Origin of the sequence: Brevibacterium sp. W7.2 (assembly GCF_018137945.1) — a bacterium.
GTDB classification, from domain to species: Bacteria; Actinomycetota; Actinomycetes; order Actinomycetales; family Brevibacteriaceae; genus Brevibacterium; species Brevibacterium sanguinis.
In genome coordinates this window covers 1,611,806-1,842,491 of sequence record NZ_CP073089.1, presented here as the reverse complement: position 1 = coordinate 1,842,491, position 230,686 = coordinate 1,611,806, and the positions used below count along the sequence as shown (strand labels likewise).

Sequence of the window (230,686 nt, the reverse complement as noted above, 5' to 3'; positions counted from 1 at the left end):
CTTGTTCTGCGCTTCGAATTCGCTCAGCCGCGACTGCAGCTCGTCCTCGATCTCGCTGATCGCCCGCCCCATCCGGTTCTCCCCGGCGACGTAGTGGGAGGCGGGGAAGACGTGGATCGTGTCCTCGTCACGGACGATCTCCCCGGTGAGCGGGTGGAGGGTCTGGAGGGATTCGATCTCGTCGCCGAAGAACTCGATGCGCAGGGCGAGCTCCTCGTACTGCGGGATGATCTCGACCGTGTCGCCCCGCACCCGAAAGGTGCCGCGGGTGAAGGCCATGTCATTGCGCGAGTACTGCATCGACACGAACCGCTTGAGGAGTTCGTCGCGGTCGCATTCCTGCCCCTTGTGGAGGGTGACCATCCGGTCGACGTACTCCTCGGGCGTGCCGAGGCCGTAGATGCACGAGACGGTCGAGACGACGACGACGTCGCGCCTGGTCAGCAGCGAATTCGTCGCGGAGTGCCGGAGCCGCTCGACCTCGTCGTTGATCGACGAGTCCTTCTCGATGAACGTGTCCGTCTGCGGGACGTACGCCTCGGGCTGGTAGTAGTCGTAGTAGGAGACGAAGTACTCGACGGCGTTGTTCGGCAGCAGCTGGCGGAACTCGTTGGCCAGCTGCGCGGCGAGCGTCTTGTTCGGCGCCATGATGAGCGTCGGACGCTGCACCTGTTCGATGAGCCACGCCGTGGTCGCCGACTTGCCGGTGCCGGTCGCGCCGAGGAGGACGATGTCGCGCTCTCCCGACTCGAGGCGGTCGGAGATGTCGTGGATGGCGGTGGGCTGATCGCCCGAGGGGGAGTATTCGGAGACGACCTCGAAGGGCGCCACCGTGCGGGTGACGTCCGGGCGGTGCCCGATCGCGGGCAGGGGACGGGTTTCGCTCATGCCCCCAGCCTAGACCTCGGCCCTGACACGGCACTGGGCGGGACGGTCATTCCGCGCTGTCCCGGGCTCCTTCCGCGCCCACCGGTTCCGCGCCCACCGCCGCCCCCGCATCCCCGGCCGTCGTGCGCACGCGGAGTTCGGCGGGCTGGCCGGGATCGGCACTCGCCCGCACTCCGGTGTCGCCTCCGGACTCCGCGGGCGGGAACCCGAGCGCGGTCAGCTGCGGTGCGAGCGCCTCGGCGGTCCGGGCGTCCCCGGCGTCGAGGACGAAGGAGAGCGGGGCATCGGGGGCGGTGTCCTGCGCGGTGATCGGGTGCGTCTCCCCCGTGCCGTGGCGCAGCTTCGCGACGAGCCGCTCCGCGTCGCCCTCCCGGCGCCGTATACGGTCGTCGCCGCTGCGCGCGGCGGGACGCTGCGCGGCGAGGTTCGCGGCGAAGGGGGCGAGCCGGGAGTCCCAGAGGGCGTCGACGATCTCCGCGGTGGCGGCCGGCGTTCCCGTGTTGTCGATGAGGACGTCGCAGGCGGCGCGGCGCACCTCGTCCGTGGCCTGCCGGGCGATGCGGGATTCGGCATCGGCCCGGTCCATCCCTCGGGTCTCGGCGAGCCGGTCCAGGCGCACCGCGGCGGGGACGTCGACGAGCAGCGTGAGGTGGTACCCGACCTCCATGTGGTTCTCGACGAGGAGGGGCACATCGTGGACGACCACCTCGGCGTCCGCGGCGGCGAAGCGGCCGGCCGTTCGATCCCGGATGACCGGGTGCATGAGCTCGCCGAGGCGCTTCGTCGACTCTGCGTCGGCGAAGGCGACGGCGGCCAGCCGGGCCCGGTCGAGGCTGCCGTCGGCGGCGAGGATCGCGGGCCCGAACTCGGCGGCGAGGGCGTCGAGGAGCGGCTCCCCCGGGGCGACGACCTCCCGGGCGATGACGTCGGCGTCGATGATCTCCGCACCGTGGGCGGCGAGGAGGTTCGCCACCGTCGACTTGCCCGCGCCGATCCCCCCGGTCAGTCCGATTCTCAGCATGGGGCCAGCTTAGCGAACCGCGTCCTCAGCGAACGGCGTCACCGACTCACCCGGTAGACGACGACGCCCTCACCGGAGAACACGGGCTCCCCGAGCGCGGCATCGAGGAGGCCTTCGAGCTCACCGGTCCCGCCCGGGGTCAGCGGCGCCTCGGGCGCGAGGACGACGAAGTCGACGCCATCGGCGCGCAGGCCCTCGACCCCGGCGGTGACGGCCGGATCGGAGGCGGCAGGCACCGGGGCGCCGTTGAAGATCGTCGCCCGCAGCGCGGCATCGAGGTCGTCCTCGGGTGCGGAGTAGATGATCGGCGAGCTCGGGCTCGAGCCGATGAAGTACCCGCCGGTCTCCCGGTAGCGGAAATCGGCCACCGACTGCCACACCATCGCCTCGTCCGCGTGCGGAGCCGCCCAGGCCAGCGGGCGCGGGAGGGTCTTGACGACGGCCCCCTCCGGGATCACCTCGGCGATGGATCCGGTGTAGAAGTCGGGCACGTAGACCTCACGGGTCGGCTGGGCGCCGGGCAGGACGACGACGGCGGACACGGCGAGGAGGGCGAGCATGCCGATGCCCGCCCGGGTGCTGCGGCGCTCGAGCGCCCACTGCAGCCCGCAGCCGAGGATCGCCCAGAGCGCGATCGTCGAATGGAGGACGAGGCGCATCGGCAGGATGTTGTTGAGGACCGGGATCGCCTCGACGAGGGCGAAGGGTCCCGCGCCGAGGAGGGGCTGACCGGCGAGGAGGACCGGCGATCCGAGGGAGAGGAGGAAGACGAGGGTCCCGGAGACGGCGGCGATGCGCACGGGCACGACCCATCTCCCCCGCCGTCCGAGGGTGAGGATGATGAGGGCCGCGGCGATGAGCGCGGGGAGGCCGACGTAGGCGCCGATCTCCGCGCCGTCGAGGTCCATGACGCGCGGCAGCGGCGACTCCCCGGTCCCGAAGAGCGTCGGCAGGCCCGGCACGATGGGGTCGAGGAGATCGGTGTTCCACACGCCGTGCGGACGGATCGCCCCCGACGGCGCGTTGGGCCCGGCCATCGTCATCAGCAGCGGCAGGGCCGCGAGCAGGGCGATGCCGGCGCCGAGGAGGCCGCCGGCTCCCAGCCGCAGCCAGCCGGCCGGCGACAGCAGGGAACGGCCGCAGACGATGAGGGCGGCGAGGAAGCAGAGGAACGCGAGGAAGGTCCCAGCGAGCACCTCGGTGGAGACGTAGAACTGGAATCCGAGGACGACGCCGAGGCCGAGGCTGAGCAGCCAGAAGCGGCGTCCGCCAGGTCGGCCGGTGCGCGGACCGGACAGGAGCGCGAGAACGAGGGCGGCGACGAGCGGCGGGGTGACGGCGAACGCGAGGTTCGGGTGGCCCGAGAGCTGCGCGATGACGTAGGAGGAGAAGCCGATGCCGGCCGCGGCCGCGAACGCGGGTCCGCGCTTGAGGAACCGGCGGAAGAGGATCGCGCACGCCAGCGAGTTGAGCACCGGGAGGCTGAGGATGAGGGCGTTGTAGGCGATGATCGGCCCGGCCACCCACGTCAGCGGGGCGAGGAGGATGGCGATGCCGGTCAGCGAGGTGTTCCAGGCGCCGTTGACGCCGCCGGCCAGCGCATTCATCGCCTCGGTGTAGAGGAAGCCGTCGCCGGTGCCGGCGAGACCCCCGCCGAAGCCGAGGAGGCCCGCGAGCACCTCGGCGCCGTGGCCGAGCCACCAGATGAACAGGGAGGAGTCGTCGTTGCCGGCCGACACGGTGCCGCCCGGGTCGGCGGCGACCCCGCCGAAGACGGTGATGCTGCCGAGCGTGAGGGCGAGGGCGTACCACGCCCAGGGTCGCAGTCGCGCCAATGCAAAGGGCTCCCGACCTGTCGGCCGGGAGCCCTTCACTGCGCTGATGTCAGCTGCCTGCAAGCTTCTCACGCAGGGCTGCGAGTGCTTCGTCGCTGGCGAGCGTGCCTTCGTCGCCCGACTCCTCGGAGGAGAAGGACCCGGTGGCGGGAGCGGCGTCGGAGCCCGATTCCGCGGCGCCGGCCTCGGCGTCTGCGGCAATCGCCTTCGCGACCTGCTTCTTGTGCTCTTCCCAGCGCGACTGGGCGGCGGCGTACTGCTGCTCCCAGACCTCGCGCTGCGCCTCGAAACCCTCGATCCACTCGTTGGTCTCGGGGTCGAAGCCTTCGGGGTACTTGTAGTTGCCGTCCTCGTCGTACTCCTGCGGCATGCCGTAGAGAGCGGGGTCGAGGAACTCTTCGGCCTCGGGGTCGACGCCTTCGTTCGCCTGCTTGAGCGAGAGCGAGATGCGGCGGCGCTCGAGGTCGATGTCGATGACCTTGACGTAGATCGTCTCGTCGACGGAGACGACCTGCTCCGGGAGGTCGACGTGGCGCACGGCGAGCTCGGAGATGTGGACGAGGCCCTCGATGCCGTCCTCGACGCGCACGAACGCACCGAACGGAACGAGCTTGGTGACCTTGCCCGGCACGATCTGGCCGATGACGTGGGTCCGGGCGAAGTGCTGCCACGGATCTTCCTGCGTCGCCTTGAGCGAGAGCGAGACGCGCTCCCGGTCCATGTCGACGTCGAGAACCTCGACGGTGACCTCGTCACCGACGGTGACGACCTCACCCGGGTGATCGATGTGCTTCCAGGACAGCTCCGAGACGTGCACGAGTCCGTCGACACCACCGAGGTCGACGAAGGCACCGAAGTTGACGATCGAGGAGACGACGCCCGGACGGACCTGACCCTTCTGGAGGGTCTGGAGGAAGTCGTGGCGGACCTCGGACTGGGTCTGCTCGAGCCAGGCGCGGCGCGAGAGGACGACGTTGTTGCGGTTCTTGTCGAGCTCGATGATCTTCGCCTCGACCTGCTGCCCGATGTAGGGGGCGAGGTCGCGGACGCGACGCATCTCGACGAGCGAGGCGGGGAGGAAGCCGCGGAGGCCGATGTCGACGATCAGGCCGCCCTTGACAACCTCGATGACGGTGCCGGTGACGACCCCGTCCTCTTCCTTGATCTTCTCGATGTCGCCCCAGGCGCGCTCGTACTGCGCACGCTTCTTCGACAGCATGAGACGGCCCTCTTTGTCCTCCTTCTGGAGAACGAGTGCCTCGATGGGGTCCCCGACCTCGACGACTTCGCCGGGATCGACATCGTGCTTGATGGAGAGTTCACGCGAAAGGACGACGCCTTCCGTCTTGTATCCGATGTCGACGAGGACCTCGTCGCGATCGACCTTGACGACGGTGCCTTCGACGATGTCGCCATCGTTGAAGTACTTGATCGTCTCGTCGACGGCGGCGAGGAAGTCCTCAGCGGTTCCGATGTCATTGACAGCGACCTGCTTCGGCTGCACCGATTCCGGCGTGGTGGTGGTCATATAGGTAGGGACTCCGATGGAATTGTGTCCCGGATCCGATACCCTTGATCTGCTGTGACACAGCCTGTGGGGAATCGCATCCGGTCTCGATTACGATTATGGACTTGTATGCATACGCACATACGGTTGTCAATACTAGCATCATTCAGGGCGTGAATGCACCCTCGGAATCCGAGGTGATCTGCCCGTTCGACCGCGGAGGACTCATGAGCGACGGAAGCTATTCGACAGAGGTCATCAGCGGCGGGTACCTGCCCATCGACGAAGAGGCGTCAGTGCGCGCCAATCGCAGCTATTGGGACAACTCCGCCGAGGACTACCTCGCCGAGCACGGCAGCTTCCTCGGCGCCTCCGATTTCATCTGGTGTCCCGAGGGAATTCACGAATCCGACGTCCATCTCCTCGGTGACGTCGCCCGCCGCCAGATCCTCGAGGTCGGGTGCGGGGCCGGCCAGTGCTCCCGCTGGCTCGCCGAGGAGGGGGCGATCGCCACCGGCATCGACGTCTCCGCGGGCATGCTCGAGCAGGCCTCGCGCCTGCAGCGGGAGAATCCGCTGAGCGCCGACGCCACTCCCCCGACGTTCGTCCGCGCCGATGCCCGCCAGCTGCCGTTCGCCTCGAACAGCTTCGACATCGCGTTCTCCGCGTACGGGGCCCTCCCCTTCGTCAAGGACGCCGAGGTGGTCCTCGCCGAGGTGGCCCGCGTCGTCCGTCCCGGCGGGAAGTGGGTGTTCTCGACGACGCATCCGATGCGCTGGATGTTCCCCGACGTGCCCGGGGAGAACGGGCTGACCGTCGAGTACTCGTACTTCGACCGGACCCCGTACGTCGAGATCGCCGCCGACGGTCAGCCCGTCTACGCCGAGCACCACCGGACGATGGGCGACTGGGTGAGCCTCCTCGTGGCCGCCGGCTTCCGGATCGACGCGGTCACCGAACCCGAGTGGCCCGACTCCAACGAGACGGCGTGGGGCGGCTGGTCGCCCCTGCGCGGTGCTCTCATGCCCGGCACCGTGATCTTCTCGACAACCCTGCCCGAGGCCTGACCTCTGCCCGAGGTTTGAATTCTGCCCGGGGCCTGACCCGTGCCCCTACTACGCGACTGCCGGGCCGCCGGACCGCCTCGGCGCGAACTTCCGTCGATCACGCGGCAGCTGCCCCTCGATCAAGGGGCAGCGCGGATAGCGGGTCGTGCACGGGCCGCTATCCGTGCTCCGGCTTGATCGAGAGCGCGCCAACGCGATTTCCGCGCTGCCGCGAGATCGAGAGCGGGGCGGCCGCGAACCTCGGTCGAGGACCTCGTCAGTCGAGGACGGAGAAACGGTCTCCGAGCGCGGTTCTGCCCGTCAGCGCCAGGAGCACGCGCTCTCCGTCGCCTCCGAGGGCAGCCAGTCGGGCTGCGATACCGAGCGATTCGACCAAGGGACCGTCCGGCGCCGAGGCGGTGATTGCGGCAGCCGCGGCAATGTCGAGACCGTGCACGGTGAGTTCGAACGTCCGCGTCGGCAGATAGGCACTGAGCAGCATCGGGCCGGCGGCGGTCGTCATGACGCGGTCCTCAGCCGACTGAACGAGCGGGATGACCCGGTCGGCGATCGCGCTCAGCGCACGCCCGGGGTCGCTGCCGAGGGCCTCACCGGCGGCGACGCCCCGCTCGAACACGGCGCCCGGATCGGTGCTCGTCTGCGTGGCGACGAAGGCGAAGTAGGCCTCCGGGCTCTCGAGCGCCACCTCGTCGGCGGGAGCGACCAGGTAGGCCTCAACGGTGAGCAGTGACCTGCTCGTGTGACCGACGAGGGCACGGAGACTCCAGTCGCCCAGGCCGGGTCCGTCCCATGCGCGCGGGTCGATGCGGTCGACGAGGGACTCGACCCAGCAGGCCGCCTCGGCGAAGTTCTCGGTCAATCGCCCGTCCATGTCGACAGTCTAGCCAGGTTCGGACCACCACCTCGGCGCACGATCCTGCTCGTGCCCACGCCACACCGCCCTCAGTGGGCGGCGGCATGCCAGACTCAGTGGGCGGCGGCGTGCCAGGAGACGCCGGTGCCGACGTTGACGTCGAGCGGGACGTCGAGTTCGTACGCCGATCCCATCTCCTCGGTGACGATGGCCTTGACCTCGTCGGCCTCCTCGGGGTGGAGGTCGACGATGATCTCGTCGTGGACCTGGAGGAGCATCCGGGATCGGAAGCCCTCGAGGCGGTCGGCGACCTTGAGCATGGCGATCTTCATGATGTCGGCCGCCGAGCCCTGGATCGGGGCGTTGAGCGCCGCGCGCTCGGCCATCTCCCGCAGCTGCCGGCGGTCGCTGTGGAGTGCCGGCAGATAGCGCCGGCGGCCCATGATCGTCTCGGTGAAGCCGTTGTCCCTGGCCTGCTCGACGATCTCGTCGAGGTAGTCCTTGACGGCGCCGAAGCGCTCGAAGTACTGGTCCATGAGACCGCGGGCCTCATCGACGCCGATCGCCAGCTGCTTCGACAGTCCGAATGCGGAGAGTCCGTAGACGAGGCCGTACGACATCGCCTTGACCTTCGAGCGCATCGTCGCATCGACCTCGTCGATGCCGACGGAGAAGACCTTCGAGCCGACGTAGGAGTGGAGGTCCTCGCCGTCCTTGAACGCCTGGATGAGCGCGGCGTCCCCGGACAGATGCGCCATGATGCGCATCTCGATCTGCGAGTAGTCGGCGGTGAGGAGCAGTCCGCCCGGCACGTGCGGGTCGGCGACGAAGACCTCCCGGATGCGCCGGCCCGACTCCGTGCGCACGGGGATGTTCTGCAGGTTCGGGTCGAGCGAGGACAGGCGGCCGGTCGCCGCGACCGTCTGCTGATACGTCGTGTGGATGCGCCCGTCCTCGGCGACGGTCTTGCCGAGGCCGACGACGGTCTGCTTGAGCTTCGTCGCGTCGCGGTGGGCGAGCAGGTGCTGGAGGAACGGGTGCTCGGTCTTGACGAAGAGCTCGGCCAGCGCATCCGCGTCGGTCGTGTATCCCGTCTTCGTCCGCTTCGTCTTCGGCATGTCGAGTTCGTCGAAGAGGACCGTCTGGAGCTGCTTCGGGGAGCCGAGGTTGACCTCGTGGCCGATCGCCTCGTACGCGAGTTCGGCACTTGCCTGCGCCTGCTTCGTGAAGTCCTCGACGAGTTCGGCCAGCCCCGCTTCGTCGATGGCGATGCCGGCGAGCTCCATGCCGGCGAGGACGGGCACGAGCGGCAACTCGATGTCGCGGTAGACCTGGGTCATGTTCGCCTCGTCGATGGCCGTCGCGAGGATCTCGTGGACCTCGAGCAGGGCCGCGGCGTTGGCGCCGTGGGTGCGCGCGGTCGCGTCGGTGTCGAGGTCGAGGGCGAGCTGACCGTCCTTCGCTTCGGCGGGGGCGAGGTCGATGCCGGCGCGCTCGGCGGCGATGTCGCGCAGTTCGTAGCTGCGCTGGTCGGGCACGAGGAGGTACGCGGCCAGGGCCGTGTCCCCGGCGACGTCGGTGAGGTCGATGCCCACCGAGCGCAGGGCCTTGATCTGCACCTTCGAGGAGTGGAAGATGAGCGCGGCCTTCCGCAGGGCGGCCTCAAGGGCGGCCAGGTCGGCGTCGCTCGCCTCTCCCAGGTCGACCACCGAGGCGGTCCCCGGCTGGGCGGAGACCGCGAGGAAGCGCACATCGCCGTGTCCGAGTTCGTACGTCCCGTCGGTGTCGAGCGCGAGGACATCCGCCTCGGCGATGGAGTCGAGGAGGGCGGGCACAGCGACCGTCGCGATCTCGACCTCCCGGGCGGGGGCGGACTCCGCCGCCTCCGGGGTCGCGGCGTCGCCGAAGATCGCCGCCAGGCGCTTGCCGAGGGCCTGGAACTCGAGCTGGTCGAAGAGGCTGCTGAGCTCGGCCGGGTCGCCCTCGCCCCATTTCAGGTCGGCGAAGTCGAGGCCGAGGTCGAGGTCGTCGAGGAGCCGGTTGAGGCGGTAGTTGCGTTCGACCTCGGGGATGTGGTCGCGCAGCTTCTCCCCCACCTTGCCGCCGATCTCGTCGGCGTGCTCGAGCACGCCGGGCAGGTCGCCGTGGGCCTTGAGCCATTTCGCGGCGGTCTTGTCCCCGACTCCGGGCACGCCGGGCAGGTTGTCGGCCTTCTCCCCGACGAGCGCGGCCAGGCCCCGGTAGTTGGCGGGGGTGACCCCGTACTTCTCCTCGATCGCCTCGGGCGTCATCCGCACGAGGTCGCTGACCCCGCGCTTGGGATAGAGGATCGTCACGGTGTCGGTCGAGAGCTGGAAGGAGTCCTTGTCCCCGGTCATCACCTCGACCGCGGCGCCGGCCTCGGTGCCCATTGTCGCCATCGTCGCGAGCGCGTCGTCGGCTTCGAAGCCCTCCTTCGTCACGACCCGGATGCCCATGGCGGTGACGATGTCCTTGATGAGGTCGATCTGCGGGTGGAACTCCGGCGGGGTCTTCGCCCGCCCCGCCTTGTACTCCGGGTACTCCTCGAGGCGGAACGTCTCCCGGCCGAGGTCGAAGGCGACGGCGACGTGGCTCGGCGATTCGTCGCGGAGGACGTTGATGAGCATCGAGATGAACCCGAAGATCGCGTTCGTCGTCTGGCCGGTGCTCGTGGAGAAGTTCTCCGCCGGGAGGGCGTGGAAGGCGCGGTAGGCCAGCGAGTGACCGTCGATGAGCAGGAGGGATTCGTTAGCGTGACTCACATGCCTTAGCCTAGCGTTCATCACGGACATGAGAAGGAGATCGATGGTGGTTCCGCACGTATCGCTGACAGCAGAGACGACCGAGGACGAGGCTAAGGGTCTGCTCGACCAGCTCAACGCCCAGGGCGCCGGGGGTGGGCTCGCCGACCGGATGGGCATCGCGTTCACCGGCATCGGCTTCGACTGGATGAGCGCGACCGTGCCGGTCGCAGGCAACACGCAGCCGATGGGCCTCTTCCACGGCGGCGGTCACGTCGTCCTCGCGGAATCGCTCGCCTCGATGCATGCGTTCCTCACCAGCGGCGGGAAGAACGTCGTCGGCGTCGACCTCAATGCCACCCATCTGCGGGCGATGCGCGGAGAGCTCGTCACCGGGCGCGCCGAGGTGCTCCACCGCGGCCGCACGCTCATGTCCCACGAGGTGAGGATGACCGACGAGGAGGGTCGGCTGCTCTCGATCGTGCGGATCACGAACATGATCCTCGCCTCGAAGGCGCAGTAGGCCGCCCGGCGGTCGGGTCGTTGGGTGGGCACCGCTCACCGGGTGGGCAATGCTTGCCGGATGGGCAGCGCTCACCGTGATGCGCCGAGGCGGTCGACCGCCTCGGCGCGGTGATCGTTTCCGCACGCACGACGGCCCCGGTCGCGGTTCTCTCCGCGTCCGGGGCCGAGTCGTCTCAACGTGAGCCGGGGTCGGCGCCGATCAGCCGGCAACCGCCCGATGGGAAGGTGTCAGTCCTTCTTCGCGCCGATCTGCTTGAGGACGGTTTCGGCGACTTCGCGCATCGTCAGACGGCGGTCCATCGAGGTCTTCTGGATCCAGCGGAAGGCCTCGGGTTCGCTCAGACCCATCGAGGTCTGGAGGAGGCTCTTCGCGCGCTCGACGAGCTTGCGGGTCTCGAAGCGCTCGGTGAGGTCGGAGATCTCGGATTCGAGCGAGCTGATCTCCGCGTGGCGCGACAGCGCGATCTCGAGCGCCGGGATGAGGTCGGCCGAGGTGAAGGGCTTGACGACGTAGGCCATCGCTCCGGCGTCGCGGGCGCGCTCGACGAGTTCCTTCTGCGAGAACGCGGTGAGGAGGACGACGGGGGCGATGCGGGCCTTGGCGATGCGCTCGGCCGCGGCGATGCCGTCGAGGATCGGCATCTTGATGTCCATGACGACGAGGTCGGGACGCAGCTCTTCGGCCAGCCGGATCGCGGATTCGCCGTCCGCGGCTTCACCGACGACGTCGTAGCCGACTTCGCGGAGCATTTCGACGATGTCGAGACGGATCACGGCCTCGTCTTCGGCCACGACGACGCGGCGGACGGGCACGGATTCATCTGCGGTGGGTTGTTCGCTGTTGGAAAGCACGGCACCAGTCTAGACCAGGCATGCCTGCGCATCAGCCGTTTCCCCTGTGAGGACAGCCACCCATGGGGCAAGGCGATTGGGCGATGCCGCGTGCCCTGCCGTAGAGTTGTCGATGTCGGGAACGGTGTTCTCGACGAGCCGGATTGGCGGAATCGGTAGACGCGGCGCACTCAAAATGCGTTGTCGAAAGACGTGTGGGTTCGAGTCCCACATCCGGTACCACGGCGACGTGTCCCTGCATCGCGCCTGCGATATCGCGGCACGTTCAGCACTTTCGGGTCGGCACAGACGCCACTCTCGGCACGACTCAGCAGCAGTGCATCCGTACGCTTGCGGAGCTTCGTGCAATTGACACCAGTGGCCTCCGCAGACTCGTGATTTCGCGCCAAGCTCATGGCGACCCCTGGGATTCTGCGCCAGGTAGATGACGGCCCCTGAGGTTCTGCGCCAGGGTCATGGCGAAATCGCACTCATTTTCGCCATGGGCGTGGCGCACAATCGCCGCCGAGGTGGCGCACACGCGATTCATGCAGTGAGTCGGGGACCGCAGAGAGAGCGCGAGACCAACGAGGTGCGCCGGGGGTGCGAGGATTTCAGAAAACTTGACAACGAGCACTTGCCGGAAGCCAGGAGTCCCTGAGTTCAAGCGGCGAACAGGGCCTCGAGCGATGAGAGCGGGTGACGGGAGTCGAACCCGCCTCTAGACCTTGGGAAGGTCTCATTCTACCGATGAACTACACCCGCGAAGTGGAACATCTCCCAATGTAGCCGATGTCAGGCGACTATGCGCAGTCGACGCGCGAATCGAGACACCGATCTGCGGTGAGGCGCGTGTCGCGGACGTGCAGAACGCACGCGACCGTCCGGCCCGGAGGCCGGACGGTCGATGGTGCTCACTCAAGCGGACGCCCCCGTTCAGGGGCGGGCGCAGCAGGAGATCTCAGTCCCGCGAGATCTCAGACGCGCGAGCTCTCAGTCCGCGCCCCGGCAGCGGATCCAGCAGCACCCGCAGTTCCGGAGTCGGCGACGGACTTCTGCGCATCGCCGACGACGTTCGAGCCACCGGCTACCGGAGCAACCGCACCCGTGGCGCCGTCCGCACCCGAGACACCGTCCGCGCTGGCACCGTCAGCGACGTCCTCGGTCACCGGCACATAGCCGTCGATGCGCTTCGCGTCGTACCGGGTGACGTCGAGGATGCCGTGGCGCTTCGCGACGATCGCCGGGATGAGCGCCTGACCGGAGACGTTGAGCGCGGTACGGCCCATGTCGACGATCGGTTCGATCGCGAGCAGCAGTCCCACACCCTCGAGCGGCAGGCCGATCGTCGACAGCGTGAGGGTGAGCATGACCGTGGCACCCGTCGTCCCGGCGGTCGCGGCCGACCCGATGACGGAGACGAAGATGATGAGCAGGTACTGGATGGGTCCGAGCTCGATGCCGAAGAACTGGGCGACGAACACCGCGGCGATCGCCGGGTAGATGGCCGCGCAGCCGTCCATCTTCGTCGTCGACCCGAACGGCACGGCGAAGGCCGCGTACCCCTGCGGGACGCCGAAGTTGTCGGTCGCGACCTTCTGCGTCACCGGCATCGTCCCGATCGAGGAACGGGAGACGAAGCCCATCTGCGTCGCCGGCCACACACCGGAGAAGTACTGGCGCACGGAGAGTCCGTTGACGCGGGCGAGCAGCGGGTAGACGACGAAGAAGACGATCGCGAGTCCGATGTAGACGGCGACGACGAACCACAGCAGGGATCCCATCGTCGACCAGCCGTACGAGTTCACGGCGTTGCCGATGAGGCCGAGCGTGCCGATCGGGGCGATCCGCACGATCCACCACACGACCTTCTGGACGACGGCGAGGGCCGCCTCGGCGAATTCGAGGAACGGCTCGGCCGCCTTGCCCACCTTGACCGCGGCGATGCCGAGCGCACCGGAGACGATGATGAGCTGGAGGACGTTGAAGTTGACCTCCGAGGCCAGCGCGCCCGTGTCATCAGGTGCCGTCGCGACCTCGAGGCCGAGGAAGTTCACCGGGATGAGCCCGGTGAGGAAGCCGATCCAGCTGCCCTCGCTCGACGGCGCCCCGCCCTGCAGGGACGCGGCGTCCGCGTGCGCGCCGGGCTGCATGACGACGCCGATGATGAGTCCGATGATGACGGCGATGAGCGCGGTGAGCGCGAACCACAGCAGCGTCGACACGGCGAGCTTCGCGGCATTGGTCACCTTGCGCAGGTTGCCGATGCTCGCGATGATCGCGGTGATGATGAGCGGCACGACGGCCGCCTTGAGCAGGGTGACGTACGAGGACCCGATGGTCTCGAGCGTCGTCCCCAGCCAGTTGTCCTGCGTCTCGCTCACAGGTCCCCACGAACGGGCGACGAGCCCGAGGACGACACCGGCGATCAGCGCGATCGTCACCTGCACCCCGAACGACTTCGACCAAGCCGGCAGTCTCATATGGTTCCTTTCGACGGTGGCACGGGCACAGCGGCGCCCGTGGAAAACTCAACTCACTGCACAACTGTTGAGCAATCCGTCGAATTCCGCAAACCGGAGTGACATGGATCGCAACTTCGCCGAGGCGGCCAACCATCCCGTACGACTGGATCCCCGCCGAGGTGGTCGACCAGAAGAGCAGTGGCCGGCCGTCCCGGACGACGGCACACAGAAGGGCCCGACCGGAGAGGTTCTCCGGTCGGGCCCTCACTGCTGCCGGACACGAGCCTCACGCGCACAGCGCGAGCGCTCAGTTCACGCGCTCAGTCCAGACGCTCAGCCCTCCGCGGACTGCACGATCGGGATGTCGCGGGTGATCGGCGCCTCGGACACGACGCCGTACCCGGCGAGGGGATCCTCGTCGCTGTCGCTCGAGTCCTGGTACGCCGCGGCCACGCCCTTCGCGGCATCGCCCATCGTGTGGATGCGCAGGGCGTTCGTCGACCCGGGGATGCCGGGAGGCGATCCGGCGACGAGGATCGACTGGTCGCCTTCGCGGGCGGTGCCGTCGGCGAGCAGCACCGCGTCGACCTGCCGGGCCATCTGGTCGGTGTGGCGGACGGTCTTGACGAGGTAGGGCCGCACGCCCCACGTCAGCGCGAGCTGGTGACGGACCTGCGGATCGGGGGTGAAGCCGAGGATCGGCCACCGCGGACGCAGCCGCGACATCCGGCGCACGGAGTCACCGGTCTGCGAGAACGTGCAGAGCAGATCGATGTCGAGCTGCTGAGCGATCTGCACGGCGGCGGCCGTGACGGCGCCGCCCTTCGTGTGCGGGACGGTGCCGAGCGGACGGATCCGATCGAGCCCGTGCTCCTCCGTCGAGGAGATGATCCGGCTCATCGTGCGGATCGCCTCGACCCAGTGGGCACCGACCGAGGTCTCCCCCGAGAGCATGAGCGCATCGGCGCCGTCGAGGACCGCGTTCGCGCAGTCGCTCGCCTCGGCGCGGGTGGGCCGTGAGGCCTCGATCATCGTCTCAAGCATCTGCGTGGCGACGATGACGGGCTTGGCCTGCTGGCGCGCGATCTCCACGGCGCGCTTCTGCACGATCGGCACCTGTTCGAGCGGCAGTTCGACGCCGAGGTCGCCGCGGGCGACCATGATCCCGTCGAAGGCGTCGATGACGGCGTCGAGCTCCTCGACGGCCTGCGGCTTCTCGAGCTTGGCGATGACGGGGGCGCGCACGCCGACCTCGTCCATCACGGCGTGGACGTCGTCGATGTCGGCGGGGCTGCGGACGAAGGAGAGGGCAACCCAGTCGAACCCGAGGCCCAGACCCCATTTGAGGTCGTCGATGTCCTTCTCCGACAGCGCCGGCACGGACACGGGCACACCGGGCAGGTTGATGCCCTTGTGGTTGGAGATCGGACCGCCGATCTCGACCTCGGTGACGACGTCGGTCTCGGTAACCTCGGTGGCCCGCAGGCGCAGGCGGCCGTCGTCGATGAGCAGCGGGTCGCCGACGGACACGTCGTTCGGCAGCGTCTTGAGCGTCGTGCTCACGATCTCCGCGGTGCCGGGCACGTCGCGGCTCGTAATCGTGAAGGTCGCCCCGTCCTCGAGGTACTCCTTGCCGTTGGCGAAGGTGCCGACTCGGATCTTCGGACCCTGGAGGTCGAGGAGGACGGCGACGGCGCGGCCGGTGTCGAGAGCGGCCTGGCGGACCCAGGCGAACTTCTCCTCATGCTCTTCCCGCAGCCCGTGGCTGAGATTGAATCGGGCGACGTCGACGCCCTCATCGACGAGTGTGCGGATGTCTTCGTAGGAATTCTGATTCGGACCCAGTGTTGCGACTATCTTTGCTCGCCTCATGCACTCCACCCTACCTGCACCTCAGGAGTCACATCGACCCTTCTCCGGCAGGAGATCCCTGCCGGAGAGCCGATGCACGCCCTTGTGCGTATTCTCAAATAGTGACACAGATCATTTTACACTGTGAATCCGGTGTCGCGCGGCCGGACCGGTGCCGGAAGCCGCGTCGACCCCGTGAGGTACGTGTCGACCTCGGCGGCGACCGCCCGTCCCTCGGCGATCGCCCAGACGATGAGCGACTGCCCGCGGCCGGCGTCACCGGCGACGTAGACGCCCGGCTGTGACGACGCGTAGCTGTCGTCGCGGACGAACGCTCCGGTGTCGGCGACGTCGAGGCCGAGCGCCTCGGACTCCGGTCCGGAGAACCCGAGCGCGAGCAGGACGAGGTCCGCGTCGAGGACGTGCTCGGTGCCCGGGGTCGGGATCCGCTTCCCGTCGACGAACTGCGTCTCGGAGACCTCGATGCCGGCGACCTCGCCTTCGCCGTTGCCGGCGAAGCCCGTCGTCGACGCCAGGTACTGCCGGGTGCCGCCCTCCTCGTGGGAGGTCTGGACCTCGAAGATCCGCGGCACCGTCGGCCACGGGTCGCGTTCGCTGCGCGAGGCCGGGGGCTTCGCGCCGATCGCGAGCGTCGTCACCGAGGCGGCCTCCTGGCGCAGCGCTGTGCCGAGGCAGTCGGCGCCCGTGTCGCCGCCGCCGATGATGATGACGTTCTTGCCCTTGGCGCTGATCGGCGTGGGATCCCCGCCGGCCTGAGCCTTGTTGCTCGGGACGAGGAAGTCCATCGCGAATTCGACGCCGTCGAGCTCGCGCCCGGCCACCGGCATGTCCCGGGGCACGGTCGCCCCGGTGCAGACGATGACGGCGTCGAAGCGCGACTGGAGCTGCTCGAGGGTGATGTCGACGCCGATCTCGACGTCGGTCTCGAAGCGCGTGCCCTCGGCCCGCATCTGGTGGAGACGCCGATCGATGTGGTGCTTCTCGAGCTTGAAGTCGGGGATGCCGTAGCGCAGCAGCCCGCCGAGGCGGTCGTCGCGTTCGTAGACGACAACGGTGTGCCCGGCGCGGGTGAGCTGCTGGGCCGCGGCGAGTCCGGCCGGACCCGACCCGACGACGGCGACGGTGTGCCCGGTGATGCGGTCGGGGATCTGCGGCTGGATGAGACCGGCGGCGAAGCCCTCGTCGACGATCGTCACCTCGACCTGCTTGATCGTCACGGCCGGCTGGTTGATGCTGAGCACGCACGCGTTCTCACAGGGCGCCGGGCACGCCCGACCGGTGAATTCCGGGAAGTTGTTCGTCGCGTGGAGGAGGTCGACGGCCCGCGGCAGCTCGCCGCGGTACATCGCATCGTTGAACTCCGGGATGAGGTTGCCGAGCGGGCAGCCCTGGTGGCAGAACGGAACGCCGCAGTCCATGCAGCGCGACGCCTGGCGCCGCAGCTGCTCGGGGTCGCCGGCCTCGTAGACCTCGCGGTAGTCGAGCAGGCGGATGGGAACCGGGCGGCGCTGCGGCAGCTCGCGTTCGGTGACGGTGAGGAATCCGTGCGGATCAGCCATTGGTGACCTCCAGAATCTTGCGCCAGGCGGCGTCCGAGTCCGCTGGCGTGCCCTCGGCGGCCATCTCGGACTGGATGTCTCGCACCGCCTGGTAGGCGACGGGAATGATCTTCGTGAAGCGGGAGAGGACGTCCTCGCCGCGGCGCAGGCCGTCGAGCAGCTGGGCGGCCAGCGGCGAGTCCGTCCATTCGACGTGCTCGCCGAGCAGCCGCTCGAGGACCTCCATGTCATCGACGCCGACCCCGGTGAAGCGGAAGACGCCGGCGGCGCGCTCGTCCGGGTTGAGCCGGGCCGGGTTGAAGTCGAGGACGTAGGCGGTGCCGCCGGACATGCCGGCCGCGAAGTTGCGTCCCGTGCCGCCGAGGATGACGGCGACCCCACCGGTCATGTACTCCAGGCCGTGGTCGCCGATGCCCTCGACGACCGCCTCGGCGCCGGAGTTGCGCACCATGAAGCGCTCCCCCACCTGACCGGAGATGAAGAGCTTGCCGCTGGTCGCGCCGTAGCCGATGACGTTGCCGGCGATGACGTTGTGCTCGGGGCGGGTCGGGTTCTCCGGGGCCGGGTGGACGGCCACGGTGCCCCCGGACAGTCCCTTGCCGACGTAGTCGTTGGCGTCGCCGGTGAGGTCGATGCTCACCCCGACCGGCAGGTACGCGCCGAGCGACTGCCCGGCGGTGCCGTGGAGTTCGAGGCGGATCGTGTCCTCGGGCAGGCCGCGGTCGGCGTAGGCCCGGGTGACGTGATGGCCGAGCAGGGTGCCGACGCTGCGGTCGGTGTTGACGACCGTCGAGGAGATCGTCACCGGCGACTTCGTCTCGATCGCCTCCCGAACCTGGTCGAGCAGCTGCGGGTCGAGCTCCCCGTGGAAGTCGCGGAACACCTGACCGGCGCATTTGCGGGCCACCGAGGTGTCCCCGGAGAGGTTGCCCGGGACCGTGAGGATCGTCGAGAGGTCGAGGTCGAGACCGGACTCCCGGGCCCGGTCCTCGTCGACGCGCAGGCGCTCGACGGCGCCGATCGCCTCGTCGAGGGTGCGGAAGCCCAGCTGCGCGAGGTACCCGCGGACCTCCTCGGCGATGAACGTGAAGAAGTTGACGACATGGTCGGCCTGGCCCGTGTAGCGCGAGCGCAGCAGCGGGTTCTGCGTGGCCACGCCCACCGGGCACGTGTCCTTGTGGCACACGCGCATCATGATGCAGCCGGAGACGACGAGCGCGGTCGTCGCGAACCCGAACTCCTCGGCCCCGAGGAGGGCGGCGATGATGACGTCGCGGCCGGTCTTGAGCTGACCGTCGACCTGGACGCTCACCTTCTCCCGCAGGCCGTTGAGGATGAGCGTCTGCTGCGCCTCGGCGAGTCCGAGCTCCCACGGGGTGCCCGCGTGCTTGAGCGAGTTGAGCGGGCTCGCGCCCGTGCCACCGTCGTGACCGGAGATGAGGACGACGTCGGCTCCGGCCTTCGCGACTCCCGCCGCGACCGTGCCGACCCCGACCGCGGAGACGAGCTTGACGTGGACCCGGGCCCGGGCATTGGCCCGGCCGAGGTCGTAGATGAGCTGCGCGAGGTCCTCGATCGAGTAGATGTCGTGGTGCGGCGGCGGGGAGATGAGCCCGACGCCGGGGGTCGCATGCCGGGTCTTCGCGATCCACGGGTAGACCTTCTCCCCGGGCAGCTGACCGCCCTCCCCGGGCTTGGCGCCCTGCGCCATCTTGATCTGCAGGTCGTCGGCCTCGGTGAGGTAGTGGCTGGTCACCCCGAAGCGGCCCGAGGCGATCTGCTTGATCGCCGACCGGCGCTCGGGGTCGAGGAGCCGGTCGACGTCCTCGCCGCCCTCCCCCGTGTTCGACTTCCCGCCGATCCGGTTCATCGCGATCGCGAGCGTCTCGTGGGCCTCCTTCGAGATCGACCCGTAGCTCATCGCGCCGGTGGAGAAGCGCTTCATGATCGCCTCGGCGGGTTCGACCTCGGCGATGTCGATGGGGCCCTCGGCCCCGGGCACGAGGTCGAGGAGGCCGCGCAGGGTCATCAGCTCACGCGACTGGTCGTCGACGGCGCGCGTGTACTCCTGGAAGATGTCGTAGCGCTTCGACGCCGTCGAGTGCTGGAGCTTGAAGATCGTCTCCGGGTTGAACAGGTGGCCCGGCCCCTCCCGGCGCCACTGGTACTCCCCGCCGACCTTGAGGGGCCGATGAGAGGGGCGCGGATGGTCGTCGCGGTGGGCATCGGCGTGGCGCGCGGTGTTCTCCGCGGCGATCTCGCGCATCCCCTTGCCGCCGAGCTGGTGCGGTGTCGACGTGAAGTGCCGGTCGATGAGGTCATCGGAGAGACCGACGGCCTCGAACGTCTGCGCCCCGTGGTAGGACTGCACGGTCGAGATGCCCATCTTCGACATGATCTTGAGCAGGCCCTTGTTGAGCGCGCCGAGGACGTTGGCCACGGCCGCGGATTCGCTCACCCCGGTCACCCGGTCGGAGCGGACGAGGGCTTCGGCGGTCTCCATGAGCAGGTAGGGGTTGACCGCCGAGGCGCCGAAGGACACGAGCGTCGCGGCATGGTGGACCTCGCGGACGTCCCCGGCCTCGACGACGATGCTCACCCGCGTCCGGGACCTCTCCCGCACGAGGTGGTGATGGAGCGCCGAGGTGAGCAGCAGCGACGGGATCGGCGCGAGGTCGGCCGTGGAGTCGCGGTCGGAGAGGATGATGAACACCGCGCCGGCGTCGACGGCGGCGCTCGCCTCGGCGCACAGTGCCTCGATCCGCGCCTCCATCGCGTCGGGTCCGGCGTTGACCGAGTAGAGACCCGAGAGCGTGACGGTGGGACGCGGATTGTCGACGCCGAGGTGGTGGCCCTTGACGTGGCCGATCGCCGCGAGCTCGTCGTTGTCGATGACCGGGCGCGAGAGCATGATGTGCGCGGAGTCGGGGCGGCTGTGCTCGAGGAGGTTGCCCTCCCGACCGAGTCCCGCGGCCATGCTCGTGACGATGTGCTCGCGGATGGAGTCGAGCGGCGGGTTCGTCACCTGCGCGAAGTTCTGGTGGAAGTAGTCGAAGAGCAGCCGCGGGCGCGTCGAGAGGCCCGCGATCGCGGTGTCGGTGCCCATCGCCCCGAGCGGTTCGGCCCCGGTCTCGGCCATCGGGGTGATCAGCAGCCGCAGCTCCTCCTCGGTGTAGCCGAAGGTCCGCTGGCGCCGGCGCACCGAGGCCTGCGGGTGGAGGACGTGGACGCGGGTGGGCAGGTCCTCGAGGCGCTTCGAGGAGTCGGCGACCCACTCGGCGTAGGGGTGCTGGGTGGCGAGCTGGTTCTTGATCTCCGTGTCGGAGATGATCCGCTCGGACTCCGTGTCGACGAGGAACATGCGGCCGGGGGTGAGCCGGCCGCGGCCGACGATGTCGGCCTCGGGCAGGTCGACGACGCCGATCTCACTGGCGAGGACGACGGTGTCGGAGGTCATGACGTAGCGGGCCGGTCGCAGACCGTTGCGGTCGAGCACGGCACCGGCGAGCTTGCCGTCGGTGAAGCCGACGCACGCGGGACCGTCCCACGGCTCCATGAGCAGCGAGTGGTACTCGTAGAAGGCCTTGCGCGACTCCCCCATGCCCGGGTTGTTCTCCCAGGCCTCGGGGATCATCATGAGCATCGCCTGCGGCAGGGACCGCCCCGAGGCGACCATGAGCTCGAGGACGGCGTTGAAGGACGCGGAGTCCGAGGCGCCCGGGGGCACGATCGGGAAGAGGCGCTCGAGGCTCGAGTCGGTCTCGGGCACCGGGGAGGCCAGCAGGTCGGAGGCGAGGTGCGCCTCCCGGGCCCGCATCCAGTTGCGGTTGCCGCGCACGGTGTTGATCTCCCCGTTGTGGGCGATCGTGCCGAACGGCTGGGCGAGCTGCCACGACGGGAACGTGTTCGTCGAGAACCGCGAGTGGACGAGCGCGATGCGCGAGGTCACCCGGTCGTCGTTGAGCTCCGTGTAGTACGGGGCGAGCTGGCCGGTCGCGAGCATGCCCTTGTACGTGATCGTCGCCGGCGACAGCGACGGGAAGTAGATGCCCTCCCGGTCGAGGCGCTTGCGCACGATGTAGGACCGGCGGCGCAGGTCGTCGGCGTCCCGGGCCGGGTAGCGGGCGTCGAACCCGAAGAAGACGTGGCGCATGTGCGGCTGCGTCGAGCGCGCGATCTCCCCGAGCACGCTCTCGTCGCGGGGGACGTCGCGGATGGCGAGGACGCTCAGGCCCTCTTCGGCGGCGATCCGGCGGACGAGCGCCTCCTCGTCGGCGAGCGGCTCCTCCCCGGCGGTCGGGAACTCCCCGGCGGGGATCGGCGACTCGGTCGAGGTCAGGCCGGTGAGGTCGGTGCGGTAGTCCTGGGAGAAGAATCCGATGCCCACGGCGTACTCGCCGGGCGCGGGCAGGTCGATGTCCTGCTCTTCACGGACCACCTCGGCGAAGTAGTCGTGCGGGATCTGCAGGGTGAGGCCGGCGCCGTCGCCGGTGCCCTCGTCGGAGCCGATGCCGCCGCGGTGCTCGAGCTTGCGCAACGCCCTCAGCGCCTGTTCGACGACCTCGTGGTCGGCGGCGCCGCGGTAGCGGACGATGAGAGCGAGACCGCACGCATCGTGTTCGAGCGCGGGGTCGTAGAGTCCGGTGCGCTGCGGCGGGAGTTGTGGGGTCGATGAGGTTTCACGGGACATCGGCTGCCTTCACGGGGTCTAGTCATTCTCCAGCAGACGACGCTGTCTCGAACTGGCTTCGGCATGCCCTGGGGAGATCGTCCTGCGGGCACAGGTGTGACGTGGTTCTCACGGTCGGATTACCAACTTACACCCCGTGAGGGCTCAACGTGAAAACGAGAAAGGACCGAAAGGTGAACCTCAACGTCTCAATTGCCGGACTTTTCGTCCTCTCCTCCGCGGTTCCGCGACCGCACATCGGGGATGATCGAGATCGCCGAGGTGACCGCTCCGAAGAACCCGAACCCGGGCTTCTCGTCGTCCCTGCCCCGCGGCTTCCGCCGCGCACCGGCCCGGTCGGCCGCCGTGTCATCGGCGGTCGCGGTGTCCTGCGCGGGAGCCTGGCCTTGCGCGGCTGAGCGGGTCGACGCGGCGCCTCCGCCGCCGGGCGTGCCGTCGTGGTCGGCCCCGTCGTCCTCGTGTCGGCCGTGCTTGGCCAGGGCGCGGGCGCCGGGCACGTAGATCGTCGACTCGGGCTCCTTGTGGCGTGAGCGGGAGACGAGGAACCAGATGAGTCCGACGGCGAAGACGAGGATCGATGTCCAGATGTTGAGCCGCAGGCCGAGGACGAGTTCGGCGTCGTCGATGCGCAGCGCCTCGATCCACACGCGTCCGAGCGTGTAGTAGCAGATGTAGAGCGCGAAGACCTGGCCGTGGCCGAGGCGGAATTTCCGCGCGGCGACGATGAGGATGAGGCAGCCGGCGAGGTTCCACAGGGATTCGTAGAGGAACGTCGGCTGGAAGAGCGTGTCGGCCGGCAGCGCGGGATCCGGCCAGTTCGGGTTGAGCTGCCCGTCGATGAACTTGTCGATGCGCAGACCCCACGGCAGGGTCGTCGGGGCGCCGAAGAGCTCCTGGTTGAACCAGTTGCCCCACCGGCCGACGGCCTGGGCGAGGATGAGCCCGGGGGCGGCGGCGTCGAGGAACGGGAGGATCCGGATCCCCTGATAGCGGGCGACGAGCCACGCCGCGAGCATGCCGAGCGCCACGGCGCCCCAGATGCCGAGGCCGCCGTTCCAGATCTTGAACGCATCGAGCGGGTTGCCGTTGGGCCCGAAGTACGGGTCAGGGGTGGAGAAGACGTGGTAGAGGCGTCCGCCGATGATGCCCGCGGGCACGGCGATGATCGCGATGTTCCACAGGTCGTCCTCGTGTCCGCCCATCGCCCGCCAGCGCCGCGAGGTCAGCCACAGGGCGAGCAGGATGCCGGCGAGGATGCACAGCGCGTACGCGTGGATCGTCAGCGGCCCGATGGAGAATCCGCTCCACGTGGGAGACGGAATCGCAGCGGTGATGTCGACGGGGCTCATGCACAGCCTTCCCTGAGTTGCGCGGCGAGATCGGACAGGGCGGCCACGCCGCCGTCGTCGAGGCTGCGGACGAGAGCGGAGCCGACGATGACGCCGTCGGCGTAGGCGGCGACCTCGGCGGCCTGGTCCCGGGTCGAGACGCCGAGGCCGACGCACGCGTGCGGGGCGCCTGCCTCGCGGAGGCGGGAGACGAGGTCGCGGGCATGGTCGTCGACGGACGTGCGCACCCCGGTCACCCCCATCGTCGAGGCCGCGTAGACGAAGCCGCGGCTGGCGGAGACGATGCGGCTGATGCGCTCGGGGGTCGAGGACGGAGCGGCGAGGAAGATGCGGTCGAGGTCGTACTCGTCGGAGGCGGCCAGCCAGTCGGCGGCTTCGTCGGGGATGAGGTCGGGGGTGATGATCCCGGCCCCGCCGGCGGCGTCGAGGTCGCGGGCGAACGCGTCGACGCCGTACTGGAGGACGAGGTTCCAGTAGCTCATGACCACCGGCGTCCCGCCCGCCTCGGCGACGGCGCTGACGGCCGCGAAGACGTCCTTCGTGCGCACCCCGCCGGCCAGGGCCTGCTCGGCGGCGCGCTGGATGACCGGCCCGTCCATGCCCGGGTCGGAGTACGGGAGGCCGACCTCGACGATGTCGACGCCGGAGTCGACGAGGGCGGTCATCGCCTCGATCGACCCTGCGACGGTGGGGAACCCGACGGGCAGGTAGCCGATGAGGGCGGCGCTGCGTCCGGAGTCCGCGATCGCGTCGAGCGTCGCCCCGGTGCGGGGACCTGCCTGCGTCTCTGTCGTGCCTGTCATACCTGCACGGCTCCTTCGTCGAAGTAGTCGAACCACGTGGCGGCCGTGGTCATGTCCTTGTCGCCGCGGCCCGAGAGGTTGACGAGGAGGACCGCGTCGGGGCCGAGCTGTCGGCCGACCCGCATCGCCCCGGCCAGCGCATGGGCGGATTCGATCGCGGGGATGATGCCCTCGGTGCGGGCGAGCAGCTGCAGGGCCTCCATCGCCTCGTCGTCGACGACGGGTTCGTAGGTGACGCGGCCGGCATCGTGGAGGTACGAGTGCTCGGGTCCCACCGACGGGTAGTCGAGACCTGCCGAGACCGAGTGCGAGGGCCGTGTCTGGCCGTCCTCGTCCTGGAGGATGTAGGTCGCCGACCCGTGGAGGACGCCGGGGCGACCCCCGGAGAAGCGGGCGGCGTGCCGTCCGGAGTCGATGCCCTCTCCCCCGGCCTCGAAGCCGTAGATGCGGACCTCGGGGTCGTCGAGGAACGCCGCGAAGATGCCCATCGCGTTCGATCCGCCGCCGACACAGGCGAGCACGGCGTCGGGCAGGCCGCCGGTGGCCTCGCGCAGCTGGTCGCGGGCTTCGTCGCCGATGACGCGCTGGAACGCGCGGACCATCGCGGGGAACGGGTGGGGACCGGCGACGGTGCCGATGACGTAGTGCGTGCTGCCGACGTTGGCGACCCAGTCGCGCATCGCCTCGTTCATCGCGTCCTTGAGGGTGCGGGTGCCGTTCGTCACGGCGTTGACCTTCGCCCCGAGCAGCCGCATCCGGGCGACGTTGAGCGCCTGGCGCTGCGTGTCCTCCTCGCCCATGTAGACCTCGCACTCCATGTCGAGGAGGGCCGCGGCGGTCGCCGTGGCGACCCCGTGCTGGCCGGCGCCGGTCTCGGCGATGAGCCGGGTCTTGCCCATCCGCTTGGCGAGCAGAGCCTGACCGAGGGCGTTGTTGATCTTGTGGCTGCCCGTGTGGTTGAGATCCTCCCGTTTGAGGAACACGCGGGCCCCGCCGCAGTGGGCGGAGAACCGCTTGGCCTCGGTGAGCAGGCTCGGGCGCCCGATGTAGGACACCTGCAGCTCGTGCAGCTCGGCCCCGAACTCCGGATCGACCTGGGACTTGCGCCAGGTCTCCTCGATCTCATCGAGGGCCGGGATGAGGGCTTCGGGAATGAACCTGCCGCCGAACGCACCGAAATACGGTCCGGTCTCCTGGCTGGTCTCGGTCATGGTGCGTCCTTTGCGGGTCGTGGTGCGTCCGGCACCGAGGCGGCCGGGGCCGTCTCGGGCGCCGTGCGGGTCAGCGGCTGGGGTGGGGCGTCCGGGGTGTCCGGGCGGCCCGACCGGCGGCGGTGAAGGCGGCGACGGCCGCGGCGGGATCGCCGTCGCGGACGAGGGCTTCGCCGACGAGGGCGACGTCGGCGCCGTCGCGCGCGTAGTCCTCGATGTCGGTTACCGAGGCGACCCCCGACTCGGCGACGAGCGTGGCCTCGGCCGGGGCGAGGGCCGCCAGCGGTGCGAATCGTCCCGTGTCGACGCTGAGGTCCTTGAGGTTGCGGGTGTTGACGCCGATGAGGCGGGCGCCGATGTCGATCGCGGTGGCGAGTTCGGCTTCGCTGTGGGTCTCGACGAGCGCGGTCATCCCGAGGGAGGCGGCGAGGTCGTGGAACTCCCGCAGCTGGGCGGGGCTGAGCGCGGCGACGATGAGGAGGACGAGGTCGGCGCCGTGGGCGCGGGCCTCGTGGAACTGGTACTCGTCGACCATGAAGTCCTTGCGGAGGACGGGCAGGTCGACGGCCGCGCGAACCGCGTCGAGGTCGGCGAGGCTGCCGGAGAAGCGCCGGCCCTCGGTGAGCACGCTGATCGCCCGGGCGCCGCCGGCGGCGTAGAGGCCGGCGAGTGTCCCCGGATCGGGGATCGTCGCGAGATCTCCGCGGGAGGGCGAGCGGCGCTTGACCTCGGCGATGACCCCGAAGTCGGCGCTGAGGTCGAAGGGGCGGACGGCCGGTGCGGCCGCTGTCGCGTCGCGGACGGCCGTCAGCGGGACCTCGCGCCGACGGGCGGCGAGGTCCTCGGTCACCCCGGTGACGATGTCGTCGAGGACGGTCATGTGCGCTTCGGCTTGTTTCCCAGTCCGACGGCGCGCAGGATGATGCCGACGATGAGGCCGAGAACGGTGACGCCGCCGCCGATGTAGGTGATCATCGGGGCATGGATCGTGAAGCCCACGCAGCCGATCGAGAGTCCGATGAGCATGATGATGACGCCGGTCCACCCGGCGACGGAGTTGCCGTGACCGGGATCGGCGATCGCAGCGTAGTCGATCGTGGACTTATCGAGATCGGCGGCACCCGAGCGGGCGACTGATTGCGACATGGTGCTCCTTATGCTGACGTGCACGTGATGGGTCTATTGTGTCATGTCCGAGGTGGTGAGTTCGCATCGACGCGACCTGCAGGACAGGGTCGGGGCAGGATCGTCATGTCCGGAATGCTGATTCCGCATCGACGCGAGAGGCGAGACGTGGCAGACGCCACACGCGCACTCAGGAACTCCGGCTGCTTGTCGGACCGTCGTCGTTGCGCGGGGACTCGTCCTCCGCCGCCTGCGCGTCTGAGGGCTGTGCATCCGCGGACTGCGCGTCCGCGGATTCCGCCGCCGCCTCGGCGCCGGCCTCCTCGCGTCCGGTCTCCACTTCGTCGCCGCGGGAGAGCGCATCCCACGTCGCGGCCGAGTCGAATTCGCCGCCGGCGCCTTCGGCGCTGCGGGCGTACCGATTCGACCCCGTCCAGGTCCGCGAGGCGTAGGCGACCCAGCCGATGACGATGACGCCGACGACGGCGGCGAGCAGCGCGACGATCGGCCATGAGGTCGCCCCCGGGGCACCGATCGCGGTGATCGCGCTGACCCCGTAGCCGAGTGCCGCGAGCTCCGCGAGACCGAAGATGACGAAGCGGCCGATGCGGCCGAACATCGCCGAGAGCAGCCCGCACACAGCGATGATCGCCACGCACGCGGTGGCCACGGGCGAGGCCTGCGTCGTCTCGGCCTGGCCGGGCATCGCGACTCCCGCGGGACCGAGAGTCTCGCTGCTCGCCCCCGCCTGCCACGTGGCCAGGGTGATCGCCCACATGCCGGCGGCGACGACGAGGACGAGGAGGACTCCGCGGGATTTGGTCATCGTGCTCCTTCCGTCAGGCGCTGGACCCGACCGGCTGCTGCGGCGGCTGCGAGCACCGCGGCCGCCTTGTTCTCGGACTCACGATACTCCGTCTCCGGCTGGGAGTCGGCGACGATCCCGCCGCCGGCGAAGACGCTCATCACCCCGCGGGCGAGCACCCCGGTGCGGATGGCGATCGCGAGATCGAGGTCACCGGTGAAGGAGAGGTAGCCGACGACTCCCCCGTAGAGTCCGCGCCCGACGACCTCGAGCTCGTCGATGATCTGCAGGGCACGCGGCTTCGGGGCCCCGGAGAGGGTGCCGGCGGGAAAGGTCGCCCGCAGCACGTCGATGCCGTCGTGGCCGTCGGCGACCTCGCCGCGCACGGTCGAGGAGATGTGCATGATGTGGCTGAAGCGCTCGATGTCCATGAAGGTGCTGACATCGACCGTGCCCGCGGTGCAGACCTTCGCGAGGTCGTTGCGGGCGAGGTCGACGAGCATGAGATGCTCGGCGCGCTCCTTCTCATCGCGGAGCAGCTCCCTCGCGAGCCGGTCGTCGTCCTCCGGGGTCGCCCCGCGGGGACGGGACCCGGCGATGGGGTGGGTGACGACGGTGCCGGAGCGGACCGTGACGAGGGCCTCGGGCGAGGAGCCGATGATGCTCACCGGCTGCCCGTCTGCGTCGTGGAGGCCCAGCAGGTACATGAACGGCGAAGGGTTCGAGTGCCGGAGCATGCGGTAGACCATGAGCGGGTCGGCGTCGCAGTCGGTGTCGAAGCGCTGGCCGAGGACGACCTGGAAGATCTCCCCGTCGACGATGTCCTGCTTCGCGCGCTCGACTCCGGACAGGTAGTCCGCCCGCGGTGTGCGGGTGCGCACCTGCGGTGTCGTGGCCACCGGGACGACCGCCTCGGCGGGAGCAGGACGGGAGAGCCGGGCGAGCATCGTCTCGATCCGCGCCACTCCGGCCGCGTACGCCTCGTCGATGCCGGTGTCGGCCCCGTTGACGTTGACGACGTTGGCGACGAGGGTGAGCGTGCCCGAATAGTGGTCGTAGACGGCGATGTCGCCGGGGATCATCAGCTGCACGGTCGGCAGGCGATGCTCGTCGGGATTGGCGGTGCCGAGCTTCTCGAACTCCCGGATGATGTCCCACCCGAAGTACCCGACGAGGCTCGAGACCATGGGCGGCAGATCGCTCGTGTCGATCTTGAGCAGCTCGAGCGTCGCCGAGACCGCGTCGAGGACGCTGCCGGTCTCGGGCACCCCGACCGGCGGCGTGCCCGTCCAGGTGAAGCCCTCGGGGGTGGTGACGAGCGTCGCCACAGGGGCGGAGCCGATGAACGAATAGCGCGCCCAGGCCCCGGCCTCGGCGGATTCGAAGAGGAACGACCCGGGACCGCCGTCGGTGAGCTTCCGGTAGAGGCTCAGGGGCGTGTCGGTGTCGGCGAGGACCTCGGTGTGGACGGGCACGAGCCGGTGGTCGGCGCCGGCGGCGCGGAACTCGGCGAGGCTCGGGCGGATGGTCAGCGGTTCAGTCGCGTGCGTCGTCACTGATCGTCCTTCCGGTGAAGCAGGTCGCGGTCAGAGTGTGGCAGGCCGGTCCCGTCTGGTCGACGGTCATGAGGAGGGCGTCGGCGTCGCAGTCGAGGGCGAGCGAGCGCAGCGCCTGGGTGTGGCCCGACGTCTCCCCCTTGACCCAGTGCTCCTGCCGGGACCGCGACCAGTAGACGGCGCGGCGTTCGGCCAGTGTCCTCTCGACGGCGGTGCGGTCCATCCACGCGAGCATGAGGACCTCGCGCGTCGTCGCCTCCTGGACGACGACGGGGATGAGCCCGCCGGGCCCGAAGCTGATGATCTCGCGCCAGTTCTCCGGCGTCGCATCGATCTGCTGCTGACTCATCGGACATCGAACCCTTCTGCGCGCAGTGCGTCCTTGACCTCGGCGATGGTGAGCGTCCCGAAGTGGAAGACGCTCGCGGCGAGCAGGGCATCGGCCCCGGCCCGCACGGCGGGGGCGAAGTGCTCGACCTTCCCGGCGCCGCCGGAGGCGATGAGCGGGACGCCCACAGCCTGACGGGCGGCGGCGATGAGTTCGAGGTCGAAGCCCTCACGGGTGCCGTCGGCGTCGATCGAGTTGAGCAGGATCTCGCCCACCCCGCGGTCGGCGGCCTCGCGGATCCAGTCGATCGCGCAGCGGCCCGTGCCCTCACGTCCGCCGCGCACGGTGACCTCGAAGCCCGACGGTGTCGTCGTCTCCCGGGTGCGCCGGGCGTCGAGGGAGAGGACGAGCACCTGGTTGCCGAAGTGCCGGGAGATGTCGCTGATGAGCTGCGGATCGACCACCGCCGAGGTGTTGACGGAGATCTTGTCCGCGCCGTCGCGCAGGAGCCGGTCGACGTCGTCGACGCTGCGCACTCCCCCGCCGACGGTGAGCGGGATGAACACCTGCTCGGCGCTGGCCCGGACGACATCGTGGACGGTCTCCCGGTCGCCGCTGCTCGCGGTGACGTCGAGGAACGTCAGCTCGTCGGCCCCGGACTCGCCGTAGACACGTGCGAGTTCGACCGGGTCTCCGGCATCCCGGAGGTCGGCGAAGCGCACGCCCTTGACGACGCGTCCCTCATCGACGTCGAGGCACGGGATGACTCTCACGGCAACCATGGTTCTCTTCTCTCTTCTCTAGATCCCGAGCGTGCGGTAGCGCTCCATGCGGCGGGCCAGCCGGCGCTCTGACTGCGCCCGCATGAGCTCGATGAGCTCGAACTCGAGGGTCTGTCCGACCCGGGCGACGAAGTCGAGGGGTTCGTCGCTGGCATCGGGATGTTCGGCGATGATCCGGTCGACGACTCCCGTGGCGAGCAGCTGGGGAGCGTGGACGCCCTGGCTCTGCGCCATCTGCGGGGCGAAGTCGGTCGTCCGGTGGACGATCGCCGAGGCGCCCTCGGGCGGCAGCGGCGACAGCCAGCCGTTCTCGGCGCTGAGCACGCGGTCGGCGGGGATGAGCGCGAGCGCCCCGCCGCCGGAGCCCTCCCCGAGGATGAGGGAGACGGTGGGGGCGTCGAGGTTCGCGAGCTCGGCGAGCGAGCGCGCGATCTCTCCGGCCATCCCGCCCTCCTCGGCGGATTGGGACAGGGCGGCGCCGGGGGTGTCGATGACGGTGACGAGCGGCAGGTCGAGCTCTCTGGCCAGGCGCATGCCGCGGCGGGCCTCCCGCAGCGCGGCCGGACCGAGCGGTGCCCGCGAGTCCTGCCGGAAGCGGTCCTGGCCGAGGACGATGCACGGGGCGGAGCCGAACTTCGCGAGCGCGAGCAGCAGCCCGGGATCCTTCTCCCCCTCCCCGGTGCCGTTGAGCGGGAGCACCGTGTTCGCCGCGGTGCGCAGGAGATCGCGGACGCCCGGGCGTTCGGGACGGCGGGACCGGGTGATCGCCGCCCACGCATCCGACTCGGGGTCGATCGTGCCCGGGCGGGTGTCCGGGTCGGGCACGCGCGGAGGCACCTCCTTGGCGCCCATGAGGACGTCGAGGACCCGGGAGACCGTCGTCTGGATCCGCTCGGGACCGATGACGGCGTCGATGATCCCGTGCTTGTGGAGGTTCTCCCCGGTCTGCACACCCTCGGGGAACGACTCGCCGTAGAGGGCTTCGAAGACGCGGGGGCCGAGGAAGCCGATGAGGGATCCGGGTTCGGCGACGGTGACGTGGCCCATCGAGCCCCACGAGGCGAACACGCCGCCGGTCGTGGGATGCCGAAGGTAGACGAGGTAGGGCAGACCGGCCCGACGGTGGGCGACGACGGCGTTGGTGATCTTCACCATCGAGAGGAACGCGACGGTGCCCTCCTGCATCCGGGTGCCCCCGGAGGCGGGACCGGCGAGCAGCGGCAGGCCCTCGAGCGTGGCCCGCTCGATCGCGTCGACGAGCCGCTGGGCGGCGGCGACGCCGATCGATCCGGCGAGGAACCGGAACTCTCCGGCGACGACGGCGACCCGGCGGCCGCCGATCGTGCCCTCCCCGGTGATGATCGCCTCGTCGACCCCGGACTTCTCACGGGCCGCGGCGAGTTCGGCGGCATAGTCCTCGGAGATGCCTCCGGCGGGGGTGATGGGGGCCTCGTCCCAGGAGACGAAGGACCCCTCATCGACGACGATGTCGACGAGTTCGTGCGCGTTCAGCCTCGCCATCGTCTCAGTCCCCGCCCTCGGGCGCCGACTCGCCGGTGAGCCACGCCGCGATCGCCTCGGCGTCCTCATCGAGCAGCGGCGGGGCCTCGTGCGTCCTCTTCGTCGTCTCGACCTCCCCGTCGGCTCCCGTGTCGAAGAACCGCAGCGGGGGTCCGGGCAGGTCGATGTCGCCGAGCACGGGGTGGTCGACGGAGACCTTGAGCCCCTGGCTCAGCGCCTGCTCCCAGTCGTAGACCTCGGCGAGGGTGCGCACCGTGCCGGCGGGGATGCCCGCGGCGCTGAGCTTCTCGAGCAGCTGCGCGGACGTGAAGTCGGCGAAGCGGGATTCGATGAGGGCGATGACGGCCGGGCGGTTGGCCACGCGCTCGGCGTTGTCGGCCATGCCCGGGGTGGCCGGGTCGATGTCGAAGGCCGCGGCGAACTTCTGCCAGAGGCTCTCGTTGCCCACGGAGATCTGCACGGCCCCGTCCTGGGAGGCGAAGAGGCCGTACGGGGACAGGGACGGGTGGTGGTTGCCGCCGGGCTGCGGGTTCTCCCCGGCCACGGTGGCCCGGGTTCCCTGGAACGCGTGGACGCCGACCATGCCGGCGATGAGCGAGGTGCGCACGATCTTCCCGCGCCCGGTGCGCTCGCGCTCGAGCAGGGCGGCGAGCACCCCGTAGGAGCCGTAGATGCCGGCGAGCAGGTCGGCGATCGGCACGCCCACCCGCTGCATGTCCTCAGGCCCGGACCCGGTCAGGGACATCAGTCCCGCTTCGCCCTGGGCGATCTGGTCGTAGCCGGCGCGGGCGGCCTCCGGCCCGTCGTGGCCGAAGCCGGTGATCGAGAGGATGACGAGGCGCGGGTTGATCTCCAGGCACGTGGCCGGGGAGAACCCGAGGCGGTCGAGGACGCCGGTGCGGAAGTTCTCGATGAGGACGTCGGCGCGGGCGATGAGCGCCCGCAGCGTGTCCTTGCCGGTCTCGGATTTGAGGTCGAGGGCGATCGACTCCTTGTTCCGGTTCGCGGAGAGGAAGTACGTCGCCTGCGGATCGTCGGCGGGACCGACGAAGGGCGGACCCCACGAGCGGGAGTCGTCGCCGCGGCCGGGGTTCTCGACCTTGATGACCCGGGCGCCGAGGTCGCCGAACATCATTCCCGCGTGCGGACCCGCGAGGGCGCGGGAGAGATCGATGACGGTGTACCCGCTCAGCGGCCCCTCACCTGTGGCCGGTGCGTCGTCGAACATGCCTAGTCCTCCTCATATGTGGTCCATGTGGTCACGAGCTTACGCAGTCGGGCGACCTCGTCGTAGGCGCGGGGGCCGTCGGCGTGCTGGACGGCCATGACCGCGCACGTCGAACCGTCGGCGAGGTCGAGGATCGCCCACGGGTCGTCGCCGTACGTCGAGAACGTCACCCCGAGGATCTGCCCCCAGCCGAACCGGCGGGTGCGCACGATGTTGCGCACCGTCAGCCCCGCCTCGTCGGGGCGGGCCTCGATGCTGCCGACCCGCAGGAGGGCGGCTGCGAAGAGGACGCCGAGGAGGTTCATCCACACGACGTCGAACCACGTCCACGGCCGCCAGTCGACGACGAGGAGGGCGACGGAGAGCACCGCGAAGCCGACGAAGACGACGGCCGCGCCGACGAAGCCGAGCACGCGGACCCGCCGGGGCCGGAAGACGGCGAACTCAGATGCGGCAGGCGCCAATGTTCGTCACCAGGATCGCGCGCGCACCGACCGCGTAGAGGCGGTCCATGACGTTGTTCACGGACTTCGCCTCGACCATGACCCGCACGGCCACCCAGCCGGTCTCCTGCAGCGGGGAGACCGTCGGCGATTCGAGTCCCGGGGTCAGGCTGATCGCCTCGGGCACGAGGCGCTCTTCGATGTTGTAGTCGACGAGCACGTACTGGCGGGCGACCATGACGGATTCGAGGCGGCGCTTGAGCACCTCGATCGAGGCGTCGGCGCCGTCGCGCTGGACGAGGACGGCTTCGGACTCGAGCATCGGCTCCCCGAAGGTCTCGAGGCCCGCCGCCCGCAGGGTGCTGCCGGTCTCGACGACGTCGGCGACGGCATCGGCGACGCCGAGCTGGATCGAGACCTCGATGGCGCCGTCGAGCTGGACGGTCTCGGCCGTGATGCCCCGGGCGTCGAGGTCGGTCTGGACGAGATGCGGGAAGCTCGTGGCGATCCGCTTGCCGGCGAGTTCGTCGACGCTGTCGTAGCGGCCGCGCTCCCCGGCGTAGAAGAAGCGGGAGTTCCCGAAGCCGAGGCCGATGACCTCCTGGGCCTTCGCCTGGGATTCGAGGAGGAGGTCGCGACCGGTGATCCCGGCGTCGAGGATGCCGGAGCCGACGTAGACGGCGATGTCGCGGGGGCGCAGGTAGAAGAACTCGACCCCGTTCGTCTCGTCCCGGTGGACGAGGGTCTTCGATCCGCGCCGGGTCGAGTACCCGGCTTCGCTGAGCATGTCGGTGGCGGCTTCGGAGAGGATGCCCTTGTTGGGCACGGCTACACGCAGCATGGCGTCCTTTGCGAGGAGGAGAGGAAGGTCACAGGTGGGCGTTGACGTCGTCGAGGCTTAAGTCCTTGGCGATCATGAGCACCTGGAGATGGTAGAGCAGCTGGGAGATCTCCTCGGCGAGCTCGTCCGGCGTCTCGTACTCCGCGGCCATCCACACCTCGGCGGCCTCCTCGACGATCTTCTTCCCGATCGCATGGACTCCCGCGTCGAGTTCGGCGACGGTCTTCGATCCGGCGGGCCGGTCGAGGGACTTGGCGAGGAGTTCAGCGTAGAGAGAGTCGAAGGTCTTCACGTGATCCAGGGTAGACCATCGCCGCTGCGTGCCCTGACCGGGGTCTCAGGTCCCGGACGCGGCATCCGGGCCGCGGGTGATGTCGGTCGCACCGGTGTGCGGGGCGGAGATCGTCTGCTTCGAGCGCTTCGACCAGTCGAGGAAGCCGATGACGACCATGACGAGGAAGATGAGGTAGACGGCGCCGGAGAAGACGAGTCCCCCGGCCACGGCCAGCGGGATGCCGACGAGGTCGACGGCGAGCCAGACGAACCAGAACTCGACGATCGCCCGTCCCTGGGCGTACATCGCCACGAGGGAGCCGATGAAGATGTAGGCGTCGGGGTAGGGGTTCCACGACCAGCCGCCGACGGAGAGGATGTACCCGAAGACGGCGGTGCCGATGACGAGGGCGGCGATGAGCCCGATCCGCTCCTTCCACGTCGCCCACCGGACGACGACCTCGCCCTTGACCTCCTGCGACTTCCGCCACTGCGTCCATCCCCAGACGGCGGCGACGATGATGACGACCTGGCGGGAGGCATTGCCGCCGAGACCGGCCGAGAGCGAGGCGGAGAAGAGGAGGATCGACCCGAGGATCTGCACCGGCCAGGAGAGGATGTTCCGCTTGAGGGCGAGGACGACGGTGGCCAGCGCGCAGATGTTGCCGAAGAGATCCGAGTACGGCACGGGTTTGCCGAGCAGCTCGAAGGCCGGGGTGTTGAGCCAGGAGAGGAATTCCATGATGTGCCTCGGATCGCGGGTCGGTCAGTGGGTGTGGGAGGCGGAGGCGAGGCTGCGGAGCTCGGCGATCGCCGCGGCCGCATCCTCGGCGCTGTAGACGGCGGACCCGGCGACGAGGACGTCGGCACCGGCGTCGACGACGCGCTCGACGGTCGCGGCGGAGACGCCGCCGTCGACCTGCAGCCTGATCTCGAGTCCGGAGGCGGAGATCGCCTCCCGGGTGCGGGCGATCTTCGGCAGGCACACGTCGAGGAATTTCTGCCCGCCGAAGCCGGGTTCGACGGTCATGATGAGGATCTGGTCGAATTCGGGCAGGAGGTCGATGTAGGGCTCGATCGGGGTCGCGGGCTTGAGCGCGAGGCTCGCCTTCGCCCCCAGCCGCCGCAGCTCCCTGGCCAGTCGCACGGGGGCCGCGGCCGCCTCGGCGTGGAAGGTCACCGAGGCGCACCCGAGCTCCGCGTACACGGGCGCGTTGCGGTCGGCGTCGGCGATCATGAGGTGCGCGTCGAGCGGGATCGGGCTGATCGCCTGGATCCGCTCGACGACGGGCGGGCCGAAGGTGAGATTGGGCACGAAGTGGTTGTCCATGACGTCGATGTGGGCCATGTCCGCCGTCGCGATCTTCTCAAGCTCCCCGCGGAGGTCGGAGAAATCGGAGGAGAGGATGCTCGGGTTGATCTCGATCGCCATATCAGTTCGCCTTCTTCAGCAGGGCCAGGAACATTCCGTCGGTGTCGTGGACGTGGGGCCACAGCTGCGCGTAGCGGCCGTCGCCGCGGCTGACCGAGGCGAAGGAGTCGGCCTCGGCGCCGGTGACAGCGGCGAGCACGGCCGGGGTGTCGAGGATCTCCACGTCGTCGCCGGTCTCCTTCCGCCGCCGGCGGAGGACGTCGTCGACGACGAGGACGGTCTCCGCATAGTGAGGTGAGCACGTCGAGTAGGCGACGACGCCGCCAGGCGCCGCCGCGTCGAGGGCGGAGGCGAGGATCTCCCGCTGGAGCGCGGCCAGGGCGTTGACGTCGTCGGGGCTGCGCCGGTACCGGGCCTCGGGCCGGCGCCGCAGCGCACCGAGGCCGGTGCAGGGGACGTCGACGAGGATCTTCGCGTACGGGCCCTCGGCGTCTCGGGCATCGGCGACGCCGACGGTGACGTTGTCGAGCGCCTGGGTCGAGGTCTCGACGAGGGAGGCCCGGTGCGGGCTCGAGTCGAACGCGTCGAGGGACTCGCCCTCGGTGCGGGCGCGGGCGGCGAGGACAGCGGCCTTCCCGCCGGGGCCCGCGCAGAGGTCGGCCCACGTCCCGTCCGGGGCGGCCGCCTCGGCGAGTGCGAGGGCGACGAGGGCGGAGCCTTCGTCCTGGACGCGGGCGCGACCGTCGGCGACGGCGGGGATGTCCTTGGGCACGGCCGTCTCGAGGTGGACGCCGAGCGGCGAGAGCGGGGTCGGGGTGCCGGGCAGCGCGCTGCGGTCGAGGAGTCCCGGCAGGGCGGTGACGGCGACCTGGGCCGGAGTGTTGTCGGCGGTGAGCAGCGCATCGAGTTCGCCGGCGTCGCGGCCGTGGCCCTTGAGCGCCTGGGTGAGCGCCCGGACGATCCATTCGGGATGCGAGCTGGCGATCGCCTGCCGGGCGGTCTCCGAGCGCCCCTGCCCGACCCGGTCGAGCCAGGTCTGCCGGTCGGCCTCGGAGACCCGGCGCAGCACCGCGTTGACGAAGCCCGCGGTCTTCGGGGCCGCGTATTTGACGACTCCGACGGTCTCGGAGAGCGCGGCGTGGTCGGGCACGCGCATCGCGAGGATCTGGTGGGCGCCCATCCGCATCGCCGCGAGCGGTTCGGGGTCGATCTGCGTGACCGGTCGACCGGCGGCGTGGGCGATGACGGCGTCGTAGAACTCCTGTCCGCGCAGGGTGCCGTACGTGAGTTCGGTGGCGAACGCGGCGTCCTGGGGGTTCAGGTGCGTGCGGGCGATCTTCGCCGGCAGCAGGAGGTTCGCGTACGCGTCCTTCGTGTCGACGTCGGTGAGCACCTCCCACGCGAGCCGGCGGGGCAGGTTGGGCTTCTGGGCCATCTCAGGCCTCCTTGCTCGTCGTGGCGCGGCCGGCGTCGGCCGGTGCGGCGGCGTCGATGCGGACCTCGCCGTGTCCGCGCAGATAGTCGGCCGCGCTCATGCGGGGTTTGCCGAAGGGCTGGATCTCGCTCACGCGCAGCCAGCCGTCCCCGACCCCGAGCACGGCGGCACCGTCGTGGGAGGTGAGCAGGCCGACCTCCGCCGAGGCGGTCGGGGCCGGAGTCGGGGCGGCGTCGCCTCCCACCGGGGTGAGGCCGAAGAGCTTCGTCCGCTTCCCGTCGACCGTCACCCACGGTCCCGGTGCGGGGCTGACCCCGCGGGAGCGGGCGACGACCTCGGCACCGGGGCGGGTGAGGTCGAGGTGGGCGTCGGCGGCGGTGATCTTCTCGGCATGGCTCGGCTGAGCGCCTGCGGCGATGAGCGCGTCCTGCGGGGTGAAGTCCGCGGTGCCGGCGGCGAGATCGTCGAACGCGGCGACGAGTTCGCCGGCCCCGACCGCGGCGTAGGCGGCCAGTGCCGCGGCGGCGTCGTCCTGATCGAGCGGCAGGGTGCGGGTGCGCACGACATCGCCGGTGTCCATGCCGGTGTCGATCCGGAAGACGCTCACCCCGCTCGTCGTCTCCCCCGCGATGAGGGCGCGCTGGATCGGGGCGGCCCCGCGGTGGGCGGGCAGGAGCGAGAAGTGGAGGTTGAACCAGCCGAGTCGCGCCGTCGACAGCGCTGCGGGTCCGGCGATCGCGCCGTAGGCGACGACGGCGACGGCATCGGCGCCGATCTCCCGCAGCTGCCCGATGACGTCCCCGCGCAGACGATCGGCTTCGATGACGGGCAGTCCGAGCTCGAGCGCCCGGGCCTTGACGGGTGAGGGGGTGAGGACGCGCTTGCGGCCGACCGGGGCGTCGGGACGGGTGAGCACCGCGCGGACCGTGTGGTCGGAGGCGACGAGCGCCTCGAGCGCGGGAACGGCGACCTCCGGGGTGCCGGCGAAGACGATATCCACAGAAAGAGATTGTACGTCGTGGGCGCCGGGCTCAGAGCGACCGGGGATCGTCGATGCGCACCCGCACCTGCGGCAGCTTCTTCGCCGAGCGCGCCGCCGTCGTCTCGGCCAGGCGCGTGCCGATGTGGGGGCCGGCGGCGATCGGGAAGGCGGCGACGACGCGCTGACCGTCCTCGTCGTCGTCGCGGATGAGTTCGGTGAGCTCCGGCACCTCGGCGAGCACGGCGTCGATGTCGGTGCCGGGACCGGTGAGTTCGACGATCCGGCGGTACGGCGGGAACCCGAGCTCCCGGCGGTCGGCCAGCGACCGCGTCATCGTCACGGCGGGGTCGAAGGTCGTCAGCGCCCCGCGGATCGTCTCATCGGCATCACCGAGGTAGACGACTCCCCCGTCGGTGCGCGAGCGGACGAGGGAGGCCGCCCGCATCCGCCGCCGCACCCCTTCGTCGCTCGCCCGCATCCACGGGCCCGGCCACAGGGTGTCGAGGAGGATCCCCGCGGCGTAGCCGCCGATCGCGTAGGGTTCGGCGCCGGTCGTCGCGACGACGACGCGGGGGGCGAAGTCGAGGGCGACGGGGATGTCGTCTCCCCCGGATTCGACGATCTCGATGCCCGGCAGCGCCTTGACCAGCTCCTCGACGGTGCGGGTGCGTCCGCGCACGATAGAGCGCACCTGGTGGGAGCGGCAGCGCGCGCACGTGAAGGTCTCGGAGTGGTACCCGCACGTCCGACACGCGAAGGGCCCGACCTCGGACTGGGTCGACAGCGGCGATTCGCACACCGGGCAGCGGGCCGTCTCCTGGCATCGCGCGCACGCGAACACCGGGTAGTACCCGCCGCGGGGGACCTGGACGAGGACGGGGCCGGGCGCGCTCCCGTCCCGGGGCTTGAGCGCCGCGCGCATGATGTCCCACGCCCGGGTGGGGATCCGCTGCCACGCGTAGGGGTCGCGCTCCTCGTCGGGGACGACGACGAGCGGTGAGGAGCTGCGGCGGGCCGCGGCAGCGGGGCTGATGTCGCGCAGCCACCCGATCTCGACGAGCCGCTCGACCTCGGCGCTGCGGTCGGTCGAGGCGAAGAGGAGACCGGTCTCCTCGAGGTTCGACCGGAGCAGGCTGACCTCCCGCGCGTGCGGGTAGGGGGCGTGCTGGTCGAGGTAGTTCTGGTTCGCGTCGTCGAGGCAGATGATGACGCCGAGGTCGGCGAGCGGGGCGAAGGCGGCGGCGCGAGTGCCGATGATCAGGCGGGTGTCGCCGAGGAGGCCACGCAGCCACGCCGCCCACCGCTGCTCCGGTGACTGGTCGGCGTGGAGGGCGGTGTACTCGGTGATCTGCCCGCCGCGGGCGATCTCGGCCTCGAGCGCTGCCGAGAGCACCGCGATCTCCCGGTGGTCGGGGACGAGCCAGAGCACGGCGGCACCCCGGGCCAGAGCGGCCCGCGCGGCGCGCAGTCCCGCGGTGATCCACCCGAGGCCGGGGGTGGTGCCGGGAGTGAAGGTGAGCGCGAGGCGGGCGCGGTCGGACCCGGCGGTGCCGGGATCGCCGTCGGTGACCTCGGTGCCGGCCTCGATGACCCACTCGCCGAGGGCGTCGACGATCGGGGGCTCCTCGGGGGCGTCCTCGTCTCGGCCGGGATCGTCCCGGCCGGGCTCGTCGCCTGCGGTCTTGCCGCCGGTCTCCCCCATCTGCCGCCGCTCGATCGCGCGGAGCACGGCCTTCTCGGCGCGGGCGTGGCGGGGTGGGATCGCGAGCCGGAGCACATCGGGCAGGGTGCCCGCGTACCGGGTGGCGACGGCCTCGCAGAGTTCGAGGAGGGCGGGGGTGAGCACGGGCAGCGGGCTTGTGATCCGCTCGATGACGGCGAGCGGACCGATGTGGTCGCTCTCGTCCGCGCGTTCGAGGATGAACCCGTCACGGAGCCGGCCGGCGAACTTCACGCGCACCCGCACCCCCGGCTGCGCCGCCTCGGCGAGCTTCTCCGGGACGGCGTAGTCGAAGGCGCGCGCGAGATGCGGGACCGGGTGGTCGACGAGGACGCGGGCGACGGGCGCGTCCGGGGCGAGCGGCACCTGCCCCACAGCGGTGGTGCCGGTCGCGATGGGAAGGGGCTCGTCCACTCTCAGTGCGCGGACACGGCGCGCAGCAGGTCGTCGGCGCGGTCGGTCCTCTCCCACGTGAAGTCGGGCAGCTCACGGCCGAAGTGACCGTACGTCGAGGTCTGCGAGTAGATCGGGCGGAGCAGGTCGAGTTCGCGGATGATCATCGCCGGGCGCAGGTCGAAGACCTCGCGGATGGCCTTGGTGATCGCCGCGGGGTCGACCTTCTCGGTGCCGAAGGTCTCGACGTAGAGGCCCATCGGGTCGACCCGGCCGATCGCGTAGGAGACCTGGACCTCGGCGCGGTCGGCGAGTCCCGCGGCGACGATGTTCTTCGCCACCCAGCGCATCGCGTAGGCAGCCGAGCGGTCGACCTTCGAGGGGTCCTTGCCGGAGAACGCGCCGCCGCCGTGGCGGGAGAAGCCGCCGTAGGTGTCGACGATGATCTTGCGCCCCGTCAGTCCCGCATCGCCCATCGGGCCGCCGGTGACGAAGGGCCCGGCGGGATTGATGTGGATCTTCTCATTGCCGCGGTCGAGTCCCGAGGCCTCGGCGATCGGGCCGACGACGAACTCCTCGATGTCAGCCTTGAGCTGGTCCTGGGAGATGTCGGCGGCATGCTGGGTGGAGACGACGATGTTCTCGAGCGAGACCGCGGTGTCCCCGTCGTAGCCGATCGTCAGCTGGGTCTTGCCGTCGGGGCGGAGGTAGGACAGCTCCCCGGACTTGCGGACGGCGCTGAGCTTCTCGGCCATCCGGGAGGCGAGGTGGATGGGCAGGGGCATGAGGACGTCGGTCGCGTTGTCGGCGTAGCCGAACATCAGACCCTGGTCCCCGGCGCCCAGCGACGAGCCGTGGTCGGTCTCGAGCGCCTCGCGGAAGTCGAGCGGGTTCGTCACCCCGGAGTGGATGTCGAGAGACTGGCTGCCGATCGAGACCGACACACCGCACGAATGGCCGTCGAAGCCGGTGTCCGAGGAGTCGTAGCCGATGCCGGTGATGAGGCTGCGGACGATGCCGGCGACATCGGCGTACGCGTCGGTGTTGACCTCACCGGCGACGTGGACGAGCCCGGTCGTCACCATCGTCTCGACGGCGACCTTCGCGTTCGGGTCCTTGGAGAGGAGGTCGTCGAGCACGGCGTCGCTGATCTGATCGCAGATCTTGTCGGGGTGGCCTTCGGTGACGGATTCGGAGGAGAAGTAGCGCAGTTCGGATGTACTCACGGCGTCGATTCTACTGGGGTGGTGCGGCGGGCGATTTCGGCAACGACCTTTTGCGCAACATCGTCCTTCGTGCCCGCCAGCGTCGCCGCGTCGACGACGTCGGAGCCACCGTCCCCGGCGGCGAGGATGACGACCTCGGTGACGTCGTGGCCGAAGGCGCGGTCGGCGGAGACGTCGTTGAAGACGAGGAGGTCGGCGCCCTTGCGACGGAACTTCGCCTCGGCGTACTCGTGTGCGGTGTGGGCGGCGTCGCCGGTCTCGGCGGCGAAGCCGACGATGAACTGGCCGGGTCGGCGGTCGGCGACGAGCCCGGCGAGGACGTCGGGGTTCTGGACGAGTTCGATGCTCATCCCCTCGTCCCCGGACTTCTTGAGCTTCGCATCGGCGAGCCGGGCCGGCCGGAAGTCGGCGACGGCGGCGGCCATGATGATGATGTCGGCGTGCTCGGCCGCCGTGGCCATCGCGGCCTGGAGGTCGAGGGTCGATTCGATCGGGGTCACGGTGATGCCGGCAGGCAGGTCGGCGAGCAGTCCGGAGTCGACGTGCGCGGCGACGAGTTCGACCTGCGCGCCGGCGGCGAACGCGGCGCGGGCCAGCGCGATGCCCTGTTTGCCCGAGGAGCGGTTGCCGAGGAACCGGACGGGGTCGAGCGCCTCTCGGGTGCCGCCGGCGCTGACGACGACGCGCCTGCCGCTCAGGGGGCCCGTGGAGTCGGTGCCTGCCGTGCCGGCCTGGGCAGCGGCGGTCTCAGTCGTGCCGGCCTCGGTCGTATCGGCCTGGGCCGCGGCGAGGGCGAAGGCGACGATCTCCTCGGGTTCGGGCAGGCGCCCCGGTCCGGAGTCGGGTCCGGTGAGACGGCCGACGGCGGGGTCGAGGACGTGGACACCGCGCTCGCGCAGCGTCGCGATGTTCGCCACGGTCGCGTGGTTGTGCCACATCTCCGTGTGCATCGCAGGCGCCACGACGATCGGCGCCGTCGTCGTGAGCACCGAGGCGGTGAGCAGGTCGTCGGCGAGGCCGGCGGCGATCTTCGCGATCGTGTTCGCCGTGGCCGGGGCGACGATGAGGAGCTCGGCCTCATGGCCGATGCGCACATGGTTGACCTTGTCGACCTCGTCGAAGACGTCGGTGGTCACGGGCTGTCCCGACAGCGCTTCGAAGGTCGGGGCGCCGACGAACTTCAGGGCGTCGGCGGTGGGCACGACCGTGACGGTGTGCCCGAGCTCCCGGAGGCGCCGGATGACGTGCGCCGATTTGTAGGCGGCGATCCCACCGGCGACTCCGAGGACGATTCTCACTGGTCGCTGAAGTCGATCGCGCCGTCGGTGTTCACGGGCGCCTCGGCGGTCTCCTCGACGGTCGTCGTCGCGAAGTCGGCTTCGCTGATCTCACGGGAGACGATCTTGCCCTCGTTGATCTCGCGCAGGGCGATCGACAAGGGCTTCTCGTGGGGTTCCGGGGTGACGAGCGGTCCGACGTTCTCGAGCAGACCCTCCTGCAGCTGTGCGTAGTAGGAGTTGATCTGGCGCGCACGCTGAGCGGCGACGGACACGAGTTCGTACTTCGAGCCGGTGACGGTGAGGAGTTCGTCGATCGGCGGATTGGTGATGCCTTCGGGCTGAGCAGGCAAGGGGTGTCCCATCTAATCGAGTGTGGATATACCCATCAATTGTATGAGTTCTTCTGCCGCAGTGCGAACACTGTCGTTGACGATGGTGACGTCGAACTCGGATTCGGCGGCGAGTTCGGCCCGCGCCGTGGTCAGCCGCCTCGCCTGCTCCTCGGCGCTCTCGGTGCCGCGCCCGGTGAGCCGGCAGACGAGTTCGTCCCAGGTCGGCGGGGCGAGGAAGACGAAGAGGGCGTCGGGCATCTTCGCCTTGACCTGGCGCGCCCCCTGCAGGTCGATCTCGAGCAGGGAGGGGATGCCTTCGGCGAGGTGCTGCCGCACGGGCCCCGACGGGGTGCCGTAGCGGTGGCGGCCGTGGACGACGGCGTACTCGAGCATCTCGTCGCGGGAGATGAGCCCGTCGAACTCGTCGTCGGAGACGAAGTGATAATGAACACCGTCGATCTCACCGGGGCGCCGGGGCCGCGTCGTCGCAGACACCGAGAACCAGATCTCGGGGTGGTGCTGTCTGATATAGGAGCTGATGGTGCCTTTTCCGACTGCGGTGGGTCCCGCGAGAACGGTGAGTCGAGTGTTCACAGATCTAAAGTGTCACACTCAGGAGTATTTCTCCAACAGGGCGTTCTTCTGGTGCACGCCGAGGCCCTTGATGCGCCGCGATGAGGCGATCCCGACCTCTTCCATCGCCGCTTCGGCCCGGCGATCGCCCACTCCGGGCAGCGACCGGAGGAGGTCGAGCACGCGCATCTTCGCGAGTGCTTCGTCCTTCCCTGCCTTCTTGAGCACTGCCGCAAGATCGGTCTCACCGCTCTTGAGGGCCGACTTCACCTCGGCGCGCACCTGTCGAGCCTTGAACGCTTTGTCAAGAGCGGCCGAACGCTGTTGCGGGGTCAATGGTTCGAGTGCCACATTATCTCCTCTGTCACCATGAACGGGCAGGTAGGGAAGTTGCTTCAGTCTAAAACACAAACCATGACAACCGACACAGCGCAGGGAAGAAAATCCGCGCCCCGGCCCTACTGTGCGGTAGGCCGCAGGGAGCCGCTCAGCGCCCGGCGGACACCGGCGGGGGTGCCGTCAGGGACGCGTTGAGGCTGCGGGCCGCCTCCGCGAGACCGGCCGGTCCGGCGGCGAGCACGGCCCGGGAGACGGCGACGACGACCTGGTGTCGTGCGAGCGCCTCGGGCCCGAAGACGTCGAGGAGTTCGTCCCGGCCGGCCCCCTGCGCCCCGACGCCCGGGGTGAGGAGCGGTCCCCCGCAGGCGCTCGGGTCGAAGCCGAGGTCCCGTGCGGCCGATCCGATCGTCGCCCCGACGACGAGGCCGAAGGGGCCGAGCTCACCCGCTCCCCCGGTGAGCTCGGCATTGCGGGCGGCGACGGCGGCGGCCACGGACCCGGCGACGGAGTCGCCGAAGCCAGGGGCCTCGGCACCGGTGCGGGCGTGCTGGACGTCCGCGCCCTCGGGGTTCGAGGTGAGCGCGAGGACGAAGAGGCCCCGATCGTGGGCCGCGGCGAGGTCGAACGCGGCGGCCAGGGCTCCGACGCCGAGGTAGGGCGAGACCGTGATGGCGTCGGCGGACAGGGGTGAGTCCGGGAGCAGATGGGCCTCGGCGTAGCCGGCCATCGTCGAGCCGATGTCCCCGCGCTTGACGTCGAGGATCGTCAGCAGCCCCTGCTCCCGGCACGCCGCGAGGGTGTCCTCGAGGGCGGCGACGCCGGCGGAGCCGAAGCGCTCGAAGAACGCGGCCTGCGGTTTGACCGCGGCGACCGTCCCCGCGAGCGCCTCAACGGTGCGCAGCCCGAACTCCCGGACGCCGGCGGCGCTCCGCGGCAGCCCCCACGTCTGAAGGAGATGGTCGTGGGGGTCGATGCCCACGCACACGGGACCGTGGGCGGCCATCGCCGCGGTGAGCCGGGTGGAGAACATCACGCGCTCCAGTCCTGGAGGCTGCGCACGCCGAAGGTCTTGTCGCGGACGACGTGGAGCGAGGTCACGGCGGCGGCGAATTCGGCGATCGTCGTGATGAGCGGCACCGAGTTCGCGGTCGCCGCGGCGCGGATCTCGTAGCCGTCGGCGCGCTCCTGACGGCCGGAGGGCACGTTGATGACCATGTCGATCGTCCCGGCGGCGAGGTAGTCGAGGACCGTGCGGTCCTCGGCGTCGGCCTCGAAGTGCTTGTGGACCTGGGAGGTCGCGATGCCGTAGCGGGAGAGCACGGCAGCCGTGCCCGTCGTCGCGACGACGTCGAAGCCGAGGTCGACGAGCTCCTTGACCGGCAGGACCATCGCCCGCTTGTCGCGGTCGGCGACGGAGACGAACACCGTGCCCGAGGTGGGCAGCTTGATCGAGGCGCCGAGCTGGCCCTTGGCGAACGCCGTCGGGAAGTCGTGGTCGATGCCCATGACCTCGCCGGTCGAGCGCATCTCAGGGCCGAGGATCGAGTCGACGACCTTGCCCTCGACGGTCCGGAACCGGCGGAACGGCAGCACGGCCTCCTTGACGGCGATCGGGTGCTCGAGCGGCAGGGTCGAGCCGTCGCCGGTCTCCGGCAGCAGATCGCCGCGCAGGTCGGCGATGGTCCGGCCCACGGCGATGAGCGCGGCTGCCTTCGCCAGCTGCGTCGACGTCGCCTTCGAGACGAACGGCACGGTGCGCGAGGCGCGCGGGTTGGCTTCGATGACGTAGAGGACGTCGGCGGTGATCGCGAACTGGATGTTGAGCAGGCCGCGGACGCTCACGCCTTCGGCGATCGCGCGGGTGGCCTGCCGGACGCGGTCGAGGACGTCCTCGCCGAGGGTGAGCGAGGGCAGCACGCACGCGGAGTCGCCGGAGTGGATGCCGGCCTCCTCGATGTGCTCCATGATGCCGCCGATGAAGATGTCCTCACCGTCGTAGAGGGCGTCGACGTCGATCTCGATGGCGTCCTCGAGGAACCGGTCGACGAGGACGGGCCGGTCGACGGAGACCTCGGTGGCGGTGGCCATGTAGTCGAGCAGCTGCGTGCGGTCGTAGACGATCTGCATGCCGCGGCCGCCGAGGACGTAGGAGGGGCGCACGAGCACGGGGTAGCCGATCTCCGCGGCGATCGCCGCGGCCTGGGCGGCGGTGACGGCGGTGCCGTGCTTGGGCGCGGTCAGTCCCGCCCGGTCGAGGACGGCGCCGAATTCGCCCCGGTCCTCGGCGAGGTCGATCGCCTCGGGCTGGGTGCCGAGCACCGGCACGCCCGCCGCCTTGAGCTGGTCGGCGAGCCCGAGCGGGGTCTGCCCGCCGAGGGTGCACACGACGCCGGCGACGGGGCCGGCGGCGAGCTCCGCGTGGTAGACCTCCATGACGTCTTCGAACGTCAGCGGTTCGAAGTAGAGGCGGTCGGCGGTGTCGTAGTCGGTCGAGACGGTCTCGGGGTTGCAGTTGACCATGACGGTCTCGAAGCCGGCCTCCCCGATCGCCATCGTCGCGTGGACGCACGAGTAGTCGAACTCGATGCCCTGTCCGATCCGGTTCGGACCCGACCCGAGGATGAGGACGGCGGGGCGCTCCCGCGGGGCGACCTCGGTCTCCGCGTCGTAGCTCGAGTAGTGGTACGGGGTGTGCGCTTCGAACTCTCCCGCGCACGTGTCGACGGTCTTGAAGACGGGGCGGATGCGCAGGGCGTGGCGGATGCCGGTGACGACCTCGGTGGTGAGGCTGCGCAGCCCGGCGATCTGCTCGTCGGAGAACCCGTGGTTCTTCGCGACCCTGAGCACCTCGGAGTCGAGCTCGTCGGCGTCGGCGATGAACTGCGCGACCTCGTTGATGAGCTCGATCTGGTCGAGGAACCACGGGTCGATCCCGCAGGCCTCGTGGACCTCGGCGTTCGTCAGGCCCGCGGCGAGCCCGCGCTGGACGGAGTGGATGCGGTCGGCGGTGGGGTGGGCGATCCGTTCGAGGAGGGCCTCGCGCACCTCGTCGTCGCTGATGTCGGGCAGGTCCGACCAGTCGAACGAGGAGCCCTTCTGCTCCATCGAGCGCATCGCCTTCTGCAGGGCGGTCGTGAAGTTGCGGCCCAGCGCCATGACCTCGCCGACGGATTTCATCGTCGTCGTCAGGGTCGGGTCGGCGGCGGGGAACTTCTCGAAGGTGAAGCGCGGGATCTTGACGACGACGTAGTCGAGGGTCGGCTCGAAGCTCGCCGGGGTGACCTTCGTGATGTCGTTGGGGATCTCGTCGAGGGAGTAGCCGACGGCGAGCTTGGCCGCCATCTTCGCGATCGGGAAGCCCGTGGCCTTCGACGCCAGCGCCGAGGACCGGGAGACCCGCGGGTTCATCTCGATGACGACGATGCGACCGGTGGCCGGGTCGACGGCGAACTGGATGTTGCAGCCGCCGGTGTCGACGCCGACGGCGCGGATGATGTCGATGCCGATGTCGCGCATCGTCTGGTATTCGCGGTCGGTGAGCGTCAGCGAGGGGGCGACGGTGATCGAGTCACCGGTGTGGACGCCGACGGGGTCGACGTTCTCGATCGAGCACACGACGACGACGTTGTCCTTGTGGTCGCGCATGAGCTCGAGCTCGTACTCCTTCCAGCCGAGGATCGACTCCTCGAGGAGGACCTCGGTCGTCAGGGAGTCCGAGAGCCCGGCACCGGCGATGCGGCGCAGATCCGTCTCGTCGTAGGCCATGCCCGACCCGAGGCCGCCCATCGTGAAGGAGGGACGGATGACGAGCGGGTAGCCGAGCTCTTCGGCCCCGGTCAGCGCCTCGTCGAGGGTGTGGCAGATGACGGAGCGGGCCACCTCGGCGCCGCATTCCTCGACGATGTCCTTGAACTTCTGGCGGTCCTCACCGCGCTGGATCGCGTCGACGTCGGCGCCGATGAGCTCGACGCCGTACTTCTCGAGCGTGCCGGCGTCGTGGAGGGCGATCGCGGCGTTGAGCGCGGTCTGCCCGCCGAGGGTCGGCAGGAGGGCGTCGGGGCGCTCCTTGGCGATGATCGACTCGATGATGTCGGGGTCGATCGGTTCGACGTAGGTGGCGTCGGCGACGTCGGGGTCGGTCATGATCGTCGCGGGGTTCGAGTTGATGAGGATGACGCGCAGGCCCTCGGACCGGAGCACACGGCACGCCTGGGTGCCGGAGTAGTCGAACTCGCAGGCCTGTCCGATGACGATGGGACCGGAGCCGATGACGAGGACGGATTCGATATCGCTTCTCAGTGGCATGGGGTCTCCTTAGGCGCGGGCGGACATGAGGTCGACGAACCGATCGAACAGGTAGCTCGAATCGTGGGGCCCGGCCGCTGCCTCGGGGTGGAATTGGACGGAGAACGCGGGGATGTCGAGGCACTGGAGTCCCTCGACGACGTCGTCGTTGAGGCACACGTGGGACACGGCGACGCGGCCGAAGTCCGGGTCCGCCGGGGCCGTGGTCTCCCCCTCGAGCGGGGCGTCGACGGCGAAGCCGTGGTTCTGGGCGGTGATCTCGACCTTCTCGGTCGTCCGGTCGATGACGGGGACGTTGATGCCGCGGTGGCCGAAGGGCAGCTTGAACGTGCCGAAACCCAGGGCCCGGCCGAGCAGCTGATTGCCGAAGCAGATGCCGAAGAACGGGATCCGTGCGGCGAGCACCTGCCGCAGCAGCTCGACCTGGTCGTCGGCGGTCGCGGGATCGCCGGGACCGTTGGAGAAGAACACCCCGTCGACGCCGAGGGCCTCGATCTCGGCGAAGCTCACCGAGGCGGGCAGGACGTGGACGTCGATGCCGCGCTCGGCCAGTCGCTGCGGGGTCATCGCCTTGATGCCGAGGTCGACGGCAGCGACGCTGAACTTCGCTTCGCCGACAGCGGGCACGAACTCGGGTGCGGAGACGCTGACCTCCTCGGCGAGTCGGGCCCCGGCCATCCGCGGGGTCTCGAGGACCGTCTCGAGCATGACGGTCGGGTCGAGCTCGGCGGCGGGACCGGAGAAGATCCCCATCCGCATCGCTCCCTTGTCCCGCAGGTGGAGGGTGAGCGCCCGGGTGTCGACGTCGCTGATGCCGACGATGCCCTCGGACTTGAGCCGCTCGTCGAGGTCGCCCTCGCTGCGCCAGTTCGACGAGACGCGGGAGGCGTCGCGGACGACGTAGCCGGCGGCCCAGAAGCGGCGGGACTCGTCGTCGGCGGCATTGACGCCGGTGTTGCCGATGTGGGGTGCGGTCTGGATGATGATCTGCCGGTGGTACGACGGATCGGTCAGGGTCTCCTGGTAGCCGGACATCGCGGTGACGAACACGGCTTCGCCGACGGTCTGGCCGATCGCGCCGTAGGCGGATCCGGTGAACGTGCGGCCGTCTTCGAGCACGAGGACGGCGGGGGTGGTGGACAGTCTCATGGTGCCTCTACGATCATCTCTCGGATGCGGTTGACGGTGGGGGCGGTGTCGGCGGAGTACCGGGCGCGGAAGCCCGTGTCGACGAGGGTCTCCCCGAGCCTCCAGGTGATGCGGACGATGCCGCCGCGTTCGACGAACTTCCCGATCATCCCCGAGGTGGTGTCGACGGAGACGATGTCGGAGCGCGGGATGATGAAGTCCTCCCGCCCGGCGAGGTCCATGATGACCCCGGCGTCGGTGACGACGAGCTCGCCGCTGGTGCGGATGCCCAGGCCGTGGACGGCGACGCGGTCGAGCGGGTTGCCGGCCGTCGTCGTCGAGACGTACGAACCGGCCACGGGGTCGGCGATCGGGGTGATGCCGAGGCCCGGCTTGACGGGGGCGGCGACGTCGGTCTGTCGGCTCTTGCGCCGCGACCAGCCCCAGGTCAGGGCGAGGAGGATGAGGAGGAGGATGCCTGCGATGATGAGGACGCTCACTGTTCGGTCCATGACGCTCCTGCCGGATGGGGGGTGGTGAGTTCGCCGTCTGCGAGCACGCGGTGCCCGTAGAAGAACGTGTCGGTGATCGCGGTGGCGACCTCGAGACCGGCGAAGGGGTTGTTCCTGCCCTTCGTCGCGTGGTCGGCCGGGACGATCGTGTGCGGGGCGTTCGGGTCGATGAGCACGAGGTTCGCGCTCGCACCCGTCTCGAGGCTGCCGTGGCCGGTGGCGCCGGTGATCCGGGCGGGGGCCTGGGACATCACCCGGGCGATGTCGCCGAAGTCGAAGTCGTAGTCGCGCATCGCCTCGACGACGATGGGCAGGGCGGTCTCCATGCCGACCATGCCCATGGCCGCGGCCGACCATTCGCTGCACTTGTGTTCGGCGGTGTGCGGGGCGTGGTCGGTGCCGATGACGTCGATCGTGCCGTCGGCCAGCGCCTCCCGCAGGGCCGTGACGTCGCGCTGCGCGCGCAGCGGCGGGTTGACCTTGTAGACGGGGTCGAAGGTGCGCACGAGTTCGTCGGTGAGCATGAGGTGATGCGGTGTGACCTCGGCGGTGACCCGGACTCCTCGCGACTTCGCCCAGCGGACGATGTCGACGCTGCCGGCGGTCGAGACGTGGCAGATGTGGAGGCGGGAGCCGACGTGTTCGGCCAGCAGCACGTCACGGGCGATGATCGACTCCTCGGCGACCGCGGGCCAGCCGGGCAGGCCGAGTTCGGCCGAGACCACGCCCTCGTTCATCTGCGCGCCCTCGGTGAGCCGGGGCTCCTGCGCGTGCTGGGCGATGACGCCGTCGAAGGTCTTGACGTATTCGAGGGCCCGGCGCATGAGCAGCGGGTCGGAGACGCAGATCCCGTCGTCGGAGAAGATCCGCACGCGGGCCTCCGAGCGGGCCATCGCGCCGAGTTCGGCGAGCTGCCTGCCCTCGAGCCCGATGGTCACGGCGCCGATGGGCACGACCTCGGTGAAGCCGGCGCTGCGACCCAGCCGGTGGACCTGTTCGACGACGCCGGCGGTGTCGGCCACGGGGGCGGTGTTCGCCATCGCGTGGACGCACGTGTACCCGCCGGCGGCGGCGGACCGGGAGCCGGTGAGCACCGTCTCCGCGTCCTCCTTGCCGGGTTCGCGCAGGTGGGTGTGCATGTCGACGAGGCCGGGCAGGGCGATGAGTCCGGTGGCGTCGATGACCTCGGGGTCGGGCCCGAGGAGGTCGGGGTCGACGAACGCGCCGTCGGCGATCGCGATGTCGGCTGGGCCGCGGCCGAGCACGTCGGCGCCCTGGATGAGGTAGTCAGTCAATGGTCTCCTCCTGACCGGTCAGCAGACGGTAGAGCACCGCCATGCGCACGCTCACACCGTTCTCGACCTGGTCGAGGACGAGGGCGCGGGGTGAGTCCGCGGCGGCCGCGAGTCCGCGGCGGCCGCGGAGATCTCGAAGCCCCGGTTCATCGGCCCGGGGTGCATGATGAAGGCCGACTCCGGCAGGGCCCACAGGCGGGCCTCGCTCAGTCCCCACAGGCGCGCGTACTCGCGGGCGTTGGGGAAGAACGACTCGTGCATCCGCTCGTGCTGGACGCGCAGCATCATCACCGCGTCGAAGTCCTGGCCGGCGATCGCCTCGTCGAGGTCGTAGTGGATCGTCACCGGCCACGTCTCCGCGCCCCAGGCAGGAGCGTGGGCGGGGCGATGAGGTGGACGTCGGCGCCGAGGCGGTCGAGCAGGTGGACGTTCGACCGGGCCACCCGGGAGTGGAGGATGTCGCCGACGATCGCCACGGTGGCGCCGTCGAGGCCCTTCCCGCGGGGTCCGTCCTTGACCGCCCCCGAGGCGGGGAAGCCGCCCAGCGCCCGGCGCAGGGTGAAGGCGTCGAGCAGGGCCTGTGTGGGGTGTTCGTGGGTGCCGTCCCCGGCGTTGACGACGGGGACGTCGATCCAGCCGGTGTCGGCGAGGCGCTGCGCGGTGCCGGCGGCGGAGTGGCGGACGACGATCGCGTCGGCGCCCATCGCGGAGATCGTCTGGACGGTGTCCTGGAGGCTCTCGCCCTTCGACACCGAGGAGCCCTTCGCGGAGAAGTTGAGGACGTCGGCGGACAGGCGCTTCGCGGCGGCTTCGAAGGAGAGCCGGGTGCGGGTCGAGTCCTCGAAGAAGAGGTTGACGACGGTGCGGCCGCGCAGCACGGGCAGCTTCTTCACCTCGCGCTCACCGACCTGCGCCATCTCCTCGGCGATGTCGAGGATCGCGACGGCGTCCTCGCGGGTCAGCGACGCGGTGTCGAGGAGGTGCTTCATTCGCGGCCTCCGGAGATCGTCACGGCGTCGGTTCCGTCGATCTCGGCGAGCGAGACGTTGACGCGTTCGCTGCTCGAGGTGGGGAGGTTCTTGCCGACGTGGTCGGCGCGGATCGGCAGGTCCCGGTGGCCGCGGTCGACGAGGACGGCCAGACGCACCTTGGCGGGGCGGCCGAGGTCCGAGAGCGCGTCGAGGGCGGCCCGGATCGTCCGGCCCGAGAAGAGGACGTCGTCGACGAGGACGACGGTGGTCCCGTCGATGCCCTCCCCGGGGATGTCGGTGGGGGCCGGTGCCCGGTAGGCGTTCGAGCGCAGGTCATCGCGATACATCGTGATGTCGAGGCTGCCGACGAGTCCCGGAGCGCCCTGCGGACGGTCGGAGATGTCGGCGATGAGCTCACCGAGGCGGGTGGCCAGGGGCACTCCGCGGCGGGGAATGCCGAGGAGGACGAGATCGTCGGTGCCCTTGTTGCCTTCGATGATCTCGTGGGCGATGCGGGTCATCGCCCGCCGCATGTCTGCGGCATCGAGCACTGTTCGCTCAGTCATATCTGCCCTTCTCCGCCTCTCGGGACGGTGGTTAAAGGAGCGTGGTGTGCTCAGTCTAGCGCGCGCCTGCGCCGGCCCGAGCGGTGGGTCCGCTGCGCCCGGCGAGTGCGGGCGCAGCGACTCACGTCAGCGTCGGTTTGACGTCGAGGATGCGCGAGAGCAGACCCGAGACGAAGCCCGGGGAGTCGTCGGTCGAGAACTGCTTCGCGAGCATCTTCGCCTCGTCGATCGCGGCGGTGTCGGGAACCTCGTCGTTGAAGAGGATCTCCCACGTGCCGATCTCGAGCAGCGCCCGGTCGACGGCCGGCATCCGGTCGATCGTCCAGCCCTCCGAGTAGGTGGAGATGATCTCGTCGATCTCCTCGCGGTGGGACTTCACGCCGTCGACGATCTCGACGGCGTACGCCTTCATCGGGTAGTCGGGGTCGTTCGACCGCATGGCCACGACCTCGTCGATGTCGAGTCCCCGCTGCCCCGCTTCGAAGAGGAGCTCGAGGGCCCGGCGTCGGGCCCGGGTGCGTGCTCCCACTTACTTGACGCGGCCGAGGTAGTCACCCGTGCGGGTGTCGACCTTGATCTTCGTGCCCTCTTCGAGGAAGAGCGGGACCTGGATCTCATAGCCGGTCTCCAGGGTCGCGGGCTTCGATCCGCCGGTCGAGCGGTCGCCCTGGAGGCCCGGTTCGGTGTGGGAGATCGTCAGCTCGACGGAGGCCGGGAGCTCGACCGACAGCGGGGTGCCGTCGTGGAAGGAGACCTGGAGCTCCTGGTTCTCGAGCATGTAGTTCGCGGCGTCGGCGACGAGGCTCGCCGGAATGGTCACCTGGTCGTAGTCCTTGGCGTCCATGAAGACGTAGTCGGAGCCGTCGTGGTAGAGGTACTGCATGTCACGGCGGTCGACGTTGGCGGTCTCGACCTTGGTGCCGGCGTTGAACGTCTTGTCGATGATCTTGCCGGAGATCACGTGCTTGAGCTTGGTGCGGACGAACGCGGGACCCTTGCCGGGCTTGACGTGCTGGAACTCCAGCACCTGCCACAGCTGGTTGTCGAGGTTGAGCACGAGGCCGTTCTTCAGGTCGTTCGTTGTCGCCACTAATCCGTCCTTCTTCACATCATGCCCCGCACGATGCGGTCGTGTCAGGGGGCGGCGGTTTCGCCAATGAGCGATTCTAGCAAGCCCGCACTGCCACTGTCATACGCGCTCAGGGAGCGCCCCCGTCGCTCACGCGCCGGGCCCGAGCAGCCTGCGCGGGGAGTCCTCGCCGATCTCCTGGTACGCGGTGTGGAGGAGGGAGACGTCGGGGATCTCGACGGTCGCGGGCTGACCGATGTCGCTCAGCAGCACCATGCGCAGCATCGACCCGCGGGCCTTCTTGTCCCGCTTCATCGTGTCGAGCAGCTGCGGCCACACGTCGGCACGGTACCCGGTGGGCAGGCCGAGCTTGGTGAGCAGCTCGCGGTGGAGGTCGACGACCTCGGCGGGGAGGTTCTTCACCATCGCCGCGACCTCGGCGGCGAAGACCATGCCGACGGACACGGCCGCGCCGTGGCGCCACTGGTAGCGCTCCTTGTGCTCGATCGCGTGGCCGAGGGTGTGGCCGTAGTTGAGGATCTCGCGGCGCCCGGCCTCCGTGAAGTCGTCGGCGACGACCTCGGCCTTCACGGCGATCGCCCGTTCGATGAGTTCCCGGAGCACGGGTCCGTTGACGTCGGCGATCTCCTCCTTCGTGTGGTCGCGGAGGAGGTCGAGGATGACGGGGTCGGCGATGAAGCCGGCCTTGACCACCTCGGCGAGCCCGGTGAAGAGCTCGTTCTCCGGCAGGGTGGACAGCGTGTCGAGGTCGACGAGGACGCCGGCGGGGGCGTGGAAGGAGCCGACGAGGTTCTTGCCCTCGGCCGTGTTGATCCCGGTCTTCCCGCCGATCGCGGCGTCGACCATGCCGAGGACCGTCGTGGGGATGTGGATGACGCGGATCCCGCGCAGCCATGTCGCGGCGACGAATCCGCCGAGGTCGCTCACCGCTCCCCCGCCGACGGTGACGATCGCGTCGGTGCGGGTGAAGTCGGACTGCCCGAGCACCTGCCAGCAGAAGGCGGCGACCTGGATGTGCTTGGCCTCCTCGGCGTCGGGGATCTCCGCGACGATCGCGTCGAGTCCCGTCGCGCCGAGGTCGTCGCGCACCGCCTCGCCCGTCGAGCGCAGGGCGCGGGGGTGGATGACGAGGACCTTCTCGACCTGGGGTCCGAGCAGGTCGGGCAGCTGCCCGAGCAGTCCCTGACCGACGAGCACCGGGTAGCGGCCTCCGGCGTCGACGTCGATGGTGGTCACGGTCATGGGGTCTCCTTGGTCTGCTGGTACTTCGCGTAGTCCTCGGCCCGCTGGAGGCCGGTGAGGACGTCGACGATGCGGTTGACGACGGTCGAGGGCGGTGAGTTCGAGGCGTGGACGCGGAACGTCGCCACCTGCTGGTAGAGGGGTTCGCGTTCGGCGACGAGGGCGAGCCAGTTCTCCACCGGGGAGCCCGCCCCGCGCAGCAGCGGCCGGTGCGGGGCGTTGAGCCGCGGGGCCACGGTCTCGGTGTCGATGTCGATGTGGACGACCTTGATCGCGGGGTGGAGCAGCTGCGCGCGGGTCCCGGAGTTGAGTATCGCTCCCCCGCCGAGGGAGACGATGCCGGGGCGGTCGAGGAGTCGGCGCAGCGCCCGGCGCACGACTTCGCGTTCGAGGCGGCGGAAGTGGTCCTCACCGCGTTCGACGAAGATGTCGGCGATGACGCCGTGGCGGTCGACGATGTTCGCGTCGGTGTCCGTCAGGGGCAGGCCCAGCCGGTCGGCGAGGAGCCGGCCGATCGTCGACTTCCCCGCCGCCGGCGGCCCGGTGAGCACGATGCGCGAGTGCGCGGCGGGCACCGGTTCGAGCGGCGGGACGGGTTTCGGAAGCGGGTGCTCGCTCATCGTCCGATGCGCAGGTTCTCCGGGATGGCGGCGAGGTAGCCCTCCAGGTTCCGCTTCGTCTCGGCCACCGAGTCGCCGCCGAATTTCTCGACGACCGCCTCGGCGAGGACGAGGGCGACCATCGCCTCGGCGACGACGCCGGCGGCGGGCACGGCGCAGACATCCGAGCGCTGGTGGTTGGCCTTCGCCGGCTCCCCGGTGACGACGTCGACGGTCGACAGGGCGCGGGGCACGGTGGCGATCGGCTTCATCGCCGCGCGCACGCGCAGCGGCTCGCCCGTCGACATGCCGCCCTCGGTGCCGCCGGCGCGGTTGCTCGCCCGGTGGTAGCCGGAGGCGCCGACGAGGATCTCGTCGTGGGCGGCCGATCCGGGGCGGGCGGCGGTGAGGAAGCCGTCGCCGACCTCGACGCCCTTGATCGCCTGGACGCCCATGAGGGCACCGGCGAGGCGGGAGTCGAGGCGGCGGTCCCAGTGGACGTGGGAGCCGAGGCCCGGCGGGAGGTCGTAGGCGAGGACCTCGACGACTCCGCCGAGGGTGTCCCCGGCCTTCTTCGCTGCGTCGATCTCCGCGACCATCCGGGTCGACAGCGCCGGATCGAAGCTGCGGACGGGGTCGCCGTCGAGGGCGTCGACGTCACTGGCGCGCGGCAGCGGGGCGTCAGCGCCGGGTGCGTTCTCGACGCCGCCGATCGCCACCGTGTGGGAGACGAGGGTGATGCCGAGTTCGCCGAGGAACTTCGCGGCCACGGTCCCGAGCGCCACGCGCATCGCCGTCTCCCGGGCCGAGGCGCGTTCGAGGACGGGGCGGGCCTCGTCGAAGCCGTACTTCTGCATCCCGACGATGTCGGCGTGGCCGGGGCGCGGACGGGTGAGCGGGGCGTTGCGGGCCTGACCGTCGAGGTCGGACTCGTCGATGGCGTCGGCGCTCATCACCGTCTCCCATTTGGGCCATTCGGTGTTGCCGACCTCGATCGCCACCGGCGAGCCGAGGGTCTTCGCGTGGCGGACGCCGCCGAGGATCCGGACCTCGTCGGCTTCGAACTTCATGCGCGCGCCCCGGCCGTAGCCGAGCCTGCGCCTGGCGAGGTTGACGCGGATGTCGTCCCTGGTGATCGGGATGTGGGCGGGCAGCCCCTCAATGATCCCGATCAGCGCTTCGCCGTGGGATTCGCCTGCAGTCAGCCATCTCAACATTCCACCGATTCTACAAAACGAACGGTGCCCCCACCGACCCCAGCCACAGACCGGACAGCATCGCGGGACCGAACGGGATCGTCGTCGCCTTGAGGTCGTGGGCGCGCAGGCCGGCGATGAGCGCCCAGACCCCGGCGATGAGCACGCTGAACAGGAGGACGACGAGCGGGGCCCACGGGGAGAAGAGCCCGGACACACCGGCGACGACGAACGCGAGCTTGACGTCGCCGAGTCCCATCGTCGGCTTCCGCACGAGACGTCCGACGAGGTGGATGGCGCCGAAGAGGAGGATGCCGACGATCGCTCCGAGGAGGGCGAACCACCACAGCGTCGAGTTCCCGACGAGGATGCCGGTGATGAAGGCGGCGCCGAGGAGGGCGATGAGCGGGTAGACGATCCGGTCGGGCAGGCGGCGGATGAGGAGGTCGGTGACGAGGAGGACGGGTGTGGCGGCCGCTCCGGCGCCGAGGCTGAGGCTCGTCAGCGCGAAGTCGATCCCCGTCGGGTGGGGTGGGGTGAGCGTCGTGCCGCTGCCCGGCGCGTGGGCCGTCCATTCCGGTGGGTGGGGAATCGCCTGGTCGATGGGGAAGAGCGCAGCGGCGACCGCGGCGAGGGCGACGGCTGCGAGGATGAGGAGGCTCGGCCGGAAGGCGCGGGAGCCGGTGAGGGCGGTGAGGTCGGCGTCGTCGGCGAGCCACCGGGCGGGGGTCGCGACGAGGAGGGCGGCGAGGCCGCCGGCGATGACCGCGGTGACGGCGATGAAGAGCGCGTGTGCGACCATGCGCGGCCCCGGTCAGGCCTTCTCGGCCGCGCCGTGCATCGCCTCGGCCACCGCCGCCAGCTGCGCCGCGGTGAGCGGGGTGCCGGCGGCCGCGGCGAAGAAGAGCGCGAACTGGGCGACGGCCTGTTCGACGAGCATCGCGATGCCCGGGACGGGGGTGAAGCCGTGGGCGGCGGCGTCGGTGAGCAGCGCGGAGTCCGCGGCGTAGGCGACGTCGAGGGCGACCCCGGGCCCGGCGGGCCAGGTGAGCGCGGGGGCCGCCTCGGCGGGGAGGGTCGAGACGACGATCGCCGAGTCCGCGATCGTCGTCAGCGGTCCGGTGCCGGCGCTCATCCCCAGTCGGTCGGCCAGGTCGAGGACGGCGGCGGCCCGGGCGGGACTGCGGACGAGGAGGTCGACCTCGGTGACGCCGAGGCGGTGGCAGGCGAGCAGGGCCGACCGGGCGGTGGCTCCGGCGCCGAGGATCGTCGCCCGCCCGCGCCCGGCCGCCCGCCCGCGCCCGGCCGCCTCGGTGTCGGGGAGGACGGGAGTGAGCGCGCGGACGATGCCGTCGACGTCGGTGTTCGCCACTGTCGTCGCATTCGCACGGACGAGGGTGTTCGCGACCCCGGTCGCCTCGGCGGTGTCGTCGAGGATCCAGCCGCGGTCCCGGGCGAGTGCGACGAGGCGCTCCTTGAGCGGCATCGTCAGGGAGAACCCGGTGTGGTCGGGGTGGGCGTCGAGGAAGGTAACAAGGTCGTCGGCGCCGACCTCGGCACGCTCATAGCTGCTGTCGGTGAAACCGAGCGCGGCGAACGCCGCAGTGTGGAGCGCCGGTGACTGCGAGTGTGCGATCGGGCGCCCGAGGACGGCGGCGCGGATGCGCGCGCCCGCCGCTATCCCCCGTTCTCCCGCAGCCATGCGCGGTACTCCTCGACGTTCTTCTGGTGGTCGGCGTACGTGTCGGCGAACTTCGTCTCCCCCGTGTCGGGGTTGACGGCGACGAAGAACTGCCAGGTTCCGTCGGCCGGGTTGAGGGCCGCGTCGACGGCGCCGGCGCTCGGGGAGTTGATCGGTCCCGGGGGCAGTCCCTTCGCCTTGTACGTGTTGTAGGGGCTGTCGGAGCTGCGCTCCTCGGCCGTCGTCGTGAGGTCGGCGCGGGCACCGAAGATGTAGGCGACGGTCGCATCGGACTGGAGGAGCTGACCGGTCTGGGACTGGTCGGAGATCCGGTTGAGGAAGACGCGGGCGACCTTCTTCCGCGTCTCCTCGTCGCCCGGAGATTCGATCTCGACAAGGCTGGCGAGGGTGAGGACGCGGTTGGCGTCGGCGTTCTCGATGCCGGCGGTGTCGAGTTCGAGCTTGGTCTTGTCGACCATCTCCTGGACGATCATCTCCGCGGTCTTGCCCGCCCCCACCTCGTAGGTGGCCGGGTAGAGGTAGCCTTCGAGGCTCGGGGCCTCGACGTCGAGGTCGTAGTCCGCGGGCTTCTTGTCGTCGATGGCCTTGTCGACCTCTTCGGCCTTCATCCCCGATTCGATCATCGTCGCCTTGATCTGCTCGATCTTCCGGCCCTCGGCGATCGTCATCGTCGGCGGTTTGATCGGATTGATGAACGCATCGACGGCGGCGGCCGAGCTCATCTGCTCGCGCATGACGATGGGACCGGCCTGGATCGTGAGGTTGCGGCGCTCGACCTCGTCGAGGAAGGGCTTGGAGTCCTTGATGACGCCCTCTTCGACGAGCTGGTTGGCCACCGACCGCGCCGAGGCGCCCGGTGGGATCTCGAGGGAGACCTCGGTCGTGCCGTTGCCCTCGTAGTCGGAGCCGCCGCCGAAGAGGTCGTCGACGACTCCCCCGGCAGCGCGGAGGCCGAAGAATCCGCCGAGGCCGAAGACGAGGACGCAGATGACGACGATGACCGTCGTGCGCCGCTTGCGCATCATCCGCCGCCGCTTCTTCGCTTTGATCTCGGAACGGGACAGTCCTTCGTCGTCCGAGAACTCACCGGGGAACGGAATCATTGCTCACTCTCCTGTGTGGGGCAGCTCGCGACCTGCGGGCGTGCCCGTGTTGCGTTCGGATTCGAGCGCATTCTGCAGAATGATGACCGCCGCCTGGGCGTCGACGATCTCCCGGCGCTGGCGGGAGTTCTTTCCCGCTGCGGCCAGGGCGCTGTGGGCTTCGACGGTGCTGAAGCGCTCGTCGATGAGGCGGATGGGCACCCCGGCGTCGATCTTCACCGCGAAGTCGAGGGCGGCGTCGGCGGCCGCCCGCGCGGTGCCGTCGAGGGACTTGGGGTCCCCGACGAGGAGTTCGATGGGCTCGTATTCGGCGATGATCTCCCGCAGCTGCCGCAGCGCTGCCGGTTCGTCGGTGCGGCGCACCACGGTCAGCGGGGTCGCGAGGATCCCCTCGGGGTCGCAGGCTGCGACCCCGATGCGCACCGAGCCGATGTCGAGACCCAGTCGGCGCCCCCTCCTCAGTGTCACGTGAGCTCCGCCTTGACCGCGCTGATCGCCGCGGTGATCTGCGCGGGGTCGCTGCCGCCGCCCTGCGCGAGGTCGGGCTTGCCGCCGCCTCCGCCGCCGAGCGTCGAGCTCGCCAGGGACACGAGTCTGCCGGCCTGGTTGCCGGCCTGGCGCGCCGCCTCGGTGGTCGCGATGACGACGACGGGCTTGCCGCCGGAGACTCCGATGCCGAGGACGACGGCGGAGCGGTCGGAGACGCGGGCGCGCAGGTCGGTGACGATCGTGCGGACGTCCCCGCCGTTGGCGACCTCACCGAGGTCGGCGACGACGAAGAGGGTCCCACCGACCGTTTCGGCGCCCTCGAGGAAGCGGCCGGCCTGGGCGAGCAGCTGCTGCGAGTGGAGGCGGGCGATCTCCTTCTCCGCGTCCCGGAGCCTGACCATGAGCTCCGAAACCCGGTCCTTGACGTCGGTGCCGGGGACCTTGAGCATCTCGGACAGGGAGGACACGATCGTGCGCTCGGCGGCCAGGGAGCGGAAGGCGTCCATGCCGACGGCGGCTTCGATGCGGCGCACTCCGGAGCCGACGGAGGCTTCGGAGAGCACGGAGATCGGTCCGACCTCCGCCGAGGCGGCCACGTGCGTGCCGCCGCACAGCTCACGGGAGAACGGTCCGCCGATGTCGACGACGCGGACGATGTTCGGGTACTTCTCGCCGAAGAGGGCCATCGCGCCGGAGCGCTTGGCCTCCTCGAACGGGAGGTACTCGGTGCCGACGTCGTAGTTCGAGCGCACGGCGAGGTTCGCGACGTCTTCGATCTCGTCGCGCATCTGCGCGCTCGGGGCCTCCGGGAAGGAGTAGTCGAAGCGCATGTAGCCGGGCTGGTTCATCGAACCGGCCTGGACGGCGTGGGTGCCGAGGATCTCCCGCAGTGCGGCGTGGACGAGGTGGGTGGCCGTATGGGCCTGGGAGCCCTGGAAGCGGTGCTCGTGGTCCACCTCGGCGAGGACGTCGGCGCCGACGGGGATCTCCCCGTCGACGACCTCGATGCGGTGGGCGGCGAGTCCCTTGAGCGGGTTCTGGACGTCGAGGACGCGGGCGGTGAAGCCGTCGCCCTTGATGAGGCCGACGTCGGCGCGCTGGCCGCCGGATTCGGCGTAGAACGGGGTGAGGTCGAGGACGAGGTTACCGGTCTGTCCGGTGGTGAGCACCTCCTGGGCTTGACCGTCGACGACGATGCCGCGGATCCGGGAGTCGGCTTCGAGGGCGTCGTAGCCGACGAATTCGCTCTGCCCCTCGTCGAGCAGCGCGGAGTACGCGGTGAGGTCGGTGTGGCCGCCGCCCTTCTTCGCCTTCGCGTCGGCCTTCGCGCGGGTGCGCTGTTCGGCCATGAGGGAGCGGAAGCCCTCCTCGTCGACGCTGACACCGTGTTCGGCGGCCATTTCGAGGGTGAGGTCGATCGGGAAGCCGTGGGTGTCGTGGAGGGTGAAGGCGACGTCGCCGCTGATCGTCTTGTCGGAGCTGTCGAGCTTCTCGTACGCGGTCTCGAAGAGCTGGGTGCCCGATTCGAGGGTGCGCAGGAACGCCTTCTCCTCGGCGTAGGCGATGCGCGAGATCCGGTCGAAGTCGGTCTCGAGCTCCGGGTAGGAGTGCTTCATCGCGTTCATCGACACGGGCAGCAGTGAGGGCATGACCTCGGTGGTGACGCCGAGGAGGCGCATCGCCCGCACGGCCCGGCGGATGAGGCGGCGGAGGATGTAGCCGCGGCCCTCGTTGCCGGGGCGCACGCCGTCGCCGATGATCATCAGGGCGGAGCGGACGTGGTCGGCGACGACGCGCATCTGCACGTCGGAGTGGTGGTCGGCGCCGTACTCGTGGCCGGACAGCCGGCTCGCCTCGGCGATGACGGGGAAGACCTCGTCGATCTCGTACATGTTCTCGACGCCCTGGAGGAGGAACGCGACGCGTTCGAGTCCCATGCCGGTGTCGATGTTCTTCGCGGGCAGCTCGCCGGCGATGTCGAAGTCGACCTTCGAGCGGACCTCGGAGAGCTCGAACTCCATGAACACGAGGTTCCAGATCTCGATGTAGCGGTCCTCGTCGGCCTCCGGGCCGCCTTCGGCACCGTAGGCGGCGCCGCGGTCGAAGTAGATCTCCGAGCAGTAGCCGCCGGGTCCGGGCTGGCCGGTGTGCCAGAAGTTGTCCTCGTTGCCGCGCAGCTGGATGCGCTCGCGCGGGATCGAGGTCTCCTCGAGCCAGAGGTCGATCGTCTCGAGGTCGTCCTCGTGGACGGTGGCCCAGAGCAGGTCGGGGTCGAAGCCGAGTCCGCCGTCCTCGGTGGGCTGGGTGAGCAGGCCCCATGCATAGCGGATGGCTTCGCGCTTGAAGTAGTCGCCGAAGGAGAAGTTGCCGTTCATCTGGAAGAACGTGCCGTGGCGGGTCGTCTTCCCGACCTCTTCGATGTCGGCGGTGCGCACGCACTTCTGCACGCTCGTGGCGCGGAGGAAGGGCGCGGGCTCACGGCCGGTGAGGTACGGGATGAACTGCACCATGCCGGCGATGTTGAAGAGGATCGAGGGATCGGAGCTGATGACCGACGCCGAGGGCACGACCACATGTCCGTTCGCCTCGAAGTAGTCGAGCCAGCGCTTCTTGATCTCTGCCGTCTTCATCCAAGGCCTTTCAGGTGTTGCGTCTGCGGTGGGTGCGGTGCGCACCCGTTCCACACTAGTTTAATTGCTCACCAGTCGAGATGGTGATGGCCTGCGAGTCGTCGAACCCGCAGATGAATGCCCGACTGCCCGGAACGCGGGCGTTCCGGGCAGTCGGGCGAGGCGGCTCAGCGCGAGTAGAACTCGACGACGAGCTGCACGTCAGCGGTGATGGGGACCTCTTCGCGCTTGGGGCGGCGCAGGAGGGTGGCCTGCAGGCCCTCAAGGTTGACGTCGAGGTAGCCCGGGACTGCCGGAAGAACGTCCTTGTGTCCGCCTGCCGCGGCGACCTGGAACGGATCCATGTCGGCGCTCTTCGGGTGGACCTGGATGGTCTGGCCTTCCTTGACGCGGAAGGACGGGCGATCCACGCGCTGGCCGTCGACCGTGATGTGGCGGTGGACGACGAACTGGCGGGCCTGAGCGATCGTGCGGGCGAAGCCGGCACGGAGGACGAGGGCGTCGAGACGCATCTCGAGGAGCTCGACGAGGTTCTCACCGGTCAGACCTTCGAGGCGCTTGGCCTCCTTGTAGGTCTTGAGCATCTGGGCCTCGCGGATGCCGTACTGGGCGCGCAGACGCTGCTTCTCCTTGAGGCGGACCGAGTAGTCGCTGTCATTGCGGCGACGGGCGCGGCCGTGCTCGCCCGGAGGGTAGGGGCGGCGCTCGAAGTACTTTTCAGCCTTCGGGGTCAGCGGCAGGCCGAGGGCGCGCGAGAGGCGGGCCATCCGGCGGTTACGTGCTGGTGCTGGCACTGGGTTACCTTTCTTGGGTGCGGGTCGTCCCGGCAGGCATCGAAGTCCTCGCCCTGATCGGAACCGTTGTTTCCCCGGTTGGGAAAGAGGGATTGAGCGTCGAGAACCGCTCGCACCGACCGCCTTTACATATGAGGCACAACAGCTGACTATCTTAGCCGAGTTCGCACCCTTCCCGCAATGCGGACGGAGGCGCTGCGACGCGGATCACGCGGAGGGTCACTCGCCGCGGAGGATCTTGCGGATCGTGGCCAGCCGCTCTTCGATGGTGCGCTCGAGGCCGTTGCCCGAGGGCGTGTAGTACTCCGTGCCCTTGAGCGTCTCAGGCAGGTGCTCCTGCGGGGCGACCCCGTGGGGGTAGTTGTGGGCGTACATGTAGCCCTTGCCGTGGCCGAGGGCCTTCGCTCCCGGATAGTGCGCGTCGCGCAGATGGTTGGGAACCTCACCGGACTTCCCGGCTCGGACATCGGCGATCGCGGCGTCAAGGGCCTTGTAGCTCGCGTTCGACTTCGGGGCCATCGCCAGGTAGGTGACCGCCTCGGCGAGGGGGATCCGACCTTCGGGCATCCCGATGTTCTGCACCGCCGTCGAGGCGGCCACAGCGATCGGCAGCGCCTGCGGATCGGCCATCCCGATGTCCTCGGCCGCGGAGATGACGACGCGGCGGGCGATGAATCGGGGATCCTCACCGGCGACGATCATCCGCGCGAGGTAGTGGAGGGCTGCGTCGACGTCGGAGCCGCGGATCGACTTGATGAACGCGGAGATGACGTCGTAGTGCTGGTCGCCGTCCCGGTCGTAGCGGAGCACGGTCTCGCTGCTCGCTTCGGCCACCGCCTCCTCGGTGATGAGGATCGGACCAGCATCGCTCTCGCCGGGCTCGCTTTCACCCGGCGCCTCGTCGCCCGCCTCGTCCGCGTCAGCGCCGCTCTGCTCCGCGCCGGCGTCGCCCTGCTCGGCTGCCTGCGCCGCGGCGATCCCGGCCGCGGCCTCGAGGAGGGTGAGTGAGCGCCTCGCATCGGCCCCGGAGATGCGGACGATGAAGTCCTTCGCCTCGGGGTCGAGGGCGAACTGGCCGGCCAGTCCCCGCTCACTGGCGATCGCGCGCTCGAGGAGCTGCGCGATCGCCGCGTCGTCGAGCGGGCGCAGCGTGAGCATGAGCGAGCGGGAGAGCAGCGGCGAGATGATCGAGAACGACGGGTTCTCCGTCGTCGCCGCGACGAGGACGACGAGCCGGTTCTCCACCGCCGGCAGCAGCGCGTCCTGCTGCGCCTTGGAGAACCGGTGGATCTCGTCGAGGAAGAGCACGGTCGTGCGCCCGTACATCTCGCGTTCGCGGCGGGCGTTCTCGATGACCTGCCGGACGTCCTTGACCCCGGCCGTGATCGCCGAGAGCTCGACGAACCGACGGCCCGGGGCATGCGAGATGACATGCGCGAGCGTCGTCTTGCCGACTCCGGGAGGACCCCAGAGGATCACCGAGGAGGCGCCGGCCCGGTCTCCCCCGCTCGCCTCGACGAGCTGGTTGAGCGGGGACCCGGGGAACGTCAGATGGTCCTGGCCGACGACCTCGGCGATGGTGCGCGGACGCATCCGCACCGCGAGCGGATCGAGCGCGCGCCCCTGACCGGGCTCGAACGCACCGCTGCCCGGACCGGGATTGTCCCGGTCCGGGTCGGAGAAGAGGTCGGGCCCGTCGGTCACCGCGAACCCTGACTCATCGGGGTGCCTGAGTCACTGCATCACGCGATCACTGCATCACGCGTCGGCGTCGGCGTCCGGATCGAAGTCGACGCCCGCCTCGGCGCGCTGCGCCTCGGTGATGGGGGCCGGTGCCTGCGTGAGCGGATCGTAGCCGCCGCCGGACTTCGGGAACGCGATGACCTCGCGGATCGAATCGACCCCGGCGAGCAGGGACACGATGCGGTCCCAGCCGAAGGCGATGCCGCCGTGCGGGGGCGCCCCGAACTTGAAGGCCTCGAGGAGGAAGCCGAACTTCTCCTGCGCCTCCTCCTCGGAAATGCCCATGATCTCGAAGACGCGCTCCTGGACGGCGCGCTGGTGGATGCGGATCGACCCGCCGCCGATCTCGTTGCCGTTGCAGACGATGTCGTAGGCGTAAGCCAGCGCCGCCCCCGGATCGGATTCGAGGGAGTCGAGGAACTCCGGCTTCGGAGCGGTGAAGGCGTGGTGGACGGCCGTCCACTGGCCTTCGCCGACGGCGACGTCACCGGCGGCCTGAGCGTCGGCGGCGGATTCGAAGAGCGGGGCGTCGACGACCCAGACGAACGCCCAGTCGCCGTCCTTGATCAGGCCGGTGCGCTCGGCGATCTCACGGCGCGCGGCACCGAGGAGGGCCCGCGAGCTTCCGGCATCGCCGGCGGCGAAGAAGATCGCATCGCCGGGGTTCGCTCCGGCGGCCTCGACGAGACCGGCCTTCTCCTGATCGGAGATGTTCTTCGCGACGGGACCGGTCAGCGTGCCGTCCTCGGCGACGAGGACGTACGCGAGGCCCTTCGCGCCGCGCTGCTTCGCCCAGTCCTGCCACGCGTCGAGCTGCCTGCGCGGCAGCGAGCCGCCGCCGGGGTAGACGACGGAGCCGACGTACGCGGACTGGAAGACGCGGAACGGGGTCTCGGAGAAGAATTCGGTGAGGTTCGTCAGTTCGAGGCCGAAGCGCAGGTCGGGCTTGTCCGACCCGAACCGCTCCATCGCCTCGTGGTAGGTGATGTGCGGGATCGGCGTCTCGATGTCGTAGCCGATGAGCTTCCACAGGGCGACGAGGATCTCCTCGGCCAGGGCGATGACATCGGCCTGCTCGACGAACGAGGCCTCGATGTCGAGCTGCGTGAACTCCGGCTGCCGGTCGGCGCGGAAGTCCTCGTCGCGGTAGCAGCGGGCGATCTGGTAGTAGCGCTCCATGCCGGCGACCTGGAGGAGCTGCTTGAACAGCTGCGGCGACTGCGGCAGGGCGTACCACGAACCGGGCTGGAGGCGGGCCGGGACGAGGAAGTCGCGGGCGCCCTCGGGCGTCGACTTCGTCAGCGTCGGCGTCTCGATCTCGACGAAGCCGTGCTCGTCGAGGACTCCGCGGGCGGCCTTGTTGACCGCCGAGCGCAGCCGCATCGCATGTGCCGGACCCGACCGGCGCAGGTCGAGGTAGCGGTACTTCAGGCGGGTCTCCTCACCGACGGTGCCGGCATCCTCGGCGTGGTCGGAGACCTGGAACGGCAGCGGGGCCGCCTCGGCGAGGATCTCCACGCTCGTGTCAACGATCTCGATCTCACCGGTGGGCAGGTTGGGGTTCTGGTTGCCCTCGGGGCGCAGGGCCACGGTGCCGGTGACCTTGACGACGGTCTCGTTGCGCAGCGCGTGCGCGTCATCCTCGCGGACGACGACCTGGACGATTCCCGAAGCATCCCGCAGATCGATGAAGGCGACACCTCCATGATCGCGACGGCGATCGACCCACCCGGCGAGGGTGACGGTCTCTCCTGCGTTGGCGGCACGCAGGCTTCCGGTTTCGTGGCTTCGCAGCACTGATGGGCTCCTTTACGATGGTGATGCGGGGAGTGCGTGACCAATGATAGTCGCTCGAACACCCTACCCCCGCACGCGTACAGCGCGGACAGAGAGGACCCATGGACGCAACGGAGACCGACCCGACGCCCACCTCGGCGCAGGTCGAGGTCGCCGCCGAGACGTTCCGCATGCTCTCGCAGGCGACCCGGCTGCGGGTCGTGTGGACGCTCGTGCACCAGGAGCTCGACGTCTCCTCCCTCGCCGAGGCGATCGGGGCGACCGTGCCGGCAGTCAGCCAGCATCTCGCCAAGCTCCGGTTGGCCGGGCTCATCTCCTCCCGCCGGGAGGGGCGGCGGATCTTCTACACCGTCGACGACCCGCATGTCGTCTCGATGGTCCGGGAGATGTTCGAGCACATCGCCCCCGACGGGTCGCTCGCCCCGGATCCGACTTAGGCGTCCTCACTGTCCGGCCCGCGCCCGGTCCCGCGCGCTCCCCTACGCCCCGGTCACACGGGGCCGGAGATCCTCGGCCGGGGGCTCCCACGTCTGCGGGTCGGCCGGGGTCTGCTCACCGGAGCGGATGTCCTTGACCTCGTGGCCTGCCTCGCCGTCGGTGAACCAGACGAACGGGATGTCCCGGCGTTCGGCATAGCGGATCTGGCGGCCGAACTTCGCGGCACTCGGGGAGACCTCGCAGGCGATGTCGCGGGCGCGCAGAGCCGCCGCGACGGCGTCTGCCTCGCCGCGGCGCTCCTCGTCGGTGACGGCGATGACGACGGCCGAGGGGGTGCCCCGAGTCGCGGAGATGCCGCTGTCCTCACCGAGGACGAAGGCCATGAGCCGGGAGATGCCGATCGACATGCCCACCCCCGGGTAGGTCTTCTTGCCGACCGTCGCGAGCGAGTCGTAGCGTCCGCCCGAGGCGACGGAGCCGAGCTCCTCGTGGCCGACGAGCTGCGTCTCGTAGACGGCGCCCGTGTAGTAGTCGAGTCCGCGCGCGATCTTCAGCTGCGCGACGAGGACGCCGGGAGCGCGCTCGGCCGCGGCGGCGAGCATCGTCGTCAGCGCCTCCAGCCCCTCATCGAGGAGCGGGTGGCTCACGCCGAGGGCGCGGACCTCGTCGGCGAAGTCGGGCGAATCGGATTCGATCGCGGCCAGCGCCAGGCACAGCTGCTGCTGTCGCTCATCGGCACCGGCGTCGGCGGCGAGCAGCTTCGCGACCTCCTCGGGCCCGATCTTGTCGTACTTGTCGAGGCTGCGCAGCACGGCGGGGATGTCGGTCAGCCCGATCCCCCGGGCGAAGCCCTCGAGGAGGCGGCGGTCGTTGACGACGATCCGGATCGGCGGGACGCCGAGCGGGGCGAGGCGGGCGAATGCGTCGGCGATGGCGAGCGGGATCTCGACCTCGAAGTGTCCGGGCAGCTCACCGTCGGCGATGATGTCGATGTCGGCCTGGATGAACTCGCGGTAGCGGCCCTGCTGCGGGCGCTCCCCGCGCCACACCGGCTGGATGCGGGTGGCCCGGAACGGGAAGCTCAGCTCGTTCGCGTTCTCCGTGACGAAGCGGGCCAGGGGCACGGTGAGATCGAAGTGGAGGCCGAGCGGGTTGCGCTCGGTGCCCTCGGAGTGGAGACGGGAGACCGCGAAGATCTCCTTGTCGATCTCCCCGTCCTTCGCGAGCTGGCTCAGCGGTTCGACGGCGCGGTGGTGGAGGGCGGAGAAGCCGTGGAGGGCGAAGGTGTGGTCGAGGATGTCGATGATGCGCTTCTCGATCACGCGCTCGGCCGGGAGCCGTTCCGGGAATCCGGACAGACGGGCTGACTTCGCCATGGTTCTCCTTGCTGTGGGGTGGTGCAGGGATGGTGCACTGTCGTTCGTGTGGGTGGTGCTCACGGGCCGGTGTCTGCTGTGCCGGGTCGGCTCAGAGGAACGGGTTCGTCCGCAGTTCGTGACCGACCCGGGAGGCCGGACCGTGTCCAGGATAGATGGGAACGTCGGGCAGGGTCGCAAACGCCCGCAGCGTGTCCGCCATCGCCGCAGCGTCCCCGCCGGGCAGGTCGATGCGTCCGATCGCACCGGCGAAGACGACGTCACCGGTGAAGATGACCTCCTCGCCGTCGGCGCTGACGGACAGCAGCGTCGAGCCCTCGGTGTGGCCGGGGGCGGCGATCGCGGTGACGGTGAGCCCGGCGACGGTGACGACGGTGCCCGCGTTGAGGGGGACCACCTCGGCGGGGGCCTGCCATCCTTCGAGCAGCGGAGCGATCATCTGCGCGAACTGAGGGCCCAGCGTCTCCCCCGGTGCGCTGACCCGGTAGTGGTCGGGTTCGCCGAGGTGGACGGGCACGTCCCAGCGGCCGAGCAGCGAGGGCAGCCCGAGGATATGGTCGGGATGTCCGTGGGTGAGGAAGATCGCGACGGGGGTGAGTCCTTCGGCGGCGGCGAGCTCGGCGAGCTCGGGTCCGGCGTCGTAGCCGGCGTCGATGAGGATGCAGTCGCTCTCCCCCTCGGCTCGAACGGCGTAGCAGTTGACATCGAGGAATTCGGCGCGCGTCGTGAAGACATCCATGGCCAAAGTCTAACGAGGGGTGACGTGGTGGTTATGCTGGGATAACCCCAGCAGATCGAGTGATCGGCGCCAGCGCCGGTTCGACCGATGAAGAATAGGTGAGAAACATGTCGACCCCGACTCCGAAGCCGACTCCCCGTCCCTCAGCCGTCCCGCGTCCGCAGGCAGCGCAGCCGGTGGCCGGCAGCATGGTCGACCATGACGCCGAGGTGGCGCGCGCGGTCACGCACGGTCGCGCCGACGAGCAGGGCACCGTCTTCGTCATCACCGCCGATGGCGAACGCGAGGTCGGCCAGTACCCGGACGCGACCGGCGACGAGGCCATCGAGTACTTCGCGAAGAAGTACGTCGAACTCCTCGAACACGCCGCTCACCTGCGCAGCCGCCTCTCAGCCGGGGCGCCGGGCCGGGAGGTCACGCACGCGGCGACGACGCTGCGCGAGTCGCTGGCCGAGGCCAACGTCGTCGGTGACCTCAAGGGACTCGGCGCCACCCTCGACACCCTGATCTCCGATGCGAAGGCGACGGAGTCGAAGCAGGCGGCCCGCACCGAGGCGGCCAAGCTCGAGGCCGCGCAGAAGCGCGAGGAGCTCGTCGTCGAGGCCGAGAGCCTCGCCGGCAAGGACCCGGACAAGATCCAGTGGAAGGTCTCCGGGGCTCGCCTGCGCGAGCTCTTCGCGCAGTGGAAGGACATGCAGCGCAGCGGACCGCGCCTGCCGCGTTCGGTCGACCAGGAGCTGTGGGGCCGGTTCTCGCAGGCGCGGAACACGTTCGAGCGCAAGCGCAAGGACTTCTTCGCCGAACTCGACAAGCACAACTCCGAGGGCAAGCGGATCAAGGAGAAGATCGTCGCCGAGGCGGAGGCCCTGTCCGGCTCGACCGATTTCCGCACGGTGTCCCAGAAGTACAAGGACCTCATGAGCCAGTGGAAGCGCGCCCCCCGGGCCTCCCGCAAGGACGATGACGCGCTCTGGGCGCGCTTCCGGGCCGCACAGGACGTCTTCTTCGCCGCCCGCGACGCCGAGAACGCCGCCCTCGACGAGGAGTTCAAGGGCAACCTCGTCGTCAAGGAGGAGCTGCTGAAGAAGGCCCAGGCGCTGCTCCCGATCACCGATCCGACCGCCGCGAAGCGTGAGCTGCGGGTCATCCAGGACGAGTGGGAGGAGGCCGGGAAGGTTCCCCGCGCCGATGTCTCCCGCATGGAGAACGGTCTGCGCGAGGTCGAACGGGCGCTGGCCGAGGCCGAGGACGCCGCGTGGAAGCGCAGCAACCCCGAGACGAAGGCGCGGACCTCGGGGGCGCTGAGCCAGCTCGACGAGTCGATCGCCGAACTCGAGGCGGCGCTGGAGAAGGCGAAGACCGGCGGCGACGAGAAGGCCGTGGCCGATGCGCAGGCAGCCCTCGATGCCCGCCGGGCGTGGCGCGATCAGCTCGCGCAGACGGCCGCCGAACTCGACTGACTGACCTGTTCGGCAGTTATCCACAGGCGGTGCGGTCGCCGGACGGTTATCCACAGGCTCCGTTTCCGCTCTTGATCTCAGCGCGCCGGGCGACGAGAGTTGCGCCATGGAGGACATCTTCCGTCTCAGCGATTTCGGCTATGAGCATCTCACGGAGCTCACTCTCGACGGTCTGCTCACCAGGCTGTCGGAGACGACGTGGGTGCGCACGGGGGCGGTGCTCGGTCCCGAGGAGCGGATGAGTGCGCTCGCCGCGCAGCTCCCGGCCCGCCTCGTCGTCTCTCACGCGACCGCCTGGTGGGTCCACGTCGGGCTCGGTCGCGCCCCGAGTCCGCTGACGCTGACGACGCATCCGCGCCGGCGCGTGCTCGAGTCGACGGGGCTCGTCGTCCACGAGCTCAGTCTCGCCCGCGGTGATTGGGAGACGATCGCGGGTCACCCGGTGACGACGCCGGAGCGCACCCTCTACGATCTGCTTCTCCCCCTCGTCCGCGACCCCCGGCGGGCATCCGGCCCGCAGATCGCCGCGCTCATCGACGATGTCCCCGGTGGCATGGTCAGGCGTCTGCGGCTCTATCTCGCCGAGGTGGGACGGCGCCCGTACGCTGCGCAGATGCGGCAGGTCCTCGACCATTTCACGCGCCCGGGCCGCGCTCCTGGAGTCCGTGCAGCGACGGTCCTGCGGTCGGACGAGGAGGCTCAGCCGCCGGAGATGCGGTAGACGTCGAAGACGCCTTCGACCTTCCGGACCGCGGAGAGCACGGTGTCGAGGTGGCTGGCATCGGACATCTCGAAGACGAACTTCGACTGGGCGACCCGGGCCTTCGACGTCGCCACCGACGCGGAGAGGATGTTGACATGGGTCTCCGTGAGCACCTTGGTGATGTCGGAGAGCAGACCGGAACGGTCGAGGGCTTCGACCTGGATCTGGACGAGGTAGACCCCGCTCGTCTTCTCCCCCCACGAGACCTCGACCATGCGCTCGGGTTCGCGTTCGAGGGAGACGACGTTGGGGCAGTCGACCCGGTGCACGGAGACCCCTGAGCCGCGGGTGACGAAGCCGACGATCTCATCCCCGGGCACCGGGGTGCAGCAGCGGGCGAGTTTGACGAGGACGTCGTCGACGCCCTTGACGACGACTCCGCCGGCCGAGGAGTGGTGGCCCGAGGACTGACCGGTGCGGTTGCGCGGCTCCGGCGGGAGGACCGGGACCTCCTCCTCTTCGCCGACCTCCTTTGCGAGCAGGTCGACGACGTGGGCGGCCGAGGTCACGCCGTTGCCGATCGCCGCGTAGAGCGCGGTGACATCGGGCAGGCGCAGTTCGGTGGCGACGACCTGGAGGGCTTCCTGGCTCATCAGGGCGTTCGCGGACAGCGAGTGCCGGCGCATCGCACGGGCGAGCTGTTCGCGACCGTTCTCGATCGCCTCTTCGCGTCGTTCCTTCGAGAACCACTGGCGGATCTTCGATCGGGCACGGGGGCTCTTGACGAAGCCGAGCCAGTCACGGCTCGGACCGGCGTTCTCGTCCTTCGAGGTGAACACCTCGACGGAGTCGCCGTTCTTCAGCTCCGTGTCGAGGGCGACGAGTCGGCCGTTGACGCGGGCGCCCATCGTCTTGTGGCCGACCTCGGTGTGGACGGCGTAGGCGAAGTCGACGGGGGTCGCGCCCGCGGGCAGGCTCATGACGTCGCCCTTGGGCGTGAAGACATAGACCTCCTTCGAGTTGACCTCGTAGCGGAGGCTGTCGAGGAACTCGTCGGGGTCGCTGACCTCGCGCTGCCAGTCGAGCAGCTGGCGCAGCCACGCGGCGTCGTCGACGCCGCCGTCGTCGGAGACCTTGACCGACCGGGCGGTGTTCGAGGTGATCGCCTTCGACGGGTTGCCGCGGTCCTTGTACTTCCAGTGGGCGGCGACGCCGAACTCCGCGCGCCGGTCCATCTCATGGGTGCGGATCTGGATCTCCACGGGTTTGCCGCCGGGGCCGATGACCGTGGTGTGGAGGCTCTGGTACATGTTGTACTTCGGCATCGCGATGTAGTCCTTGAACCGGCCGGGGACCGGGTTCCACCGGGCGTGGACGATGCCGAGGGTCGCGTAGCATTCGCGGACGGTTTCGACGAGGACGCGGACGCCGACGAGATCGTAGATGTCGGCGAACTCGTGACCGCGCACGACCATCTTCTGGTAGATCGAGTAGTAGTGCTTCGGCCGGCCGGTGATGGCCGCCTCGATACCGGAGTCGGCGAGTTCGGACTGGAGCTCATGGGAGACGGTCGAGAGGTACTTCTCCCGCTCCGGTGCCCGGTCGGCGACGAGGCGGACCACCTCGTCGTAGACCTTGGGGTGGAGGACCTGGAACGAGAGATCCTCGAGTTCCCACTTGATCGTGTTCATGCCGAGCCGGTGCGCGAGCGGGGCGTAGATCTCGAGGGTCTCGCGTGCCTTCTTCGTGCTCGACGAGGCGGGCACGAACTTCCACGTGCGCGCGTTGTGGAGACGGTCGGCGAGCTTGATGACGAGGACGCGGATGTCCTTGGCCATCGCGACGATCATCTTCCGCACGGTCTCCGACTGCGCGGCCTGACCATAGGTGAGCTTGTCGAGCTTCGTCACCCCGTCGACCATGGCGGCGACCTCGGGGCCGAAGGACTCGGTGAGCTGCTCGAGTGAGTAGTCGGTGTCCTCGACGGTGTCGTGGAGGAGCGCCGCGGCCAGGGTGACCGGGAGCATGCCGATCTCGGCAAGGATCGTCGCAACTGCCACCGGATGGGTGATGTAGGGGTCCCCGGACTTCCGGGTCTGCCCGCGGTGCGCCTCCTCGGCGACCGTGTAGGCACGGACGACGAGGTCGATGTCGGCCTTCGGGTGACTCGACTGCAAGGCCCGGATCATCGGTCCGAGCACCCGCGGGTAGCCGGGGTCGTTCTGCGCCCTGGCCGCCCACCAGGCCAGACGGGAGATGCCGCGCGGACGGCGCGATTCAGCTGATGATGCCATCACGTCCCCCTCTCCAGCATGATCCTGCTCGTGGTCTCGTCTCAGACCTCAGCGTGGATCACGGGTGCCACATCGTCTTTGCCGTCCTTCAAGCGTAATTCACGCACGGCCTCTTCCTGTTCCTTCACGGCGGGTTCGTTCGACCGCAGGAGCGCGTAGAGGGGGCTGGCGACGAAGAGCGTCGAGGCGGCGGCGACGATCGTGCCGACGAAGAGCGACAGCGAGATGTCGACGAGCGTGCCCGCGCCGAGGAGGAAGACGCCGATGAAGAGGATCGAGGCGATCGGCAGCACGGAGACGACGGAGGTGTTGATCGAGCGCACCGTCGTCTGGTTGATGCCGAGGTTGACGAGCTCGGAGAACTTCAGGCGCTTGTTGTCCTTGAATCGCGCGGTGTTCTCGCGGATCTTGTCGAAGACGACCACCGTGTCGTAGAGCGAGAAGCTCAGGACGGTGAGGAAGCCGATGACGGCTTCCGGGGTGACTTCGAAGCCGGTGGCCGAGTAGATGCCCATCGTGATGATCATGACGACGAAGAGCCCGACGATCGCGGCCAGCGACATCTTCCAGGTCCGGAAGTAGAGCGCCATGACGATCATCGCGATCGCGACGAAGATGACGAGGGCCCTGACCATCTTCTGGGTGACGTCAGCACCCCACTGGGGGCCGACGAAGGTCGAGGTGACGTCCTCGGCGGGAACGTCGTACCCGGCCGAGAGGGCGTCGCGGACTTCCTGCATCTGCTCGTCGGAGAGCTGGTTCGTCTCGATGCGCACCGCGGTGTCCCCGGTCGGGGTCAGGCGCGGTTCGGAGTCGGCGACGACGTCGTTGACGATGGTCTCGCCCCGGCTCGCCGAGGTGTCGGTGACGTTGTCGACCTGGAACTGCGAACCGCCGCGGAAGGCGATGCCGAAGTTGAAGCCGGCGATGAGCGGAACGAGGAGGGAGAGGATGACGAGGACGCCGGCGATCGAGAGCCAGAGCTTGGCCTTCCCGACGAAGGGGATGGAGGACTCACCGTTGTGGAGGCGATTGCCCCAGGCGAAGAACTTCTTCACTTCTCTGCCCCCTTCTCATCGTCTGCGGCTGCCGCGCGCTTGGCGGCCGCCTTCCGTTCGGCGATCGTGCCGCCGGTCGACGGTGCGTCCGATCCGCGCTTGCGTCGCGAGCTCTTCGTCTTCTTCGGCCCGGCCGCATCAGCGGACTCGGCCGACGCTGCCGTGCCGGACTCGGAGTCCTCCGCGTCCATGGCAGTGTCCGCGGTCGTCGCGTCCTCGGCCTCGGTCACCTCCTCGGCCTCGGTCACCTCGTCGGTCTCCGCCGAGTCGTCGGCCAGTGCGGTCTTCGTCGCGGTCGCCGACCGGGAGCTGCTCGCCGATTCCTCGGACGACGCGGAGCTCTTCGCTTCGGCCCGGCGCTTGGCGCGGCGGCCGGCGATCGTCTCCGCGTCGTCGTCGAGCCCGAGTTTGCGAGCCCGCGCCTTGTCGCGGCGCTGGGCTTCGGGCGACTTGTCCTTGTTGTCGAGGTCGATGCCGAGCGCACCGCGGTAGGCGGCCGGCTTGACCCCGAGCAGACGCGGATCCATACCCGACATCGGGTGCCCCTGGCCGAAGAACTTCGTCCGTGCCAGAAGCTGGAGCATCGGGTGGGTGAAGAGGAAGACGACGAGGATGTCGACGATGACCGCGAGGCCGAGGGTGAACGCGAAGCCGCGCACCGAACCGACGGCGAGGATGTAGAGGATGACGGCGGCGAGCATGTTGACCGACTTCGACGCCCAGATCGTGCGCTTGGCGCGGTCCCAGCCGACTTCGACGGCCGAGAGCAGGTTCCGGCCGCTGCGCAGCTCGTCTCTGACGCGTTCGAAGTAGACGATGAACGAATCCGCCGCCATGCCGATGCCGATGATGATACCGGCGACACCGGCCAGGGAGAGCCGGTAGCCGTATCTCCATGAGGCGATGAGGAGGAGCAGATAGGTGAGGACGCCGACGACGACGAGGCTCGAGACGGTGACGAGTCCGAGGACCCGGTACTGCAGGAGCGAGTAGACGACGACGAGGAGGAGACCGACGAGCCCGGTGAGGATGCCGATGTTGAGGTAGTTCGCACCGAGGGTCGGTGAGATCTGCTCTTCGCTCTGGACCTGGAAGCTGATCGGCAGGGAGCCGTTCTTCAGCTGGTTGGCCAGAGTCTGGGCCTCGTCGAGGGTGAAGTTGCCCGAGATCTCGGCGCGGCCGTCGGTGATGACGGCGTTCGAGGTCGGTGCGGAGAGGACGAGCCCGTCGAGGGTGATCGCGAACTGGTTGTACGGCTGCTGGAGACCGGTGATCGCCGAGGTGATCTGCTTGAAGATCTCGCGTCCCGTGTCGTCGAACTCGAGGTTGACGGCGGGCTGGTTGGTCTGGACGCCGTTGGCGCCGGCTGCGTAGCCGAAGGTCGCGTCGGTGAGGTGGTCACCGGAGAGCTCGACGGGACCGAGCACGTATTTCGCCGACCCGTCCTGGGCGCACGAGACGACCGGCTGGTCGGCCGGCTGCTGGACGCCGCCGGTCCGGTTCTCCGGGTTCGTGCAGTCGAGTTCCGTGTACTGGTTGATGATGTCCTGCGTCTGCCATTCGGCGGTGTCCTGCTCGGGATCGAACAGGGGGCGCGGCGTCGAGTCGGTGACCTGGGTGTCCTCACCCTGACTTTCACCGGCCTGGGTCGGCGCAGGGGTCTCGCCCTCCGGCGACTCATCCGCAGGGGCCTCACCCGCGGGCGACTCGGACGGGGCGGGCGCGTTGCCGCCGGCGTTCGCGGGTTCGTCGGTCGCACTGCCGTCACCTGAGCCGGCGGCGTCTGCACTGCTCGAGTTGACGACGGCGCCGCCGCCGGTCGGAGCGTCCTGGCTGCCACCGGTGAGGTCTTCGAGGCGCTGGCGCTCCTCGTCGGTCAGCCCCTCGGAGGGGTCTCCCCCGTTCTGTCCCTGCTGCTGTTCGTCGATCTGCGCCTGGGAGCGCGGGTCGCCGACGAGGGCGACTCGGCGGAAGACGAGCTGAGCCGAGGAGCGGACGAGGTTGCGAGTCTCCTCATCGGGGTTGCCCGGCAGGTTGACGACGATGTTCCTGTCGCCCTGCGTCGAGATCTCGGCTTCGGAGACACCCGTCGAGTCGACCCTCTGGCGGATGATGGCGACTGCCTGATCGAGCTGTTCCGTGCTGATCGTCGTGTCCTCGGACACCTGGGGTTCGAGGATGATCGAGGTGCCGCCCTCGAGGTCGAGGGCGAGCTTCGGTGTGGGTGTGGCGTCGGACCAGATGACACCTGCGGCGAGGACGCCGAGGAGGATCAGGGTGACGACCGTCAACCACAGGAAGCGCAAACCAGGGCGTGGCTTTTCTTCGATGTCGGACACGTCTCAGCTTTCGATCGGGAGCAGTGAGGGGATCAGTTCTTCTTGTCGTCGGTGTCCGGCTTGTCGGTGCCGGTCCCCTTCGACGGATCCTCAGTCGAGCTGCCGTCCACGTCGTCGGCGTTGGTCTTGGCAGCCGCATCCGCCTCGGCGGCAGTGCGGTCGGCCTTGTCGGCCGTGAGATCGGCGTCGTCAGCCTTGAGATCGGCGTCGAGGGCCTTCTCATCGGCGCGGTCGGCCTTGAGATCGGCATCGGCGGCCTTCGCATCGGCACGGTCGGCCTTGAAGTCGGCGTCGGCGGCGTTGAGGTCAGCGTCGGCGGCCTTGAGGTCGTCGTCGCCCGCCTCGGCGCGCTTGCGCTCGTTCATCGCGTCGAGTTCGGCGTCGGTGATCGCCGGGGAGTCGGTCGCCTCGGTGGCGGGGGCCGCATCGACAGCGGTGTCCGGGGTGTCGATCTGGCCGATGGCCTGGCGGTGCACGCGCAGGACCGTGCCGGGTCCGGATTCGATGGTGACCTGGTTGTCCTCGTCGTCGATCGAGAGCACGGTGCCGAAGACGCCGAAGGTCGTCATGACCTTGGCTCCGGGAACGAGGTTCGTCTTGATCTGCTCCGCACGCGCCTTCTGCTTACGCCGAGAGTTGAACAGGAAAAAAATCAGCAGCGCAGCGAGCGCGAGAGGGATCAGCAAATCCACAGGTATCAACCTTCCATAAGAACGGACCAGTGCACTAGCTTAGTTCGAAGTCCGTACTCAAGGCGAACCGATACGCAGGGTTCAGTACTCATAGTTTGCTGGGATGTGGAGTCCCAGATGCCTCCATGCCGCCGAGGTGGCGACGCGTCCGCGTGGGGTGCGGCTGATGAGGCCCTCCCGCACGAGGTACGGCTCGGACACGGTTTCGACCGTGTCGGCCTCCTCCCCCACCGACACCGACAGCGTGCCGAGTCCCACGGGACCGCCGGCGAAGCGCTTGCAGAGGACTTCGAGGACGGACCGGTCGAGGCGGTCGAGGCCGAGTTCGTCGACTTCGTAGACGGTAAGCGCGTTGAGCGCCGCGGCCTCGTCGATGGTGCCGTTGCCGCGCACCTGCGCCCAGTCCCGGACGCGGCGGAGCAGACGGTTGGCGATGCGGGGCGTGCCCCGGGAGCGGGTGGAGATCTCGGTGAGACCGCGGTTCTCCGCGTCGATGCCGAGCATCCGGGCAGAGCGGGTGAGGACGGTGAGCAGGTCGGCGCTCGAGTAGAAGTCGAGGTGCCCGGTGAAGCCGAAGCGGTCGCGCAGCGGCGCCGGGAGGAGTCCCGAACGAGTCGTCGCGCCGACGAGGGTGAAGGGCGGGAGGTCGAGCGGGATCGCCGTGGCGCCGGGGCCCTTGCCGACGATGACGTCGACGCGGAAGTCCTCCATCGCGACGTAGAGCATCTCCTCGGCGGCGCGGGCCATCCGGTGGATCTCGTCGATGAAGAGGACTTCGCCCTCTTCGAGGGAGGAGAGGATCGCGGCGAGGTCGCCGGCGTGCTGGACGGCGGGGCCGGAGGTCACGCGCAGGCTCGCCTGCATCTCGTGGGCGATGATCATCGCCAGCGTCGTCTTCCCGAGTCCGGGCGGGCCGGAGAGCAGGACGTGGTCGGGGGCCTTGTGCCGGGCCTTCGCGGCGTCGAGGACGAGCGAGAGCTGTTCGCGGACCTGCGGTTGGCCGATGAAGTCGTGGAGGCCCTTGGGTCGCAGCGCCGCCTCGGCGTCGCGTTCAGCGGCTTCGGCGCTGCCGGAGACGAGCCGGTCGTGCTCGGCGCCGGTGAGCCGCTGGTCGCCGAAGTCCATCTCGTAGGAGGCGGTTTCGCGGTCGGTCATTTCCGGGCACCGAGGACTTTGAGCGAGGCCTTGAGCAGCGCCGAGGTGCCGGCGTCGGCCTCGAGGTCAGCGACGACCTCCTGGACCACCTCGGCGGCTTGGGGCTCCTTCCAGCCGAGGCCGACGAGGGCGTCGACGACCTGCTGATTGGTCCCGCCGAAGGAGAGCGCGGGGCCCGGTGCTGCGGCGGCGAACTTCGGGAGCTTGTTCTCGAGTTCGAGGATGATCCGCGAGGCGCCCTTCTTGCCGATGCCCGGCACGCGGGTCAGGGCGGTGGCGTCCTGGCCGGCGATCGCGGCGGCGAGTTCGTCGGGGCCCATGACGGAGAGGATGGCCATCGCGAGGCGGGGTCCGATGCCCGAGATCGTCAGGAGGACCTCGAAGGTGTGGTTCTCGTCCTCGGTGCCGAAGCCGAAGAGGGTCATCGAGTCCTCGCGGACGACGAGGGTCGTGACGAGGTCGATGTCGGCGCCGTGGCGGGTGCCGGCCAGGGTGTCGGGTGTCACGTGCACTTTCCTGCCGACACCGTAGGTGAGGACGACGAGGTGGTCAGCTGCGATGCGATGGACCGTACCGCTGAGGAAACTGATCACGGACTGCCTTTCAGGTGGGAACACGTGTACGAATCCAGACTAACAGTTCGAGGTCGCTCGCCTCATCCGACATGCCCGGGCCGGTGGCACACTCGTCCCCTCAAACGGGCGCTCACCACAGACCCCGATCATCGGGCCCCGGAACATCGCCACCGGCTGCAACGTCACCGGCGGCATCGCCGCCCATGGCACCACTATCGGTGGCGCCGCCATCGCTGCGATCGTCGATGCCCCCGCCTGGCTCTCGCGCGGCACCCGGTTCGGACCCACTGCTCCATCGCACCGAATCCGCGTCGCTCCCCCGCATCAGCTCCGGCCCGCAGTGCTCCGCATCGACGCCGACATCGGCGGCGGTGAGCGGCGACAGCGGCAGGTCGGCGAAGAGCGTGTCGACGGCGTCGTCGGTGACGAATCTCGCGTGGAGGATCGGCCTCCGTTCGATGTCGACCGAGGCAGGTGGTATCCATGCGGCACGGCCGTCCTTGAGCATGATCGTCTCCCACTCGGATCTGTCGATGAGGTGGTGGTGCATGCTGCAGACGAGAGTGAGGTTGTTGAGGTCGGTTCTGCCGCCGAGTGCCCAAGGGAAGACGTGGTGCGCGTCGCACCAGCCCGGTGGTGTCTCGCATCCAGGGAAGGTGCAGCCCTTGTCTCGCGCGGCGAGGATCGCCAGCTGTCGGGGCGTCGCGTGTCGCTGTTCGGTCGCCAGCGCCATCGACTTCGCCTTCTCAGTCATGAGGTGGAAGAACACCGTGCCGTTGAGGCCCTCATCGGCGGCGAGGTCGATCGGGAAGTCGGCTTCGGCTCCTGTCGTCGCCCGGCCCTTCCCCTCGGCGAGGTTCTCGGCCGTTGCGGTGACGACGAGGGCGAACGGCGCTCCCCTGCCGACCCGACCCATTTCGGTGTGGGAGATCAGTGTCGAGAAGCGCTCGTACATGAGGTTCTGCACTGTGCCCTGTTCGTCCGAGGTGTCGGCGAACGTGCCGTCGGCGCGGACTCCCCAGCCGCGGGGGTTCTCGGAGCCTGTGCCTGACAGCTGCGGGTTCACATCGGCGGGCAGCGGTCGGTCTGATGCGTCTCCGGCGAGCACGCTCCCGAAGAGCTCGAGCATCTGTTCGCCCTCGACGCGGAGGTCATCATCGGGTCCACCGTCGAGACCCGTTGGATTCTGAGCACCGCCGTCACCAGTCTCATCGTCGAGACCCGGCGTGCCGTCTGCGCTGCTGTCACTGGACGTGTCGCCTGCTTCGCTGGGGTCACCCGCTCCGGTCGGGTCGTCCACTCCGGTCGGGTCGTCCGCTTTGATCCGTGAGGTCAGCCATCCCTGGATGATGCCACCGGTGATCGGGTCGAGGAGGCCGCTGAGGTCCCAGTCGCCGTCGCGGCGCTGGCGGACGTTGACCTTGTACTTCGAGCGGTCGCGGGAATCGGTCGGCTCGGCGCCGTCGGGGTCGACCCGCTCGAGCATGGCGGTGAAGATCCGCCGGAGGTCGGAGACGCGGACGCTCGGCGCGCGTTCGACGAGTTTGCCTTCGATCCGTTCGCGCACCTCGGTGCCGAGCCAGAAGGGGACCTCGTCGAGGCATTTTCCGATCATCGCCGCCTGGCTCGACGACAGCGCTCCGGACTGCAGACCGGCCGCGACGATCGGATACTTCGGCGGCCGCGACTGCCCGGTCAGGTCGACTCGGTTGCCGAGGTTCTTCGCCAGTTCGGTGCGGCGGTGCGCCTCGGTGCTGCTGAGTTGGAGTTTGTCCTGCACCAGAGCCTTGGTCGATTTCGCCCCGTAGTCCTTGGGCGTTCCGACGCGCTCGAAAACCGACAGCGTCACGGCGTGGAGCGAATCGACGAGACGGCTGAGCGCTTCGACTCCCCTCATCACGGTGATGGCCTCGTCGGGTCCCATCGGACGTCGGAAATCGCGGAGTTCGGCTTCGAGCCGGGTGATCGCAGCGATGCTGTCGGTCACCTCGGGGACCGAGCCTCCGAGGTCGGCCCACTGTTCCTTCGTGAGCATCGGATGGGGAGAGTCTGCCAGGGAGGTGTCGCGGTGCTCGTCGACGGCCGTTTGGAAGGGGTTGTCCATATCGGACACGCACGGCCGCGAGGCGATGTCATCGTCCATGCCACCGCGCGCGGGTTGTGGTGCACCACCACCCTCGGCGTCGGTGGAACTCCCGGACTCGCCGGCGGCGGTCTGTGAGCCCGTCCCTCCACCGTCGCCTCGGCGAACCTCTCGGCCGGAGAGCCCAACGTCCGCAGGATCAGAAAGCGAAGGATCGCAGGTCGAGGGCTCAGGTGCCGAGAAGTCGGGCGCCGCTACCGCGTCCATGCTGCCGAGCGTCTCTGCCAGTCCATGACCGCTGAGATCCATTCCGGCCGCTTCGAGCTGATCGCGAAGAGAACGCGGGGCCGTCGAGCCCTTCCTGTCTCGCGACCCGGGCTTCTTCGATGCTCCCGCACGCGCACCCGACTTACTGCCACGGGAGCCATCATCCCGGTGGTTCTGCGGTCGTTCCGGCGTGAGTGTCATGATCTCGGCAATCTGTCCGTCAACGGTGACGTTGTGCGGTTGTCTCTATTCTAGATGTAAGTGACATCACATGTCTATAGTTTCGTTCGATTTTCTCAACTGATTTTCTATGACGTTCGGTGCAGTTCTAATCAGGAATGAGGTGCGGTGCTCATCAGGGACGATGTCATGATGAGAGCGGAGAGGAACTCGTTCCGAGGCGCTCTTGCCTTGAGCACAGAGCTCAATTGGGCGCGTCGAATCGTAGCCGAGACGCTCGGAATCGCGATCGACGCGCGCAGCGCGGTCGGGGCATCCCGCCGCGCTTCGGCTCACTTCGCGTTGCGCAGCGCGCGGGCCCACTGTTCCTGGGCTTTGGTCAGCCCACTCCCCTGCCGGCCGCTGCCCTTGCGTTCGGTGAGGTCCTTGTTCATCCCCGGCGTCGACTGAGCGCTGAGCGCCCCGCGCCACGAGTGGCAGATCGCTATGGCCAGGGCGTCGGCGGCGTCGGCGGGTTTGGGCGGCGCGTCGAGTCCGAGGATGCGGGTGACCATGTTCGTCACCTGCTTCTTGTCCGCCCGTCCGGAGCCCGTGATCGCTGCCTTGACCTCGGACGGAGTGTGCATGGCGACGGGGATCCCGCGGCGCGCGGCCAGTCCCATCGTCAGGCCCGAGGCCTGCGCGGTGCCCATGATCGTCGAGACGTCATTGCGGGCGAAGACCCGCTCGATGGCGACGACATCGGGTCGGTGCGTGTCCAGCCAGGTGTCGAACGCCTCGGCGAGGGACCCCAGCCTCAGGTCCACGGAGTCCGCGGACGGGGTGCGGAAGACGTCGACGGCGACCATGGCGGCCTTCCTGGCCGGCAGGGTGTCGATGACGCCGAATCCGCACCGCGTGAGGCCGGGGTCCACGCCGAGGATGCGCATCAGGCGTCGAGTTCTGCGAGAACCTCGTCGCTGACGTCGGCGTTCGAGTAGACGTTCTGCACTTCGTCGCTGTCTTCGAGGGCGTCGATGAGCTTGAACACCTTAGTGGCGGTGGCTGCGTCGAGGCTGACCTTGAGTCCGGGGACGAACGAGGCCTCGGCGGAGTCGTAGTCGATGCCGGCGTCGACGAGCGCCGTGCGCACCGCGACGAGGTCGGTCGCCTCGGAGATGACCTCGAAGGTCTCCCCTTCGTCGTTGACCTCTTCGGCGCCGGCTTCGAGGGTCGCCTCGACGATGGCGTCCTCATCGGTGCCCTCGGCCGGGACGACGATGACGCCCTTGCGGTTGAAGTTGTACGACACCGAACCGGGATCGGCCATCGAGCCGCCGTTGCGGGTCACGGCGACGCGCACTTCGGAGGCCGCACGGTTGCGGTTGTCGGTGAGGCACTCGATGAGGAGTGCGACGCCGCCGGCCGCGTAGCCTTCGTACATGATCGTCTCGTAGTTGACCGCTTCGCCGTCGAGGCCGCCGCCGCGCTTGACGGCGCGGTTGATGTTGTCTGCGGGCACCGAGTTCTTCTTCGCCTTCTGGATCGCGTCGAAGAGGGTCGGGTTGCCGTCGGGATCAGGTCCACCGTTGCGTGCGGCAACCTCGATGTTCTTGATCAGCTTGGCAAACAGCTTGCCGCGCTTGGCATCGATGGCAGCTTTCTTGTGCTTAGTCGTTGCCCATTTGGAATGACCTGACACTGGTGTTCCTTCCTATAGATGAAGCCCTTAGATTCTATACGCCCCAGCGCCCGCGCGCCGAAACCTCCGCGGTGCAGTCCTTTCGCACCGAGGCGGTCCGGCTGAATCCTGTCCAGGTGCAGTCGCTTCCCGGTCCGGTCGGTTCGCACCGAGGCGGTCCGGCTGACTCCTGTCCAGGTGCAGTCGCTCAGTCGATGACGAGGGGGACGTCGGGCACGGTGCCGACGGCGGCGAGCTCCATGAGGCTGAGCAGGTTCTTCGGGTAGATCGTCTCGGTCGTCGCCATGAGCTCGTCGCGGGACCACCAGCGGAACTCGAGCAGGCTGCGCTTCTCGATGTCCGTCCACACGGCGTCCTCGAGTTCGATGTCCTCGCTCGTCCGGTAGGCGAAGTACGTCTCGAGCTGCCGCAGCTCCTTCTCCGTGAAGTGGAAGACCTCGTCGCGGATGGCGAGCGGACCGATGAGGTCGCCGGGTTCGCATTCGAGGCCGGTCTCCTCGGCGAGTTCGCGGGCCGCCGTCTGCGCCGGCGATTCGCCCATCTCCGAGCCGCCGCCCACGGTCATCCACCACTGATGGGTGGGCGTGAGCAGGTCCTGGGCCCTGATGAGGAGAACCTCGTCGCGCTCATTGAGCAGAACGACCCGTGAAGCTTTACGAGGTTTCATGGTTCTCCAGGAGTTGACGGCGGACAGACGAAATTCTTTGCAGGATAGTGATGCAGCAGGCGATCATCAAGACGCCCAAGGCGACCGTCAGAACGATATCGGGAAGTCCCATTCCCACCAAGCCGGTGACGATGAGTGTGACCAACAACCGGTCGGCGCGTTCGGCGATTCCGCCGGACGCGTGGACGCCCAGGCCCTCGGCCCGCGCCCGCACATACGAGACAAGCGACCCTGTCACCAGGCAGCCGAGGGCGAGGAGCGCGGTGAGCGGATCATCCGCGCCGAGGAAGAACCACAGTGCGAGACCGACGAACACGGCGGAGTCCGCGATGCGGTCGAGCGTCGAGTCGAGGAATGCGCCCCACAGGCTCTTGCGTCCCATCTCCCGGGCCATGATCCCGTCGAGCATGTCGCAGAAGACGAAGACGGTGATGACGACCGTGCCCCAGAACAGGTGCCCGAGCGGGTAGAAGATCAGCGCGCCGGCGCTCACCCCGAGCGTGCCGATGAACGTCACGGCGTCCGGGGTGAGCCCGAGGCGCAGGAGCAGCCTGGCCAGGGGACGGAAGAGTCGGGTGAATGCCTCGCGGGCGATGGTGTTGAGCATCGGGTCAGCGAACCGCCGAGGTGGTGAGCGGGCGATCGACGGTCGTGCAGTCGGCCTTGGGGGCCCGCAGGCGCTGGTCCCACCAGTCGAGGATCGCATCGAAGCGCTGCCGGCGATGTCGCGGCTGCCCCGAACGCGAGAGCTCATGGTTCTCACCGGGGAAGATGAGCAGCTCGGTGACGACCCCGGCCCGCTGGAGCGCGGCGTAGTACTGCTGGGCCTGTTCGAGCGGGCACCGGAAGTCGAGCTCGGAGTGCATGACGAGCGTCGGCGTGCGCACCGCATTCGCATGGGCGAGCGGGGACTGCCGGGCGATCGCCGCGGCATCACGCGAGGTGTACTCCTCGGTGAAGAACCGTCCGATGTCGGAGGTGCCGAGGAAGCTGTGCGGGTCGAGGTATCCGCGTTCGACGATCGCCGCGGCGAAGCGGTGATCGGCGGCGATCGTCATCGCCGTGAGATATCCGCCGTACGATCCGCCCTGCACGCCGAGGCGGCTCGCATCGAGGTCGGCGTCCGCGGCCAGTGCGTGGTCGAGGACGGCGAGGACATCGGCCATCGCCGGTGCGGCCATGTCGCCCTGCACCGCGGTGCCCCACGTGCGGGTGCGTCCTCCCGAACCGCGCGGGTTCGCGTAGACGACGGCATAGCCCGCCGAGGTGAGCACCTGGGTCTCGTCGAACCACCCGTGCGTGTACTGCGCGAACGGTCCGCCGTGGATGTTGAGGATCACCGGGAACGGTCCCTGCCCGGCCGGCTTGGCGAGCCATCCGGTGACCGTGCCGCCGGGGCCTTCGACCCGGAGGACCTCGGGGCGCACCGAGGCGGCCGGAGCGGGATGCTCGAGCACGACGGTCGAGGCCGGCCCACCGGACGACTCCCGTGCGGCCTCGAGGTCGACGCGCAGCAGTGCGGCCGGCGCTGTCGGCGTCACCGCGGTGACGACCGCGGTGCCGTCGGCGACGTCGAAGCCCGTGACGACGGTGACGTCGTCGGTGAGGAACACGAGATCGTCGAGGGCCGCCTCGGTGCCGGAATCACCGATCGCAGCATCGAGGTCGAGCCGGGCCAGACGGGTCGCCCCGTCGGTGTCGACGGCGAAGACGACAGTGCCGGCGAGGATAAGCGGCGGGATCTGGGCGACGGCGACCGTCTCTGGGTCGGTGAGCCGCTTGGTCGCACCGGTGCGCATGTCGTGGACGAAGAGACCGGGCATCTGCCCGACGAAGTCGAGTTCGTCGCGTGTGAGGTCGCTGCCGACGAGGAGGATCCGGTCGGCGCCGATCCACCGGTGGAGACTCACGCTCATCCGCGGCAGCTCGAGCGGGGTGGGGCCGTTCGCCCCGAGCAGCCACACAGTCGAGCGCAGGTCGGGTGCGCCGTGGTCGGTATGGGTCGCGGCGACGACGCTCATGTGCGCACCGTCGGGTGAGAACTGCGGGTCGTGGACATCGGAGTCCGGGGTCGTCAGCATCGTCGAGAGCGGCACCTCGTCGGAGCCGGCGATCCCCGACTTGCCGAGTCCGGGTTCGCTGAGGTCGACGAGGAACGCCCGCGCGGGACGGTCCTTGACGTATCCGAGCCCGTTGGCCTGGTACGCCGCCGAGGTGATCCGCCGCGGGGCCTCCTCGTCGGCGGGAATGTCGTCATCAGTGCCGTAGCGGCCCAGTTCGGGCACCCGGGAGACGTAGAGGATGCGGCCCGTCGCATCATCGAGGGCGAACTCGGAGACGCCGAGGTGGCGGTCGGTGATCCGGTGCGCCGTCGTCAGGGTGGGGCCGGCGAAGAGCTGGGACCGCTCCCCCTTCTCGGCGCTGAGGTAGGCCGCCCACGACTCACCGAGCTGCGGTGAGGTGTCGCGCCACGCGTGGGTCAGGCGGCGCGGGGAGTCGGAGCCGACGGCGAAGAGCTGGGAGAGGTACGAGTTCGATTCGAGGTCCGGACGCGTGATCGCGATGATCGTCTCATCGCCGGCGGCGACGGGCGTGGCGTACTCGGCGAGCGAATCGAGATCTTCCGGGTTCATCGGTTCCATTCCTTCGACAGCGCCGCGCGCACATCGGCGTGCACCTGCGGCAGGGCCTTCGTCTGCGCCACGATGGGCAGGAAGTTCGCGTCCCCGCTCCACCGCGGGACGACGTGCTGGTGCAGGTGCGCGGCGATCCCCGCCCCGGCCACCTCACCCTGGTTCATCCCGAGGTTGAAGCCGTCGGGACCGGAAACGGCGCGGATGACCCGCATCGCCTTCTGCGTGAACTCCGCGAGCTCGACGGTCTCCGCCGGTGTCAGCTCCGTGTAGTCGGCGACGTGGCGGTACGGGCAGACGAGGAGGTGACCCGGGTTGTACGGGTAGAGGTTGAGCACGGCGTAGACGGTCTCACCGCGGGCGACGATGAGCGCCTCCTCATCGGACTTCTTGGGCGCAGCGCAGAACGGGCACTCGGCGGGACCGGAGTCCTTCGGCTTGTCCTGTCCCCCGATGTAGACCATCCGGTGCGGCGTCCACAGCCGCTGGAAGGCGTCGGGCACGCGCGGGAAGCCCTCGGCGGCTTCGATGTCGGCCAGGTCCATGCCCAGCGCGGGATCCGGGCGGTCCTGATCGCGTCCGGCCGTGCCGTACTCGTCCCCCTCGCCGAGGTGGTGGTCGGGGTCCGCGGCCTGCTCGCCCTCGCTCGTCATACCTGGGCCTTGGTCTCGATCGCCTCGGTGATCCGGGCGATCGCCTCGGCGACGGGCACGCCGTTGTCCTGGGTGCCGTCGCGGAAGCGGAACGACACGGCCCCGGCGTCGCGGTCCTCGCCGCCGGCGATGAGGACGAAGGGGACCTTCGACTTCGAGGCGTTGCGGATCTTCTTCGGGAACCGGTCGTCGCTGTCGTCGACCTCGACCCGCACACCGGCCGCGCGGAGCTGGTCGGCCACCTCGGCGAGATAGTCGTTGAACTCCTCGGCCACGGGGATCGCGGTGACCTGGACGGGCGAGAGCCACACGGGGAAGGCCCCGGCGTAATGCTCGGTGAGGACGCCGAGGAAGCGCTCGATCGAGCCGAACTTCGCCGAATGGATCATCACCGGCCGCTTGCGGGTGCCGTCGGCGGCGACGTATTCGAGACCGAAGCGCTCGGGCTGGTTGAAGTCGAGCTGGACCGTCGACATCTGCCAGGTGCGGCCGATCGCGTCGCGGGCCTGGACGGAGATCTTCGGGCCGTAGAAGGCGGCGCCGCCGGGATCGGGGACGAGTTCGAGACCGGATTCGGCGGCGACCTGCTCGAGCGTCGCCGTCGCCTCGGCCCACTGCTCGTCGGAGCCGATGAACTTGTCCTTCTTCTTCCCGTCCTCGTCGCGGGTCGAGAGCTCGAGGTAGAAGTCGTTGAGGCCGAAGTCGCGGAGCAGGCTGAGGACGAAGCCGAGGAGGTGGCGGATCTCGGCCGCGGCGTCCTCGACGGCGACGTAGGAGTGGGAGTCGTCCTGGGTGAGGGCGCGGACGCGGGTGAGGCCGTGGACGACGCCGGAGGGCTCGTCGCGGTAGACGGTGCCGAACTCGAAGAGCCGCAGCGGCAGGTCGCGGTAGGAGCGGCCCCTGGAGCGGTAGATGAGGTTGTGCATCGGGCAGTTCATCGCCTTGAGCCGGTAGGGCGTGCCCTCCTTGACGATCTCGCCCTCCTCATCGCGGACCTCGTCGACGAGCATCGCCGGGAACATGTTCTCCCCGTAGTAGGGCAGGTGACCCGAGGTGTAGTAGAGGGTCTCCTTCGAGATGTGCGGGGTGCCGACGTAGTCGAAGCCCTCGGCGATGTGGCGGGCGCGGACGTAGTCCTCCATCTCCCGCTTGATGATGCCGCCCTTGGGGTGGAAGACCGGCAGGCCGGAGCCGAGCTCCTCGGGGAACGAGAAGAGATCGAGTTCGGCACCGAGCTTGCGGTGGTCGCGGCGCTCCGCCTCGGCGAGGCGGTCCTGGTAGGCCTTGAGATCGTCCTTCGACGCCCATGCGGTGCCGTAGACGCGCTGCAGGCTCGCGTTGGCCTGGTCGCCCCGCCAGTACGCCGCCGAGGAGCGGGTGACGGCGAATCCGTTGCCGATGAGCTTCGTGTTCGGCAGGTGGGGTCCGCGGCAGAGGTCCTGCCAGACGACCTCGCCCTTGCGGTCGACGTTCTCGTAGACGGTGAGCTCGCCGGCCCCGACCTCGACGGCCGCGGACTCGTCGTCACCGGCGCCCTTGTCGGAGATGAGTTCGAGTTTGTAGGGCTCGTTCGCCATGCGCTCACGCGCTTCGTCCTCGGTGACGACGACCCGGTTGAAGGTCTGTCCGGACTTGACGATCTGCGCGGCCTTCTTCTGGATGGCCTTGAGGTCGTCGGGGGTGAAGGGCTCGGCGACGTCGAAGTCGAAGTAGTAACCGTCGGTGATGTAGGGCCCGATGCCGAGCTTCGCGTCGGGGAAGAGATCCTGGACGGCCTGCGCGGTGACGTGCGCCGTCGAATGACGGAGGATGTCGAGTCCTTCAGGGGAATCGATGGTGATCGGGGCGATCGCATCGCCCGGGGAGAGTTCGCGGCTGAGGTCGGCGGGCTCTCCATTCAGCCACATCGCCACCACCGCGCGGTCCGTGGAGAAGATCTCCGTCCCGGTCATGCCCTGAGCCCAGGGGATGCTCTGGCCCGCGCAGTCGATGCTGTCTGCCACTGAATTTCTCCGTTTCGTTGTGCTTGTCTCGCGGTGCGGCCTTAGGGGCGCTGCCGGCTTCTCAGGACAGTCCTGCGCGCACGCCGCTCTTAGAGTCTAGTCCCTCAACGGGACTGCAGAATCAGTTGGGCGGCAGTCTTCCGACTGCCGCCCGACTGATGGGGTGAACGGGGTCGCACTGAGCGGTGCGGGATCCCCGACAGCGCGACGGTCGCGGATGCCCGAACCGTGCGGCGCTGCTGGGCTCAGGCCTTCTTGAAGGTGAACTCCGTACCGGCCCCGAGGTCTTCGAGGAGGTTGAGCTCTACAACCATGCCATCGACCTCCGCCTCTGGAACGGCGAAGGCGAACGTGTAGGTCTTGTCCTGTCCCGCGGGCAGCGGGTCGACCATGTCGAGCACGCCGTTGTACTTGTCGAGATCGAACACGCTCGGGTACATGGCACCGGATCCGTTGACGGCCGAAACACTGGTCAGTGTGAGGTCAAGGTCGGAACTCGTGTTGTTAGTGATCGTCATGTTCACTATTGCGATCTCGCCGTTCGTTCCCTCGGCACCGGACGAGGTGGAACTGGCGGTGCCGGTCTCCACTGCCACTGCGGCCGTGACATCGGTGCCGATCTCGACCTCGCCGCCCTCGACGGGGGCTGCCTCAGCAGAGGAGTCGTCACTGCTGCCGGAGTCGGGCGATTCGAAGCCGGGATCGGACGGATCCATCGGTGCCGGAGCGGTCGGCGAGTAGCTCTGGATGCCCTCGTTGACCGCGCTGCCGATCATTCCGAGGCCGATGATCGTCGCGATGATGACGATGATCGAAACCACGACGCCGACGAAGCCGAGGATGAGGCCGGTGAGGGTGAGGCCCTTGTTGTTCGCCTGACCCTTCTTGATCGCCGAGAGGCCGATGAAGCCGAAGATGATCGCGGCGACGGCGAAGAGGAAGCCGATGCCGAAGACGAATCCGAGGACGACGCCGACGATGCCGCCGATGAGCGCGAGGATGCCCCAGATGTTCTTCGAGGTGTTGTTGCCCGACCCCGATGAGTAGCTGCCGTAGGAGGCGTTGGGGTTCGCCGGGGTGAACTGGTCTCCCCCGCCGCCGGCTGCCGCGTAGGAGGGCTGCTGGGCGTACTGGTTGGAGTCGTAGCCTTGGTTCTGACCGTACTGGTTGGCGTCGTAGCCCTGGCTCTGGCCGTAGCCGCCCTGCGAACCCTGAGCGTTCTGGTCATAGCCCTGACCGTAGTTCTGGTTCTGGTCATAGCCCTGGTTCTGACCGTACTGGTTGGCGTCGTAGCCCTGGCTCTGGCCGTAGCCGCCCTGCGAACCCTGTGCGTTCTGGTCGTAGCCCTGGCTCTGGTCCTGGCCGTACTGCTCCTGCGAGCCGTACTGCGGGGCCTGGTCGCCGCCGTAGGAGGGAGCCTGGTCGCCGCTGCCGTAGGAGGGGGTGTCGTTCGAATCGTAGGCGCGCGTGGCGTCGTTCGCGCTGTCGTAGGAGCGGGTGTCGCCCGAGCCGTACTGCGGGGCCTGATCCCCCGAGCCGTACTGAGGCGCCTGGCTGCCGTTGTCGTCAGCCGATCGGCTCTGATCGGCAGACGAGTTCTGGTCAGAGTTGTCGTTGCCCGAATCGCGGTTCGGGTCGTACGGATTCTGCGGGGTAGACATAGTTGCTCCGGAGTCCTTGTCGATGTTTGCTGTGATTAGCGTACAAGCACAAGACTAGCGGTCACCCGCCTGATTCGTGGCAGAACTGACACACATTCTCACCGGTGAGGACGACAGGTCGCGCGGACACGACGACTTGCCGCGGCAGCAGGGCTGCGACTGCACAACGGCGGGGACCGCGGGGGACCCTGAGAGCACTGAGTCCGGGAGCTCGGACCCCGAGCGTTGAGCACCGGCGTGAATGCACGAAACCCCAGGCCTGAGCCTGGGGTTCCTGTTGTGCGCGATACTGGGATCGAACCAGTGACCTCTTCCGTGTCAGGGAAGCGCGCTACCGCTGCGCCAATCGCGCTCTATTCATTTGTTGCACCGGAACCGTGATGGTCCCTGTGCGCGATACTGGGATCGAACCAGTGACCTCTTCCGTGTGAAGGAAGCGCGCTACCGCTGCGCCAATCGCGCCGACTCACCGACGGTCAGACCGTCGAGGAATCCGAGGTGGCGACGGGATTCGAACCCGTGTATACGGCTTTGCAGGCCGCTGCCTCGCCTCTCGGCCACGCCACCGCCAAGGCAGTGCAATGACGCCTCCGAGCGGATGACGGGACTCGAACCCGCGACCCTCACCTTGGCAAGGTGATGCTCTACCAACTGAGCCACATCCGCGTTTCGCTGCCTGGTTTCCCTGGCAACGAGATATAACTCTATACGCAGCCGGCCCCGCACGCAAAATCGATCCGCGGTGATCGTCGTCACAGCTCCCGATCAAGCTTTCAGGCTGGTGAGGTTGAATGTGCTGTGTGAGCGAACGATCCCCCGACAAGCGCCCGAAGGGCTGGCTGTCGCGTCATCACAAGCACGGGAGGCGCCCCTGGAGACAGTGCCGGCTGAGCTACCTCCGATGGCGGCAGAGCGTCGCCGCCAACCCCCACGTCGATCGCCTCTTCAGACTCATCGTCGGCGGCGTCGGCACGCTCATCGTCATCATCGGCCTCATCCTCGTGCCCCTGCCGGGACCGGGCTGGCTCATCGTCATCATCGGTCTCTTCGTCATCTCGACCGAGTTCCACTGGGCGAGGCATCTCCTCCACTTCGTGCGGGTGCGCGTCGAGGCGTGGACGCGCTGGATCATGCGGCAGCCGCTCTGGGTGCGCTGGACGGTCGGCGCGCTCACGGCGGCCTTCGTCGCGGTCATCGTGTGGCTGGTCCTCAAACTCATCGGCATCCCAGATTGGGTGCCCGACCTCGGCGGACTGCTCGAGTTCCTCCACCTGCGCTAGGCAGACGATCCCGTGGCGGGAGGCGACGTCAGCCTGCGTCGGCCTCCGGGGCCGAGAGCGCGGTGAGGCGCGAGAGGCAGCGCATGTACTTCTTGCGGTAGCCGCCGGCCAGGGACTCCTCGGTGAAGACCTTGTCGAGGCGCTCACCGGAGTTGATGATCCGCACGTCGCGGTCGTAGAGGCGGTCGACGAGGGCGACGAAGCGCAGCGCCACGCTCTCGTTGTCGATCGTGCGCACGTCGTCCCACACGGCGGCGTCGATCCCGTCGACCATCCGGCCGTACTTCGAGGGATGGACCGTCGCGAGGTGGTCGAGGAGGGTGGAGAACTCGTCGCGGGCGACGGTGCCGGGCAGCTGCGCCGCCGCCTCGTCGAGCTGTTCGGGGGTGAGCGGTTCGGCCGGGGCCGTGAGACCGCGGTGCCGGTAGTCCTGGCCGTCGATCCGGTAGACCTCGAACTGGTCGGCCAGCGCCTGGATCTCGCGGAGGAAGTCCTGGGCGGCGAAGCGCCCCTCACCGAGCGATCCGGGCAGGGTGTTCGACGTCGCGATGATCTTCACCCCGGCATCGGTGAGCTCGCGCATCAGCCGGGACATGAGCACGGTGTCGCCAGGGTCGTCGAGTTCGAACTCGTCGACGCAGACGAGCTTCATCTCCTTGAGGTCGTCGCGCGCCTTGACGAAGCCGAGGGCACCGACGAGGTTCGTGTACTCGACGAAGGTCCCGAAGGTCGCCGGCTTCTCATTGGCGTGCCATGCCGAGGCGAGCAGGTGGGTCTTGCCGACGCCGTAGCCGCCGTCAAGGTAGACGCCCTTCGGACCGTCCTTGCCCTTGCCGAAGAGCTTGCCGAAGAATCCCGTCGACCGGTCGTCGGCGACGAACTCCTCGAGCTTGTTCCGCGCTTCGGCCTGCGAGGGCTGGGCGGGGTCGGTGCGGTAGCTCGCGAAGGAGACGTTCTCGAACTGCGGGGGCGGGACGAGCCCGGCGATGAGTTCTTCGGGGGCGACCTTCGGGTTGCGCTCACTCAGAGAGGTCAGAGTCTGCTCGGCATTCACTCGCCCAATTCTATGGCAGGCGCGGTCGCGGACCGACCGGGCCCCGGCTCAGCTGAAGTCGAAGCCGAGGCGACCGAGCTGTTTGGGGTCGCGCTGCCAGTCCTTGGCGACCTTGACGTGGAGGTCGAGGTAGACCTTCGTGCCGAGCAGCGCTTCGATGCCGCGGCGGGAGACCGAGCCGATCTCCTTGAGCCGCTTGCCGCCCTTGCCGATGATGATCGCCTTCTGGCTCGGGCGCTCGACGTAGAGGTTGACGTGGACGTTCCACAGCGGATTGTCCTCGCTGCGGCCCTCCCGCGGGTACATCTCCTCGACCTGGACGGCGAGCGAGTGCGGCAGTTCGTCGCGCACGCCTTCGAGGGCGGCTTCGCGGACGAGTTCGGCGATCATCACCTCTTCGGGCTCGTCGGTGAGCTCACCCTCGGGGTAGAGCGGCGGCGAGACCGGCAGGTGGCTTGCGAGCACCTGTCCGACGGTGTCGACCTGGAAGCCGTCGACGGCGGAGACGGGGACGACGTCGGCGAAGTCGGCGAGCTCACCGACGGCCAGGAGCGCCTCGGCGACCTTCTCCTGGCTCACCGTGTCGACCTTCGTCACGAGCGCGACGATCGGGGTCCGCCCGTCGAGCAGCGCGAGCTGGGAGGCGATGTAGCGGTCACCGGGTCCGATCGGCTCGTCCGCGGGCAGGCAGAAGCCGATGACGTCGACCTCGGAGAGTGTGGCGACGACGAGGTCGTTCAGCCGCGAGCCGAGCAGGGTGCGCGGCTTGTGGAGGCCGGGGGTGTCGACGAGGACGAGCTGGTAGTCGTCCTCGTGGACGATGCCGCGGATCGTGTGCCTCGTCGTCTGGGGCTTCGCCGAGGTGATCGCCACCTTCTCCCCCACGAGCGCGTTCGTCAGCGTCGACTTGCCCGTGTTGGGGCGGCCGACGAAGCACGCGAAGCCCGCGCGGAAGTCCTCCGGGTAGTCCGTGCGAAAGTCCATCTCAGCTCTCTTCCCTGGTGACCTTGACGTGGGTGATGCGGTGCCGGCGGCCCTGGCCCTCGAGGGCGGTGAGTCGGAGCCCGGCGATGTGCGCGGTCGATCCGGCGATGGGGACGCGGCCGACGAGCTTCGTCAGCAGTCCGCCGACGCTCGTCACATCGTCCTCGTCGATGCGCACGTCGAAGTACTCGGCGAAGTCGGTGATCGACATGCGCGTGCTGATGAGGAACGAGCCGTCGTCGTCGATGACGAGGTCCTCGTCTCCGGAGTCGTATTCGTCCTCGATCTCGCCGACGATCTCCTCGACGATGTCCTCGATGGTGACAAGCCCTGCGGTGCCGCCGTATTCGTCGACGAGGATCGCCAGGTGCGTCGAATCGATCTGCATCTGCTCGAGGAGGTCGTCGGCCGGTTTCGTCTCGGGCACGAAGAGGACGTCGCGGGCGAGCGTGTTGACGGGCCGGTCGGCGTCCTCCGGGTGCTGGTGGAGGCGGCGGGCGACGTCCTTGAGGTAGGCGACGCCCTCGATGTCGTCGAGGTCGTCGCCGCTGATCGGGATCCGGGAGAACCCGGAGCGGAGGAAGAGGTTCATCACCTTGTGCAGCGGTGTGCCGGAGGTGACGGTGACGAGGTCGGTGCGCGGGACCATGACCTGCTTCGCCGAGGTCTCGCGGAGGCTGAAGACAGACTGGATCATCTCGCGCTCCCCGTCTTCGATGACGTCGGATTCGCTTGCCCTCTCGACGAGGTCTCGCAGCTGCTCCGAGGTGACGAAGGGACCGTCGCGGTAGACGCGGTCGGGGGTCAGCAGGTTGCCGAGCCACACGAGCACCCGGGTCAGGGGTTTGAGGATGACGAGGAGGACGGTGACGACCCCGCTGAGCGCCAGGCTCACCCCGAGGGAGCGACGGCGGCCGATCGTGCGCGGGGAGATGCCGGCGACGACGAAGACGGCGATCGACGAGGTGATGACGGTGAGCACGATCATCAGCGGGCCGACGGAGTAGATCGAGTCGTAGGCCAGGGCGATGAAGACGGTGGCCAGCGCCTCGAGGAAGAGGCGGACGAAGATGATGACGTTGATGTTCGTCGGCAGGTCGGCAAGGATCCGCTCGACCCGGGCCGCGGACTTCTTCCCCTCGGCCTTCGCGTCCTGGATCGCATGGTGGGAGACGCTGAGCAGGGCGGCGTCGACGGCGGCCAGCGCCGCGGCGACGACGAGGCAGAGGAGCGCGCCGAGGAAGAGCCAGACCACGGCGTCAGACCTCGGTGGGCGCGGGGATGTCCGTCCGCCCGTCGTAGCGGGCGGCGAAGAACGTCAGCAGCAGGTGGCGCTGGAGGGCGAACATCTCCTCGCGCTCGTCAGGCTCCCCGTGGTCGTAGCCGAGGAGGTGGAGGAAGCCGTGGACGGTGAGGAGGAGGATCTCGTCCATCGTCGAGTGCCCAGCGGTCGCCGCCTGCTTCGCGGCGACGGCCGGGCAGATGATGATGTCGCCCATCTGGCCTTCCGTCGGGGCGTCGGCGCGGCCGCGGCTGAGCTGGTCCATGGGGAAGGACATGACGTCGGTGGGACCCTCGAGGTCCATCCACGTGACGTGGAGCTCGGCCATCGCCGGCTCGTCGACCATCGTCACCGACAGTTCCGCACCGGGGTGCATGTGGAGGGCCTCGCCGAGGTATTCGGTGAGCGCCACGACCTCGTCGAGGTCGACCTCGGCGTCGGTCTCGTTCGCGATCTCCGTGTTCACTTCGAGTTCCCCCACAGGTCGTAGGCGTCGACGATCTTCGTCACGAGCGAATGCCGCACGACGTCCTTGCTGCCGAGCTGGCAGAACGCGAGGTCGTCGATGCCGGCGAGGATCTTCTGCACGACCTTGAGCCCGCTCTTCGTGTTCCCCGGCAGGTCGATCTGCGAGACGTCGCCGGTGACGACCATCCGCGAGCCGAAGCCGAGGCGGGTGAGGAACATCTTCATCTGCTCCCCCGTCGTGTTCTGCGCCTCGTCGAGGACGATGAAGGCGTCGTTGAGGGTGCGACCGCGCATGTAGGCCAGGGGCGCGACCTCGATCGTGCCGGACTCGATGAGCAGCGGGATCGATTCGGGGTCGACCATGTCGTGGAGGGCGTCGTAGAGGGGACGGACGTAGGGGTCGATCTTCTCCCCCAGCGTGCCCGGCAGGAAGCCGAGGCGCTCACCAGCCTCGACGGCGGGGCGGGTGAGGATGATCCGGGAGACGTCCTTGTTCTGCAGGGCGTTGACGGCCATCGCCATCGCGAGATACGTCTTGCCCGTGCCGGCGGGGCCGATGCCGAAGGTGATCGTGTTGTTCCGGATCGCCTTGACGTAGTCGTGCTGGCCCATCGTCTTCGGCCGGATCGACTTGCCCCGGGTCGAGAGGATGTTCGTGCCCATCACCGCCGAGGCGGCCTTGCCCTCGGAGGAGAACGAGGCGACCCGCTCGATCGTCTCCTCGTCGATGCGGTGGCCCGACTGGTGGAGCTTCTTGAGTTCGCCGATGACGGAGACGAACGCGCTCACCTGGTCCGGGTCGCCGGCGGCCTGGAGCTGGTTGGCGCGCAGGTGGAGGTCGAGCTCGGGGTAGACCTTCTCGAGCGCCCGGAGGTTGGCCTCCCCGGGTCCGAAGAATTCGACGAGGTCGATCGATTCGGGGATGACGAGACGCACGGTCTCCGAGGCGGTGGTGGTCGTGGCGTCAGTGGAGGTGTCCAGAACAGTCCTTCGTTGATCGGGCGCTCCGCGGTCGGAGCGCAGCAGGGTGCATTCCCATCGTAGTCCGGTATCTCACCAGCGGCCCAGGGAATTCTGTGCGAGCACGAGTCCCGCCGGTCCCGCCGAGGAGGACCGCAGGACGGTGTCGCCGAGGAGGACGGGGGTGGCCCCGATTCCGGATAGCGAGGCGAGCTCCCGGTCGCTGATCCCGCCTTCGGGTCCGACGATGAGGACGATCCGCGCCGTCGCCGCGGTGTCGAGGTCGGCCAGTGCCGTCGAGAGCCTGAGCTCCGCGGTCTCGTGGAGGACGAAGATCGCATCGGCAGGCGGTTCGCCCTCCGGTGCGGTCCCCTCGCCGAGGCGGGTGAGGAGTTCGGCACCGCGGGCCAGCTCGGTGAGCACGGGGAAGCGGGAGCGCCGCGACTGCAGGGAGGCGGCGGTGAGGAGGTTCTCCCATTTCGCCGCCATCTTCGCCTGCTTCTTCGCCGGCCAATCGGCGATCGAGCGGTCGGCTGCCCACGGGATGATCTCGTCGACCCCGATCTCCGTGGCCGCTTCGATGGCCTGGAGGTCGCGGTCGCCCTTCGCGAGGGCCTGGACGAGGACGAGACGGGGCGTGGCCTCCGGGGTGGCGGCCACCTCGGTGACGTCGAGGGTGAGCTCCGTCGCCGAGGCGGTCGCCACGGTTCCCCGGGCCCGCGTCCCGTGCCCGTCGACGACGTCGATCTCCTCGCCGGGACCGATGCGGCGGACCCGCACGGCGTGCCCGGCCACGTCCTCACCGAGGGTGAGCGCGCGACCGGCGACCGCCTCGGCGGCCTGGGGCGAATGGAAGACCGGGAGACTCACCGACCGGCGAACTTCTCACGCATGCGGGAGAACATGCCGCGGGACTCCGTCGTGATCTGGGCCCGCGGGGTCTCCTCGCCGCGCAGCTTCGCGAGCTGGGCGAGCAGCTCCTTCTGCTCATCGTCGATCTTGTCGGGGGTGACGACGTCGACGGTGATGAGGAGGTCGCCGCGGGTCTCGGTGCGCAGGCGGGTCGCGCCGAGGCCCGGGAGCTTGACGACGGTGCCCGACTGCGTGCCGGGTTCGATGTCGAGGTCCTGGACGCCGTCGAAGGTCTCGAACGGGATCCGGGCGCCCAGTGCGGCGGCGGTCATCGGGACGGACACGGCGGCGCGGAGGTTGTCGCCGTCGCGGCGGAACACCTCGTGGCGGGCGACCATGACCTCGACGAAGAGGTCACCGGCGGGTCCGCCGCCGGGGCCGACCTCGCCCTGGGCCGACAGCTGGATGCGGGTGCCGTCGGAGACGCCGGCGGGGATGCGGATCTTCATCGTCCGCTGCTTGCGCACGCGGCCGTCGCCCTGGCAGTTGAGGCAGGGGTGCGGGATGACGGTGCCGTAGCCGTGGCACTGGTTGCACGTCTGGTTCGTCACCATCTGTCCCAGCAGGGTCCGGGTCATCCGCTGGATGCTGCCGGAGCCGTGGCACAGCGAACAGGTCTCGACGGAGGTGCCGTCCTGGGTGCCGGCGCCGTGGCAGGTCTCGCAGACGACGGCAGTGGTGACGTCGAGGTCGACGGTGCCGCCGAAGGCCGCGGTCTGCAGGTCGATGTTGACGCCGACGAGGGCGTCCTTGCCGCGCTGCATGCGCGGGATCGGACCGCCGGCGGAGCCTCCCCCGCCGCCGAAGAACGTCTCGAAGATGTCGCCGAAGCCGCCGAAGCCGCCGGCCGGGAAGCCCTGCCCGTTGTCGCCGCCGCCCATGTCGTAGTTGCGGCGCTTGTCCGGATCGGAGAGGACCTCGTAGGCAAGCGAGATCGACTTGAACTCCTCGTCGTATCCGGGGTTGACGTCGGGGTGGTACTTGCGGGCCAGCTTGAGATAGGACTTCTTGATCTCAGCCGCCGAAGCGTCCTTCGACACTCCGAGTGCTTCGTAGTGATCGGCCACAGAAACTTCTCTTTCCCTGGTGGTGGTGTGTGCGTGTGAGGTGGGTGGGTCGCGCCCGGGCTGCCGGCGGGCCTACCCCTGGTCGAGGGCGGAGGAGACGTATTTGGCAACGGCTCGCACGGCCGAGATCGTCGTCGGATAGTCCATGCGCGTGGGACCGAGGACGGCCAGGCGGGCCGAGGATCCCGCCAGATGACCATATTCGGCGGCGACGACGGATGTCGAGCTGAAGGACTCGTGAGTGTTCTCACGGCCGATGCGCACGCTGATCTCCGCGTGGTCCTCGGCCATCGAGGTGAGCAGCCGGAGCAGCACGACCTGCTCCTCGAAGGCCTCGAGGATCGGGGCCATCTGCTCGCCGAACTCGGAGCCGGAGCGCGCGAGGTTCGCAGTGCCGGCCATGATGATGCGCTCCTCGCGGGTCGCCGCGACGAGGTCGATGACAGCGTCGCGGATGCGATCGAGGACGGGACTGCCCGCCTCGTCATCGGGTCCGGTCGCGGCCGCCGTCGCGCCCACCTCGGCGCCGTGGTCGGCCCCGCGGACGTCTACGCGGGAGAGCTTGGCACCGGCGAATTCGGAGTTGATCCGCTCGCGGAACCGCTGCAGATCGGCGTCATCGACCGCCTCGGCGCTCGTCACGATCTTCTGCTCGACCTGGCCTGCATCGGTGATGAGGACGACGAGGATGCGGCCGGGGGCGAGCCCGACGACCTCGATGTGCTTGATGCGCGCCTGCGAGACCATCGGGTACTGGATGAGCGCGACCTGGTGGGTGAGTCCGGCGAGGACGCGGACCGTGCGGTCGAGCATCCCGTCGAGGTCGACGTCGCCGTCGACGACCTGGAGGATCGCGCGGCGCTCGGCGTGGCTGAGGGGCTTGAACTCGTCGATGCGGTCGACGAACATGCGGTAGCCGAGGTCGGTGGGGATGCGACCGGCCGAGGTGTGGGGCTGGGCGATGTAGCCCTCGGCCTCGAGTTGGGCCATGTCGTTGCGGATCGTCGCCGGTGAGACGCCGAGGGTGTGGCGCTGGACGATCGCCTTCGATCCGACGGGTTCGTTCGTGGCCACGAAGTCTTCGACGATTGCCCGCAGCACCTGCGCGCGCCTGCTGTCGTTCATTCGTCTCCTCCCCGGATTTGGCACTCGAATACTCAGAGTGCCAATTCTACGCCTCTTGATCCGTGATTTCACGTCCGCCCCCTCCTCCCGCCGGGGCGCGCGGATTCCGCGGCGGCCGTCGGCACCCGGCCTGCGTGTCAGCCCGGCCGCGCCGGGGGCGATTCACTAGGCTGGGGCACCGTGAATGCCTTTGATCGCTACGGCTCGGATGTCCTCTCGGGATCCTCGCCGTCCTCGCACCGCCCGAAGAAGTCCCGCCCCGTCGAGGTCGGCCTCGGCATGGTCCTCGAAGACGCGATGAGCGGGTTCGTCGGGGCGGTCATCGGGGCGGAGAAGACCGCGAGCGGCGTCGTCGTCACCCTCGAGGATCGCCGCGGCGGGCGCCGGGCGTTCCCTCTGGGTCCGGGATTCCTCTTCGAAGGCGAGCCCGTCGATCTGCGGCTGCCCAAACGGAAGCCGCAGGCGCCCGGTCGCACCGCCTCGGGGTCGCGGGCCGTCGCCGATGCGAAGGCGCGGGTGGCCAGGGGGTCGCGGATCTGGGTCGAGGGCAAGCACGACGCCGAGCTCGTCGAGAAGATCTGGGGCGATGACCTGCGCATCGAGGGCGTCGTCGTCGAACCGCTCGGCGGGCTCGACGACGTCGCCGACAAGCTCGAGGCCTTCGGTCCCGACCGGCAGCACCGCGTCGGCATCCTCGCCGACCACCTGGTGAAGGGCACCAAGGAGTCGAAGATCGCCGAGGCGGTCCGCGCCGATCCCCGTTACGCCGAGGTCGTCCACATCATCGGTCACCCCTACGTCGACATCTGGCAGGCGGTCAAGCCGCGGGTCGTCGGCATCGACGCATGGCCGACCGTGCCGCGCGGCGAGGATTGGAAGACCGGGATCCTGCGCCGCATCGGCTGGCCGCACGCCGACCACAGGGACGTCGCCGCCGGCTGGGTGCGGATACTCAAGTCGGTGACGACGATCGCCGACGTCGAGCCGACGCTCTCGGGCCGGGTCGAGGAGCTCATCGACTTCGTCACCGTGGACTGACGTTTCGCTCCGAGGCGGTGTGTGGACTGCGGTCGCTCCGGGGACTGCGTTCGCTGCGGGGCCGGTGCACGGACAGGCTGCGGCCAGCGTCCGCGCGGGCGTTTGTGATGGATTTGGAACACCATTCCCACGTCCGGGCGAGGCAGGTCGATTAGGGTAAGGGGGCAGAAGCTTCTCGAAAGGACCCGTCATGTCGAATTCCCCGCAGCCGCCGAACGGCGATCAGCACCAGTCCCGCCCGATGCCGCCCGACTACTCCCAGGCGTCGGGACCCCAGCAGCCCTACAGCCAGCCCAACCAGTACGGCTCGCAGCAGAACCAGTACGGGTCGCAGCCGAACAACGGCGGACAGCAGTACGGGTCGCAGCAGAACTACGGCTCGCAGCAGAATCAGTACGGGAGCCAGCCGCAGAGCTATGGCGGCCAGAACTACGGCAGCCAGCAGCAGTACGGTTCGCAGCAGGGCTACAGCGGACAGGGCTACGGCGGGCAGCAGCCCGGTTACGGGATCCAGCAGGGCAATCCCGCGATGTTCAATTCTGCCAACCTCCCCGAGGCCGCCTACGGACCCGGCTCCGAGCGCTTCTGGAATGCCAACGAGTCCGAGCGGACGACGGCGCTGTGGACTGATGTCGGAGCGATCTTCCTCGGCTGGCTGCTGCCGCTCATCATGTTCCTCGTGAAGAAGGACGAGTCCCCCTTCGTCCGCGAGACCGCTCGTCAGTCCCTGAACTTCCAGCTCACGATCCTCATCGCGTACTTCGTCAGCGGACTCCTCATGTTCGTCATCGTCGGCTATTTCCTCTACATCGCCGTCTGGATCTGTGCCATCGTCTTCCAGATCATCGCCGCGATGGCCGCGAACAAGGGCGAGTGCTACAAGATCCCGATGACGATCCCCTTCGTCAAGTGAGAGTGACCGGCTCCCGAGCCGATCGACTCCGACACTGACAGTCAGACACTGACAGTCAACCGAGACGGGCCGCCGTGCTGAGGCACGGCGGCCCGTCGTCGTTCATCGCGCAGCCCAGCGCGTGCCGCGCCGGCGGTGGGCAAACCACGCCGAGGATCGCGGCAGAAAAGCGAAGACGAGACTGGTGACACCGAACAGCTGAAAACCCGTGACGAGGATCGGGCTGAGCGGTGTGAGGACGAACAGAGACACGATGAGTGCAGCGAGGGCGATCCACCGCGCGCGGCCGCGCCCCACGAGAAGTCGCCAGGCATAGACGACGAAGGCCACGACGACGATGAGCCCGACGATGATGCCCACCACCACAAGCGCATTGGCCAGGGCGGTCGACATGTCACCGACGGCGGTGACCGCCTCTGCTCCGGTGCTGCCGCCCACCTGCCGCAGCGCGAAACCCGCCGCTCTCAGCGTCCTGCCACCGGTGACGGCCATGACGATGACTGCCAGCGCAATGAACAGCGGGGCGATCAACCCGAGGATCGCTGCAGCGAGCACTTCCCACGGTCGGCGCTTGCGACCGGTGCGATCTGCATGAAGGGAGGACGCCGTCGTGTAGGCGTGGACAGCCGCCGTCGATGCCTCCCATGCCACGCGGCCTCCGGACAGAGCCGTCGCCGACGCACGTCCCGCAGCTCTGCGCCCCTTCGTCCACAGCGCTGAGTGGCTCATTGTGCCCGTGGCACGCACCGCGACGTTCTTGACGTCGCCGCTCACCCGACCGATCCCCTGTGCCACAGTCGGGCGCTGCGACCGAGCAGAGTGTGGGTGCGGGAGCGACGGAGGGAGATGCCGGTCGTCGCGATGCTCATTCTCCCCCTCGCCGGACCGTGAGATCTCCACTCGCGGCGCCGGTGACCGTGTGGGCTGCACTTCGGATCGGGAATCCGAGGGGCGCTCGGCACTCTGTGGGAACGGGGGCAGGCCAGACGGCTCTTCGTACGGATCGGAACTGGGCATCGGCCACCTCCCCGGCGAGATTCCCCCAGTGCACGCCCGCGGGACAATGAGCTTCCGCGAGGGATGCCACCATATCTGTAGTCAGCGTAGCAGGACGTCGGCACCGCGAGCCTGCCTTGCCGGCCTCAGTCCACGAACTCCGTGAGGACGCGGACCATGTAGTCGGCCATGAGCCGGCCCTGCAGGGTCGGTGAGAAGCGGCCGCTCTCGACCGCCTCGGCGTCGAGAAGCCCCTGCTTGACGAAGGTCCTGATCGCGGCGTCGCTGCCGGGGGCCAGCGTTTCGAGCGGCAGCTCGGAGTCGATGCGGGCGGCGAGCATGATCCGTTCGATCTCCCGCGTCGACGCCGAGAGCACTTCCCGGCCGATCGCCGGCGAGTCACCGGCGCGCAGCCGGTCGGACCAGGCTCGCGGGTGCTTCGCGTTCCAGAACCGCACTCCCCCGATGTGCGAATGCGCCCCCGGTCCGAAACCCCACCAGTCGGCATTGCGCCAATACGCCATGTTGTGGTCGCAGCGGGTCGCCTCCGACGTCGACCAGTTGCTCACCTCGTACCAGTTCAGGCCCGCGGAGGCCATGGCGGCATCGGCGATCTCGTACTTGTCGGCGAGATCGTCCTCGTCGGGCATCGGCAGCTGCCCTCGACGGACCATCACTCCCATCTTCGTGCCGGGTTCGACGATGAGCGAGTACGCGGAGATGTGGTCGACGTCGCCCTCGAGCGCGGCCTCGAGGGAGGTCCTCCAGTCCGCGATCGACTCGCCCGGAGTGCCGTAGATGAGGTCGAGGCTGAGTTCGAGGTCCGCGTCCTTGATCCACCGGGTGACCTCGGGGATCTTCTTCGGATCATGCGTGCGGTCGAGCGTGGCGAGCACGTGCGGCACCGCCGACTGCATGCCCACCGACATCCGGGTGAAGCCGGCCGTCGCGAGCGTGTCGATGTAGCCGGGGTCGAGCGTGTCGGGGTTCGCCTCGGTCGTCACCTCGACGTCGGGGGCCAGCCGGTAGCGGGCGCGGATGTCGTCCATCACCCCGGCGAGCACCTCGGCGGGCAGGAGCGTCGGGGTGCCCCCGCCGAAGAAGATCGTCCCGACCTCACGGTCACCGGCCCCCGCCTCGGCGAGGACCCGGGTCGAGAGATCGAGCTCACGGGCGATCATCGCGCGGTAGTCCTCGCGGTTCGCGCCCGGTCCGAGCTCGTCTGCGGTGTAGGTGTTGAAGTCGCAGTACCCGCACCGGACCCGGCAGTACGGGACGTGGACGTAGAGGCTCAGCCGCGTGTCGGTCCCGGTCCCCGCCGAGGCGGGAAGGGAACCGTCGAGCGGCGGGATCTCACCGAGCGGTTGTGCCGGCACTTACTTCTTGGCGTCCTTCTTGTCGGGCTCGTCCGAGGACAGGGCGGCGATGAAGGCCTCCTGCGGGACCTCGACGCTGCCGACCATCTTCATCCGCTTCTTGCCCTCCTTCTGCTTCTCGAGCAGCTTGCGCTTGCGGCTGATGTCGCCGCCGTAGCACTTCGAGAGCACGTCCTTGCGGATCGCGCGGATGGTCTCGCGGGCGATGATGCGCGAGCCGATGGCGGCCTGGATCGGCACCTCGAACTGCTGGCGGGGAATGAGTCCGCGCAGCTTGCCGGCCATGAGCACCCCGTACCCGTAGGCCTTGTCGCGGTGGACGATCGCGGAGAACGCGTCGACCTGGTCGCCGTGGAGGAGGATGTCGACCTTGACGAGATCCGCTGCGTCCTCACCGTCGTCGGCGTAGTCGAGGGAGGCGTACCCCTTCGTCCGGGACTTGAGCTGGTCGAAGAAGTCGAAGACGATCTCCGCCAGCGGCAGCCGGTAGCGGATCTCCACGCGGTCCGAGGACAGGTAGTCCATGCCCTGGAGCTTGCCGCGACGATCCTGGCACAGCTCCATGACCGCGCCGATGTAGTCACTCGGCGTGAGGATGGTCGCGCGCACCATCGGTTCGCGGACCTCGCGGATCTTGCCGGTCGGGAACTCGCTCGGGTTCGTCACGACGACCTCCGAACGGTCCTCGAGGGTGACGTTGTAGATCACGCTCGGGGCGGTCGAGATGAGGTCGAGGTCGAATTCGCGCTCGAGGCGCTCCCGAACGATCTCGAGGTGGAGCAGGCCGAGGAACCCGCAGCGGAAGCCGAAGCCGAGTGCGGTCGAGGTCTCGGGCTCGTAGACGAGTGCGGCGTCGTTGAGCTTGAGCTTGTCGAGGGCATCGCGCAGCGCCGGGTAGTCGGAGCCGTCGATCGGGAAGAGACCGGAGAACACCATCGGCTTGGGTTCGGAGTATCCGGCCAGGGGCGCCTCGGCGGGGGCCTTCGTCGCGGTCACGGTGTCGCCGACCTTCGACTGGCGGACGTCCTTGACGCCGGTGATGAGGTAGCCGACCTCACCGACGCCGAGTCCCTTCGTCGCGATCGGCTCCGGGGAGGACACGCCGATCTCGAGGAGCTCGTGGGTCGTGCCCGTCGACATCATCGTCACCTTCTCCCGCGGGGAGAGCGAGCCGTCGACGACGCGGACATAGGTGACGACACCGCGGTAGGTGTCGTAGACGGAGTCGAAGATCATCGCCCGGGCCGGAGCATCGGCGTCGCCGACGGGGGCGGGAATGTCGGTGATGATCCGGTCGAGGACGCCCTCGACGCCTTCGCCGGTCTTGCCGGAGACGCGGAGGACGTCGGCCGGGTCGCTGCCGATGAGGTTCGCCAGCTCCTCGGCGTACTTGTCCGGCTGCGCGGCGGGCAGGTCGATCTTGTTGAGGACGGGGATGATCGTGAGATCGTTCTCCATCGCGAGGTAGAGGTTCGCGAGCGTCTGGGCCTCGATGCCCTGCGCGGAGTCGACGAGGAGGAGCGCACCCTCACAGGCGGCCAGCGACCGGGAGACCTCGTACGTGAAGTCGACGTGTCCGGGGGTGTCGATCATGTTGAGCGCGTACGGGGTGCCCTCGGTCTCCCAGGGCATGCGTACGGCCTGCGATTTGATCGTGATGCCGCGCTCGCGTTCGATGTCCATCCGGTCGAGGTACTGCGCGCGCATGTCGCGGGGCTGGACGACTCCGGTGATCTGGAGCATCCGGTCGGCCAGGGTCGACTTGCCGTGGTCGATGTGGGCGATGATGCAGAAATTGCGGATCAACTCGGGTGAGGTTGCGGACGGTGTGATCCGCTGGAGTGCTTGTGGCGACACCTGAGGTGACATGAACGCCCTTTCTTCAATTCGTGCGAACCTCCATTGTTCCACGAGTTGGTCCCCGGGCCGGAATCCGCGCAGGCGGGAAGTCTTGCCCGGTTCGCCGGTGTCGCATTGCCCAGTTCGCCGTGCTCAGCTTGCCCGGTTCGCCGGTGTCGGCCCGCCCGGTTCGCCGAGGTGGGCCCGGGAAATCTCGGCGGATTTCCCTCCGTTCGCCGCGGACGTCGGCGATGATGGTCTCATGAGCGACTTCACCGTTATGAGCTTCAATCTCCGCTACCCGGCGATGGACGGGCATCCCGTCGCCGAGCGCCTGCCGGTCGCCGCCGAGCTCATCCGCGCCGCCCATCCGCATCTCATCGGCACCCAGGAGGGCGAGCTCGACCAGCTCGAGACCCTCATCGAACTCCTCCCCGATGAGTACATCTGGCTCGGCGAGGGGCATTCGGGCGGCAATGCCGGAGAGTTCACGGCGATCATCTGCGACTCCACCCGCTTCGAGGTCGAGACCGTCGACATCAGCTGGCTGTCGGAGACCCCGGACACCGTCGCCTCGGAGTCGTGGGGCGTCTCGCATGCCCGCACCCTGACGACGGTCGACTTCAAGGACCTCGAGACCGGCCGGGCGCTGCGGCTGCTCAACACCCACCTCGACCACAAGTCCGAACGCGCGCGGCTCGAGTCCGCGAAGATCATGGCGGAGACCATCGCCGAGGTGGCCGTCCCCTGCGTCGTCACCGGTGACTTCAACGTCGCCACCGGAGCCCCCGTCTACGACTACTTCGTCACGGACCTCGGCCTCACGGACACCGCCGCTGCGGTGCCCGGGGAGGACATCGGCACGTTCCACCGCTACAAGGGACCCAAGGCCGGGGAGCCGCGCATCGACTGGATCCTCACGACGCCGGGGCTGGAGACCGTGGCCACCCGCATCGACACCTTCAACGTCGACGGCACGTACCCGTCCGATCATTTCCCCGTCGAGGCGACCCTGCGCTGGACCGGCGACGTCCGGGCATGAGGCGCGGACTGCGGACTCCCGTTGCCGCCGGACGCTTGCCGGTGCCGGCACGAAGACTGGGGTGTCACGCCGGTTCAGGGGGTCACCCGGCCGCAGCTGGTGCCGGAAGCCGGTCCGTCGTTCGGCGACAGAGTGCTGTCAAGGCCGTCCACTAGGCTGGGTGGCATGAGCTGGAGATCAATCGTCAATCGTGCCGTGAAGATCGGTGTCCGCGAGGGCATGAAGTACCTCAAGGAGTCGCAGAGCAAGCGGTCACAGGGCGGGCAGTCCGGTGGCCGGCCTGCTCCCCGGCCGTCCTCGCAGGGCCAGTCGCGTCCGGGCGGGGGAACCGCCTCGGCGCCGGGCGGGGCACGGACGACGAACGCACGCACCGGCGGCTATCCCGGTGACTACCGCGGACCGGTCACGGTCTCCTACTCCCCCGATCTCGACGGCGACGCCGATCCCGGTGAGGTCGTGTGGGGCTGGGTGCCGTTCGAGGAGGATCATTCGCAGGGCAAGGATCGGCCCTCGCTCGTCATCGGCAAGGACGGGCAGTGGGTGCTCGTCCTCATGCTCACGAGCAAGGATCGCATCCCCGGCGGGATCGGCGAGGTGCGCTCGGACGGCGGTGCGCGGTGGATGAACATCGGCAGCGGTGACTGGGACTCGCAGGGCCGGCCCTCGGAGGTGCGCCTCGACCGCATCATCCGCCTCGATCCGAACGGCATCCGCCGGGAGGGCGCGGTGATGTCGCGTGAGGTCTTCGCCCTCGTCGCCGCCGAATTCGACTGAGGGCGGTCGCCTGGTAGGATATGTGCTTGTGTCTTCATCAAGGCGTGTGTCTCGCCGAGGTCGGGTGAAGATGCCGTCCGACACGATGTCATCGAGGTGTTTCCCCGCGGAGATGACGCGCTCGTGCGGATGTGCCCTCACGACCATGTAGTACGAACACGAAAGAGTGTTGAAATTGGCTAATATCAAGTCCCAGATGAAGCGGATCAAGACCAACGAGAAGGCTCGTCTGCGCAACAAGTCGGTGCGCACCGAGGTCCGCGGTCTCATTCGCGACGTCCGTGAGAGCATTGCTGCCGGCAACAAGGACGAGGCACAGCAGGCTTATGCTGTGGCCGCCCGCAAGCTCGACAAGGCTGTGTCGAAGGGTGTTCTGCACAAGAACAACGCTGCGAACCGCAAGTCGAGGCTCGCCAAGCAGATCAACGCTCTCTGAGTTGATGGCTTCTGAAAGGGCCCGATCCGCACTGCGGATCGGGCCCTTTCGCTTGCCCGGGAACTTCGCTTGTCCGGGAACGGGCGCCGGGACGAGGTCCGCTCAGGTCACCGGAAGGGGACTCGCCTAGGACACCGGAGCGGGGTTCGCGCAGGACACCGTGACGGGGTTCGCTCAGGTCACCGCCTGGGGGCTCAGCGGGCGCGGGCGAGCCGACACACTTCGGAGACGAACGTCTCGACGGCGTAGACAGGGTCGCGGCCGCCGCCTTTGACGGCTTCGTCCGCCTCGGCTGCCGCGATGAGGGACTGTCCGAGGGCGACCTCGTTCCAGCGCCGCACCTCCCGCCGGGCCCGGTCGACCTGCCAGGGCGCCATCTTCAGTTCGGCGGCGAGCTCGCCGCTCGATCCCGAGAAGCCCTGGACCTTCGCCATGCCCCGCAGCTTCATCGCCACGGCCGCCACGAGCGGCACCGGATCCGATCCCGTCGACAGCGCGTGGCGGAGCAGGCTGAGCGCGCTCTTCGCATCGCCGGAGACCGCGGCATCGGCGACCTTGAAGCCGGTCGCCTCGACCCTGCCGCCGTAGTAGCGATCGACGACGGCGCTGGTGATCGTGCCCTCCGTGTCCTCGATGAGCTGGTCGACGCCGGCGTTGAGCTCCGAGAGGTCGGCACCGAGGGCGGACATGAGCGCTTCCATCCCGGATTCGTCGATCTGCCGCTTCGCCGACTTGAAGCGCGCCTGGGCGAACTTCGCCCGGTCGCTCTCGTTCTTCAGCACGGCGGCATCGATGCGCGGAAATCCGGCCGCGTCGATCTTCTTCACGAGCTTCGCACCGCGGTTGCCTCCGCCATGGAGCAAGAGGACGACGGCGTCGTCGTTCGGTTCGTCGAGATAGGACACCGCGTCCTCGAGAAACGGTTCGGAGCACTTCTCGACGGCGTCGACGACAATGAGCTTCGCACTCGAGAACAGCGACGGCGAGGCCGCCATCTCGAGTTCTCCGCCCTGGTACGCGGCGGCGTCGAACTCGACCTCCTCGGGGTCCTTCTTCCGGGCCGCGGAGACGATCCGATCCTTGGCCATCCGCACGAGCACCGATTCGCCGCCGGAGATCATGACGACGGGCGCGGGCTTCGCCGAACTCCAGGGGATCAGTGTCTTCTTCGCTGCCATGCCCCCAGCCTATCGTCCGCCCGGGACACGACCGTCGTCGTCCTCGCCGCCGGCACTGACGCAGCCGCGCGCCGTGCTGAAGCGGGGCCCGGAGTAGAGGGCAATCGTCCCGCACTCGTCGGTGCGCAGCACCCTGACCGGCCCGAACGCTTGGAGAGACCGGTCAGTCGGGTGTCCGTAGCGGTTCTCCCCCACGGAGACGATGCCGAGCTGCGCGCGAGCCGCCCGATAGAAGTCGACGGAGAGATCCGAGGACCCGTGGTGCGGGGCGAGCAGCACGTCGGTGGGCGTCAGGCTCTGCGCGAGGACGAACTGCTCCTCCTCGCCGACATCACCGGGGATGAGGACGGTGAGCCCGCCGACGTCGATGCGGAAGACGAGGGAGTCCTCATTGCGCGCGGCCGTCCCGGACTCGGACCCGCCGCTGCCCTGCCCGGACTCGGACCGGCCGTTGCCCTGCCCGGTCCCGCCCGCGTCGTCTCCCTCGGTTCCGCCTCTGCCCTCAACAGGTGGGCCGGCCCCAGCAGGCGGGACCGACGTCCTTCCGCTGGGCGGCACGCCCGTGCCCCCACCGGGCGGCCAGAGCACCTCGATGGCCACTCCGTCGATGTCGAGGCGACGTCCGCGGTCGAGGGGAACCACCTCGGCGCCGGTGTCCCGGACGAGCTGCGCGACGTCGGGACTGCCGATGACGTTGGCTGACACCCACACCTGACCCACCGTCCGCGACCACGCGGTGCCGGCCGCCCCGCCGCTGTGGTCGGCGTCGAAATGGGAGATCGCGAGGTCGACCTCAGCGATCCCGCTGTCGTCGAGGCACGCATCGATCGGCCCCGGCTCCTTCCCCGCATCGATGACGAGGCCCCGACCGTCGCCGAGGTTGACCACCGTCGCCGACCCCTGTCCGACGTCGCACACGAGGACGAGCCAATCCCGGGCAGGCGGACGCGGACTGCCCACGACGACGACCGCCGCCCCGAAAGCGATCGCGAGGACGACGACCGGCGCGCCCCAGAGCCGTTTGCGGATGAGCAGGACGACGCCGACGGTGAAGAGCGCGAGCACCGCAAGGGCGACCAGCGACCCCACCGGTGGATCCGGCCACGCGAGCGATGCCCCGGGCAAGCGGGCGCAGACCCGCGCGACGGCGACGATCCACCAGGCGCACAGCGAACCGAGCCAGGCAGTGAACTCGGCGATCCACGGCAGTCCGGGCAGGCCGATCCCGCCGGTCACCAGGGACACGAACCCGGCGATCGTCGCCGGGAGGACGGCCGGAGAGGCCAGCGCGTTCGCGACCACCGACCAGCCGCCCAGGCGCGGATCGATGGCGACGAGCACCGGGGTGCACGCGAGCTGCGCGACGAGCGGGACGACGAGCGCGCTGACGAGCACGGACGGGGCGAGCGGAAAGCGGACGAGGAGTCTGCGCAGCAGGAGCGGGACGACGAACATGATGACCGTCGTCGAGATGACCGAGAGGACGAATCCCACCGAGGTGGCGAGCACCGGCACACCGGTGAGGAGGAGCGCGACCGTGGCCGCGATGACGGCGACCGGGGCGATCCCGCCGCCGCGGAGGAAGACGAGGGCGACGGCGACTGCCATGCCGGCGGCGCGGATCGCGCTCGGTTCGAAGCCGACGACGAAGACGTAGCCGAGGCAGGTGAGCACGCCGACGGCGGCGCGGGTCCGCGGACCCGCTCGGCATGCCCCCGCGAGAAGGCCGGCGCCGAGGCTGACGATCGTCACGTTCGTCCCCGACACCGCGGACAGATGGGTGAGGGAGACGACGCGCATGTCATCGGTCATCTGCGCATCCTGCGGCTCAGTGTCCCCGACGACGAGGCCGGGCAGCAGCGCACCGCCGCTGGTGCCTGCGGCGAGCGAGTTCTCGCGCAGGGTCGCGCGCACCTCCGCCCGCCACCTCCACACGGCGTTCGGTGCGCGCGTCACGCGGGGCTCGTCTCGGGTGATGCGGATGTCGTCGAGGCGCTCGGTGCGCATCTCGACGTGCGCACCGGCGGGCGGGACGGCGGGGGCGAGCACCTCGGTGAAGCCACCGCCGGTGAGCAGAGTGAGGCGTGACCAGCCCGACGGACCCGGCGTCGAGGCCCCGACGACGATCCCGTTCGTCTCCGTGTTCTCCACAGGACCGCGCGCGGAAGTGAGCACGCAGATCTGGACTGCGGCGAGGCACGCGAAGACGACGAGTCCGACGCCGAGGTGGTGGAACCGGCGGCGATGGACGACGACGAAGCCGAGTCCGATGAGGACCGGGACGCCCACGAGCGCCCAGGGGCCAGGTGCGAGGAGGGCGAGTACCCAGAGCCCGCCGGCGCAGAGGACTAAGCGCACCGATGACGGCCACAGCGTGGCCGTCGTCCGCGCCCACTGCCAGCCTGCGCGAGTCTGCCTGCGCACCCAGTCCGCCGCCTGCTGGGGCCCAGGCTTCTGGGGCCCAGCCGCGCGTCGCTGCCGCGCCGCGGCGCGTCTCCGCGGCCGAGGTTGTCGTCGGGTGTGCGGCGCAGTGTGTGTTCGAGGCTCCGGTCCAGTCCGCGGCCTGATTCCCCACCGGGTCTGCGGCCCGGGCTGTGGTCGCTCGGCTCCGGCGGCCTCCTCATCCGACGGTGACAAGGTCCTTGAGACTCTCGAAGGTCTTCGGGCCGATGCCCTTGACGAGGAGGAGGTCCTCGATACTCGTGAACGGGGTCTGTTCGCGGTGGGCGATGATCGCCTGGGCGGTGACGGGGCCGACCCCGGGCAGGGTCTCCAGGGTCGCCGAGTCCGCCGTATTCAGGTCGATCTTCCCACCGGGCACCGCACCCGGCCCGCTGCCGGGAGGTGCTGGGGCGGTGGGCGCACCAGGCCCCTGGCCTCCTGGGGACTGGCCGTCCGGTGCAGGGCCCGGCGGCTGTCCGCCCGGGGCCTGACCAGCGGGTGTCTCGCCGACTGCCGGGATGCGGATCTGCTCGCCGTCGGCGACGAGCCGGGCGAGGTTGACCGCTTCCGCGTCGGCGTCGCCGGTCAGTCCCCCAGCCGCCTCGACGGCGTCGCTGACCCGTGAGCCGCCGGGCAGCGTGACGACGGACGGGTTGGCGACTTCGCCCGTGACATGGGCGACGACCTGCTGGTTCGCCGGCTGATCACCGGGTCCAGCGCTGTCCTCAGCCGACCCGGGTTCTCCGCTGCCGCCTTGACTGTCGGCCGCCTCGGCGGATGATCCTTCCGACACGACACCTCCTGCGGTCGGATCGGACGGGCTCTGCGTCTGCGTCGGCCGGAACACGTAGAACGCCAGGACGAGCACGGCGGTCGTCGCCACGGCGAGGGCGATGAGTATGGGCAGGCGGACGCGACGCGGCGGGACTGGTTCCTCCTCGCCCTCGGTGCCGGCGGTGTAGATGTCGCCGGGAACCCATCCGCCGCGTTCGGCGCTCGCGTTGACGAGGCCGGCGAACCTGTCATCGGGGGACACAGCCATGCGCGCACGCTACGACGGGCACGGCCACGGGCTCCACGCATTCGGCCGGCCCTGTGGACAGTGCGCGAGCGTCCACAGGCTCTCAGCACACGAGTCGCCGCGTCATCCACACCCGGCCGCACCCGAGTCCGTGGCGGGCTGGGAATTGTCCGGCGACGGTGCGGGGAAGCCGCGGTCAGACACCTCACGCGGACGCCCGACACGACTTTGCGCCAGTCTGCTCTGAAATGGCCAAGGCCGCCCTGGCCATCTCAGACTCAACTGGCGCACAGTCCCCTTCCGGCTCACCTGGGTTTCCAGGGCTCACGTCATTACCTGAGCCCACCGGCCCCAACAGTGCCGCAGACGCCGGACCGCAAGGGACACCAGAACTTTCGGCGGCGCGGGGGTAGAGCGGGTGAGCAACGGCTGGTCCCGTGCGGGAAGTCGCGGCCGGACAGCTCGCGCGGACGCACGACGCGACTTTGCGCCAGTCTGCTCTGAGATGGCCAAGGCTGCCTTGTCCATCTCAGACTCAACTGGCGCACACTGGTCTTCCGGCTCACCTGGGTTTCCAGGGCCCACGTCATTACCTGAGCCCTCCGGCCCCAACAGAGCCGCAACCGACCGTGCGAGCAGTCCAGACCGGCCTGCCGCACGAGGCCAGCCGCACCCCGACCAGCAGGCGCCCGGCCACCCCGACTACGGGGTGGTCTGGACCGTGATGCCGAGGGCGCCGGGGCCGACGTGGGCGGTGATGATCGGCGAGAGCGTGCGGAACGTCGGCGTCAGGCCCCGATCGACGAGCTTCTCGGTGAGGGTGACGACGTCGGGGGCGTCGGGGCTGCCGTCGGCGTGCTGGATCTCGACCTGCAGGGGCCGGTCTCCCCCGCCGAGGCTCTCCGCCGTCTCCCCGGCGATGACGCTCATCCGCTCGAGCGCCTTCGCCCGGGTGCGCACCCGGGCGACCGGGGTGACGACTCCGGCCCCGAGCCCGAGCACCGGCACGATCTGCAGCGCGCGCCCGAGCAGCGAGGACGCGGCCCCGATGCGACCGCCTCGGCGCAGGTGTTCGAGGTTCTGCGGAGCGAAGACGGTCATCGTCTCCCCCGCACACCAGTCGGCCACGGTGCCGGCGATCGATGCGACGTCCTCGCCGCGCCCGATCCCGGCAGCGGCGACCGCGACGGCCCCGGCGAGTCCCGCCGAGGTGGTGCGCGAGTCGACGACGTCGATGAGCACCGGCTGGTCGGTCGCCGCGGTGACGGCCGAATCGCGGGTGCCCGAGAGCTCCCCGGACATCGTGACGACGATGATCGCCTCGGCGCCGTGGTCGATGAGATCGGCGTACGCGGCGGCGAACCGAGCCGGTGTGGCCATCGAGGTGCTCACCTCGGAGCCGGCGTCCATCGCCGCACACAACCGGTCCGGATCGAGCTCCCCGTCGATGTAGGCGACCCCGTCGATGAGCACGGTGAGGGGGACGACCGCGAAGAGTCCGCCGGTGGTCTCGCGCAGCCGGGCCGCCTCGGCGTCATGGAGCTGGGCGGTCGAATCGGTGACGAGACCGATCCTCATGGCCGGCCCAGCGCCCGATACGTCCACCCCGCCGACCGCCACGTGTGCGGGTCGAGCACATTGCGCCCGTCGACGAGCACCCGCCCGGCCACGAGACCGCCCACGACCTCCGGGTCGAGGTCCCGGTACTCCTGCCACTCGGTCAGCAGCAGCACCGCATCCGCCCCGGTCAGCGCCTCTGTGGTGTCGGTGACGAAGCTGAGCTCGGGAAACGCGCGGGACGCATTCGCCACGGCCTCCGGGTCGGTGACCGTGACGACCCCGCCCTGCGTGCCGATGAGCCGGGCCACCGCCAGCGCCGGGGAGTCGCGGACATCATCGCTGTCGGGTTTGAACGCAGCCCCCAGGATCGTCACCCGCTTGCCGATGAACGACCCGCCGAGCGCATCCCGGGCGATGTCGACCATCCGCACCCGCCGGCGCATGTTGATCGAGTCGATCTCCTTGAGGAACGCCACCGCCTGATCGGCCCCGAGCTCCCCGGCCCGGGCCATGAACGCCCGGATGTCCTTGGGCAGACATCCCCCGCCGAACCCGAGCCCGGCGTTGAGGAACTTCCGCCCGATCCGATCGTCCATCCCGATCGCATCCGCGAGCAGCGTGACATCGGCCCCGGAGGCCTCACAGAGCTCGGCCATCGCGTTGATGAAGGAGATCTTCGTCGCGAGGAACGAGTTCGCCGCGGTCTTCACGAGCTCGGCGGTCGCGAAGTCGGCGACGAGCCGCGGCGTGTCGGCGGAGAGCATCGGCGCGTAGACCTCGTCGAGGGCCGCGGTCGCCGCGACCCCGGCCTCGCCCTCGGCGACCCCGTAGACGAGACGGTTGGGGTGGAGGGTGTCCTCGACGGCGTGTCCCTCACGGAGGAACTCGGGATTCCACATGAGCATCCCCCCGGCCGGTTCGACGAGGGCGGCCAACCGGGCCGCCGTGCCCACCGGCACCGTCGACTTCCCGACGACCACCGCGCCGGGCGCCAGATGCGGCAGGAGCGAGTCGACGGCAGCATCGACGTACGTGACGTCGGCGGCGAACTCCCCGCGCCGCTGCGGGGTGCCCACGCACACGAAGTGGACGCTCGCCTCGGCGGCCCGGGAGACATCCGTCGTGAAGTCGAGGCCGCCCTTCTCCTGCCCCTCGACGAGGAGGTCGGCGAGTCCCGGTTCGAAGAACGGCGGGCGTCCCTCACGCAGAGCCGCGATCTTCGCCTCGTCGACGTCGACGCCGACGACCTCGTGACCCAGCGACGCCATGGCCGCCGCATGCACGGCTCCCAGATACCCACAACCGATGACCGAAATCAACACCTGGCACTACCTCGTTTCGTCCGAGCATTTTCACGCACACTATATGCCACCTGCATGCACGATTGCCTACACGATTTACGGAGCCGGAAACAGTAGTCTTGTCCGTGTGAAGCGTTTCCTGGATTTCCTCACCAACTCGACCGCCGCGGTGGTTCTCGCCGTCCTCATCGTCGTCGGCATCGTGCTCTTCGCCATCCCCGCCCTCCACCCGTTCGCGTGGCTCATCGGGATCGTGCTCTGCCTCGGTGCCGCTGCCGCCCTGCTGATCTTCCACGGCGAATGGCGGCGCTCCCAGACCCAGATCGATGCCCTGCGCGGCAGCCTCGCGACCGAACGCGGGCGGATGGATGCGGTGGGCCTGACCCCCGTCGCCGAGGAGGTCGCGCAGATCCCCGACGAGACGCGGGCGCAGCGGATCCTGACTCTCATCCCCGACTCCGACGGCCTCATCCAGTCCCTGCGCCTCGATGCGACGTTCGGCACCCTCGCCGTCGACGAGCTCGCCCCGCTCCACACCTTCCGGGAGGAGTTCGCGAAGTCGAGCTTCGACAACCCGCGCTCCCACACCGCGTTCATGAACCTCTACCGCGCCGCCGAGGCGCTGTCGATCTGGGTGAACGAGGAGACCCGCGTCGTCGCCGACGACGAGACGAAGCGGGAGATCACCCCCGGCGACTCGCGCAAGGGCGGGTGGCGTGAGTACACGGAGGCGCGCAGCCGCGGGGAGAGCCTCGGCGACACGTTCATCACCGCCCGCTGGGAGTTCAAGCAGACCGCGCTCGAGCTCGGACTCACCGCCTGAGGCACGCGCGCGCGGCGCGCCACCCCGTCAGTGCCGGATCCACCAGTTGTCGGTCGGGGTCACCGGGGTGCGGCGCTTGTGCTCGGTCGCCCGGTAGCGGTCGATGAGCCGCTGGGCCGCCTCGGCGTCGATCTCGTTGCCCTCGAGGAAGTCGTCGATCTGCTCGTACGTCAGCCCCAGCGACGATTCGTCGGTCTGACCCGGGTCGTCGTCGAGGAGGTCCGCGGTCGGGGTCTTCGTCGTCAGGTGCTCCGGCGCGCCGAGGTGGCGCAGCAGTTCCCGTCCCTGCCGCTTGCTCAGTCCCGACAGCGGGATGACGTCGGCAGCGCCGTCGCCGAACTTCGTGAAGAAGCCGGTGACCGCCTCGGCGGCATGATCGGTGCCGACGACGAGGAGGCGCTTCTCCCCGGCGATCTCGAACTGCGCGGTCATCCGCATGCGCGCCTTGACGTTGCCCTTGCCGAAGTCGGAGATCGGCTCGCCCATCGCCTCGCGGTACTCCTCGGCGGCGGCGTCCGTGGCCGCGCCGATGTTGAAGACGATCTCGTGGTCGGCGGCAATGAACTTCAGCGCGTCCTGCGCATCGGATTCGTCGGCCTGGACGTGGTAGGGCAGGCGCACCGCGTAGAACTCGGCCTTCTCCCCGCGCCGCCGCAGGGTCTCGACGGCCAGCTGGCAGAGCCGGCCGGCCAGGGTCGAGTCCTGTCCCCCGCTGATGCCGAGGACCAGCCCGCGCACCCCGGTGGTGAGCACGTAGTCGACGAGGAATTCGACACGGCGGATCACCTCGGTGGCGGGATCGATCTGCGGACGCACACCGAGCGCAGTGCGGATCTCATCCTGGACGGCGGCGATGGAGCTCATGGGAGTCAGGGGTCCTTCTCTCAGGTGACCGGGGCCGGTCAGCGGTTCACGCGTCGGGAACGATGTTGACGAGCTTGGGGGCCTTGACGATGACCTTGCGCACCCCGGCGCCGTCGAGCGTACGCTGGACGTTCGGCGAGGCCAGCGCCAGGGCTTCGAGGTCGTCGGCGGTGATGTCGGGGGCGACATCGAGCCGGGCGCGCACCTTGCCTTTGATCTGGACGACCGCGGTGACGGTGTCGGCGACGAGGTAGGCGGGGTCGGCCTCAGGGAAGTCGACGTAGGTGATCGACGACTCGTGTCCGAGCCGCTGCCACAGCTCCTCCGCGAGGTGCGGGGCGAAGGGCGAGAGCATGATCGCCAGCGGCTCGAGGACGTCGACGGTCGCTCCGCCCTGCTTCGTCAGGTGGTTGGTGAGCACGATGAGTTTCGAGATCGCCGTGTTGAAGCGCAGGTGGTCCATGTCGTCGCGGACTCCGGCGATGACCTGGTGCGCGACCTTGAGGGTCTCGGGGTCGGCAGTGCCCGCGGCGACGACGGACTCACCGGTCGCCTCGTCGACGAAGAGGCGCCACACCCGTTGGAGGAAGCGCTGCGCGCCGACGACGGCTCGGGTCTCCCACGGCCGGTCCTGCTCGATCGGTCCCATCGACATCTCGTAGACGCGGAACGTGTCCGCGCCGTAGGCGTCGTACATCTCATCGGGCATGACGGAGTTCTTCAGCGACTTGCCGATCTTGCCGTACTCGCGGTTGACCTGCTCGCCTGCGTACCAGAACGTCGTCTCGCCCGCCTCGTCGGTGCGCTCCTCGACGTCGGCGGCCGGGACGTAGACGCCGCGGGCGTCGGTGTAGGCGTAGGCCTGGATGTAGCCCTGGTTGACGAGCCGGTGGAACGGCTCCGACGAGGAGATGTAGCCGAGGTCGAAGAGCACCTTGTGCCAGAAGCGCGCGTAGAGGAGGTGGAGCACGGCGTGCTCCTGACCGCCGACGTAGAGGTCGGCCCCACCGCGGGGCTTCGAGGCCCGCGGACCCAGCCAGTACTCCTCGTTGACCGGGTCGACGACGGCATCGGAGTTGTGCGGGTCGGCGTAGCGCAGCTGGTACCACGAGGACCCGGCCCAGTTGGGCATCGTGTTCGTCTCGCGGTAGTAGGTGCGCGGTCCGTCGCCGAGGTCGAGTTCGACCTCGACCCAGTCCCGATTGCGCGACAGGGCCGGCTCCGGCTGGGAGTCGGCGTCGTCGGGGGCATAGGTCCGCGGCGCGAAGTCGTCGACCTCGGGCAGCTGGACGGGCAGCTGCTCGTCGGGCAGCGCGATCGGGGTTCCGTGCTCGTCGTAGACGATCGGGAACGGCTCGCCCCAGTAGCGCTGGCGGGAGAACAGCCAGTCGCGCAGTCGGTACTGCGTCGTCTCCTCGGCCAGGCCCAGACCGGCCAGCCATGCGGTGACCGCGGCCTTCGCCTCGGCGATCGGCAGGCCGTTGACGTCGATCGACTCGTTCGCGGAGTTGATCATCACGCCCTCGCCCGTGTACGGCGAGTCCTCGTCGTGGTCCTCCGGGGGCTGCACCGTGCGGACGTAGGGCAGGCCGAACTCCTTCGCGAACTCCCAGTCGCGGGCGTCCTCGGCGGGCACCGCCATGATCGCCCCGGTGCCGTAGCCCATGAGGACGTAGTCGGCGACGAAGATCGGGATCTGCTCACCGGTCGCGGGGTTGAGCGCCGAGGAGCCGGTGAAGATGCCGGTCTTCTCCCGGCTCTGCTGCCGGTCGGCGTCGGTCTTGGCCGCAGCCGCGCGCTGGTAGGCGGCGATCGCCTCGGTGGGGGTGTCGGCTCCCCCGCGCCAGCGCTCGGGCGTGCCGTCCGGCCACGCGTCCGCGGTGAGGTCGGCAACGGCCGGGTGCTCGGGTGAGAGCACGAGGTAGGTCGCGCCGAAGAGCGTGTCCGGGCGCGTCGTGAAGACCTCGATGGACTCCTCGGTCGTCGAATCGGCGTCGGCGGCCGTGGCAGCGGTCGGCATGAGCGGCAGGCGCAGCAGCGCGCCCTTCGACCGTCCGATCCAGTTGACCTGCATCGCGCGGATCGCACTCGGCCAGTCGAGGCCGTCGAGGTCGTCGATGAGGCGGTCGGCGTAGGCCGTGATGCGCATGTTCCACTGGCGCAGGGTGCGCGTGTAGACGGGGAAGTTGCCGCGCTCGGACAGGCCCTCGGCGGTGACCTCCTCGTTCGCGAGCACCGTGCCCAGCCCCGGCGCCCAGTTGACCGGGGACTCCGAGACGTAGGCCAGCCGGTAGCCCTGGAGGACGTCCTCCTGCTCGGCGGTGCTCAGCTGCGCCCAGTCCCGCCCGTCGGGGGTCGGCCGCTGTCCGCTCGCGAACTGCTCGATGAGGGTGGAGATCGGACGGGCGGCACCGGCGGTGTCCTCCCCCGGTGCCTGCGCGTCGGGGTCGTACCACGAGTTGAAGATCTGGAGGAAGATCCACTGCGTCCACTTGACGAAGTCGTCGTCGGTCGTCGCGAAGCTGCGGCGCGCGTCGTGGGCGAGCCCGAGGCGTCGCAGCTGCGCGGTCATGTTCGTGATGTTCGCGTCCGTCGTGATCCGCGGATGCTGGCCCGTCTGCACCGCGTAGAGATCGGCGGGCAGTCCGAAGGCGTCATACGACAGCGCGTGCATGACATTGCGTCCGCGCATCCGCTGATAGCGGCCGAAGACGTCGGTGCCGAGATACCCGAGCGGGTGGCCGACGTGGAGGCCCGCACCCGAGGGGTACGGGAACATGTCCATGATGTAGAGGGACTCCCGCTCGCCGAGGTTGTCCGGCGGCCCGTACGAGGACTCCGCGGCGGAGGCGGCGAGGTCCTGGCTGAGGTCACCGGTCGGGTTGGGGGCGTGGTACGTTCCCGCCTGCTCCCAGGTGCGCTGCCATGACGTCTCGATCTTCTCCGCCAGCTCCGCGTCGTAGCGGAAACCGGTGTCCTCAGGGTTCGTCGACATTACCTTCCTTCGCCAGTGATCGGGTTTGATCCATCGTAGCCTGAACGTTCACGCGCTGAACTGGCTAGACTGCAGACGAGACATGATCACCGGGCAAACGTGATCGATTTCACGGCTGAAGGTTCGCACAGTAAAGTACTTAACGATCGCACAGTAAAGTAACTGGGCAGTAACTTATGTCCCGAAGGAGTACGCATGAGCCCACAGACAATGCCCCAGTCAGCCACTCCGGTCGTCGGGTACGAGGTGGACACGACGTCATCGACGACCGACATCCTTCTCAACCGCCTCGCGACCGCCCCCACCCATCCGGCGCTGGCCAAGGCCGTCGGCGACGACTGGGTCGAGGTGACGACGGCGGAGTTCGTCGATGAGGTCCGCGCCGTCGCCAAGGGTCTCATGGCCTCCGGGGTCGGGTTCGAGGACAAGGTCGGCATCTTCGGCCCCACCTCCTTCGACTGGACGCTGTCGGACTACGCCGTGTGGTTCGCCGGCGCGATCTCCGTGCCCTTCTACGACACCTCCTCGCAGGATCAGCTCGCCTGGATGCTCGAGAACGCCGAGGTCACCGCCGGCCTCGTCGCCACCGAGGAGCATGCCCAGCGCGTCCGCGACGCCGCGGCCGCCGCCGGACTGCCGACACCTGCGCTGTGGATCTGGGACGAGGGCGCCTTCCGCGAGCTCAGCGCCGCGGGCGCATCCGTCAGCGACGCCGACCTCGAGGCCCGCCGCAGCCAGGTCGGCAGCGAGTCGATCGCGACGATCATCTTCACCTCCGGAACGACGGGCAGGCCCAAGGGCTGCGTGCTCACGCATGCGAACTTCGTCCAGACCGCGCAGGCCGCCGAAGAGCAGATCAGCGAGGTCACCGGCGGTGACGCCCGCTGCCTCCTCTTCCTCCCCCAGGCCCACGTCTTCGCCCGCTTCATCGAGGTCCTCTGCGTGAGCACGGGCGGGCTGCTCGCCCACCAGGCCGACCTGACGAAGCTCACCGACGCCCTCGGCAGCTTCAAGCCGACGTTCATCCTCGGCGTGCCCCGGGTCTTCGAGAAGGTCTTCAACTCCGCGCTCGCGAAGGCGCAGGCCGGCGGCAAGGAGAAGATCTTCCGCCGGGCCGAGCAGGTCGCCGTCGCCTATTCGAAGGCCCTCGACGCCGGCAGGGTCCCGCTCACGCTCAAGGCCCAGCACGCGCTCTTCGACACCCTCGTCTACCGCAAGCTGCGGGAGATCATGGGCAACAACGTCAAGTGGGCGGTCTCCGGCGGCGGGCCGCTCGGCACGCACCTCGGCCACTTCTACCGCGGCATCGGCCTCGTCGTCCTCGAGGGCTACGGTCTCACCGAGACGACGGCCCCGATCACGGTCAACGTCCCCGAGAACTCGAAGATCGGCACCGTCGGCGTGCCCCTGCCCGGGGCGACCGTGGCGATCGCCCCCGACGGCGAGATCCTCGCCAAGGGCGTGCCCGTCTTCCGCGAGTACTGGAAGAACCCCGAGGCCACGGCCAAGGAGTTCCACGACGGCTGGTTCGCCACCGGCGACCTCGGGTCGCTCGACGAGGACGGCTACCTCAGCATCGTCGGGCGCAAGAAGGAGCTCATCGTCACCTCGAGCGGCAAGAACATCGCTCCCGCCCCGCTCGAGGACGCCCTGCGCCGCCATCCGATCATCGGCCAGCCGGTGCTCGTCGGCGACAACCGCAAGTACATCACCGCGCTGATCTTCCTCGACCCGGAGATGCTGCCGACGTGGCTTGCCAATCATGATCTGCCGGAGATGACCCTCGCCGAGGCGGCCGAGGACGAGACCGTGCGCCAGACCATCGAGAAGGCGATCGAACGCGTCAATCGGACCGTCTCCCGGGCCGAGGGCATCAAGAAGTTCCGCATCGTGCCCGTCGAGCTCAGCGAGGCCAACGGCTATCTCTCCGCGAAGCAGTCGGTCAAGCGCCACCTGCTCGGCAAGGACTTCGCCGACGAGATCGAAGCGCTCTACGCCGACTGAGGCCGGTGGGGAGACGCGGCGATGGCCGGCTGAGTAAGATGAAGTTTCAACCATCGTGACGACGGTCGGCCGCCCGTTCACCGCGGGCGGCCGACCCGCCGCACTCAGTCGCGTGAGAGAGGACATCCCCATGTCGAACGACACCGAGACGACCACGGACACTGACACCACCGGCTCCTATGTCGAGAAGGGCGCGGAGTTCAACCGCGACACGAACTACATCGAGGACCGCATCCTCGACGATCCCGACGCCCAGTGGCCCGTCGAACCCGGTCGCTACCGCCTCATCGCCGCGCGCGCCTGCCCGTGGGCCAACCGCACGGTCATCGTCCGGCGCCTCCTCGGTCTCGAGGACGTCATCTCCCTCGGGATGCCCGGGCCCACTCACGACAAGCGCTCGTGGACCTTCGACCTCGATCCCGAGGGCGTCGATCCGGTGCTCGGGATCGAGAGGCTCCAGGAGGCGTTCTTCAAGCGCTATCCCGACTACCCGCGCGGCATCACGGTGCCCGCGATCGTCGACATCCCCTCCGGTGAGGTCGTGACGAACGACTTCGCGCAGATCACCGAGGACTTCTCGACCCAGTGGACGGCTTACCACCGCGACGGTGCGCCGAACCTGTGGCCGGAGGAGTTGCGGGACGAGATGGAGTCCCTCATGCGGATGATCTACACGGAGATCAACAACGGGGTGTACCGGTCGGGCTTCGCCGGCTCGCAGGAGGCCTATGAGAAGGCCTTCGACCGCCTCTTCACCGCCCTCGACACCGTCGAGGAGCGACTGGCGACCCGGCGCTACCTCATGGGCGAGTCGATCACCGAGGCCGATGTCCGGCTCTTCACGACGCTCGCGCGCTTCGATCCCGTCTACTACGGGCACTTCAAGGCCAATCGCACCGCCCTGCGGGACTTCCCGAACCTCTGGGGCTACGCCCGCGACCTCTATCAGACGCCGGGATTCGGCGACACGATCGACTTCCCGCAGATCAAGGACCACTACTACATCGTCCACAAGGACGTGAATCCCACCGGCATCGTTCCCGTCGGGCCGGACCTCTCCGGGTGGCTGACCCCGCACGGCAGGGAGGAACTCGGCGGCTCGCCCTTCGGCGACGGCACCGCGCCCGGTCCCGTCGCCGCCGGCGAGGAGGTTCCGTTCGAGAGCACCGCGGCGGCCTGGGTGAAGTGAACCCTGCCGACGGTCCATCCCGCCGAGGCGGAGCAGCCGAAGCCCGACCATAGGTCGGGCTTCGGTCATTCACCGCTCAAGGCGTGCCGTCGGGCTCGGCGTCCTGCTCCCGCTCGAAGTCGGAGTCGTGGGTTCCCGTCGCGCGCTGCCGGCGCCGCTTGCGGACCTTGAGCACGACCCATGCGACGACGGCGACCGCGACGACGACGATGACGAGCGTCTGGAAGTACCCGGCGTAGGTTTCGACGATCGACCAGTTCTCACCGAGGTAGAAGCCTGCGACGATGAGGATCGTGTTCCAGATCGTGCTGCCGGCGGCGGTGAGGAGGAGGAACTTGAGCATCGGCATCGCCCGCATGCCCGCCGGGATGGAGATGAGGGAGCGGAAGATCGGGATCATCCGCCCGAAGAAGACGGCCTTGTCACCGTGGCGGTCGAACCACGCGATCGTCTTGTGGACGTCGGCGACGTCGACGAGCGGCATCTTCACGGCGATCCGCACGATCCGGTCGAGTCCGATCCAGCGGCCCACCGCGTAGAGCACGAGGGCTCCGACGACGGATCCGATCGTCGCGAAGACGATGGCGAGGACGAGGCTGAGCTGACCGCGACTCGCCGTGAAGCCGGCCAGCGGCAGCACGAGCTCGCTGGGGATCGGCGGGAAGATGTTGTCGAGGAAGACGAGGAATCCGACGCCGAGAGGTCCGAGCGTCTCCATGATCGCCACCGTCCACGCGGAGAAGCCGCTGAGGTTCTCAGCGGCACCGGAGGCGGAGACCGTGACCAGGGCGGAGGTCGAAGCGGTGAGCGGCATGCTCTGAAGTGTAGAGAACAGGTCGACCTTTCGCTCACAGAGCGCTCCCAGCGGATAGTCTGGGAGACGATCCCCAAGAAGGAGGAGCACCCAGTGACACCAGCGAAGATCCTGGCCTCACGCAGTCCCATGGCCGAAGCCGGTCACCAGGCCATCAACCAGCCGGGCCCGGCGCATCTCGTCCGCGCCGTCCAGCGCTTCATCACGCGTCTGGGCAACCAGTTCGGGGCCGCGATCACGTACTTCCTCGTTCTCGCGGTCATTCCGATCGCGATGTTCACCTTCGCGGGACTCGGCTTCGTCCTCGACGTCGTCCGGCCCGACCTCGTTCCCGTCATCACCCAGCAGATCGAGGACTTCTCCCCCGGCAATTCGACCCTGACCGATCAGCTCGAGGGCTTCCTCAACGACTGGCAGGCCGTCGGCATCTTCGGCATCCTCGCCGGTCTCTACACCGGCCAGGGATTCATCGGCAACCTCGGCGCCGCCGTCCGCGCCCAGCTCCACGACGACTTCGACGACGACGTCAACCAGCCGCTGGTCAAGAAGTTCTTCTCGAACACCGTGACCCTGCTCGGACTCATCGTCGGTCTTCTGCTCACCGCAGGTCTCACGGTCATCGGCACGGGGCTGCGCAGCTTCATCACCGATCTCTTCGACCTCTCCGGATGGATGTCGGGCCTCCTCGTCGTCGTCCCGATGATCATCACCTTCGGGGCATCGTGGCTGATCTTCATGTTCCTCTTCACGATGCTGCCCGAGCATCCGGTCAATCGGCAGGCGAAGGTGCGCGGTTCGCTCATCGGCGCCGTCGCCTTCACGATCCTGCTCAACCTCGCCACCGTCCTCGTCGACCTCTTCTCCGCCGGGAAGGCCGCGGGTGTGTTCGGGTCGATCATCGCGGTGATGCTGACGATGAACGTCTTCGCTCGCATCATCCTCTTCGTCGCCGCCTGGATCGGCACGGCCGTTCCGCCGCCGCTGCCCGAGGACACGACCCCGCACCGTCGGTTCGTCGCGCCCGAGCTTCAGGTCCAGAGCCTCGGCGCCCTCATCACCGGCGTCGGACTCGTCGCGCTCACGCTGCTGGGGTTCAAGCGCTACGACGAACGCCGGTCCAGGAGCGCGGAGTCGACACGGTAGACTTGGGCCGGGAATCGACCACGTGAATATAAGGGGACTCGACCTTTGACTCAAGCAACAGCCGCTCGTCTCGACGAGTGGGAGAAGAAGCAGACTGCCGCGGAAGAACTCATCCCGCTCGTCGGCCGCCTCCACCGCAACAACGACGTGCTGCTCACCCTGTTCGGGCGCTCGCTCCAGGGCAAGTCCGTGACCGGCATGATCAAGGCGCACCGCTACGCCCGCCACTTCCTCGGCGAAGAGCTCGACATCGAGACCACCCTCGAGGTCGTCCGGGCACTCGCCGAGCTCGACCTCAGCGCGGCGCGCATCGACCTCGGTCGCCTCATCGTCAAGCGCGATGAGCAGTCCGCATCGACCGCGGAGTTCCTCGCCGAGGAGCTCGCGTCGGTGATCGGCAGCGAGTCCTCCGCGGCGGAGCCGCGCGACGTCGTCCTCTACGGCTTCGGACGCATCGGACGTCTGCTCGCCCGCATCCTCATCGAGCGCTCCGGCGGCACCGGCATGCGCCTGCGCGCCATCGTCGTGCGCAAGGGCGGGGAGAACGACATCGTCAAGCGCGCCTCCCTGCTGCGCCGCGACTCAGTGCACGGGAAGTTCGACGGCAGCATCGTCGTCGACGAGGAGAACAACACGATCCTCGCCAACGGCACCCTCATCCAGGTCATCTACTCCGATGATCCCTCGACGGTCGACTACACCGAGTACGGCATCGACAACGCGATCATCGTCGACAACACCGGCAAGTGGCGCGACGAAGAGGGCCTGTCGAAGCACCTGCAGTCCAAGGGCGCCGCGAAGGTCATCCTCACCGCTCCCGGTAAGGGCGACATCAAGAACATCGTCTTCGGCGTCAACTCGCATGACATCACCGACGCCGACACGATCCTCTCGGCGGCCTCGTGCACGACGAACGCGATCACCCCGGTGCTCAAGGCGCTCAACGACCGCTTCGGCGTCCGCAACGGCCACGTCGAGACGGTGCACTCGTTCACCAACGATCAGAACCTCATCGACAACTTCCACAAGGGGTCGCGTCGCGGACGTGCGGCGGGTCTGAACATGGTGCTCACGGAGACGGGTGCGGCGAAGGCCGTGGCCAAGGCGCTGCCGGAACTCAAGGGCAAGCTGTCGGGCAACGCGATCCGCGTGCCCACCCCGAACGTGTCGATGGCGATCCTCAACCTCAACCTCGAGAATCCCACGACCGTCGACGAGCTCAACGGGTTCCTCCGCGAGACCTCGATGAACTCGCCGCTGCGCAACCAGGTCGACTACGTCGCCTCCCCCGAGCTCGTCTCGACCGACCTCGTCGGCTCGCGGCGCGCGGGTGTCGTCGACGGTCTGGCCACGATCGTCGACGAGGACCGCGTCGTCGTCTACGTGTGGTACGACAACGAGTTCGGCTACAGCCACCAGGTCATCCGCTGCGTGGCGGAGATGGCCGACGTCGACACCCCGTCGTTCCCCGCGGCAGCGAACTGATCCCGCTGCGCTGAGTCAGCGACCGGCAAGCGCCCCCGACCTCTCGGACGGGGGCGCTTCGTCGTCTGCGGTGCGCAGTGCGCACAGCGCGGTCCGCGGTGCTCAGTGCGCAGTGCGCAGTGGGCGGCGGGCAGTGCGCGGTGGGATCGGGTCCGCGCCGAGGCGGTCGGTCCCTCAGCGGTCCTCGCGGGTTGCGCGTTCGGTCTCCATCGCGTCGTGGAGCCAGATCGGGGTGAATGTCGCGAACCGGGAGGCGAGGTCGTCGTCCTCGGCGAGCATGAACGCGAGACGGTCATCGCCGGTCGAGAGCTCATGGGCCCAGATCGGACCGAGGCACGCGAGCAGCAGGCAGGACAGGACGACGGCACCGGCGAGGATGGGCGTCTCGGGGACGAGCAGGAAGCCGAGCAGGATCCCGAGGACGACGAACGCGATCGCCACCGCCATGCCCCCGCCCTTCGACCGCGGGGCCCGGGTGCTCGCCGGCCGTCTCGCCGCCACGGAGTCGAGGATGTCGCGGCGCAGCCGGGTCCATGCGACGAGCGCGCCGAGGGCGCAGACGATGCCGATCATGATGAGGCTGAACGCCGAGAAGAGCAGCACGGCATCGACCCGCTCCCCCTGGGCCTGCAGAGCCGCGCCGAGGCCCGCGACGAGCATCGCCATCGCCAGCACGAGCATGCTCAGCAGGCGGGCCCGGCGGATCGCGACGAGGTCGGAGAGGGTGCGGGCGAGGAAGGCCCGGTCGTCGGGGACCTCAGCGGTGCTCATCGGACGTACCCTGCTTCCTTGTCGACGGTGTGGGCGAAGGGGCGGCCGGCCCGATAGGTCTCGAAGAGGTCGAGGAACTGATCGAGGAGCCGCTCGCGCCAGCCCTCGGTGTCACCGGACATGTGCGGGGTGATGATGACGCTCGGTGCCTCCCACAGCCGGTGGTCGGCCGGCAGCGGCTCGACATCGACGACGTCGATGCCGGCGCCGGCGATCGCCCCGGTCTCCAGCGCGGTGACGAGGGCATCGGTGTCGACGGTCGCCCCGCGGCCGACGTTGACGAAGAACGCGTGCGGCTCCATCGCCGCGAACACCTCGGCGTCGAAGAGACCCGCGGTGCGGTCGGTGAGCGGGGCGACGTCGATGACCCAGTCGACCCCGGTCAGATGCGCGGCGAGGTCGGCGGAGTCGATGACGTCGCCGAAGTCGGCATCTCCGGTGCGCGCACGACTGCCCGCCCCGCTGACGTCGACGCCGAGGGCGCGCAGCACGCGGGCGATCTCCCGACCGATCGACCCGGTGCCGACGATGAGGGCCCGCGTGCCGGCGAGGTCACGGGTCGAGCGCCGGTTCCACCGGTGCTCCCGCTGGTCGGCGAGCGAGCCGAGCGCCGACTTCGCGTGCATGAGGACGAAGCTGAGGACGAACTCGGCGATCGGCCGGTCGAAGACTCCCCGGGCGTTCGTGACGACGACCTCGGAGGCGATGAGCTCGTCGAAGAGGAGCGCATCGACACCGGCGGCCGCGACATGGATCCAGCGCAGCTCGTCGGCTGCGTCGAAGACCTCGGTGAGCGCGGTGGAGAAGTAGTCCCAGAGGAGGAGCACCTCGGTGCCGGGCAGGGCCTCGCCGAGGCGGTCGGCCGTGACGATGCGGACGTCGACGTCGTCACGGCGGCCGAGCTCAGTGAGCCGGTCGGGAACCGGGCTGCCTGGCGGGTTGAGAATCGTCAGTGTCGTCATCCGTGGAGTCCTTCGTGGTCAGCGGCACAGCCAGACTATCGGATGGCTCCCGCAGCGAGGAATCGGCGTCGACGGGCACCTCGGCGGCGTGTTCGTGGGTGACGACATGCTCACGGGCGGCGGCATCCTGGCTCTTCAGCGTCGACGCCAGCGGCGTGTTCGGCAGGAAGAGGAGGATGACGAAGCCGAGGAACGCCAGCGGCGCGACCCAGAGGAAGAGCGGGACGAGCGCGTCGTTGTACGCGGTGATGATGAGCGTGTGGATCGGTTCGGGCAGGTCGCCGACGATCTGCGGGGTCAGCCCGGTCGACGAGATCTGCGGCAGCTCGACGTTCGGGTTCGAGGCGGCGAGGCTGCGGATGCCGGACTCGATGTTCTCGAGCAGGCGCTGGGTGAACACCGAGCCGATGAACGCCATGCCGAGCGTCGCGCCCACCTGGCGGAAGTAGTTGTTCGACGCCGTCGCCGTGCCGACCATCTCGACGGGGAAGGCGTTCTGGACGACGAGGACGAGGATCTGCATGCTCAGTCCCAGACCGAGGCCGAGCAGGGCGAGTCCGACCATCGGCTCCCACACCGGGCTGTCGGCTTCGAGCGTCGAGAGCAGGATGAGCGAGACTCCGATGAGGAGGATGCCGGTGAGCGGGTAGCGCTTGTACTTGCCGGTGCGGGCGACGACGAAGCCGGTCAGCGTCGAGGAGATGAGCATCGTGCCCATCATCGGGACCATCATGAGTCCGGCGACGGTCGCGTCGATGCCGTGGACCATCTGCAGGTAGGTCGGCATGTAGGACAGGACGCCGAACATGCTCACGCCGATGAAGAGACCGGCGATCGTCGAGAGGAGGAAGTCGCGGTTCCTGAACAGCCACAGCGGGATGACCGGTTCGCTCACCTTCGCCTCGACGATGACGAACGCGATGATCGCGAGCGCCCCGACGACGATGAGGCCGTTGATCTGCCACGAGCCCCACGCGTAGTCGTGTCCGCCCCACGCGGAGACGAGGACGATGCACGAGGTGATGACGGAGATGAGCGCCATGCCGCCGACGTCGATCTTCGGCCGCGGACCGTGGGTCTGCTTGGGGATCTTGAGGAAGACGGCAGCGGCGATGAGGGCGATGATCCCGAGCGGGAAGTTGATCGCGAACGCCCAGCGCCAGCCGGGGCCCTCCGTCAGCCACCCGCCGATGAGGGGGCCGGCGACCGAGGACACCGCGAAGGCCGAGCCCATGATGCCCATGTACTTGCCGCGCTCGCGCGGAGGGACGACGGAGGCGATGATCGACTGCGAGAGGATCATCATGCCCCCGCCGCCGATGCCTTGGAGGACCCGGCCGAAGATCAGCAGCGACATGTCCTGGGCGAGGAGGGCGAAGACGGAGCCGGCGAGGAAGCAGCTGATCGCGAACATGAACAGCGGCTTGCGGCCGAAGAGGTCGCCGACCTTGCCGTAGATCGGCATCATGATCGTCGAGGCGAGCATGAAGGCCGTCGACACCCACAGCATCTGGTCGACGCCGTCGAGTTCGCCGACGATCGTCGGCAGGGCCGTGGCGAGCACGGTCTGGTTGAGGGAGAACATGAACATCGCGATCATCAATCCCACGAAGAGGAGAATGATCGCCGAGGTCGTCATCGGGGCGGCGTCATTGGTGTGGTTCTCAGGTTCTGCGGCTGTCTGTGTCATGTCCTGGCTCTCGGCCCTCATTCTTCCCTCATCTGTTCTCTCAGCGCAATGGTCTCCGTCGTCGGCGCCTCCGTGACCGCGGTGCGGCGTCATGCCCTCATCGCAGCCTCTCGAGCACCTTGAGGAAGAGCCCGAGGGAATCGTCGTAGATCCTCTGGGTGCTCTCCTCGTCGACGACGAGTTCCGGTGAGTGCTTGACGACGCGGATCGCATGGTGGAGCGGCACCATGCACATCTGGGTGAGCATCCGGGCGCTGCGCCATGCCGAGTCCTCGGTCGAGAACTCCTGTCCGAGGAACCGGAGCCGGGCGAGCACGTATTCGGACACCCGCTCCTCGAGCGCCTCGACCTGGTCGAAGCGTCGGCCCACGAGCTCCGGATAGGCGACGAAGAGCTCGCGCCTGCGACTCGAGAGTCCGGGTTCGGTGCCGATGAGGAGTGCTTCGCGCACGAAGTTCGCCGTGTCCTCGGCGAGCGTGTCGAAGCCGGAGTCGGATTCGACGTAGTCGGCGACGAGCTGGTCGTCGATGTTCGCGACGTCGAGGCCGACGATCGCGTCTTCCTTCGTCGCGTAGTAGTTGAAGAACGTCCGCGGGGACACGCCGGCGTCGGCGGCGATGTTCGCCACCGTCGTCGCTTCGAGTCCCTCGTCGAGGACGCGCGTGAGCGCCGCCTCATGGATGGCGGTGCGGGTCTCGCGCGCTTTCCGCGTCCGCAGCGATTCGTTCTCGGCCATGCGAATAATTCTGCACTAGATGCAACTTTTCATCAACTGCAAAATTGCATCTGTGCAGTATTTCACTCCCGAGGCTGACCCGCCAGGTTCCGCCGCCTCGGCGGGGCGGGACCTCAGGTCATGAGTTCGCGCAGCCGCACACGATGCTGCTCGAGGACCTGGAGCTGGCGCAGCAGCGCGGTCTGCGCCTCGGCATCGCCTGCGCTCTGACGCTGCAGGCGCGAGTGGAGCTCCTTGGCGATGCGCTCGAGGTCGTAGTCGAAGAGCTTCGCGACGATTCCCTGCGCGAACTTCTCCGCGCTCACCCCTTCGGACACCGGCAGCGGCGTGACGAGGAGGCGGGCGACGTCGGGTCCGAGGTCGTCGCCGGCGGCCTCCATGACGGTCTCGGCCCACCGGCCGGGGGCCGCGGCGGCCGCGCGCAGACCGCCGGCCTGCTTGAGCGCCGCCTGGATCTGACGGTGGCCGGGATGGTCGAAGGCCTTCTCCGACAGGGAGTCGAAGAGCTTGGCATTGACGAACTCGGGGTGCTGGAGAGCGACCATGAGGGCGCCCTTCTCCGTCTTCAGCCGCGTCGGGGTGATCGGTGCGGAGAGATCGGAGACGTCGGGACGCTCGTCGTAGACGTACTCGATGCCCGCATCGTCAGCGGTCGGGTTCGCCTGCTGCCGTCCACCGCCGGTGGGACGGCCCTCGCCGGCGGGCGGGGGCGCCTGCTCGCGCCGCTGCCCGGGGTGGGACTGGCGCCCTGGGCCCGCAGCCTGGCCGCGACCCGGGCCCGCACCCTGACCCTGGCGCGGTCCGGCGGTCTGTCCGGGCCCCTGGGTCGAACGGCCGCGGTCGGCTCCGGTCGCGCGCGGATTCCTCCGAGCGGTCTTCACGGCCGCCTCGACCTCGTCGATGTCGACGCCGATGCGCCCGGCGACGAACCGGTGGTAGTGGCTGAGACTGTTGCGATCGCGGATCCCCGCGAGCACCTCGGCGCTGGCCTTGACCGCAGCGATCCGCCCCTCGACGGTGTCGAGGTCGAACTGCCCGATCGCGGTGGTGATGACGAACTCGAAGAGCGGTTTGCGGCCCTCGATGAGCTCGCGGATCGCGCCGTCGCCCTTCTCCAGCCGCAGATCGTTGGGGTCGAGACCCGAGGGTTCGACGGCGACGAAGGTCTGCGCGGTGAACTCGGACTCGAATTCGAACGCCTTGAGCGCCGCCTTCTGCCCGGCCTCGTCGCCGTCGAAGGTGAAGATCACCTGCCCGCTGGGGTCGTCGCCCAAGAGCCGACGGACGATCTTGACGTGCTCGGCGCCGAAGGCGGTGCCGCACGTCGCCACCGCTTGGGTGACGCCGGAGAGCTGAGCGGCCATGACGTCGGTGTAGCCCTCGACGATGACGACGCGCTTGGTCTTCGCGATGTCGCGCTTGGCGAGATCGAGGCCGTAGAGCACCTGGTTCTTGTGGTAGAGCGCGGTCTCCGGGGTGTTGAGGTACTTCGGCCCCTGATCGTCGTCGAAGAGCCGGCGGGCCCCGAAGCCGATCGTCCGTCCCGTCATGTCCCTGATCGGCCACATCACGCGTCCGCGGAACCGGTCGTAGATGCCGCGGCTGCCCTCGCTGGCCAGGCCCGCGGCGAGGATCTCCTCATCGCTGAAGCCGGCCCGGCGCAGATGACCGGTCAGGGCATCCCACGACTTCGGAGCGAAGCCGACGCCGAAGCGGGGGTGCTCACCGGGAGGGAAGCCCTTCGCGGCGAGGAAGTCGCGCGCGATCTGCCCGGCCTTCTCGGACAGCGCTGTGGCGAAGAACCGCTCGGCGACCTCGTGCATCTCGAGGAGGCGCTGCCGCCTGCTCGCCTGCTCCCGGTCGGGTCCCTTGCCGTCCTCGTAGCGCAGGTGCATGCCGATGCGGCCGGCGAGCATCTCGACGGCCTCGACGAAGCTGAGCTGTTCGACCTTCTGGAGGAAGGTGAAGACGTCGCCGGACTCCCCGCAGCCGAAGCAGTGGTACATGCCGACCTGCGGGCGGACATGGAACGACGGGGTCTTCTCGTCGTGGAAGGGGCACAGTCCCTTGAGGGAGCCGATGCCCGCGGTCTTGAGCGTGACGAACTCTCCGACGACCTCGTCGATGCGCGTGCGCGAGCGCAGTTCGTCGATGTCCTCGCGCTTGATGAGTCCCGCCATGGTCTAGAGCCGGTCCCCCGCCCCCGCCTGGATCCGATGGTAGAGCGTCCACGCCGAATGGTCGGTCAGCGAGGCGATCTGGTCGGCGATGACCCGCAGCCGGGCCGCGTCGTCGGCGGCCTCGGCGTGGTCGGCGGCGAACATCGGGTCGAGCCCGTCGGGGTGGGCGTCGTACCAGTCGGCGAGGCTCGTGATGACGGTGTCCTGGATGTCGTGGAGGCGCAGGCGGTCCTCGGCGACCATGACGGTCAGCGTCGCCATGCCCTTGAGCACGGCGATCTCGACGGCCGTGGACTCGGGCACGACGAGGGAGGCGGCGTAGCGGTTGAGCGGCTCCCAGCCGTACTCCTCACGGGTGGCCGCCTCCGCGGCCCCGACGAAGCGGCCGATGAGCTGGCTCGTCATGTGCTTGAGCGCCGCCTGGGCCCGGCGTGACCCGTCGAAGTCCTCGTCCGGCCAGTACGCGGCGGCCTGCAGTCGGGTGAGCGCCTTGTCCATCTCCGCGTCGTCGGTCTCGGGCAGGTACCACTGGCGGGTGATCTCGAAGAGCTCGAGGCGGCGGACCTCGTCGGCGAACTCGCCGAGGCGGAGGTGCCCGGCGACGACGGCGTCCTCGACGTCGTGGACGGAGTACGAGATGTCGTCGGCCAAGTCCATGACCTGCGCTTCGAGGCAGCGGCGGCCGTTGTCGACCCCGTCCCGGTAGAAGTCGAAGACGGCGAGGTCGTCGTCGTAGACGCCGAACTTCCGCACCCCGGAGTCGCGTCGCCCCGCCGCGGCCTCGGCGCGCGGCCACGGATACTTCGTCAGCGCATCGAGGCTGGCCCGGGTGAGGTTGAGTCCGGCCGGGCGGCCGTCGGGGGCGATGACCTTCGGTTCGATCCGGGTGACGAGGCGCAGGGTCTGCGCGTTGCCCTCGAACCCGCCGATGTCGGCGCAGAGCCGGTCGAGGATCGTCTCACCGTGGTGGCCGAAGGGCGGATGCCCGAGGTCGTGGCTCAGGCAGGCGGTGTCGACGATGTCGGGATCGCAGCCGAGGTAGCGGGCGAGTTCGCGTCCGACCTGCGCGACTTCGAGGGAGTGGGTGAGCCGGGTGCGGACGAAGTCGTCGGTGCCGGGCGAGACGACCTGCGTCTTCGCTCCGAGGCGGCGCAGCCCCGAGGAGTGGAGGACCCGCGCCCGATCACGCTGGAAGGCCGAGCGGCGCGGGTTCTTCGCCGGTTCGATGACCCAGCGCTCCTCGTCGCGCGGCGAGTAGTCCGCGACGCTGCCCGAGGCCCGGGCGATGCGTGCGGAGGTGTCGGTGGGCATCCTCATCCTCCCGAGACGTCGAGTTCGGCCTCGGCGAGGTCGGCGGAGCCGCTCTCGTCGAAGACGCGGGAGTCGAGCCAGCCCTCGGGCAGGTGGGGGCGCTTGGGGCGGGTGGTCCGCCCGCGCGAGCCCTCGGCGGCCTCGCCCGGGTAGGGGGCGTCGTCGAGTTCGGCGAGCAGTGCGTCGAGTTCGGCGAGTGAGGAGACCATGGCCAGCCGGCTGCGCAGGTCGCCGCCGACAGGGTAGCCCTTGAAGTACCACGCGATGTGCTTGCGCAGGTCGCGCACCCCGTAGAACTCCTCGCCGTAGTAGTCGACGAGGTATTCGCCGTGGAGACGGACCGCACGGGCCACCTCGGCGAGTCCGGGACGATGACGATCGGCACTGCCGTTGAGAGCGTTCGCAAGATCGCCGAACAGCCACGGCCGGCCCTGGCATCCGCGGCCGATGACGACCCCGTCGCAGCCGGTCGTGCGCATCATCTCGAGCGCATCCTCGGCGGAGAAGATATCGCCGTTGCCGAGCACGGGAACGGTGTCGCCGAGGTGGTCCTTGAGTCGGGCGATCGAGTCCCAGTCCGCGGTCCCGGAGTAGAGGTCGGCAGTCGTGCGCCCGTGGAGCGCGATCGCGGCGACCCCGGCGTTGCGCGCGGTCTCCCCGGCGTCGAGGTAGGTGTGGTGGTCGGCGTCGATGCCCTTGCGCATCTTCACCGTCAGCGGGATGCCGCCGCGGTCGGCCTCCTCGACGGCGGTCGTGACGATCGCTTCGAAGAGGTCCTTCTTCCACGGCAGGGCCGAGCCGCCGCCCTTGCGGGTGACCTTGGGGACCGGGCAGCCGAAGTTGAGGTCGATGTGGTCGGCGCGGTCCTCGTCGACGAGCATCCGCACGGCCTGCCCGATCGTCACCGGGTCGACGCCGTAGAGCTGCACGGAGCGCGGAGTCTCGTACGGCTCGTGGTGGATGATGCGCATGCTCTTGGGGCTGCGCTCGACGAGCGCGCGGGAGGTGACCATCTCGGTGACGTAGAGCCCTGCCCCGTACTCGCGGCACAGCCGCCGGAACGCGGTGTTCGTGATCCCCGCCATCGGTGCGAGCACGACCGGGGAGGACAGCTCGATGGGACCGATGCGCAGCGGCTTGACGGTCTGGGCGGTGGATTCTGGGCTGGGGCTGATGACACTCACCATGCCATTATCCCAAAGCCTGCCAAATCGAGCATCGTACCCTTGCTCACAGACCCGCAACACCGAGGTGGTGCGGCATATTCCCTGGTCACCGGTCGTCCTCCCCGCGCAGGTCCCGCACGTCCCAGACGGCGTCGAGGCGGAGTTCGGCGGCGAGGCGGTCGTCGTGGGTGACGACGAGCATCGCTCCCCCGTATCCCTCGAGCGCCGAGGTGAGCGCCCGCTGCGAGGACACGTCGAGGTTGTTGCCGGGTTCGTCGAGGATGAGCAGCTGCGGGGCCGGGTCGGAGAGCAGGGTCGCGGCCAGCGCGACACGGAAGCGCTCCCCACCCGAGAGCGTGCCGCACAGCTGCGCGGTCCGCTCGGCGCGCAGGCCCATGGCGGCGAGCACCTCGTGGACGCGGTGCTTCTCAAGCCCGGGGTTCGGCCGGCGCACCGCCTCCATGACGCTGACCTCGGCGGGCAGGCGGTACTGCTGGTCGAGGTGGCCGATCGGCACGGACACCTGCACACTGAGGCCGGGGAAGAGCGCGTCGACAAGGCCACCGCTCCCCGAGCCGCCGCTGCCCAACCGGCCGCGGTCTCCGTGGTCGCTCCCCACGCGACCGGCGGCGCTGCCACCGGTCTGCGCGGTGCCGCGGACGGCGGCGAGGAGAGTCGACTTCCCCGCGCCGTTGGGCCCGGTGAGCCGAATCCGCTCCGGTCCGACGATCTCCCGCGGCCGCTCGAGAGCGCTCGGGCGCACCTCGAGGACGCGCCTGCTCGGATGGACCTCGGTCTCGGGCAGGTGGAGGGTGATCGAGGAGTCCCGGCGCAGGGCGTCCTTCGCGGTCTGCACGGCAGCGGCGGCCGCAGCCTCGTCGGCGGCCTTGTCCCCGCGCCGTTTGGCCGCCGACTTCTGCGCGAAGTCGGTGAGGCCGTTCATGACGATCTTCGGTCGGCGTTTGCTCGCCTTGTCCTTCGCGGCCTTCCGGTCGGCACGCGCCAGGGTGGTCTCGAGGTCGATGCGCTGGCGCTTCTCGATCGCGTGGGCCTTCTTCGCGTCGGTCAGCCGCGCCTGTTTCGCCTCCTCCTCGGCGGCGACCATCTCCTCGTATGCGGTGTAGTTCCCGCCGTAGACGCGCAGCTGGTCGGTCATCTCGACGATCGTCGTCATCGAGTCGAGGAGCTCGCGGTCGTGGGAGATGACGAGGGTGGGCCCGGACCGCCGCGCGAGCAGCTCGGTGAGCAGGGCCCGGCCCGCCGCGTCGAGGTTGTTGCTCGGCTCGTCGAGGATGAGCCATGAGGACCCGACCATCGCCGCGCGGGCGAGACCGATCCGCATCGCCTCCCCGCCGGAGAACGTCGCAGCCTGCCGGTCGAGGTCGTCCGCGGAGAGGGTGAGCCCCACCTCGGCGAGGGCGGACAGGGCCCGCTCCTCGATGTCCCAGTCCTCCCCGATGATGTCGAAGTCGGCTGGTCCGGCCTCGCCGTGCAGCGCGCGATGCAGGCTCGTGCGGATGCCGGCGATGCCGAGGATCGCGTCGACGCGGTCGTCGGTGTGCGGCAGCAGCTGGTCGATGTGGACGGCGCCGGCGGCACCGGTGACGGTCCCCGTGGTGGGGGCGAGCGCGCCGGTGAGAAGCCGGGCGAGAGTGGATTTGCCGATCCCGTTGTCACCGACGAGGCCGGTGAGTCCCAGTGGGATCGTGGCGGTGAGGTGGGTGAGGATCTCGGTATCGTCGCCGAGGCGGTATCCGAGTCCGGACAGGGTGATGGCAGAGGGCATCAGTGATCTCATTTCGTGCACGCGGTGCGGTGCGGGTCCGAATCACCCGCGGGTGCGGAAATGAGGTGTCACTTCATTCTCAGGCGCTGCCTTCACTCGACTGTGGGACCTCACAAGGATGCCCGAGTCGCCTCCGGTGCGTCAAGGTCGCCGAGGCGGTCGACCGGTCCCGGCCGACAGCTGCGGTGAAGACTCGGTGCGACTGAGGACCCGGCTCAGGTGATGATGAGCATGAGCTCTGCCGACCGGTCGCTGGGGTTGGCGAGCTGGTGGGGCACATCGCCAGGGGCCTGTGCGCAGTCGCCGGCGCGCAGGATCGTGCGGCGGTCGATCGTGACGATCTCGACGGTGCCGGCGAGGACGAAGAAGGTCTCCCGGGATCCCGAGCGGTGGGCGGCGAACGGCGAGGTCTCGCTGCGGGGTTCGAGCGAGTAGTGGATGACCTCGATGTTCTCACTCGGCGAGGGCAGGTCGCGGCGCCAGGTGCCGGGACCGTACGTCGCGTGCGGGACGATCGCATCGGCCGGGGTGACGAGCACCTCGGGTTCGGCGAGGAGCTCGCCGACGTCGACGCCGAGCGCGCGGGAGAGCCCCATGGCGTTGGACACCGAGGTGTCCTGCTCACCGCGTTCGATCTTCGACAGTGCGGCGCGGGAGATGCCGGCGCGGATCGCGAGCTCGTTGAGGGTGAGGTTGCTGTATTTGCGGCGAGCCCGGATGCGCGCCCCGAACACCCGCGCCCCGGGATCCTCTGACTTCGCCATGATGACATCCTAATGTAATCTCAGATAGTAGATCTCAATCCATTAAAAGTGATTATGACCGGTCTCCTCGCGTTCGTCCCCATTCTCCTCGCCGTCGCGCTCCTCGCCTTCCGCGCGCCGACGTGGGTCTCCGCGGTGGCCGGACTCGCCGGTGCCGGCCTCTGTGCGGTCCTCGCCTTCCCCACTCCCCTCCCCGTCATCACCCAGGCCGCCGGCGACTACTTCCCCCTCATCGCCGAGGTGGTGCTCATCCTCCTCTTCGGGATGATGCTCGCCGGGATCCTCGAGGCCACGGGCGCGATGCGGACGATCTCCGCGAGTGTCGAGTCGATGGTGCCCAGCCGGTCCCTCGGCGTCGCCCTCGTCGTCTTCGGCCTCGTCCCCTTCGCCGAATCCGTCACGGGCTTCGGCATCGGCGTGACGATCGGTGTGCCGATCCTCCGGCATCTCGGCTGTTCGCTGCGGCATTCGGCGCTCCTCGGGCTCCTCGGTCTCGTCGCGGTCCCGTGGGGTGCGCTCGGACCGGGCACGACGGTGGCGGCGGCGCTCGCCGGCTTCGACGTCGATGCGCTCGGTCTGTCGACGGCCTGGGTGAACGCGATCCCGGTGGCCGTGGTCCTCTGCTCGGTTCTCGTCCTCATGCGTCCCCGCCTCGGCAGCGCACTCGGGATGATCGGTGCCGCCGGTCTGCTGTGGGGCGGAATCCTCCTCGCCAACCGTCTTCTCGGCATGGCGCCGGCCGGCATCATCGGGTCCCTCGTCGTCATCGTCGGCCTCGGCGTGCCCCTGGCGGTCCGCGCCCGCTTCGCCGCAGTCACCGCGGCGCTCGGGCGCGCGGTCCTGCCCTACGGCGTTCTCACCCTCGGCATCCTCGCCGCGCGGGAGCTTCTCGCCGTGTTCCCGTCTCCGCTCATGGAGAGTCTCGCCTCTCCCCCGTTCTGGCTGGCCGTCGCCTGCCTCGTCGCTGCGCTCTCGCGGACCCGCGGGGCGAAGAATGGGCAGAGGGGTGCCGGATCGACGGATAGTCCCAGGGTCGACGAATCGACGGATGAGCGCAGCGACGGTGCGTCATCTCCCCCGCCGCTGCGCCCGGTCATCGTCCGCGCGGTGCGCGCATGGGTGCCGATCGGGGCGGCGACGGCGGCGTTCATGCTCATGGGCTGGGTGATGACGACCTCGGGGATGAGCACGGCGTTCGGGGACCTGCTGCCCACGGGGCTCCTCGTGCTCGCTCCGTGGCTGTCGACGATCGGCGCCGTGCTCACCGGGTCGAACACGGGCAGCAACGCGATGTTCGCGAGCACCCTCGCCGTCGCCGGTGAGGGAACGGCAGCGGGGCCGCTGACCGCCGTCGCCGCAGGCAACGCCGCGGGATCGCTGGCGGCGCTCGCCGCTCCGCCGCGGGTCGCGATGGCCGTCCAGCTCTCCGGCGCCGGGGCCGCCGATGCTCGGGACGGGTCGTGGGTGCTCAGCCGGGCGTTCCTCATCGTCGGCCTCAACACCCTCGCCATCGGCCTCTGGCTCCAGTTCCTCGCGTAAGCGGGGCAACCGCCTCGGCGCCGGCTACCCGGGCCTGCCCGACTGCCACATCACCCCCGCGCCACCCTCAGCCCCACACACCACCCTCAGCCCCACCCACAACCCGAGGCGCCGACAGGCACCCGGAGCTGCGTATCCCCACCGCGGAGCGCCGAAAACTACCCGTGCACGGGTGGTCATTATGGCTCAAGGGGCCGGTCGACTCCGCCGCTCGAGGTGCCGGTCGACGTTGAGGTGCCTGTCGGCAGCGAGGGATCGCGTGCGGGCATCGATGACCAGTGCACAGCTCTCCGCCGAGGTGGTCCGCCGGTCCCTCGCCGAGGTGGTCCGGCAGATCGTCGACCTCGCCGGTCCGATGCCCCCGCGGGATCGGCCGCCTCGGCGCTCCGGCACTGAACCGTCAGAGGAGCCCTGACCGATCAGGTGCGGCACTCACCCATCAGGTGCGCCTCGGACCGATCAGAGGCGCAGCTGACCCATCAGAGGCGGATGAGCTCGCGCGGGAACGCGGTGAACGTGTCAGCACCGGAGTCGGTGATGAGGATCGATTCGGAGAGCTCGTAGCCGTAGCCGTTCATCCACATGCCGCAGATGAGGTGGAAGGCCATCCCCGCTTCGAGGATCTGATCGTCCTCGGTGCGGATCGAGATCGTCCGCTCGCCCCAGTCCGGCGGGTAGCCGATGCCGATCGAATAGCCGAGGCGGCTCGGCTTCTCGAGTCCGTGCAGAGCCAGCGACCGATTCCAGGTCCGTGCGAGTTCCGCGGTGGGCACCCCGGGTCGGGCGACATCGAGGACGGCTGCCAGCGCCTCGGCGACGACCCCCTCGAGACGGACGAGCTCCTGCTTCGGACGGCCGACGACCGCTGTCCGGGCGAGCGGGACATGGTAGCGGCGGTGGACTCCGGCGAGCTCGATGCTCACGGACTCATCCGTTGCGAACACTCTGTCGGTCCACGTCAGGTGCGGGGTGTCGGCGCTCTCTCCGGTGGGCATGAGGGGCACGATCGCCGGGTAGTCACCCCAGGCGGCATCGTTGCCGCGGATCTGCGCGGCGGCGATCGCGGCGGCGACCTCGTGCTGGCCCACGCCCTCGGCGATCGACTCGAGGGCCGCGGTCATCGCCGCGGTCGTCACCTCGGCGGCCCGGTGCATGAGCGCGAGTTCGGCCGGGGATTTGATCGCCCGGATCCAGTTGACGAGTTCGAACGAATCGACGAGGCGCCATTCGGGGACCCCGTTGACGAGTGCGCGGAAGGCCCGCGGGGAGAAGAAGTGCGAGTCCATCTCGACGCCGACGGGCGAGGTGGAAGCGCGGGCGACCTCCCACCGCTGGCGCAGGGCGAAGGCGACCCAGTCGAAGGGGTGGATGTGCGGACGCTGCACATAGCGCTCGGGGTAGCCGACGATGTCCTCCGGCGGCAGCCACGAGGTGTGCGTGGCCCCACGGGCGTCCATATCGCGCATGAAGAGCGTGAGCGGACCCGAGGAGGGGACGAAGAGCAGCTGCGGAGTGTAGAACGACCACGCGTTGTAGCCGGTGAGGTAGTAGATGTTCGCCGGATCGGTGACGATGAGCGCCGACAGGCCCTGGTCGCTCATCCGCCCGCGCACCGCTGCGATGCGAGCGAGGTACTCCTCGGGGGCGAACCCGAGATGCTTCGCACCGATCGTGTCGACCTCTCCGGGATAGGGCTGCGGACGCGACCGGACCTCGGCCCCCGCACCTCCCTGCTCGGCGCCCGGACGCATCCCCTGCACATCGGCGCGCCGGTCGGCGCGACCGGAGAACAGCTCACCCTCATTCATGCGCCCAGTCTGGTGATCCGCCTCACACGGTGTCAATGAGGCGCGCGCGGACCGGCACCGAGGCGGCCGGTGCCCGGTCCCGCCGGCACCCGAGCACGAGCCAGCCCGTCACCACGCCCGCCTGCTTCCCGTTCATGACGGATACAGAATGAAAGTTCAAGAAAATCAACTGAATCCGCAAACAGGACTACGCATTCCGACTGAATCGATGGTAGGTTGGTCTGAGACTCACATCACGGAGGTGAAGAATGACCCACTCGCTGCCGAGCGTCAGCAGTCACCGCCTGGGCAACCTCGACGAGAAGTCCAAGGCGATCATCGTCGAACTCCAGCACGACGGACGCAAGTCCTACTCTGCCATCGGCAAGTCCGTCGGACTCTCCGAGGCGGCCGTGCGGCAGCGGGTGTCACGGCTCATCGAATCCGGCGTGATGGAGATCGTGGCCGTGACCGACCCGCTCAGTCTCGGCTTCGCCCGACAGGCCATGGTGGGCGTGAAGGTCCGCGGGGACATCTCGAAGGTCGCCGACAGGCTGCACGGGTATGACGAGATCGACTATCTCGTCGTCACCGCGGGGTCGTTCGACCTCCTTGTGGAGATCGTCTGCGAATCGGACCGACACCTCATCGATTTCGTCAACCGAGAACTCCGGTCGATCGACGCCGTCGTCGACACGGAGCTCTTCATGTACCTCTCACTCGAAAAGCAAAAATACAATTGGGGGACACGATGACAGACAATGTCACCAGAGCCGGCACTCCGTATCAGGAAGCCGTGCGCAACAACGTGTGGATGCACATGGCACCGCACCAGGCCCTGTTCAACGGCGGACAGGCACCGATCATCACCCGCGGCGAAGGCCACCACATCTTCGACGACAAGGGCAAGAAGTACCTCGACGGCCTCGCCGGTCTCTTCACCGTCCAGGTCGGGCACGGTCGTGAGGAGATCGCCAAGGCGATGTACGACCAGACGATGCAGCTGCCCTTCATGCCGCTGTGGTCGTTCGCGCACCCGCAGGCCATCGAGCTCTCCGAGCGTCTCGCGAGCTACGCCCCCGGCGACCTCAACCGCGTGTTCCTCACCTCCGGCGGCGGCGACTCCGTCGAATCGGCGATGAAGCTCGCGAAGAACTACTTCAAGCTCACCGGCAAGCCCGGCAAGCACAAGATCATCTCCCGTGCCACCGCCTACCACGGCACCCCGCACGGCGCGCTGTCGGTGACGTCCCTGCCGGGCCTGCGCGAGCAGTTCGCCCCGCTCGTCCCCGGTGCCCACAAGGTCCCGAACACGAACTTCTACCGTGCGCCCGAGCCGTACGCGCACGATGAGAAGGCCTTCGGCCGCTGGGCGGCCGACCGCATCGCCGAGGCGATCGAGTTCGAAGGCGCCGACTCCGTGGCAGCCGTCTTCCTCGAGCCCGTGCAGAACTCCGGTGGCTGCTTCCCGCCGCCTCCCGGATACTTCGAGCGGGTGCGCGAGATCTGCGACGAGAACGACGTCCTCCTCGTCTCCGACGAGACGATCTGCGCCTACGGCCGCATCGGCGACATGTTCGCGTGCAACGACTTCGGCTACGTCCCCGACATCATCACCTCGGCGAAGGGCATCACCTCCGGGTACGCCCCGCTCGGTGCGATGATCGCCTCGGACCGTCTCTTCGAGCCCTTCGGCCCCGACGGCGACGCGACGTTCTACCACGGCTACACCTTCGGCGGACACCCCGTCGCCTGTGCCGCCGCGATGGCGAACTTCGACGTGTTCGAGAAGGAGAAGCTCAACGACCACGTGCACGAGAACGCCGGTGCGTTCAAGTTCACGCTCGAGAAGCTCAAGGACCTCCCGATCGTCGGCGACGTCCGCGGTGAGGGCTTCTTCTACGGCATCGAACTCGTCAAGGACAAGGACACGAAGGAGTCCTTCACCGAAGAGGAGTCCGAGCGCATCCTCAAGAACTTCGTCTCGGCGAAGATGTACGAGAACGGCCTCTACTGCCGTGCCGACGACCGCGGCGACCCGGTCATCCAGCTCTCGCCCCCGCTGACCGTCGGTCAGAAGGAGTTCGACGAGATGGAATCGATCATCCGCAGCGTCCTCAAGGAAGCGTGGACGATGTTCTGATCGCCCACCTCGGCGCGTGACGCAGCGACAGCGGCCCCGACACCATGACCAGGTGTCGGGGCCGCTGTCGCTGCCGGTGGGGCGGGTGAGATCATCGATCGCCGAGGCGGACGGGCAGGGGCCTGGGACCGTGCCCGTCCGCTGACGCTGAAGTCTCAGTCGCCGTTGGGTCTCAGACGCCGATGGGTCTCAGACGCCGAGGTGCTCAGCGAGGTAGGCCTCGACCTGGTCGAGGCTCACGCGCTCCTGGCTCATGTCGTCGCGTTTGCGGATCGTCACCGCGCCGTCGTCGAGGGAGTCGAAGTCGTACGTGATGCACAGGGGCGTGCCGATCTCGTCCTGGCGACGGTAGCGGCGGCCGATGGCCCCGGCGTCGTCGAAGTCGATGTTCCAGCGCTTGCGCAGCTGTGCGGCGAGCTCCTTGGCCTGCGGGGTGAGCTTCTCGTTGCGGCTCAGCGGCAGCACCGCCGCCTTGACCGGGGCCAGGCGCGGGTCGAGGCGGAGGACGATGCGGGTGTCCGTGCCGCCCTTCGTGTTCGGCGCCTCGTCCTCGGTGTAGGCGTCGACGAGGAACGCCATCATCGACCGGGTGAGACCGAACGCGGGTTCGATGACGTACGGGGTGTAGCGCTCCCCGCTGGCCTGATCGAAGTACTGCAGCTTCGCGCCCGAGGCCTCGGAATGGGTGCCGAGGTCGTAGTCGGTGCGGTTGGCCACGCCCATGAGCTCGCCCCATTCCGACCCCTGGAAGCCGAAGCGGTACTCGATGTCGATCGTGCCCGCCGAGTAGTGGGCGCGCTCGTCCTCGGGGACGTCGAACCGGCGCATGTTCGCCTCGTCGATGCCGAGCCCGATGAACCAGTTCCAGCAGTCCTCGACCCAGGTGGAGAAGAACGAGTCGGCCTCGTCGGGGTGGACGAAGTACTCGAGTTCCATCTGCTCGAACTCGCGGGTGCGGAAGATGAAGTTGCCGGGCGTGATCTCGTTGCGGAAGGACTTGCCGATCTGGCCGATGCCGAACGGCGGCTTCTTCCGGGCAGCGGTGACGACGTTGTTGAAGTTGACGAAGATGCCCTGCGCGGTCTCCGGGCGCAGGTAGTGGAGGCCCGCCTCGGACTCGACGGGACCGAGGTAGGTCTTGACGAGCCCGGAGAACTGCTGCGGCTCGGTCCACTGACCGCGGGTGCCGCAGTCGGGGCAGACGATGTCGGCCATGCCGTTGGCCGGTGCCTTGCCGTGTTTGGCCTCGTAGGCCTCGACGAGGTGGTCCTCCCGGTGCCGGTGGTGGCAGTGGAGGCATTCGACGAGGGGGTCGACGAAGGTCTCGACGTGGCCCGAGGCCTCCCACACGCGCTTGGGCAGGATGATCGAGGAGTCGAGGCCGACGACGTCCTCACGTCCGCGGACGAAGGTCTGCCACCACTGCGACTTGATGTTGTCCTTGAGTTCGACACCGAGCGGACCGTAGTCCCATGACGACCGGGTACCGCCGTAGATCTCTCCGGCTTGGAAGACGAAGCCCCGGCGCTTGGCGAGGGCGATGACGGCATCCAGCTTGGACTGTGCCACGATTGACTCTCCTTGGTCTCCTTGCCGCCGACGGCCGGCTGCCGTGGCGCACGACTCCCCAGCCTATCGGTTCGCGCCCCGCCGCGGACACAGGCCGCTGGCGATGGAACTCACACTTTCTCTGCCCACTGGGGACCGCCTCGGCGCGGGACGGCAAGGTAGACTGGGGGCACACCCAAACCTATCTTCCGTACCGACGGCTGTGCATCGGCACAAGCCCTGGAGAATGACGCGTACGGTTCCGGCCCGGATTGCCAGACATGATCGCACAAGCGGCCGCAGGGTAGATCGCCACTTCAGTCATCTGCGATCAAGTGTGTGCCGCAAGTGAGAGTGAGACCTCATGTCCGAACAGTCCGCCGAATCCACCCCGACCTTCTCCGAACTCGGCCTCCACCCGGAGGTGCTGCGCGCCGTCGATGCGCTCGGCTACGAGTCCCCCTCCCCCATCCAGGCCGCGACCATCCCCGCCCTCGTCGACGGCCGCGACGTCATCGGCCTCGCCCAGACCGGAACGGGCAAGACCGCGGCGTTCGCGCTGCCGGTCCTCTCCCACCTCGCCGAGGCGGGGCGCGCCGAGGACGGCCCGTTCGCCCTCGTGCTCACCCCCACCCGTGAGCTCGCGCTCCAGGTCGCCGAGGCGTTCACCTCGTATGCGACGAACCTCGACGACTTCTCCGTGCTCCCGATCTACGGCGGGCAGTCCTACGGCCCCCAGCTGGCCGGGCTCAAGCGCGGTGCGCAGGTCGTCGTCGGCACGCCCGGGCGCGTCATCGACCACCTCAAGCGGGGTTCCCTCAAGCTCCAGAACCTCCAGCACCTCGTGCTCGACGAGGCCGATGAGATGCTCAAGATGGGCTTCGCCGAGGACATCGAGGAGATCTTCAACGCCACCGGCGACTCCCGCCAGGTCGCCCTCTTCTCCGCGACGATGCCGACCTCGATCCACCGCCTCACCGGCAAGTACCTCAACGATCCCGAAGAAGTCAGGGTCGCGGCGAAGTCGCAGACCGGGTCGAACATCCGCCAGCGCTACCTCATGGTCCAGCACTCCCACAAGCTCGACGCCCTCACCCGGATCCTCGAGGTCGAGGAGTACGACGGCATCATCATGTTCGTGCGCACGAAGCAGGCCACCGAGGAGCTCGCGGAGAAGCTGCGGGCCCGCGGGTTCAAGGCCTCGGCGATCAACGGCGACATCCCGCAACAGGCGCGTGAGCGCACCGTCGAGATGCTGCGCGAGGGCAAGATCGACATCCTCGTCGCCACCGACGTCGCCGCGCGCGGTCTCGACGTCGAGCGCATCTCGCTCGTCGTCAACTACGACATCCCGCACGACACGGAGTCCTACGTCCACCGCATCGGCCGCACCGGTCGTGCCGGCCGCTCCGGCGAGGCGATCCTCTTCATCACCCCGCGTGAGCAGCGTCTGCTCGGTTCGATCGAGCGCGCGACGAAGCAGAAGGTCGAACCGCTGACGCTGCCAAGCGTCGAGGAGCTGACGAACACGCGCGTCGAGAAGTTCACCAAGCGCATCGACGACGCCCTGGCGACGACCGAGCTCAGCGAGCTCGCGACCGTCATCGAGCAGTACGAGCTCAGCCGCAACGTGCCGGCCACGGACATCGCGGCCGCGCTGGCCGCGCTCCTCCTCGAGTCGAACTCGCTCAAGGCCGAGCCGATGCCCGAGCCCACCCGCGGCAAGCAGGGCCGTGACCGCGATCGCGACGGCAAGCCCGGCCGGGAGCGCGGGGCGCGCAGCCGCGAGGGCATGGTCACCTACCGTCTCGCAGTCGGGCGCAACGAGCGCGTGCAGCCGGGGTCGATCGTCGGTGCGATCGCGAACGAGGGCGGCATCACCTCGAAGCAGATCGGCCACATCGACATCCGGTCGAACCACACGCTCGTCGACCTGCCGCAGGATCTCGATCCGGGCGTGCTCAAGAAGCTCGCGCACACCGAGATCCAGGGTCGGCCGATCGACATCCGTCCCGATTCGGGTCGTCCGGGCCGCCCGTTCAAGAAGCGCAACTTCGACAAGCAGCCCGGCGACAACCGCAACTTCCGCGGCGACCGTCGTGGCGGCGGCAAGAAGTTCGGCGGGCGTGACCGCGATCGTTCGCGCGACCGCTACTGAGATTCGACCTCGAAGGGCCCGCAGCAACTGTGCTGCGGGCCCTTCGGGCATTCTGGAGGCGATTGCCTCGTCGACCGTCCGTTCGACATTCCGGCCCAACCGCCGTCCGTCCGACGCTCCGGCCCGAACGCCGTCCTCGCACTATCGGTTGCAGCACAGGTGAGTTTCGGGGGCTCAGTTCGTGAACAGGGCCCTCGACACCAGGGTGAGCCCGAACGGCCGGCCGGCAGCGAGCACCGGCCCGAGTCGACTCCCAGCACCGTCCCGACCGGGTTTGCGCCAGTCTGATCCGAGATGGCCAATGCAGGAACTGGCCATCTCGGCTCGAACTGGCGCAAAACGCAGAACCGCTGGTCTATGACGCGCCGGGTGCCTCGTAGCACCTCGGCCCGAACGCCGTCCGCGCACTATTGGTTGCGGCTCAGGTGAGTTTCGAGGGCTCAGCTCGTAAACAGAGCCGTGGAAACCAGGGTGAGCCCGAAACGTCGGCCGGCAGCGAGCACCTGCCCGAGTCGACTGTTCGAGTCCCCACAACGCCCTCCAAGCAGGATACGCCCCGCCCTCAGGCTCCCGCGGCCCCTCCTGGGCGGTCGATGGCGCCGCCGAAGCGCCGGTCGCGTCGTGCGTACTCCTCGATCGCCGTCCACAGGGTGCGCCGGTCGACATCAGGCCAGAGCACGTCCTGGAACACCATCTCGGCGTAGGCGGACTGCCAGAGGAGGAAGTTCGAGGTCCGCTGCTCCCCCGACGACCGGACGAAGAGGTCGACGTCGGGCACCTGCGGCGCGTAGAGCCGGGCGCGCAGGGTCTTCTCGCTCACCTTGCCGGGCTTGAGCCGGCCGGCGGCCACCTCGGCGGTGATCTCGTTGACGGCGTCGACGATCTCCGAGCGTCCGCCGTAATTCACGCAGAACTGGAGGGTCAGGCCCGTGTTGTGCTTCGTCATCTCGGCGGCGGTCTCGAGTTCGTCGATGACCGAGCGCCACAGACGCCCCCGCCGCCCCGACCACACGATGCGCACGCCCAGGGCGTTGAGCTCGTCCCGGCGCCGGCGGATGACATCGCGGTTGAAGCCCATGAGGAAGCGCACCTCCTCGGGTGAGCGCTTCCAGTTCTCCGTCGAGAACGCGTACGCCGACAGGTAGTCGACGCCGATCTCGATGGCGCCGTGGATGACGTCGAGGAGGGACGCCTCGCCGGCCTTGTGTCCCTCGGTCCGCGGCAGTCCGCGCTCGTTGGCCCAACGGCCGTTGCCGTCCATGACGACGGCGACGTGGCGGGGAACGAACTTCTCGTCGAGGCGCGGCGGCGTCGCCCCGCTCGGATGGGCGGGTGGGGCGGGATAGCTCACGTGCGCTCCAGGACTCTCAAGGATCGGATGTTGCGTTCGAGGTGCCACGACACCCAGTCGGAGACGAGCTTCGACCCGTCCATCTGGTCGTGGAGGTCTGAGGCCTCGGCGTGCGCCCAGTCCCCGGTGAGGAGGGCCGCGAGGTGGTCGAGGGCGTCGGTGTCGGGCAGCGCGGCACCGCTGGGCCGGCAGCCCGAGCAGACGGCCCCGCCGAGGGCCGCGGAGAACGCCCGGTGCGGTCCGGGCGCCCCGCACTGGGCGCAGTCGGCGAGGCTCGGGGCCCACCCGGCCACCGACATCGCCCGCAGCAGGTAGGCGTCGAGGGCCAGGCGCGGCGGGTGCTCGCCCTTGCACAGGGAGCGGATCGCTGCGACGAGGAGGAGGAACTGCGCCCGGGAGACGGGTTCGGCTTCCGTGATCCTGCTCGCCGTCTCCGCCATCACCGAGGCGGCCGAATAGGCATCGTAGTCCGCGCCGATGCCGCGGGCGAAGGGTTCGATGAGCTCGACCTGGGTGACGATGTCGAGGTTGCGCCCGACGTGGCATTGGACGTCGATGAGCATGAACGGCTCGAGGCGGGAGCCGAACCGGGACTTCGTGCGCCGCACCCCCTTGGCCACCGCGCGGACGAGTCCGTGGCTGCGGGTGAGCACGGTGACGATGCGGTCGGCTTCACCGAGCTTGTGGCCCGAGAGGACGATGCCCTCATCACGATAGTTGTGCACCGCACCATTATCGCAGAGCGCACCGTCAACCGCGCCGAGGCGGCCCGTGTCGCCCGCACTCCCGTGCCCGAGGCGGCCCGTGTCGCCCGTACTCCCGTGCCCGAGGCGGCCCGGCCGAATGCGAGGGGCACAGCCCACCACGCCCCACCGACCGGCCTGACCAGCCGGTCGACTGACGGTCAGTCGACCGGCTGACGGTCAGCAGATCGGCGAGAGGGTCAGCGGTCGGACTCGGCGTCGCGCGCGGCGCGGTTGACCGCGGAGATGACGGCCTTGAGCGAGGCCTTTGTGATGTTCGGGTGGAGACCTGCGCCCCAGCGCACCCGGTCCTCGATGGCGAGTTCGACGTAGGCGGCGGCCATCGTGTCCGCGCCCGAGCCGATCGCGTGCTCCGTGTAGTCCTGGAGACGCATGTCGATGTCGAAGTTGTCGTTGAGGACGCGGACGAGGGCGTCGATCGGGCCCTTGCCGCGGCCTTCGTAGGTCCGCTCCTGACCGTCCACGATGAGGTCGACCTCGATGCGCTCGGAGGCGCTCGTGTCGTCGACGGCGCCGGATTCGGTGCGCAGGCCCACGATCTGGAAGCGACCCCACGTGGCGTCGGGGTCGTCGCTCGGCAGGTACTCGTGGTTGAAGATGCGGCGGATCTCCTCGGCGGTGACCTCACCGCCGGCCTCAGTGTGCTGCTGGACGGCCTTGGAGAACTCCACCTGCATGCGGCGCGGCAGATCGAGACCGTACTCGCTCTTGAGCAGGTACGTCACTCCGCCCTTTCCCGACTGCGAGTTGACGCGGATGATCGCCTCGTACGAGCGTCCCAGGTCCTTCGGGTCGACGGGCAGGTAGGGCATGTCCCATTCCATGAGGTCGACGGGCACGCCGTCGGCCTTGGCGTTGCGCTCCCGGTCGGCGAAGGCCTTGTTGATCGCATCCTGATGCGACCCGGAAAACGAGGTGAACACGAGGTCACCGCCGTAGGGGTGACGCTCGTGGACGCCGATCTGGTTGCACTCGGTGACGGTGTGGATGACCTCGTCGATGTCGGAGAAGTCGAGTTCGGGGTCGACGCCCTGGGTGTAGAGGTTGAGGGCGACGGTGACGAGGTCGAGATTGCCGGTGCGCTCACCGTTGCCGAAGAGGCAGCCCTCGATCCGGTCGGCCCCGGCCATGATGCCGAGTTCGGCGGCCGCGACGCCGGTGCCGCGGTCGTTGTGCGGGTGGAGGGAGACGGCCACCTCGTCGCGGTAGGGCATGTTGCGGCAGAACCATTCGATCTGGTCCGCGTACGTGTTCGGGGTGCCGCGCTCGACGGTGGCGGGGAGGTTGACGACGGTTTCGCGACCCGCGCCGGGCTGCCACATGTCGAGGACGCTGCCGACGATGTCGAGGGCGAACTCCGGTTCGGTGTCGACGAAGATCTCCGGCGAGTACTGGTACCCGAAGTCCGAGCCGGACAGCAGCGTCTCGGCGTGCTTCATCACCGCCTGCGTGCCCTGCAGGGCGATGTCGCGGGTCTGGTCGAAGCCGTCGCCGTCGAACCCGAAGACGACCTTGCGGAAGACGGGGGCTGTCGCGTTGTAGAGGTGGACGGTCGGCATCTTCGCCCCGACGAGGGACTCGACGGTCCGCTCGATGAGATCCTCACGGGCCTGCGTGAGCACGGAGATGCGCACGTCGTCGGGGATCGCGTCGTCCTCGATGATCGAGCGCACGAAGTCGAAGTCGACCTGGCTGGCGGCGGGGAAGCCCACCTCGATCTCCTTGAAGCCGAGCTTGACGAGGAGATCGAACATCCGCCGCTTGCGGTCGGGGGTCATCGGGTCGATGAGCGCCTGGTTGCCGTCGCGCAGGTCGGTGCTCAGCCAGCGCGGGGCCTTCCGGATGACCTGGTCAGGCCAGGTGCGATCGTGCATGTCGAGCACGATCCGATCCTGGAACGACTTGTACTTCGTGAATGGCATGGGGGTCGGCTGCTGCAGGTTCATCATTCCTCATCATCTGTCGTCGGGGTTTACAGCATGAGAGCCTCCGCGACGAGGGCGCTGTCCGAATCAGGACTCGTCGCGGCACGGAAGGAGGAGGAACCTGTGAGCCACGCCTCCACCGTAGACCGTGATGAGCCGCAGGCGGACACGTTGTCCACATCTCAAGACAGGGACCCGGCGGTCGCAGACAGCGGAGACCACCCCGCGCAGGCGGTGGTCTCAATCGCCGAGGCGGTGCGCTCAATCGCCGAGGAAGTCGACCGAGGCCCGTCGCATCGTGAAGCCGACACCGGTGTCGTCGGCGGTGCACGTCATGCCGTCCTCGGCCGAGGTGCACGTCATCCCCGATGCGGAGATCGACTCACCGTAGCCGAGCACGCGCGCCGGGCCCGAGCTCGCCGGGGCCTCCCGGCACGAGAAGCCCGCGCCCTCGCCGTTGGCGACGACGACGGAGCCCCAGTTGTCCATCTGACAGTCCTCGGGCCTCTCCGGGGGCGTGTAGTCGAACGAGGCGATGACGCACCGCGCCCGGTCGGCGTCGATCGTGCATTCGATGTTGCCCGACGGCGACGCGAACGTCTCCACGGCCGCCGGCGGGCTCGAGGTCTCCGACCCCTGGCTCTCCGTCGGCGCGGGCGTGGGCTGGAGGGAGGGTGATTCCGGCGCCGAGGCGGTCTCCTCCGTGCTCTGCATCGAATCCCAGACGATGTAGCCGACGATCCCGATCGCGAGCACGAGGGCGATCGACGCGAGCACCCACAGCCAGGCGGGGACCTTCGCCGTCTCCGGTTCGCGCCGGTACGGTCCGCCCGGCCCGCCCGCGGAACCGGGCCCGCCGGGTCCTCCCGGTCCGGTCGGCCCGCCGGGCCCCGCCGGTCCACCGGGTCCCGGGTATCCGCCGTTCTGGTATCCCGCGGCGTACGCGGCTCCGGCCGGTGCCGGAGTCCCCCCGCGCGGAGTCCCACCGCGCGGTTGCCCCTGCTGGCTCACCTGCGGGGAGAACTGGCCGGGCGCCGCGGCGCCGAAGCCCTCAGCAGGTCGCGTTACGCCTTCGGAACCGCCGTAGTGCGGGGTGCCCTGCGGGTTCCACTGGCGGGGTGCCGCCGCTGCCTCGGCTTCGGCGAGGTCCGAGGAGTTGACCTTCCGGGGTGCCGCTGCGGGCTCATCGACCTCCGGGTCACCGCCTTCGGCGGCCGCGATGGCGCGGAGCTCCTCGAGACTGAGGACCTCGGTCGCCGCGGCGCCGTCGGCGGAGACCATCGACTTCAACCGGTCGATCTCCTCGGCGCTGAGCGCCTGCGTCGAGCCGTCGGCCTGCGGCGACTTGTCCTGGCCGATGAAGAGCTGCGTGGTGATCGAATCCGGAGTCTCCTCGGCCGGTTTCCGGCGCCCGGGGCGCGGAGGATGATTCGGCACGGGTGGAATACTCATGAGCGCCATTTTCTCACAGCCCCCGGCCTCCCCCTTTTCAGGTTCGTGAGAGGATGACCTCATGTTCAGTCGTCGCACCCGCGCAGGCGCGGGCCTCGTCGGACTCGCCGTCACCGTCTCCCTGGCGTCGTGCGGGCCCGCAGACGACTCCCCCGACCGCGCGATCGCGGCACCCGCTCAACAGGGTCCGACCGGTGACTTCGCCGTTCCGGTCCAGCACGACCCCGGGACCGCCTCGGCGACGAGATCCGGGGAACGGGAAGGGGAGGCATCCGGACAGGACCCGGCTCCGGCGCTGCCGGGACTCGGACCGGAGACCTCGGCCCAGATCCCGGCCGAAACGACTCAGGCGCTCGTCGTCGCCAGCCCGTACGCGGACTCCGAGTCCGGGGAGCTGCGCGTCTACCGGCGCACCGGCGACGAATGGGAGAAGGTGAAGACCTTCGCCACGCACAACGGGTCGGCGGGATGGCTGGCCGACCGCCGCGAAGGGGACAAGACGAGCCCGATCGGCGTCTTCACCCTCAGCGATGCCGGCGGCTATGCCGAGAATCCCGGCACCAAGCTGCCGTACACGCGGGACAAGGGCCTCTCCGCCTCGGCGAGCGTCGCGTACGGACCCGAGTACGAACGGGTCTTCGACTACGTCATCGCCATCGACTACAACCGCACGCCCGGCACTCCCCCGACCGATCGCACGCGTCCGCTGGGCAAGGACCGGGGCGGCGGGATCTGGCTCCATCTCGACCATGATTCGGGGACGAACGGCTGCGTCACCCTGAAGAAGGACGATCTCGTGTGGCTGCTGGAGAACCTCGACCCGGAGGCGCATCCGCGGATCGCGATGGGTCCGGCCGCAGAACTGGCGAAATAGGAGGCGAGCGCATGCGAGAGGTCATCATCTCCCTCGTGCAGTCGATCAACGGCGCATATGCCCAGGACGGGTGGTCGACGGGGGTGTCGACGCCCACGGACTTCACCTACTTCGTCGGCCTGCGGAGGCGGGCCGGGGCGATCCTCATCGATCGCCGCACGGCGCTCAACCCGCAGCTGCCGATGATCAACGCGCCCGGCAAGGTGCTCGAGCACACCCCCGTCTACGTGCTCACGGAATCCGACGCTGAGGTCCTGTCCCAGCAGCTCGCGGAGCGCGGCCTCGACTACCGTGCCGTCCACTTCACCCCCGACACCCTGCCCGAGGTGATCGCGGGACTCGAGACGACCGGCGACATGCTCCTCTGCGAATCCGGCCCCAACCTCGCCTACCGTCTCCTCGACCACGGCCCGGGCGTCGAACTGCATCTGAGCATCTCCCCGCGCTACCTCAAGGATGCCGGCACGCACTTCTCCGCCCTCGACGCCGACATCCCGCTGCGAGTCCGCGGCGTCGAACAGCGCGACGACCAGGTCATCATCCGCTACGTGCGCGCGTGACCTCGGCGTCGTCCATGGAGTGACCCCGCCGAGGCGGTCGGTCGTCCCGTCCGCGCCGACGCAGTCGACACACGCCACCGGGCGCGCGATCACCGCCCCGGTGAGAGGAAGGTGACGATCTCCTCGCCACCCGACGAATCCGCGCTTGCCGACGAGCCCTCTCCTCCCGGCGAACCCGTGCGCCCGGACTCATCGGAGGCGATCCCGCCACGCTCGAGGATCGCTGCCGCGGCGGCGCTCACCTCGGCGATGTCGATCGTCTCCACTCCCCCGGTGAGGTCGTTGCGGTCATCACCGGAGACGGGGGCGAGGATCGTCAGCTCCCGGAACCGGACGTCGGCGGTCTCGGCATCGGCGACGCGGATGAGCATCGACTGGGCGGCGCCGAAGACGCTGATCGCCCCCGATCCGCTCAGGGCCTCGATGCTCGCGACCCCGTTGAGGGCGAGATGCGTCCCCACGCCCAGGTCGGCCGAGATCTTCGCAGCGGTGAAGTGTCCGCGCAGGTGAGAGGCATAATCCTCGTCGAACGCGGCCAGCCCGCGGGCGAGCACCGGGTCACCGACGGACCAGCCGCCGATCGCCGCGATCACGGCGTCCGCCTCAGCGCCGAGGTCGGCCAGCCCCGCCTTGACGGTCTCGGGATGATCGACCCAGTCCGGGCACACGAGCGGGGTGTAGGCGACGGGACCGTCGGGCAGCGAGCGGACGACGCCGATGATCTCGTGCGCGGCGCCGAGGTGGGCGGACAGATGCGTGCCGACCCAACCGGAGGCACCGAAGAGGAGGATGCGCATCGGCCCAGTCTATGACCCCGGCGCACCGAGACGACTGCGCGGACACGACCGCCCAGACACGACTGTCCAGCGACGATCGCGCAGGCCGCGCCGAATCGGAGACCCGACCGCGCCCCGCTCAGTTCGAGTAGAAGACGCGCACGCCCTCGCTCGCGGTGAACGTCATGTACCCGCCTTCGAAGTTCTGGCGGGTCTTGCCGCCGGAGGAGAACTCGCCGGTCGTCGGCAGTCCGAGCCGGCTGCGCTCCCACCCGAGTTCCTTCCACTTGCTCAGCATCCCGTAGCTGAGCGGCTGGCCCTTCGTCGCCGCCGAGTACGTGATGATGCCGTGCTCGAACCCCTGGTAGACGGCATCGGAGCGGTACGTGAACGTCACCTCGTCGGTCGTGGGGAATCCGAGCAGCCCCTTCTCGTACTTCAGCGCCGCGTACGCGGAGCGGATGCCGCCCTTGTTGAGGTGGGCGCCGGTCGACTTCGACCAGTAGACGACGCCCTTCTGGAAGAACTGGTACGCCCCGTCGGGGTTCGACAGGGACCGCTCGGGGCCCGTGGGCTCACCGGTGGCGGCCTTGTTGGCGCGGTAGTACGACCCGATCGCCCCGCCGACGGAGTAGCCGAGGTCGTCCTGGAGCGCCGCGGCATTCGTTCTCATCGCCCCGAGCCGGGAGTAGAACGCCCCGCCCGGACAGTCCGTGTAGCTCGTGTCCCGATGCCCGGAGACGGTCTTGAGCGTGACCTTCTGCCCTGCCGGGTACTTGGCCGTCCCGCCTCCGCCGGAGGTCAGGGTCATCGATCCGGTCGGGGAGAATCCGTACGTGTTCGCCTTCCACGCGATGACGCGCTCGACGGCCTTCTGCGCGGCCGAGCTCGGCGCCGATCCCGTGTACGTGCCGAGCACGCTCACCCCGATCGTCGAGGAGTTGAACCCGGACGCGTGCGCTCCGGTGATCGCCTTGTCGATGCTGCCGGCCCGGCCTTCGTAGATGTTGCCGAACCGGTCGACGAGGAAGTTGTAGCCGATGTCGCACCAGCCCCGCGACTGCGTGTGGTAGGCGAGATAGCCGCGGATGATGCCCGGCGCCTCGGCCTCGGAGTACGAGTTCGACCCGGCGGTGTGGTGGACGAAGACGCCCTTCGCGCTCGACGTCTGATCCGACTGGCAGCGCACGAGGCTCTCATCCGCACCCCATTCGGCGCGGGTGATGATGTTGGCCTTGAGCCCCTCGTTGTACTTCTGCGGGGACAGGCCCGACGGCGATCCCGGATCGGGTCGCTTCGCCAGCGATTCGTCGGCGTCGGTGACCGGGGTCGCGGCGGTCGTGATCGTCAGATCCGTCGTCGCCGCACCGGCGGCGGAGGCGCGGACCTCGACCGCGGTCGAGTCGAGGACGGGAACGGCCTCGGACTCCCCGGCCGCGTCGGTGGACTGTGCGGCCTCCGGCGAGGACTCATCGGGGCCCGGGTCATCTGCGGCCGGCAGGTCCTCCCAGCCGGTCCAGGCTCCGTTCGTCTCCGAACGGAACTCGAGTCCGGGGTCCTCACCGTTCCAGCGGGCGCCGAGGATCGTCACCTCGGCGGGGTCGAGGGCGATCCGTTCGACGTCGCTGACGGCAGCGGAGTACGTGTCGACGGCCGTTCCCCCGCCTGCCGTGGAGCCGGTGGAGGAGTCCGGGGAGGATGCATCCGGCGCCGAGGCGGGCGCCGAGGACGGCGCGGATGTGGGGTCGGGAGATGGCGCGGAGTCGTCCTCGCCGCCCGCCGGAGCACTGCTCGGCGGCGCACTGCTCGACGGCGCGGAGCCGAGTCCGGGATCGGGGGCGTCGGCGGCGAGCGCCGGCACGCCGATCGACGCGGCGATGAGGGTGGTGGTCACGGCGGTCACGGTCAGGGAGAGAGCTCTCATGGGCATCCTGCTTCCTCGCTCGGTCACGGCTGCGACGATACCTCAGCTGAGAGTGACTTGTGAACCCTCTCACACCGAATCCGCGCAGGTTCGCCGCCCGAAATGACCGCGCGGTAGGCTTCTGTGGTCCCCTCCCGCCCGATCCGTGAGAGTCCTCCATGCCCCAGCCCAGCGACCCTCAGCGCAGTCGTGAGCTCACGCGGCTCGAAGCGCTCCTCGACACCGTCGCCAATCGCTGGCTCATCCGTGTCCCCGCGGGGCTGCGCGAGTTCCTCGCCTTCGGGATCAAGCAGGCCTGGGCGTGTCTCTTCGGGGCGCTCATGCTGACCGCCATCATCCTCACCTCGTGGTGGTATCCCGCCGATGCGCCGGTCGCCCGCAACGACGTCCTCGTCATCATCGCCGTGCTCATCCAGATCGGGATGCTCGCCTTCCGGCTCGAGACCGGTCGCGAGTTCCTCGTCATCGTCCTCTTCCACATCTTCGGCACGGTCATGGAGCTCTTCAAGACCGCGGTGGGCTCGTGGAACTACGCCCCCGGCGGCGTCCTCCACATCGGCGCGGTGCCGCTGTTCACGGGGTTCATGTACGCGGCCGTCGGCTCCTACATCGTCCGCGTGTACCGGCTCTTCGACCTCCGGTTCAGCCACTACCCGCCGAGGTGGATCACCGCTCTCATCGCCGTGGCCATCTACGTCAACTTCTTCGCCCACCACTTCGTCATCGACATCCGCCTGTTCCTCGTCGCGGCCACCGTCATCGTCTACTTCCGCTGCGTCATGCACTTCCGCGTCCACACCCGCACCCTGCGCATGCCGATCCTCCTCGCCTTCGTCCTCGTCGCGTTCTTCATCTGGATCGCGGAGAACATCGGCACCGCGGCCGGCGCGTGGCTCTACCCCTCGCAGGCCGAGGGCTGGGAGCTCGTGCCCGTGACGAAGCTCGTCGCGTGGTTCCTCCTCATGATGATCTCCGTCGTCCTCGTCACGTTCGTCTACCCGCCCCGGCCCCCGGAGACGACGGCGCACCGCGGTTCCGCCGACCGCCCCTCCTGATCAGCGCCGCCGGCCCGGTGAGCACCTATACTCGGGACCAACGACGTCGAAGGGGACTTCATGGCTGCCGCGGAACCGGACGCGCCGAGCGCACTCGAATCGGCCATGCGCCCGCCGTCGGGCACCTATCTTCACCTGAGCAGGAGAATCGTCCTCCGCGTCCTCGCCGGTCTCGTCGTCCTCGCCCTCCTCGCCGTCCTCCTCGGCATCGTCGTCGTCCGCCGTTCCTTTCCCACGACCGACGGTGAGATCAGCCTGCCGGGTCTCGACGCGCAGGTCACCGTGACCCGCGACGGCAGCGGCATCCCGACGATCGAGGCCTCGACCTCCCACGACCTCTTCCTCGCCCAGGGATTCGTCCACGCCCAGGACCGGTTCTGGGAGATGGACTTCCGTCGCAAGGTCACGGCGGGGCGGCTCTCGGAGTACTTCGGTCCCTCGCAGTACGGCACGGATGCCTTCATCCGCACGCTCGGCTGGCGCAAGGTCGCCGAGGAGGAGGTCGCCCAGCTCGATGCGACGACGCTCGGCTATTACGAGGCCTACGCCGAGGGGGTCAACGCCTACCTCAAGGATCGCTCCCCCACCGAGGTCTCCCTCGAATACGGGATCCTCGGTCTCCAGGCCGGACCGATCGAGATCGAGGAGTGGACCCCGGCCGACAGCGTCGCCTGGCTCAAGGCGATGGCGTGGGACCTGCGGTCGAACCTCGAGGACGAGATCGACCGGGCGATCACCAGCGCGGCGCTCACCGAGGAGCAGATGGCCGACATCTACCCTGACTACCCGTACGACGAGCGACCGACGATCATCGACGGCCCGCCCGGTGACGCCCCGGCGGCCCCCGCCGACGATCCCCCCGACGGCCAGTCCGCAACCGGCGGGACCACAGACTCCGGCGACGACCCAGCCACCACCTCGGCGGGACGATCCGGGGACCCGACCACCACCTCGGCGGGACGATCCGGGGACCCGACCACCACCTCGGCGGGACGATCCGGGGACCCGACCACCACCTCGGCGGGGAGATCCGACGACCCGGCCACCACCTCGGCGGGAAACGACAGCGCCCCGAAGGCCGGCGGGTCCCTCACCCCTGACAGCGGGCCCAACGCCGGCCCCGCGTCCAACGGCCCCGCGTCCAACGGCACCCTGCCGGAGGACCTCGGCGAACTCGATGCCCGCCTGCGGGAGATCCCGGGCCTGCTGGGGATGAACAGCCGCGACATCGGATCGAACTCGTGGGTGGTCTCCGGTGCGCTCACGGACACGGGTGCGCCCCTGCTCGCCAACGATCCGCACCTGTCCCCGGCGATGCCCTCGGTCTGGTACCAGGTCGGGCTGAGGTGCTCCCAGGTCACGCCCGCGTGCCCGTTCGACGTCTCGGGATTCTCGTTCTCGGGTCTGCCCGGGGTCGTCATCGGGCACAATCAGTCGATCGCGTGGGGCATGACGAATCTCGGCCCCGATGTCACGGACCTCGTCGTCGAGAAGATCGACGACGCCGACGCGATCTACGACGATGAGAGGGAGCGCGTCGTCACGCGACAGGAGACGATCCGGATCGCGAAGGAGGAGCCGCGGACGATGACGATCTGGGAGACGAAGCACGGCCCGATCGTCTCCGGCCTCGACGACACTTATCGCACGGTCCTCGACTCGACGACCGGAGCGGAGTCCCCGTCGGCCGACAGCGGGTTGGCCGGTGCCCGCTACCAGCTCGCCCTCGAATGGACGGCGCTCACCCCCGGCCGCACCGCCTCGGCGATCTTCGCGCTCAACAAGGCGACGAACTGGGAGGAGTTCCGGGCCGCCGCCGAACTCTTCGACGTGCCCTCCCAGAACCTCGTCTACGCCGACGTCGAAGGCAACATCGGTTACCAGGCGCCGGGGAAGATCCCCCGCCGCGGCACCGCCGACGGCATGCTCCCCCGCCAGGGGTGGGACTCGGACCAGGACTGGCAGGGCTGGATCGGCTTCGACGAGCTGCCCTCGGCCCTCAACCCCGAGCGCGGGTGGATCGTCACCGCGAACAACCCCGTCACCCGACCGGGCGAATCCGTGCGCCTCGGCGACGACTACGACGACGGGGACCGGGCGACCCGGATCACCGATCTCCTCACCGAGGCGATCGCGGCGGGCCCGGTGAGCGCCGACGACTTCGCGGCGATCCAGGGCGATGATCGCAATCCCCTCGCCGACACGCTCGTGCCCCGGCTGCTCGCGCTCGAGGCGAACGGCGACCCCGACATCGAAGCCGCCCAGGAGATGCTGCGGACCTGGGACGGCCGGGATTCCGCAGACAGCGCGGGGGCCGCGTACTTCAACGTCGTCGTCTCGACGATCCTCGCCGAGGTGTTCGCCCCAAAGCTGCCGGCGGAGGTCCGTCCCTCCGGGGGCAGCCGCTGGTATCTCGTCATCGACGATCTGCTCGCCGAACCGGAGTCGCCGTGGTGGACGGACGCCGACGTCACCGGCCGGGACGAAGCGCTCACCCGGGCGCTCGGGTCGGCGTGGACCCGGACCGCCGACCTCCTCGGGCCCGAACCGGTGACCTGGCGATGGGGCACCCTGCACGAGCTGACGATCAAGAACGCCAGCCTCGGCGAATCGGGGATCACCGCGGTGGAGAAGCTCTTCAACCGCGGGCCCTTCGAGGTCTCCGGCGGCTCGGGCGTCGTCAACGCCACCGGGTGGGACGCCGCGGTCGGCTTCGAGACGGACTGGGTGCCGTCGATGCGGCAGATCATCGACGTCGGGGACTTCGACCGCTCGCGGTGGATCAATCTCACCGGGGCCTCGGGTCATGCCTTCAACCCGAACTACGCCGATCAGACGGAGGACTGGGCGGCGAATCGGACCCGGCGGTGGGCGTACTCACCGGCGGCGGTGGCCGCAGCCGCGGAGGACACGCTCGTCCTCACGCCGTGACGGGTGCCGGTGAGGTGCCCCCAGTCGTGGCCCTCAGTCGTGCGGGAGGACCTTCGTCTCGAGGAAGTTCGCGACATCGTCCTCCCAGCGGACGGGGTCGACGTTCCATTCCTTCGTGTGCCGGGCCTTGACGTACGGGGGCATCGTCACGAGGTCGCGCCGGACGGAGGCGAGGGCGTGCGAGGGTGAGGACGGAACGAACTCGTCGTCGTCGGAGTGGATGAGGAGGACGGGCACATCGAGTTCCGCGGCCCGGGTCACCCAGTCCATCCGCCCGAGGTCGAGCGGAGTCTCGAGGCCGGTGATCGGGCGCGCCCACGGCTGAGTGATCATCTCGAGCGTGAGCTTCGCGACCGGGGTCGGGAGCATGTTCTTCTTCGCCTGGCCGTCGAGGACGTTGATCCAGTCGACGACGGGACCGTCGAGGACGAGGGCGGCGATGTGCTCGCGGTTGCGTCCGCGCGAGGCCGCCTGGAAGGCGATCGCCCCGCCCATCGACCAGCCGAAGAGGACGACGTTGCGGGCGCCGTGGGCGAGCGCGAAGTCGATCGCGGCGTCGACGTCGATCCATTCGGTGTCGCCGAGGCCGTAGCGCGAGGAGGACTCGATGCGCACCTCGGCGTCGTTGCGGTAGGACATCGCGATCGCCGGCACGCCGAGCGTGTTGAGCACGGGGGCCGCCCGCAGGCCCTCGGCGCGCGTGCTTGCGCGCCCGTGGATGAGGATCGCCCACGTGTCGCGGGGTTCGGGATGGTCGGTGGGAAGGTGCCAGGCCGGCAGCGTCCCGGCGTCGGATTCGAGGTCGATGTCCTCGAACTTCACCCCCGCCGCGAGCGGGTCCGGGTAGACGACGCCCGTCCAGCGGCCGTGCCGGGCGCGGCGGATGTCGCCCTTGGTCACGCTGACGACCTCACGGGAGACGGTGCGCGAGCGCGGATCGTATTCGACGATGTCGCCGATCACCGCGTGCCCGGCCCCCTGGTTGAAGTAGAGGCCGTAGAGGCCCGGCACCGTCGTCTCCTCGTCGGCCGGGAGGTGGATGCGCATGTTCGGGGAGAAGCCGTCGATGTGGAGGATGTCGAGCTCTTCGGGGGCGTTCTCGGGAACGACGATGCGACGGGCGAAGTACGCGGCGAGTCCCGAGGAAGCCACTGAGATCACAGCGCCGATGCCGGCGCCGACGCCGACTGCGGCCAGCAGCAGGCGCGTGGGGAACTGAGAGTCGCGTGCCATGGTGTCATTCTCTCCCACGGAATGAGATCTCTCCAAACGCTGTTGACCTCATGGAAGAGTCGTGGGCGCCGCAGCGTCGGGCCCGGACCGTCCCGGTGGTGGGACAATGGACACCACCGCACCGAGCAATGAGACCGGAGGTCACCATGAGCCACACTCCCACCCCCGCCGCTGACGGCACCGAGGAGGTCCGCTGGCAGGACGTGCTCACCCCCGAGGAGTTCGCCGTCCTCCGTCAGGGTGCCACGGAGCGTCCGTTCACCGGCGAGTACAACGACACGACGACGGTGGGCATGTACCAGTGTCGGGCGTGCGGGGCCGACCTGTTCCCCTCGGACACGAAGTTCGCCTCGCACTGCGGGTGGCCCTCGTTCTACGCTCCGCTCGCCGAGGATCGGGTCCGCTACATCAGGGACACCTCGATGGGCATGGAGCGCGTCGAGGTCCGCTGCGCGAACTGCGACTCCCACTTGGGCCACGTGTTCTCCGGTGAGGGCTACGACACCCCCACCGATCAGCGCTACTGCATCAACTCGATCTCGCTGCGGCTCAACGAGGACGCGCAGGACGCGTAAGTGAGCGGGCTCGTCATCAAGCCGTTCGCGGAGCTGACGACGGCCGAGCTCTACGGCATCCTCCAGCTGCGCTCCCAGGTCTTCGTCGTCGAGCAGGACTGCGTGTTCCTCGACCTCGACGGGGTCGACACCCTGCCGGGCACGCTCCATGCGTTCCATCCCGGCGACGGCGGGACGGTCCCCGACTCCCACGGCGCCGAGGCGGGGGTGAGCCTGATGCCGCGCGCGTACGCCCGCATCCTCCCGGAGGGATTCGCCGACGGGCCGGCCGCGGTGCCGGGGGCGCGCAGCATCGGCCGGGTCGTCACGGATCCGGCCGCCCGCGGTCAGGGGTGGGGCAGGCGGCTCATCGCCGAGGTGGTCGCCGAGTTCGCGCATCTGCCGCTCACGCTCAACGCCCAGTCCCATCTCGAGGGGTTCTACACCGAGTTCGGCTTCGCCCCGAACGGTCCCCGCTTCGACGAGGACGGCATCGAGCACACGCCGATGTCGCGGCCTCAGACCCCGGCTCACTGACGGTTCGTCGCCCTGGGGCCCTGGACCGCCCGGGCCGGAAGTCTACGAGGCCGCTGAGGAATCCCTCGCGTTCGAGGCGTCGACGGCGGCGATGATCCGGGTCATCGTCGCATGGAGATCGCGCACCCCCGCCTCGTCGATGTCGAGCTTGGCCATCATCTGGCCGGGAATCGCCTCGGCGGCCCGGCGCAGATCGGCACCGGTCGGGGTGAGCGTGACCTCGACGACGCGCTCGTCGCTGGCGCTGCGCGCACGCGTGACGTAGTCGAGGGCCTCGAGTCGCTTGACGAGCGGTGAGACCGTCGCCGGTTCGAGGCGGAGCAGCTCGGCGATGCGGCGGACCGGCAAGCTGCCGTGCTGCCAGAGGGCGAGCATGACGAGGTACTGCGGGTGGGTGAGGCGCAGCGGCTCGAGCACCGACCGATACGCGGAGATCACCCCGCGCGAGGCGACGGCGAGTGCGAAGCAGATCTGGCTCTCGAGAGCCAGCGGATCGTCCAGGTCCATGAGTGTCCTCCCACAATTAGTTAGCGCACTAATCTTCAGTGTACTATTGAGTTATCAGTTTCGTCGCATCCACCGGGACCGTCCCGGCGCGATCCTGTCGAGGAGGACCTCCATGACCGAGCACCACGATCCCCAGCGCCGCGTCGCCTGGCTCAACTCCTTCTTCCGCCGCATCGTCGGCCCTGCGCAGGTCGACAGCTCGCGCCCCGGCGGGTACTTCGAGGACGAGCACCTGCGCCATGAGCGCCTCGACGCCCTCGGCCTCGAGATGCGCACCGACGCCGCCGGTCACTCCTACGTCGTCGCGAAGACCCCGCAGCCGCCGACCGACGACTGAGGCCCGGCTCCCCCGCCAGCCCGGCGCGCACACGGCGCCGCTCCCCGCCTGCCCCCGCGCCAACGCTCCCCCGCACCGACGCGCATAAGCGCTCAAGCAAACAAGCGCACAAACACCGACGCGCATGAGGCCGACACTCCTATCGAGTGTCGGCCTCATGCGCGTCTGCGGTGCTCAGCGCCAGTCGGTGATGATGTCGACGAGCTCGCGGCGCGGTCCCGTGTAGAACGGGATCTCCTCGCGCACGTGCCGCCGCGCCTCGGTGTTGCGCAGGTCGCGCATGAGGTCGACGATGCGGTGGAGCTCCTCGGCCTCGAAGGAGAGCAGCCATTCGTAGTCGCCGAGGGCGAAGGCCGAGATCGTGTTCGCCTTGATGTCCTTGTAGCCGGCCGCCGCGATCCCGTGGTCGCGCAGCATCGTCGACCGCTCGCCCGGGTCGAGGAGGTACCAGTCGTAGGACCGGACGAACGGGTAGACGCAGATGTAGGAGCCGGGCTGGTCGTCGGTGAGGAGGGCCGGCAGGTGGGCCTTGTTGAACTCGGCGGGACGGTGGAGTCCGACGACCGACCACACGGGTTCGAGGATCCCGCCGAGCAGGGTCCGGCGGATCGCCGAGTACGCGGCCTGGATGAGCTCGATCGTCGGGGCGTGGTACCAGAACATGACGTCGGCGTCGGCGCGCAGGGCGGAGACGTCGTAGACGCCGCGGACGACGAGCCCCTGCTCGATGAGCGGGGCGAGCGCCTCGTCGACCTCGGCGGCCAGCGGCGCCCGGTCGGCGTCGCCGAGCTCACCGGCGGCGGCGAAGACCGAGTACGCGATGTAGCGGATCTCCTGGTTGGCCTGCTCGATCTGTTCCTCGGTGGGTTGCGTGTAGTCGCTCACAGCGTCTCCTTCGTCTCGGTTGGGTGGTGGTCTGCTGGCCGGCTCAGCCTCTGCGCGACGGTCTCGGCGCGGGCGAGGCAGGCGGGGATGCCGACTCCGGCGTACGTCGAGCCGACGACTTCGAGGCCGGGGATCGTCCCGATATCGGCGTCGAGGTCCGCCATCGCGCCGAGGTGGCCCGGCAGGTACTGCGGCAGCGCATCGTCCCAGCGCTGCACCTGGCTGACGATGATCCGATCGCCGGAGCGTCCGGTGATCTCCTGCCAGTCGGCGAAGGCGCGGTCGCGCAGCGCCGTGTCGTCGAGCTCCTGCCACGTGCCGGGGGCGTCGCCGAAGCGTCCGACGCTCATCCGGATGAGCGCGGTGCCCTCGGGGAGGCGGTCGGCGAGCCACGGCCATTTGTTCGACGCGAACGTCGAGGCCTTGATGAACGTGTCCGCCGCCGCCGGCACGAGGAATCCCGAGCCCGTCAGCGGTCCGTCGCCGAGGTCGAGGAGGGCGACGACGAGCGCGGTCGAGGCGTAGGGCACCGCACGGAGCCGGCGGGCGGGACCGGGGGCCGCCTCGGCGAGCAGTCCGGCCGTGACCGGCGCGGGCGTGGCGAGGACGACGGTGTCGGCGGTGTGTGCACCGTCCGGTGTCGTCACCGTCCAGGTCCCGTCGTCGCGGCGCTCCACGGCGGTGACCGGGGAGTGCGTGCGGATCCGCCCGCCGGCCGCGGTGATCGCAGACTCGAGGGCGGGGATGAGGCGGCTGATGCCGCCGACGAGGGACATGAACACCGGTGCGGCGGCGTCGGACGCCGCGGCCTGCTCGTCGCGGGCGGCAAGCAGGGCGGTGACGAGATCGAGCACCGAGGTGCCCGCGGCGGCCGCGGGCAGGAGCGCGGGCACCGTGGCGGCCAGCGACAGGTCGCGGCACCGGCCGGCATAGACCCCGCTGAGCAGCGGATCGACGAGCGTGTCGACGAGGTCGTCGCCGAGGCGGGCGGCGAGGAACTCCCCCACCGAGGTGTCGGGGTCGGCCAGCGCGGGGGTGAGAACTTCGGCGGCGATGCGCGCGGTGGCGGCGTCGCCGAGGAGGTCGCGGACGACCTCGGGGTCACCGGGCACGCCCATGATCGTGCGCTTCGGGATCGCCTGGAGGCGACCGGCGGCGAGCACCTGCGAGGAGTGGTGGGGCGAGGGGAACTCGAGGTCGAGGCCGAGTTCGGCGGCGAGCTCCCGGGTCTCGGGACGGCGGACGAGGCTCGCCTCGGCGCCGAGGTCGAGACCGACCCCGACGTGGCCGCCGAGCGTCGTCGACTTCAGGCATCCGCCGAGGCGGTCGCCGGCCTCGAGCACGGTGACCTCATGTGCGGCGGCAAGGCGGTGAGCGACGGCGAGCCCGGAGATGCCCCCGCCGACGATCGTCATCCTGCTCATCGGGTGCCTGCCGCCTCCTCGGCGATGAGCTGCTGCGAGAGACGGTGCACCTCGGCGACGATCCGACCGGGCACCTCCGGGTCGGTGTCGGGCAGGACCCCGTGCCCGAGGTTGAAGACGAAGCCCGCATCGTGGGCGAGACCGGCGCGGACGATGTCCTCGACCCGCGGGGCCAGGGCCTCCCACGGAGCGAAGAGCAGCGCCGGGTCGAGGTTGCCCTGGAGGGCCTGGCCGGGACGCACCCGGGTCGCGGCATCGGCGAGGTCGACGCGGAAGTCGACGCCCATCGCACTCGACCCGGCCTCGGCCATCGAGGAGAGCAGCTCACCGGTCTGGACGCCGAAGTGGATGCTCGGGACCTCGTGGGCGGCCAGGGCGGAGAACACTGCGGTCGAGTGCTCGAGGACGTGGTCGACGTAGTCGCGGCGGCTGAGGTAGCCCGCCCACGAGTCGAAGAGCTGGAAGGCACTGGCCCCGGCGGACAGCTGGACGTCGATGAACGTCGCGGAGATGCGGGCGAGCTTCTCCAGCAGCCGGGAGAACGTCTCCGGGTCGGAGATCATCAGCGACTTCGTCTTCTCATGGTTCTTGCTCGGGCCGCCCTCGATGAGATAGCTCGCGAGAGTGAAGGGGGCGCCGGCGAAACCGATGAGCGGCGTCGCCTCCCCGAGTTCGGCGGTGATGCGCCCGATCGATTCGGCGATGTCGGGAATGTCGGCCGGATCGAGCTCCGGCAGCGCGTCGACATCGGCGCGCGAACGGATCGGCGAGGCGAGGACGGGCCCGCGCCCGGCGACGATCTCGACGTCGACGCCGGCGGCCTGGAGCGGCACGACGATGTCGGAGAAGAAGATCGCGGCGTCGACTCCGTGCCGGCGCACCGGCTGCAGCGTGATCTCCGTGACGAGTTCCGGGTCGCGGCACGAGGCGAGCATCGAGGTGCCCTGGCGCAGCTCACGGTACTCGGGCAGCGACCGCCCGGCCTGACGCATGAACCAGACGGGGGTGTGGTCGACAGGCTCTCCCCGGAGAGCGGCGAGCAAGGTTGAGGTCATGGGCCCATCCTCCCATTCCCGTGCCCCGCACGCCCAACCGGGAACGGTTTCAAGACGGCGCGTCTTGCGGATTCTTCGCCGCCTGCGCGGCGTGGATGATTCCCCCACAGCATCCGCTGTTCTATCGTGACCAGTGTGGTCAACACCTCACCTCTCAACCGGATTCCGGCGGAGTTCTCCGCCGTGACAGCGGTCCTGCGCGAAGCGCGGAACACGAACAACGTCTCGATCTCGGAGATCCCCGCGCCGGCGAAGCTCGCGCCGTACTCGTACGCCCTCGGCGCCGAGGTCACCGCCGATGAGACCTTCCTCTCCGCGAGCGGGGAGTCCATCGAGGAGCTTGCGACCGGACGCATCGTCGTCCTCTTCGATCCCGAGTCCCCCGCGGAATGGGAAGGCAAGTTCCGGATCGTGTCCTACATCCGGGCGGAGCTCGAACACGAACTCGGCAATGAGACGATGCTCGGCCATGTCGCCTGGTCATGGCTCGAGGACGCGCTCGATTCCAATGACTGCGAGGTCGTCGCGGCGGGCGGGACGACGACGCGAGTGCTCTCGGAGAGCTTCGGCACCCTGGCGACGAGGCCGGCGACGATAGACTTGGAGCTGCGCGCCTCGTGGACCCCGATCATCGGCCGCCCCGATGAGATCGGCAACCACCTCGAGGCGTGGATCGATCTGCTGTGCACAGTCGCCGGACTGCCGCCTCTGCCTGAAGGAGTATCAGCCCTGCCCGGGCGCCGTCGATGACTACCGAACCACCGCTCCTGACCGCCCCCGCCCACGGGGTCCCCCCGCTCACCGACACCGCCGCGGGACTCGCCGATGCCGCGACCGCGCTGTCAGCGGTGACCGGGCCGATCGCCATCGACGCCGAACGCGCCTCGGGGATCCGCTACGGCCAGCGCGCCTTCCTCGTCCAGCTGCGCCGCGAGGGTGCGGGCACGTTCCTCCTCGACTCCGAGGTCCTCGGCGACCTCTCCTCGCTCAACCCCGCGCTCGGATCCGATGAGTGGGTCATCCACTCCGTCACCCAGGATCTGCCGTGCCTCCAGGAGCGGGGCATGGTGCCCGCCGCCCTCTTCGACACCGAGCTCGCCGCCCGTCTCCTCGGGTGGGAGAAGTTCGGCCTCGCCGCGGTCGCCGAGGCCACCCTGGGGATCCGGTTGGCCAAGGAGCACTCCGCGGCGGACTGGTCGACGCGCCCTTTGCCGGAGGAATGGCTCAACTACGCCGCCCTCGATGTCGAGGTGCTCGTGCCGATCCGCGACATCCTCGCCGAGGAGCTGCGGCAGGCGGGCAAGTGGGAGTTCGCGCAGCAGGAGTTCGCACACCTGCTGTCGTTCACGCCGAAGGTCCACGCCGAGCCGTGGCGGCGCACGAGCGGCGTCGCGAAGCTGGGGTCCCGGGCGGAGCTCGCGAAGGTGCGCGCCCTCTGGGAGGCCCGGGACGCGATGGCCGCCGAGACCGATCTCGCCCCGTCGAAGGTGCTCCGCGACCGTGAGCTCATCGATCTCGCACGGGCGCGGGTGCGCTCGAGCGATGACATCCTCGACCGCTGGCCGCGCCTGTCCCGCACGGAGTCGGTGCGCCTCTTCCGCGCGCTGCGCCGGGCCGGACAGCTGACCCCGGAGGAGCTGCCGCCGAAGCGGGAGCGGAGCAGCCTGCCGCGTTCGCCGTTCAGCCACACGGAGCTCAAGGAGCGCACCGCCGCCCTGCGGACCGCTGTCGCCGAGGTGGCCGCGGCACACACGATGCCCCACGAGGTGCTCCTCCAGCCGGCGATCGTCAAGTCGCTCGCGGCCTCGGGCCGCACCGACGTCGCGGAGTTCCTCACGGAGCACGGGGCGCGGCCGTGGCAGGTCGAGCTGACGACTCCCGCGCTGAGCGCGGCGCTCGCAGCGCTTCCGCTGCCGTGAGCGCACCCGAGCTCGTCCTCATGGTCGGGCAGGTCGGGGCCGGGAAGACGACACGGGCCAAGGAGCTCGCGGCGGCGCTGCCGGCGGTGCGGCTGACCCCCGATGAGTGGATGCGACCGCTCTTCGGCGACCCGGAGGCCGACGGGATGCGCACCGTCGTCGAAGGCCGACTCATCACCACGGCCGTCGAGATCCTGCGCGCCGGGGCCTCCGTCGTCCTCGACTTCGGACTGTGGACCCGTGACGAGCGGATCGCGCTGAGCTGGCTTGCCGGCACCGTCGGGGCACGGACTCGCACGGAGTACCTCGCCATCGATCCCGCGCAGCAGGCGGCCCGCGTCGCGGAGCGCGGCAGGAGCGACAGCACCGCGTGGCCGGTCACGCAGGACGCGCTCGATGAGTGGCGGACTCTGCTCGAGGAGCCCACCCCGGCCGAGGCCGCCGGCGATTTCGGACCGCGGGCGACAGCGGACTGGGGCGACTGGATCGCCCGGAAGTGGCCGAGCGCCCTCGCCGAGGTCTAGCGGGTCGGCTCACGCGCCTCGGCGGGTGCCCCGTTCTGCCCGACTGCGCACCTCGGCGGGGAGGATGTTGACGATCTCGGCGACCATCGAATCGACGTCGAGGCCGACGTATTCGAGGATCTCGTCGCGGGTGCCCTGCGGCAGGAATTCGTCCGGGGCCCCGAGTTCGACGACGCCGATCCGGGAGTCCGCAGCCCGCAGGTCGCTGCGGATGCGGGAGCCGATGCCGCCGAGGCGCACTCCGTCCTCGATGACGGCGACCTGGGAGTGCTCCATCGCGAGGTCGATGACGTCGGTGGGCACCGGCAGGACCCAGCGGGGGTCGATGATCGTCGCGGTGATGCCCTCGGCGGCCAGCGCCTCGGCGACCTCATGGGCGCGGGAGGCGAAGGGGCCGACGGAGACGATGAGGACGTCCTTGGGCTCGCCCTCGGGGATCTCGCGGAGGACGTCGACGCCGCCTGTGGTCCGGCGCACCGCGGGCACGTCGGCGCCGACGCTGCCGCGGGGGAAGCGGATGACGGTCGGTGCGTCGGAGACGGCGACGGCTTCGCGCAGCTCCTCGGTCAGCCGGGCGCCGTCGCGGGGGGCGGCGAGCTGGAGGCCGGGGACGATGCGCAGCATCGCCATGTCCCACACCCCGTGGTGGCTCGCCCCGTCGGGTCCGGTGATGCCGGCCCGGTCGAGGACAAAGGTCACGCCCTGTCCGTGGAGGGCGACGTCCATGAGGATCTGGTCGAAGGCGCGGTTGAGGAACGTCGCGTAGATGCAGACGATGGGGTGGAGTCCGCCGTACGCGAGTCCCGCCGCCGAGGTGACGGCGTGCTGTTCGGCGATCCCGACGTCGAAGACGCGCTCGGGGTAGGTTTCGGCGAACTTCGCGAGTCCCACCGGCAGGAGCATCGCGGCGGTGACGGCGACGACGTCGTCGCGGTCGCGGGCGATCTCGAGGACCTCGTCACCGAAGACGGAGGTCCACGAGGTCTGCTTCGACGGGGTCGAGCGGCCGGTCACGGGATCGATGACCCCGACGGAGTGGAACTGGTCGGCGTCGTCGTTGACGGCCGGGTCGTAGCCCTGCCCCTTCTGCGTGATCATATGGACGATGACGGGACCGCCCTCGTACTGCTTGGCCCGGGCCAGGGCCTTCTCGACGCCGGCGAGGTCGTGACCGTCGACGGGGCCGAGGTATTTGATGCCGAGTTCGTCGAACATGCCCGTCTGCTCGGCGCTGACCATGTCCTTGAGGCCGCGCTTGACGCCGTGGATCGCGGAGTAGGCGGCGCGGCCGGGTGCACCGGACTGCTGGAGCGTCGACTTGCCCCACGAGAGGAGCTTCTCGTAGCTCGTCATCGTCCGCAGGTCGTCGAGGTGGGCGGCGAATCCGCCGACGGTCGGGGCGTAGGAGCGCCCGTTGTCGTTGACGACGATGATGAGCTTGCGCGGCGGCGTCGAGGTGTCGGCGGCGATCGTGTTGAGCGCCTCCCAGGCCATGCCGCCGGTCAGGGCCCCGTCGCCGATGACGGCGACGACGTGGCGGTCGCTCTCCCCCTTGAGCTGGTGGGCCTTGGCGATGCCGTCGGCCCACGACAGGGACGCCGAGGCGTGGGAGTTCTCGATGACGTCGTGGTCGCTCTCGGCACGGCTCGGGTACCCGGAGAGGCCGTGCCGCTGGCGCAGCGTGCCGAAGTCGGCCATCCGGCCGGTGAGCAGCTTGTGGACGTACGTCTGGTGGCCGACGTCGAAGAGGATCGTGTCGCGCGGGGAGTCGAAGACCCGGTGCAGTCCCATCGTGAGTTCGACGACGCCGAGGTTGGGGCCGAGATGGCCTCCCGTGCCGGCGACCGTGGTGACGAGGAAGTCCCGGATCTCCTTCGCGAGCACCTCGCACTCGGCCGCATCGAGTCCGCGCAGATCCGCAGGACTCTCGATCGACTCAAGGAATGTCATGCGGCCTCGCTTTTGGGATGTGACGACGGACGATGCGCATCGTCCGCCGAGGGTACGGCTGTTTCCACTCGGAACATTTTAGCGCGTTCCCAAGCCGCAACCCAGCTTGTGGGTGAGGATGTTCCGTCGGTCACAGCTCTCGACGCGAACGTCCCCCGTCACGACTCCGGGAAGGAGTCGGGACGGGGGACGCTGCCAGCGGACAGATCAGGCCGTCGCGAGCTGCCGCAGCACGTACTGCAGGATGCCGCCGTTGCGGTAGTAGTCGGCCTCACCCGGGGTGTCGATGCGGACCACGGCGTCGAAGTCGACGGTCGTGCCGTCGTCCTTCGTCGCGGTGACCTTGACTGTCTTCGGGGTGGTGCCCTCGTTGAGCTCGGTGACACCGGAGATCGAGAACGTCTCGGTGCCGTCGAGGCCCAGCGAGTCCGCGGACTCTCCGGCGGGGAACTGGAGCGGGAGGACGCCCATGCCGATGAGGTTCGAGCGGTGGATGCGTTCGAAGCTCTCGGCGATGACCGCGCGGACGCCGAGCAGCTTCGTGCCCTTGGCCGCCCAGTCGCGCGAGGATCCCGAACCGTACTCCTTGCCGCCGAGGACGACGAGCGGAATGCCGGCATTCTGGTAGTTGACCGACGCGTCGTAGATCGTCGTCTGCGGGGCGCCCTCCTGCGTGAAGTCACGCGTGAAGCCGCCCTGGACGCCGTCGAGGAGCTGGTTGGCCAGGCGGATGTTCGCGAACGTGCCGCGGATCATCACCTCGTGGTTGCCGCGGCGCGAGCCGTAGGAGTTGAAGTCCTTGCGCTCGACGCCGTGGTCGATGAGGTACTTGCCGGCCGGGGTGTCGGCCTTGAAGGAGCCGGCGGGCGAGATGTGGTCGGTCGTCACCGAGTCGCCGAGCTTCGCGAGCACCCGGGCGCCCTCGATGTCGGTGACCGGCACGGTCTCGAGCGTCATGCCGTCGAAGTAGTTCGGCTTGCGCACGTAGGTCGACTTCTCGTCCCATTCGAAGATCGCGCCCTCGGGCGTCTGCAGCGCCTGCCAGCGCTCGTCGCCGTCGAAGATCCGCCCGTACTCGGTGTCGAACATATCGGTCGAGATCGAGGAGTCGATGACCGCCTGGACCTCTTCCGGCGAGGGCCAGAGATCCTTGAGGTAGACGTCGACGCCGTCCTTGTCTTGGCCCAGGGGCTGGTTCTCGAAGTCGAAGTCCATCGTCCCGGCCAGCGCGTAGGCGATGACGAGCGGCGGCGAGGCGAGGTAGTTCATCTTCACATCGGGGCTGATGCGGCCCTCGAAGTTGCGGTTGCCCGAGAGCACCGCGGTGACGGCGAGGTCGTTGTCCTGGATGCTCTCGGAGATCTCGGCATCGAGGGGGCCCGAGTTGCCGATGCACGTCGTGCAGCCGTAGCCGACGACGAAGAAGTTGAGCGCCTCGAGGTCCTCGATGAGCCCGGCCTTCGTGTAGTAGTCGGTGACGACCTTCGAGCCCGGGGCGATCGACGTCTTCACCCACGGCTTCGAGTTGAGTCCGCGCTCCCGGGCGTTGCGGGCGAGCAGACCCGCGGCGAGCATGACCGAGGGGTTCGAGGTGTTCGTGCACGAGGTGATCGAGGCGATCGCCACGGCGCCGTTGGCAAGTTCGAAGTTCCGTCCGTCGCCGGTCGACACGGGAGCCGACTTCGACTCCTCGCCGGGAGCGGCGTAGTTGTGGATGTCCTTGGCGAACTGGCTCTTGGCGTCGGAGAGCTCGATGCGGTCCTGCGGGCGCTTCGGACCCGAGATCGAGGGCACGACGGTGGAGAGGTCGAGCTCGAGGTACTCGGAGTAGGCGACCTCGTTGGCCGGATCGTGCCAGAGTCCCTGGGTCTTCGCGTAGTCCTCGACGAGCTGGATCTGCTCGGGCGAGCGACCCGTGAGCTTGAGGTAGTCGATCGTCACGTCGTCGATCGGGAAGATCGCGGCGGTTGAGCCGAACTCGGGGCTCATGTTGCCGATCGTCGCACGGTTGGCCAGCGGCACCGAGGCCACGCCCTCACCGTAGAACTCGACGAACTTGCCGACGACACCGTGCTGGCGGAGCATGTCGGTGATCGTGAGGACGACGTCGGTGGCGGTCACGCCCGAGGGGATCTCCCCGGTGAGCTTGAAGCCGACGACGCGGGGGATGAGCATCGAGACGGGCTGGCCGAGCATGGCCGCCTCGGCCTCGATGCCGCCGACGCCCCAGCCGAGGACGCCGAGGCCGTTGACCATCGTCGTGTGCGAGTCGGTGCCGACGAGCGTGTCGGGGTAGGCGCGCAGCACCCCGCCGACCTCACGCGGCATGACGACGCGGGCGAGGTATTCGATGTTGACCTGGTGGACGATGCCCATGCCGGGGGGAACGACCTTGAAGTCGTCGAACGCGGTCTGGCCCCAGCGGAGGAACTGGTAGCGCTCGCCGTTGCGCTGGTATTCGATGTCCATGTTGCGCTCGATCGAATCGGCGGTGCCGAACGAGTCGATCTGGACGGAGTGGTCGATGACGAGTTCGGCCGGGGCGAGCGGGTTGACCTTGTCCGGGTCTCCGCCGAGCTCGGCGACCTTCTCGCGCATCGTGGCGAGGTCGACGATGCAGGGCACACCGGTGAAGTCCTGCATGACGACGCGGGCGGGGGTGAACTGGATCTCCGTGCTCGGATCGGCGCCCGGATCCCAGCTCGCGAGGGCCTTGATGTGGTCCTCGGTGATGTTGGCACCGTCTTCGGTGCGCAGCAGGTTCTCGAGCAGCACCTTGAGGCTGAAGGGAAGCTTCTCCGAGCCCTCGACCTGATCGAGGCGATAGATCTCGTAGTCCGTATCGCCCACGGTCAGGGTGCTCTTCGATTTGAACGTATCGACGTTGCTCATCGTGATTCTCCTGTTTCATTCGACACTCATCCAAGAAACCGGGCGTTCGGCCCTGCGCGCGCACCGATTTACGCGACACAAATGTTTCCAAAAGTATCTTGACGTCAAGATAAATTCTAGCGCATTCGACCGCGCTTGACCACCACCGCGACACCCCACCGCCTCGGGTTTTCCACCCGTCGGTCTCCGGTTGGCACCACAGCGCCGCGGACGTCCGCGATCCTATTCTGGAGGCGGACATCACCCATCTCCGCGCCTGTCGCGGACCACGTCAAGGAGTCCCCATGGACCCGTTCACACTGGGCGCCGGCTTCGGCTTCGGCGCGCTCCTCGTCGGCATCATCTTCGCCGTCATCTGCAATGCGCTGGCGAAGGAGAAGGGCCGCTCCGCCGGCTGGTGGGGCCTGCTCGGCTTCCTCACGACCTTCCTCGCCCTCATCGTCCTCGTCCTCCTGCCCGCGAGGACCCGGATCGCCTGAACCGCGCCGAGGCGGTCGCTCGGTGCCGCTGTGAGCACCGTCTGCTCAGCGCCGGAGCACCGTGACGGTCTCGACGTGCGCGGTGAGCGGGAAGAGGTCGTGACCGACGAGGCTCTCGATCGCGTAGCCGCCGGCGCTCAGCTGCCCGAGATCGCGGGCGAGCGTCCCGGCATCGCACGAGACGTAGACGATCGTCTCGGGACCGTCGGCGATGAGCCGGTCGGTCACCGCCTTCCCGGCGCCGGCGCGCGGCGGGTCGAGGAGGAGGACATCGGAGCTCGGGAAGTCGGCCGTATCGACGCGACCGGCGACGAACTGCGCGTCGATGCCGGCGGCGTTGATCCGGGCGTTCTCGATAGCCGGACCGACTCCTTCGACGCCGAAGAGCCTCGCCCCGGTCGCCTCGGCGGCCGTGATGCCGAGCAGCCCGACCCCGCAGTAGAGGTCGGTGAGCGTGCGCGCATCGGCCGGCACGGCCGCCCGCACCGCCTCGGTGAGGACGTCCGGCGCGTGAGCGTGCACCTGCCAGAAGCCGTCGGCGGCGACGCGGAAGTCCCGTCCCGCCGCGGTCTGGAGAAGATGGTCGGTCCCCCGGATGACCTCGAGCACCGGCGCCGAGGCGGTCGACCGTCCCGCACCCCGGTGACGGCGGCCTCCCCTCCCCTGGCCCCGGCCGTTTCCACCGCGACCGGCACCGGACCGACCCGTGGGGCGGGCAGGTGCAGCGGGGCCGGCGAGGATCGACCACTGCTCGGGCAGGGACTCGGCGAGTGCGTCGAGTCCGGCTCGGTCGGTCTCCCCGCGGACGATGACCGCGCCGGTGCTGCCCGCCCACGCGAACTCCACCCGTTCGGCACCGGGCAGGCGCAGGGACCTCAGGTCCGCCTCGGCGATCGCGGGCACGGCGAGCGGGGCACGGGTGACGGGGATGACGTCGTGGCTGCGGGAGCGCAGCATCCCGAGCTCGCCGGTGCCGCTCACCGCGAGCTGGATGCGGGTGCGCCACTCGAGCCCGGTCTCCTCCCCCGGTGCGGCGGTGACGGCGACGTCCCGGTCGATGCGGCCGATGCGGGAGAGCTGATCGGCGATGACCTCGGCCTTGAGTTCGCGGCAGTGGGCGAGGTCGACGTGGGCGTACTCCATGCCGCCGAAGAGCCCGTCGTCCGTTTCGGCGAGGAAGCCGGTGCGCCGGTCGGGCACGCGGTGCACCGACGGCTCGAGCACCTCGGTGACTTCGGCGCGCAGGACCTTCCCGGTCTCGGTGAGCCGGGCGCGGACCAGCTCACCGGGCAGGGCGCCGGCGACGAAGACGACGCGACCGTCGAGGCGGGCCACGAAGGTCCCACCCGCGGCCGGTCCGGCGATGCGCAGCTCGACCGAGTCACCGGGGGCGAGCGAACCGGACGTCATGGCTTCGGCACCTGACCGTAGAGCGGGGCCTCCGAGTCCGGGCCGTCACCGCTGTGGGCGCGCGAGTACGAGCGCAGCCGCCACGGGACGGAGACGACGACGACGTTGGGAACGAGGAGCAGGCGGGTGCGCAGCTTGATCGCGATCTGATTGTGGAGAAGGTGCTCCCACCAGCGTCCGACGATGTACTGCGGGATGTAGACGATGACGAGGTCGCGCGGTGAGCGCCGCCGGATCGCGAGGACGTGGGCGATGAGCGGGCGGACGAGTTCGCGGTAGGGCGAGGCGAGGACCGTGAGCGGGACGGGCAGCTCCATCTCGTTCCACCGCTTCTGCAGCTTCTCCGCCGCCTCCTCGTCGACGGCGACGGTGACGGCTTCGAGCTGGGTCGACCGGGCCACCCGCGCATACGACAGCGCCCGCAGGGTCGGCTTGTTGATCTCGTTGACGACGACGATCGCGTGCGTGTTCGACGGGATCGTCCGCGAGTCGACGTTGGCCTCGGGGGCGAGTTCGCTCGCGACCCGCGAATAGTGGCGGTGGATGGCACCCATGACGAGGAAGAGCCCGGCCATCGCCGCCACCGCGATCCACGCCCCGGCGAGGAACTTCGAGACGATGACGACGATGAGGACACCGGCGGCGATGACGCAGCCGACGGTGTTGACCGCCCGGTTGAAGCGCATCCGCATCCGCGCCTTGGGGTCGATGACGAGCCGCAGGCGCTTGTTCCAGTGGAGCACCATGCCGAGCTGGCCGACGACGAAGCTCGCGAAGACGCCGACGAGGTAGAGCTGGATGAGGGTCGTCGCCGAGGCGTTCGTCGCGACGACGAGGACGATCGCGGCGACGGCGAGGAGGAGGATGCCGTTGGAGAACGTCAGCCTGTCGCCCTTCGTCGCGAGCTGCCGGGGCAGGAAGCCGTCGCGGGCGAGCCGGGAGGCGAGTCCCGGGAAGCCCTCGACCGCGGTGTTCGCGGCGACGATGAGGACGAGGGCGGCGACGAGGACGACGAGGAAGAACATCAGGGGCGTGTCGGCGAAGATCGTGTGGGCGAGCTGCCCGAGGACCGGCTCCTGCTCGTATTCGGCCGAGACGGGACTGCCGTCGGGGCGGACGAGGTAGAGGTGCGGGTCGTCGACGTACTTCACTCCGGTCACCGAGGCGAGATACGTCAGTCCGGTGAGCATGACGGCGGCGAGCAGTCCGGAGAGGACGAGCGTGTTGCCGGCGTTCTTCCCGCGCGGCTTCTTGAAGGCCGGCACCGCGGTGGCCACGGTCTGGACGCCGGCGAGGGCAACCGACCCGGAGGAGAACGCGCGGAGGACGATGAGCACGGTCGCGAGCCCGAGCGTCGCCTGATCCGTCACCGCATCGTGGACGATCGTGTAGTTCGCGGTCTCCGCCTGCGGGATGTCCCCGAGTCCGACCTGGACGAGGCCGACGATCATCGTGAGGAACACCGCGCCGAGGAAGAGGTACGTCGGGATCGCCAGGAGCACCGGGGTGGCCCGGGACCCGCGCAGACCCGCGAGGCAGATGACGAGGATGCCGACGATCGCAACAGGCACCCGGTAGGGCGCGAGCAGGGGGAACGCCGTCGTGATGTAGGCGGCGAAGACCGTCATCGACACGGCCAGAGTCAGGACGTAGTCGACGAGGAGGGCGGCGGCGACGATGAGGCCGGCACGAGGGCCGAGGTTCTTCGACGCGACCTCGTAGTCGCCGCCTCCGGATGGGTAGGCGCGCACGTTGAGGCGGTAGCACGCGACGATGACGAGGATGACCGCGCCGACGGCCGCGCCGATCCACGGGGCGGCGGTGATCGAGACGAGAGTCGTCAGGGACAGGGCCAGGAGGATCTCGTCCGGGGCGTACGCCACGGAGGAGAGCATGTCCGAGGCGAACACGGGCATCGCGATGCGCTTCTTCAGCGCAGGGGCACGCCTGTCCTCACTGCGGAACGGCCGTCCAACGAGTAGTCTTTTGACGGCATCAGAAAAACTGCTGGCCACGAGCACCAATGGTAGAGCAAATGTCGGAAGGGATGACCATGCACTTCGTCATCATGGGCTGCGGCCGAGTCGGAGCGACCCTGGCCAGGGCACTTGATGCCAACGGCCATTCCGTCGCCGTCGTCGACCGGGACCCCGATGCCTTCCTCAAGCTCGGGCCGGACTTCACCGGATCGACGATCACCGGCCTCGGATTCGACCGGGAGACCCTCACGCAGGCCCGCACCGCCGACGCGTTCGCGTTCGCCGCGGTCTCGAGCGGAGACAATTCCAACATCCTCGCCGCGCGTGTCGCCCGGGAGACCTTCGGTGTGCCCAATGTCGCGGCCCGCATCTACGATCCCGATCGGGCGCAGGTCTTCGAGCGCCTCGGCATTCCGACGGTGCCGACCGTGCGGTGGACGGCCGAGCAGGTGATGCGCAAACTCGTCCCGCAGGGGTCGATCACGGAGTACCGGGAGCCCTCGGGCAACCTCGTCCTCGCCGAGGTGCACCTCGATCCCAGCTGGGTGGCCCGTCCGATCGCGGAGATCGAGGAGGCCACGCAGGCCCGCGTCGCGTATGTCACGCGACTCTCGGAGGGCATCGTCGCCACCGACGACCTCCTCCTCCAGGACGGCGACCTCGTCCACCTCATGTGCCCCGTCGACCGCCTCGACGAGATCGCGCGCATCCTCGACAAGCCCGTGACCTCCAGGGAGGAAGAAGAATGAGAGTCGTCATCGCCGGAGCCGGGTCCGTGGGCCGTTCGGTGGCCAGGGAGCTGCTCGACAAGAACCACTCCGTCCTCCTCATCGACCAGAGCAAGGAGGCGCTCGCGCACGAGAAGATCCCCGGCGCCCAGTGGCTGCTCTCCGATGCGTGCGAACTCGCCGGCCTCGGAGAGGCGAAGCTCGAGGAGGCCGACGTCGTCGTCGCCGCCACCGGCGACGACAAGACGAACCTCGTCCTCTCCCTCCTTGCGAAGACGGAGTTCGGGGTGCCCCGCACGGTCTCGCGGGTCAACAATCCGAAGAACGAATGGCTCTTCGACGACAACTGGGGCGTCGACGTCGCGGTGTCGACGCCGCGGCTGATGACCGCGCTCGTCGAGGAGGCCGTCGAGGTCGGCGGTCTCGTCCACCTCATGAGCTTCGAACGCGGTCAGGCCGGGCTCATGGAGTTCACCGTCAACGAGTCCTCGGACCTCGTGGCGTCCCGGATCGGGAACATCGCGTTCCCCGTCGACACCGTGCTCGTCGCGATCATCCGCAACGCCCGCGCCTTCGCGCCGAGCGCCGATGACGTCATCGAGGGCGGGGACGAGCTCTTCTTCCTCTCCTCCCCCGATCAGGAGGGGGCGCTGCTCAGCCTGCTCCAGGCCGCGGCCAAGGCCGACAGCGCGGACTGAGCGCTCTCACGCGGTGGAAACCGAGCGCTTACGACCAGTGCGCGCTCACTCGCGGTGGCGCAGATCGCTCACTCGTGCTCGTCCTTGGGGGCGACGAGTTCGTAGACGGGGTTGTGGGCGGCGAGCACACCGTCGCGGTCGCAGAACCGGCCTTCGAGGACGAGAAGCGCGCCGGGTCTGATGCCGCTGATCTCGCGGCGGCCGAGGAACTGCGCCTCGACGTCGCCGGTGCCGTCGGAGACGGTGATCGTCAGGCGCGGGTTGTCAGCGTTCGTCGACCGCGTCACGGCGCTGACGACCCCGGCGATGCGGACCATCGCCCGCGGGGCGACGTCGCCGATGCTCACGACGCCGGGAATCCGGCTGGCCATCCGCAGGTCCTCGCGGGCGTCGTCGTCGCGGGAGCCGAGGCTCTGCGTGAGCCGGCTGAGAAGATCGAGCATGGCGATCAGCGGACCTCGGTGATCTCGGGTCCGCGGGCGAACGGGTTGATGTCCTCGGTCTCGTCCTCGGGCTCGGGAGCCGCATCGACCTCGGGGGCGGTGAGGGCGATGAGCTCGCGAGGAGCCATCGCCTCGTCGCCGCGGTCGACGACGACACCGCGCACGAGCGCACTGAGCTCTGCGCGCACCTCGGCGTCGGTGACGGCCTTGCCGGAGAACACGGCGCGGACGAACCAGCGCGGACCGTCGACGCCGGCGAACCGCATCGCGCGCTTGCCGGGACGTCCGTCTTCGGTCTTCGCGGGCACCTCGACGGCGAGCTCGCGGCCGAGCCCGGTGTGGAGCTCGGTGCACTCCCCGCCCTGGGATTCGACGGATTCGGTGAGCTGCCGGCGCACCGTGTTCCACAGCCCCTCGGATCGCGGGGTGGCGAACGCCTGGAGCTGGACTCCCCCACCGTCGTGGATGAGGGTCACGGCGAGCACGCGCTGCGAGTCGTCGTCGGTGTCGAGGCGGATCTGCATGCCGTCGACGACGGGCACCTTGAGCGCACCGAGGTCGAGGCGGTTGAGCTCGGGGTAGTCCTCGGCCGCGTCGAAAGGGCCCTTCTCCGCCCGGTCGAGCGGTGCGGACTTCTCCAGGACCGCTTCGTCGTCGAGGTCCTCGGTCTCCGCCTCGGTCTCGGCGACCGCCTCGGCGTCGTCATCGCTGTCATGATCGTCAGCGACGTCCTCGTCAACGAGTTCGTCGTCGACGATCTCCTCGTCGGTGCTGCGGTCGGTCGCGGACTCCTCGTCCGCGGCCGCTGACTTCTTCGAAAAACGTGAGAACAGTCCCATTGTCCTTCACTCCACTTCTGCGTTGAGACCGGAGACGACTCCGCCGGTGGAGCCGAATCCGCCGGTGCCGCGGTCGCTGTCGTCGAGGGTGTCGACGACGGTGAACGCGGCCTGTCGGATCTCCTGAATGATGAGCTGGGCGATCCGGTCACCGCGGGTGATGCGCAGCGGCACGGTCGGGTCGAGGTTGATGAGCGGCACCTTGATCTCGCCGCGGTATCCGGAGTCGATCGTCCCCGGGGCGTTGACGACGGTGACGCCGTGCCTGCTCGAGAGTCCCGAGCGGGGGTGGACGAAACCGGCGTGGCCGGGCGGGAGGGCGATCGCGATCCCGGTGGGCACGGTGCGCCGTTCGAACGGTTCGAGGGTGAAGTCGATCGCCGAGCACAGGTCCGCGCCGGCGTCGGACGCGTGGGCGTAGCTCGGCGGGGCCATTCCGTCGTCGACGAGGGTGATTTCGATGCGCAAGCCTTCTGTCACAAGGTTGCACTCTAGTGCCCAAGCCTGAGCGCTTCAAACATGCGCGCTGTGGGAGAATGGAGGACATGGCTCAGACTCATACCGATTCGCAGGTGACCTACCGGGAGAAGGTCAGCCCCTCGCCCGCCATGTGGGTGCTCATCGCGGTCGCCGCCGTCTCGACGGCGGCCATGGTCCTCCCCGTCTGGACGCTCGGCGCCTTCATCCTGCCCGTCGTCACCTTCGCCCTGCTCGCATGGTGGCTGCGCTCGCTGGGGATCACGATCATCGTCACCGGCCGCCAGCTCTTCGTCGGCGACGCCCACATCGATCGGGCATTCCTCGGCGGCGTCGAGGCCCTCGGCATCGAGGCGGCCCGCGAGGCCCGCGGCACCGGGCTCGACGCCCGCGCCTTCCTCGTGCTCCGCCCCTGGGTGAAGACCGCAGTGCGCATCGACATCGACGATGCCTCCGACCCCACCCCGTACTGGCTCGTCTCGAGCCGGCACCCCGAGGAGCTCGCCGCCGCCCTGCGCGCCTGAGCACGACCCCGCCCGACGCCGGCCGCAGCGCCCGACTCCGGGCCCAGCGCCAGACGCCGAGCAACGAAAAACGCGCCCTCGAAGGGGCGCGTTCGTCTTGGTGGGGATGTCGCGACGCTCAGCCTGCGCAGTCCGTGCAGATGAGGATTCCGCCCTCATCGCTCGCCAGCTGCGAACGGTGACGGACGAGGAAGCACTCCATGCAGGTGAATTCGTCGTTCTGCTTCGGAAGCACGCGCACCGAGAGCTCTTCGTTCGACAGGTCGGCGCCGGGAAGTTCGAACCCTTCGGCCGCTGCCGTCTCGTCCTCGTCGATCTTGCTGGCCTGCGCCTGCGAGCGCTGCGCCTTGAGCTGCTCGATCGAGTCGCTCTTGATTTCGTCGTCGTGCTTGCGAGGTGCGTCGTAGTCGGTTGCCATATGGCCTCATCGCTCTCTGTCGGGTGTGCTGAAAAGGAGTTTCAGCCCCTGTCGCCTATCGTGTCCCCAGCATTGTGCACTGCCCAGTACCCTTTGGCAAGAGCAGATGGTACCCTGTCACGGTGATTCTCGTCACGATGACGAAGGACACACATACGACTCTCGAAAAGCTCTGCGAGAATGCAGGAGACGATGCTGAGCGAGCATGCCGGCCTCGGAGAGAAACGACCACACGTCGGCGATGACTCGACCTCATCCCCGGCGGCCTATTGTCGGAAGGACGGATGCACGATGAGTGAATTCGCAGATCAGCTCGATAACAGAATCGACGATGTCCGTCATCGCTTACACGACGCCAGGGATGCCGGCGACGACTTCCTCGTCGAGAGCCTCATCGACGACCTCGAGAACCTCCTCGAACTCGCCGACCGCAACGACGTCGACACCGGCCCGATCGCCGAGGTCATCAAGGCCGAGACCGGCGCCATCCCGGTCATCCCCGAACCCAGAGAATCCTGACCCGAGCAGCCTCGCCTCAAGCACACAGACCTCAGACACACGGACGCGGCCCCTCCCGAATCGCTTCGGGAGGGGCCGCATCGGTGTGTGCAGAGCTGCTGTGCCGGTCTTAGGCCGAGGGCCAGTTCGGCAGGGTCGGGCGCTCGACCCGGCCCCGGCAGCAGTCGATGCTGCACGCCCCGCTGCCGGGGGTCAGCGCGCGTGTGCCGGGGATCGCCGGCGTCTCCGGGGTCTGCCCGGACAGCTGTGCGAGGCGCTCCTCGACGAGGTCGACGAGGCCTGCGACGAACGTCGGATGCGTGCCGACGGTGGCCACGCGGGTGAACGCGAGGCCGAGCTCCTCCGCCGTCTCCTTCGCCTCGGTGTCGAGGTCGAAGGCGACCTCCATGTGGTCGGAGATGAAGCCGATCGGGGCGAGGACGACACCGGTGACGCCCTCGGCGGCAAGCTCCTCCATTCGGTCGTTGACGTCGGGTTCGAGCCACGGCACGTGCGGCGCACCCGACCGAGAGCAGTAGACGAGCTCCGCGGGCAGCCGGTCCGCCTCGGTGAGGCCGCCGAGGAGGAACTCCATGAGCTCCTCATGCTGGGCCTGGTAGCCCACGGTCGCCACCGCCGAGGCCTCCTGCATGACGTCGGGGATCGAATGCGTGACGAAGAGGATCCGGTGACGGGCCGGGTCGAGGGCGCCGACCTGGGCCCGGAAGTCGTCGAGCCCCTCGCGCAGCAGCGTCGCGCACGCCTCGGCGTAGCCGGGATGGTTGAAGAACTGGCGGACCTTGTCGAAGCTCACCTCGATGCCCTCGTCGGCGAGCCCGGCGACCGTGCCGGCGAAGTCCTCACGGTACTGCCGGCACGAGGAGTAGGAGGAGTACGCCGAGGTGTCGATCGCGAGGAAGCGGGAACGGCCGGCCGCCGCCTCGGTGCGGGCGACATCAGTGAGGTAGGGCTCCCAGTTGCGGTTGCCCCACACGAGCGGGAGGTCAAGGTCGCGCCGCTCGAGCTCGGCGCGCAGGGCCGCCAGCAGCGCCTTGTTCTGGTCGTTGATCGGGGACTTGCCGCCGAATCCGTAGTAGTGCTCCCCGACCTCCTCGAGGCGCTCGTCGGGGATGCCGCGCCCCGCAGTGACGTTCTTGAGGAACGGAACGACCTCCTCGGGCGATTCCGGTCCGCCGAAGGACATGAGGACAAGGGTGTCAATGGGGGCTGTCGTATTCACGTCAGAGATTTTACAGCGTGTAGAGATCGCTCGCCCGTTGTCCGCACCCTGAGCACGTTCGACTCACTTTCGCCGCCCAGCGCTGCCCGCGCGTGCCCAGGCCTGCCGAATTCGCGACTCGCGAGCAAATCTGCGGGGCTGAGCGGTGCGGTCATGACACGATTCTTCATGAGAAGCGATAAAGGAGCGAAATGCGTGAACTCATCTTGCACGGGGTCGATGCCGACGGCACTCATCTGCTCCTCGGCGATGACTCCGGGGCACAGTATCGACTGAAACTCGACGAGTCCCTCTATGCGGCTGTGCGCAAGGACAGGGCCGTCGTGCGCTCCGACTCCCCCATCCGCCCGCGCGACATCCAGGCGATGATCCGCGGCGGGATGAGCGCCGAGGAGGTCATCGCGGCCACCGGCGCCGACCCCGACCAGGTGCGCACGTACGAGCGTCCGGCCCTGGCCGAACGCGCCCACATGGCGCACACCGCGAGCCGGCACCCCATCTACTCCGATCACGACCCCAACGGCGACCCGACCCCGCTCGTCGAGCTCAGCCAGACCCGTCTGGCGATGCGCGACGTCGACATCGAGACGATGGACTGGGACGCGTGGAAGCAGCAGGACGGCAACTGGTACATCGAACTCAGCTTCATCGCCGCCGACCGCAAGCGCACCGCCGGGTGGAACTACTACCGCGGCTCGCTCACGGCCCTCGACGACGAGGCGAAGTGGCTCGCGGACTCGGGTCCCACGGACACCGGTCCGATCCCCGGCTACAGCTCGAGCCGTCGGACCACCGAGGAGATCGACACCCCTGACCCGCAGGCTTCGGCACCGGAGCGGCCGGCCGAGCAGCCGGCGACGCTCGGCGATCACCAGGCCGAGACCGGGCGGATCCTCGAGAACCTCCGTCGTCGCCGTCGCGATGACGACGAACCCCGCGGTCGCCTCCGCGCAGTCACCGAGGACCCCGAGACCCACCCGCAGGGCGCGCACACCGCGCCCGGGCGTCCCGCCGACGCCACCGACGATGAGGTGTTCGCATTCGAGGACAGGATCGCCGAGGCGGCGAGCCGTCACAGCGCGGCGAAGCCCGGCGATCGTGAGCCCGCGCAGGCGGAGGCCTCTTCCGATGCCGCTGACGAACCGCAGGAGCCGACTCAGGAGGTCGGCACGTTCGACGACGACAATCAGCTCTCCCTGCTCAACGAGCCCGGGGTGAGCGACGGAGTCGAGACGTCGAAGGACACCGAATCGAAGGCGAAGAAGAAGAGCAGCCGCGCCTCGGTCCCGAGCTGGGACGAGATCATGTTCGGATCGAAGCGGGACTGACGTCCGTTCCCAACCGCAGCACGCGGTCCCCTGAGTCGATGAGGCTCTCATCGTGGGTGACCATGATGACCGTGTGATCGGGGAGGTTGGCCCGCAGATCCGCGACGAGGCGGTGCGCCGTGGCCGCATCGAGGTGCGCGGTGGGTTCGTCGAGGACGATGACCTCGGCCCCGCTGAGCAGGGTGCGCGCGACGGCGAGGCGCTGCCTCTCCCCTCCTGAGATCTCAGACCCGTGGTCCCCGACCCACCGGTCGAGGCCCTCGGGGCTCGCCCAGTGTCCGAGCCCGGCGGCGGTGAGCGCGGCGAACATCTCCTCCTCGTCCGGCACATCCCGGCGCGCCAGGGCGAGGTTGCCGCGCACCGTCGACCGGAACACGTGCGCCTCCTGCGGGCACCACGCGATCCGACCCGCGAGCTCGGCGGGGTCGAGCGCGAGGACGTCGACGCGCTGCCCGTTCCGCTCCTGTGCGTCGTAGCGCCCGCGCCACGGGGTGAGGAACCGCAGGAGGACGCTCACCGTCGTCGTCTTTCCGCTGCCGCTCTCCCCGCACACGACCGTCCACCGGTCCGCATCCGCGGCGAGGTCGAGGTCGTCGAGGACGGGCACACCGTCCCAGCCGACGGTGACATCGGCGAGTTCGAGTGCGGTGAGCGCCGAGGCGGCCGCCGGGCCGTCGTCGGCCTCATCGTCGTCGTGGAGGGAGTCCGCGGTGACGGGCGGCAGGCGGTCGAGGGCGATCCCGAGGGCGGGCATCTGCCGCCACGCGGTGAGCGCCGAGGCGAGAGGATCGACGAGACCGAAGGTGCTGAGGACGACGACGGCGAGGATCTCCGTGGGTGCCGGGGAGATGAGGGCGATGACGATGGCGGCGAGCACCGTCGTCACTTCGACCCACAGCTGTGCGGCACCGAAGTTCCGCGCCGAGGCGCGCTGCGCGGCCTCGAGGTCGTCTTCGGCCGCGGAGAGCCGGGCGAGGACGGCGGGGTTCGCGCCGTTGGCGCTGAGATCGGTCTTCGCTCCGAGCGCTCGGGCGAGGAGGGAGAGGATCAGTGCCTGTCCTGCACGGATCCGCCGCGCCCACGGCGCCTCGGCGCGGACGAAGACGAGCGGGACGACGACGAGGTTGACGATTGCGAGGGCGACGAGGACAGGCACCGACCCCGGATCGAGGATCGCGGTGGCGATGATGACGGCGACGATGACGAGGGCGGAGACGACCGGCGGGAAGAGGGTGCGCGGCACGAGGTCGCGGACCTCGTCGGCGTCGGCGACCATCGTCGTCAGCGCCGTGTCCGAGGTGAGCATCGTGCGGTCGCTCATGCCCGCGCGCTCGAAATGCGACCACAGCACCGAGCGCAGGCGCCCGAGCGCGGAGAAGATCGCCGAATGGAGGTTGAGGCGGCTGACGTAGAGGAAGATCGAGCGGCTGAGACCGAAGAAGCGCACCCCGACGATCGCGACGAGCAGCGTCATGATCGGCGGCCCGTACGAGGCCTCGACGATGAGCCACCCGGAGAGTGCGGTGAGCGAGATCGCGGCGAGGCTCGAGGCGCATGCGGTGAGGAGGGCGATGAGCATCGTCCACCGCATGAGCGGCAGCGCGGTGCGCAGCGTCGCCGCCCGCCGCCGCAGACTCCCTGGTGCGGGCACGTCGTCAGAGCCGCGTTCGGGAGACACGACCGCGGTGTCTCCGGAGCGGTCACCGACTGTTGGGGCAGCAGCTGACACCGAGGCACCAGCTGACGCCGGGGCCGGGTCCGGGGCCAGGTCCGGGACCGCCACGGTCGTCGTCGTGCCCGCGGCCGTCGTGCCCGCGGTGTCATGCGAGTCGTCCGTCGCGGTGCCCGCAGTGCCCTCCTCGACCGGTGCGGTGGAAGCGGAGACCGGGGCCGCGGTGACACGCGGGGTGATCGTGTCGGTCGCGAGCGCGAGCACCCGCGGGTCATGGCTGGCGAGGACGATGCGGGTCGCGGCGGCCGCCTCGGCGATCATCACGATGATGGTCTCCGCATTGTCGTCGTCGAGGTGGGCCGTCGGCTCATCGAGGATGAGGAGGTCGGTGTCCCTGCCGCGCACCCGCACGAGGGCGAGACGGCGCAGCTGTCCGGGACTGAGCGCGCCGGTGGGCAGGTCGAGGGTGGGCGGAAGGCCCGCGGTGAGCAGCGCGGCCTCGGCGGCGGCACCGGTGAGCCCGAACGTCGCGAGCTCCTCGCCCAGGGTCGCCCCGAAGGTCCGCGGGGTCTGCGGCACGAGCGCGGCGCGGGCGGGTGCCAGCGTCGTCGTCGCCCCTGCCGCGAGGCTGCCCGAGAGCGCCGCGAGGATCGTCGATTTCCCCGCCCCGGAGGGGCCGAGGACCGCGGTGATGCCCGGGGTCGTCGGGATGGACCCGTCCCAGGCGACGGTGGTTCCGTCGGCGTAGGTCACGGCATGGTCCGCGTGCGCAGCCGCCGAGGCGGGACCGGCTTCCTCGTCGTCACCTGCGGTGAGGAGGGCCTGGGCCCGATCGTAGGACTCACGGCCGTTCTCACTGGCATGGAACCCGGCGCCGAGGGCGCGCAGCGGCATGAAGCACTCGGGAGCGAGCAGCAGCGCGAGCAGTCCGTCGCTCAGATCCATCGTGCCGTAGACGAGGCGGACGCCGATGACGACGGCGACGAGGGCCACGGAGATCGTCGCGATGAGCTCGAGGGCGAGGCTCGAGAGGAACGCGATGCGCAGCGTCGCGAGATTCGCCTGGTGGTAGTCGGTGCTCAGCCTGCGCAGGGTGCGGGCGTGCTCCCGGGACCGGCCGAGCCCGATGAGGACCGGCAGTCCCTCGGCGAGTTCGGCGAGGTGGTCCGACATCCGCTCGAGCGCACGGGTGCTCTCTGCCGTCGTCTCCTCGGTGTAGCGGCCGATGAGGACCATGAACAGCGGCACGAGCGGCAGGCACGCGATGATGATGACCGCCGAGAGGAGGTCGGCGAAGACGATCCGCACGAGGAGCACCGCGGGCACGATCGCGGCCTGGGTGAGTGCGGGCACGACCGTCGTGAAGTAGTCGTCGAGGTCATCGACCCCGCGCGTCACCGTCACCGCGGCCTTGGCCCGGGGCATCCCGCGCCTGCCCAGCAGCGTGGAGAGGATGCGGGCGCGCAGTCCGCGCTTCGCCTCGGCGGCCAGCCCGGTGCCGAGGCTGTGGTCGGCCCACAGGCTCGCCCCGCGCAGTCCGGCCCCGAGGAGCCCGAGGACGATCCACAGCGGCAGCGATCCGAGGTCGAGGATCGTGCGCACGAGCGCCTCGGCGATGAAGACGATGCCGACGGCCCGCGCTGCCGCGCTCGTCACGGAGAGGACGAGGCCCCTCCTGCCGGCGGGCAGCGACAGGAGGATCCCCAGTGGCGAGCTCACGAGCGGATCGCCGCCGGCACCTTGTGGGCGTCGGGGATGTGCGACTCGGTGAGGCGGTTGAGGTACTGCCGGTAGCTGAAGATCTGGTAGCCGAGCACGATCGGGAAGAAGATCGCGGTGACGACGAGCATGACGCCGAGCGTGTAGTCCGACGACGAGGCGGTGGCGATCGTCAGCGAGAACGCCGGGTCGAGCGTCGAGGGCAGGACGTTCGGGAACACGCCGGCGAAGACCGCGCCCATTCCGGCGAGGAGGAAGACGCCGTGGAGGAAGAACGCCTTCTTCTCCGCCCCGGCCCGCAGCGCGACGAACGAGGCGATGAGCGCGATGAGGGCGATCGCGACCGGCACGATCAGCCATGCGCCGTGGCGGATCGAGAGGGCGAACCAGATGAGGAAGGGAATCGCGAACGGCAGGGTCGTCGCCAGTGCCCAGCGGCGGGCCTTGGCCCGCAGCTCGCCTTCGGTCTTGAGGCAGAGGAACATCAGACCGTGGACGAAGCTGAAGCCGACACCGCCGAGTCCGCCGAGGAGGGCGGGCCAGCCGAGCCACGCGAAGGGGCCGCCGACCATGTCGCCGTTCTCGTTGAGCGGCAGACCCGTCGTCGTGATGACGAGGAGGGCGCCGATGAGGAACGCGACGACGGTCGAGCCGATGGCCATCGCCCAGGTCCAGAACGTCAGCCAGCGCTGCGTGTGGCCCTTGCCGCGGTATTCGATGGCCACGGCGCGGAAGATGAGCCCGAGCAGGCACAGGGTGAGCGGGATGTAGAGGGCGCTGAAGAGGGAGGCGTACCAGTGCGGGAACGCCGCGAACATCGCGCCGGCCGCCGTGATCAGCCACACCTCGTTGCCGTCCCAGACGGGTCCGATCGAGTTGAGCAGGACGCGCTTGCCGCGCTCGTCCTTCGTGAAGATCGGCATGAGCATGCCGACTCCGAGGTCGAACCCGTCGAGGAACAGGTAGCCGATCCACAGGACGGCGATGAGGACGAACCAGATCGTTGCCAGGATTTCCATCTGTCTTCTCCTCCTCAGTACGCGAACGACAGAACGTCGTCGTCGTTGCCGGTGATCGTGGGCTTCTTGTTGGACTCGGCGAGTTCGGGCATCGCCGAGGCGACCCCTCCTCTGGTGTATTTGATGATGAGTTTGAGTTCGACGACCATCAGCCCGCCGTAGACGAGGGTGAGGCTGATGAGGGAGAACAGCAGCATCGCCGGGGTCAGCTGCGGTGAGAGCGCAGCCTGGGTGAACATGTAGACGCCGTCGAGCTGTGCGGGGTTGGGGGCGACGACGAAGGGCTGGCGGCCCATCTCGGTGAAGATCCACCCGGCCGAGTTCGCGATGAACGGTGCGGTGATCGCCAGCAGCGCACCGCGCATCATCCAGGGCGAGGCCGGCACCGTGCCCTTGCGCGTCAGCCACAGGGCCAGCGCGCAGACTCCGACGGCGACGAAGCCGAAGCCGATCATCGCGCGGAAGCCCCAGTAGGTGACGATCATGATGGGCTGGTAGTTGATCGGCTCACCGGCGTGCTCGCCGTAGCGCGGGTCGTCGGGCAGGTTCGTTCCGTACCGCTCCTGGTACTCCGGCAGCAGGGTGTTGACGCCGTGGACCGGGGTGGTGAAGTCGCCGTTGGCGAGGAACGAGAGCAGGCCGGGGACCTCGAGCACGGACTGGACGTCGGAGCAGTTGTTCGACTGCAGGTCGCCGACGGTGAGCACGGAGAACTCCGTGCCGTCGTGGCAGGCGCCCTCGGCCGAGGCCATCTTCATCGGCTGCTGCTCGAACATCAGCTTCGCTTGGATGTCACCGGTGATCGAGACGCCGGCGAAGGCGATGATGCCGGAGATCGCGCCGATGCGCAGGCATTTGATCCACACGCGGTAGTCGATCGCGTCGCGACCGGGCACATCGGGGGCGCTGCCGACGATGACTTTCCCGTCCTTGCCGACGGTGTCGATGCCGTCCTTGCGGCGCCGGTAGAGGTGGTACCACGAGATGCCGACGAGGAAGCTGCCGCCGACGGCGACGGCGCCGAAGAGCGTGTGGGTGTAGGCGGCGATGGCCGTGTTGTTGCCGAGCACCGCCCAGACGTCGGTCATCACCGGCCGGCCGTCGACGAGTTCGACGCCGACGGGGTGCTGCATCCACGAGTTCGCGACGATGATGAAGAACGCGGAGATCCACGAGCCGATGACCGCACACCACAGCACGGTGAGGTGGACGGGCCGGCTGAGCCTGCCCCAGCCGAAGATCCACAGGCCGAGGAATGTCGATTCGAGGAAGAACGCGATGAGCGCCTCCATCGCCAGCGGTGCGCCGAAGACGTCGCCGACGAAGCGGGAGTACTCGCTCCATGCCATGCCGAACTGGAATTCCTGGACGAGACCGGTGGCCACGCCCATGATGAAGTTGATGAGGTAGAGCTTGCCGAAGAACTTCGTGGCCCGCAGGTAGACCTCGTTGTCGGTGCGGTGGTACATCGTCTGGAGGATCGCGACGAGCATGCCGAGCCCGAGCGTGAGGGGAACCATCCAGAAGTGATAGACGGTGGTGATGCCGAACTGCCAGCGTCCGATGAGCACCGGATCCAGTTCCATGGGCTTCTCCGTTCTAGTCGTCGAGGGGAAACTTTCTACAACACGTAGAATTCTACGCCTGGTAGAACTCTGAAAGCCACTGTCTCACATTCCAGCCCGGACCATCCCGGCATCCGTGTCCGCGCTGGTCAGCACCCGCAGACCGGAGAATAGGCGGGGCTGACGCAGAGGCGCGTCTCACATGGAATTCGACACCATGTAGAGGTAGAATGGAGGCTCCAGCCGGACCAGCGCCGCAGGCGGCGCGGTCACTACCGAGGACAAGGACATCGTGGGAACTCTGGGCGAACTCGAACGCAGCGTCATGGACGCCATCTGGGCGCACGACGACGGCCTCAGCGCCGCTGAGCTGCGTGACGCCCTCGCCGACCGCGATCTCGCCCTCACCACGGTCCACACCGTGCTCACGCGTCTGGAGAAGAAGGGCTTCGTCACCCGCGATCGGAGCATCCGCCCGCATCGCTACCTCGCGGTCTCGACCCGTGAGGACCACGTCGCCGAGCTGATGACCGAGGTGCTCTCGCAGGCCCCGGATCGTCAGGCCGTCCTCGCCCGCTTCCTCGGCACCGTGTCGGAAGCCGACGAGAAGACGCTGCGCAGCCTTCTGGGGCGCAACCACTCGACGCGCTCCTGACGGCGGGCCGAGTACCACCATGAGCATCGTCGGGTGTCTCCTGGGAGTGTTGGCGTTCCTCCTCGCCTGGCCGGTTCCCGCGCTGCTGCGCCGCTTCCGCAGCGACCCGATCTCCGAAGTCATCCTCTGGCAGGCCGTCGGACTCTCGGGTGGACTCTCGCTCATCGGCGCGGCCTTGGCCTTCGCCGTCGACCCCGGGGCACCGAATCTTCCCATCGGACTGTGGGATCTCATCCGCGGCGAATCGCACGCACAGCTGTCCGTCCTCGCGTGGGTCTTCCTCGTCATCGCGCTGGTGCTCATCGGGCGCCTCCTCGGCTGCCTCGCGCTGACGTTCTACTCAGCGCGGAGAACTCGACTTCGCCATGCCGAGATCTTACACCTGCTCAGCGAGCCGTCGCAGAATTATCCCGACACCCGCATCATCTCCTCGGACGAGCCCGTCGCCTACTGCCTGCCCGAGGGGCCGCGCAAGGGCACGGCGGTGCTGTCGACAGGCCTCCTTGAGGTTCTCAGCGAGGCCGAGCGCACTGCGGTCATCGCGCATGAGAAGGCGCATCTCGACTTCCGCCACGACATCCTCGTCATCCCGTTCGCGGCGTGGCATCGGGCGCTGCCGTTCTTCTCGGCCACGGCGATCGGACTCAACTCCGTCAATCGCCTCATCGAGTTCATGGCCGACGACCAGGCGCGTCAGACCGTCGACCCGGCGGTGCTCGCGCGCGCCGTCGCTGCGGCCGCGGCGATCAGTCCCGAGCATCGGGAGGGTCTGAGCGCCGAGCGCATCGCCCGCCTGTCCCAGCCGCGCCATCCCGCGCGCACGATGGTGCGCCTGTGCGCCTGCCTCGTCGCCGCGGGCCTGCTCCTCATCCCGACGGTGCTCCTCTTCGTGCCCGTCGCTCCCCTGCACTGATCCGCGCCCGCCGCGCTGAGCTCCGTGCCGGGCACCGCGTCGCGCTGAGCACCGCTTCGCGCGCGGTGACAGCACGGGCACTCCCCCGCACCGAGGCGGTCCTCCGGCGCGGGTCGATCCTCAGCTGTCGATGCGCTCGGCGTCGAGCACGGCGGCACCGGAGACGATGAACTCCTTGCGCGGGCCCACCGAGGAGCCCATGAGGAGTTCGAAGGTGCGCTCCGCCGCCTCGGCGTCGGCCATCGTCACCCGCCGCAGGGTGCGGTCGGCGGGATCCATCGTCGTCTCCGCGAGCTGATCGGCGTCCATCTCTCCGAGGCCCTTGTAGCGCTGGATCGGCTCCTTGTACGTCTTCTTCGACTTGTCGAGCTTCTTCAGCAGCGCGTGGAGTTCGGCCTCGGAGTACGTGTAGACGATCTCGTTCGGGGTGCCGCGCTTCGTCACGACCTCGACGCGGTGGAGCGGGGGCACGGCGGCGAAGACCCGGCCCTCCTCGACGAGCGGCTTCATGTAGCGGAAGAAGAGCGTGAGCAGCAGCGTGCGGATGTGCGCGCCGTCGACGTCGGCGTCGGTCATGATGATGACCTTGCCGTAGCGGGCCGCCTCGAGGTCGAAGCTGCGGCCGGAGCCGGCCCCGATGACCTGGATGAGAGCGGCGCATTCGACGTTGGCGAGCATGTCCGCCAACGAGGCCTTCTGGACGTTGAGGATCTTGCCGCGGATCGGGAAGAGCGCCTGGTGGTCGGAGTTGCGCGCCGACTTCGCCGTGCCCATCGCCGAATCGCCCTCGACGATGAAGAGCTCGGTGTTCGCGACCCCGCTGTCACGGCAGTCGTAGAGCTTCGCCGGCAGCGAGGAGGCCTCGAGCGCGGTCTTGCGGCGCTGGTTCTCCTTGTGGGTGCGCGCCGAGATCCGCGACTTCAGCTCCGCGACGACCTTCTCCATGAGGACCGCTGCCTGCTGCTTCTCCGCGCGCTTCGTCGAGGAGAGGATGCCGCCGAGCTGGGCTTCGACGGTCTTCGCGACGATCTGGCGGACCGCGGCGGTGCCGAGGACCTCCTTCGTCTGCCCCTCGAACTGCGGTTCGGCGAGCTGGACGGTGACGACGGCGGTGAGACCGGCGAGCACATCGTCCTTCTCGAGGCGGTCCTTGCCGAGCTTGAGCTTGCGGGAGTTCGCCTCCACGGCCTTGCGCATCGCCTTGAGCGTCGCCTGTTCGAAACCGGCGAGGTGGGTGCCGCCGTGCGGGGTGGCGACGACGTTGACGAAGCTCTTGATCTTCGTGTCGTAGCCGGTGCCCCAGCGCAGGGCGACGTCGACGCCGACCTCGCGTTCGACCTCCTTCGACACGAGATGTCCCGAGGAGTCGAGGACCGGCACGGTCTCCTTGAACGATCCCGTGCTCTGCATCCGCCACGTGTCGGTGATCGGCGGGTCGATCGAGAGGTGGTCGACGAACTCGGTGATGCCGCCGTCGAAGCGGAAGTCCTCGACGCGCTCGGCGATGACGGCGCCGGTCTCGTCACGGGCGACGCCGCGGCGGTCGACGATGGTGAGTTCGAGGCCGGGGACGAGGAACGCCGTCTGGCGGGCGCGTTCGACGAGGTGCTGGTAGTCGAATTGGGCGCTGCCGAGGAAGATCTGCGGGTCGGCCCAGTAGTGGACCTTCGTGCCGGTGACTCCCCGCTTGGCCTTGCCGACGATCTCGAGGCCGGTGGCCTCGTGGAACTCCTCGAACGGGTTGTCCGGGCTCGGCGCCTTCCCTTTGTCGTCGAAGCGACCGGGCACCCCGCGCCGGAAGGACATCTGGTGGATCTTCGAGCCGCGGGTGACCTCGACGTCGAGGCGCGAGGACAGCGCGTTGACGACGGAGGCGCCGACCCCGTGGAGTCCGCCGGAGGCGGCATACGACGAGCCGCCGAACTTGCCGCCGGCGTGGAGCTTCGTCATGACGACCTCCACGCCGGTCAGACCGGTCTTCGGTTCGATGTCGACGGGGATGCCGCGACCGTGGTCGGTCACGGCCACGGAGCCGTCGGCCTCGAGTTCGATGAGGATCGAGGAGCCGAACCCGCCGAGCGCCTCGTCGACGGCGTTGTCGATGATCTCCCACAGACAGTGCATGAGCCCGCGCGAGTCGGTCGTTCCGATGTACATGCCCGGACGCTTGCGCACCGCCTCGAGCCCTGAGAGCACGGACAGATGCCGTGCGCCGTAGCTTTCCTCTTCCACACTCTTCCTCTCGTTCGATTGAATTCTAATCGCCGTGGTCCCCCGTGCCCGGGTGCGGGGTCGCCGTGTCGGGCAGGTTTGCTGGAACAATGGCCCCATGACCCGCCCTCGTCTCCCTGTGCGCGCCGCAGCCCTGCCCGCAGCCGCCGTGCTCGGCGCCGTGCTGCTCGGCTCCTGCGCCGCCCCCGACCCCGCGCCGAGCCAGCGGTCGACGACAGTCGCCGCCGAGCCGCTGCCGTCGGGGTCGTCCGGAAGTGCATCGACCACCTCGGCGCGGGTCGTCGATGAGGACCTCACGGGAACGACGATCGCCATCGACCCCGGTCACAACGGCGGCAACGCGAAGGATCCCGCCGCGATCGCGAGCCCCGTGCCCGACGGACGGGGCGGAGAGAAGGCGTGCAACACGACGGGCACCGCGACCGACTCCGACTACTCCGAAGCGGAGTTCGCGTGGGAGGTCAGCGGGCTGCTCGCCGCTGATCTCGAGGCCGCCGGCGCCGAGGTGGTCCTCAGTCGCGACGACAACGACGGAGTCGGGCCGTGCGTCGACGAGCGCGGCACGTTCGCCGCCGACGCCGATGCGCTGGTGAGCATCCACGCCAACGGCAGCGAGTCGACGTCGGCGAAGGGCTTCCACGTCATCGTCGCCGATCCCGGGACGACACCGGAGCTCGAGACCGCGTCGACGGAGCTCGCCGAGGCGATCAGTGCGGCGCTGGCCGGGCCGTTCACGCCGAACCCCGCGTACGGGAAGGAGGCGATCAGTCCGCGACCGGATCTGGCGGGACTCAACAACGCCTCGGTGCCGGCCGTCATCGTCGAATGCGGGGAGATGCGCAATCCCGAGGAGGCGAAGGCGATGGAATCCGCGGACGGTCGGAAGGAGTACGCCGAGGCGATCGCCCGCGGGGTCGCCGACTGGCTGGGCTGAGCCCTCCCGCACGGATCGCAGCGACGCCGGGTCCGCGGTCGGATGACCACGGGCCCGGCGTCGTCGGTGAGGCGTCTCAGTCGAGGTAGTCGCGCAGCACCTGCGAGCGCGAGGGGTGGCGCAGCTTCGCCATCGTCTTCGACTCGATCTGGCGGATCCGCTCACGGGTGACGCCGTAGACCTTGCCGATCTCGTCGAGGGTCTTCGGCTGTCCGTCGTTGAGCCCGAAGCGCATCGAGACGACGCCGGCTTCGCGCTCGGACAGGGTGTCGAGCACCGAGTGCAGCTGCTCCTGGAGCAGGGTGAAGCTCACCGAGTCCGAGGGCACGACCGCTTCGGAGTCCTCGATGAGGTCGCCGAACTCGGAGTCGCCGTCCTCGCCGAGCGGGGTGTGCAGGGAGATCGGCTCACGGCCGTACTTCTGCACCTCGACGACGCGTTCGGGCGTCATGTCGAGTTCCTTCGCGAGCTCTTCGGGGCTCGGCTCCCGGCCGAGGTCCTGGAGCATCTGGCGCTGGACGCGGGCGAGCTTGTTGATGACCTCGACCATGTGGACGGGGATGCGGATCGTGCGCGCCTGGTCGGCCATGGCGCGAGTGATGGCCTGACGGATCCACCACGTCGCGTAGGTCGAGAACTTGAAGCCCTTCGTGTAGTCGAACTTCTCGACGGCGCGGATGAGGCCGAGGTTGCCCTCCTGGATGAGATCGAGGAAGAGCATGCCGCGACCCGTGTAGCGCTTGGCGAGCGAGACGACGAGGCGGAGGTTCGCCTCGAGGAGGTGGTTCTTCGCGATCCGCCCGTCGTGGATGATCCACTTGTAGTCCATCGTCAGCCGCGGGTCGGTCACCTCGCCCTCGTCGAGGAGGTGCTCGGCGTACATGCCGGCTTCGATGCGCTTGGCGAGGTCGACCTCCTCGGCGGCGTTGAGGAGCGCCACCTTGCCGATCTGCTTGAGGTAGTCCTTGACCGGGTCGGCCGTGGCACCGGCGGAGACGACCTGCTGGGCGGGAGCGTCATCCTCGTCGGCGTCGGAGACGATGAAGCCGCCGGCCTCGGTGACCGCGGCGTTCTTCTCCTTCTCCTCGGAGTTCTTCGTCTCGGTCGCCTCGGAGGGGCTGAGCTCGGTGGCGAGCGCGTCCGCGGTCGGTTCGACGTCCTCGGTCGAGTCGACGTCGGAGTCGGACTTCTTCTTCGTGCTCGCCGGTGCGTCGTCGGCCTCGGCGGACTTCTTCGTCGTCTTCTTCGCAGCGGTCTTCTTCGCCGCCGTGGTCGTCTTCGCGGCTGCGGTGGTCTTCTTCGCAGCGGTCTTCTTCGCGGGAGTCTTCTTCTCGGTGGTCTCCGAGGTCTCCTGGGTCTCCGCGGACTCGGCCGTCTCCGCCGACTTGCTCTTCGCCGCGGTGGTCTTCTTCGCCGTCGTCTTCTTCGCGGCAGTCGCGGTCTTCGCGGCCGTCGTCTTCTTCGCCGCGGTCGTCTTGGCACGCGAGGTCGACGACGTCTTCGTCTTCGTTCCCTTCGCCGCTGTGGTCGTCGATCCACCCGACGAAGTGGCCTCCGACTCCTCAGTCACTGTTTTCCTGTCGACTGTCGGCACGTGTTCACCTTTCGCGAGCGCTGATACTTCCCAGTTGCACCAGGACATTACTAAGACCCTTGTCAAGGGGGCGCAAGGGTCGTGTGCCCAAGGGCGAGCGCACAGCTCTCCCAATATGCAATGACAGGGTCAACGCACAAGTCTGGCACGTTATTCCCCGCTTGGCGAATCGGCGGGAAGCCGCGTCCACGCACCGAAACGCCCTGTCCGGACACGGTCAACACCGGCACCGTCGCAGAGATTCCCGCCGTCCCCCGTCCACCTCGGCGCGCCTCCCCCGGACGTCCTCGGGACTCCCCGCCGCACGCCCACCTCGGCGTCGTAAAAACTACCCCCAGCCGCACACGCACCGTTCCATTCGCCGAGAGGCACCCGCAACTGCACTCCCTACGCCAGCACGGGTAGGACGAGAAGCTGCGGGTAGTGGTCGACCCAGCAGCCACCTCGGCGCGCATGAACAACTCGCAGCCACCTCGGCGCCGTAGAAACTACCCGCAGTCGCACAAGCACCGCTCCGCTCGCCGAGAGGCACCCGCAGCCGCACTCCCTACGCCAGCACGGGTAGGACGAGACGCTGCGGGTAGTGGTCGACCCAGCTCCCACCTCGGCGCGCACACACCACCTGCACGCGACCGTCGGCTCAGAACGGCGCCCGCGTCATCAGCCACCGTGGCAGGTAGCCGTGGCCGACGGCGGAGACGAGCAGCTCGGCGAGCGAATTGCGCTCATCGACGGCGAGCGCGGCGAGTCCGTACTGCTCGGCCATCGTCGAGCCGCCCAGCGACCATTCGAACCAGGCGATGACCGCGTACGCCGTCGACAGAGTCCGCGGGCTGCTCCACGGCACATAGCTTCTGAGGAAGGCGATCGCGAGCAGGACGTCGTACGGCGTGGGCGCGCGGTCGGAGAGTCCGATCATCTGGTCGGCCGCTGCCCGCGACTTCCCCGCCCGGCGCGCCCACTGCACGAGCTCACCGGGTTGGGCCCGGCACACCCGACGCGGCAGGAAATCGGGATGGTCGAAGCCGAGGATCATCTCGAGTGCGTCACGCGACCACTTCTCGGCAAGGATCCGGTCGAGGGCGCGGACCACCCGCGGTGTCATCAGCGCGGTGAGTTCCTCGCGATCGAAGGCCTCCGTGCGTCCGCGCTGGGCGAGGAGACCAGGGTAGACCTCGCCGAGGATGTCGAACGCCTGCGTCATCGTCGTCGGTTCGCTCGGCTCATCGGTGAAGAACGCCGCTCTCTCCGCCGCGTCGGCCGGCAGGACGATGAGGTCGCTCGGACCCTCCGCGGGCGCCGACCCCGTCGAGACGAGTTCAGTGGCGCACGCCGAAGACTGCGCTGCGGCGAGATCGGTGCCGGGATCATCGCGGTCGTCGATGCGGCCGAAGCGACCGTCGGAGACCCACCACGCGCTCAGGGTGTCGATGCCGGCGCGGCCGAGGGCGCGAGCCATCTCGTCGGTGGCGGCCCGGATGAGGCTGCGGCGCATCTCCGAATACTCGGCATCGCCCCGGGTGACGAGGTCATCGGGGCCGACGAAGACGTACTCCTCGTCGGGCGCGTACTCGTCGTCGTAGAGGACGAGGAACACCCCCGAGGGCCGGCAGGCGCGGCACACGAGCTCGCACAGCCACTCCCCTCCCTCCGCCGCTGTCGCCGCCGCCCGCTCGAGGTCGAAGTCGACCCGCAGGGTCGTCGCGCACGACTGCGCCCCGTGCCCGTCGGTGACGACGAGGATCGCGACGAGACTGTGCGCGGGCGTGTAGCCCAGGGTGTGGGGAACGATTCCGATGATGTCCTCTGCGGTCTTCGCTGGCGTGTCCATGCCGCCAGTCGACTCCACCTCGGCCCCCGCGCGCCAGACCTCGCGCAGCCCCTGTGGACGGGACCAATCCGTCCACAGGACGATGGCGCGCAAGTCACGTGCGCTCTCCCCACGCATCCGCGCACGAATTGCCCTGAGATGAGAACTGACATAGAAGTGAGTGGTGGCGAAGAGACGGATATTCACAGCACCCAGCGCGCAAGTCGTCGAGATCTCGACGGGCACCGCCCGGCTGGAGAAGGTCGCCGGGGAACCCGACAGCTACGTGCTCCATGTCAACGACGTGCCCTCGTCGTCGATCACCCTGAGCGACCCCGCCCGCCTCGACTTCGAATACCTCGACTGGATGGCGCGGATCATCGAGGCGACTCTGCCGGAAGGCACCGTGCGCGCCATCCACATCGGCGCCGCCGGCTGTGCGCTGGCGAGGGCGCTCGACGCCCGCCGGCCCGGATCGCGGCAGACGGCGATCGACATCGACCCGCTGCTCATCGACTACGTGCGCACGTGGTTCGACCTCCCCCGCTCCCCGGCCCTGGCGCTGCGAGCCGGGGACGGCGCCGAGGAGATCGCCGGCTTCCGCGACGACACCGCCGACGTCATCGTCCGGGATGCCTTCTCCCGCGACTCCGTGCCCACCGCACTCCAGACGACCGAGTTCTACGCCGAGTGCGCCCGCGTGCTCAAACCCGGCGGGCTGTTCCTCGCCAACGTCCCCGATTCCGGCGACCACCGGGTGCTGCGCGACGAGCTCGACGCCGCCGCCTCGGCGTTCCCGCACCTCGCCGCGGCCTCGGAGTCCGGTGTGCTCAAGGGACGCCGGCGCGGCAACGTCGTCGTCGCCGGCTCGGCGCAGCCGCTGCCCGACGCCGCCCTCGATCGGGTTCTGCGCACGGCACCGACGATGGCTGCCTGGCTGACCGGGGAGACGCTTGCGGCCCGGCTCGGCCGCTGACCGCACCTCGACGGACCGACACCCTGCCAGACCGGCGACCTGACTGACCGACGACCTGCCAGACCGATTCCCCGGAGCGTCGGACACCCTGGTGGGCCACGCCCGTGGCGTGTCGGAGCGTGTCGGCTGGTGACGCGCGCGACCGGTTCGATCGGCACCGTCCGTGTGACGGGCCCGACTACTCCCGTCCGGGAAAGTTCGGCATAATTGATTGCCGACCCAAGAAGGTGAGATGACCGAGACTTCAGAAATCGCCGTCGAACAGGCCAAGCTCGACGAACTCTATGCCCGACTCGACGAACTGCGGGACGAGACCAGTGCCCGACTGGGAACCGTCAGGATCTCCGAGGTCGGCGGCAACCATCAGCACCGCAGCGAACGCGACGCCTTCGCGACCCTCTACGAGGATCAGCTCATCCGCCTCAACAGCGCCGAGGAGGGGCTGTGCTTCGGTCGACTCGACTTCAAGGACGACGTCGAACCGAGCTACATCGGCCGCATCGGACTCACCGATGCCGACCGCAAGCAGATCCTCATCGACTGGCGCGCCCCCGCCTCGGAGCCCTTCTACCAGTCGACCGCGGCGAACCCCGAGGGCGTCGTCCGCCGGCGCCACCTCGTGACGAAGAACCGGAAGGTCACCGATGTCGAGGACGATGTGCTCGACCTCGACGCCCTCGATGACACCCAGCGCTCGGCCCTGCAGGGCGAGGGGGCGCTCATCGCGGCGCTGACGAGCCACCGCACCGGTCGGATGGGCGACATCGTCGCCACGATCCAGGCCGAACAGGACGCGATCATCCGGCAGCCGCTGCAGGGCGTCCTCGTCGTCCAGGGCGGACCCGGCACCGGCAAGACCGCGGTCGCCCTCCACCGCGCAGCGTACCTTCTCTACCGGCATCGGGAGCGGATCGCGAAGTCCGGCGTCCTCCTCGTCGGCCCCTCCCCCGTGTTCCTCAAGTACATCGAGAAGGTGCTTCCCAGCCTCGGCGAGACCGGTGCCCTCCTGCTCACGCCCGGCCAGCTCTACCCGGGCCTCGACACGGAGATCTCCGATGATCCGCGGGTCGCCGAGATCAAGGGCCGGTCGGTCATGGCGACGGTGCTCGCCAACCACATCGCGAACTACGAGCGCGTGCCCGAGGTGGACGAACGGCTGCGCGTCGGCGCCCACACGGTGCTCCTGCGTCGCAAGGACGTGCGCTCGGCGCGGGATCGGGCGCGGCGCAGCGGAGACGCCCACAATGCCGCGCGCACCGGGTTCGTCGCCGGACTGCTCAAAACGCTCGCCGAGGATCTCGCCGGGCAGATGGGCCTCGACGGCGCCGGTGAGCGTCTGCCCGAACTCCTCGACGAACTGCGTTCGAGCGTCGACGTCCGGCGCGCCCTCAACCTCGCGTGGTTCCCCATCAGCCCCGCCGATGCGCTGCGCGCCCTCCTGTCGAAGCCGCACAAGCTCCACGCCGCGGCGGATCGCGTGCTCCCTGCCGCCGAGCAGGAGCTGCTCATCCGTCCCGCGAACGCGCCGCTGACGATCGAGGATGCGCCGCTACTCGACGAACTCGCCGAACTGCTCGGGTCAACGCCCCAGCAGACCGCCGCCCGTGACGAATCGGCCAGGGAGTACGCCGAGGCGGTCGTCGACATGACCGAGACCTCGGCGATCGTCAGCGCTGAGACGCTCGCGGCCCGGTGGGAGGAGGCGGGACCGGCGACGACGCTGGCCGAGCGTGCGATCGAGGACCGCGAATGGACGTACGGCCACCTCGTCGTCGACGAGGCGCAGGAGCTCTCCCCCATGCAGTGGCGAGTGCTCTTCCGGCGGGTGCCCTCGAAGTCGGCGACGCTCGTCGGCGACCTCGCGCAGTCCTCGCACGGCGACAGCGCCCGGACGTGGGAGTCGATCCTCTCGGAGTTCGTCGGCGACCGGTTCTCCCTCGAGGTGCTCACGGTCTCCTACCGCACGCCGCAGGCCGTCATGGACCTGGCGAACCGCTACCTCCACCGGCATTTCCCGCAGCTCGAGCTCGTCGAGTCGGTGCGGCAGGGCGGTCCCCCACCGACGCTTGAGGTCTTCGCCGATTCCGCGGCGGTCATCGCCGCGCTGCCGGCCGCCGCGGCGGCTGAGGTCGACGCGGTCGCCGGCGGCAAGATCGCCGTGATCGCCCCGGAGGAGCTCATCGATTCCGTCGCCGAGGCGCTCACGGGCTTCGACATCGGACGCTCGGTGCTCGGTCTCGACCATCAGATCGCCGTCATCACGCCGCAGCAGGCGAAGGGACTCGAGTTCGACTCCGTCCTCATCGTCGAACCCGGGCTCATCGCCCCGATCGGCGGGGATGACGGGGTCGGAGCGCTCTATGTTGCGCTCACCCGCACGACGGATCGCCTCGGCGTCCTCGCCTCGGCTCCCACGGAGCTCTCGGACCTCGGCATCGGCTGACCTGCTCGTTCAACAGTTGGCATGAATATGCGGTCTTCGAAGACGACATATTCACGCCAACTGTTGAATGAGAGACGGTCGAGTCCGCGAACCGGTGGATTTTACGCGAACTGTTGACTGACACCGCAGGCGAAGGTGGCTTCGGGAGCGGGCCTCCGGTGCGCCGTGCACAAGTCGCCGTGCACGGTCGCCATGAGCGGCTGGGGAGAACGGAGTCCGGACGCGCCTGCACGGACCCGACGAGGCGAGCGTTCGGCGACTGTCCCCGGGAACGTCGAAGGCCGCTTGACGGTTCGGCTTCCCCTCCGAACCGCAAGCGGCCGCGCACCGAAGCGCGCACTCATAATGGTACACAACTATTGCCGTGATCGACGACTTTCGGACAAGTTTTCGCGAGAAGATTTCCGCAACCTCGGCTGACCCGAGGACGAAGGCTGCTCGCCCACCAGTGGACACGGAATCCGGGCCTCGCCAGGGGCCGACATCTGCAGATCCCGACGACCTCGTCAGGCCAGGACGTCCAGAGATCCCACCGGCCTCAGACCTCGCTGGCCCTCGGCCCCACCGGCCTCAGGCCTCGAAGTCCTCGGGCGTCGCCTCGCGGGAGTCCCCGGAGCGCAGCGCGGCATCGGCGCGCAGCGAGTCGATCGCGGCCTCGAAGTCCTCGAGCGAATCGAAGCCCTGGTAGACGCTCGCGAAGCGCAGGTAGGCGACCTGATCGAGTTCGCGCAGCGGCTCGAGGATCGACAGGCCCACCTCGTCGGCGTCGATCTCGGCGATGCCCTTCGACCGGATGTCCTCTTCGACCTTCTGCGCGAGCTTCGCGAGATCGTCGTCGCCGACGGGTCGGCCCTGGCAGGCCTTGCGGACTCCGGACATGATCTTCTGACGGGAGAACTCCTCGGTCACTCCCGAGCGCTTGATGACGGAGAGGCTCGTCGCCTCCATCGTCGTGAAGCGGCGCCCGCAGTGGCGGCACTGCCGCCGGCGGCGGATCGCCGCCCCGTCCTCGCTCGTTCTCGAATCGACGACCCGTGAATCGGACTCACGGCAGAATGGGCAGCGCATGTCACTCCTCGAAGCGGATGCTCACGGCACGTCCGTGTGCGGGAAGCTGTTCGACCGTCGCGAGGGCGACGATGTGCTCGGCGACGTCGCCGAGTGCGGGCCGACCGTAGTCGATGACCTGGCTGACCTTGAGGAACGAGTGCACGCCGAGTCCCGATCCGTGGGCGGCGGTGCCCATCGTCGGCAGCACGTGGTTCGAGCCGGCCGCGTAGTCGCCGAGGGCCACGGGTGCATAGGGTCCGACGAAGACGGCTCCCCCGTTGACGATGCGCTCGGCCACCGCGGCGTCGTCGGCGGTGTGGATCTCGACGTGTTCACCGGCATACGCGTTGACCACGGTGACGGCGGCGTCGAGGTCGTCGACGAGGACGAGGGCCGACTGCTCACCGGCCAGTGCGGTGCGGATGCGCTCGACGTGGGCGGCTTCGGGCACCTGGCGGTCGAGTTCGGCGGCCACAGCCTCGAGCAGCTCGGGTGAGTCCGTGACGAGCACCGAGGCGGCGAGTTCGTCGTGTTCGGCCTGGCTGATGAGGTCGGCGGCGACGAACGCCGGGTTCGCCGTGGCATCGGCGAGGATGATGATCTCCGTGGGACCGGCGACCGCGTCGATGCCGACGTGCGAGCGCACGAGCGACTTCGCGGCGGCGACATAGGCGTTGCCGGGTCCGGTGATGAGGTCGACCGGCTCGCACACCTCGGCGTCGTCGAAGCCGTACGCCAGGGCTCCGATGGCCTGGGCGCCGCCCATCGCCCACACCTCGTCGACGCCGAGGATGTGCGCGGTGGCGAGGACGACCGGATGGGGCAGCCCCGACTCCTGCGGGGGGCTCGCGATCGCCAGCGACTGGGCACCCGCGACCTGCGCGGGCACGACGTTCATGATCACCGTCGACGGGTAGACCGCGAGTCCGCCGGGCACGTAGAGCCCGACGCGCTCGATCGGCAGGCTCCGGGTCGTCACGACGGCGCCGGGGGCGAGTTCGGTGACGACGTCGGCGGGACGCTGATCCTCGGCGACCTTGCGGGTGCGGGCGATCGTCTCGACGAGCGCGGCCCGCACCTGCGGATCGAGCTCGGCGGCGGCCCGGGCGAGCTCGGCGGCGGGCACGCGCAGAGTGTCGGGACGGACCCCGTCGAACCGCTCCGTGAGGTCCTTCACCGTCGTCGACCCTCCGCGGGCCACCTCGCCGAGGAGGTCGGAGACCCGGCGTTCGACGTCGGCATGCGTGGCTGCCGCCCGCGGCAGCCGCTGCCGGAGGAATCGTCTGCTCAGGGTCTCATCGCGGAAGTCGAGAATGTTCACCAGACCATTCTAGTCCCGGCGCACGTGTCCCCCGGACCCGCCTCAGGCGCTCAGGCAGCGCGACCCGAGGAGGGCCTTGAGATCGCCGTAGAGGCTCGGGTTGGGGTCGACGCGGATCGAGCGGTCGAGCCGCATCACGGTGTGCTTGCCGGGCTGGGTGAGCACGAGATGGACGTCGGTCTGGCCCTTGTTCGCCTCGAGGATGCGACGCAGCTTCTCCGCCATCTCCTCGGTGGCCTTCTCCATCGGCATGATGAGGTTGAGCGGACGATCCCCCGGGTCGGTGATGTCGGGAATCGTCATCGACATCGCCATGAGCGAGGTCGGCCGGTCGTCGGACTGGCGGATCCGCCCGGTCAGGGAGATGACGAGGTCGGTTGCGAGCAGGCTCGCCACGGGTTCGTACGTGTCGCCGAAGAACATGACCTCGACCTCGGCGTCGAGGTCCTCGAGCGTGACGATCGCGTACGGCTTGCCCGAGTTCTTCGACACCTTGCGGGTGACCTGCGTGATCATCCCGCAGACCTTGATCTGCGAACCGTCGGGGCGATGCGATTCGGGGTCGACCACCTCGGCGATCGAGGCATCCGACTCCGCGGCGAGCACCCCTTCGAGCCCGTTGAGGGGATGGTCGGAGACGTAGAGGCCGATCATGTCGCGTTCGAACGCGAGCTTCTCCTTCTTCTCCCATTCGGGGCGATCGGGGATCGCCACGGAGAAGCTCGGGCCGTCGTCGCCGCCGTCGAGGCCGGCGAAGAGATCGAACTCGCCGATCGCCTCCTTGCGCTTGACGCCGATGACGGAGTCGACGGCCTCTTCGTGGATCTCGACGAGGGAGCGGCGGGTGTGTCCGAGGGAGTCGAAGCCGCCCGCCTTGATGAGCGATTCGATCGTGCGCTTGTTGCACACGTGGCTCGGCACCTTGTCGAGGAAGTCCGTGAACGAGGTGTACGCGCCCTTCTCCTCGCGGGCCGCGACGATCCCGTCGACGACGTTGGCCCCGACGTTGCGCACCGCACCCATGCCGAAGCGGATGTCCTCCCCGACCGGGGTGAAGTGGAGCGCGGAGTCGTTGACGTCGGGCGGCAGCACGGTGATGCCGAGCCGGCGGCACTCGTTGAGGTAGATCGCGAGCTTGTCCTTGTTGTCGCCCACCGAGGTGAGCAGGGCGGCCATGTACTCGGCCGTGTAGTGGGCCTTGAGGTAGGCCGTCCAGTAGGAGACGACGCCGTACGCCGCCGAGTGCGCCTTGTTGAAGGCGTAGTCGGAGAACGGCAGGAGGATGTCCCACAGCGCCTGCGCTGCGGCCTCGGAGTAGCCGCGCTCCTTCATGCCGCCGAAGAAGCCGACCTGCTGCTTGTCGAGCTCGGACTTCTTCTTCTTGCCCATCGCGCGACGGAGGATGTCGGCCTGACCGAGCGAGTACCCGGCGACCTTCTGCGCGATCGCCATCACCTGCTCCTGGTAGATGATGAGACCGAAGGTCGTGTCGAGGATCTCCCTGAGCGGCTCGGCGAGCTCCGGGTGGATCGGCGTGACCTCCTGGAGGCCGTTCTTGCGCAGCGCGTAGTTCGTGTGCGAGTCCGCGCCCATCGGGCCGGGACGGTAGAGGGCCAGGGTCGCCGAGATGTCCTCGAAGTTGTCCGGCTTCATCATCCGCAGGAGGGCGCGCAGGCCGCCGCCGTCGAGCTGGAACACGCCGAGGGTGTCACCGCGGGTGAGCAGCTCGTACGCGCCGCGGTCGTCGAGTTCGAGGTGTTCGAGGTCGAGTTCGAAGTCCCGGTTGGCCCGGATGTTCTCGACCGCGTCGGAGATGATCGTCAGGTTGCGCAGCCCGAGGAAGTCCATCTTGATGAGCCCGAGGCCCTCGGACGTCGGATAGTCGAACTGGGTGATGACCTGCCCGTCCTGGAACCGGCGCATGATCGGGATGACGTCGATGATCGGGTCCGAGGACATGATGACGCCGGCGGCATGGACGCCCCACTGCCGCTTCAGGCCCTCGAGGCCCTTCGCGGTTTCGAAGGTCTCGCGAGCGTCGGCTTCGGAGTCGACGAGCGCCCGGAACTCTCCGGCCTCCTTGAACCGCTTCGCGTCCGGGTTCTCGATGTCGGCGAGCGGGATGTCCTTGGCCATCTCCGCCGGCGGCAGCGCCTTCGTCAGCCGCTCGCCGAGGGAGAACGGCTTGCCGAGCACGCGGGCGGAGTCCTTGAGCGCCTGCTTCGTCTTGATCGTGCCGTAGGTGACGATCATCGCCACGCGCTCGTCACCGTATTTGCGGGTGACGTATTCGATGACCTCGCCGCGGCGGCGATCATCGAAGTCGACGTCGAAGTCGGGCATCGAGACGCGGTCGGGGTTGAGGAAGCGCTCGAAGTAGAGGCCGTGCTGAAGCGGGTCGAGGTCGGTGATGCGCATCGCGTACGCGACCATCGACCCGGCGCCGGAGCCGCGGCCGGGTCCGACGCGGATGCCGTTGTCCTTCGACCAGTTGATGAAGTCGGCGACGACGAGGAAGTAGCCGGGGAAGCCCATCGAGATGATGATGTCGAGCTCGTAGTCCGCCTGCTTGCGGACGTCGTCGGGGATCCCGTTCGGGTACCGGTACTCGAGCCCCTTCTGCACCTCTTTGACCAGCCACGACGTCTCGTCCTCCCCGGCCGGGGTGGGGAACTTCGGCATGTAGTTCGCCGAGGTGTCGAAGGAGACCTCGCACATCTCCGCGATCGCGAGCGTGTTGTCGCACGCCTCGGGCATCTCCTTGAAGAGCTCCCGCATCTCCGCCGGCGTCTTGAGGTAGTAGCCGGATCCGGAGAAGGCGAAGCGCGAGCCGCCCTGATCGTAGGTCGGCTCGATGAGCTTCGACCCCGACTGGATCGCGAGCAGGGCCTCATGGGCCTTCGCATCGGATTCGTGGGTGTAGTGGAGGTCGTTCGTGGCGACGAGCGGGATGTCCATCTCCTTGGCCAGCCGCAGCAGGTCCTGCGTCACCCGCCTCTCGATCGAGAGACCGTGATCCATGAGCTCGCAGAAGTAGTTCTCGGCCCCGAAGATCTCCCGATATTTCCCGGCCGCGGCCTTCGCCTCCTCGTACTGGCCCAGTCGCAGCCGGGTCTGGATCTCCCCGGACGGGCAGCCGGTCGTGGCGATGAGTCCCTCGGAGTAGGTCTCGAGGAGGTCCTGGTCGAGGCGCGGCCACTTCGCCGTCACCGAATCGAGAGAGGCCACCGAGGAGGCCTTGAAGAGGTTGCGCATGCCCGTGTTGTTCTTCGACAGCAGGGTCATGTGCGTGTAGAGGCCGCCGCCGGAGAGGTCATCGCTCTTCTGCGACTCCTCGGTCCGCCACTTCACGCGGGTCTTGTCGTCGCGGGCGGTGCCGGGGGTGACGTAGGCCTCGACGCCGATGATCGGCTTGATGTCGGCCTTCGTCGCCTGCGACCAGAAGTCGAAGGCACCGAAGAGGTACCCGTGGTCGGTCGTCGCGATCGCCGACATGCCCGACGCCTTCGTCGCGGCCATGAGGTCGCCGAGGCGGGCCGCCCCGTCGAGCATGGAGTATTCGGTGTGGACGTGAAGATGGACGAAATCGTCGTTCGGCACGCTCTGCCTTCCCTTGCGGATCCCTTGCCAATGACCTGCGATGCCCACTCAGCTTAGACCATGGGCTCAGCCCTCCCGGATCCGGTCGAGGGCCTGCTGGAGGTCGTCGGGATACTCGCTTTCGAACTCGACCCACTCCCCCGTCTCCGGGTGGTGGAAACCGAGTCGCAGCGCGTGCAGCCACTGTCGGGTCAGCCCCAGCTCCTTCGCGAGGACGGGGTCCGCGCCATAGGGCAGGTCCCCGGCGCACGGGCGTCCCAGGGCAGAGAAGTGCACGCGGATCTGGTGGGTGCGGCCGGTCTCGAGGTGGATCTCGAGGAGGGCGGCGCGGCGGTGCGCTTCGATGACCTCGTAGTGGGTGATCGCGTGCTTGCCCTCGCTGTGGACGGCGTAGAGGCCGTCGTGGCGGGGATGACGGGCGATGGGGGCGTCGATCGTGCCGACGACGGGGTCGGGCAGGCCCTGGACGAGGGCGTGGTAGGTCTTCTCGACCGTGCGCTCCTTGAACGCCCGCTTGAGCACGCTGTAGGCGTATTCGCTCTTCGCGACGACCATGAGCCCCGAGGTGCCGACGTCGAGACGCTGGACGATGCCCTGCCGCTCGGGCGCCCCCGAGGTCGCGATCCGGTAGCCGGCCGCGGCGAGACCGCCGACGACGGTCGGTCCGGTCCAGCCGATGGCCGGGTGCGCGGCGACCCCGACGGGCTTGTCGACGACGACGAACGAATCGTCGTCGTAGACGATGCGCATGCCGGGCACGGGGTCGGCGACGACCTCGAGCGGACGTTTGGGTTCGGGCAGCATGACGTCGATGCGGGCACCGGCGACGACACGATCGGATTTGCCGACGACGCGGCCGTCGAGCTGGACTCCCCCGTCGGCGCAGATGTCCGCGGCGGCGGTGCGGGAGAGGCCGAGCAGCTTCGACAGCGCCGCATCGACGCGCTGGCCCTCGAGCCCCTCGGGAACGAGGATCGAGCGTTCAGTCATGGGAATCCTCCTTCTCCGCGGTGGCGGCCACTCGGTGCGAACCGTCGAGTTCGATGCCGCGCAGGCTGGCGATGATGAGCGTCACCGCGGCGGCGGAGATCGCGACGTCGGCGAAGTTGCAGATGAAGAGCGAGAGGTCGATGAAGTCGACGACGGCACCGTTGGGGAACCCCGGCTGCCGGAAGAGCCGATCGACGAGGTTGCCGAAGAGGCCGCCGAGCAGCAGGCCGAGTCCGATCGCCCACCCCCGCGAGCCGAGCTTGCGGGAGAGGACGAGGATCGCGATGAAGACGGCGACGGCGATGAGCGGGAAGACCCACGTCATGTTCGCGCCGAGGCCGAGGGCGGCCCCGGGGTTGCGGTAGAAGGCGAATCCGGCGAGGTCCCCGATGACGGGGATCGAGGGCCGGCCTTCGAGGAAGGCGATCGCGAGCTGCTTCGACAGCTGGTCGAACGCGAGGATCGCTGCGGCGATGCCGAACAGTGTCCAGAGCAGCTTCGGTCGACGCCGTACCGGGTCTTCATTCATTCGGATCATTCTAGCCGACCGCGACTGCGGCGATTCCCATTCCACGCGCAAGAACGGCGCACGATCAGGGCGTCAACCGCACGTGGCCGTGCCCTCGGCAAGTAGCGTGACCGGGCGCGTGACCGGGGGCGTCGGCGACGGCCTCCGGGCCGCCGACGACGACGGGGCCGGAGGACTCGAATGAGTCCTCCGGCCCCGTGGGACGCGGCGCGTCAGATCAGAGCTTGTTGCTCGAGGATCCGAACGAGTTGCCGTCGAGGGTCTCGGGGGCGAGGCTCGTCGAGTTCTCGAGGTCGCGGAGCTGATCGTTGAGGTAGCTCTTCAGGCGCGTGCGGTACTGGCGCTCGAAGTTCGAGAGCTGGTCGATCGAGCGCTCGAGCTGCGACTTCTGCGTCTCGAGGCTCGACAGGGTCTCGTCGCGCTTGGCCTCGGCCTTGCCGACGATGTCCTGAGCTTCCTTCTCGGCACCCTTGATGAGCTCGGCGCGCTTGCGCTCGCCTTCGGCGACATGCTCGTCGTGGACGCGCTGGGCCAGCGCGATGAGTCCGTGCGAGTCGTTCTCGCCGGCCGAAGCCGCGGCAGCGCCGGCTCCGGCAGCGGGAACGGCAGCCGAGACGGCAGGCGCCGAGTCGTTCTGCTTCGGAGCGGGAGCCGCTTCCTTGACGACGGGAGCCTTGGGCTCCTCGGCGGCAGGGGCGGACGGGGCAGCGGGGGCCTGCTCGGCCTTCGGTGCAGGAGCGTCCTTCGAGGTGTCCGGCGCCGGCACGGCGGCGGGCATCGCCTGGGTGGCGTCGATGTCCTGGGCGGGGGCGGCCTTCGCGGCGCCACCGGATTCGAGCTCCTTGACCCGCTGTTCGGCAGCGGAGAGCTTCTGACGCAGTTCGTCGTTCTCCTGGTAGAGGCGTCGAAGTTCGACGACGACCTCGTCGAGGAAGTCATCGACCTCATCCTGGTCGTATCCGTCGCGGAACTTCACATGCTGGAACCGCTTGTTTACTACGTCTTCAGGCGTGAGCGCCATGAGGTCACCTTTGGTCGATCTGCATTCATTTCACTGCCGTCCGCACGGGACGGCTTCAACGTCACAATAGCGTAACACCAGAGCATTTGTCGTGCAGAAATGCTCCGCCACGCCGGGTCGAAGCGGAAATTCCGCGAGGCGTCCTCGCAGATCACGTCGCTGACCGACGGAGCGGCTGACCGTGACGGCCGGCCCCGGGAGTCTCAGACGGAGCTCTGCGAGAGGCTGAAGAGGACCGAGGCGAGGATCTGGATGCCGATGAGGAGGACGATGAAACCGAGATCGAGCGAGATCTGGCCCAGGCGCAGCGGCGGAATGACCTTCCGCAGGAGCTTGAGCGGCGGATCGGTGAGCGTGTAGACGATCTCGGCGAGCACGAGGAAGAAGCCCTTGGGCCTCCACTCGCGGGAGAACACCTGGACGAGGTCGAGCACGACCCGAGCCAGGAGCACGTACACATAGAGGCTGAGCGCCGTGCCGAGGATGTAGAAGATGATGGCCACGTGGGATCCTCGCGTCTTTCGTCGTTGCTGATCTGACTGCAGGCCCCAGCCTATACGCTCCAGCTGAGGAACCGCTCAGACCAGATCGTGCGAACGCTCGTCAGCTCTGGTTGAAGAAGCTCGCCTGCGAGTCTCCGTCGGCTTCGCTCTCACCGCTGACTTCGATGTTCTCCGGCGTGAGGAGGAACACCTTGTTCGTCACGCGCTCGATCGATCCGTGGAGTCCGAAGATCAGACCCGCGGAGAAGTCGACGAGGCGCTTCGAGTTGTTCTCGTCCATCTCGGAGAGGTTCATGATCACGGGCGTGCCGTCGCGGAACGCGGCGCCGATGACCATGGCGTCGTTGTAGCTGCGGGGATGGATGGTCTTGATGCGATTCATGGAGCTCCCTGGCGCCGGAGTGTCGACTGGACGAATCGGAGTCGGGTGAATGGGGGTCACCTGTGCCGGCGGCCGCTCCTCCCGGGCGACGGGCTCCTGCTCGGGCTCGTCGAAGGTCTCGATGACCTCGCGTCCGCGACGCTCCTCACGACGGTCGTCGCGGGTCTGGCGCTCGACGGTCTCGTCGTCCTCTTCGACGAATCCCAGGTACTCGAGTGTTTTCTTGATTGCTGACATTCTCAACGCTCCTCGGCCTTCAGCGGTTCCACATCTGCGGCAAAACTATCGCACCGGAGAGCACGCGTCCCGGTGCCCCGCCGGTGTGTCGCCGGGAAATCTCCCCGACTTCCGGCTCACTGGAGCCAGATGACTCCCGCGAACCGACCGGTGCGCTGCTGCCGACGGTAGGAGTAGAGGTCCTCGGATTCCTTCGTGCACGTCCGGGAGAAGTGGTCGATGACGACTCCCTCCCGGCGCAGCTGCTCGGCGACCGCGCCGGCGACGTCGAGGGCGGGAGTCCCCGACACCGACACCGAGGCGGCCACGGGTTCGACGGCGGCCACCGCGTCGCGCAGCTCGGCGGGGACCTCGTAACAGCGCGGGCAGACCGAGGGCCCGATGATCGCATGGATGGTCTCGGCCCCGAGGGCGCGCATCCGCGCGAGCGTCTCCGGGACGACACCGGCGGCCATGCCGGGGCGCCCGGCGTGGACAGCTCCGATGACCCCTGCGTCGGTGTCGGCGAGGAGCACAGGTGTGCAGTCGGCGACCATGATGACGAGCCCGATCCCCGGCTGGGCGGTGACCTGGGCGTCCGCCTCGGCGCCGGCGCGGGCGTCGGCGAGCTCGGCGACCTCGTGGACGGCGGTGCCGTGGACCTGGGAGACGAAGCTCAGGCGCTCGGCGCTGAGGCCGAGCACCTGGGCGAGCGCCGACCGGTTGGCGGCGACGAGCTCCTCGCCGTCACCGACGTGCCGGGCGAGGTTGAAGGAGGAGAAGTCCCCGCTCGAATATCCGCCGTGCCGGTCGGTGAAGGCGACGTGAGCCGTCTGCCGACCGGGCACGACGAACCTCGAGTGCAGCATGGCTTACTTGAGGAAGTCGGGGATGTCGAGGTCGTTGTCGAGGCTCGAGGTGCTCCGCTCGTTCGGCAGCGACGTGGGGATCTGGTGCTCCTCACGACGCGGCTCGGGAGCGGCGGCGGGCTCGGGCTCGGTGACCTCGACGCTCTCGGATTCCGATTCGATGACCGGCGAGGACGACGCGGCACCGCCGGAGACGGCACCGACCCCGGCGGGCACGGCCTCGACGACGTTGCCGTCCTGGCCGGGCACGGTGTTGTCGAAGCCGGCGGCGATGACGGTGACACGGCACTCGTCGCCGATGTTGTCGTCGATGACGGCGCCGAAGATGATGTTCGCCTCGGGGTGAGCGGCCTCCTGGACGAGGCGCGCAGCCTCGTTGACCTCGAAGAGGCCGAGGTCGGCGCCGCCCTGGATGCAGAAGAGCACACCGTGGGCGCCGTCGATGCTCGCTTCGAGCAGCGGCGAGGCGATCGCGGACTCCGCGGCCTGCACGGCGCGGTCGTCGCCGGTCGCGGCGCCGATGCCCATGAGCGCGGTGCCCGCGTCCTGCATGACGGACTTGACGTCGGCGAAGTCGAGGTTGATCAGACCCGGCACGGAGATGAGGTCCGTAATGCCCTGGACACCGGAGCGCAGGACCTCGTCGGCGGAGCGGAAGGCCTCGACGACGGAGACGCTGCGGTCGGAGATCGAGAGCAGGCGGTCGTTGGGGATGACGATGAGGGTGTCGACCTCTTCGCGCAGCGCGGCGATGCCGGCTTCGGCCTGCGCCGAGCGGCGGCGGCCCTCGAACGTGAAGGGGCGGGTGACGACGCCGATCGTCAGGGCGCCGAGCGAACGGGCGACCCGGGCGACGACGGGTGCCGCACCGGTACCGGTGCCGCCGCCCTCACCGGCGGTGACGAAGACCATGTCCGCGCCCTCGAGGGCGTCGCGGATCGCGTCCTCACTCGATTCGGCGGCCTTGCGGCCGATCTCCGGATCCGCGCCGGCGCCGAGCCCGCGGGTCTGGTCGCGGCCGATCTCGAGCTTGACGTCGGCATCGGAGAGGACGAGGGCCTGCGCATCGGTGTTGATCGCGATGAATTCCACGCCCCGCAGGCCGACGTCGATCATCCTCTGGACAGCGTTGACACCGCCGCCGCCTGTGCCGGCGACTTTGATATCCGCTCCGGATTGTGGGAATTCAGCCAAGTCGGTTCCTCTTCTCACGCGCATCGTCCACGCGGTCTCAAGCGTGCATTGTTCGACGTCTCTCATCCTTCAGGCTAGTGGCCCAAGGCGATGACACTGCAACCATTCTCCCCGGAGTGTCGGAGTTCGGCCAGTTTCCTCCCCGGTGTGTCGGAGCCAATCGGGTTAGTCCGTGACGGGCACCGAGGGCACGGAGACGTCGATCTCGGTGCGGCCCTCGGCGGCGAGCTGGAGCGCGGTGCGCATCTTCAGGCTCGCGTCCTCGCTGTCGCCGAAGACGACGGAGGCCTCGGCGTCTCCGGTGTCGATCGTCCCGGACAGCCCCTGCTCCCTGTCGGCCCGCACCGTCGTCAGGCTACCGCGCAGGTCAGCGCCGAGGGTCGACATGAAGCGAATGACCGCGCTCACCGTCTCCTCGTCGGGGGCATCGGCTTCGAGGACGGTGAGACCCTCAGGGGCCGTGTCGACGGACCCGAGGTCGACCGCCTCGGCGTCGTAGAGGACGAAGCCGCCGGCCGAGGAGATCGCGACGACCGGGGTCCGGTCGGTGATCGTGATCCGCAGGCTCCGCGGTCCCGCGTAGTGGACGGAGGCGTCCTCGGCGCGGGGGAACTGCGTCTCGACCTCGGTCTCGATCGTGCCCGGGCGCAGCTGCGGCAGCGGCGTGCCGCCGTGTTCGGTCAGCACGAAATCCGAAACCTGCGCACCGGTGACGAGCTCGGTGTCCTCGACCTCAACGGTCGACAACGCGAGGACGGGCGAGAACCAGGCCACGGCCGCCAGCGCGAGCACCGCGACGACGATGCCGATCGCGGTCAGCCGTTTGGCCCACACCTTCCGGCGGCGGGCGCGGATGATCCCGGTGAGGTCGGCCGTCGAGTCGTCGCCGACTCGTGGGGGTGCGAGCGGCACGGGTCTCACTTCTCCAGGGCGGCGAGGATCTCGGGGCCGAGGATCGTCACATCGCCGGCGCCGACGGTGAGCACGAGGTCGCCGGGGCGCACCCGCTCGGCGACGAAGGGCACGGCGTCGGCGAAGGATTCGAGGAACGTGACATGCGAGTGGGGGACGCGTTCGGCGATGAGGTTGCCGGTCACCCCGGGCACCGGGTCCTCCCGGGCCGGGAAGACGTCGAGGACGACGACCTCGTCGGCGAGTCCGAGGGCCTCCCCGAACTCGGCCTTGAACTCCGCGGTGCGCGAGTAGAGATGGGGCTGAAACACCGCCCACACGCGTCCCTCGTCGGTGACGACCCCGCGGGCGGCGGTGAGCACCGCGCGCAGCTCGGTCGGGTGGTGGGCGTAGTCGTCGATGACCCGGACGCCGGCCGCGATCCCCCGCTCCTCGAAGCGGCGGCGGGTGCCGCCGTAGCCGGCGAGTCCGGCGGCGGCCTTCTCGACGTCGGCGCCGAGCGCGTGGGCGACGGCGACCGCGGCGGTCGCGTTGCGGGCGTTGTGGGCGCCGGGCTGGCGCAGGGTGATCGGCAGCGGAGTCCCCCGACCGGCGATGACGAGCCCGAACTCCGAGCCGAGGCCCGAGACGAGGTCGACGATGCGGATGTCGGCGTCGTCCGCGGTGCCGTAGAGGACGACGGCGGTGCCCTGCCGGCGGGCCTCCTCGGCGACGTCCCGGGAGCCGGGGTCGTCGGCGCAGGCGATGACGGTGCCGCCGCGGGCGCCGATGCCGGCGGTGAAGTCGACGAAGGCCTGCCGGACGTTCTCCGCGGTGCCGTAGTGGTCGAGGTGGTCGGCTTCGACGTTGGTGAGGATCCCGATCGCCGGTTCGTAGAGGAGGAACGAGCCGTCCGATTCGTCCGCCTCGGCGACGAAGACGTCACCGGTGCCGAGGTGGGCGTTCGTGCCCGTCGTCGAGAGCACCCCGCCGATGACGAACGAGGGGTCGAGCCCGCAGGCCTGGAGCGCAACGGTCGTCATCGACGTCGTCGTCGTCTTCCCGTGGGTGCCGGCCACGGCCACGGCGGTCCGCCCGGCCATGAGGGAGGCCAGTGCCCCGGAGCGGTGGAGGATCCGCAGGCCCCGCTGGCGGGCGGCGACGAGTTCGGGGTTGTCGGCCCGGATCGCCGAGGACACGACGAGGGTGTCGGCATCGCCGAGATGGTCGGCATCGTGGCCGATGTCGACGCGGGCGCCGAGGGCGCGGAGGATGTCGACGACGGCGGACTCCTTGGCGTCGGAGCCGGAGACCGCGACGCCGTTCATCGCCATGATCCGGGCGATCCCGGACATGCCCGACCCGCCGATGCCGATGAAGTGGACGGCTCCCAGTTCGGTGACGGGGACGATCTCGGTCTGGCTCATGGTCATCCTCTCAGGGCGGCGGTCGTGATGTCGGCCATCGTGGCCGCGGCGTCGGTGGGGTAATGGAGGCCTCTGGCGGCGCGGCTCATCTGCGTAAGGCGCGCCTCATCGGCGATGAGCGGAAGGACGACGTCGGTGACCGTCGCCGCCGTGAAGTCGGCGTTGTCGACGATCTGCGAACCGCCGGCGGCCGCGCTCGAGGCGGCGTTGAGCCGCTGTTCGCCGTTGCCGATCGGCAGCGGGACGTAGATCGCCGGGACCCCGACGACGGTCGTCTCGGCGACCGTGGCGGCCCCGGACCGGGCGACGAGGAGGTCGGCGGCCGCGTAGACCTTCTCCATGCCGTCGACGTAGTCGACGACGTGGTAGTCGGGCAGCTCGGCCGTGGCCTGCCGCAGGGCCTCGCCCTTGCCGGCGCCGGTGATGTGGAGGACCTGGATGCCGGCGGCCTGGCATGCCGCGGCCGCCTCCTCGAATGCCTCGTTGATCCGCTGGGCCCCCGAGGAGCCGCCGGTGACGACGAGGACGGGCAGGTCGGGCCGCAGGCCGAGCGCCGACCGGGCGGCGGCGCGGACGCCGGGGTCGCTGCGATCGAGGGTGGAGATCTGCGCGGGCATCGGCATCCCGACGAGTGCCGAGTTCCTCAGCGTCGTGTCGGGGAACGTCACCCCGACCCGTCCGGGCTTCGTCAGCATCGCGCCGAGGCGGTTCGCCATTCCCGGCTTCGCGTTCGCCTCGTGGATGATGATGGGCACCTTCGCCTGCTTCGCGGCGAGGTAGGCCGGCGGGCACACGTAGCCGCCGACGCCGACGACGGCGTCGACACCGCGCTCGGCGATGATCCGGCGCACGGCGGCGATGTTGTCGGCGAACGACTTCGGGAAGCGCAGGAGACCGGGGGTGAGCCGCCGCGGCATCGGCACCTTGTCGATCGTCAGCAGCTCGAACCCGGCGGCGGGCACGATCGAGGTCTCGAGTCCGTCGGCGGTGCCGAGGGCGAACACGTCGGCGCCGTCGAGGCGCTGCCGCAGTTCCTCGCCGATGGCCAGCATCGGCGAGATGTGGCCGGTGGTGCCGCCACCGGCCAGCAGGATGCTCGTCGTCATCTCACTCCTTCTTCTTCCGGCCGGGAGCTCTCCTGGCCAGGACGGCGAATGAGGACCGCACGCGGTCCTTGTGGGCGCGGATCGCCTCGGCGGCACCCTTCTCCGTGCGCGCGAAGGAGAGGATGACTCCGACGGCGAGCAGGGAGGCGATGATCGAGGATCCGCCGTAGGACACGAACGGCAGGGGCAGCCCGATGACGGGCAGGAGTCCGGCGACGACGCCGACGTTGATGGCCGCCTGGCCGATGAGCCATGCGAAGAGGCCTGCCGTGGTGATCTTCGCGAACAGGCTCTCAGCGCGCAGCATGACGCGGATGAGGCCGAAGGCGAGGACGGTGAAGACGAGGAGGACGAGAATCGTGCCGACGAGGCCGAGCTCCTCGCCGATGATGGCGAAGATGAAGTCGTTGTGCGCTTCGGGCAGCCACGACCACTTCTCCCGGCTCGCCCCGAGGCCGACGCCGAACCAGCCGCCGGAGGCGAGGGAGAAGAGCCCGTGGTTGGACTGCCATGCCTGACCCGTCGTGTCGATCGCCGCCTGGTCGGCGTGCCCGGTGATCGCAAGGGCGAGGCGATTGAGCCGGTTCTCGGAGCTGAGCACGTAGAACGCGGTGACCGCCCCGAGGCCGCCGATGAGGAGGAGGAAGTATTTCATCGGGAAGCCGCCGATGAAGAGGCAGGCCAGGGCGATGGCCATGAGGACGAGCGCGGTGCCGAGGTCGTTGCCGGCGACGACGAGGCCGATGGCCACGGCGATGCCGGGCACGACGGGGATCATCGCGTGCGTGAACGTCGTCATCTTCCCGAACTTGTTCGCGAGCACGCAGCCGAGCCACACGGCCAGGGCGATCTTGAGGAACTCGGAGGGCTGGAGCTGGAAGGAGCCGATCTGGATCCAGTTCGCGTTGCCCTTCGTCTCCTTGCCGAAGCCCGGGATGAACACGGCGGCCTGCATGAGCACCCCGAGCCCGATCGCCGGCCACGCGAGCTTCTTCCACAGGCTCAGCGGCACGAAGGACGCGGCGATGAGAAGGGCGAAGCCGACGGCCGCGAAGCCCGCCTGCTTGTTGAAGTACTCGAACGAGGAGCCCTCTCCCCCGTCGTACGACGTGATCGAGGAGGCCGAGAGCACCATGACGAGGCCGAGGCCGGTCAGCGCCACGACGGAGATGAGGATGAGGTAGTACGTCGCGAGCGGGTTCGCGGAGATCGTCCGGTATTCGGCGACGACGGCCCGCAGCAGCTGCTTGCCGGGGATCCCGCGTCGCCATGTCGTCTCCGCCGCCGAGGCGGTCCCGGAGACGGGTGCGCCCGTCACGTGTGCCTGCCCGCCGGTGGTCGTCTTCGCGCTGGACTTCTTCGCGCTCGACTTCTTCGCCCAGGGCATCGCCGCTCGGGGCTTCTTCGCGGCAGACTTCTTCGCGGCGGGCTTCTTGGCTGTGGGCTTCTTCGCGGCAGGTGTCTTCGCGGCAGGCGATTTCGCACGCGGTGTCCCGCTCGGCGCCGTCCCGCCCGCGGAGGTCGTCGGCGCGGACGTCGGGTCGGTCCTGGTCGGGGCGTCGACCGGAGCCGAAGCCGCGCTCGGCCGGCGTCGCGTCGTGCTCTGCCGTCCCATGTCAGCGTCCCGGCAGCTGCTCGACGGCGTGGGCGAAGAGCTCGCCTCGGGTGCTGTAGTTGAGGAACTGGTCCATGCTCGCCGCGGCGGGGGCGAGCAGGACGGTGTCACCGGGGACGGCGATCGTCGCGGCGGCGGCGACCGCGGCGTCCATGACGGCGGCGCCGCGCACGGCGGGGTCGGCCGCCGCGTCCTCGGGCAGCGGGTCGATGCGGACGATGTCGAGATCGGGGGCGCCTGCGGCGGCGGCCGCGCGGAACGCCGCGTCGTCGACGCCGATGAGGATGAGCGCCTTGAGCCGGTCGGCGTTGGCGGCGAAGAGCTCGGTGAAGTCCGCGCCCTTGGGCAGGCCGCCGGCGATCCACACGATGGGGTCGAAGCTCGCCAGCGACGCCGCGGCGGCGTGGGTGTTCGTCGCCTTCGAGTCATCGACCCAGCGGACGCCGTCGGTCTCGGCCACGGTGACCATGCGGTGGGCGCCGAGGGCATGGTTCTTAAGGCCCGCGGCGATCGCCTGGCCGGGCACGTCGATGCTGCGGGCGAGGGCGGCGGCGGCCAGCGCATTGGCGATCTGGTGGTCGGCGGGACGCTGTCCGGGGGTGCCTGCGGCCCGGGCGACGTCGGCGAGCGAGGCGATCTCGGCGGCAGCCGTGTAGCGCTGCGGGATGAACGCGCGGTCGACGAGGAGGTCGTCGACGACGCCGAGCTCGCCGGGAGCGGGGATCCCGGTGGTGAAGCCGATCGCCCGGGCCCCGGCGACCACCTCGGCGTTCTCGACCATCGTCTTCGTCGCCGCATCGGCGACGTTGTAGACGCAGGCATCGCGGACGTGCTCGTAGATCTTCGCCTTGTCGCGGGCGTAGGCATCGACGCTGCCGTGCCAGTCGACGTGGTCGGGGGCGAGGTTGAGGACGACCGCGGAGGTCGCCGACATCGAGAACTCCCAGTGGAGCTGGAAGCTCGAGAGCTCGATCGCGAGCACCTCGAGTCCGGGTTCGAGGACGGCTTCGAGCAGCGGGGCGCCGATGTTGCCGCATGCCTTCGCGCGCAGTCCCGCGGCGAGCAGCATCGATTCGAGCATCGTCGTCGTCGTGGTCTTCCCGTTCGTGCCGGTGATCGCCAGCCACGCCGCGTCGTTCGTCCCGCGGATCCGCCACGCGAGTTCGACCTCCCCGATGATGGGGATGCCGGCGGCGATCGCCGCGGCGAGCACCGGCTGGTCCGGGGTCCATCCGGGTGAGGTGACGACGAGGTCGAACGTGCCCTCGGGCAGTCCGGCCACGGCCTCGGGTCCGCGGCGGATGTCGACGTCGAAGACCTCGAGGATCGCGGTCTTCTCCGCCATGTCCTTCGTCGCGTCACCGTCGACCAGCACCACCTCGGCGCCGCGTTCGGCGAGGTGGACGGCGGCGGGGAACCCGGTGACGCCGAAGCCGGTGACGAGGATCCGCAGCCCGGCCAGCGACGACGTCGGTCCGCTCAGGGCCGCGGGGATCCGGTCGGCCAGCGGGTAGTCGGCTGCGAGGTCATCCGCCAATGCGCGCCACCCATTCGGCGTAGAAGAGGCAGACTCCGGCGATGACGAAGAGCGCGGCGATGATCCAGAACCGGACGACGATCGTCACCTCGGCCCAGCCCTTGAGCTCGAAGTGGTGCTGGAGGGGCGCCATGCGGAAGACGCGCTTGCCGGTGGTCTTGAACGAGGCGACCTGGATGATCACCGAGAGGGTGATGATGACGAAGAGGCCACCGAGGACGACGAGGAGCAGCTGGGTCCGGGACATGATCGCCAGGCCGGCGATGGCGCCGCCGATCGCCAGCGACCCGGTGTCGCCCATGAAGATCTTCGCGGGAGAGGTGTTCCACCACAGGAAGCCGAAGCAGGCCGCGGCCATGGCGCCGGCGACCATGGCGAGGTCGCGGGGGTCGCGCATGTAGTAGCACGCGTTCGTCGCCTCGGACATGAGATTGCAGTTCTGCGTCGACTGCCACGTGCCGATGACGACGTAGGCGGCGAAGACGACGGCCGAGGCGCCGGCAGCGAGGCCGTCGAGGCCGTCGGTGAGGTTGACGGCGTTCGACACGGCGGTGACGATGAGGTTCGCCCAGATGATGAAGAGGACGAGGCCGACGGCGCCGCCGGCGAAGGCGAGATCGAGGTTCGTGTCCCGGATGAAGGAGATCTTCGTCGACGCCGGGGTCTCCCCGAACGAGTTGGGGAACTGGAGGGCCATGACGGCGAACGAGATGCCGACGAAGGCCTGGCCGAGCAGCTTCGGCACGGGGCGCAGACCGAGGGAGCGCTGCTTCCTGATCTTGATGAAGTCGTCGAGGAAGCCGACGATCCCGAGGCCGGCGGCCAGCCACAGGACGAGGAGTCCCGAGGCGGTGGGCACCGAACCGGTGACCAGGTGGCCGAGCAGGTAGGCGATGATCGCGGCGCCGATGATGACGACACCGCCCATCGTCGGGGTTCCGCGCTTCGTCGCGTGCGTCGTCGGACCGTCGTCACGGACGAACTGACCATAGCCGCGCTTGACGAGGACCCGGATGAAGAGCGGGGTCCCGACGAGCGCGAGGACGAGTGCGACACAGGCCGCGAGCAGCACCGCGATCATTGGGCCCCCGAGACGCCGGCGATGTCGTCCCCGAGATACCGCAGGCCGGCATCACGTGAGGACTTGAACAGAACGATGTCGCCGGCGGCGAGCTCTGCGGTGAGCAGGTCCTTCGCCTCGGCGACCGTGGCCACCCACGTCGCCTCGTTGCCCCACGAGCCCTCGAGGTTCGCGGCGTTGAAGATCGGCTTGGCGCCCTCGCCGACGACGATGGTGCGGGTGATGTTGAGACGGACGACGAGTTCGCCGATGTCGGCGTGGGCGCTGATCGACTCGTCGCCGAGTTCGAGCATCTCCCCGAGCACGGCGAAGGTCCGCCGGGGGCGGGACTCCTCGTCGCCGCGGCCCATCGCCGCGAGCGCCTTGAGCGAGGCGCGCATCGATTCGGGGTTGGCGTTGTAGGCGTCGTTGAGCACGGTGACGCCGGTCGGCGAGTCGATGAGCTCCATCCGCCACCGGCTCGCTGCCGAGGAGGTCGCGAGCGTCGTGACGATCGACTTCACGCCGACGCCGCAGGCGGACGCGACGGCCGCAGCGGCCAGGGCGTTGCCGACGTGGTGTTCGCCGACGAGGGCCAGGCGCACCTCCTGCGGTTCCTCACCGGGCAGGTGGAGGAGGAACGAGGAGTGGCCGGAGGCGTCGGTGGAGACTCCCGTCGCCCGCACCACGGCGTCGTCGGTCCCGACCCAGTCGGGCAGCGACTCGCGCTGGGAGAACCACAGCGTCTCGACGTCAGCGGCGAGCACCTCGTGCATCGCCGCGACCCGGGGGTCATCGGCGTTGAGCACGGCCGTCCCGCCGGCGATGAGGGATTCGACGAGTTCGGCCTTCGCCCGGGCCGTGTTCTCGATCGACCCGAACACACCGGAGTGGGCGGTGCCCACGGCGAGCTCGACGGCGATGTCAGGACGGACGAGGCTCGTGAGGTAGGCGAGGTTGCCGATCGAGCGGGCGCCCATCTCGAGGACGAGGAAACGGGTCTCCTCATCGGCGCGCAGGGCCGTGAGCGGAACCCCGACCTCATTGTTGTACGAGTTCGGGGGCCACACGGTCGGGGCCTCACCGGCGAGGAGATCGGCGGCGAGGTCCTTGACCGTCGTCTTCCCGACGGAGCCGGTGATCGCGATGACGGTGAGCTCACCGGAGGCCCGCAGCGCCTCGACGCTCGCACTCGCGAGCCGCCCGAGCGCCTCGGTGGCGTCGGAGACGAGGACGGTGGGCAGGGGCTGGTCGTCGACGGTGGGCACGGATTCGCCGATGATCAGTGCGGAGCCGGCCTCGACGGCAGCGGCGGCGAACTCGATGCCGTCGACGTTCTCGCCGCGGCGGGCCACGTAGATGTCGCCGGGTCCGACTTCGCGGGAGTCGGTGACGACTCCGGCACTCAACAGGGATTCGGGGTCTACGCCGTACAACTCGCCGTTGACGGCGGTTGCGATGTCGGCTGCACTCAGTCGCTTCATATCAACTGTGAACTTTACCCGTTTCCGGACCGCCGAGTCGCGCAGTCAGCGCCGAGCGTGTCCGGGTGCGGTCGTCGAATTCGGTGACGACGGCGCCGATGGTCTGGCCGGTTTCATGCCCCTTGCCCGCGATGAGCACGGTCGTTGCAGGGTCTGCTGTCGCAATCGCCGAGTCGATGGCCTCGCCCCGATCGGCGATTTCGATGACCTTCTTCACACGCGCGTCGCCGGACGCGACAGCCGCATCGATTCCCTCCCGCACGGCCGCTCGGATCGCGGCGGGATCCTCGGTGCGCGGGTTGTCGTCGGTGAGAACGATCACATCGGCTCCGCGCGCCGCCGCCTCACCCATGCCGTAGCGCTTGCCGGGGTCGCGGTCGCCGCCGGCGCCGAAGACGAGGACGAGCTCATCGCTGTCGGCGTCGAGGGAGGCCAGGGCCTTCTCGATGGCATCGGGGGTGTGCGAGTAGTCGACGATCGCCCGGGGCAGCCCGGTCGCCGGTGCCTGGTTGACGTCGATGATCTCCATGCGCCCGGGCACGGCGGCGGTGAAGGTCCGGCCGATCTCCGCGATGTCGGCGGGGGCGAGACCGGCTTCGACGAGCATGGCCGCAGCCAACGCGGTGTTCGTCACGTTGAAGTCACCGGGCAGCGGTGAGCGCAGGGGGATCTGCGTCCCGTCGCCGAGGCGGAGGGTGAAGTCGGACTCCCCCGGCACGTGGTCGATGCGCAGTTCGCTGCGGTCGTCGCGGCCGAGCGTGCGCACGGGGATCTGCGCGGCCTCGGCCATCCGCTCCCCCCAGGCGTCCTCGATGACGATGACGGCACGGTCGGAGAAGGCGCGGGTGAAGAGCAGGGCCTTGGCCGCGAAGTACTCGTCCATCGAATGGTGGAAGTCGAGGTGGTCCTGGGAGAGGTTCGTGAAGCCGGCGACGGCGAAGTGGGCGCCGTCGACGCGGTGCTGGGTGAGCGCGTGCGAGGAGACCTCCATCGCGCACGTGTCGACGTCAGCGGCGCGCATCTTCGCGAACAGGGCGTGGAGTTCGGGAGCCTCGGGGGTCGTGCGGACGCTCGGCACCGCGGTGCCGGCGATGAGGGTCGCGACGGTGCCGATGACCCCGGTGCGCCGGCCGAGCGCCTCGAGCAGACCGGCGAGCAGGTACGTCGTCGTCGTCTTCCCGTTCGTCCCGGTGACGCCGAGGAGCTCCGGGGTCACCGAGGTGCCGTAGATCGCGGCGGAGACGTAGCCGAGCACGCCCCGGGGGTCATCGACGACGAGCCCGGTCACCTCGGCGAGCTGGTCGTCGGGCACGTCCGTGCCGATGATCTCCCAGCCGGCGGGGTCGGTGAGGATCGCCGTGACCCCGCGGGCGACGAGGTCGGCGGCGAACCGGGCGCCGTGGACGTTCGCGCCGGGCAGGGCGGCGTAGAGCTGGCCCGGGGCGACGGTGCGCGAGTCGTGGGAGACCCCGGCGACCTCGCGTTCCGGGTCGCCGTGGATCGTGCCGGGGGCTGCGGGGAGCAGCTGGGAGATGCGCATCATTTCCATTCTCGTGGCGGGAGCTGGGGCTGTTCCGTGGATGGGGGGATCTTGTAGTGCCGCATCGCGAAGCCGGCGACGTCGGAGAACACGGGCGCGGCGGCGGTACCACCGTAGTAGCCGTCGCGGGGACGCTGCAAAGTCACGGAGATCGCGAACTTCGGGTCCTCGGCGGGGATGACGCCGACGAACGAGGCCGTGTAGCCGTCGTAGCCGCTGCCGTCGGCGGCCGGTGCCTGGGCGGTGCCCGTCTTGCCGGCGACCCGGTAGCCGGACACGGCCGCCGACTTGCCGGTGCCCTCGGCGACGACGCCCTCGAGCATCGCCAGGGTCTGGTCGGCGGCCTTCTCGCTGACGACCCGCGTGGGCTCTCCGGCGGGCACCGGGATGGTCCTGCCCGACGGCGAGATCGTGCCGTCGACGAGGCGGGCGGGAACGCTCACTCCCCCGTTGGCGATCGTCGCGATCACCGAGGTGGTCTGCAGGGCGTTCGCGGCCATGCCCTGTCCGAACATCACCGTGTACTTCGTCCGTCCGTCCCAGTCCGCGTAGGGGTGGAGGATGCCGCCGGTCTCGCCCGGGAAGCCGACCGCGGACTTCGAGCCGAAGCCGAACTTCTTCAGGTACTCGTAGCGCTGGGCCTCGGTGAGCGCCTGACCGGCGAGGATCGTTCCCGTGTTCGAGGATTCGGCGAGGATGCCGGCGAACGTGAGCTTCTGATCGGGGTGCGGGGAGGAGTCGCGGAACTCCTCGTCGTTGGGCGCCTTCCACGTGTCGGGGACCGTGAACTCCTGGTCGGGAGTGACGAGTCCCTGGTCGAGGAGGGCAGCGGCGGTGACCATCTTCGCCGTCGACCCCGGCTCGAAGACGTCGGTGAAGATCCGCGAACCGCGATCATCCCCGTCGACCTTGCCGGGGTTGTTCGGGTCGACGGTCGGGGCGTCGGCGGCGGTGATGATCCTGCCGGTGCCGATCTCCTCGATGACGATCGAGCCGGATTCGGCCTTGCGGGCCTTGACCTGCTCCTCGATCGCCTGCTGGGCGTAGTACTGCACCGCGGGGTTGATCGTCGTGCGGATGCCGGAGCCGTCGACGGCGTTCTCGATGTTGTTGTCGCCGAGCGGGATGATCTCCCCGCGTGCGCCGCGCTCGTACTGCTGCTTGCCGTCGCGGCCGCTGAGCTCCTCGTCGAAGGAGAGCTCGAGTCCCGCCTGCGCCTGGCCGTCGGAGCTGAGGAACCCGACGAGGTTGCCGGCGATCGCCCCGGACGGGTACGAGCGCACCGCGTACTCCTCGGCGGAGATGCCGAGGATGCCGAGGTCGTCGATCTCCCGCCACGTCTCCGAGGTCAGGCCCTTGGCGACCGGGTTCCATCGTTTGTCCCCGACGAGTTCGGGATAGAGGAGACCCGGGTCGGTGTCGAGAGGGCCGGCGAGCGCCTCGGCGGCCCCCCACGCGCCGACGAGCTTGCCGTCGACCTTGTACTGGGCGACGTTCTGCTGATCGGCGACGACCTGGTAGCGGGAGACGCTGTCGGCGAGCACGGTGCCGTCGGAGGCGACGATCTGACCGCGGTCGGCGGGCAGGGTGCGGGTGACGAGGCGGTTGGCGAGTGCCTGTTCGGCGAGCTTCATCGAATCCATGCCCTGGATCGAGATGAGGCGCACGCCGGTGATGACGAGGACGAGAGCCGAGAAGGCTGCGATGACCGCGACACGGCGACGGAGGTTGGGAGTCTTCTTCGCCTTGCGTGTCCGCGGGGCCATACTTCGTCCTTACCTCATCGGCTCAAATCTCTGTCACTGCCGTCGCCTGCCGTACGTGCCGCTCACTTGGGAGCGACCTGCGCGGGAGGCGCGATGTCCTTGCTCGGGCTGCCGCCGACGACGGGCAACGTCTCATCCGATCGTAGATTGGGCCGGAGGTCATCCCTGGTATCGGCGCGCGGGCCGGGCACAACTGCCGGCTCCTTGTCTCCGCTCTCGTCGATCGGCGGGGCGTCGATGACCTTCCCGGTCTTCGCGTCGAGGAACTCCGGGGAGGTGTCGCGGACGAGTCCGAGCTCCTCGGCGGCCTTCGCGATGTTCTGCGGGGACTCGCGGTAGGAGTTGTCCTCGACGAGGCGGTCCTTCTCCTCGGCGAGCTGCTCCTTCTGCGCCCCCAGCTGATCGATCTGGTACGAGGTGTTGGAGATGTAGATATTGAGCAGGAGGACGGCGACGAGAGCGGTGACGAGGATGCCCAGGCACAGCAGCGAGAAGGGCAGCTTCGACTTCGGCAGCTCGAACTTCAGCAGCCGCAGGCGCGGGGCCGGCGTCGTCGTCGCCGGTGTGCGGTGCTGTGGCCGGGTGACGGCTGGGGCGTGACTCACGGCTGTGCCTCCCTGATCTTCTCGACGGCGCGCAGGCGCACGCTCTTGGCGCGGGGATTGCTCTCCGCCTCTTCCTCATCGGCGACTTCGGCGCCGCGCACGATCTCCCGCAGCCACGGCTGCATGTGCTCGGGCACGACGGGCAGGTCCGGTGGGGCCTGGGTGTGGGTGCCGGCGCGGAAGATCTTCTTGACGATCGTGTCCTCGAGCGACTGGTAGGACTCGATGACGGCAACGCCGCCGAGGTGGAGGGCCTCGAGCGCTGCCGGCAGCGCGGTGCGCAGCACCCCGAGTTCGTCGTTGACCTCGATCCGCAGCGCCTGGAACGTCCGCTTGGCCGGGTGGGAGCGCTTCTTCGTGTCGGGCAGGACGCGGGTGAGCATCGCCGCGAGCTGATCCGAGGTCGTCCACGGCGTCTCCGCGCGGTCGGCGACGATGATCTTCGCGATCTTCCCGGCCATCTTCTCCTCGCCGTAGTCCTTCAGGATGCGACGGAGGTCGGCTTCGGAGTAGGTCGCGAGCACCTCGGCGGCGGTCAGTGCCTGGGTCTGGTCCATCCGCATGTCCAGCGGCGCCGGACGGGAGTAGGAGAATCCGCGCTCGTCCTCGTCGAGCTGGAGGGAGGAGACGCCGAGGTCGAGGAGGATCGCGCTGATCGCCTCGATCCCGAGGTCGTCGAGGACGCTCGGGAGCTCGTCGTCGACGGCGTGGACGATGTCGGTGCGGTCGGCGAACGGCTGCAGGCGAGCACTCGCGATCGCGATGGCGTCCCGGTCGCGGTCGAGGCCGACGAGGTGGACGTCGGGGAAGGCCGTGAGCACCGCCTCGGCGTGACCGCCCATGCCGAGCGTGCCGTCGACGACGACGGGGGTGATGCCCTGTGCCCGGGCCGCCGCGACGCCGACGCCGATGAGCTCGACCACGCGGGCCAGGAGCACTGGCACATGCTGTGCGTTCATGGTCGGGCCCTTCGTGCGTGGTCGTCGGTGTGCGTCGGCGGCTGGCTGCGTCGACCGGCCTGCCGGCCGGGCGTCCTGCTGGAGCCGGAACCTTGTCCGCCGTGGCCCTGGCACCGGGGAAGTGTGTCAGGACTGGTGTGCTTCGGAACCGGGGAAGTGCCCCGAAACCCCATGCACGGCGGGCAAGGATCGAGCCCGAGCAGAATCAGATCACTCCGGGGATCACCTCGTTCTCGCGTTCGGCGAAGGCCTGCTGCGCGCCGACGAGGTACTCCTCCCATGTCGGGGCATCCCAGATCTCGACTCGGTTTCCCATGCCGATCACCGCGACTTCCCGGTCGAGTGATGCGTACTGCCGCAATATGTGCGGAACGGTGATCCGTCCCTGCTTGTCCGGCTGGTCTGCGAAGGCCGCTGACAGGAACACGCGCTGGTAGTCGCGTGCCTCCTTGTTCGTCTTCGGCGCGTTCTGGATCCGCTCG

Annotated in this window: 192 protein-coding genes, 6 tRNA genes and 1 pseudogene (2 of these 199 cut by a window edge); 44 read left to right on the top strand and 155 right to left on the bottom strand. The window is 69.1% G+C overall.

Translation table 11 applies throughout. From position 1 onward, the window contains the following. The 4 genes in view from uvrB to rpsA are tightly spaced (at most 49 nt apart) and all read right to left on the bottom strand, a layout consistent with a single transcriptional unit that may run on beyond the window. Nucleotides 1–888: the 5' portion of an excinuclease ABC subunit UvrB gene (gene uvrB, locus J9315_RS08175; protein ID WP_232623606.1), read on the bottom strand. It extends 1,248 nt beyond the left edge of the window; 888 of the gene's 2,136 nt are visible here — the first part of the coding sequence; the start codon lies at nucleotides 886–888; its stop codon lies beyond the left edge, outside the window. 46 nt (nucleotides 889–934) lie between these two features. After that, nucleotides 935–1,909, bottom strand: coding sequence for a dephospho-CoA kinase (coaE, locus tag J9315_RS08170; protein ID WP_211979178.1), 975 nt, complete (start codon nucleotides 1,907–1,909; stop codon nucleotides 935–937). A 38-nt stretch (nucleotides 1,910–1,947) separates the two neighbouring features. Beyond that, entirely contained in the window at nucleotides 1,948–3,744 is a 1,797-nt protein-coding gene (locus tag J9315_RS08165; protein ID WP_249121057.1) for a hypothetical protein, read from the bottom strand. A 49-nt stretch (nucleotides 3,745–3,793) separates the two neighbouring features. Further along, a complete protein-coding gene (gene rpsA / locus J9315_RS08160) occupies nucleotides 3,794–5,272 on the bottom strand; it encodes a 30S ribosomal protein S1 (RefSeq protein ID WP_198498851.1) in 1,479 nt (492 codons plus the stop codon). 206 nt (nucleotides 5,273–5,478) lie between these two features. Here rpsA and J9315_RS08155 point away from each other — a divergent pair, with 206 nt between their 5' ends. Then, entirely contained in the window at nucleotides 5,479–6,318 is an 840-nt protein-coding gene (locus J9315_RS08155; RefSeq protein ID WP_137824113.1) for a class I SAM-dependent methyltransferase, read from the top strand. Nucleotides 6,319–6,574: 256 nt separating this feature from the next. Here J9315_RS08155 and J9315_RS08150 read toward each other — a convergent pair whose 3' ends face one another. Together J9315_RS08150 and polA are read right to left on the bottom strand one after the other, a co-directional pair. Next, on the bottom strand, nucleotides 6,575–7,189 hold the full coding sequence (locus J9315_RS08150) for a maleylpyruvate isomerase N-terminal domain-containing protein (protein WP_211979177.1): 615 nt from the start codon (nucleotides 7,187–7,189) through the stop codon (nucleotides 6,575–6,577). Between the two features lie 95 nt (nucleotides 7,190–7,284). Beyond that, nucleotides 7,285–9,954: a DNA polymerase I gene (gene polA / locus J9315_RS08145; protein WP_211979176.1), complete on the bottom strand. Its 2,670-nt coding sequence runs from the start codon at nucleotides 9,952–9,954 to the stop codon at nucleotides 7,285–7,287. Between the two features lie 43 nt (nucleotides 9,955–9,997). Here polA and J9315_RS08140 point away from each other — a divergent pair, with 43 nt between their 5' ends. After that, on the top strand, nucleotides 9,998–10,456 hold the full coding sequence (locus tag J9315_RS08140) for a hotdog fold thioesterase (protein WP_211979175.1): 459 nt from the start codon (nucleotides 9,998–10,000) through the stop codon (nucleotides 10,454–10,456). Between the two features lie 230 nt (nucleotides 10,457–10,686). On the opposite strand, the gene J9315_RS08135 is transcribed toward J9315_RS08140, so the two are convergent. Further along, the gene (locus J9315_RS08135) at nucleotides 10,687–11,310 is read right to left on the bottom strand and encodes a response regulator (RefSeq protein WP_232623608.1); all 624 of its coding nucleotides are present in this window, start codon (nucleotides 11,308–11,310) and stop codon (nucleotides 10,687–10,689) included. A 137-nt stretch (nucleotides 11,311–11,447) separates the two neighbouring features. Here J9315_RS08135 and J9315_RS08130 point away from each other — a divergent pair. After that, a tRNA-Leu gene (locus J9315_RS08130) sits at nucleotides 11,448–11,532 on the top strand. A gap of 451 nt (nucleotides 11,533–11,983) precedes the next feature. Here the strand turns inward: J9315_RS08130 and J9315_RS08125 are convergent. The 49 genes and pseudogenes from J9315_RS08125 to aspS all read right to left on the bottom strand — a co-directional run bounded on the left by J9315_RS08125 (nucleotide 11,984) and on the right by aspS (nucleotide 66,954). Beyond that, nucleotides 11,984–12,054, bottom strand: a tRNA-Gly gene (locus tag J9315_RS08125). Nucleotides 12,055–12,266: 212 nt separating this feature from the next. Further along, on the bottom strand, nucleotides 12,267–13,772 hold the full coding sequence (locus J9315_RS08120; RefSeq protein WP_249121056.1) for a dicarboxylate/amino acid:cation symporter: 1,506 nt from the start codon (nucleotides 13,770–13,772) through the stop codon (nucleotides 12,267–12,269). Nucleotides 13,773–14,087: 315 nt separating this feature from the next. Further along, complete coding sequence (gene pyk / locus J9315_RS08115) at nucleotides 14,088–15,626, bottom strand: pyruvate kinase (RefSeq protein WP_198498858.1); 1,539 nt, start codon at nucleotides 15,624–15,626, stop codon at nucleotides 14,088–14,090. Nucleotides 15,627–15,742: 116 nt separating this feature from the next. Further along, the gene (locus J9315_RS08110) at nucleotides 15,743–17,185 is read right to left on the bottom strand and encodes a glutamate synthase subunit beta (RefSeq protein ID WP_211979174.1); all 1,443 of its coding nucleotides are present in this window, start codon (nucleotides 17,183–17,185) and stop codon (nucleotides 15,743–15,745) included. Then, on the bottom strand, nucleotides 17,178–21,875 hold the full coding sequence (gene gltB / locus J9315_RS08105; protein ID WP_211979173.1) for a glutamate synthase large subunit: 4,698 nt from the start codon (nucleotides 21,873–21,875) through the stop codon (nucleotides 17,178–17,180). The genes J9315_RS08110 and gltB overlap by 8 nt, the downstream gene beginning before the upstream one ends. A gap of 188 nt (nucleotides 21,876–22,063) precedes the next feature. Further along, nucleotides 22,064–23,224, bottom strand: a complete 1,161-nt coding sequence (gene lgt / locus J9315_RS08100; protein ID WP_211979172.1) for a prolipoprotein diacylglyceryl transferase — start codon at nucleotides 23,222–23,224, stop codon at nucleotides 22,064–22,066. Then, nucleotides 23,221–24,027, bottom strand: coding sequence for a tryptophan synthase subunit alpha (trpA, locus tag J9315_RS08095; RefSeq protein ID WP_211979171.1), 807 nt, complete (start codon nucleotides 24,025–24,027; stop codon nucleotides 23,221–23,223). Before trpA ends, lgt begins: the two co-directional genes overlap by 4 nt. Continuing rightward, the gene (gene trpB / locus J9315_RS08090; RefSeq protein WP_198498863.1) at nucleotides 24,024–25,238 is read right to left on the bottom strand and encodes a tryptophan synthase subunit beta; all 1,215 of its coding nucleotides are present in this window, start codon (nucleotides 25,236–25,238) and stop codon (nucleotides 24,024–24,026) included. The genes trpA and trpB overlap by 4 nt, the downstream gene beginning before the upstream one ends. A gap of 70 nt (nucleotides 25,239–25,308) precedes the next feature. Next, nucleotides 25,309–26,118: an indole-3-glycerol phosphate synthase TrpC gene (gene trpC / locus J9315_RS08085; RefSeq protein WP_211979170.1), complete on the bottom strand. Its 810-nt coding sequence runs from the start codon at nucleotides 26,116–26,118 to the stop codon at nucleotides 25,309–25,311. After that, nucleotides 26,115–26,384 (bottom strand): HGxxPAAW family protein, encoded by a 270-nt coding sequence (locus J9315_RS08080; RefSeq protein ID WP_198498865.1) that lies wholly within the window; start codon nucleotides 26,382–26,384, stop codon nucleotides 26,115–26,117. Before J9315_RS08080 ends, trpC begins: the two co-directional genes overlap by 4 nt. Nucleotides 26,385–26,553: 169 nt before the next feature. Further along, nucleotides 26,554–27,189 carry a Trp biosynthesis-associated membrane protein gene (locus tag J9315_RS08075; RefSeq protein ID WP_211979169.1) on the bottom strand — a complete coding sequence of 212 codons (636 nt, stop codon included), beginning with the start codon at nucleotides 27,187–27,189 and terminating at the stop codon, nucleotides 26,554–26,556. Continuing rightward, nucleotides 27,186–28,724, bottom strand: coding sequence for an anthranilate synthase component I (gene trpE / locus J9315_RS08070; RefSeq protein ID WP_211979168.1), 1,539 nt, complete (start codon nucleotides 28,722–28,724; stop codon nucleotides 27,186–27,188). Before trpE ends, J9315_RS08075 begins: the two co-directional genes overlap by 4 nt. Further along, the gene (gene hisI, locus J9315_RS08065) at nucleotides 28,705–29,073 is read right to left on the bottom strand and encodes a phosphoribosyl-AMP cyclohydrolase (RefSeq protein ID WP_198498868.1); all 369 of its coding nucleotides are present in this window, start codon (nucleotides 29,071–29,073) and stop codon (nucleotides 28,705–28,707) included. Before hisI ends, trpE begins: the two co-directional genes overlap by 20 nt. Beyond that, on the bottom strand, nucleotides 29,070–29,834 hold the full coding sequence (gene hisF / locus J9315_RS08060) for an imidazole glycerol phosphate synthase subunit HisF (RefSeq protein ID WP_198498869.1): 765 nt from the start codon (nucleotides 29,832–29,834) through the stop codon (nucleotides 29,070–29,072). The genes hisI and hisF overlap by 4 nt, the downstream gene beginning before the upstream one ends. Nucleotides 29,835–29,852: 18 nt before the next feature. Next, nucleotides 29,853–31,355, bottom strand: coding sequence for a carboxyl transferase domain-containing protein (locus J9315_RS08055; RefSeq protein WP_211979167.1), 1,503 nt, complete (start codon nucleotides 31,353–31,355; stop codon nucleotides 29,853–29,855). A gap of 4 nt (nucleotides 31,356–31,359) precedes the next feature. After that, nucleotides 31,360–32,583 (bottom strand): CoA transferase, encoded by a 1,224-nt coding sequence (locus tag J9315_RS08050; RefSeq protein ID WP_211979166.1) that lies wholly within the window; start codon nucleotides 32,581–32,583, stop codon nucleotides 31,360–31,362. A gap of 2 nt (nucleotides 32,584–32,585) precedes the next feature. Beyond that, nucleotides 32,586–33,047 carry a PH domain-containing protein gene (locus tag J9315_RS08045; RefSeq protein WP_198498872.1) on the bottom strand — a complete coding sequence of 154 codons (462 nt, stop codon included), beginning with the start codon at nucleotides 33,045–33,047 and terminating at the stop codon, nucleotides 32,586–32,588. Further along, nucleotides 33,028–33,867, bottom strand: a complete 840-nt coding sequence (hisG, locus tag J9315_RS08040; RefSeq protein ID WP_211979165.1) for an ATP phosphoribosyltransferase — start codon at nucleotides 33,865–33,867, stop codon at nucleotides 33,028–33,030. Before hisG ends, J9315_RS08045 begins: the two co-directional genes overlap by 20 nt. A gap of 28 nt (nucleotides 33,868–33,895) precedes the next feature. Beyond that, the gene (locus J9315_RS08035) at nucleotides 33,896–34,159 is read right to left on the bottom strand and encodes a phosphoribosyl-ATP diphosphatase (RefSeq protein ID WP_198498874.1); all 264 of its coding nucleotides are present in this window, start codon (nucleotides 34,157–34,159) and stop codon (nucleotides 33,896–33,898) included. A gap of 45 nt (nucleotides 34,160–34,204) precedes the next feature. Beyond that, on the bottom strand, nucleotides 34,205–34,882 hold the full coding sequence (locus J9315_RS08030; RefSeq protein ID WP_211979164.1) for a nicotinamide mononucleotide transporter family protein: 678 nt from the start codon (nucleotides 34,880–34,882) through the stop codon (nucleotides 34,205–34,207). 24 nt (nucleotides 34,883–34,906) lie between these two features. Next, on the bottom strand, nucleotides 34,907–35,572 hold the full coding sequence (rpe, locus tag J9315_RS08025) for a ribulose-phosphate 3-epimerase (protein ID WP_211979163.1): 666 nt from the start codon (nucleotides 35,570–35,572) through the stop codon (nucleotides 34,907–34,909). Between the two features lies 1 nt (nucleotide 35,573). Further along, nucleotides 35,574–36,947: a transcription antitermination factor NusB gene (locus J9315_RS08020; protein ID WP_211979162.1), complete on the bottom strand. Its 1,374-nt coding sequence runs from the start codon at nucleotides 36,945–36,947 to the stop codon at nucleotides 35,574–35,576. Nucleotide 36,948: 1 nt separating this feature from the next. Next, complete coding sequence (locus J9315_RS08015; RefSeq protein ID WP_211979161.1) at nucleotides 36,949–37,947, bottom strand: methionyl-tRNA formyltransferase; 999 nt, start codon at nucleotides 37,945–37,947, stop codon at nucleotides 36,949–36,951. 31 nt (nucleotides 37,948–37,978) lie between these two features. Then, nucleotides 37,979–40,063: a primosomal protein N' gene (locus J9315_RS08010; RefSeq protein ID WP_211979160.1), complete on the bottom strand. Its 2,085-nt coding sequence runs from the start codon at nucleotides 40,061–40,063 to the stop codon at nucleotides 37,979–37,981. Between the two features lie 2 nt (nucleotides 40,064–40,065). Further along, nucleotides 40,066–41,268 (bottom strand): methionine adenosyltransferase, encoded by a 1,203-nt coding sequence (metK, locus tag J9315_RS08005; RefSeq protein WP_211979159.1) that lies wholly within the window; start codon nucleotides 41,266–41,268, stop codon nucleotides 40,066–40,068. Continuing rightward, the gene (coaBC, locus tag J9315_RS08000) at nucleotides 41,265–42,566 is read right to left on the bottom strand and encodes a bifunctional phosphopantothenoylcysteine decarboxylase/phosphopantothenate--cysteine ligase CoaBC (RefSeq protein ID WP_211979158.1); all 1,302 of its coding nucleotides are present in this window, start codon (nucleotides 42,564–42,566) and stop codon (nucleotides 41,265–41,267) included. The genes metK and coaBC overlap by 4 nt, the downstream gene beginning before the upstream one ends. Next, a complete protein-coding gene (rpoZ, locus tag J9315_RS07995) occupies nucleotides 42,563–42,910 on the bottom strand; it encodes a DNA-directed RNA polymerase subunit omega (RefSeq protein ID WP_198498882.1) in 348 nt (115 codons plus the stop codon). The genes coaBC and rpoZ overlap by 4 nt, the downstream gene beginning before the upstream one ends. Next, nucleotides 42,911–43,474 carry a guanylate kinase gene (gene gmk / locus J9315_RS07990; RefSeq protein WP_198498883.1) on the bottom strand — a complete coding sequence of 188 codons (564 nt, stop codon included), beginning with the start codon at nucleotides 43,472–43,474 and terminating at the stop codon, nucleotides 42,911–42,913. 18 nt (nucleotides 43,475–43,492) lie between these two features. Further along, nucleotides 43,493–43,804 carry an integration host factor, actinobacterial type gene (gene mihF / locus J9315_RS07985; protein ID WP_137823967.1) on the bottom strand — a complete coding sequence of 104 codons (312 nt, stop codon included), beginning with the start codon at nucleotides 43,802–43,804 and terminating at the stop codon, nucleotides 43,493–43,495. Nucleotides 43,805–43,940: 136 nt separating this feature from the next. Then, complete coding sequence (gene pyrF / locus J9315_RS07980) at nucleotides 43,941–44,822, bottom strand: orotidine-5'-phosphate decarboxylase (RefSeq protein WP_211979275.1); 882 nt, start codon at nucleotides 44,820–44,822, stop codon at nucleotides 43,941–43,943. Then, nucleotides 44,822–48,097, bottom strand: a complete 3,276-nt coding sequence (carB, locus tag J9315_RS07975; RefSeq protein WP_211979157.1) for a carbamoyl-phosphate synthase large subunit — start codon at nucleotides 48,095–48,097, stop codon at nucleotides 44,822–44,824. Before carB ends, pyrF begins: the two co-directional genes overlap by 1 nt. Before the next feature lie 9 nt (nucleotides 48,098–48,106). Continuing rightward, entirely contained in the window at nucleotides 48,107–49,246 is a 1,140-nt protein-coding gene (carA, locus tag J9315_RS07970; RefSeq protein WP_211979156.1) for a glutamine-hydrolyzing carbamoyl-phosphate synthase small subunit, read from the bottom strand. After that, entirely contained in the window at nucleotides 49,243–49,737 is a 495-nt protein-coding gene (locus J9315_RS07965; RefSeq protein WP_137823963.1) for a hypothetical protein, read from the bottom strand. The genes carA and J9315_RS07965 overlap by 4 nt, the downstream gene beginning before the upstream one ends. Next, nucleotides 49,722–51,032 (bottom strand): dihydroorotase, encoded by a 1,311-nt coding sequence (locus J9315_RS07960; RefSeq protein ID WP_211979155.1) that lies wholly within the window; start codon nucleotides 51,030–51,032, stop codon nucleotides 49,722–49,724. The genes J9315_RS07965 and J9315_RS07960 overlap by 16 nt, the downstream gene beginning before the upstream one ends. Next, a pseudogene (locus J9315_RS07955) lies at nucleotides 51,025–52,021 on the bottom strand (aspartate carbamoyltransferase catalytic subunit). The gene J9315_RS07960 and the pseudogene J9315_RS07955 overlap by 8 nt, the downstream one beginning before the upstream one ends. After that, on the bottom strand, nucleotides 52,018–52,569 hold the full coding sequence (pyrR, locus tag J9315_RS07950) for a bifunctional pyr operon transcriptional regulator/uracil phosphoribosyltransferase PyrR (protein ID WP_198498887.1): 552 nt from the start codon (nucleotides 52,567–52,569) through the stop codon (nucleotides 52,018–52,020). The pseudogene J9315_RS07955 and the gene pyrR overlap by 4 nt, the downstream one beginning before the upstream one ends. A 121-nt stretch (nucleotides 52,570–52,690) precedes the next feature. Next, on the bottom strand, nucleotides 52,691–53,098 hold the full coding sequence (gene nusB, locus J9315_RS07945) for a transcription antitermination factor NusB (RefSeq protein WP_137823959.1): 408 nt from the start codon (nucleotides 53,096–53,098) through the stop codon (nucleotides 52,691–52,693). Beyond that, nucleotides 53,099–53,659: an elongation factor P gene (gene efp / locus J9315_RS07940; protein WP_137823958.1), complete on the bottom strand. Its 561-nt coding sequence runs from the start codon at nucleotides 53,657–53,659 to the stop codon at nucleotides 53,099–53,101. A 129-nt stretch (nucleotides 53,660–53,788) separates the two neighbouring features. After that, nucleotides 53,789–54,901 carry a 3-dehydroquinate synthase gene (gene aroB / locus J9315_RS07935; RefSeq protein ID WP_198498888.1) on the bottom strand — a complete coding sequence of 371 codons (1,113 nt, stop codon included), beginning with the start codon at nucleotides 54,899–54,901 and terminating at the stop codon, nucleotides 53,789–53,791. Continuing rightward, nucleotides 54,898–55,521, bottom strand: a complete 624-nt coding sequence (locus J9315_RS07930) for a shikimate kinase (protein WP_140954958.1) — start codon at nucleotides 55,519–55,521, stop codon at nucleotides 54,898–54,900. Before J9315_RS07930 ends, aroB begins: the two co-directional genes overlap by 4 nt. Then, nucleotides 55,518–56,717: a chorismate synthase gene (gene aroC / locus J9315_RS07925; protein WP_198498889.1), complete on the bottom strand. Its 1,200-nt coding sequence runs from the start codon at nucleotides 56,715–56,717 to the stop codon at nucleotides 55,518–55,520. The genes J9315_RS07930 and aroC overlap by 4 nt, the downstream gene beginning before the upstream one ends. Nucleotides 56,718–56,727: 10 nt before the next feature. After that, nucleotides 56,728–57,498, bottom strand: a complete 771-nt coding sequence (locus J9315_RS07920; RefSeq protein WP_198498890.1) for an A24 family peptidase — start codon at nucleotides 57,496–57,498, stop codon at nucleotides 56,728–56,730. A gap of 12 nt (nucleotides 57,499–57,510) precedes the next feature. After that, entirely contained in the window at nucleotides 57,511–58,398 is an 888-nt protein-coding gene (locus J9315_RS07915) for a shikimate dehydrogenase (protein WP_198498891.1), read from the bottom strand. Next, nucleotides 58,374–59,501: an endolytic transglycosylase MltG gene (mltG, locus tag J9315_RS07910; protein ID WP_198498892.1), complete on the bottom strand. Its 1,128-nt coding sequence runs from the start codon at nucleotides 59,499–59,501 to the stop codon at nucleotides 58,374–58,376. The genes J9315_RS07915 and mltG overlap by 25 nt, the downstream gene beginning before the upstream one ends. A gap of 3 nt (nucleotides 59,502–59,504) precedes the next feature. Beyond that, on the bottom strand, nucleotides 59,505–59,969 hold the full coding sequence (gene ruvX / locus J9315_RS07905) for a Holliday junction resolvase RuvX (protein ID WP_198498893.1): 465 nt from the start codon (nucleotides 59,967–59,969) through the stop codon (nucleotides 59,505–59,507). Beyond that, a complete protein-coding gene (gene alaS, locus J9315_RS07900) occupies nucleotides 59,966–62,620 on the bottom strand; it encodes an alanine--tRNA ligase (protein WP_198498894.1) in 2,655 nt (884 codons plus the stop codon). The genes ruvX and alaS overlap by 4 nt, the downstream gene beginning before the upstream one ends. A 167-nt stretch (nucleotides 62,621–62,787) precedes the next feature. Continuing rightward, nucleotides 62,788–63,387 carry a 30S ribosomal protein S4 gene (gene rpsD, locus J9315_RS07895; RefSeq protein WP_137824111.1) on the bottom strand — a complete coding sequence of 200 codons (600 nt, stop codon included), beginning with the start codon at nucleotides 63,385–63,387 and terminating at the stop codon, nucleotides 62,788–62,790. A gap of 246 nt (nucleotides 63,388–63,633) precedes the next feature. After that, nucleotides 63,634–65,007, bottom strand: a complete 1,374-nt coding sequence (locus tag J9315_RS07890) for a replication-associated recombination protein A (protein ID WP_198500981.1) — start codon at nucleotides 65,005–65,007, stop codon at nucleotides 63,634–63,636. A gap of 165 nt (nucleotides 65,008–65,172) precedes the next feature. Continuing rightward, nucleotides 65,173–66,954: an aspartate--tRNA ligase gene (gene aspS / locus J9315_RS07885; protein ID WP_198498895.1), complete on the bottom strand. Its 1,782-nt coding sequence runs from the start codon at nucleotides 66,952–66,954 to the stop codon at nucleotides 65,173–65,175. A gap of 101 nt (nucleotides 66,955–67,055) precedes the next feature. On the opposite strand from aspS, the gene J9315_RS07880 reads away from it, so the two are divergent. Beyond that, on the top strand, nucleotides 67,056–67,391 hold the full coding sequence (locus tag J9315_RS07880; RefSeq protein WP_198498896.1) for a metalloregulator ArsR/SmtB family transcription factor: 336 nt from the start codon (nucleotides 67,056–67,058) through the stop codon (nucleotides 67,389–67,391). Between the two features lie 42 nt (nucleotides 67,392–67,433). Here the strand turns inward: J9315_RS07880 and hisS are convergent, their stop codons facing one another. Beyond that, nucleotides 67,434–68,768 carry a histidine--tRNA ligase gene (hisS, locus tag J9315_RS07875; protein ID WP_198498897.1) on the bottom strand — a complete coding sequence of 445 codons (1,335 nt, stop codon included), beginning with the start codon at nucleotides 68,766–68,768 and terminating at the stop codon, nucleotides 67,434–67,436. 91 nt (nucleotides 68,769–68,859) lie between these two features. After that, nucleotides 68,860–69,507: an MBL fold metallo-hydrolase gene (locus J9315_RS07870; RefSeq protein WP_198498898.1), complete on the bottom strand. Its 648-nt coding sequence runs from the start codon at nucleotides 69,505–69,507 to the stop codon at nucleotides 68,860–68,862. 107 nt (nucleotides 69,508–69,614) lie between these two features. On the opposite strand from J9315_RS07870, the gene J9315_RS07865 reads away from it, so the two are divergent. Together J9315_RS07865 and J9315_RS07860 are read left to right on the top strand one after the other, a co-directional pair. Continuing rightward, nucleotides 69,615–70,967: a DUF349 domain-containing protein gene (locus J9315_RS07865; RefSeq protein ID WP_198498899.1), complete on the top strand. Its 1,353-nt coding sequence runs from the start codon at nucleotides 69,615–69,617 to the stop codon at nucleotides 70,965–70,967. 106 nt (nucleotides 70,968–71,073) lie between these two features. Next, nucleotides 71,074–71,688, top strand: coding sequence for a hypothetical protein (locus tag J9315_RS07860; RefSeq protein WP_198498900.1), 615 nt, complete (start codon nucleotides 71,074–71,076; stop codon nucleotides 71,686–71,688). On the opposite strand, the gene J9315_RS07855 is transcribed toward J9315_RS07860, so the two are convergent. The 19 genes from J9315_RS07855 to J9315_RS07765 form a co-directional block, all read right to left on the bottom strand. Next, on the bottom strand, nucleotides 71,667–73,964 hold the full coding sequence (locus tag J9315_RS07855; protein WP_198498901.1) for a bifunctional (p)ppGpp synthetase/guanosine-3',5'-bis(diphosphate) 3'-pyrophosphohydrolase: 2,298 nt from the start codon (nucleotides 73,962–73,964) through the stop codon (nucleotides 71,667–71,669). The genes J9315_RS07860 and J9315_RS07855 overlap by 22 nt on opposite strands. Nucleotides 73,965–74,005: 41 nt before the next feature. Continuing rightward, nucleotides 74,006–75,022 carry a protein translocase subunit SecF gene (secF, locus tag J9315_RS07850; RefSeq protein WP_198498902.1) on the bottom strand — a complete coding sequence of 339 codons (1,017 nt, stop codon included), beginning with the start codon at nucleotides 75,020–75,022 and terminating at the stop codon, nucleotides 74,006–74,008. Next, nucleotides 75,019–77,313, bottom strand: a complete 2,295-nt coding sequence (gene secD, locus J9315_RS07845; protein WP_198498903.1) for a protein translocase subunit SecD — start codon at nucleotides 77,311–77,313, stop codon at nucleotides 75,019–75,021. The genes secF and secD overlap by 4 nt, the downstream gene beginning before the upstream one ends. Nucleotides 77,314–77,393: 80 nt before the next feature. Then, nucleotides 77,394–78,053: a preprotein translocase subunit YajC gene (gene yajC / locus J9315_RS07840; RefSeq protein WP_232623609.1), complete on the bottom strand. Its 660-nt coding sequence runs from the start codon at nucleotides 78,051–78,053 to the stop codon at nucleotides 77,394–77,396. Between the two features lie 81 nt (nucleotides 78,054–78,134). Further along, complete coding sequence (gene ruvB / locus J9315_RS07835; protein ID WP_232623610.1) at nucleotides 78,135–79,208, bottom strand: Holliday junction branch migration DNA helicase RuvB; 1,074 nt, start codon at nucleotides 79,206–79,208, stop codon at nucleotides 78,135–78,137. After that, on the bottom strand, nucleotides 79,205–79,801 hold the full coding sequence (gene ruvA, locus J9315_RS07830; RefSeq protein ID WP_198498904.1) for a Holliday junction branch migration protein RuvA: 597 nt from the start codon (nucleotides 79,799–79,801) through the stop codon (nucleotides 79,205–79,207). The genes ruvB and ruvA overlap by 4 nt, the downstream gene beginning before the upstream one ends. Nucleotides 79,802–79,913: 112 nt before the next feature. Further along, nucleotides 79,914–81,926, bottom strand: a complete 2,013-nt coding sequence (locus J9315_RS07825; protein ID WP_198498905.1) for an HNH endonuclease signature motif containing protein — start codon at nucleotides 81,924–81,926, stop codon at nucleotides 79,914–79,916. 719 nt (nucleotides 81,927–82,645) lie between these two features. After that, entirely contained in the window at nucleotides 82,646–83,242 is a 597-nt protein-coding gene (gene ruvC, locus J9315_RS07820; protein WP_198498906.1) for a crossover junction endodeoxyribonuclease RuvC, read from the bottom strand. Next, nucleotides 83,242–83,994: a YebC/PmpR family DNA-binding transcriptional regulator gene (locus tag J9315_RS07815; RefSeq protein WP_198498907.1), complete on the bottom strand. Its 753-nt coding sequence runs from the start codon at nucleotides 83,992–83,994 to the stop codon at nucleotides 83,242–83,244. The genes ruvC and J9315_RS07815 overlap by 1 nt, the downstream gene beginning before the upstream one ends. A 187-nt stretch (nucleotides 83,995–84,181) precedes the next feature. Next, entirely contained in the window at nucleotides 84,182–84,661 is a 480-nt protein-coding gene (locus tag J9315_RS07810) for an NUDIX domain-containing protein (RefSeq protein WP_137823937.1), read from the bottom strand. Next, nucleotides 84,648–85,268: a phosphatidylinositol phosphate synthase gene (gene pgsA, locus J9315_RS07805; RefSeq protein ID WP_198498908.1), complete on the bottom strand. Its 621-nt coding sequence runs from the start codon at nucleotides 85,266–85,268 to the stop codon at nucleotides 84,648–84,650. The genes J9315_RS07810 and pgsA overlap by 14 nt, the downstream gene beginning before the upstream one ends. A 4-nt stretch (nucleotides 85,269–85,272) precedes the next feature. Next, complete coding sequence (locus J9315_RS07800) at nucleotides 85,273–87,294, bottom strand: prolyl oligopeptidase family serine peptidase (protein WP_211979154.1); 2,022 nt, start codon at nucleotides 87,292–87,294, stop codon at nucleotides 85,273–85,275. Further along, nucleotides 87,291–87,839 carry an HIT domain-containing protein gene (locus J9315_RS07795; protein WP_232623910.1) on the bottom strand — a complete coding sequence of 183 codons (549 nt, stop codon included), beginning with the start codon at nucleotides 87,837–87,839 and terminating at the stop codon, nucleotides 87,291–87,293. Before J9315_RS07795 ends, J9315_RS07800 begins: the two co-directional genes overlap by 4 nt. Nucleotides 87,840–87,943: 104 nt before the next feature. After that, the gene (gene thrS / locus J9315_RS07790) at nucleotides 87,944–89,950 is read right to left on the bottom strand and encodes a threonine--tRNA ligase (protein ID WP_198498911.1); all 2,007 of its coding nucleotides are present in this window, start codon (nucleotides 89,948–89,950) and stop codon (nucleotides 87,944–87,946) included. A 245-nt stretch (nucleotides 89,951–90,195) separates the two neighbouring features. Continuing rightward, complete coding sequence (locus J9315_RS07785; protein ID WP_198498912.1) at nucleotides 90,196–91,611, bottom strand: DUF4190 domain-containing protein; 1,416 nt, start codon at nucleotides 91,609–91,611, stop codon at nucleotides 90,196–90,198. A 280-nt stretch (nucleotides 91,612–91,891) separates the two neighbouring features. Next, nucleotides 91,892–91,963: transfer RNA gene (locus J9315_RS07780), tRNA-Val, on the bottom strand. Nucleotides 91,964–92,001: 38 nt separating this feature from the next. Then, a tRNA-Val gene (locus J9315_RS07775) sits at nucleotides 92,002–92,073 on the bottom strand. A gap of 34 nt (nucleotides 92,074–92,107) precedes the next feature. After that, a tRNA-Cys gene (locus J9315_RS07770) sits at nucleotides 92,108–92,178 on the bottom strand. Between the two features lie 26 nt (nucleotides 92,179–92,204). After that, a tRNA-Gly gene (locus tag J9315_RS07765) sits at nucleotides 92,205–92,277 on the bottom strand. Between the two features lie 134 nt (nucleotides 92,278–92,411). Here J9315_RS07765 and J9315_RS07760 point away from each other — a divergent pair. Then, nucleotides 92,412–92,891, top strand: coding sequence for a TIGR02611 family protein (locus J9315_RS07760; RefSeq protein WP_232623611.1), 480 nt, complete (start codon nucleotides 92,412–92,414; stop codon nucleotides 92,889–92,891). Between the two features lie 28 nt (nucleotides 92,892–92,919). On the opposite strand, the gene zapE is transcribed toward J9315_RS07760, so the two are convergent. The 8 genes from zapE to hrcA all read right to left on the bottom strand — a co-directional run bounded on the left by zapE (nucleotide 92,920) and on the right by hrcA (nucleotide 100,743). Continuing rightward, nucleotides 92,920–93,945 (bottom strand): cell division protein ZapE, encoded by a 1,026-nt coding sequence (gene zapE / locus J9315_RS07755; RefSeq protein ID WP_198498914.1) that lies wholly within the window; start codon nucleotides 93,943–93,945, stop codon nucleotides 92,920–92,922. 48 nt (nucleotides 93,946–93,993) lie between these two features. Then, nucleotides 93,994–94,929: a GTPase Era gene (era, locus tag J9315_RS07750; protein ID WP_198498915.1), complete on the bottom strand. Its 936-nt coding sequence runs from the start codon at nucleotides 94,927–94,929 to the stop codon at nucleotides 93,994–93,996. 1 nt (nucleotide 94,930) lies between these two features. Then, complete coding sequence (locus J9315_RS07745; protein ID WP_198498916.1) at nucleotides 94,931–96,184, bottom strand: hemolysin family protein; 1,254 nt, start codon at nucleotides 96,182–96,184, stop codon at nucleotides 94,931–94,933. Nucleotides 96,185–96,188: 4 nt separating this feature from the next. Continuing rightward, the gene (gene ybeY / locus J9315_RS07740; protein WP_198498917.1) at nucleotides 96,189–96,677 is read right to left on the bottom strand and encodes an rRNA maturation RNase YbeY; all 489 of its coding nucleotides are present in this window, start codon (nucleotides 96,675–96,677) and stop codon (nucleotides 96,189–96,191) included. Further along, nucleotides 96,674–97,615 (bottom strand): PhoH family protein, encoded by a 942-nt coding sequence (locus J9315_RS07735; RefSeq protein WP_232623612.1) that lies wholly within the window; start codon nucleotides 97,613–97,615, stop codon nucleotides 96,674–96,676. The genes ybeY and J9315_RS07735 overlap by 4 nt, the downstream gene beginning before the upstream one ends. A gap of 117 nt (nucleotides 97,616–97,732) precedes the next feature. Further along, the gene (locus J9315_RS07730; RefSeq protein ID WP_198498918.1) at nucleotides 97,733–98,509 is read right to left on the bottom strand and encodes a 16S rRNA (uracil(1498)-N(3))-methyltransferase; all 777 of its coding nucleotides are present in this window, start codon (nucleotides 98,507–98,509) and stop codon (nucleotides 97,733–97,735) included. Next, nucleotides 98,506–99,618: a molecular chaperone DnaJ gene (dnaJ, locus tag J9315_RS07725; protein WP_137823923.1), complete on the bottom strand. Its 1,113-nt coding sequence runs from the start codon at nucleotides 99,616–99,618 to the stop codon at nucleotides 98,506–98,508. The genes J9315_RS07730 and dnaJ overlap by 4 nt, the downstream gene beginning before the upstream one ends. 72 nt (nucleotides 99,619–99,690) lie before the next feature. Continuing rightward, on the bottom strand, nucleotides 99,691–100,743 hold the full coding sequence (gene hrcA, locus J9315_RS07720) for a heat-inducible transcriptional repressor HrcA (RefSeq protein WP_198498919.1): 1,053 nt from the start codon (nucleotides 100,741–100,743) through the stop codon (nucleotides 99,691–99,693). Nucleotides 100,744–100,923: 180 nt separating this feature from the next. Between hrcA and J9315_RS07715 the strand changes: the two genes are divergently transcribed. Next, nucleotides 100,924–101,781: a DUF3097 domain-containing protein gene (locus tag J9315_RS07715; protein ID WP_198498920.1), complete on the top strand. Its 858-nt coding sequence runs from the start codon at nucleotides 100,924–100,926 to the stop codon at nucleotides 101,779–101,781. Between the two features lie 190 nt (nucleotides 101,782–101,971). Beyond that, complete coding sequence (locus J9315_RS07710) at nucleotides 101,972–102,694, top strand: DUF4870 domain-containing protein (protein WP_198498921.1); 723 nt, start codon at nucleotides 101,972–101,974, stop codon at nucleotides 102,692–102,694. A gap of 102 nt (nucleotides 102,695–102,796) precedes the next feature. On the opposite strand, the gene J9315_RS07705 is transcribed toward J9315_RS07710, so the two are convergent. The 3 genes from J9315_RS07705 to lepA form a co-directional block, all read right to left on the bottom strand. Next, nucleotides 102,797–103,345: a hypothetical protein gene (locus tag J9315_RS07705; RefSeq protein ID WP_211979153.1), complete on the bottom strand. Its 549-nt coding sequence runs from the start codon at nucleotides 103,343–103,345 to the stop codon at nucleotides 102,797–102,799. Nucleotides 103,346–103,836: 491 nt separating this feature from the next. Continuing rightward, nucleotides 103,837–105,066, bottom strand: coding sequence for a radical SAM family heme chaperone HemW (gene hemW, locus J9315_RS07700; RefSeq protein WP_198498923.1), 1,230 nt, complete (start codon nucleotides 105,064–105,066; stop codon nucleotides 103,837–103,839). Continuing rightward, nucleotides 105,067–106,935: a translation elongation factor 4 gene (gene lepA, locus J9315_RS07695; protein WP_232623613.1), complete on the bottom strand. Its 1,869-nt coding sequence runs from the start codon at nucleotides 106,933–106,935 to the stop codon at nucleotides 105,067–105,069. A gap of 232 nt (nucleotides 106,936–107,167) precedes the next feature. On the opposite strand from lepA, the gene J9315_RS07690 reads away from it, so the two are divergent. From J9315_RS07690 to rpsT, 3 genes are all read left to right on the top strand, one after another. After that, on the top strand, nucleotides 107,168–107,947 hold the full coding sequence (locus tag J9315_RS07690) for an endonuclease/exonuclease/phosphatase family protein (protein ID WP_198498924.1): 780 nt from the start codon (nucleotides 107,168–107,170) through the stop codon (nucleotides 107,945–107,947). Between the two features lie 165 nt (nucleotides 107,948–108,112). Further along, nucleotides 108,113–108,721, top strand: a complete 609-nt coding sequence (locus J9315_RS07685) for a type II toxin-antitoxin system PemK/MazF family toxin (RefSeq protein WP_198498925.1) — start codon at nucleotides 108,113–108,115, stop codon at nucleotides 108,719–108,721. Between the two features lie 175 nt (nucleotides 108,722–108,896). After that, nucleotides 108,897–109,157: a 30S ribosomal protein S20 gene (rpsT, locus tag J9315_RS07680; RefSeq protein ID WP_137823915.1), complete on the top strand. Its 261-nt coding sequence runs from the start codon at nucleotides 108,897–108,899 to the stop codon at nucleotides 109,155–109,157. A gap of 194 nt (nucleotides 109,158–109,351) precedes the next feature. On the opposite strand, the gene holA is transcribed toward rpsT, so the two are convergent. The 5 genes from holA to J9315_RS07655 all read right to left on the bottom strand — a co-directional run bounded on the left by holA (nucleotide 109,352) and on the right by J9315_RS07655 (nucleotide 116,680). Beyond that, complete coding sequence (gene holA, locus J9315_RS07675) at nucleotides 109,352–110,335, bottom strand: DNA polymerase III subunit delta (protein ID WP_198498926.1); 984 nt, start codon at nucleotides 110,333–110,335, stop codon at nucleotides 109,352–109,354. Nucleotides 110,336–110,344: 9 nt separating this feature from the next. Continuing rightward, complete coding sequence (locus J9315_RS07670) at nucleotides 110,345–112,759, bottom strand: ComEC/Rec2 family competence protein (protein WP_198498927.1); 2,415 nt, start codon at nucleotides 112,757–112,759, stop codon at nucleotides 110,345–110,347. Between the two features lie 196 nt (nucleotides 112,760–112,955). Then, nucleotides 112,956–113,819 (bottom strand): ComEA family DNA-binding protein, encoded by an 864-nt coding sequence (locus tag J9315_RS07665; RefSeq protein WP_198498928.1) that lies wholly within the window; start codon nucleotides 113,817–113,819, stop codon nucleotides 112,956–112,958. Between the two features lie 681 nt (nucleotides 113,820–114,500). Beyond that, nucleotides 114,501–115,376, bottom strand: a complete 876-nt coding sequence (locus tag J9315_RS07660) for a DegV family protein (protein ID WP_198498929.1) — start codon at nucleotides 115,374–115,376, stop codon at nucleotides 114,501–114,503. Continuing rightward, nucleotides 115,373–116,680, bottom strand: coding sequence for a UDP-glucose/GDP-mannose dehydrogenase family protein (locus J9315_RS07655; RefSeq protein WP_198498930.1), 1,308 nt, complete (start codon nucleotides 116,678–116,680; stop codon nucleotides 115,373–115,375). Before J9315_RS07655 ends, J9315_RS07660 begins: the two co-directional genes overlap by 4 nt. Nucleotides 116,681–116,786: 106 nt before the next feature. On the opposite strand from J9315_RS07655, the gene J9315_RS07650 reads away from it, so the two are divergent. Further along, on the top strand, nucleotides 116,787–117,482 hold the full coding sequence (locus J9315_RS07650) for a hypothetical protein (RefSeq protein WP_198498931.1): 696 nt from the start codon (nucleotides 116,787–116,789) through the stop codon (nucleotides 117,480–117,482). Between the two features lie 27 nt (nucleotides 117,483–117,509). Here the strand turns inward: J9315_RS07650 and nadE are convergent, their stop codons facing one another. Together nadE and leuS are read right to left on the bottom strand one after the other, a co-directional pair. Beyond that, complete coding sequence (gene nadE / locus J9315_RS07645) at nucleotides 117,510–118,346, bottom strand: ammonia-dependent NAD(+) synthetase (RefSeq protein ID WP_198498932.1); 837 nt, start codon at nucleotides 118,344–118,346, stop codon at nucleotides 117,510–117,512. Between the two features lie 46 nt (nucleotides 118,347–118,392). Next, nucleotides 118,393–121,341 carry a leucine--tRNA ligase gene (gene leuS, locus J9315_RS07640; RefSeq protein ID WP_198498933.1) on the bottom strand — a complete coding sequence of 983 codons (2,949 nt, stop codon included), beginning with the start codon at nucleotides 121,339–121,341 and terminating at the stop codon, nucleotides 118,393–118,395. Nucleotides 121,342–121,536: 195 nt separating this feature from the next. Here leuS and J9315_RS07635 point away from each other — a divergent pair, with 195 nt between their 5' ends. Together J9315_RS07635 and J9315_RS07630 are read left to right on the top strand one after the other, a co-directional pair. Continuing rightward, complete coding sequence (locus J9315_RS07635; RefSeq protein ID WP_232623615.1) at nucleotides 121,537–123,345, top strand: long-chain fatty acid--CoA ligase; 1,809 nt, start codon at nucleotides 121,537–121,539, stop codon at nucleotides 123,343–123,345. Between the two features lie 130 nt (nucleotides 123,346–123,475). Then, the gene (locus J9315_RS07630) at nucleotides 123,476–124,534 is read left to right on the top strand and encodes a glutathione S-transferase C-terminal domain-containing protein (protein ID WP_198498934.1); all 1,059 of its coding nucleotides are present in this window, start codon (nucleotides 123,476–123,478) and stop codon (nucleotides 124,532–124,534) included. 76 nt (nucleotides 124,535–124,610) lie between these two features. Here the strand turns inward: J9315_RS07630 and J9315_RS07625 are convergent, their stop codons facing one another. Further along, nucleotides 124,611–125,348, bottom strand: a complete 738-nt coding sequence (locus tag J9315_RS07625; RefSeq protein ID WP_198498935.1) for a DedA family protein — start codon at nucleotides 125,346–125,348, stop codon at nucleotides 124,611–124,613. A 93-nt stretch (nucleotides 125,349–125,441) separates the two neighbouring features. On the opposite strand from J9315_RS07625, the gene J9315_RS07620 reads away from it, so the two are divergent. Both J9315_RS07620 and J9315_RS07615 read left to right on the top strand, forming a co-directional pair. Further along, nucleotides 125,442–126,491, top strand: coding sequence for a YhjD/YihY/BrkB family envelope integrity protein (locus J9315_RS07620; protein WP_198498936.1), 1,050 nt, complete (start codon nucleotides 125,442–125,444; stop codon nucleotides 126,489–126,491). A 45-nt stretch (nucleotides 126,492–126,536) separates the two neighbouring features. After that, nucleotides 126,537–127,976 (top strand): glyceraldehyde-3-phosphate dehydrogenase, encoded by a 1,440-nt coding sequence (locus J9315_RS07615; protein WP_198498937.1) that lies wholly within the window; start codon nucleotides 126,537–126,539, stop codon nucleotides 127,974–127,976. 174 nt (nucleotides 127,977–128,150) lie between these two features. Here J9315_RS07615 and J9315_RS07610 read toward each other — a convergent pair whose 3' ends face one another. The 9 genes from J9315_RS07610 to J9315_RS07570 all read right to left on the bottom strand — a co-directional run bounded on the left by J9315_RS07610 (nucleotide 128,151) and on the right by J9315_RS07570 (nucleotide 139,342). Then, entirely contained in the window at nucleotides 128,151–128,747 is a 597-nt protein-coding gene (locus tag J9315_RS07610; protein WP_198498938.1) for a hypothetical protein, read from the bottom strand. Beyond that, nucleotides 128,744–129,709: a D-2-hydroxyacid dehydrogenase gene (locus J9315_RS07605; RefSeq protein ID WP_198498939.1), complete on the bottom strand. Its 966-nt coding sequence runs from the start codon at nucleotides 129,707–129,709 to the stop codon at nucleotides 128,744–128,746. The genes J9315_RS07610 and J9315_RS07605 overlap by 4 nt, the downstream gene beginning before the upstream one ends. Next, complete coding sequence (locus J9315_RS07600; protein WP_198498940.1) at nucleotides 129,651–131,420, bottom strand: MDR family MFS transporter; 1,770 nt, start codon at nucleotides 131,418–131,420, stop codon at nucleotides 129,651–129,653. The genes J9315_RS07605 and J9315_RS07600 overlap by 59 nt, the downstream gene beginning before the upstream one ends. Nucleotides 131,421–131,496: 76 nt before the next feature. Next, nucleotides 131,497–132,135 (bottom strand): TetR/AcrR family transcriptional regulator, encoded by a 639-nt coding sequence (locus J9315_RS07595; protein WP_198498941.1) that lies wholly within the window; start codon nucleotides 132,133–132,135, stop codon nucleotides 131,497–131,499. Nucleotides 132,136–132,248: 113 nt separating this feature from the next. Further along, complete coding sequence (gene dnaG, locus J9315_RS07590; protein ID WP_198498942.1) at nucleotides 132,249–134,315, bottom strand: DNA primase; 2,067 nt, start codon at nucleotides 134,313–134,315, stop codon at nucleotides 132,249–132,251. A 3-nt stretch (nucleotides 134,316–134,318) separates the two neighbouring features. Then, complete coding sequence (locus tag J9315_RS07585) at nucleotides 134,319–135,626, bottom strand: deoxyguanosinetriphosphate triphosphohydrolase (protein ID WP_198498943.1); 1,308 nt, start codon at nucleotides 135,624–135,626, stop codon at nucleotides 134,319–134,321. A gap of 2 nt (nucleotides 135,627–135,628) precedes the next feature. Beyond that, nucleotides 135,629–136,813: a tRNA dihydrouridine synthase DusB gene (dusB, locus tag J9315_RS07580; protein WP_198498944.1), complete on the bottom strand. Its 1,185-nt coding sequence runs from the start codon at nucleotides 136,811–136,813 to the stop codon at nucleotides 135,629–135,631. 85 nt (nucleotides 136,814–136,898) lie between these two features. Then, nucleotides 136,899–138,578, bottom strand: coding sequence for an ATP-binding cassette domain-containing protein (locus J9315_RS07575; RefSeq protein WP_198498945.1), 1,680 nt, complete (start codon nucleotides 138,576–138,578; stop codon nucleotides 136,899–136,901). A gap of 215 nt (nucleotides 138,579–138,793) precedes the next feature. Continuing rightward, a complete protein-coding gene (locus J9315_RS07570) occupies nucleotides 138,794–139,342 on the bottom strand; it encodes an XRE family transcriptional regulator (RefSeq protein ID WP_198498946.1) in 549 nt (182 codons plus the stop codon). Nucleotides 139,343–139,396: 54 nt separating this feature from the next. Here J9315_RS07570 and J9315_RS07565 point away from each other — a divergent pair, with 54 nt between their 5' ends. Both J9315_RS07565 and J9315_RS07560 read left to right on the top strand, forming a co-directional pair. Then, nucleotides 139,397–140,881, top strand: a complete 1,485-nt coding sequence (locus J9315_RS07565) for an L-lactate permease (protein ID WP_198498947.1) — start codon at nucleotides 139,397–139,399, stop codon at nucleotides 140,879–140,881. A gap of 271 nt (nucleotides 140,882–141,152) precedes the next feature. Continuing rightward, nucleotides 141,153–141,296, top strand: a complete 144-nt coding sequence (locus J9315_RS07560) for a hypothetical protein (protein WP_198498948.1) — start codon at nucleotides 141,153–141,155, stop codon at nucleotides 141,294–141,296. A 64-nt stretch (nucleotides 141,297–141,360) separates the two neighbouring features. Here J9315_RS07560 and J9315_RS07555 read toward each other — a convergent pair whose 3' ends face one another. After that, complete coding sequence (locus tag J9315_RS07555; protein WP_198498949.1) at nucleotides 141,361–142,689, bottom strand: M24 family metallopeptidase; 1,329 nt, start codon at nucleotides 142,687–142,689, stop codon at nucleotides 141,361–141,363. Between the two features lie 248 nt (nucleotides 142,690–142,937). Between J9315_RS07555 and J9315_RS07550 the strand changes: the two genes are divergently transcribed. Together J9315_RS07550 and J9315_RS07545 are read left to right on the top strand one after the other, a co-directional pair. Further along, on the top strand, nucleotides 142,938–143,423 hold the full coding sequence (locus tag J9315_RS07550) for an Lrp/AsnC family transcriptional regulator (RefSeq protein WP_137827067.1): 486 nt from the start codon (nucleotides 142,938–142,940) through the stop codon (nucleotides 143,421–143,423). Beyond that, nucleotides 143,420–144,811 carry an aspartate aminotransferase family protein gene (locus J9315_RS07545; RefSeq protein WP_198498950.1) on the top strand — a complete coding sequence of 464 codons (1,392 nt, stop codon included), beginning with the start codon at nucleotides 143,420–143,422 and terminating at the stop codon, nucleotides 144,809–144,811. Before J9315_RS07550 ends, J9315_RS07545 begins: the two co-directional genes overlap by 4 nt. 189 nt (nucleotides 144,812–145,000) lie before the next feature. On the opposite strand, the gene J9315_RS07540 is transcribed toward J9315_RS07545, so the two are convergent. Beyond that, entirely contained in the window at nucleotides 145,001–146,383 is a 1,383-nt protein-coding gene (locus J9315_RS07540) for a glycine--tRNA ligase (protein WP_198500985.1), read from the bottom strand. Between the two features lie 340 nt (nucleotides 146,384–146,723). Here J9315_RS07540 and J9315_RS07535 point away from each other — a divergent pair, with 340 nt between their 5' ends. Next, a complete protein-coding gene (locus J9315_RS07535; protein WP_198498951.1) occupies nucleotides 146,724–148,517 on the top strand; it encodes a DEAD/DEAH box helicase in 1,794 nt (597 codons plus the stop codon). Between the two features lie 562 nt (nucleotides 148,518–149,079). Here J9315_RS07535 and J9315_RS07530 read toward each other — a convergent pair. Continuing rightward, the gene (locus J9315_RS07530; RefSeq protein ID WP_198498952.1) at nucleotides 149,080–149,868 is read right to left on the bottom strand and encodes an isoprenyl transferase; all 789 of its coding nucleotides are present in this window, start codon (nucleotides 149,866–149,868) and stop codon (nucleotides 149,080–149,082) included. Continuing rightward, nucleotides 149,865–150,593, bottom strand: coding sequence for a DNA repair protein RecO (gene recO / locus J9315_RS07525; protein WP_198498953.1), 729 nt, complete (start codon nucleotides 150,591–150,593; stop codon nucleotides 149,865–149,867). The genes J9315_RS07530 and recO overlap by 4 nt, the downstream gene beginning before the upstream one ends. Here recO and J9315_RS07520 point away from each other — a divergent pair. Continuing rightward, a complete protein-coding gene (locus tag J9315_RS07520; RefSeq protein ID WP_198498954.1) occupies nucleotides 150,588–150,788 on the top strand; it encodes a hypothetical protein in 201 nt (66 codons plus the stop codon). The two genes, recO and J9315_RS07520, sit on opposite strands and share 6 nt — an antisense overlap. Before the next feature lie 23 nt (nucleotides 150,789–150,811). On the opposite strand, the gene leuA is transcribed toward J9315_RS07520, so the two are convergent. Beyond that, nucleotides 150,812–152,581 carry a 2-isopropylmalate synthase gene (gene leuA, locus J9315_RS07515; RefSeq protein ID WP_198498955.1) on the bottom strand — a complete coding sequence of 590 codons (1,770 nt, stop codon included), beginning with the start codon at nucleotides 152,579–152,581 and terminating at the stop codon, nucleotides 150,812–150,814. A gap of 237 nt (nucleotides 152,582–152,818) precedes the next feature. Then, the gene (locus J9315_RS07510) at nucleotides 152,819–154,009 is read right to left on the bottom strand and encodes a DUF6636 domain-containing protein (protein WP_198498956.1); all 1,191 of its coding nucleotides are present in this window, start codon (nucleotides 154,007–154,009) and stop codon (nucleotides 152,819–152,821) included. A gap of 61 nt (nucleotides 154,010–154,070) precedes the next feature. Between J9315_RS07510 and J9315_RS07505 the strand changes: the two genes are divergently transcribed. Next, on the top strand, nucleotides 154,071–154,883 hold the full coding sequence (locus tag J9315_RS07505; protein WP_198498957.1) for a L,D-transpeptidase family protein: 813 nt from the start codon (nucleotides 154,071–154,073) through the stop codon (nucleotides 154,881–154,883). An 11-nt stretch (nucleotides 154,884–154,894) separates the two neighbouring features. Next, a complete protein-coding gene (locus tag J9315_RS07500; protein ID WP_198498958.1) occupies nucleotides 154,895–155,443 on the top strand; it encodes a dihydrofolate reductase family protein in 549 nt (182 codons plus the stop codon). An 89-nt stretch (nucleotides 155,444–155,532) separates the two neighbouring features. Here the strand turns inward: J9315_RS07500 and J9315_RS07495 are convergent, their stop codons facing one another. Together J9315_RS07495 and J9315_RS07490 are read right to left on the bottom strand one after the other, a co-directional pair. Further along, a complete protein-coding gene (locus tag J9315_RS07495) occupies nucleotides 155,533–156,240 on the bottom strand; it encodes an NAD(P)-dependent oxidoreductase (protein ID WP_198498959.1) in 708 nt (235 codons plus the stop codon). Between the two features lie 118 nt (nucleotides 156,241–156,358). Continuing rightward, entirely contained in the window at nucleotides 156,359–158,143 is a 1,785-nt protein-coding gene (locus J9315_RS07490) for an N-acetylmuramoyl-L-alanine amidase (RefSeq protein ID WP_198498960.1), read from the bottom strand. Nucleotides 158,144–158,301: 158 nt separating this feature from the next. Between J9315_RS07490 and J9315_RS07485 the strand changes: the two genes are divergently transcribed. Both J9315_RS07485 and J9315_RS07480 read left to right on the top strand, forming a co-directional pair. Beyond that, nucleotides 158,302–159,198: a DUF817 domain-containing protein gene (locus tag J9315_RS07485; RefSeq protein WP_198498961.1), complete on the top strand. Its 897-nt coding sequence runs from the start codon at nucleotides 158,302–158,304 to the stop codon at nucleotides 159,196–159,198. Nucleotides 159,199–159,258: 60 nt separating this feature from the next. Then, nucleotides 159,259–162,129, top strand: coding sequence for a penicillin acylase family protein (locus J9315_RS07480; protein ID WP_198498962.1), 2,871 nt, complete (start codon nucleotides 159,259–159,261; stop codon nucleotides 162,127–162,129). Nucleotides 162,130–162,162: 33 nt separating this feature from the next. On the opposite strand, the gene J9315_RS07475 is transcribed toward J9315_RS07480, so the two are convergent. Next, on the bottom strand, nucleotides 162,163–163,362 hold the full coding sequence (locus J9315_RS07475; protein WP_198498963.1) for an alpha/beta fold hydrolase: 1,200 nt from the start codon (nucleotides 163,360–163,362) through the stop codon (nucleotides 162,163–162,165). 146 nt (nucleotides 163,363–163,508) lie between these two features. On the opposite strand from J9315_RS07475, the gene msrB reads away from it, so the two are divergent. Further along, complete coding sequence (msrB, locus tag J9315_RS07470; protein WP_198498964.1) at nucleotides 163,509–163,937, top strand: peptide-methionine (R)-S-oxide reductase MsrB; 429 nt, start codon at nucleotides 163,509–163,511, stop codon at nucleotides 163,935–163,937. After that, nucleotides 163,938–164,453: a GNAT family N-acetyltransferase gene (locus J9315_RS07465; protein WP_198498965.1), complete on the top strand. Its 516-nt coding sequence runs from the start codon at nucleotides 163,938–163,940 to the stop codon at nucleotides 164,451–164,453. It abuts the gene before it with no gap. 42 nt (nucleotides 164,454–164,495) lie between these two features. Here J9315_RS07465 and J9315_RS07460 read toward each other — a convergent pair whose 3' ends face one another. Beyond that, on the bottom strand, nucleotides 164,496–164,960 hold the full coding sequence (locus J9315_RS07460; protein WP_198498966.1) for a MarR family transcriptional regulator: 465 nt from the start codon (nucleotides 164,958–164,960) through the stop codon (nucleotides 164,496–164,498). A gap of 112 nt (nucleotides 164,961–165,072) precedes the next feature. Between J9315_RS07460 and J9315_RS07455 the strand changes: the two genes are divergently transcribed. Next, entirely contained in the window at nucleotides 165,073–165,297 is a 225-nt protein-coding gene (locus tag J9315_RS07455) for a hypothetical protein (protein WP_198498967.1), read from the top strand. A gap of 174 nt (nucleotides 165,298–165,471) precedes the next feature. On the opposite strand, the gene hemQ is transcribed toward J9315_RS07455, so the two are convergent. Genes hemQ through hemE form a run of 3 tightly spaced genes read right to left on the bottom strand, consistent with a single transcriptional unit; the run spans nucleotide 165,472 to nucleotide 168,661 of the window. After that, complete coding sequence (gene hemQ / locus J9315_RS07450) at nucleotides 165,472–166,182, bottom strand: hydrogen peroxide-dependent heme synthase (RefSeq protein WP_198498968.1); 711 nt, start codon at nucleotides 166,180–166,182, stop codon at nucleotides 165,472–165,474. Then, nucleotides 166,179–167,606 carry a protoporphyrinogen oxidase gene (hemG, locus tag J9315_RS07445; RefSeq protein ID WP_198498969.1) on the bottom strand — a complete coding sequence of 476 codons (1,428 nt, stop codon included), beginning with the start codon at nucleotides 167,604–167,606 and terminating at the stop codon, nucleotides 166,179–166,181. Before hemG ends, hemQ begins: the two co-directional genes overlap by 4 nt. Next, nucleotides 167,603–168,661, bottom strand: a complete 1,059-nt coding sequence (gene hemE / locus J9315_RS07440) for a uroporphyrinogen decarboxylase (RefSeq protein ID WP_198498970.1) — start codon at nucleotides 168,659–168,661, stop codon at nucleotides 167,603–167,605. Before hemE ends, hemG begins: the two co-directional genes overlap by 4 nt. A 135-nt stretch (nucleotides 168,662–168,796) precedes the next feature. Between hemE and J9315_RS07435 the strand changes: the two genes are divergently transcribed. From J9315_RS07435 to J9315_RS07425, 3 genes are read left to right on the top strand one after another with little or no spacing between them, the layout of a single operon-like run. Continuing rightward, nucleotides 168,797–169,411 carry a DUF3000 domain-containing protein gene (locus J9315_RS07435; RefSeq protein WP_198500986.1) on the top strand — a complete coding sequence of 205 codons (615 nt, stop codon included), beginning with the start codon at nucleotides 168,797–168,799 and terminating at the stop codon, nucleotides 169,409–169,411. Then, nucleotides 169,408–170,580 carry an HRDC domain-containing protein gene (locus J9315_RS07430; RefSeq protein ID WP_198498971.1) on the top strand — a complete coding sequence of 391 codons (1,173 nt, stop codon included), beginning with the start codon at nucleotides 169,408–169,410 and terminating at the stop codon, nucleotides 170,578–170,580. Before J9315_RS07435 ends, J9315_RS07430 begins: the two co-directional genes overlap by 4 nt. Then, on the top strand, nucleotides 170,577–171,104 hold the full coding sequence (locus J9315_RS07425; protein WP_232623617.1) for an ATP-binding protein: 528 nt from the start codon (nucleotides 170,577–170,579) through the stop codon (nucleotides 171,102–171,104). Before J9315_RS07430 ends, J9315_RS07425 begins: the two co-directional genes overlap by 4 nt. Before the next feature lie 9 nt (nucleotides 171,105–171,113). Here the strand turns inward: J9315_RS07425 and dxs are convergent, their stop codons facing one another. Both dxs and acnA read right to left on the bottom strand, forming a co-directional pair. Beyond that, a complete protein-coding gene (gene dxs, locus J9315_RS07420) occupies nucleotides 171,114–173,054 on the bottom strand; it encodes a 1-deoxy-D-xylulose-5-phosphate synthase (protein ID WP_198498972.1) in 1,941 nt (646 codons plus the stop codon). A gap of 207 nt (nucleotides 173,055–173,261) precedes the next feature. Further along, nucleotides 173,262–175,946 (bottom strand): aconitate hydratase AcnA, encoded by a 2,685-nt coding sequence (gene acnA, locus J9315_RS07415; RefSeq protein ID WP_211979152.1) that lies wholly within the window; start codon nucleotides 175,944–175,946, stop codon nucleotides 173,262–173,264. 284 nt (nucleotides 175,947–176,230) lie between these two features. Here acnA and J9315_RS07410 point away from each other — a divergent pair, with 284 nt between their 5' ends. Beyond that, a complete protein-coding gene (locus J9315_RS07410; RefSeq protein WP_198498973.1) occupies nucleotides 176,231–176,425 on the top strand; it encodes a hypothetical protein in 195 nt (64 codons plus the stop codon). A 45-nt stretch (nucleotides 176,426–176,470) separates the two neighbouring features. On the opposite strand, the gene J9315_RS07405 is transcribed toward J9315_RS07410, so the two are convergent. Both J9315_RS07405 and J9315_RS07400 read right to left on the bottom strand, forming a co-directional pair. Further along, entirely contained in the window at nucleotides 176,471–177,835 is a 1,365-nt protein-coding gene (locus J9315_RS07405) for a class I SAM-dependent RNA methyltransferase (RefSeq protein WP_198498974.1), read from the bottom strand. Further along, on the bottom strand, nucleotides 177,832–179,751 hold the full coding sequence (locus J9315_RS07400; RefSeq protein ID WP_198498975.1) for an APC family permease: 1,920 nt from the start codon (nucleotides 179,749–179,751) through the stop codon (nucleotides 177,832–177,834). Before J9315_RS07400 ends, J9315_RS07405 begins: the two co-directional genes overlap by 4 nt. A gap of 137 nt (nucleotides 179,752–179,888) precedes the next feature. On the opposite strand from J9315_RS07400, the gene J9315_RS07395 reads away from it, so the two are divergent. Continuing rightward, on the top strand, nucleotides 179,889–180,563 hold the full coding sequence (locus J9315_RS07395; protein WP_137825789.1) for a TrkA family potassium uptake protein: 675 nt from the start codon (nucleotides 179,889–179,891) through the stop codon (nucleotides 180,561–180,563). Then, nucleotides 180,560–181,240, top strand: coding sequence for a TrkA family potassium uptake protein (locus J9315_RS07390; RefSeq protein WP_198498976.1), 681 nt, complete (start codon nucleotides 180,560–180,562; stop codon nucleotides 181,238–181,240). Before J9315_RS07395 ends, J9315_RS07390 begins: the two co-directional genes overlap by 4 nt. Nucleotides 181,241–181,308: 68 nt before the next feature. On the opposite strand, the gene J9315_RS07385 is transcribed toward J9315_RS07390, so the two are convergent. Genes J9315_RS07385 through dut form a run of 3 tightly spaced genes read right to left on the bottom strand, consistent with a single transcriptional unit; the run spans nucleotide 181,309 to nucleotide 183,002 of the window. Then, nucleotides 181,309–181,683: an OB-fold nucleic acid binding domain-containing protein gene (locus tag J9315_RS07385; RefSeq protein ID WP_198498977.1), complete on the bottom strand. Its 375-nt coding sequence runs from the start codon at nucleotides 181,681–181,683 to the stop codon at nucleotides 181,309–181,311. A 5-nt stretch (nucleotides 181,684–181,688) separates the two neighbouring features. Further along, on the bottom strand, nucleotides 181,689–182,522 hold the full coding sequence (locus J9315_RS07380) for a DUF3710 domain-containing protein (RefSeq protein ID WP_198498978.1): 834 nt from the start codon (nucleotides 182,520–182,522) through the stop codon (nucleotides 181,689–181,691). A gap of 6 nt (nucleotides 182,523–182,528) precedes the next feature. Beyond that, nucleotides 182,529–183,002 carry a dUTP diphosphatase gene (dut, locus tag J9315_RS07375; RefSeq protein WP_137825761.1) on the bottom strand — a complete coding sequence of 158 codons (474 nt, stop codon included), beginning with the start codon at nucleotides 183,000–183,002 and terminating at the stop codon, nucleotides 182,529–182,531. Nucleotides 183,003–183,067: 65 nt separating this feature from the next. Here dut and J9315_RS07370 point away from each other — a divergent pair, with 65 nt between their 5' ends. Next, nucleotides 183,068–183,523, top strand: coding sequence for a DUF3093 domain-containing protein (locus J9315_RS07370; protein ID WP_198498979.1), 456 nt, complete (start codon nucleotides 183,068–183,070; stop codon nucleotides 183,521–183,523). Between the two features lie 118 nt (nucleotides 183,524–183,641). On the opposite strand, the gene J9315_RS07365 is transcribed toward J9315_RS07370, so the two are convergent. Continuing rightward, nucleotides 183,642–183,941: a DUF4193 domain-containing protein gene (locus tag J9315_RS07365; protein WP_009376994.1), complete on the bottom strand. Its 300-nt coding sequence runs from the start codon at nucleotides 183,939–183,941 to the stop codon at nucleotides 183,642–183,644. A 291-nt stretch (nucleotides 183,942–184,232) separates the two neighbouring features. Between J9315_RS07365 and J9315_RS07360 the strand changes: the two genes are divergently transcribed. Beyond that, nucleotides 184,233–184,460, top strand: coding sequence for a hypothetical protein (locus tag J9315_RS07360; RefSeq protein ID WP_137825759.1), 228 nt, complete (start codon nucleotides 184,233–184,235; stop codon nucleotides 184,458–184,460). Nucleotides 184,461–184,569: 109 nt separating this feature from the next. Here J9315_RS07360 and J9315_RS07355 read toward each other — a convergent pair whose 3' ends face one another. Continuing rightward, nucleotides 184,570–185,679 (bottom strand): ferrochelatase, encoded by a 1,110-nt coding sequence (locus tag J9315_RS07355; RefSeq protein ID WP_211979151.1) that lies wholly within the window; start codon nucleotides 185,677–185,679, stop codon nucleotides 184,570–184,572. 191 nt (nucleotides 185,680–185,870) lie between these two features. Here J9315_RS07355 and sepH point away from each other — a divergent pair, with 191 nt between their 5' ends. After that, nucleotides 185,871–187,007 (top strand): septation protein SepH, encoded by a 1,137-nt coding sequence (sepH, locus tag J9315_RS07350; protein ID WP_211979150.1) that lies wholly within the window; start codon nucleotides 185,871–185,873, stop codon nucleotides 187,005–187,007. Here sepH and cydC read toward each other — a convergent pair. Genes cydC through J9315_RS07335 form a run of 3 tightly spaced genes read right to left on the bottom strand, consistent with a single transcriptional unit; the run spans nucleotide 186,982 to nucleotide 192,997 of the window. Beyond that, on the bottom strand, nucleotides 186,982–190,398 hold the full coding sequence (cydC, locus tag J9315_RS07345) for a thiol reductant ABC exporter subunit CydC (RefSeq protein ID WP_211979149.1): 3,417 nt from the start codon (nucleotides 190,396–190,398) through the stop codon (nucleotides 186,982–186,984). The two genes, sepH and cydC, sit on opposite strands and share 26 nt — an antisense overlap. Continuing rightward, complete coding sequence (gene cydB / locus J9315_RS07340; RefSeq protein ID WP_211979148.1) at nucleotides 190,395–191,417, bottom strand: cytochrome d ubiquinol oxidase subunit II; 1,023 nt, start codon at nucleotides 191,415–191,417, stop codon at nucleotides 190,395–190,397. The genes cydC and cydB overlap by 4 nt, the downstream gene beginning before the upstream one ends. Nucleotides 191,418–191,431: 14 nt before the next feature. Next, nucleotides 191,432–192,997 carry a cytochrome ubiquinol oxidase subunit I gene (locus J9315_RS07335; RefSeq protein WP_198500989.1) on the bottom strand — a complete coding sequence of 522 codons (1,566 nt, stop codon included), beginning with the start codon at nucleotides 192,995–192,997 and terminating at the stop codon, nucleotides 191,432–191,434. Between the two features lie 277 nt (nucleotides 192,998–193,274). On the opposite strand from J9315_RS07335, the gene J9315_RS07330 reads away from it, so the two are divergent. Together J9315_RS07330 and J9315_RS07325 are read left to right on the top strand one after the other, a co-directional pair. Then, nucleotides 193,275–193,637 carry a BlaI/MecI/CopY family transcriptional regulator gene (locus tag J9315_RS07330; protein ID WP_198498984.1) on the top strand — a complete coding sequence of 121 codons (363 nt, stop codon included), beginning with the start codon at nucleotides 193,275–193,277 and terminating at the stop codon, nucleotides 193,635–193,637. Between the two features lie 19 nt (nucleotides 193,638–193,656). After that, nucleotides 193,657–194,550: a M56 family metallopeptidase gene (locus J9315_RS07325; RefSeq protein WP_211979147.1), complete on the top strand. Its 894-nt coding sequence runs from the start codon at nucleotides 193,657–193,659 to the stop codon at nucleotides 194,548–194,550. Nucleotides 194,551–194,670: 120 nt separating this feature from the next. On the opposite strand, the gene J9315_RS07320 is transcribed toward J9315_RS07325, so the two are convergent. Beyond that, entirely contained in the window at nucleotides 194,671–196,782 is a 2,112-nt protein-coding gene (locus J9315_RS07320; RefSeq protein WP_211979146.1) for a DNA topoisomerase IV subunit B, read from the bottom strand. Between the two features lie 97 nt (nucleotides 196,783–196,879). Between J9315_RS07320 and J9315_RS07315 the strand changes: the two genes are divergently transcribed. Then, nucleotides 196,880–197,716 carry an N-acetylmuramoyl-L-alanine amidase gene (locus tag J9315_RS07315; protein WP_211979145.1) on the top strand — a complete coding sequence of 279 codons (837 nt, stop codon included), beginning with the start codon at nucleotides 196,880–196,882 and terminating at the stop codon, nucleotides 197,714–197,716. 76 nt (nucleotides 197,717–197,792) lie between these two features. Here J9315_RS07315 and J9315_RS07310 read toward each other — a convergent pair whose 3' ends face one another. Together J9315_RS07310 and J9315_RS07305 are read right to left on the bottom strand one after the other, a co-directional pair. Then, a complete protein-coding gene (locus J9315_RS07310) occupies nucleotides 197,793–199,358 on the bottom strand; it encodes an RNA polymerase sigma factor (RefSeq protein ID WP_211979144.1) in 1,566 nt (521 codons plus the stop codon). A gap of 592 nt (nucleotides 199,359–199,950) precedes the next feature. Then, nucleotides 199,951–201,141, bottom strand: coding sequence for a DUF4192 family protein (locus J9315_RS07305; protein WP_211979143.1), 1,191 nt, complete (start codon nucleotides 201,139–201,141; stop codon nucleotides 199,951–199,953). A 163-nt stretch (nucleotides 201,142–201,304) separates the two neighbouring features. On the opposite strand from J9315_RS07305, the gene J9315_RS07300 reads away from it, so the two are divergent. Then, complete coding sequence (locus J9315_RS07300; protein ID WP_211979142.1) at nucleotides 201,305–202,096, top strand: fused MFS/spermidine synthase; 792 nt, start codon at nucleotides 201,305–201,307, stop codon at nucleotides 202,094–202,096. Between the two features lie 232 nt (nucleotides 202,097–202,328). Beyond that, nucleotides 202,329–204,539, top strand: a complete 2,211-nt coding sequence (locus J9315_RS07295; RefSeq protein ID WP_211979141.1) for a UvrD-helicase domain-containing protein — start codon at nucleotides 202,329–202,331, stop codon at nucleotides 204,537–204,539. 570 nt (nucleotides 204,540–205,109) lie between these two features. Here J9315_RS07295 and nrdR read toward each other — a convergent pair. The 22 genes from nrdR to mraZ form a co-directional block, all read right to left on the bottom strand. Next, nucleotides 205,110–205,607 carry a transcriptional regulator NrdR gene (gene nrdR, locus J9315_RS07290; protein ID WP_137826380.1) on the bottom strand — a complete coding sequence of 166 codons (498 nt, stop codon included), beginning with the start codon at nucleotides 205,605–205,607 and terminating at the stop codon, nucleotides 205,110–205,112. Nucleotide 205,608: 1 nt separating this feature from the next. Then, nucleotides 205,609–206,910, bottom strand: a complete 1,302-nt coding sequence (hisD, locus tag J9315_RS07285) for a histidinol dehydrogenase (RefSeq protein ID WP_211979140.1) — start codon at nucleotides 206,908–206,910, stop codon at nucleotides 205,609–205,611. Between the two features lie 42 nt (nucleotides 206,911–206,952). Beyond that, complete coding sequence (dnaE, locus tag J9315_RS07280) at nucleotides 206,953–210,510, bottom strand: DNA polymerase III subunit alpha (RefSeq protein ID WP_198498993.1); 3,558 nt, start codon at nucleotides 210,508–210,510, stop codon at nucleotides 206,953–206,955. Between the two features lie 66 nt (nucleotides 210,511–210,576). Further along, a complete protein-coding gene (locus J9315_RS07275) occupies nucleotides 210,577–211,500 on the bottom strand; it encodes an RluA family pseudouridine synthase (RefSeq protein WP_198498994.1) in 924 nt (307 codons plus the stop codon). Then, nucleotides 211,493–212,029 (bottom strand): signal peptidase II, encoded by a 537-nt coding sequence (locus tag J9315_RS07270; RefSeq protein WP_211979139.1) that lies wholly within the window; start codon nucleotides 212,027–212,029, stop codon nucleotides 211,493–211,495. The genes J9315_RS07275 and J9315_RS07270 overlap by 8 nt, the downstream gene beginning before the upstream one ends. A 217-nt stretch (nucleotides 212,030–212,246) precedes the next feature. Continuing rightward, nucleotides 212,247–213,050 (bottom strand): DivIVA domain-containing protein, encoded by an 804-nt coding sequence (locus J9315_RS07265; RefSeq protein ID WP_198498996.1) that lies wholly within the window; start codon nucleotides 213,048–213,050, stop codon nucleotides 212,247–212,249. A 203-nt stretch (nucleotides 213,051–213,253) separates the two neighbouring features. Then, nucleotides 213,254–213,553, bottom strand: coding sequence for a YggT family protein (locus J9315_RS07260; protein ID WP_137826374.1), 300 nt, complete (start codon nucleotides 213,551–213,553; stop codon nucleotides 213,254–213,256). Between the two features lie 100 nt (nucleotides 213,554–213,653). Further along, the gene (sepF, locus tag J9315_RS07255; protein ID WP_137826373.1) at nucleotides 213,654–214,172 is read right to left on the bottom strand and encodes a cell division protein SepF; all 519 of its coding nucleotides are present in this window, start codon (nucleotides 214,170–214,172) and stop codon (nucleotides 213,654–213,656) included. A gap of 116 nt (nucleotides 214,173–214,288) precedes the next feature. Beyond that, a complete protein-coding gene (gene pgeF / locus J9315_RS07250; protein WP_211979138.1) occupies nucleotides 214,289–215,020 on the bottom strand; it encodes a peptidoglycan editing factor PgeF in 732 nt (243 codons plus the stop codon). Between the two features lie 3 nt (nucleotides 215,021–215,023). Next, a complete protein-coding gene (ftsZ, locus tag J9315_RS07245) occupies nucleotides 215,024–216,214 on the bottom strand; it encodes a cell division protein FtsZ (protein WP_198498999.1) in 1,191 nt (396 codons plus the stop codon). Nucleotides 216,215–216,379: 165 nt separating this feature from the next. Continuing rightward, nucleotides 216,380–217,126 carry an FtsQ-type POTRA domain-containing protein gene (locus J9315_RS07240; RefSeq protein WP_211979137.1) on the bottom strand — a complete coding sequence of 249 codons (747 nt, stop codon included), beginning with the start codon at nucleotides 217,124–217,126 and terminating at the stop codon, nucleotides 216,380–216,382. A 5-nt stretch (nucleotides 217,127–217,131) separates the two neighbouring features. Next, nucleotides 217,132–218,532, bottom strand: a complete 1,401-nt coding sequence (gene murC / locus J9315_RS07235) for a UDP-N-acetylmuramate--L-alanine ligase (protein WP_198499001.1) — start codon at nucleotides 218,530–218,532, stop codon at nucleotides 217,132–217,134. Nucleotides 218,533–218,534: 2 nt separating this feature from the next. Continuing rightward, nucleotides 218,535–219,638 carry a UDP-N-acetylglucosamine--N-acetylmuramyl-(pentapeptide) pyrophosphoryl-undecaprenol N-acetylglucosamine transferase gene (locus tag J9315_RS07230; protein ID WP_198499002.1) on the bottom strand — a complete coding sequence of 368 codons (1,104 nt, stop codon included), beginning with the start codon at nucleotides 219,636–219,638 and terminating at the stop codon, nucleotides 218,535–218,537. Nucleotide 219,639: 1 nt separating this feature from the next. After that, nucleotides 219,640–221,253, bottom strand: a complete 1,614-nt coding sequence (gene ftsW, locus J9315_RS07225) for a putative lipid II flippase FtsW (protein WP_198499003.1) — start codon at nucleotides 221,251–221,253, stop codon at nucleotides 219,640–219,642. A 1-nt stretch (nucleotide 221,254) separates the two neighbouring features. Then, on the bottom strand, nucleotides 221,255–222,790 hold the full coding sequence (gene murD, locus J9315_RS07220) for a UDP-N-acetylmuramoyl-L-alanine--D-glutamate ligase (RefSeq protein WP_198499004.1): 1,536 nt from the start codon (nucleotides 222,788–222,790) through the stop codon (nucleotides 221,255–221,257). Beyond that, the gene (mraY, locus tag J9315_RS07215; RefSeq protein WP_198499005.1) at nucleotides 222,780–223,871 is read right to left on the bottom strand and encodes a phospho-N-acetylmuramoyl-pentapeptide-transferase; all 1,092 of its coding nucleotides are present in this window, start codon (nucleotides 223,869–223,871) and stop codon (nucleotides 222,780–222,782) included. The genes murD and mraY overlap by 11 nt, the downstream gene beginning before the upstream one ends. After that, entirely contained in the window at nucleotides 223,868–225,334 is a 1,467-nt protein-coding gene (gene murF / locus J9315_RS07210) for a UDP-N-acetylmuramoyl-tripeptide--D-alanyl-D-alanine ligase (protein ID WP_198499006.1), read from the bottom strand. The genes mraY and murF overlap by 4 nt, the downstream gene beginning before the upstream one ends. 1 nt (nucleotide 225,335) lies before the next feature. Continuing rightward, nucleotides 225,336–226,874 carry a UDP-N-acetylmuramoyl-L-alanyl-D-glutamate--2,6-diaminopimelate ligase gene (locus tag J9315_RS07205; RefSeq protein ID WP_249121054.1) on the bottom strand — a complete coding sequence of 513 codons (1,539 nt, stop codon included), beginning with the start codon at nucleotides 226,872–226,874 and terminating at the stop codon, nucleotides 225,336–225,338. Then, the gene (locus tag J9315_RS07200; RefSeq protein ID WP_198499008.1) at nucleotides 226,874–228,640 is read right to left on the bottom strand and encodes a penicillin-binding protein 2; all 1,767 of its coding nucleotides are present in this window, start codon (nucleotides 228,638–228,640) and stop codon (nucleotides 226,874–226,876) included. The genes J9315_RS07205 and J9315_RS07200 overlap by 1 nt, the downstream gene beginning before the upstream one ends. Before the next feature lie 62 nt (nucleotides 228,641–228,702). Then, nucleotides 228,703–229,245 carry a hypothetical protein gene (locus J9315_RS07195; RefSeq protein ID WP_232623619.1) on the bottom strand — a complete coding sequence of 181 codons (543 nt, stop codon included), beginning with the start codon at nucleotides 229,243–229,245 and terminating at the stop codon, nucleotides 228,703–228,705. After that, a complete protein-coding gene (gene rsmH / locus J9315_RS07190; protein WP_198499009.1) occupies nucleotides 229,242–230,204 on the bottom strand; it encodes a 16S rRNA (cytosine(1402)-N(4))-methyltransferase RsmH in 963 nt (320 codons plus the stop codon). The genes J9315_RS07195 and rsmH overlap by 4 nt, the downstream gene beginning before the upstream one ends. Before the next feature lie 205 nt (nucleotides 230,205–230,409). After that, nucleotides 230,410–230,686: the 3' portion of a division/cell wall cluster transcriptional repressor MraZ gene (gene mraZ, locus J9315_RS07185; RefSeq protein ID WP_040342214.1), read on the bottom strand. 155 nt of this gene lie beyond the right edge of the window; only the last 277 of its 432 coding nucleotides appear in the window; the start codon falls outside the window, past its right edge; the stop codon is at nucleotides 230,410–230,412.

Coding starts and splice junctions, on each gene's coding strand:
- coaE (WP_211979178.1), bottom strand. CDS start 1,909: ATGCTGAGAATCGGACTGACCGGGGGGATCGGCGCGGGCAAGTCGACG.
- rpsA (WP_198498851.1), bottom strand. CDS start 5,272: ATGACCACCACCACGCCGGAATCGGTGCAGCCGAAGCAGGTCGCTGTC.
- J9315_RS08155 (WP_137824113.1), top strand. CDS start 5,479: ATGAGCGACGGAAGCTATTCGACAGAGGTCATCAGCGGCGGGTACCTG.
- J9315_RS08150 (WP_211979177.1), bottom strand. CDS start 7,189: ATGGACGGGCGATTGACCGAGAACTTCGCCGAGGCGGCCTGCTGGGTC.
- J9315_RS08140 (WP_211979175.1), top strand. CDS start 9,998: ATGGTGGTTCCGCACGTATCGCTGACAGCAGAGACGACCGAGGACGAG.
- J9315_RS08120 (WP_249121056.1), bottom strand. CDS start 13,772: ATGAGACTGCCGGCTTGGTCGAAGTCGTTCGGGGTGCAGGTGACGATC.
- pyk (WP_198498858.1), bottom strand. CDS start 15,626: ATGAGGCGAGCAAAGATAGTCGCAACACTGGGTCCGAATCAGAATTCC.
- J9315_RS08110 (WP_211979174.1), bottom strand. CDS start 17,185: ATGGCTGATCCGCACGGATTCCTCACCGTCACCGAACGCGAGCTGCCG.
- gltB (WP_211979173.1), bottom strand. CDS start 21,875: ATGTCCCGTGAAACCTCATCGACCCCACAACTCCCGCCGCAGCGCACC.
- lgt (WP_211979172.1), bottom strand. CDS start 23,224: ATGAGCCCCGTCGACATCACCGCTGCGATTCCGTCTCCCACGTGGAGC.
- trpA (WP_211979171.1), bottom strand. CDS start 24,027: ATGACAGGCACGACAGAGACGCAGGCAGGTCCCCGCACCGGGGCGACG.
- trpB (WP_198498863.1), bottom strand. CDS start 25,238: ATGACCGAGACCAGCCAGGAGACCGGACCGTATTTCGGTGCGTTCGGC.
- trpC (WP_211979170.1), bottom strand. CDS start 26,118: ATGACCGTCCTCGACGACATCGTCACCGGGGTGACCGAGGACCTCGCC.
- J9315_RS08080 (WP_198498865.1), bottom strand. CDS start 26,384: ATGTCGCAATCAGTCGCCCGCTCGGGTGCCGCCGATCTCGATAAGTCC.
- J9315_RS08075 (WP_211979169.1), bottom strand. CDS start 27,189: ATGACCAAATCCCGCGGAGTCCTCCTCGTCCTCGTCGTCGCCGCCGGC.
- hisI (WP_198498868.1), bottom strand. CDS start 29,073: ATGAGTCAGCAGCAGATCGATGCGACGCCGGAGAACTGGCGCGAGATC.
- hisF (WP_198498869.1), bottom strand. CDS start 29,834: ATGGTTGCCGTGAGAGTCATCCCGTGCCTCGACGTCGATGAGGGACGC.
- J9315_RS08055 (WP_211979167.1), bottom strand. CDS start 31,355: ATGGCGAGGCTGAACGCGCACGAACTCGTCGACATCGTCGTCGATGAG.
- J9315_RS08050 (WP_211979166.1), bottom strand. CDS start 32,583: ATGTTCGACGACGCACCGGCCACAGGTGAGGGGCCGCTGAGCGGGTAC.
- hisG (WP_211979165.1), bottom strand. CDS start 33,867: ATGCTGCGTGTAGCCGTGCCCAACAAGGGCATCCTCTCCGAAGCCGCC.
- J9315_RS08030 (WP_211979164.1), bottom strand. CDS start 34,882: ATGGAATTCCTCTCCTGGCTCAACACCCCGGCCTTCGAGCTGCTCGGC.
- rpe (WP_211979163.1), bottom strand. CDS start 35,572: ATGGCGATCGAGATCAACCCGAGCATCCTCTCCTCCGATTTCTCCGAC.
- J9315_RS08020 (WP_211979162.1), bottom strand. CDS start 36,947: ATGGCCCAGAAGCCCAACCTGCCCCGCCGGCTCGCGTGGGAGGTGCTC.
- rpoZ (WP_198498882.1), bottom strand. CDS start 42,910: ATGGGACACCCCTTGCCTGCTCAGCCCGAAGGCATCACCAATCCGCCG.
- pyrF (WP_211979275.1), bottom strand. CDS start 44,822: ATGTTCTCCACCCGGCTCACCGCGGCGATGGCCGCCCACGGTCCCGTG.
- carB (WP_211979157.1), bottom strand. CDS start 48,097: ATGCCACTGAGAAGCGATATCGAATCCGTCCTCGTCATCGGCTCCGGT.
- carA (WP_211979156.1), bottom strand. CDS start 49,246: ATGAGACTGTCCACCACCCCCGCCGTCCTCGTGCTCGAAGACGGCCGC.
- J9315_RS07965 (WP_137823963.1), bottom strand. CDS start 49,737: ATGGACCGAACAGTGAGCGTCCTCATCATCGCAGGCATCCTCCTCCTC.
- pyrR (WP_198498887.1), bottom strand. CDS start 52,569: ATGACTGAGCGAACAGTGCTCGATGCCGCAGACATGCGGCGGGCGATG.
- aroB (WP_198498888.1), bottom strand. CDS start 54,901: ATGACCGTGACCACCATCGACGTCGACGCCGGAGGCCGCTACCCGGTG.
- J9315_RS07930 (WP_140954958.1), bottom strand. CDS start 55,521: ATGAGCGAGCACCCGCTTCCGAAACCCGTCCCGCCGCTCGAACCGGTG.
- aroC (WP_198498889.1), bottom strand. CDS start 56,717: ATGTTGAGATGGCTGACTGCAGGCGAATCCCACGGCGAAGCGCTGATC.
- J9315_RS07920 (WP_198498890.1), bottom strand. CDS start 57,498: ATGGTCGCACACGCGCTCTTCATCGCCGTCACCGCGGTCATCGCCGGC.
- J9315_RS07915 (WP_198498891.1), bottom strand. CDS start 58,398: ATGGCTGCGGGAGAACGGGGGATAGCGGCGGGCGCGCGCATCCGCGCC.
- mltG (WP_198498892.1), bottom strand. CDS start 59,501: ATGATTCCGTTCCCCGGTGAGTTCTCGGACGACGAAGGACTGTCCCGT.
- alaS (WP_198498894.1), bottom strand. CDS start 62,620: ATGAAGACGGCAGAGATCAAGAAGCGCTGGCTCGACTACTTCGAGGCG.
- rpsD (WP_137824111.1), bottom strand. CDS start 63,387: ATGGCCCGCCTCTCGCGCGCCCTCGGCCTGCCGCTGACCCCGAAGGCT.
- J9315_RS07890 (WP_198500981.1), bottom strand. CDS start 65,007: ATGCGTCCGCGCACCATCGCCGAGGTCGTCGGCCAGGACCATCTGACG.
- J9315_RS07880 (WP_198498896.1), top strand. CDS start 67,056: ATGGACGCAACGGAGACCGACCCGACGCCCACCTCGGCGCAGGTCGAG.
- hisS (WP_198498897.1), bottom strand. CDS start 68,768: ATGGCGAAGTCAGCCCGTCTGTCCGGATTCCCGGAACGGCTCCCGGCC.
- J9315_RS07870 (WP_198498898.1), bottom strand. CDS start 69,507: ATGGATGTCTTCACGACGCGCGCCGAATTCCTCGATGTCAACTGCTAC.
- J9315_RS07865 (WP_198498899.1), top strand. CDS start 69,615: ATGTCGACCCCGACTCCGAAGCCGACTCCCCGTCCCTCAGCCGTCCCG.
- J9315_RS07860 (WP_198498900.1), top strand. CDS start 71,074: ATGGAGGACATCTTCCGTCTCAGCGATTTCGGCTATGAGCATCTCACG.
- J9315_RS07855 (WP_198498901.1), bottom strand. CDS start 73,964: ATGGCATCATCAGCTGAATCGCGCCGTCCGCGCGGCATCTCCCGTCTG.
- ruvB (WP_232623610.1), bottom strand. CDS start 79,208: ATGACCGACCGCGAAACCGCCTCCTACGAGATGGACTTCGGCGACCAG.
- J9315_RS07825 (WP_198498905.1), bottom strand. CDS start 81,926: ATGGACGATGACATCGCCTCGCGGCCGTGCGTGTCCGATATGGACAAC.
- ruvC (WP_198498906.1), bottom strand. CDS start 83,242: ATGCGCATCCTCGGCGTGGACCCCGGCCTCACGCGGTGCGGATTCGGC.
- J9315_RS07810 (WP_137823937.1), bottom strand. CDS start 84,661: ATGAAACCTCGTAAAGCTTCACGGGTCGTTCTGCTCAATGAGCGCGAC.
- pgsA (WP_198498908.1), bottom strand. CDS start 85,268: ATGCTCAACACCATCGCCCGCGAGGCATTCACCCGACTCTTCCGTCCC.
- J9315_RS07800 (WP_211979154.1), bottom strand. CDS start 87,294: ATGAACCCGGAAGATCTCGATTCGCTCGCCGAGTACGCCACGCCCGTC.
- J9315_RS07795 (WP_232623910.1), bottom strand. CDS start 87,839: ATGGACCTGGCCGACATCGAAGCCGCCGAGGGCTTCCCGCGCGTGCCC.
- J9315_RS07785 (WP_198498912.1), bottom strand. CDS start 91,611: ATGTCTACCCCGCAGAATCCGTACGACCCGAACCGCGATTCGGGCAAC.
- era (WP_198498915.1), bottom strand. CDS start 94,929: ATGGACTTTCGCACGGACTACCCGGAGGACTTCCGCGCGGGCTTCGCG.
- hrcA (WP_198498919.1), bottom strand. CDS start 100,743: ATGAACGACAGCAGGCGCGCGCAGGTGCTGCGGGCAATCGTCGAAGAC.
- J9315_RS07710 (WP_198498921.1), top strand. CDS start 101,972: ATGTCGAATTCCCCGCAGCCGCCGAACGGCGATCAGCACCAGTCCCGC.
- lepA (WP_232623613.1), bottom strand. CDS start 106,935: ATGTCACCTCAGGTGTCGCCACAAGCACTCCAGCGGATCACACCGTCC.
- J9315_RS07690 (WP_198498924.1), top strand. CDS start 107,168: ATGAGCGACTTCACCGTTATGAGCTTCAATCTCCGCTACCCGGCGATG.
- J9315_RS07685 (WP_198498925.1), top strand. CDS start 108,113: ATGAGCTGGAGATCAATCGTCAATCGTGCCGTGAAGATCGGTGTCCGC.
- holA (WP_198498926.1), bottom strand. CDS start 110,335: ATGGCAGCGAAGAAGACACTGATCCCCTGGAGTTCGGCGAAGCCCGCG.
- J9315_RS07665 (WP_198498928.1), bottom strand. CDS start 113,819: ATGGCTGTGTCCCCCGATGACAGGTTCGCCGGCCTCGTCAACGCGAGC.
- J9315_RS07660 (WP_198498929.1), bottom strand. CDS start 115,376: ATGAGGATCGGTCTCGTCACCGATTCGACCGCCCAGCTCCATGACGCC.
- nadE (WP_198498932.1), bottom strand. CDS start 118,346: ATGAGCTCCATCGCCGCCGTCCAGGATGAGATCCGCACTGCGCTCGGT.
- leuS (WP_198498933.1), bottom strand. CDS start 121,341: ATGTCGACGAACCCTGAGGACACCGGTTTCCGCTACGACGCGGAGCTG.
- J9315_RS07635 (WP_232623615.1), top strand. CDS start 121,537: ATGAGCCCACAGACAATGCCCCAGTCAGCCACTCCGGTCGTCGGGTAC.
- J9315_RS07630 (WP_198498934.1), top strand. CDS start 123,476: ATGTCGAACGACACCGAGACGACCACGGACACTGACACCACCGGCTCC.
- J9315_RS07625 (WP_198498935.1), bottom strand. CDS start 125,348: ATGCCGCTCACCGCTTCGACCTCCGCCCTGGTCACGGTCTCCGCCTCC.
- J9315_RS07610 (WP_198498938.1), bottom strand. CDS start 128,747: ATGAGCACCGCTGAGGTCCCCGACGACCGGGCCTTCCTCGCCCGCACC.
- J9315_RS07605 (WP_198498939.1), bottom strand. CDS start 129,709: ATGACGACACTGACGATTCTCAACCCGCCAGGCAGCCCGGTTCCCGAC.
- J9315_RS07600 (WP_198498940.1), bottom strand. CDS start 131,420: ATGAGGGCCGAGAGCCAGGACATGACACAGACAGCCGCAGAACCTGAG.
- J9315_RS07595 (WP_198498941.1), bottom strand. CDS start 132,135: ATGGCCGAGAACGAATCGCTGCGGACGCGGAAAGCGCGCGAGACCCGC.
- dnaG (WP_198498942.1), bottom strand. CDS start 134,315: ATGGCGGGACTCATCAAGCGCGAGGACATCGACGAACTGCGCTCGCGC.
- J9315_RS07585 (WP_198498943.1), bottom strand. CDS start 135,626: ATGCCCACCGACACCTCCGCACGCATCGCCCGGGCCTCGGGCAGCGTC.
- dusB (WP_198498944.1), bottom strand. CDS start 136,813: ATGGTGAGTGTCATCAGCCCCAGCCCAGAATCCACCGCCCAGACCGTC.
- J9315_RS07575 (WP_198498945.1), bottom strand. CDS start 138,578: ATGCCCTCTGCCATCACCCTGTCCGGACTCGGATACCGCCTCGGCGAC.
- J9315_RS07570 (WP_198498946.1), bottom strand. CDS start 139,342: ATGGCGAAGTCAGAGGATCCCGGGGCGCGGGTGTTCGGGGCGCGCATC.
- J9315_RS07565 (WP_198498947.1), top strand. CDS start 139,397: ATGACCGGTCTCCTCGCGTTCGTCCCCATTCTCCTCGCCGTCGCGCTC.
- J9315_RS07560 (WP_198498948.1), top strand. CDS start 141,153: ATGACCAGTGCACAGCTCTCCGCCGAGGTGGTCCGCCGGTCCCTCGCC.
- J9315_RS07555 (WP_198498949.1), bottom strand. CDS start 142,689: ATGAATGAGGGTGAGCTGTTCTCCGGTCGCGCCGACCGGCGCGCCGAT.
- J9315_RS07550 (WP_137827067.1), top strand. CDS start 142,938: ATGACCCACTCGCTGCCGAGCGTCAGCAGTCACCGCCTGGGCAACCTC.
- J9315_RS07545 (WP_198498950.1), top strand. CDS start 143,420: ATGACAGACAATGTCACCAGAGCCGGCACTCCGTATCAGGAAGCCGTG.
- J9315_RS07535 (WP_198498951.1), top strand. CDS start 146,724: ATGTCCGAACAGTCCGCCGAATCCACCCCGACCTTCTCCGAACTCGGC.
- leuA (WP_198498955.1), bottom strand. CDS start 152,581: ATGATGAACCTGCAGCAGCCGACCCCCATGCCATTCACGAAGTACAAG.
- J9315_RS07510 (WP_198498956.1), bottom strand. CDS start 154,009: ATGAGTATTCCACCCGTGCCGAATCATCCTCCGCGCCCCGGGCGCCGG.
- J9315_RS07505 (WP_198498957.1), top strand. CDS start 154,071: ATGTTCAGTCGTCGCACCCGCGCAGGCGCGGGCCTCGTCGGACTCGCC.
- J9315_RS07500 (WP_198498958.1), top strand. CDS start 154,895: ATGCGAGAGGTCATCATCTCCCTCGTGCAGTCGATCAACGGCGCATAT.
- J9315_RS07495 (WP_198498959.1), bottom strand. CDS start 156,240: ATGCGCATCCTCCTCTTCGGTGCCTCCGGTTGGGTCGGCACGCATCTG.
- J9315_RS07490 (WP_198498960.1), bottom strand. CDS start 158,143: ATGAGAGCTCTCTCCCTGACCGTGACCGCCGTGACCACCACCCTCATC.
- J9315_RS07485 (WP_198498961.1), top strand. CDS start 158,302: ATGCCCCAGCCCAGCGACCCTCAGCGCAGTCGTGAGCTCACGCGGCTC.
- J9315_RS07480 (WP_198498962.1), top strand. CDS start 159,259: ATGGCTGCCGCGGAACCGGACGCGCCGAGCGCACTCGAATCGGCCATG.
- J9315_RS07475 (WP_198498963.1), bottom strand. CDS start 163,362: ATGGCACGCGACTCTCAGTTCCCCACGCGCCTGCTGCTGGCCGCAGTC.
- msrB (WP_198498964.1), top strand. CDS start 163,509: ATGAGCCACACTCCCACCCCCGCCGCTGACGGCACCGAGGAGGTCCGC.
- J9315_RS07460 (WP_198498966.1), bottom strand. CDS start 164,960: ATGGACCTGGACGATCCGCTGGCTCTCGAGAGCCAGATCTGCTTCGCA.
- J9315_RS07455 (WP_198498967.1), top strand. CDS start 165,073: ATGACCGAGCACCACGATCCCCAGCGCCGCGTCGCCTGGCTCAACTCC.
- hemG (WP_198498969.1), bottom strand. CDS start 167,606: ATGAGCAGGATGACGATCGTCGGCGGGGGCATCTCCGGGCTCGCCGTC.
- hemE (WP_198498970.1), bottom strand. CDS start 168,661: ATGACCTCAACCTTGCTCGCCGCTCTCCGGGGAGAGCCTGTCGACCAC.
- J9315_RS07430 (WP_198498971.1), top strand. CDS start 169,408: ATGACTACCGAACCACCGCTCCTGACCGCCCCCGCCCACGGGGTCCCC.
- dxs (WP_198498972.1), bottom strand. CDS start 173,054: ATGACATTCCTTGAGTCGATCGAGAGTCCTGCGGATCTGCGCGGACTC.
- acnA (WP_211979152.1), bottom strand. CDS start 175,946: ATGAGCAACGTCGATACGTTCAAATCGAAGAGCACCCTGACCGTGGGC.
- J9315_RS07410 (WP_198498973.1), top strand. CDS start 176,231: ATGGACCCGTTCACACTGGGCGCCGGCTTCGGCTTCGGCGCGCTCCTC.
- J9315_RS07405 (WP_198498974.1), bottom strand. CDS start 177,835: ATGACGTCCGGTTCGCTCGCCCCCGGTGACTCGGTCGAGCTGCGCATC.
- J9315_RS07400 (WP_198498975.1), bottom strand. CDS start 179,751: ATGCCCGTGTTCGCCTCGGACATGCTCTCCTCCGTGGCGTACGCCCCG.
- J9315_RS07395 (WP_137825789.1), top strand. CDS start 179,889: ATGCACTTCGTCATCATGGGCTGCGGCCGAGTCGGAGCGACCCTGGCC.
- J9315_RS07390 (WP_198498976.1), top strand. CDS start 180,560: ATGAGAGTCGTCATCGCCGGAGCCGGGTCCGTGGGCCGTTCGGTGGCC.
- J9315_RS07385 (WP_198498977.1), bottom strand. CDS start 181,683: ATGCTCGATCTTCTCAGCCGGCTCACGCAGAGCCTCGGCTCCCGCGAC.
- J9315_RS07380 (WP_198498978.1), bottom strand. CDS start 182,522: ATGGGACTGTTCTCACGTTTTTCGAAGAAGTCAGCGGCCGCGGACGAG.
- J9315_RS07370 (WP_198498979.1), top strand. CDS start 183,068: ATGGCTCAGACTCATACCGATTCGCAGGTGACCTACCGGGAGAAGGTC.
- J9315_RS07365 (WP_009376994.1), bottom strand. CDS start 183,941: ATGGCAACCGACTACGACGCACCTCGCAAGCACGACGACGAAATCAAG.
- J9315_RS07360 (WP_137825759.1), top strand. CDS start 184,233: ATGAGTGAATTCGCAGATCAGCTCGATAACAGAATCGACGATGTCCGT.
- sepH (WP_211979150.1), top strand. CDS start 185,871: ATGCGTGAACTCATCTTGCACGGGGTCGATGCCGACGGCACTCATCTG.
- cydB (WP_211979148.1), bottom strand. CDS start 191,417: ATGGAAATCCTGGCAACGATCTGGTTCGTCCTCATCGCCGTCCTGTGG.
- J9315_RS07325 (WP_211979147.1), top strand. CDS start 193,657: ATGAGCATCGTCGGGTGTCTCCTGGGAGTGTTGGCGTTCCTCCTCGCC.
- J9315_RS07315 (WP_211979145.1), top strand. CDS start 196,880: ATGACCCGCCCTCGTCTCCCTGTGCGCGCCGCAGCCCTGCCCGCAGCC.
- J9315_RS07310 (WP_211979144.1), bottom strand. CDS start 199,358: ATGTCCTGGTGCAACTGGGAAGTATCAGCGCTCGCGAAAGGTGAACAC.
- J9315_RS07305 (WP_211979143.1), bottom strand. CDS start 201,141: ATGGACACGCCAGCGAAGACCGCAGAGGACATCATCGGAATCGTTCCC.
- J9315_RS07295 (WP_211979141.1), top strand. CDS start 202,329: ATGACCGAGACTTCAGAAATCGCCGTCGAACAGGCCAAGCTCGACGAA.
- nrdR (WP_137826380.1), bottom strand. CDS start 205,607: ATGCGCTGCCCATTCTGCCGTGAGTCCGATTCACGGGTCGTCGATTCG.
- J9315_RS07275 (WP_198498994.1), bottom strand. CDS start 211,500: ATGACTGAACGCTCGATCCTCGTTCCCGAGGGGCTCGAGGGCCAGCGC.
- J9315_RS07270 (WP_211979139.1), bottom strand. CDS start 212,029: ATGAATGAAGACCCGGTACGGCGTCGACCGAAGCTGCTCTGGACACTG.
- J9315_RS07265 (WP_198498996.1), bottom strand. CDS start 213,050: ATGGCGCTCACGCCTGAAGACGTAGTAAACAAGCGGTTCCAGCATGTG.
- sepF (WP_137826373.1), bottom strand. CDS start 214,172: ATGTCAGCAATCAAGAAAACACTCGAGTACCTGGGATTCGTCGAAGAG.
- pgeF (WP_211979138.1), bottom strand. CDS start 215,020: ATGCTGCACTCGAGGTTCGTCGTGCCCGGTCGGCAGACGGCTCACGTC.
- murC (WP_198499001.1), bottom strand. CDS start 218,532: ATGAGCCAGACCGAGATCGTCCCCGTCACCGAACTGGGAGCCGTCCAC.
- J9315_RS07230 (WP_198499002.1), bottom strand. CDS start 219,638: ATGACGACGAGCATCCTGCTGGCCGGTGGCGGCACCACCGGCCACATC.
- ftsW (WP_198499003.1), bottom strand. CDS start 221,253: ATGGGACGGCAGAGCACGACGCGACGCCGGCCGAGCGCGGCTTCGGCT.
- mraY (WP_198499005.1), bottom strand. CDS start 223,871: ATGATCGCGGTGCTGCTCGCGGCCTGTGTCGCACTCGTCCTCGCGCTC.
- murF (WP_198499006.1), bottom strand. CDS start 225,334: ATGAAGCGACTGAGTGCAGCCGACATCGCAACCGCCGTCAACGGCGAG.
- J9315_RS07205 (WP_249121054.1), bottom strand. CDS start 226,874: ATGCGCATCTCCCAGCTGCTCCCCGCAGCCCCCGGCACGATCCACGGC.
- J9315_RS07200 (WP_198499008.1), bottom strand. CDS start 228,640: ATGGCCCCGCGGACACGCAAGGCGAAGAAGACTCCCAACCTCCGTCGC.
- rsmH (WP_198499009.1), bottom strand. CDS start 230,204: ATGAACGCACAGCATGTGCCAGTGCTCCTGGCCCGCGTGGTCGAGCTC.